Below are 230,686 nucleotides of genomic sequence, written 5' to 3'. Positions count from 1 at the left end.
TTGATGACATCGTCCGAAGTCAGGCTGAGACCCAACATCTTGTCGGGATCCATCCAGATGCGCATGGAGCGCTGGGTGGCGAACAGCTGCGCGCTGCCGACACCCGGCACACGGCGCAATTCACCCAGCACGTTGCGGCTGAGATAATCGCCAAGACCGATGGCATCGGTGTTGCCGTCGACGGAGGTCAGCGCCACCATCATCAGAAACGATGTGCCGGCCTGTTCCACACGCAGTCCCTGTTGCGTCACAGAGCGCGGCAGACGGGGTTCGACGCGGGCAATGCGGTTTTGCACTTCCACCTGCGCTTCACCGATATTGGTGCCGGGCTCGAACGTCACGTTGATCGAAATACGGCCGGAGGATTCCGACGTCGACTCAAAGTAGATGAGACCGGGAACGCCGTTCAGCTCTTCCTCGATAGGCCGGGTAACACTCTGGTAGATGTCTTCCGGCGAGGCGCCCGGATAGTTGGTGCCGATCGAAATCTGTGGCGGGGCCACATTCGGATATTGCGCAATCGGCAGCATGGGAATGGCGAGCAGGCCCGCCAGCATGATGAAGATGGCGACGACCCAGGCAAAAATGGGCCGATCGATGAAAAAACGTGCCATGGAAATCGGTCCTTATTGCTTTGCGGCCGGGGCAGCGCTCTCGCTGCCGGCGGCGGCAGTGACATCGGGCTCCGGCGACCACGGTTCAGGCTTCACCTTCGCGCCCGGCGCGGTTTTCTGGAAACCTTCGGCAACGACGCGATCGCCATCCTTCAGCCCCTCCGAAATCACCCAGCGATCACCGATGGAGCGTCCGACGCTCACGCGCCGCTGTTCGACCGTGTCTTCGGCATTCACGACTAGCACGCTGGCTTGTCCGCCCGCGTCGCGCTGCACCGCCTGCTGCGGCACGGCAAAGGCCGCCTTCTGGATACCCTGCTGGATCTGGACGCGAACATACATGCCCGGCAAAAGATCGCCGTTCGGGTTGGGGAATTCGCCGCGCAACGTCACCTGGCCGGTGGTTTCATCCACCGCTGCCTCGGAGAACAGCAGGCGGCCAGACACCGGATAACGGCTGCCATCATCAAACAGCAGGTTGACTTCGGCCTCGTTCTTGCCGGTCATCAGCTGGCCGTCTTGCAGCGCCTTGCGCAGGCGAATGAGATCGGCGGCCGGCTGGGTAAAGTCGGCATAGATCGGATCGAGCTGCTGGATCGTCGCCAAGCTTTCAGAGCCGGTCGCGCTGACCAGCGCGCCTTCGGTGATGCGCGCCCGGCCGATGACGCCGCTGATCGGCGCCTTCACATCGGCATATTGCAGATTGAGCCTTGCTTCCGCAACGCCCGCCTCCGCCACCACCACTTCGGCATCGGCTTGCGCCAGCAAAGCGACGGCATTGTCGAATTCCTGCTGAGAGCCGACATTGGAGCGGCGCAGCTGCTGCTGACGGTCAGCCGTCTGCCGCGCCTGCAGTTGCGCGGCCTGCGCCCGGCGCAGCGTGCCTTCGGCGCTATCGACGCGCACCTGGAAGGGTGCGGGATCGATCCGGTAGAGCACGTCGCCTTCCTTCACCAGCGAGCCCTGCTCGAACACCCGCTCGACGATGATGCCGGAAACGCGCGGACGTACTTCGGCAAGCCGCGTCGGCGCGATGCGTCCCGGCAATTCGTTGGTGATGGGTAGTTCTTCCGGCTTCACGGCCACGACCTTGACCGCACCGGGCGGCGGGGCGGCGGGCGCGGACGCCTGCTCATCGCTACACCCGACCAGGACGATGCCTGTCAACAACACCGCTACGATCTGCCCAAATCTCTTCGCCATACTGCGCTCCGAATCCATAAAATAGGTCACATTTACATACATACTAATACGTATGTAAAATTTCGACAATAGAATTGCTGCAGTGCAAAAGCGCTCTCACGCGCTTGTGAAGACGTTTGAGGCGGTTTGGAAACGAGATTTGCATTGCAGAAAATGAGGAGAAGCGAGTGGCACATGGCGGCAAGCAACCTGCGCGTGGTTGCACTCCCACAACGTCTGACGAAAATAGCGCAAACGGGAGGGCGGCGACCCTTTCCGCCCTTAGGACAGACGTTTCAGCGAGTTCGGCTCCGGCTGCGGGCCGCCCTTCGTCGTGTCGTTATTGTCGGCGGCTCTGTTGCGCAATGCCGCATAATAGGCGTTCTTCTGCTCGTACATATTCATGTCGGCCCGGCGCACCAGCGATTCCATCGTCTCGCCGGCCTCGCTGGTCGCCACACCCAGCGAGAGGCTTAGCGGCGCGCTGGAATAGAACTGGTTGTTGATTTTCAGCAGTTCGTAGACGGTTTCCACCATGGCGGCGGCGACCTGCTTGTCGGCGCCGGGGAGAAGGATGGCGAATTCGTCACCGCCGATGCGCGCGGCATGGTTCGGCGCAGTCACCACACCGTTCAGCACCTCGCCCACCCGCCGCAGCAACGCGTCGCCGGCATCGTGGCCGAGCTTGTCATTGGCATCCTTCAGGCCGTTGAGATCGATGACGATGGCGGAAACCGGCCTGAGCGCGCTGCGCTCCAGCCGGTTCAGCTCGTCCGAATAGAAAGCGCGGTTGTGCAGCTTGGTCAGCACATCGTGCTTGCCGAGATACTCGAGGTAGGCTTCCGCCTTCTTGCGCGCGGTAATATCCGTCAGCGCCACCTGCACCAGCGACCAGTCGTGCTCATGGCCCGGAAAAACGGAAAAATGCAGGAGAACGTGCCGCTCCGAGCCATCAAGCGCATAATTCACCACCTCGCGATGGTGGGTGAGATTGCCGTTCCAAAGCTCCATCAGCTGTTCCCGGAACGGCTTTTCCATCTCGCCACGGAAAATATCGCCTAGCCGCTGCAACAGGACCTGCCGGTCCGGCGCGCAGAACAGGTCAAGCGTCGCGCGGTTGACGTCGATGACGCGGATTTCGCTCATGCATTGCCGCACGAATTCGGGATGCACATCCATGAACACGCGGAAATCGACGATCCCGCGGTCCCTGACCTCCTCGATCAATCGCCGCACCCGGCTGAAATCTTCCACCCACAGGGAAACGGGTGAGTGTTTGAACATACCTTCGGCATAACGACGGTTGAGAAGCTCCTTGCGGCGGGCTTCCTCCCGCTCCGTCACATCCTCGGTGGTCAAAAGCAGCCGCCCGAGTGTTTCTTCGTGGCCGGGAATGACCGCGCCGCGCAGCTGAATATCCAGTCGCTTGCCGCCGATTGAATAATTGACCGCGTTGCTGGTGAACTCCGTCTTGCCCGCCCAGAGTTCGGAAAGCTCGTTCACATGGCTTTCCAGCATGTCGTCACGAAAAATCCGGTGCAGATTGTCAACGAGATGCGCCTGATCACGGGCCTCGAACAGCTCCAGCGTCCTGGGGTTGACCTTAATCACACGGATTTTCTGCGAACAGGCCGCTACCCTTGATAAATCTTCGAGAAGAAACGCCCTGATATCCTCCACGCCCTGAGACCGCCAGATATCGAACTGGCTTTTCACCTCGCTGAAATCTTCTATCCACATCGCCACGGGCGCAAGATTGAAGATGCTGGTATCGGTCGTCTCACTCATGCGGGCATTCTTCTTGAGGTAAATGCGGATGAAGGCCGAAAGGGTGCGGGGCAGCAATGGCCGCCCGCATCTCCGGATTTATTAGGGATATTCGATTTAACGCAAGCATTTATCGCGCAAACCGTCAGATTGGGCGATAATTCCTGAGCTTTGTGACTATGATGCCCGTTACCAGAGCTTCACGTGGCGGTTCACATCCTTGTAGAGCAGGTAACGGAACCGGCCCGGTCCACCCGCATAACAGGCCTGCGGGCAATAGGCGCGCAGCCACATGAAGTCACCCGCCTCAACTTCTACCCAGTCCTCGTTCAGCCGGTAGACGGCCTTGCCTTCCAGGACATAAAGACCATGTTCCATCACATGGGTTTCCATGAAGGGAATGGTCGCGCCCGGCTCGAAGGTAACGATGTTGAGATGCATATCATAGCGCACATCTTCCGGATCGATGAAACGGGTCGTTGCCCATTTGCCTTCCGTGTCAGGCATGGCCGACAGGGCGATCTCGTCTTCATGCGAAAAGATCGCCGGCGGCAGCTCCAGCCCGTCAACCGCCTGAAACGCCTTGCGGACCCAATGGAACTTGACCGGCGCCTTGCCCGAATTGCGAAGCCGCCAGCGGGAACCGGCAGGCAGGAAGGCGAATGAACCCTCCCGCAGCGCGTGCTGCACGCCCTCGAATTCCACGGTCATTTCGCCGTCAACGACGAAGATCGCGGCTTCAGCCCGCGCGTCCGGTTCCGGCCGCTCACTGCCGCCGCCCGGCTGCACCTCGACGATATATTGCGCGAAGGTTTCGGAAAAACCCGTCATCGGCCGGGCGATGATCCACGCGCGAGTGCCGGTCCAGTGCGGCAGAACGCTTGTTACGATATCGGACATGACGGTTTTGGGAATGACCGCATAGGCGGTCTTGAACACCGCCTTGCTCGACAGAAGTTCCGTCTGTCCCGGCAGACCACCCATATCCGAATAATATCTCTTCATTTCAGCCATTCCATTCAGCAACGCATTCGGCGCGGATTCTTAAGGCCGCGCCGGCGTTTAATCAAATAGTTATTGGCAAACAGAGATCGGTCCGAAGGACATCACACCTTCTTCCGCATTGTCGCGTAGACGATATTGTGGTTCTCACCGAAAAACACCTCCGCCTCGATGCTCGCAGGATCGGCGCTGGCATTGACGATTCGCCACATATCCGCCTTGGAGCGCAACAGCAGCGCCCAGTTCATGAAGGTTTCCATGTAACCGTCGACGACGATGTCTTCCGAGAAATTGGCGAAGAGGAACATGCCGCCGGGTTTCAGCATCTCCATGCAGCGTCGCGTGAGTTTGATCGCCACGCGGTCGTTCAGATAATCGTAAAGACCGGCCGCATAGATCAGGTCGAAAGTGCCTAGTTCCTGCGTGCGCAGCACGATATCACGCACGGAACCATCGATCGCCTCAATGCAGCTGCCGTTGAAATCACGGGCGACGGAACCGACGCTCAAGGGATCCTGATCGAGCGCCACCCAGCGCTTGATCCGGCCCTCTTTCAGCGCCACGGAGGCATCCGCCTCGCGCAGATGGCCGGAAGCGATGGTGAGGATTTCCGTCTCATCGCCATGCCGGGCTGCGGCCTCGTCAACGAACCGCGTCAGCAAATCGCGCCGCTCGCGCACGGCGACCGAGGAACTGGCGTCCTTCGTGTAGTCGTAAAGGGCCGCACCGAGCGGCGTGGCCTTTTTCACCAGTTCCGCAACGCTGTCGTGGCCATAAATGAAATCCAGCAACTGCGCGTCGCCCGAATAGCCACGCGGCTTTTCGAAGGACCAACGCGTGAACGGGTCTTCCAGAAAACGGTGCGAAACGGGGTGATTCTGTACCAGCGGTATCAGTTCAGCCCACACGCTGGAGTGGAGCTTATCACGCAGGAGATGAAGTGCACCTGCTATTCTATGTATTATCTCACGTGCTGAAACACGATTGTCGAATTGCTGTTGTGCCAATTCGAGAATGAGCGCCACCTCTGCTTTCGCAACTGCGAACTGCTCATCGAATGTTTCCGTTCTGCGCGCAAAAATCTCCTTTGCGACAGTATCCGGGGTGATCAGACTTGCCCCGTCAAGATTTTTTTTCTTTACCCGCACCACTTCAGCCTCCAGTATTAACACATTGTTAACTATACGTTTCTGGGAGGCGGATGGCCACTCGCTTTCGATTTTTGAGCGGTGTAGGGATACATTAGTAAATTAGCGTATTTTTTTGGTCACACTCGTGAGGACGGGAGAAAGCAGATACGCGATTTAGTGAAACTTAATGTTGCGAACGTATAATGCGTTCTTCCTTTCCATGTTCTCCGCACGCATCGGCAGAGATCGACGGGAACCCGCAACGGGTGCGGAAGCACACGGTAAAGTGGAATAAGCAGTTACTTAATAAAGTATACGCAACACTATGGGAAAGTGCATGAAGCACACATTGGGAGAGGTGAGTGGACAGCAAGACTATCGGCGGCCGGACTCCCGGTTTTCTGATGAACTTCTTGCCCTTTACCAGCAGGAAGGTGAACGCAGCCGCCGTGGTTCGATCCGCCGGGGCCTGTGGACCGCTGTTTTAATCTATCTGCTATTTGCCGCAACCGACATCATTCTCATACCCGACGTCGCGTCCTATACCATTCTTGCACGCTTCGCCGTCGTCCTTTCATCCCTGCTGACGCTGGAAATCCAGCTGCGCAAGGGTGCAAGTACTGCCGCGCTCGATCTCACCTGCGCCACGGCTCTCGTCATGGGATATATCGGTTGGCTGCTCCCTTCGCTGTTGACCGACAATACTGAAAACATGTCCTATTACATGGTTTTCGGGGCAATATTCATGATGGGCGCCAATCTGTTTTTCACCTTCCGCTTCCATCTGTCACTGGTGTCTTCAGGTATTATTCTCGTCTCCTATTTTGTGGCGGCTATGCAGTTTCCCGAAGATAGCTTCTACAAGATCGCCTTCGGCACCTTCTACATTTCCTGCTTCGTCTTCACCTCTTACGTGAACTGGAACCTGAACCGGGAACGCTACCATGTGTTCGTCAACGCACTGGAGGCGAAGGCCCAGCAAAAGGCGGCGGACGAGCGTGGCCAGGCGCTGTTGCGGCTTTCCAATACCGATTCCCTGACGGGCCTCCAGAACCGCCGCGCCATCGACCACCATCTGCGCCTTCTGTGGGAAAATTGGATCAGGAAGGAAGAAGGCTTTGCCGTTTTCCTCATCGACGTCGACTTCTTCAAGAAATACAACGACCGTTACGGCCATCAGGAAGGCGACAAATGCCTGGTGACTGTGGGCAACGCCCTGCAGGATGCGATCACCGAACACGGCGCTTCCATCGGCCGCTATGGCGGCGAAGAATTCATCGTGCTGGCGCCGTTCAAGACCAAGCAGCAGGTGGGTGAGCTTGCCGAGACGATCCGCCACACAGTTGAAAGTCTGTCGCTCCCGCATGACCAGCGCCGCGATGGCACCTTCATCGTCACCGTCAGCATCGGTGCGTCGTTCACCCGTCCCAATCCAGACGGCAAATTGGAAAAGATCATCAATGAAGCCGACCGCGCGCTCTATATAGCCAAGGGCAATGGCCGCAACTGCATGAAGCTGTTCGATCCGAACGATCCGCAGACCAGCGACGAGACCGAGAATATTGCCGCCCTGCTGAAAATCGCCGTCGCGGAAAATCTCGTTTCCCTCGTCTATCAGCCTATTCTCAACGTTTCGACCAACGAGACGGCAGGGGTAGAGGCGCTGATGCGGCTCCGCCTGCTGGATGGCACTCCCGTCGCGCCTGGCGTCTTCATTCCGATTGCCGAACGTACCGGCACGATCATGGAACTTGGCCTGTGGACCATCAAGACGGTTTGCAAACAGATACTGGCCGATGACACGGTGGCCGTCGTCAGCGTCAACGTCTCGCCGATGCAATTGAAGAATCCCGGATTCGCAACCTCGGTGGCCGCCATTCTCGTGGAGGCCGGCATTGCCGGCAACAGGCTCGCCTTCGAAATCACCGAAGGCGTCGACATGGAAATGCACTCAGACGTGCTACGGTGTCTGAACGACCTGAAAACGCTTGGTATCAATATCTGGCTTGATGATTTCGGGACCGGTTTTGCCGGGCTCTCCTGGCTGCGCATGACGGATTTCGATACCGTCAAGATCGACCGCTCCTTCCTGCACGACAGCAAGGCCCCGCGCGGACGCGCGATGCTGCAGGACATGATCCGCCTCATCCGCAATCGCGGCCACAAGATCCTGATCGAAGGCGTGGAGACCGAGGAACAGCTGAGGCTGGTGCGGCAGATGGAGATCGACTACGCGCAGGGTTATTATATTGGGCGTCCGGTCGGGGCCGAGAGGCTGAGCGCGGCGGCGGCGCCCTATCCGCGCCCCAACATGCTGCTGCGCCCCGCCTGATCCAGCGATGTCAGCGCAGACTGCCCTCATGTACTGGCCGCTTTAATGATAGGCGGGCAGGCTGAGCAAGAATTTTTCCGCAAGTTCTGAAAAGGCCGCCCGTGTGACGGGATCGACAGGGGCGCCTTCCCTCTCCCGCCTTGCCGCCACCGCCCACTCCCGGTCACCCGGCGCCATGACCTTGCAGTCTTCCCGCACAGGGGATCCGCGCAGGACCTCGAGATAACGTTTCATGCCCTCGTCGAACACGTCGCGCTCCAGGAAGGCCTCCGGCTTCAGTGCCAGAACAAAGGCTCCGAGCCCGCGCGGCGTTGAAAAATCCGGCCCGCCCATGGGAGCGAGATCGAAACTGAGCTTCATGCCGGAGAGAACAGCACTGAAAATCTCGACCATTCCCGCAAGCGCCGCGCCTTTGAACCCGAACTCACCGCCTACAGGGGCAAGCATCTCGGCCGCATTGGGATCGCGCGTATCGACGCCGTCGCCATCCGAAGCGACGCCTTGCGGCAATTGCTGGCCGAGGCTGCGGTAAAGCAGAACGCGGTTATAGGGCACGGCACTCGTCGCCATATCCAGCAGCCAGGGCATGCCGTCCGCTGCCGGCACACCAATGGCAATGGGGTTGGTGCCGTGGAAACGCATTGCGCCATCATGCAGGCGCACGAAACTGTCGGAATTGCAAAAGGTGAGGCCGATATATCCCTGCCGCGCCGCTTCCAGTGCATAAGCGCCGGCGGGGCCGAAATGCGATGAGTTACGGATCGCCACCGCGCCAATGCCGAATTTTTCCGCGAGCGCCATGGCGCTGTCCATCGCCGCATAGGTGGCGCGGGCGCCATGGGCATGGTCGGCGTCGATCGTCTCCACCGCACCGAAGCCCGAAACGCGGCGGATCTGCGGCCGCCGATTGAGACGTCCACCTTCGAGCGCGGTAATATAATGGGCGAGCAGGCGGACGCCGTGGCTGTCCACACCGAGCCTTGTGCCGTGCATCATGGCGCGCGTCGCCGAATCGGCCGTTTCGTCATCGGTGCCGGCGGCCAGGAAAACGGCGCGGCAAAACCGCTCCAGCTCATCAAGCCTCGCCAGGACGTTGGCTTTTTCATTGCTGTGCGCCATAAGGGAATCCTCCCAATTCCAGAATCCATGCCGCACAAGCTATTCACGGGGCGCGTTTTTGCAATCGAATATCGCGCGCCCGAAGGCTCAATCAGTCTTCCGCTCCCGTGGCATCGTAAGAAGAGCGTTCGCCGGCGATGATCGCGCGTTTGCCGACATGATTGGCAGGCCCGACAATGCCTTCCTGTTCCATGCGCTCGACCAGCGAAGCGGCGCGATTATAGCCCACGGACAGGCGGCGCTGGATATAGGATGTGGAGCATTTCTTGTCGCGCATCACCACCTTGACAGCCTTCTCGTAGAGATCGTCGCTATCGTCCTCACCCATGGCGGTCTTGTCGAAAACAGCGGCTTCCTCTTCGACCTCCTCATCGGCCTCATCAGCATCTTCGGTGACGGTGCCGAGATATTCCGGACGTCCTTGGGTCTTCAGATGCGCGACAACCTTCTCCACTTCCTCATCGGAGACGAAGGGGCCGTGGACACGGGCGATGCGGCCGCCACCCATCATGTGCAGCATGTCGCCCTGGCCGAGCAGATGCTCTGCGCCCTGTTCGCCAAGGATGGTGCGGCTGTCGATCTTCGAGGTTACCTGGAAGGAGATGCGGGTCGGGAAGTTGGCCTTGATCGTGCCTGTAATGACATCGACCGACGGGCGCTGCGTTGCCATGATGAGATGAATGCCCGCGGCGCGCGCCATCTGCGCCAGGCGCTGGATCGCCCCTTCGATTTCCTTGCCCGCGACCATCATCAGGTCAGCCATTTCATCGACGATGACGACGATGTAAGGCATGGCCGTGAGGTCCATTTCCTCCTGCTCGTAGACCGCTTCGCCGGTGGCGCGATCAAACCCGGTCTGCACGTTGCAGAATACCGTCTCACCCTTGGCGCGGGCGGCAGCGGCCCTTGCATTGTAGCCGTCGATATTGCGCACGCCGAGACGTGACATCTTGCGATACCGGTCTTCCATCTCACGCACGGCCCATTTCAGGGCCATCACCGCCTTTTTCGGATCGGTGACCACAGGCGTCAGCAGATGCGGAATGCCGTCATAAACCGAAAGCTCGAGCATCTTGGGATCGACCATGATCAGGCGGCACTCTTCCGGCTTCAGGCGATAGAGCAGTGAAAGGATCATGGTGTTGATGGCGACCGACTTGCCCGAACCGGTGGTGCCCGCGACCAGAAGGTGCGGCATCTTCGCCAGTTCGGCGATGACAGGTTCGCCGCCGATGGTCTTGCCGAGGCAAAGTGCGAGCTTCTGGCGGGTCTCGGCGTAGTCGGTCGCTTCGATCAATTCGCGCAGATAAACCGTCTCACGCACCGGGTTCGGCAATTCGATGCCGATGACATTGCGGCCGGGTACGACGGCGACACGCGCGGAAAGCGCCGACATGGAGCGGGCGATATCGTCCGAGAGGCCGATGACGCGCGAGGACTTGACGCCGGGCGCGGGCTCGAATTCGTACAGCGTGACGACCGGGCCTGGACGAACATCGATGATCTCCCCCTTGATGCCGAAATCCTCCAGCACGCTTTCGAGAAGACCGGCGCTCTGCTCCAGCGCTTCCGGCGTCATGGTCGTGGTCTGCTGGACACGGGCTTCCTGCAGAAGATCGATGGAGGGATATTCATATTCGCCTTCGGCAAAGACAGGCGCGTCGCGGAACATCGGCTGCGAGGCCTGGATGGGTGCGCGCGGCGTAAAGCGCGGCTCTGCCGTAATTCTCTCAACCGGCTGAACCTGCTCCACAGGTTTCGGCGCTTCGACAACCATTGGCGTTTCCGCAACGGCCGGCAGCGCGACTTCCTGTTCAACGACCGGAAGGGCCGCAGGAACGACGGACTGGCGCACGCCGATCTCGCGGTAAAGCCGGATTGCGGAACCACCCGGCACGGTGATGACCGGAGGCACGGACGAAAGTACGGTCGCCGCGGCCGCCGGCGATGCAAAGGCGACCGGCGCGACAACAGCAGGTGCCGTGACCGAATTTGCAAGAACGGCGCGCGCGGACGCGGAGACGCCCTCGCCGGCAGCGCCCGGCAGATCAAGCGTCATCACTTCCCAGAACAGCTCATCAGGCAGATGGGCGGCGAAAGCCGGAATGGCAGCCTGCGGCGCGGTGGTCTGAACTGCATCGATGGCGGGTTCGACGGATGGCGGCTGAACCGGCGAGAATATCTGCTGCGCGGGCGCTTCTGAAGCTAGGGAAACCTCCGCCTGAACCGGCGCCCGGGCAGCGGCAGCCGCCTCTTCCGCCTGCTTGCGGGCAAGCTCCAGCCGCAATTTGTAGGTCAACGCCCTCGCACCCCGGGCCTCCGGCGGCTGCGGCAGGAACGGCATGCGCGGCGGCGGCATGCGCGGCTCCGCCGGCTCTATGACCGGCTGAGAGACAGGAGCAACCTCCTGCTGCACAGCCTGTTGCTGCTCCACCACTTCCGGCTCCGGTGCTTCAGCCGGAGCGACAGCCAGGACTTCCTCCTCCGGAATATTGGGGGTCTCGACCGGCATGCGCCGCGCAAACGCGCTTTCCGGCGTGCGGGTGAAACGGACATTCGGGCCGAGCACGAAAGCATTCTGCCAGCCGGGCATCTCGGCGCGGCCTTCGATGGCGTCGGCTGCGCTGACATCGGCATTCGGCTTGGGTGCCGCGCCGGCCTTCATCGCCGCCGTCTGCTGACCGGCAACCGACTGGCCGCCGGCATGACGAGCCTTCTCGCTCCCCTCCCCTACGCTATTGGACGAATTCTGGAATCTGGATCGGGAGAAGCTCATGGCAGCGTGCACACTCATCATAAACGTACATATTTCGGTCTCCCTGAAATAAAAAATAAAGGTTAATTACCCCTTTCCAAACGGGGTCGATGAGGTAGATTTTCGTTTCGTCCATACGCCGCACGGGGCACATGCCACCGAGGGAACGGCATTCCAACCACTTAATTTTATTAGGCTATATCAAATTTTCAGAGCATTACCGAGGGCAAGACGGCAAGGTGAGAAAAGCGTATTGCCGCCGGAAAGCATATTGTTTCCGCAAAGGTGCGCGCAACGTAAAATCATTGCTGTAAAGCCCGCGAATTAACGTGGACACTGCCGAGGTTGCAGCCTTAAGATCGGCCTGCCGCGGCCCAAGCGGAAAGGCCCGTCCAGCCCTCATTTCCGGAGTGAATCATGTCGCCTGTCCATCTGTCCCGTCGCTCGCTTCTCAAGACCTCGCTTCTTCTTGCCGCAACCACGGGGCTGGCAGGCATTGCCGCTGCGCAGCAGGCGGCGCCCGGCGGAAGGTTGATCGTTGCGGCCGATTCGGAGCCGAAGAACCTCAATCCGGCGATCGTCGCCTCAAACGGCGTGTTTTATATTGCCAGCAAGATCATCGAGCCGCTGGCCGAGGCCTCCTTCAACGGCAAGGACGGCCTGGAACCGCGCCTCGCAACCGAATGGGCGGGATCGGATGACGGGTTAAGCGCCACCTTCAAGCTGCGTGAGGGCGTGACCTGGCATGATGGCAAACCCTTTACCTCCGCGGACGTTGCCTTTTCGGCGCTCTACGTCTGGAAACCATTGCAGAATCTCGGGCGGCTGGTCTTTGCCAATCTCGATAAGGTCGACACGCCGGATGAACACACGGCAATCTTCCGCTTCTCCAAGCCAACGCCGTTCCAGCTCATCCGCAACGCGCTGCCGGTCGTTACCAGCGTCGTGCCGAAACATCTTTATGAAGGCACCGATATCGCCACCAACCCGGCCAATACCAAACCGGTCGGCACCGGGCCTTTCGTCTTTGCCGAATACAAACCCGGCGAATATTATCGCCTGACCCGCAATCCCAATTACTGGGGCAAGGACGAACCGCAGCTCGAAGAGATCATCTATCGCGTCTTGCCCGACCGCGCAGGCGCTGCCTCGGCGCTGGAAGCGGAAGAAATACAGCTGGCCGCCTTCTCCGCCGTGCCGCTAGCCGATCTCGACCGCATCTCGAAGGTGCCTGGGATCAAGGTTATCGCCGATGGTTACGAGGCGCTGACCTATCAGCTGGTGGTGGAAATCAACCACCGCCGCAAGGAACTGGCCGACCTCAAGGTCCGGAAGGCCATCGCCCACGCCATCGACAAAAAATTCGTCATCGACAAGGTCTTCCTCGGTTACGCCACGGCATCCACCGGCCCGGTACCGAAGAACGCCCCTGAATTCTACACCGACGATGTCGAGACCTATGATTTCGATGTGGCCAAGGCCAACGCCCTGCTGGACGAGGCGGGTTATGCGCGCAGCCCGAACGGAACACGTTTCTCACTAAAACTTCTGCCGGCGCCTTACTTCAATGAAACCAGGCAGTTCGGCTCCTATCTTCGTCAGGCGTTGCAGGAAATCGGCATCGATGCCGAATTGGTCAACAATGATTCAGCCGCTCACCAGAAGGCCGTTTACACCGATCATGCCTTCGATCTCGCCATCGCGCCGCCGGTCTTCCGCGGCGACCCGGCAATTTCCACCACCATTCTCGTGCGTTCCGGCATTCCGACGGGCGTCGGCTTCTCCAACCAGGGCGGTTACGAGAACAAGACTCTGGACGAACTGATCGACAATGCGGCGATAACGGTCGATACGGCGGTACGCACGGCGCTTTACAAGGATTTCCAGAAGCAGGTCGCCGCCGATCTGCCGCTGATCAACGTTGCCGAATGGGGCTTCATTACCGTGGCGCGCGATACGGTCAAACATGTCGCCAGCAATCCCCGCTGGGCCGTTTCCAACTGGGCGGATACGACGGTCGACGGCTGAGGACGCGCCGTGAAGCGTGCAACGACATTGCTGAAGCGTAGGGCAGTCAGCGCCATTCCGGTGCTGCTGATTGTCCTCGTCTTCACCTTCGTACTGCTTGAAAACGCATCCGGAGACGCGGTAGACGCCTATCTCGTCTCCATCGGCGGCGGTGATGCCGGGCTCAGGGATGTATTGCGCGAGCAATATGGCCTGAACGGTTCGGTGCTGGCCCGTTTCTGGCTCTATGCCAGCTCGGTGCTGCGGCTCGATCTCGGCTGGTCGCTTGCCTTCGACCGCCCTGTGCTGGGGTTGATCCTCGAGCGACTGCCGAACACGCTTCTCCTGATGGGCAGCGCTACCACACTCGCCTTCATCCTCGGCACCGGGCTTGGCATCGTTGCGGGCGCGCGTCCTGGCGGGCTGGCGGACCGCGTGCTTTCAGCGTTTTCGCTGGCGCTTTACGCCACGCCCGGCTTCTGGCTTGGCCTCGTGCTCGCAATCGTCTTCGCCGTTCAACTCAAATGGCTGCCCACGTCCGGCATCGAAACCATCGCCTCGGGCAAACAGGGATTTGCAAGGGCGCTCGATATTGCCCGCCATCTCGTGTTGCCGGTCGCCAGCCTCGGCCTCATTTATCTCGCGCTTTTCCTGCGCGTCATGCGCACCGCCATGGCGGCGGTCTGGCCGCTGGATTTCGTGCTGTTCGCCAGGTCAAAAGGGCTTTCCAAACGGCGGATCGTGCTGCGCCATGTCGCGCGCAATGCCGCTCTTCCGCTCGTCACCGTGCTTGGCCTGCAGGCCGCAACCATGCTGGGCGGCAGCGTGGTAATTGAAAGCGTCTTTGCCATTCCCGGCTTTGGCCGGCTGGCGCAGGAGGCGGTCAGCGGTCGCGACACGCCACTTTTGATGGGCATTATTCTAACAAGCGCCGTCTTCGTCATCCTCGTCAATCTCGCCGTCGACATTCTCTATGCCGTTCTCGATCCGCGCATTGGCAGCGGGGAGCGACAGGCATGAGTTTCGCTCTCCGGCTGCTGCACAGTTTCGAAGGCGCCACAGGCGCCATCATTTTGGTGCTGCTTGCCATGACGGCGCTCGCTGCGCCCGTCGTTTTTCCCGGTGACCCGCTGGCCATCGCCGGTGAGCCGCTGATCGCGCCCTTCACGGATGCCGCTTTGCCTCTCGGCACCGACCGGCTCGGCCGAGATGTGCTGGCCGAACTTGCCCACGGCGCGCAGTCCTCTTTGCTCGTTGGCATTGGCGCCGCCGCCGCGGCGCTGGTGATCGGCGCCGTCATCGGCACCATTGCCGGTTTTGCAGGCGGCCTCGTGGATGAAGCATTGATGCGCGTCACCGACGCCTTCCAGATCGTGCCGAATTTCTTGCTCGCGCTCGCCTTCGTCAGCACCATCGGCCCTTCCATGCCCATTGTCATTCTCGCCATTGCGCTCGGCGCATGGGCGGATCCGGCGCGGCTGATGCGGGCGCAGGTCTTGAGCATACGCGAGCGCGATTATGTCCAATCCGCCCGCGCCATCGGCATGCATCCGTTAGAAATCGCCTTCCGGCAGATTTTACCGAATGCCCTGCCGCCGGTTCTGGCGCTGGCCGCCATCATCGTTGCGGCCGCCATTCTCACCGAAGCGGCACTGTCCTTCCTGGGACTTGGCGATCCCAATATCGTCACCTGGGGTTCTATGATTGCCGAAGGACGCAACGTCCTGCGCTCGGCCGCGTTTTTATCCGTCATCCCCGGCATCGGCCTTCTGGTCACCGTTCTCGGCGTTTATCTTTTCGCAGAAGGCGTCAACAGGGCGATGGCGACGAGGAGGCAAGAGCCATGAGCGGAAATGCGCTATGCCGGATCGACGATCTCAGCGTTTTTTATGCGGCAGGCGATGCACCGGCACTGCAGACTGTTTCGCTGACGATCCGGCAGGGGCAGAGGCTGGCGATCATCGGCGAAAGCGGTTCGGGAAAATCCACGCTCGGCAGAGCCATTGCCGGTCTTCTTCCCGGCAATGCGCGGGTTTCCGGCGATATTTCCTGGAGCCGCGATAGCGGCCTGTTTCACGGCAGGCCGCAGCCCGGACGCGATATCGGTACGATCTTTCAAGATACCGGCGCGACGCTGAACCCGGTTCTCACCATCGGCGAACAGGTGGCGGAAGGCGCCGTTCGGCATCTCGATCTGTCGTGGAGGAAGGCGCGCGATCTTGCCCGCGACCTTCTGGACCGGGTGCGGCTGCCGCATCCTTCCCACCTGCTTGCCGCCTATCCGCACCAGCTTTCCGGCGGCCAGAGGCAGCGCGTGGCGATTGCCGCCGCCATTGCCGCCAATCCTTCGATCCTGATCGCCGACGAAGCCACGAGCGCGCTCGATACCGTCAGCCAAGCCGCCGTCGCCATGCTGCTGGACGATCTGGTGCGGCGGGAAAACAAAACGCTGGTGTTCATCACCCATGATATCGGCCTTGCCTCCAGCCTTGCCGACGAGATCGCGGTTCTGCGCGCGGGGCTGCTGGTGGAACACGGCCCGACGCGGCGGGTGCTTTCCACGCCTGCCCATGACTATACGCGCGCGCTGCTTGCCGATTATCTCGATCTCTCCACTCCGCCGTTCATCAGCGAGGCCGCGTCATGAACGAAGCCCTTCTGCGGGTCGACGGATTGTCGAAAACCTATCGCACCGGCGCAAGAACAGTGGCGGCGCTTTCCGACATCTCTTTTTCGCTTCAGCCCGGCGAGACCCTGGGACTTGCCGGTCCCTCCGGCTGCGGGAAATCGACGCTGGCGCGCATTCTGATGCGGTTGATCCCGCCCGACGGAGGCACGATCCATTTCAAAGGCCGTGACTGGCTGGCGCTTGACGGAGGCAAGCTTCGCGCCGCCCGCCGACATATGCAGATGGTGTTTCAGGACACGCATGGCGCCTTCAATCCGCGCGCCAGCGTCGAGGATGCCATCGGTGAACCGCTGCGCATCCATCGCATGGTGAAAAGACGCGACCGCGCGGCGGAAATACACCGTCTTCTCGAGCGCGTGGGCCTGCCCGCCAGCTATGCCGACCGCTCGGTCTTCGAGCTTTCCGGCGGCCAAAGACAGCGTGTCGCGATTGCACGGGCTATTGCGCTCAAACCGTCGCTTCTCATTTTGGACGAGGCCGTCTCCGCGCTCGATGTTTCGGTTCGCCGGCAAATCCTCGAACTGCTGGTGGAAATACAGCGGGAGACGGCCGTTTCCTGTATTTTTGTCTCCCATGATCTCGCGGTTATCCGCGCCGTCTGCCACCGCGTCGCCATCATGGAAGCGGGACAGATCGTTGAAATCGGCAGGACGGGAAATATCGTTTCGGCGCCGCAATCCTCGACCGCCAGAACCCTGATCGACGCCGCACCGCGCCTGACCATTGCCACGTAAGGAAAAGACATGCCCGTTCCCGATTATGCATTGCTGCTTGACCCACCCGCTTTTCCCGCGGAGCGTTACGCCATTCTGGCTGATCGACTGGCAGCCTTGATGGGCACGGGCAACGACGTCCTTCTCATACAGGCGGAAGCCGTGCTGGCACTCGAGGCGGCGGCGACGAGCCTTGCCCGACCGGGTCTTAGAGCGCTCAACATCGTCACCAGCCCCTATGGCGCATGGTTCGGCGGCTGGCTCAATAGAGGCGGCGCGACGGTGCGCAACCTGACGGCCAGTCCCGCAAAGCCGGTCACGCTGGAGGAGGTGGAACGGGCGCTGAACGAGGGCCCGGACTTCGATCTTCTCGCCATCGTCCATGCGGAATCGGCAAGCGGCATTCTCAACCCCCTGCCCGCCATTGCCGCGCTCGCTCGGCAAAGGGGTATCGTGACCCTTGTCGACGCCGTGGCGTCCATTGGCGGCCATGCCTTCGAGGTCGACCGGCTGGGCATCGATATTGCCGTCATCGGCCCGCAAAAGGCGCTGGCAGGCCCGGCCGGGGTTTCCGCCATTTCCATCAGTGAACGGGCGTGGGATCTATTTTCGCATGGTAGGGCGCCGGAAAACTCCATGCTCTCGCTTCTGGACCAGAAAAAACTCTGGCTCGATGCCGGCCGCGGCGCGCTGCCCGGAACGCCCGCTCCGCTGGAATTCTACGCGCTGGAGGCCGCCCTCGACAGGATAGAGGCAGAAGGTCTGGCATCCGCCAATGAACGCCACGAAAGAGCGGCGGCGGCCACCCGGAACGGCATCAGGGCGCTCGGTATCCAGACCTGGGTGGAGGAGGCGCACGCCTCCGCCCTCGTTTCCACGGCGATCCTGCCGGACACAGTGGAAGCCGGAGATTTTCTCGCGGCTGCATCCAAAAAACAGGGCGCAGATCTTTCTTACGGTGTTGGCCCCGGCGCTGAACGACTGATAAGGCTCAATCACACCGGTCGGCGGGCGCATCCGGAGGCTGTGAAAGCCAATATCGCGGCCTTCGCCAGCGCCCTGAAAAGCCTCGGCCATGCCGCAGATACCGATTCCGCGCTGGAAGCGGCCGAAAAAACCTATTTTGACTCTCCTGCGAACAGCGTTGAACGCCCCTGATAAACGTTCATTGCGCCGAATCCTGCGGCGTTGAAATGTCAGTCACGGCATTGTCGTTAAAAATGGTAGACAAATTCCCCGGCCAATCTTGACGAAATCATGGCAACGCGCGAAACTTAACACACTGTTAACTCGCGTGAAGAAGGGAAATGGCCATGGTAGCAGGTTTCAACATGCTCTCCTTTGACCTCTTTGGCATCGGCCGAAGGATGCCCGTCGTCAAGGAGCGGATGGAGACCGAGTTTCAGGACAAAACGCCGCGCAGACCCGACGACGAGTCGCACGATGACGACCGCGATCAGGAATATGAGCTGTTCTTCTGGTCGCTTTACCCGGTGATCTGACGCCTGCCTGGCAAGCTTTTAAACCATCGGCAAAATAGGTTTTCCGTTGCCTCATCGCTACGGGGCGCGTGGGCTACTGCGCCAGACAAGCGCCGTAACCTCGATATTTTCAGTTTACCGTCAAACCAAACGAAAAGCGGCCCCGGGAAAACCTCGAGGCCGCGCAAATCCGACGATGGATGTTAATGGTTGTCGCGCGGCAGGCCCTTGGTCTGGGCAATGCGCTGGTACTTCACGGCCGGTTCCAGAACCGCGCCGGTTTCCATCTGGCTGACGATACCCCGCTGGATTTCCTGCCATGGCGTCTGGTGGTCGGGGAACTTGTAACCGCCCTCGGCGGAAAGCGCCTCGTAACGCTTCGCCAGTTCCTCGCCGGAAATCAGGATATCCGCCTTGCCGCGGCCGACATCGATGCGAACGCGGTCGCCCGTCTGCAGGATGGCGAGACCGCCGCCTGCCGCCGCTTCCGGTGAAGCGTTGAGGATGGACGGGCTGCCCGACGTGCCGGACTGGCGGCCATCGCCGATGCAGGGCAGCGAATTGACGCCTTCTTTGAGAAGATAATCCGGTGCGCGCATGTTCACCACTTCCGCCGCACCCGGATATCCGATGGGACCGGCGCCGCGCATGAAGAGGATGGTATTGGCGTCGATCTTCAGCGACGGATCGTCGATGCGGTGATGGTAGTCCTCCGGACCGTCGAACACCACGGCACGGCCTTCGAAGGCTTCCGGATCGTTCGGGTTGGAGAGGTAACGGTTGCGGAACTCTTCCGAGATCACGCTCGTCTTCATGATGGCGGAGGAGAACAGGTTGCCCCGCAGAACGCGGAAGCCGGCGCGCTCCTTGAGCGGCTGCTCATAGGGGCGGATGACCTTCTCGTCTTCGATGATCGCGCCACGGCAATTGTCGCCGATGGTCTTGCCGTTGACCGTCATGGCGTCTTCCATGATCAGTCCCTGGGTCATCAGCTGGTTGACGACGGCGGGAACGCCGCCAGCATGGTAATAATCCTCGCCGAGATATTCGCCGGCCGGCTGCAGGTTGACGAGCAGCGGCACGTCTTCGCCATAGGTCTGCCAGTCATCCACCGTCAGCTCGACGCCGACGTGGCGCGCAAGGCCGTTCAGGTGGATCGGCGCGTTGGTGGAGCCGCCGATGGCCGAGTTGACGCGGATGGCGTTGATGAAGGCGTCTTTGGTCATGATATCGGAAGGCTTCAGGTCTTCCTTCACCATTTCGACGATGCGCAGGCCGGTAAGATAGGAGACTTCCTGACGGTCACGGTAAGGCGCCGGAATGGCGGCGGAGCCCGGAAGCTGCATGCCCAGCGCTTCGGCAAGCGAATTCATGGTCGTTGCCGTGCCCATGGTGTTGCAATAACCGGTGGAGGGAGCCGACGAGGCGACGAGCTTGACGAAGCCCTGGTAATCGATCTCACCCTTCGCCAGCAGTTCGCGCGCCTTCCAGACGATGGTGCCGGAACCGGTGCGTTCGCCCCGGAACCAGCCGTTCAGCATGGGGCCGACGGAAAGGGCGATGGCCGGAATGTTGACGGTGGCCGCCGCCATGAGACAGGCAGGCGTGGTCTTGTCGCAGCCGATGGTCAGGACGACGCCGTCGAGCGGATAACCGTAAAGCACTTCCACGAGGCCGAGATAAGCGAGGTTGCGGTCAAGACCGGCGGTTGGGCGCTTGCCGGTTTCCTGAATCGGATGCACGGGAAATTCAATCGCGATGCCGCCGGCTTCACGGATACCTTCACGCAGGCGGTTTGCCAGCTCCAGGTGGTGGCGGTTGCAGGGGGAAAGGTCGGAGCCCGTCTGCGCGATACCGATGATCGGGCGATCAGACTGCAGTTCGGCCTGGCTGAGACCGAAGTTCATGTAGCGCTCGAGATAAAGCGCCGTCATGTCCGCATTCGCGGGATTGTCAAACCACGCGCGCGAACGCAGCTTGCCCTGAGTTGCAGGAAGATTATCAGATGTCGTCATGATGCGGGTCTCCAGCCGGAAGTGGCCAACGGTAAAATATTACGAAATGCGACAAGCTTATGTTGCGCACAAGGAAAATGGAATCAGCGTTTCGGAGATCACGCATAACCGACAGAGTGAGCCCAGACGAGTGGCATCGAGCTGCACTTCGGCTTTAACCGAATATTTTTCGGCATTTACGCCCATCGCGGGATTACGCAACGGAATCTCCCTCCCTCTTTTGCCGACTAAATTTCGTCCCGGGGGCGCGAAAATTCCGGCAAAAATCGTTTTCTTATTTATATTACTATTAGATAAAATCATACGCTGTCAAGCGCGGCGACACCAGAAGGCGCGGCAGACAAGATCGTTCGAAACGACAAATTCGAATTATACATCTAATTGATATCAAAAGTTAAATGCTAAAATTTGCAAATGAATACAGTGCCCAAAAATTCAATTATTCGAAAATGCCTCTTTTCAAGAGTATTACTATATGCTCATAGTGTTGGCGTCACGCTGACATCATCTCTGGGAGGATTAAGATGAGAAAAGCTCTCGCGACAGTTACTGTCGCCGTTTCGCTGTGCCTTGCATCAAGTGTTTCCGCACAATCGCTGACCGTCGGCTTCTCGCAGATCGGTTCGGAATCCGGCTGGCGCGCGGCTGAAACCACCGTCACCAAGCAGCAGGCGGAGAAGCGCGGCGTCACGCTGAAGTTCGCCGACGCGCAGCAGAAGCAGGAAAACCAGATCAAGGCCGTTCGCGGCTTCATTGCGCAGGGCGTCGATGCGATCCTGATTGCACCCGTCGTCGCAACGGGCTGGGACGCCGTGCTGAAGGAAGCCAAGGAAGAAAAAATCCCTGTCATCCTGCTCGACCGCCAGATAGAGGCTCCTGACGATCTTTACCTGACGGCCGTAACCTCCGATCAGGTTCACGAAGGCAAGGTTGCCGGCGACTGGCTGGTCAAGGACGTCGGCTCCAAGGATTGCAAGGTTGTGGAATTGCAGGGCACGACCGGCTCTTCGCCCGCCATCAACCGCAAGAAGGGTTTCGAAGAGGCCATCGCTTCCCACGCCAACATCAAGATCGTGCGCTCGCAGACGGGTGACTTCACCCGCACAAAGGGCAAGGAAGTGATGGAGAGCTTCATCAAGGCGGAAGGCGGCGGCAAGGACATCTGCGCTGTCTACGCCCACAATGACGACATGGCCGTTGGGGCGATCCAGGCGATCAAGGAAGCCGGCCTGAAACCCGGAACCGACATCAAGATCGTTTCCATCGACGCGGTGCCTGACATCTTCAAGGCCATGGCGGCCGGAGAAGCCAACGCCACCGTCGAACTCACGCCTGACATGGCGGGACCCGCTTTCGACGCCCTTGAAGCCTATCTGAAGGACAAGAAGGAGCCGCCGAAGTGGATTCAGACCGAATCCAAGCTCTACACGGCGTCCGATGACCCGATGAAGGTCTACGAGGCGAAGAAGGGCCTGGGCTACTAAGCCATTTCTTCGGGGAAACGGCGCAGGAGCTGCGCCGTTTCTTTCGGTTGTGAAACGACGGGCGAAAATCCGATACTGAATGATTTCATGGAGCGAGCGGGTGTGGCCTGCTTCTTCTCCCCGCCGGGGAGAAGGTCGCGGCAGCGGGATGAGGGGGCAAGCTCTCCGAAATCCGGCAATATTTCCCCCTCATCCGACCCTTCGGGCCACCTTCTCCCCGGCGGGGAGAAGAAACGAGCGGCCACCGCTCGCTTTATGTGATCATTCTGCGCCCTCGTGGCGAGACCCATTGCAATACGGAAACTGCTCTATGTCCGAAACGGCACCACTTCTGGAAGCACGCGCCATCGGCAAATCCTTTCTCGGGATAACAGCGCTTGATAGCGTTGATTTTTCGCTCGGACGTGGCGAGATCCACGCACTTCTCGGCGAAAACGGCGCGGGCAAATCGACGCTCATCAAAATCCTGACCGGCGTTTATCACCGCGACAGCGGCTCGATCTTTCTGGAGGGCGCAGAAATTGCGCCCGCCAATGTCGGCGAGGCGCAGGCGCTCGGCATCGGCACCGTCTACCAGGAAGTGAACCTTCTCGAAAACCTGACGGTTGCGGAAAATCTCTTTCTTGGCCGCCAGCCCCACCGCTTCGGCATGATCGACCGGGCCTCAATGCAGAAGCAATCACAGGCGCTGCTGACGCAATATGGTCTTTCCATCGACGTCAACGCCCTGCTCTCCAGCTATTCCGTCGCCATCCGCCAGATCATTGCTATCGCCCGCGCCGTCGATCTTTCCGGCAAGGTGCTGGTGCTGGACGAGCCGACTGCCAGCCTCGACGCCCACGAGGTCGAAATGCTGTTCGGGGTGCTGAGAAACCTACGCGCGCGCGGCATCGGCATCATCATCATCACCCATTTCCTCAATCAGGTCTATGATATTGCCGACCGCGTCACGGTTCTGCGCAATGGCCGCCTCGTCGGCACGCGCGATATCGGCAGTCTGCCGCGATCCGAACTCATTGCGATGATGCTGGGTCGCGAAATGCAGCACATCACCCAGGAACATCAGGCGGCGGACGATACCGTTATCGAGGGTGAACCCCCGATCCGTTTCGAAGGTTACGGCAAACGCGGCAGCATCGCCCCTTTCGATCTCGGCATCCGCCCAGGCGAGATCGTTGGCGTCGCCGGTCTCCTTGGCTCCGGCCGAACGGAAACCGCGTTTCTGCTGTTCGGTATTGATCGTCCCGATACCGGCAACGCGACGATAGACGGAAAACCGGTGGCGATTTCGTCGCCCGAGGCCGCGATAGCGGCCGGATTCGGCTTCTGTCCGGAAGAACGAAAGACAGACGGCATCATCGGCGACTTTTCCGTCACCGATAATATTGCGCTGGCGCTGCAGGCCCGGCAGGGCTGGGCACGGCCGCTCTCCCGCCGGCAAAAAGCGGAACTTGCCGAAAGCTTCATCAAATCGCTCGATATCCGTCCGGCCGACCCCGAACGGCCGATCAAATTCCTGTCCGGCGGCAATCAGCAGAAGGCCATTCTGGCGCGCTGGCTCGCCACCCATCCCCGGCTTCTGATCCTCGACGAGCCGACACGCGGCATCGATATCGGTGCGCATGCGGAAATCCTGAAAATGATCGAAAAACTCTGCAGCGAGGGCATGTCGCTCGTCGTCATCTCCTCCGAACTGGAAGAACTGACCGCCGTCGCCCATCGTGTCGTCGTATTGTCCGACCGCCGCCATGTCAGCGAATTGAAGGGCGGCGATTTGACCGCCGACAACATCATGCGAGCGATTGCCGATGCGGCGAAAACGGAGGCGGCATGATGGCAGCAATGACACGACGCTTCAAACGACTTGCTCCGCAGCTTGCCGCGCTCTTCATCATTCTGGCAGCGATTACAATCATTTCTCCGGGTTTCCTGCATGTTTCGTTCCAGAACGGCCGACTCTATGGCAGTCTGGTGGATATTCTCGTGCGCGCCGCTCCCGTGGCTCTGCTGACCATCGGCATGACGTTGGTCATAGCCACCAAGGGCATCGATCTTTCCATCGGCGCGGTCATCGCCATCTGCGGCGCGGTTGCGGCCACGCTGATCAGCAATGGCCATTCCATTCCCTCGGTCATCGTCATCTCACTTGCGGTGGGCATTGCCTGCGGCCTGTGGAACGGCGTGCTGGTCGCCCTTCTTGACATTCAGCCGATTATTGCCACCCTGATCCTGATGGTGGCGGGACGCGGCATCGCCCAGCTCATCACCGAAGGCGTCATTCTCACCTTCAACAATGACAGCTTCGCCGCCATCGGCTCCGGCTCGTTCGCAGGCATCCCGCTGCCCGTCATCGTCTGGGTGGCGGCGGCGCTGGTGATCGGCCTTCTGGTGCGCAAGAGCGCGCTTGGTTTCCTGATCGAGGCGACCGGCATCAATCGCCGTGCCGCAGCTCTTGCCGGAGTTCAGGCGCGCTTCCTCTTGTTCTTCGTCTATGCCGTTTCCGGCCTCTGCGCGGCCATCGCCGGCATGATCGTGACCGCAGATATTCGCGGCGCGGATGCGAACAATGCCGGCCTGTGGCTGGAGCTGGACGCCATATTGGCGGTGGTCATCGGCGGCGGCTCTCTGAATGGCGGGCGCTTCTCCATTACCGCCTCGTTGATCGGCGCGCTCATCATCCAGACCATCAATACCGGCATCCTCGTCTCGGGCTTTCCGCCGGAATTCAACCTCATCATCAAGGCCGGCATCATCATGGTCGTGCTGACGCTGCAATCGCCAGCAATCATCACGGTGCTGGGCTTCGTCAGACCACCCAAGCCAAACGCTAAACCGGCCGCCGCCGATGGCATGACCAAGGAAGGAACCGCGCGATGATCCACAGCCGCAACCTGCCCTTCCTCACCACGCTGACGATCTTCGTGGTCGCCTATTTCCTCTGCGTGCTGCAATATCCGGCGATGTTCTCGACACGGGTGATAGGTAATCTTCTGACAGACAACGCCTTTCTCGGCATCGCGGCCGTCGGCATGACCTTCGTCATCCTGTCGGGCGGCATCGATCTCTCCATCGGCTCGGTCATCGCCTTTACCAGCGTCTTCGTAGCCGTGATGGTCGGCACCTATAATATCCATCCGCTGCTCGCCTTCGCCATCGTGCTGGCGGTCTCGACGCTGTTCGGTTGCCTGATGGGGGCGATGATCCGCTTCCTGTCGATCCCGCCTTTCGTGGTGACGCTGGCCGGCATGTTTTTGGCGCGCGGCGCGGCTTACCTCATCTCCACCCAGTCTGTGCCGATCTCGCATCCCTTCATCGATGCGATACAGGGCTTTTATTATCGCTTTCCCGGCGGCGGCAGGCTGACGGCACTGGCCATGCTGATGCTCCTCGTTTTTGCGGCGGGCATGTTGATCGCTAGCCGCACCCGCTTCGGCGCCAATGTCTACGCGCTTGGCGGCAACCCGCAATCGGCAGAGCTGATGGGCGTGCCGATCGGGGCGACGACCATCGGCATCTATGCGCTTTCCGGTTTCCTCTCCGGCCTCGCCGGCATCGTCTACACGCTCTACACCTCGTCGGGTTATTCGCTGGCGACGGTGGGGGTGGAACTCGACGCCATCGCCGCCGTCGTCATTGGCGGCACGCTTTTGACCGGCGGCACGGGGTTGGTGGCAGGAACCTTCATCGGCCTTCTGATACAGGGGCTGATCCAGACCTACATCGTTTTTGACGGAACGCTTTCTTCCTGGTGGACGAAAATCGTCATCGGTGTGCTGCTTTTCATCTTCATCGTGTTGCAGCGCGCAATCATCTGGTATTCAAACAGGAGACTGGCCGGACCGCATCCGGCATAATTGCCAAGGGAGGCTTGCTTGGGGCTGCTCGAAACGACGATTAGCGGGCGAAAACGCCGGAACAGCCACGCCCATGTGGTTTCCGAACTCGGCAGCGCCATCGTTTCGGGCAGAATTGCGGAAGGCTCCCTGCTGCCCAACGATGCGGAGCTTTCCATGCGCTTCGGCGTCTCGCGAACCGTGCTGCGCGAGACCATGAAGACGCTGGCGGCGAAGCGACTGGTGGAGCCCAAAGCGAAGGTCGGCACCCGCGTTCTCGACCGTTCGAGCTGGAACTTTTTCGATCCGGATGTACTGGGCTGGCGCTGCGAGGCCGGCATAGACCAGGAATTCGTCAAGCATCTGGCGGAAATCCGCCTGGCGCTGGAACCGGCGGCGGCAGCCGCAGCGGCCCTGCAGGCCTCCAATGACGACATCGTGTCCCTCTATGTCATCGCCGCCAAATTCGACAATCCGAAACATACGCCCGAAAGCATCGCCAAAGTCGATCTCGAATTCCACCTTGCCGTGGCGCATATGTCCGGCAATCCCTTCATGCGCTCGGCAAGCGGCCTGATTGAAGCCGCGCTGGCCATCTCCTTCCAGCTGTCGTCGCCAGCCGCTTCGACGGGCACCATCGCCGAAATCGCCTCCAACCATCTGCGCATCGTGCATGCAATTGCGGCGCGTGACGCGGATGCGGCGGTAAAGGCTATGCGTCACGTGATCGAGGTCGGCAAGGACCGCACGCAGAAGGCGATCAAGACGGTTTAGAGCCCCCTCCGGCACGGAACCACAGTGGCCCGCTTCGCAGGCCGCTCTTCACGCAGCACGTGACATCCAGGCGTTTTCATGCCATAAAATCAAAATTCCTTAACCGATCGTCCGAATTTTGAGAGCTGCCATGAATGATGCCCTGACCGAGATGCTGCGTGGCCTGAGACTGGACGGCGTGGAATACGGCCGTTGCCGCATGGCGACACCCTGGGCGACGGCTTTTCCCGAACAGGACGCCGCACGGTTTCATTTCATCGGCGTCGGTCAGGCGAAACTGCAGAAGCCTTCCGGCGAATGGCAGACGCTCAAATGCGGCGATGCCGTGCTTCTGCCCAGGGGTCACGCCCATGTGCTTGCCAGCGGCGAGAATGTGACGCCCTCTCCCTTTGACCGGTTTGGCAAAAAGGAAGTTTGCCAGGGCATTTTTGATATGGAATGCGCCAGCGCGGGCGGCGATACCGTGGCCTTTACCGCCTCGATGCGGTTCAATATGGATAATCTGCACCCGCTGTTGCAGCTGATGCCGGATGTGATGCTGACCAGCGATCTGGCCAAAAGCGACCCGGCAATTCCCCATCTCTTGGACGCCATGGCGCGCGAGGTGGAGCTGAACCGCGTCGGCGCAGGCGGTATTCTGGCAAGGCTTGCCGATGTGCTGACCGCAACCCTGATCCGCACATGGGTGGAACATGGCTGCGGCGATTCCAGCGGTTGGCTGGCCGCCGTGCGCAATCCCGAACTCGGGCGGGTATTGGCCGCCATCCACCTCAACCCCGAAAAAGACTGGAGCGTGGAGGAGCTTGCCTCGCTGATGGGGGCGTCCCGCTCCAGTTTCGCGGAACGTTTCACGCGCATAGTGGGCGAAAGCCCGGCCCGTTATGTGGTACGCGTGCGCATGCATCAGGCACGGCTCTGGCTGCGTGAAGGCATGCGCGTGACGGTCGCAGCGGAAAAGCTCGGTTACGATTCCGAAGCCTCCTTCAGCCGGGCCTTCAAACGGGTGCTCGGTGCGCCACCGAGCCAGTTTCGCAGGAAAGATGCGGCCGGGTTGGAAGATGCGGCTTAAAAGCTTCTCAGTGGAAATTGCGTGAAATGACCTTTATCCGCTCGACCGTGTCATCATTCTCCAAGACAGGTTGGGGACGTTTGCGGAACGCGCGATGATCCTCCGGCGGCGTGCCATGGTGGAACTCGTCGCCACGCCCATGCGGCAGGGGAAAGGCGCGGTTGCGCTCGCCCACACTGGCCAGCGCCTGCGACAGATCGGTCAGCCGGTGGGCGACCAGATGCACCACCTCGCCTTCCCGCTGGATCTTGCCGTAAATGCCGACCATGCCGGCCGACAGCACCACGCGCCGGTATTTTTCAAAGGTTTTGACCCACAGCACCGCATTGGCGATACCCGTCTCATCCTCCAGCGTCATGAAAATCACACCCTTTGCCGAGCCGGGACGCTGGCGCACCAGCACTAGCCCCGCCGTTTCCAGCCATGTGCCATCCCGCACACGCGCCGCCTCCGCACAGGTGACGATGCGGCGGCGGGAAAGATCGCGGCGCAGGAAGGTCATGGGATGCTCGCGCAGGGTCAGCCCCACATGGCCGTAATCCTGCACCACCTCGCCACCGTCAGTCATGGGCCGAAGCGCAACGGAGGGCTCCTGAAGCTCCTCGATAACGGCATTTTCCCTGATGGCAGCAGCGGCAAAAAGCGGCAGCGGCTCATCCCTCAGAGCCTTGATGGCCCAGAGCGCCTCGCGTCTGGCAAGCGAAAGCGACGGCAGAAAGGCATCGGCCTCCGCTAGGCAGACTAGGGCGGCGGTCGGAACGCCCGCCCTTCGCCAGAGATCGTCCACCGAGGCAAAAGGCCGGTCCTGCCGGGCGGCGACGATATCGGCAGCGTGCTTGTTGGCAAGCCCCTTCACCAGACGCATGCCGAGCCGCACGGCATAACGCTCCTTGCCATTTACATCTCGTTTGCCCGTCGGCTCCAGCGTGCAATCGAAGCGGCTGTTATTGACGCAGACTGGGCGCACCTCCACGCCATGATCACGCGCATCTCGCACGATCTGCGCCGGGGCGTAAAAACCCATGGGCTGCGAATTGAGAAGCGCCGTACAGAAAATATCGGGATAATGGCATTTCAGCCATGAAGAGGCATAGGCAATCAGCGCGAAGGAAGCCGCATGGCTTTCAGGGAAACCGTAGCTGCCGAAACCTTCGAGCTGTTTGAAGATACGTTCGGCGAATTCTTTCTCATAACCGCGCTCCACCATGCCATCGATCAGATCCTGCCTGAATTTGGAGATGGTACCGACATTCTTGAAGGTCGCCATGGCGCGGCGCAACTGATCCGCCTTGCCGGGTGAAAAACCGGCGCATTCGATTGCGACACGCATGGCCTGTTCCTGAAACAGCGGCACACCGAGCGTCTTGCCGAGCACCCCTCTCAATTCCTCTTTAGGGTAATGCTCTTTCTCTTTCCCATCACGGCGGCGCAGATAAGGATGCACCATATCGCCCTGAATGGGGCCGGGGCGAACAATCGCGACCTGTATGACGAGATCGTAAAATATCTTCGGCTTCAACCGCGGTAGCATCGACATCTGCGCCCGGCTTTCGATCTGGAAGGTACCAAGCGTATCGGCCTTCTGGATCATCTCATAGGTGGGATCGTCATCCTGCGGCACGGTAGCGAGATCGTACTTATAACCGGTACGTTCTTCCAGCATGTTGAAGCCGCGCTTCATGCAGGAGAGCATGCCGAGCGCCAGACAGTCCATTTTCATGAACCTCATGATATCGACATCGTCCTTGTCCCATTCGATGATCTGCCGTTTGTCCATGGCAGCAGGTTCGATCGGCACCAACTCGTCCAACCGGTCATGGGTCAGAACAAAGCCGCCCGGATGCTGGCTATGGTGGCGCGGCGTACCAACAAGCTGGTTGGCAAGCTCGAATGCAAGCTTCAGGCGGCGGTCCTCCATATTGAGGTTCAGCTCCTTGAGCTGCTTCTCATCCACCCCTTCACTCCAGCGCCAGACCTGTGAGGATAGCAGTTTCGTCAAATCTTCGGGCAGACCCAGAACCTTGCCGACATCGCGCAACGCCCCGCGGCCGCGATAACGGGTGACGACCGAGCACAGCGCGGCCTTGTCGCGACCATAGGTATCATAGACCCACTGGATGACCTCCTCGCGCCGCTGATGTTCGAAATCCACATCGATATCCGGCGGTTCGCGTCGCTCCTCGGAAACGAAACGTTCGAACAGGAGATCGACCTTGACGGGATCGATGGCGGTAATGCCAAGCACGTAACACACCACCGAATTGGCGGCCGAGCCGCGTCCCTGACAGAGAATATCCAGCGAGCGTGCATGGCGAACGATAGCATTCACCGTCAGGAAATAGGGAGCATATTCCAGCCTGCCGATCAGGCCAAGTTCGTGATGCAAAGCCTTTTCTACCTTATCCGGCAAACCATCCGGATACCGCCCCGGCGCCGCCTCCCACACCATCTTTTCCAGCGCCTGCTGCGCCGTCAGCCCCGGCAGGCTGCGCTCTTCGGGATATTGGTAGACCAGTTCTTTCAGCGAAAATTTGCAGCGTTTCGCAATTTCAAGGCTGCGGGAGAGCGCCTCGGGGTAACGGGCGAACAGCCGGTGCATCTCTTCCGGCGGTTTCATATAACGGTCGGCATGGCGCTCGCGGCGGAACCCCGCCTCATCGATGGTGCAATTGTGCCGGATACAGGTGACGACATCCTGCAGCATGCGGCGCTCGGGCACATGAAACAGCACGTCATTGGTCACCACGGTCGGCACCCCTGCGGCTAGCGCCATGTTCGACAGTTCGAAAAGCCGCATCTGGTCGTTGGGCCGCCTTCTGAGACTGAGCGCCATATAGGCGCGGTCGAAAAAAGCAGCCTTGAGCCGGCGCAGGCGAAGCGCGCAGAGATCGTCGGCCAGATCGGCGAGCAGCACGACGATCAGTCCTTCGCCATAGGTGACGAGATCGTCCCATGTCAGCCGGCATTTGCCCTTGCCGCCTCTTTTTTTGCCAACGGAAAGCACCCGGCAAAGACGGCCGTAGGCCTGGCGATCCATGGGATAGGCAAGCACGGAAATATCGTCATCCAGATCGAGCCGGCAGCCGATGACGAGGCCGACGCCATGATTATTGGCGGCTTCGTAAGCGCGGGGAATGCCCGCAAGGCTGTTGCGATCCACGATACCGAGCGCCTCGATGCCAAGATTTTTGGCCTGTTCGAAAAGCTCCTCGCAGGAGCTGGCCCCGCGCAGGAAGGAAAAATGCGTGGTCACCTGCAGCTCGGCATAACGCGGCGTACTCATGCGAAGACCCCGTGGATGAACCATCCTTGCGAACCGGTCTCGGCATGTTCGCCGTCGCCGGAGCGGAAAATCCAGAAGCGCTCGCCGCTTTCATTTTCCACCGTGAAATAATCGCGTACGGCGGCCTTTTCCCGGTCGCGTTTCCACCACTCGCCAAACACGCGCTCCGGCCCGTCGGCGCGTCGCACATTGTGGCGCACGCCTTTCCAGAGGAAATAACGCGGCGGATGGTCCGGCAGCAGCGCCAGCGTTTCGATGGGTTCCGGCCTTGCAAAAAGCCTGACCGGACGCGGCCAGTGGCCAGGCCAGCCGAGCCTATCTTCTGGCGCAAGCGCCGCAACGGGGGTAAGGGAGCGTTCCGGCACATCGCTCGCCACCGCCGCGTAACGATAGACCCTGTGGCCACGATTGAGGATGACATCGACCGTATCGGCGATGTCCGCACGCCCCTCCTCCAGAAGCGAGGATCGAGCCTGTGCGGCGAGAAGCGGTTCGGCATGGGTGGCGGTCAGCACCATCATCTCGATGCCGAAGCCGGGATCGATGGTGTCGATCCGGTCGGTCAGAAGCCGGACCAGCTGTTTGACATCGCGCACCGGTCTTGATGTGCCCGCCCTTATGGCCTGTAGACCACTATCGACCCTGTGCAGCACCAGATCGACCCGGCGAGCACCAAGACCGCGCTTTTCCAGCGCGGCGCAAAGGTCAACAACGAGCTTCTGCGTATAACGGGCAATCGTCTCCGCTGCTGCGATGGGTTCGGGAAAGGCGCGCCGCACCTCCACCAGCTCGGCCACCCGCACCGGTTCGATGGGTTCGCCAATCTCTCCGAAAGCCTGGGAGAGACGGCGGACAAGCTCGGGGCCGAAACGCAGGGTCAGCGGCGCGCGCGCGGCTTCGGCAAGCTCACCGATGCTGCGGAAGCCGAGCACTTTCAGCCCGGAAACGATACGCTCCTCCAGCCTCAGCGCAGAAAGCGGCAGGCCGCTGATCGCCGCTCTCTGGCCACCCGGCGGTATGATGCTGATTTCCTCACGGCTGAAACGTGCCAGCGCATGAGCCGCCCCCCAGCTATCGGCAATGGCGGCGCGGGCGGCAAAGCCTGCGGCATGCAGGCGGTTGACCATGCCGCTCAGCATCAGCGTCTCATTGCCGTGCAGATGGTCAGCACCCGCTGTGTCCAGCACCAGCCCGTCCGGCGGGTCGGCAGCGACAATGGGGGCGTAGATGCGTAAAAAATGAAAGGCCAATTGCTCAAGGGCGCGGGCATCACCAGCCGAGTCCAGATCTTCCATAAGAAGACCCGGCACCAGCGCCTGTGCCTTGCTGACCGGCGTACCGGGGCGGATGCCCGCCGCCTTTGCCGCCTTGTCGAGCCCCAGCACCAGCCGGCGGCTGCCCTGTCGGCCGATCATGACCAGCGGCGTTTCAACCGGCGGCGCGTTCTGCCCCAAAAGACGCCGGAAGCGATCCGTCGGCCATGTCGGCAGGTAGAGCGAGACGACCCTTTGCATCACAGGCTTCCACTTCAAATTCGGCGCTTTCGCCGCCGCGACATCGCAAGAGTTCAAGAAACCAGCGCGGCCTGCCCACCCCCGGCACCGGCAAAGGCGAAGAGGGCCGCACGGAAATCCGCCAGCGTGTAACGGACGCGGTCGGCTCGCCGAACAGCGCCGCATCGGCCGGACGCCTGAAACGGCGGATGGCGATGCCGGTAACGCCAGAGGTTTCCGCCGCCAGTTGCAGCCGTCGCGAGGCGTTCATCGGCAATTTCGCCAGTTCGCCCATCACCGCGCCGAAACCATTGCAGCGTAGGCCCTCCTCGAAACAATCGAGCACGCCTTTCTCATCGCGGCATTCAACGATGATGAGCCGGTTCTGCGACAGGCCCGCCTGCGTCAGCCCCGGCATGAACAGATCCCGTCGGGTGACGCACCATAAAACCTTGCCGGAAAGCCTTGCCGCCACACCGGCCGCAAAAAGGGCAGCCGCCGCGCCATCGACAGCGCCATTGCCGCCGCCGCTCACCTCATGCAGGCAGCCGAGCTTTAGCCCGCCTCCCGGCAGGTGATGGTCGAGGGCATCCACGCCGAAAGGCAAAGTTTCGTGCAGGCGCGGAGCGCCGTTACCGATCCTTTCCAGCCTTTCACGCAGCTCTTCGACAAGGAGCAACTGATCCGCGCGCTTTTGCATGGCATGACAGGTTTCAATTCCGGTTATTCATCTTAATTGTTCTTGTTTTGTTCCTATTTCGGTAAAGAGTCAAGCAACAGGTTGGCGCTCTTCAACAGTTTGCACGGGAAGAGAGGATTCCGGCCTTGCGGCGCTCTGCCCCATCGTTAAAACGGAATTGTCCGCTCGCCGCCTGTTTTCCCCCGACAGCCGCAGGCAACGGACATCATGGTTTGGAGGAACCACCGATGATCGCCAGCATCTTGATTGCCGTGGTTGCGGCGATTCATATCTACATCGTCATTCTGGAAATGCTGCTGTGGGAAAAGCCGGCCGGCCGAAAAGCCTTTGGTCTCTCGGCGGATTTCGCCCGGCAGACAAAAGTGCTTGCCGCCAATCAGGGGCTTTATAACGGCTTTCTCGCAGCCGGGCTGATCTATGGGCTCACACAGGGCGATGACGGGCTCAGCTTCAAGGTTTTCTTCCTGACTTGCGTTCTGATCGCCGGTATTTTCGGCGCGATCACTGCCAATATGAAGATCCTGTTCATTCAGGCATTGCCGGCATTGTTTGCGCTCGGCTTCCTCTGGCTTGGAGCATGACCTGATGACCGCATGGAACGACACCTCCGCAAGAGACGCTCTCAACCGCATTTTCATGGCCGCAGTCGCCAGCGCCGATCCGGCAAAGGTGCTGCAACACCACCTCCCCTCCCCGCCCAAAGGGCGTTGCGTGGTCGTGGGCGCCGGCAAGGCTTCCGCCGCCATGGCCGCAGCGCTTGAAGCGGCATGGCCACATGTGGAGCTCTCAGGTGTGGTGGTGACGCGTTACGGACATGCCGTGCCGACGGCGCGTATCGAAATCATCGAGGCTTCCCATCCCGTGCCCGACGAGAAGAGCGCGGAAGCGGCAAAACGCATTCTCGCCGCAGTCGAAGGGCTCACCGCCGACGATATGGTGATCGCACTGATTTCCGGCGGCGGTTCGGCACTGATGGTCGCGCCAGCCGAAGGCATGACGCTTGCGGACAAGATGGCTGTCAACCGTGCCTTGCTTGCCAGCGGTGCGACGATTTCCGAAATGAATGCGGTGCGCAAACACCTCTCCCGCATCAAGGGCGGACGGCTGGCGCTGGCCGCCAAACCCGCCAAGGTCGTTTCACTGCTGATTTCCGACGTTCCGGGTGACGACCCCTCAGAGATCGCCTCCGGGCCAACGGTTGCCGATCCGAGTGACATTCAAACCGTGCGGGAAATCGTCTCCCGTTATGCGCTCGATCTTCCCGAAAACGTGCGCAAGGTGCTGGAAAAAGGCGAGGAAACCCCGAAGGCGGGCGATATCGCGGAAGATATCCGGCTCATCGCCGCCCCCTCGCTCGCCCTGCAGGCGGCAGCGGATGAGGCAGTGAAACTTGGGCTTACGCCGCTCGTCCTCGGAGATTCACTGGAGGGTGAGTCAAAAGATGTCGGCGCAGTCATGGCCGGCATCGCGCTTTCCGCCAGCCGCAAGGGCCTTCCGGTCAAAGGCCCGGCCGTCCTGCTCTCCGGCGGCGAAACCACGGTCACGCTGAACAGGGGCGTTGGCGGCAAGGGACCGGCAGGCAAGGGCGGTCGCAACACGGAGTTCTTGCTGAGCCTTGCGCTGACGCTGAAGGGTGCGGATGGCATCTGGGCCATTGCCGGCGACAGCGACGGCATAGACGGCGTGGAGGATGCGGCAGGTGCGGTGGTGACACCGGACACGCTTGCCCGCATGCGCAAAGCCGGTGTCGATCCGCGCCAGTCGCTCATGAGCCACGACAGCTACACCGCTTTCAATGCAGCAGGAGACCTTGTCGTCACGGGACCGACCCTGACGAATGTGAATGATATCAGGGCGATTCTGATCGGGTAATAGCGGAGAAGTTTGCAGTGACTATTATGGGCCTTCCGACGCGGGCTTCTCGGAGGGAAGACGTTTTGACTATGCCTTCGGAGAGGAGTAATCTAGCGCGATATCCTTTGGAGCTTCAGCCATGCGTTCTGGAGTACTCATATTCGGCCTGATCATGGCCCTTATTCCGACTTTGGCGGATGCCCACAATTGCAAATGCCGAAATCGCGGTGCCATGTTCGAACTCGGCCAGACATCCTGCCTGAAGGTCGATGGCGGCTCCTATCTCGCACGTTGCGAGATGAAGCTCAACGTTTCGTCCTGGACCAAGATCGAGGACGGTTGCCCCGTAACGCAACGGGTGCAGTCGATGTCTCCTAGCTCTTATCAATAGTCTTGAGCCTTGAGACCAGGCGATAACGAAGGAGCGAGCCCGTACCGCTTGTTTCTTCTCCCCGGCGGGGAGAAGAAATGCGCGGGCAGGGTCGTGTCCAATCTTACAGCTTCACCCAGCCGCCGTTCTTTTTTCCGGATTCGACGCAGGCCGTAACGAAGGCGACGCCTTTTACCCCGTCATCGACGGTCGGATAAATCACCGCCTTGTCCAGCGCCGAGCCGTCGCGGCTGGCCTCAATGGCATGGGCCGCTTCAGTATAGATGGTGGCAAACGCTTCGAGATAGCCTTCCGGGTGGCCCGATGGAATGCGGGTGACGCGCGCCGCCGCAGCCCCGGCGCCTGCACCGCCGCGGGTGATCAACTGCTTGGGTTCGCCGAGCTTCGTGAACCAGAGATAGTTCGGATCAGCCTGCGTCCATTCGATGCCGGCTTTGTCACCATACACACGAACTTTCAGCCCGTTTTCGTGACCGACCGCAACCTGGCTGCACCAGAGCAGCCCCTTGGCCGCCTGCTTGCCATCCTTCGCCTTGAAACGCAGCATCACATGCGCGTTGTCGTCCAGCCGGCGGCCTTCGACGAAGGTGTGCACATCCGCCGCCAGTTCGTCGACTTCCAGGCCGGAAATGAAGCATCCAAGATTATAGGCATGCGTGCCGATATCGCCTGTGGAACCACCCGCACCCGATTGCGCCGGGTCGGTGCGCCAGACGGCCTGCTTGGCGCCCGTCTGCTCAATGGGTTCCGCCAGCCAGTCCTGCGGATACTCCATCTGCACCAGACGGATCGTGCCAAGAGCGCCCGATTCCACCAGTTCCCGCGCATGCCGTACCATGGGGTAGCCAGTGTAGTTATGCGTCAGGATGAACAGGGCGTCCGCCTTGTCGGCCACTTCCTTCAGCTTTTTGGCGTCTTCCAGATTGGAGGTCAGCGGCTTGTCGCAGATGACATGGATGCCGCGCTCCAGAAACGCCTTCGCGGCCGGATAATGGACATGGTTTGGGGTGACGATCGCCACCGCCTCGATGCCATCCTCTCGCAGCGCTTCTTTTTCGGCCATTTCCTCGAAAGAGCCGTAGCATCGTTCGGGATCGAGCCCCAGCTCACGGCCGGAAGCCAGGGATTTTTCCGGGGTCGAGGACAGGGCCCCTGCCACGAGATCGAAACGATTGTCGAGCCTTGCTGCCATGCGGTGAACACCACCGATAAAGGCACCCGAACCGCCGCCCACCATGCCAAGACGAATCCGCTTGTTCGCCTTGTCGGTTGTCTTTCCTTCAATAGCCATAATGTTTCCTCTGCAATGCTCTCAAAGTCCAAGCATACGGCGGTTGGCCGCATCGTCGGTGCCGCTTGATGCGAAGTCGTCAAAGGCTTTTTCCGTGACGCGGATGATATGCGCCTTGACGAATTCCGCCCCTTCGCGGGCGCCGTCTTCAGGGTGTTTCAATGCGCATTCCCACTCAACCACGGCCCAGCCGTCAAAATCATTGGCCGCCATCTTGGAGAAGACCGCACCGAAATCAACCTGCCCGTCACCGAGCGAGCGGAACCGGCCGGCACGGTTGACCCAGCCCTGATAACCACCATAGACGCCCTGCCGTCCGGTCGGATTGAACTCCGCATCCTTGACGTGGAACATCTTGATACGGTCTTTATATATGTCGATATTGTCGAGATAATCGAGGCATTGCAGCACGTAATGCGAGGGGTCGTAGAGCATGTTGGCGCGCTTGTGGTTCTTCACGCGCTCCAGGAACATCTCGAATGTCACGCCATCGTGCAGATCTTCGCCGGGATGGATTTCGTAGCAGACATCTACGCCCTGTTCATCGGCATAATCGAGGATCGGGGTCCAGCGTTTCGCCAGTTCGTCGAAGGCCGTTTCCACCAGACCAGCCGGGCGCTGCGGCCACGGGTAGACGAACGGCCAGGCAAGCGCGCCGGAGAATGTCGCATGTGCCTTGATGCCGAGATTTCTTGAGGCTTTCAGCGCAAACTTTACCTGCTCCACCGCCCATTCCTGGCGCGCCTTGGGGTTGCCGCGCACTTCCGGTGCGGCAAAACCATCGAAGGCCTCGTCATAAGCCGGGTGAACTGCGACGAGCTGACCTTGCAGGTGAGTGGAAAGCTCGGTGACTTCCACGCCATTCTGGCGCGCGACACCGGCGAACTCGTCGCAATAATCCTTCGATTCCGCGGCCTTTTTGAGATCGATCAGCTGGCTTGCCCAGGTCGGCACCTGCACGCCGATATAGCCTTTCTCAGCCGCCCATTTGGTTATGCTGTCCCAGCTGTTGAACGGTGCGGCATCGCCTGCGAACTGGCCGAGAAAAAGCGCCGGTCCCTTGATCGTTCTCATTAAAATCTCCTCCTGCATCGATACAGTTGCGCGGTAACCCGCTTCGATCCCAAGCGCCAAGCTAACCGCTCGTTATTTTCAGACAAGCCCCAAAAGCGAAAGGGCAAGAGAATTTCAGCATTCCATCAAAACATTGGGGGCGCTTAGAGCGCGAGCCCGCTCGCCCTGTCGAAAACATGTACCCGCTCATGATGAACGCTGGCGGCAAAGGGTGTATTGACCTTCACCAGCTGCTCGCCATCCACCACTGCGGTGACCTGATCGCCTGCGAGTTCGAAGACCACATGGGTCTGTGCGCCGGTTGGCTCCACAAGTACCGTTCTGCCCGTAAGCGAGATATCTCCGCCGATCGCCGAACCGATATGTTCCGGGCGTAGCCCGATCGTGACCGACTGGCCGCGCTTGACCTTTCTGTCAGCGGCGATGCGGATCGCCGTCCCATCCTTCAGCCGGGCGGCAGGCTGGTCGCCCTCGCCATCCACCACACCCTCGATCAGGTTCATCGCGGGCGAGCCAATGAAGGCGGCGACAAAGAGATTGGCGGGGGTCTTGTAAAGTTCGAGCGGCGTACCCTGCTGCTCGATACGGCCCTGATTGAGCACCACCACCCGATCGGCCAGCGTCATCGCCTCGATCTGGTCATGGGTGACATAAATCGAGGTCGTTCCGACCTTTTGGTGCAACGCCTTGATTTCGCTGCGCATCTGCACGCGTAGCTTGGCATCGAGGTTTGAAAGCGGCTCATCGAACAGGAAGACGGCCGGATTGCGCACAACGGCGCGCCCCATGGCGACACGTTGGCGCTGGCCGCCGGAAAGCTGCGAGGGCTTACGGTCGAGCAGGTTTCCGAGATCGAGCATGCGGGCGGCCTCCGCAACGCGCTCTTCAATTACGCTTTTCGGCTGGCCGGCAAGTTTCAGGTTGAAGCCCATGTTTTCAGCCACTGTCATATGCGGATAAAGCGCATAGGACTGGAATACCATCGCGATGTTACGCTCGCGCGGGGTCATGCCATTGACCACCTTGTCGCCGATGAGAATATCCCCATCGGTGATTTCCTCCAGCCCCGCGATCATGCGCAACAGCGTGGACTTGCCACAACCCGAAGGGCCGACCAGCGCGATGAATTCACCATCGGCAATATCGAGTGAGATGCCGTGAATGACATCGAGCGCGGCATAGGACTTGCGGATATCCTTAAGTTCGACGGAAGCCATATTTTGCTCCTTTCAAGTCACGATTTGACGGCACCGGCCGTCAGGCCCGCGATGATGTGTTTCTGTGCGAGGAAGAAGACGATGACTGTCGGCAGGATCGTCAGCGTGATGAAGGCGAGAACCAGCTGCCATTCCGTGCCGAACTCGCCGCGATACACCATGATGCCGAGCGGCCAGGGATATTTCGATTCCGAATTCAGCATGATGAGCGGCAGGATGTAGCTGTTCCAGCTGCCGACGAAAGAGACGATGCCAACGGTCGCCACGATCGGCCGCGAAAGCGGCACGGAAATGTGCCAGAAGAAGCGCAGATACCCGCAGCCATCCACAAAGGCTGCCTGAAACAACTCATCCGGCAAATTGCGGAAATAGTTGCGGAACAGAAGAATGCTCATGCCAAGGCCGAAAGCCACCTGCGGCAGCACCACACCCCAATAGGTGTCGAGAAGGCCCAAATCGCGAATGCGGATGAACAGCGGCAGGATGGCGGTCGCCGCCGGAAACATCAGCCCCAGCAGGAAATAATTGAGCAGGAACGACGAGCCGAAGAATTTCACATGCGCGAAGGTGAAGGCCGCCATGGCCGAGACGGTGAGCGTCAGGAACACCGTCAACAGCGCGATGACCAGAGAATTGAATATCTGCAGCCAGTAGCGTTTGCCAAGCAGGATATCGCCGTAATTGGCCCATTGCCATTCGGCCGGGATACCGAACGGGTTGACGCGCAGGTCTCCCAGCGTCTTGAAGCCGCCAAGGGCCGTCGTCAGAAGCGGAATGAGCACGATGGCCGCGATCAGGCTCAGCGAGATATAGAGATAAAGCTTGGTTTGCAGCGGCATGCGCACGGAAGTGGATGTGTCAGTCATGGCGCATGAATATCCTTTTGTAACCGAAGGCGAGCGTCACGCAGATGACGAAAAGAACAACGCCCACCGCACTGCCAAGGCCCACCTGCATACGCATGACGCCGTAAGTGTAGAGGAAGGTGACCATGGTCTGCGTGGAGTTGGATGGACCACCGCCGGTAAGCGGCATGATCATGTCGAACAGTTGCAGCGAGCCGATGACCGCAAAGAAGACGGAAAGGCGAACCGTGGAGCCGAGCATCGGCAGCGTGACGTAGCGGAATTTCTGCCAGCCGGACGCGCCGTCGATTTCGGCCGCTTCCAGTACATTTTTGTCGACGGATTGAAGGCCCGCGATGAACAGCATCATGTGGAAACCGAAATATTTCCACACGATGACACCGAGCACGGCATAGATCGCCACATCCCTGTCGGCCAGCACGTAAGGATTGGCGAATCCGAAGAAGTTGGAAATCGCGGCAAAGAGGCCATAGTCGCCATCATAAACAAAGCGCCAGATCAGACCCGCAGCAACATCCGCCAGAACGTAAGGCAGAAAGAACACCAGCCGGAAGGCAACGACGCCGGGAATGCGATGCGCCAGCATCATGGCAAGCCAGATGGCGAGCGGTATCTGGATCAGGATCGAGATGAGGATGATCAGGCCGTTATTGAGCAAAGCCTGTGAAAAGGCGGCATTGCCGAACAGGACCTGGAAATTCTTCAGACCGACAAAATCGGTCGGTGTGCCGTAACCGTTCCAGCGATAAAGACTATACCACGCCGCCTCACCCATGGGCAGGATGACGAACAGGGTAAAGAGTAGCAGCGCGGGCGGCAGGAACACCAATAGGGTCAGCGCCCGATCATGCGCGACTGAACTCCGCTTGTGCCTACCCTTTGTCGCGCCACGCGCCGGCATGGACGCAGAAGTCATGGAAATATCCGTCATCTCTATCCGCTTTCATGGAGGCAGATAAGCAGCGCCGCACATTCGCGGCGCTGCCATGGAAATCGTCAGATCAGCGCAGCTCGAATGCGTCCTGAATCTGCTGGGCACCTTCTTCGGCGGTCATCTGGCCGGATACGATCTCGACCGAAATATCATTGACGACGCGGCCGACGGCGGCGCCGAGCGTTTGATCGAAGAAGTTCTGGTGCCAGGTGGAGGCGGCGAGCTGCTTGGCCGAATCCGCCAACAGCGGGTTCTTCACCGCACCGGCTGCACCCGTGGCAACCGGCAGGATCATACCGGCGGTCGCCATCTTCTCTTCGCTTTCCTTGCTGGTGAGGAAAGTGGCGAAATCGATCGCTTCCTTGGACGCATTCTTGGTGACCGCCCAACCGTTCAGTCCGCCCAGCGTATCGGTGGCCTTGCCGGCACCGCCTTCGACAACCGGGAAGGCAAAGCGCCCGATGTTTTCAGGGGCCAGACCCTTACCGTCGCCGGCATTCTTGCGCTGGTTCGCTTCGGTATTGTCGAAGCCGAGAATGATCGCAGCCTTGCCGTCACCAAAGACGCCGAGCGCCTGCGGCCAGGTGGAACCGAGATAGCCAGGCTGGAAAGGTTCAAGCTTGCCGAACTCGGCCAGCTGCTCACCCGCCTTGATGATGGCAGGGTCCATGAAACCTTCGCCTTCGCCCTTGCGGGCGGCATCAAACACGGCCTGCCCGCCATTGCGCATGACGAGATAGCTCCAGTAGAAATGGATCGGCCATTTTTCTCCGCCGCCGCCGGCAATCGGCACGATGCCCGCGTCCTTGATCTTCTTGACGGTTGCGCTGAAATCCGCCCAGGTCTTGATATCCTCGGCCTTCACACCTGCCTTGGCGAACAGTTCCTTATTATAAAAGAAGCTGACGAGGCTGACACGATAAGGCACGGCCCAGACCTTGCCGTCAAAGGACAGGCCGTCGATTGCAGACGCATTATAGGCCTGGCGCAGTTTGCCGCCATCGGCATCGAAAACCTCGGTCAGATCCTTCAGCGCACCAGTCTTAGACTGCTCCTCAAGGACGCCGCCGCCCCAGCTGTAAAAGAAGTCGGGCACGTCGTTGGATTGCAGCAGCGTCGGCAACTTCGCCTTGAAGGCCTCGTTTTCGAGGAACTGCAGTTGGATGTCGACATCGGGGTGCTTGGCCTCGTATTCCTTAGCGATCTCCTCCCAGACGGCCACGGATTTCGGGTCCAGTTCCACATGCATCCATTTTACGACCGTCGCGGCCGAGGCGCTTGCTGCGCCGAGCATGAGAGCAATACTTGTCGTTGTGGCAAAGCTTACGAGCTTGCCGCTCAGGCTTGCGCCTGCGTGCCAAATCGTCATGATGGTGATCCTCCCTGGGGATATCCTCATTTATTCCCCGATGCGGATTAATTCATATCAGGGTTCGCTCATTGTCAAGGCACAATGCCGATTTTTTGCGCTTGGCGCTTGACACACCCCACCCTCACCCCGTTATTTAATCCGTATTCCGATATAAATCGGGAGGCAACGGCATTGATCGCAGCAGGACCCCATGAAGACCGCAGACCCAGAATTGATGCGCGCGATCAACAGGCTGAGCGTGCTCGACAGCATCCGCCGGCATGGACCGATTTCGAGGGTGGAGATCAGCGAACGCACCCAGCTTTCCACGACGACCGTTTCCGCCATCACCGCTTCTCTTCTGGATGATGGGCTGATTCTCACCCGCCATCTCGGCGACATCAGGACGGAAGGTGGACGCGGAAGACCGCGCGTGATGCTGGAGCTGAACCCGGATGCCGCTCGCGTCGTGGGGGCAAAGATAGCCGCCAACCGTATGGTTTTCGTCGTCACCGATTTTTGCGGCAATGTCCTTTCCACCCTCGCTCTTCCAATCCGTGTCGATCGCCAGCCGATCGGCGTTATCGCCGATCTCGTTGAAGACGGAGTACGGCGCTGTGTGGTCGATGCGGGTCTTTCACTCGAAGATGTGGACATGGTCTGTCTTGGCCTGCCCGGCGTCATCGAACATCGCACCGGCAAAATCCGTAGCAGCCCGATCCTGCGGGAGGTGAACGTCAATTTCGCCGAGGAAATGACGGCGCGGCTGAATTCGCCGACCATCATCGAAAGCGATGCCCACGCCATTACGCTCGCCCATCACTGGTTCGGCCACGCGCGTGATCTCGAAGACATGGTGCTGATTTCGCTCGAACAGACGCTTGGGCTTGGCGTGCTGCATCAAAACCAGCTGTTTCGCGGTGCCGGTGGCCTCAGCCACAATCTCGGCGACCTCGTCATCGGTCTTGCCACTGAAGGCACGGTACGGCTCGCGAGCCAGGCAGGCGAGAACGCCATTTTAGGCTCCCGCCCGGCGGATGGGCGCTTTGCCGAGGCGATCCGGCTCGGTCGCGGCATGCAGCATGCCCATGCATTGATTGCGGCGGAAGACAACGACCTCATCGCGGCCGCTTCGCGCGCCGGCGCAGCGCTCGGCCTGACGCTTGCCAATATCGTCACGTTGTTTGCGCCGCCGCGTGTCATCATCACCGGCTCCAGCCTCGAACTCGGCGAACCCTTCATCGCCAGCATTCGCGACAGCTACAACGCCGCCGTGCCGCCCTCGCTGGCCGGTGTCGCGGAGCTGGTTTTCGACGTTGCGAGCGACGAATTATGGGCGCAGGGCGCTGCGGCCGTTGCGCTCTACGAGCTTTACGAATCGCCATGGAACACCACGGGACCGGCGCTCTAACCCGCTATTTTGAGCACAGGCCCAGGCATTTCTAATTTACGGGAGGAATCATATGAACAAGGTCGGCATCGGCATCATAGGCTGCGGCAATATTTCCAGCGCCTATCTCAAGGCCATGGCGTCGTTTCCCATTCTCGACATTCGCGGTCTTGCGGATATGAACGAGGACGTGGCGAAGGCGCGAGCGGACGAGTTCGGCCTTCAGGCAATGAGCGTCGACGCGCTTTTTTCCGACCCGTCGGTGGAAATCATCGTCAACCTGACGATCCCCAAGGCACATGTGGAAGTGGGTCTGCGGGCGCTGGACGCCGGCAAACACGCCTATTCCGAAAAACCGCTGGGCATCAATTTCACCGAAGGCAAGCGCCTTGCGGATGCGGCAAAAGCAAAGGGCCTGCGAATTGGTTCGGCTCCCGATACGTTCCTCGGTGGCGGCCACCAGACGGCACGCCGGCTGATCGACGATGGCGTACTTGGTCAGCCAGTCGGCGGAACGGCCACTTTCATGTGCCCCGGCCATGAACGCTGGCACCCGAACCCCGCCTTCTATTACGAGGTTGGCGGCGGGCCAATGCTGGATATGGGACCCTATTACATCACCGATCTCGTCAACCTCTTCGGCCCGGTCGCCAAGGTGGCAGGTTTTGCCATTGCGCCACGCAATGAGCGCCTCATCACCAGCGAGCCGAAGAATGGCGAAAAAATTCCCGTTCATGTCGCCACCCATGTCTCCGGCGTGCTCGCTTTCGAAAATGGCGCTGTGGTTCAGGTCGGCATGAGCTTCGATGTCGCCGGCCACAAACATGTACCGCTGGAACTCTACGGCACGGAAGGCACGCTGATCGTGCCCGATCCCAACCATTTCGGCGGCGAGGTGCAATTGCTGAAAAAGGGCGGCGAGTTCGAGCCGCAGGCGCTGTCGTCCCCCTATGCCGACGGCAATTACCGGTCCATCGGCGTGGCGGACATGGCCCATGCCATCCGCGAGAACCGCCCGCACCGCGCCAATGGCGATCTTGCCCTGCATGTGCTGGAGGTGATGGAAGCCTTCCAGACGGCATCGGACACCGGCACCACCGTTTCCATCACCACCAAGGCGGAGCGCCCTGCCCCGCTCGAAACATCGCTGGTCGACGGCCAGCTCGGCAAATAATCCCGAGGAGGAAATAAATGCGCGAAGCACTCATCGTCTGGGGCGGCTGGAGCGGCCACGAACCGCAGGAATGCGCCACCATCGTCAAGGACATTCTGGAAGAGGATGGCTTCAAGGTCTATGTGGAGCACTCAACGGAGGCTTTTGCAGATCCTTCGGTGCATGATCTGAGCCTTGTTGTACCTATTGTCACCATGTCGAAGATCGAGAAGGAAGAAATCAAGAACCTGACGACCGCCGTCGAAAACGGCGTCGGCATTGCCGGTTTCCATGGCGGTGCGGGCGACAGTTTTCGCGAATGCGTGGAATATCAGTTCATGATCGGCGGACAATGGGTCGCTCATCCCGGCAATATCATCGACTACCATGTCAACATCACCCGCCCCGACGACCCGCTGATGGAGGGGATTTCCGATTTCCCCTATACGTCGGAGCAATATTACATGCATGTCGACCCCTCCAACGAGGTGCTGGCGACAACCAAGTTCACCGGCGACCATGCCTGGTGGATCGACGGTGTGGTCATGCCGGTGGTCTGGAAACGCAAATACGGCAAGGGCCGCGTCTTTTATTCCGCGCTCGGCCATCAGGCCAAGGAGTTTTCCGTGCCGCAGATGAAAACCATGTTCCGCCGCGGCGCCAACTGGGCGGCGCGTTGAAGCATACGTTGAGAGGCGGCCAAACAAGGCCGCCTTTTCCTTTCCTCAGCCGCGAATAATCTCTTCCGCCGCCATCGCCGCGCCCAGCACATGGTCATCCGTGTCATGGAGACCGGAAAGCAGCAGGCCGACCGGCATGCCCGCATCGCCCTTTCCGCAGGGGATGGAAACGCCGCAGAGATCGAAAAAATTGCCGATCTGGGTGTTGCGCAGAGTTTTCGCATTCATGGCGAAAAAGGCATCGTCATCATCGAGAAGCGGCGCAACCTTGGCCGCGACATGCGGCAATGTCGGCGATACCAGCAGCTCCTGCCGGTCGATCATGTTGGTAAACGCCGCCGTCATGCGTTCGCGCGCCTCGTTGATAGCGATATAATCAGGCATGGAAATATTCGCCCCGAGCTTCGTTCGCGCAACCACGCGCGGGTCCATGCGCGCCGCATCCGCACCTTCCAGCCGTATCTTGTGCAGGGCAAAGGCTTCCGCCGTCACCAGCGCGCCCTTTTCCCTGATAAGATCGAACAACTCCAAAAAAATCGGAAATGCCTGCCGCCGCACCGAAGCACCGGCGCGGACAAGACGTTCCACCGCCTGCTCGAAGGCGGTAGCCACGCCATCCTCAATGCCGTCGAAAAAGACCGTTTCCGGCACCACCAGCGCCAGGCCGGAAAGAGGCGCGCGTGTGAGATCGGCAACCGCCTTACCGCGCATGGCGGCATCCACCCAAACGGCATCCTGTACGGTGTGCGTGAGCGGCCCGAGCGAATCGAGGCTTTTCGCCAAGGGATAAACGCCGCGCATCGAATAACGGCCGCGGCTCGCCTTGTAACCGACCACGCCGTTGAAAGCGGCGGGAATACGCACCGATCCGCCGGTATCAGTGCCGATCGCCACCGGCACCAGGCCGGCAGCCACGGCGACGCCCGCACCCGAAGAAGAGCCGCCCGGCAGACGGTGACCATCCGTGGAAGCAGGATTGCGCGGCGTGCCGTAATGCGGATTAATGCCGAGACCGGAAAACGCGAACTCGCTCATATTGGTGCGGCCGATGCAGATCATGCCCGCCTGTTTTAGCGACGTCACCACATCCGCGTCACGAGACGCAGGCTTATCGTCCGCGAGCACCGTCGAGCCGGCCGTGGTCGCCATGCCTTCAAGGTCAAACAGGTCCTTCCAGGCCACCGGAATACCATCGAGCACACCACTAGAACGGCCCTCACCAATTCGTTTTGCCGCGTCTTCCGCCTCCGACATCGCCCGTGCTGCCGTCAACTCGACAAAAACGGCCTGATCGTCCCTTCCGCCGATCGCATCCAGCGTCTCTTCCACCAGGACACGCGGATCGAGGTGGCCGCTCTGGAGGAGAACGGAAAGCTGCGCGATGTTTTTGCCTTTATGAACCATGATATCTTTCCTGAAAGCGGCATGTTGCGCACAAGATGCCGTTTATCGGCCAGTTGGCAAGGCCAATCGCTGCGCTATCGATGACAGACATACCGGATCGGGAAACTTGGCGGAGATCGCAGAATTTTGGAGTTTATCCTTAACGGCTCATCTCTCTTCCCCGATTTTTTCAACCTAAGGTGCAAGAGCGACACCTCTTATATAAGCTACGACTATAAAAAGAGGGATTAATTCTTAATCGCATCTAAACTTTGTTGAATTATTTAGCAGACAGCATTGAAATGCATGCCCTATAAAATTCCATAAAACAATTATAACGCGACATCGCGGGGGACTATCGCGAATGGAAGAGACTGCCTATCGCGGGACAGATAGACAGGTTGAACCGGGCCACACGCTTCGCTCGCCAACGCAGCCGGAACCAGGCCGGTTTTCGCGACGGCGCTCGCTCGCCAGCAAGATAACTCTCATATTCCTTGGCGGCGTGATTTTTTCCTATAGCATCGGCGCGCTTGTCGGCTGGTACATGTTCGTCGCCGCCGCCAGCGAGCAATGGCTCAACCAGGCCCGCGTCAATTCGCAGATCGCCAGTGCCACGCTTCGCAGCATCTATACCTATGTCAGCGTTACCGCCGATGCCGACGGGCAGGTCAACGGCATATTGACCGACAAACCCATCGGCGACGACGAATCCATTCTCGTCACCGGCTTCAACCCCAGCGACGTTCTCGCGCTTATCGGCGCACAGACCAAGAATGCCGTCTGGCTTTTCCGTTATGACGAGGCGGATTCCGGCTTCCGGCAGATCGCGGCGGCCTTCGACAACGCCACGGACGACGATGAAAAGCCGCTCGCGACCGATCCCATCTTTTCCCGCGATGCGGTCGCCGCGCGTTTTTCCACCGGTTTTGCGACCATCGGCGAATCCAGCCATTATATCGGCCTGCTGCCGATCATCAGCACGGAAACGAAGAAACCCATCGGCGCGGTCGCCGTCAGCATTGGCGGCTCGGACGCGCTTTATGGCGCGCAGCGCAAGCTGATCTATAATTCGCTCGCCGCCCTGATCGTGGTCTTGACCGTCACCGGCGCACTTGTGACCGTCATCGCCCGGCATTTCCTCAAACCGGTCCCGGCGCTGGTGCAGGCGACGCTTCGGATCGCCCGCGAGGAAACGGATGTCGCCACGCCGTTTCAGGAGCGGCGGGACGAGATCGGCGACATGGCCACCGCCATTGAAACGTTGCGCGAGGCGGTTCTGGAACGCGGACGCCTGCGGCAGATTCGCGATATGGCGCAGCAGCTGGAGCATATGGCCCATCACGATGCGCTGACCGGGCTGCCCAATCGCGTCCTGCTGATGAAGACGCTGGAAAACCGTCTCGAACAGCTTGCCGCGTCAGGCCAGCCGTTCAATGTCATGCTGCTCGATCTGGACCGCTTCAAGGCCGTCAATGACACGCTGGGACACGCCGCCGGCGATTCCCTGCTGGTGGCGGTGGCCTCGCGGATTTCCGCCGTGCTTGGTGAAAACGACATGGTAAGCCGTCTCGGCGGCGACGAATTCGCGATCATCCAATCGGCAAATGCCGACTGCGAGAGCGATGCGGCGATGCTGGCCGCGCGGGTAGTGCATGCCGTCTCGCGCAGCTTCAGTCTGGAAGGCAGCGATATCAGCATCGACACCAGCATCGGCATTGCCTGTGCTCCGGGCCACGGCACATCCGCCACGCAGCTTCTGCAACATGCAGATCTCGGCCTTTACCGGGCGAAATCCATGGGCTGCGGCTATTTCGTCTTTTACGAGCCCGGCATGGACATGGCGGCGCAGCACAAGCATGCGCTGGAAATCGACATGAAATCGGCGCTCGAAAACCAGGAATTCGAGCTGCATTACCAGCCGGTCGTCAATCTGCAGAGCGGTCGCATCGTTGCCTATGAAGCGCTGGCCCGCTGGCGGCATAGCAAGCTTGGCCTCATCGCACCGGACCGCTTCATTGCGCTTGCCGAAGAAAACAACTTCATCAAGCCGTTGGGTGAATGGGTTCTGGGACAAGCCTGCATGGATGCCATGACATGGCCAAAGGATATCAAGCTGGCTGTCAATCTTTCCGCCGTTCAGCTCAGCAATGACGACATCGTCCCGATAGTGGACCGGGCGCTTGAAACATCCGGCTTACCGGCGGAACGGCTTGAACTGGAAATCACGGAAACGGTCATGCTGGAGCGCGACAACAGCACGCGGATCCTGAAACTGCTGAAGGAAAGGGGCGTGCGCCTCGCGCTCGACGATTTCGGCACCGGATATGCGGGGCTCAGCACGCTGACCCATGTCGCCTTCGACAAGATAAAGATCGACCGGGAATTCGTCTCCGGCCTGCCGTCCAATCCCATGTGTTCCGCCATTGTCAACACCGTCATCGACATGGCTGAACAGATCGGCCTGAAGGTTACCGCCGAGGGCGTTGAAAACAGGGAGCAGGTGGAAGCGCTTAAGCTTTCCGGCTGCGACGAAGCCCAGGGCTATTATTTTGCCGCGCCCGCCCCGCTTGCCCGTATTTTGAAGAACCGCGCCGTCATAACTTCGATCGCGCAGGATGAATTCGGCGATCCCGGTCGGCCGACACAGGAAACCTATTGCCCACCACAAAAAGCCATTTGAGAAACCGGCTCCCGGCCCAGAGGACATGAAATGCGTCTTTCAGTATTTTGCCTTTTCCTCGCATGCCTTGTTCCCATCACGTCCCTTCAGGCAGCAGGTGGAGGCGATACGCTTCAGCAAATTGCCAAAACCGCAAAGATCCGCATCGGCTATCGCGAGGCCGAACCGCCCTTTTCCTATCAATTGCCGAATGGTGAGGTCACCGGCTTCTCGACCGATCTTTGTCGGGCGATCAGCGAAGATATTCGCAAGAAGCTGAAGCTCGACAGGATTGAACTCGAATACGTCAAGGCGACACCCGCGACCCGTTTCATCCTTGTCCGCAGCGGGCAGATCGATATTGAATGCGCGGCCACGACCAACAATAGCGAACGCCGCAAGATCGTGGATTTCTCCTATCCCAACTTCATGACCGCAACGCAGTTTCTCTCTCGCAAGCAGGACAATCTGAAAAGCCTTGCCGATCTCGCCGGGCGGTCCGTCACATCCTCCTCCGGCACCGTCAATATCGAGCAACTCAACGCCGTGAACCGGGCGAAGAACCTCAATATCTCTGTTATGCCGACGAAAACCAATGAGGAGGCCTTCGAACTCGTGGTTTCCGGCAAGGCTTCCGCCTTTGTCATGGATGGCATATTGCTTGCGGCGCTGGCGGCAACGTCAGAGAATCCGGACCTCTATGCGCTTTCCGAGGAAACGCTGAGCGCACCCGAACCTTATGGCCTGGTTTTCCGCCGCAACGACCCGGATTTCAAGGCGGCGGTCAATGAAAGCCTTCGGCACATTTTCACCGGGCCGGTCATTCATGGCCTCTATGAAAAGTGGTTCACCAAGCCCATTCCCCCAAACGGCATGAACCTGAACCTGCCGATGGCCGCCTCTCTGAAACAGGCGTACGAACATCCGAGCGAATACCAGGACTGAGCGCGCAAGGCGCCAACCCGTATCGATTTTCATGAAAATGTTTTGACGGATTATTTTGGCTGGAGATGCGCGATGCAGAGATCGACATTATGGCTTATGCTGGTTTTTTCAAGTCTTCTTCCCGCTCAGGCGGTGAGCGAGGACGCCCAACCGCCGACACTTGAAACCATCGCCAGAACCGGCACGATCAAGCTCGGTTATGCCGATCGCAACATCCCTTTCTCCTATCTCGGCGCCGGGACGGAGCCTATCGGTTATAGCATAGAACTGTGCCTGAGGGTGGCGGATTCCATCAAGAAAAAGCTCGGCCTGCCTGAACTGAAGGTCGAGTTCGTCAAACGCACGCCCAGCAACCGCATCATGCTTCTCAATGACGGCACGATGGACATGGAATGCGTGGCGAGCACGAATACGGAAGAAAGGCGCAAGGCCGTGTGGTTTTCCTATAGCCACTTCATCACCGGCACCCGTTATGTGGCGCTGAAATCGAGCGGCCTGAACACTGTCGCCGATCTTGCCGGGCGAACGGTGGTGGTGACGACGGGAACCATCAACATCACCCAACTCAACGTGCTCAATCGCAAATTGGGACTGAACGTCGCGGTTTTGCAAAATGACAGCACGGAAGGCAGTTTCGACATGGTGACGGAAAACCGCGCCTCGGCCTTTGTCATGGACGATATACTTCTGCGATCCTTCGTTGCCGAAACCGGCAAGCCCGAAGACTACGTCATCTCGGACGAATATCTCGCCCCGCCGCAGCCCTATGGCCTGATGCTCCGCCACGGCGATACCGGCTTCCGCGACGCCGTCAACGAGGCGCTCGGCGAAATCTATGCCAGCGGCGAAATCGAAAAAATCTACGACAAATGGTTCAACACGCCGATCCCGCCGAACGGGATAAACCTGAAACGCCCGCTGCCAGATGACCTGGAGGAAACCTTTCGCAACCCCGTCGACACGACGGCGGAATAAAAAGCCGCCCGGAGGCGGGCGGCATCATTGGTAAAATGTCTTCAGGCAGCGCGCAGGTCAGCGCCGAGCGGGATTTCGACATCGATCTCCAGAATGGAGACATGCTCGTCGCGATCCATCTTCACATGCACCCGGTCATTGTCGATCTGCACATGTTTGGCGATGACGGCGAGAATTTCTTCCCTGAGAATGGCGACGAGATCGGAGCCCGATGACGCTCTTTCGTGGGCGAGCAGCACCTGCAGACGCTCACGCGCAAGCGGTGCCGACTTCTGTTTGCGGAAGAGACTGAAGATGCTCATGCAGCCCTCCTTGCGAAGATCTTGGAGAAGATGCCACGCTTCTCACCCGGGATGACCACCGGAATATCCTCGCCGGACAGACGACGAGCGGCGTCGAAATAGGCCATAGCCGGCGCGCAGCGGGCGTCCGCCAGCGTGACGGGCGCACCGACGTTCGAGGCCCGCAGCACATCCGTGCTTTCGGGAATGATGCCGAGCAGCGGAATGGAAAGGATTTCCAGAACGTCATCGACCTTCAGCATGTCGCCGCGCTCGGCGCGGGAAGCATCGTAACGCGTCAGAAGCAGGTGTTTCTCCATGCGCTCGCCGCGCTCGGCCTTCAGCGTCTTGGAATCAAGCAGGCCGATGATGCGGTCGCTGTCACGCACCGAGGAGACTTCCGGATTGGTCACGACGACGGCCACATCCGCATGGCGCATGGCCAGCGTCGCGCCGCGTTCGATACCGGCCGGGCTGTCGCAGATCACCCAGTCGAAATGTTTCTTCAGCTCGTTGATGACCCACTCGACACCTTCCGGCGTCAGATTGTCCTTGTCGCGGGTCTGCGAGGCGGGCAGCAGGAAAAGCGTCTCGAGGCGCTTGTCGCGGATCAGCGCCTGCGTCAGCTTGGCATCGCCCTGGATGACGTTGACGAGATCGTAAACCACCCGGCGTTCAGCACCCATGACGAGATCGAGGTTGCGCAGGCCGACATCGAAATCGACGACCACGACCTTCTCTTTATTCTGCGCCAGTGCGGCGCCAAGCGCTGCGGTCGAGGTGGTCTTGCCAACCCCGCCCTTGCCGGAAGTTACAACGACTACCTTCCCCATATGGCTCTCCTGTTCCTGTTCGTTTCTATATTATCAGCCGAGCTTTGCGGCCTTGATCGTATCGTTTTCCAGCCAGAGTTGAACGGGCTGGCCGCGTAGCTTGTCGTCAATGTCTTCGGCAACCTTGTAGACCCCGTCGATGGCCAGAAGCTCCGCTTCGAGCTTGCGGCAAAAGATGCGCGCCGAGACATTTCCAAGCGAACCGGCCATGGCGCGACCGCGCAGGGCGCCGTAAATATGCACCGAGCCGCCAGCGATGATTTCCGCCCCCGAGGCGACCGAGCCGATGACCGTCACGTCGCCCTCGGGAAACATGATCGACTGGCCGGAGCGAACCGGCTCGTTGATGACCAGCGACTGCACCACGGCCCTGACCTCACCGGCAGCGCGCGGCTTTTCCTCCGGCAGTTCGGCGGCGATGGCGACCGGCTCAACCTCGACATCGGAAGCGGGCTTTCCGCCCTTCAGCGACGGCGGCATACCCGGCTCGATCATCGAGGGGCGAACGCCCTCAATACCCATGATGCCGACATTGCGCTCCGTCAGCGCCGCCAGCAACTCCTTCAGCCCCGCCTTGTCGAGCGACAGTTCCGACACATCCAGGACCACCGGACGCGAGAGGAAGAAGCCCGCCGAACGGGCGGCAAGATCATCCAGCCTTTCCAGCCATTGATCGACCGGAGATTCGGGAGACAGCACGACTGCGAGGAAGGAGCGGCCTTTGATACGGATCGAACGCTGGTCTGTTAGCACTTTGGTCATCTTGGTAAACAAATCGTTGACAATTAGGTACCTCGAATATGGTTAACAAATGGTTAACGCCACACCTAAATGGACGAAAGCGTTAAGAAAATTCCCTTGTGAATTTCATTTAAAGAAACTTTCAAAAACCGTGCCACCCCTTTGATTACACAACATTCTGAACCCTATGAACGCTCATGATGACATGCCATCCTTGCAGGAGGCTGACTTAGGGTCATGTCGGGCGTGTTCTGGACCGAGCCCGCGCCCGCCGCGTGTCTTAGCGGAATCATGGTTGCCCGATTCTGATACAACGTCGCCTACCTTCCCTTACGCCTTCATCGACCACTCCTTCGGAAAATCGATTCCGTTAAGTCTCCATATAAGATAGACACGGGCTGCCCCGACAGTTTCAACGGAAGAATGAGATGCACAGCAAAGTCCCCCAGCAGAACCGTATATTTTCGCAAGACTTTGGGGCCTTCCTGTTCGACATGGATGGAACGCTCGTCAATTCGATCGCCGTCGTCGAGCGCGTCTGGCGCGAATGGGCCGTCGCGAATGGCATCGAGCCAGACGCCTTTCTTCAGCGCATTCACGGCATGCGCGCCTCCGAGGTCATCCGTCGCGAAGCGGTTCCCGGCCTTGATATCGACGCAGAAGCCGACATGATATTACGTGCCGAAATGGACGATGTGGATGGCATCATCCAGATACCAGGTGCGGCAGAATTTCTTGCGACCTTGCCGGCAAGTAAATGGGCCATCGTCACCTCGGCTGTGCGCGAATTGGCTGAACGCCGGCTTGCCGCCGCGGGCATCACCCCTCCGGCCGTCATGATCTGTGCAGACGATGTGGTCAACGGCAAGCCCGATCCTGAAGGTTACCGCAAGGCCGCTGACAGGTTGGGTGTCGCCCCGGAAATGTGCGTTGTCTTCGAGGACGCACCCGCAGGCATTGAGGCTGGAGAGCGAATGGGGGCTGCGGTCGTGGTGATTAACGTCACCCACTCCCACCCGATGGAAACCTCTCATCTTTCCATTGGCGGATATGGCGAGGTGAGCGCGGTCATCGGGGAGAACCGCAACCTGAGGCTGACGAGCAATAAAGCCTGAAAAAGCCATTTCCATATAACAGCAGACTTTTGCAAAGCGGCTAATTGACAGCCCGGCATAAATGCGTCCTAATGAAATTGGTAAGACCATCTTACCGCTTGCGCGAATGGGGGGAGACCTTCGCGCTGGGAGGATATCATGTTTGTGGCTCTTGAGCCGCGCCGCCTTTACCGGTTGGTCGCGGAACAAATTCGTTTGCTCATCGAAAGCGGGGAACTGACCGAAGGCCAGCGCCTGCCGGCGGAACGGGATCTTGCCGAACGCTTCGGCGTATCGCGGCCGACGGTCCGCGAAGCGCTTATCGTTCTGGAAGTCGAAGGCCATATCCATATCCGCATGGGTTCGGGCGTTTATGTCAGCGCAGCCGGCAAGCAGGCCAAGGAAAAGCCACCGGTGCCGGATGCGCATGGGCCATTCGAAATCCTGCAGGCGCGCTGCATCATCGAAAGCGCAATTGCGGAGGAAGCGGCAAGGCTTGCCAAGCCGGAATGCATCGCCAAGCTCGATGATATCATCGAACGCATGGCCGGCGCGCTCGACAGCTCGCCACAGGCACTCAATTTCGACAGGGCCTTCCACACCGCCATCGCCGATATCATCGGCAATTCGGCACTCAATCGCTTTACCGGCCTGATTTATGACGAGCGCAGCCTGTCACCCTTTTTCGAAAAGCTCGCCAGCTATTTCGAGGGGCCGCATACATGGAACCTTGCCGTTCAGGAACACCGCGCAATCCGCGACGCTATTGCCGCCAACGACCCGGAAGGCGCGCGTGAGGCGATGCGGCAGCATCTGATGCTGTCGCAAAAGAGATTTTCCGAGAGTTTCGGGGAGGAAACGATCGGAGAAGAATGACCGCTGCCGCAACCGGCGACGGGAAAAATGAGAAATCTGGCTTTAATTCGGGAGGAGTTAAGAATGAAAATCAGATTGTCGACTTTGATGGGTGCAACAGCCGCCATCCTGCTTTCCGCGCTCGCGGCGCAGGCTCAGACCGCGCTCAAATGGGCGCATGTCTACGAAACCTCCGAGCCGTTCCACACGGATTCGGTCTGGGCTGCGGAAGAGATCGCCAAACGCACGGACGGCCGCTACAAGATCGATGTGTTTCCGGCCTCGCAGCTTGGCAAGGAAGCAGATATCAACCAGGGCCTGAAACTCGGCACCGTCGATATCATCATTTCCGGATCGAGCTTCGCGGCGCGTGATTTCAAGCCGATCGGCGTCACCTATTTCCCCTATATCTTCCGCGATCCGAGCCATCTGATCGCCTATACCAAGAGCGATGTCTTCAAGAAGCTCGCGAAAGGCTACGAGGACAAGACCGGCAACCACATCGTCGCCGTCAGCTATTATGGCACGCGTCATACAACCTCCAACCGGCCGATTGAAAAATGCGCCGACATGGCAGGGCTGAAAATGCGCGTTCCCGATGTGCCTGCCTATCTGGCCATGCCGCGCGCCTGCGGCGCCAATACGACGCCGATCGCCTTTGCGGAAGTTTATCTGGCGCTTCAGAACGGCACCGTCGAGGCTCAGGAAAACCCGCTGACGACAATCGAGGCGAAGAAGTTCTACGAGGTGCAGAAGAACATCGTTCTGACCGGTCATATCGTTGACCATCTCAACACGCTGGTTTCCAAGACACGCTGGGCGAGCCTCTCGGATGAGGATAAAAAAATCTTCACCGAAGTGATGCAGGAAGCCGCGGCCCGCACGACGAAGACAATCGAAGCCCGTGAAAAGGCGCTCGTTGATGAGTTCAAATCGAAAGGCATCACCGTCGCTGACGTCGACAAGGCCGACTTCGAGAAAAACGTGGTCGAAAAGGTGAAGCTTGAAGATTTCGGTTACGAAAAGGCCGACTGGGAAGCCATCCGCGCCATCAAGTGATGTTTGAGCCTATCCCGGCGCCATTTCCGGCGTCGGGATATTGCCGACCAAGACCCACTGGAGTTCCAGCCAATGACTGACAAGCAGCACGCGCCCGTCAGCGTGGAAGAAATGGCGCATGCCTTCGAGGAAGAAAACAGCCCTGTCGATCTTTCACCCTATGCGGTGGAAGACTGGATAACGCTTGCCGTCTTCTGGGGCATGGGCCTTTGTGTTTTCCTGCAATTCTTCACCCGTTACGTGTTGAACGACAGTTTCGCCTGGACGGAGGAGATTGCCGCCAATTGCCTCGTCGTCGTCGTCTTCCTCGGCTCGGTCATGTGCGTGCGCATGTTCCGCCATATTCACGTCGACCTGATCTACCGCTTCGTGCCGAAAGCCGTTGGGCGGTTTCTTGAACTGATCGTTGATCTCATCACCATCGGTTTCTTCGCCTATATCACCTGGCTGATGTGGCGTTACCTGGAAATTGTCGGCGATGAGCGCATGGTCACCGTCGATCTGCCGCGCGGTATCGTCTTTTATACCGTTTTCGCCGCTTTCGCGCTGATGTTCCTGCGTGCCCTGCACAATTTCATCAAGGACATCACCGGCAAAAAAACCGTGCGTGAAAAGGCTCAGGAAGCCGTCAGCACACAGGGAATTTAGGCCATGCTCCTGCTTATCGGTTCATTTCTTCTGCTTCTCATTATCGGTACGCCCGTCGCCGTGTCGATGGCCGTCAGCTCGCTGCTTTATCTTGTGCTTTATGGTGTTGCCCCCGATATCATCGCAGCCCAGCGCATGATTGCCGGCGTCGAAAGTTTTCCGCTCATCGCCGTTCCCTTCTTCATCCTCGCCGGTAATCTGATGAACATCGCCGGGGTGACGAGCCGCATTTATCGCTTCGCGCTGGCGCTCGTCGGATGGATGAAGGGCGGCCTGGCGCAGGTCAATATCATCGGCTCTGTGGTTTTTTCCGGTATGTCAGGCACCGCGCTCGCCGATGCCGCCGGCATCGGCACAATCGAGATCAAGGCGATGAAGGATCATGGTTATCCGGTCGATGCGGCTGTCGGCGTCACCGCCGCCTCGGCGACGCTTGGCCCGATCTTCCCGCCGTCCTTGCCCTTTGTCATCTACGGCATGATGGCCAATGCCTCGATTGGCGCGCTGTTCATGGCCGGCGTCATTCCCGGCGTGGTCATGACCGCGCTGATGATGCTGACAGTCTATATTTTTGCCAAACGCAAAGGCTGGGGCTCCGACACGCCCTTCGAACTGAAGCAGCTTCTTTCCGCCTCCATGGAAGTGGTGATCGTCTTAAGCTTCCCGGTCGCTGTCTATCTGATGATCCTTGCCGGACTGTCGATCAATATAGCGGTCCTTATCGGGCTCGCCGTGCTCGTCGCGCTCGACTGGTACTACGATTTCTCCGCCGTGATGGCGCTGATGACGCCGGTATTGTTGATCGGCGGGATGACGATGGGCTGGTTCACGCCAACCGAAGCGGCGGTCGCCGCGGTTCTCTGGTCCCTCTTCCTTGGGCTGGTGCGCTACCGCACCATGACCTTCAGGACATTGGCCAAGGCAAGCTTTGACACGATAGAAACCACGGCGTCGGTTCTATTCATCGTCACGGCGGCGTCGATCTTCGCGTGGCTGCTGACCGTCAGTCAGGCGGCCCAGATGTTCTCGGACTTCATGTTCGCGATGACCGATAATTGGTGGACCTTTCTCATCATCGTCAACATCCTGCTCCTGGTGGTCGGCGCGTTTCTAGACACCATTGCCGCCATCAGCATTCTGGTGCCGATCCTGATGCCGGTCGCCGCCCGTTACGGCATCGACCCCGTCCATCTCGGCCTGATCGTGACGCTGAACCTGATGATCGGTCTTTTGACCCCGCCGGTCGGCATGGTGTTGTTCGTGCTGTCGCGCATTTCGAAAATGTCGGTGGAGCGCACCACGCTCGCCATCCTGCCGTGGATGATCCCGCTTTTGGTGGCGCTCGCGCTGATCACCTTCATTCCGTCGGTCACACTCTGGCTGCCGACCCAGCTCGGCCTCATCCGCTGAGCGGACTGAAACTGCGCGGTCCGCGCCGCGCAGTTTCTTCGACACTCCATGCATTCGAAAGGATTTCGTCATGCAGACACGCGTGGCACGCCTGTACGGCCAGAAGGACATTCGCGTCGAAATGCAGGACCTTCCCGTACCGGGACCCGGCGAAGTGCTGCTTGCCATGGCGGCGGGCGGCATCTGCGGTTCCGATCTCCACTATTATCAGGATGGCGGCTTCGGCCCGGTCCGGGTGCGCGAACCGATCATCTGCGGGCATGAGGCGTCCGGTCATGTGCGGGCGCTGGGAGACGGCGTCAGCGGGCTTACCATTGGCCAGCTCGTCGCCGTCAATCCCTCCCAGCCTTGCGGCCATTGCCATTTCTGCCTGAAGGGCCAGCCGATCCATTGCCTTGAGATGCGCTTCATGGGCAGCGCCATGCGCCTGCCACATGAACAGGGCATCTTCCGCGACCGGCTGGTGGTTCCGGCAAAACAATGCGCGACATTTTCAGACGAGACCTCACCGGCAGAAGCCGCCTGCACCGAGCCGCTCGCAGTCTGCCTGCATGCCGTGGCCCAGGCCGGCGACCTGAAAGGTGCAAACATACTCGTGACGGGCGCAGGCCCCATCGGTCTGTTGACCATCGCCGCCGCCCGCCATGCCGGTGCGGCCACCATTGTCGCCACCGACCTCACCGACGCGGCGTTGGAACGCGCTCCCGCCATGGGCGCCGACCGCACGATCAATGTCGCGAAAGACGCCGAGGCGCTTTTGCCCTATCAGGACAATAAGGGTTATTTCGACGTCATTTTCGATTGCTCCGCCGCTGGCCCCGCGCTCCGCACCGCCTTTGCCTGCGTGCGCCCGCGCGGCGCCATCGTGCAGGTCGGCGTCACCGGTGACATCACCATCCCGCTCAATGCGCTGGTGGGCAAAGAAATCCTCTGGCGCGGTTCGCAACGCTTTCATGAGGAATTCGCCGTCGCAGCGGGGCTGATCTCCTCCCGCAAAATCGATGTACGGCCGATCATTTCCCACAGCTTCCCGCTTGGTGAGGCGAAAGCGGCATTCGAACAGGCCGGGGACCGCTCCGCCGCCTGCAAGGTGCAGCTGACATTTTCCGCAGACTGACATTTGAGGATCAAAGATGAGACATACATGGCGCTGGTTCGGTCCGGTCGACAAGGTCACGGTTCAGGATGCGGCTCAGGCGGGCGCGGAAGGCATCGTCAGCGCGCTGCATCACATCCCCACCGGCGATGTCTGGCCGGTGGACGAAATCACCAAACGACATGAAGCAATCAAGGCGGGTGGGCTTTATTGGGACGTGGTGGAAAGCGTGCCGGTTTCCGAGGATATCAAGACCCAGACCGGCGACTGGAAAAACCATATCGCCAACTGGCAGGAAACGCTGCACCGCCTCTCCGCCTCCGGCATCCGCACCGTTTGTTATAATTTCATGCCGGTGCTGGACTGGACCCGCACCGACCTGCGCTGGGAAACAAGGCACGGCGCAAAGGCGATGCGTTTCGATCTTCCCGATTTCGCCGCCTTCGATATCCACATCCTGAAGCGCCCTGACGCAAAAGCCGATTATCCGGACTGGCTGCTGGAGGAAGCGGCAAAGCGGTTTGCCGAGATGCCGGATACGAAGATCGCCGCGCTCGGTCGCAATATCGGTGCCGGTCTGCCGGGCTCGGCGGATGGCTACACGCTCGCCCAGCTTCTTGAAAAACTGCGGTCCTATCACGGCATCGACCGCGAAAGGCTGCAACAGAACCTCATCGACTTTCTCTCGGAAGTGACGCCGGTTGCCGAAGAGGTGGGCATCAACATCTGCGCCCATGGCGACGATCCGCCGTGGCCGCTGCTCGGCCTGCCGCGTATTCTCTCCACCGAAGCCGACTACGCCCATATGCTCTTGCAGATCGACAGCCGCGCCAATGGCGTGACGCTCTGCACCGGTTCGCTGGGCGCGCGGGCGGATAACGACCTGCCTTTCATCGCCAGCCGTTTTGCAGATCGCATCCATTTCGTGCATCTGCGCAACGTGACGCGCGACACCGACACCGTGCCGTGCTCCTTCTTCGAGGATGAACATCTGGAAGGCGGAACCGACATGGTCGCCGTCATCGCGGCACTCCTCACCGAAGAAGCGCGCCGCCGGGCGGAGGGCCGCGACGACCATACCATTCCGATGCGGCCCGACCACGGTCAGGAAATACTCGACGACCTGACGCGCGGCGCGCAGCCCGGTTACCCCGCCATTGGCCGGCTGAAGGGGTTGGCTGAGCTGCGTGGTATCGAACGCACGTTATCGCACAGCCATTTCGGGCTGGCGGGTGGGACACGCTGAACAATGTTCCCGGCTGTAGGCGTTCCGTCAGCCTGCAGCCAGCCGCGCCCTGAACAGCAGGTAGGAAAAAGTCGTGAGCCCGCCGGCGATGACGCCGGCGGCTTTCACGATAGCGTCCATCAGATGCGGATGGCGGGTGGGCGAGAGGAATTGCAGCGCCTCGATACCGAAAGCCGCCGCAATGCCTGCCACGATAATCGCCAGCCAGTAACGCGGATAGGCGAGCACGAAAGCGGCAGAACAGAAGGCGAAGGCCGCGGCGCGGTCCAGGCCCACCGTCGTCAGCGTGTGCGGACGAAAACCGATAGGGCAAACTGTAACGATCAAGATCAGCAGAAGAACCGACCAGGCGACATATTTCGGAAATCTATTTGTCATCATGACGTCACAATAAAGCGCCGTACGTGTAAACGGAAGCGGGTCTTTTTCACGCTTCGCCCCATTAATCACACTTTTTGGTCAGATAGTTGAAAAACCGGCTTTCGCTTAGGCCCCACACGGGCTAAGGCAGATGGCAACCGGGCGAGGATCGCGGCTGATGGCGTTTTATGCCGTCGCTTTTCGGTGCAACGTCACGGTGTCGGGTGGATTTTCCACACAGGATCAGATTTTCAGGGAAGAGCACAATGAGTTTCAAGCCGCACGGCAAACATCTGGTTGCAGGAGAATGGGTCGCAACGGAAGCAAAATTCCGCAGCGAGCCTGCACATGGCGAAGCTTTCGATTTTTCGGTCGGCACCGTCGATCTGGTGAATGCAGCCTGTGAAGCAGCCGAAGACGCCTTCTGGAGCTATGGTTACACCACCCGCGAAGAACGCGCCGCATTCCTCGACACTATTGCCGATGAAATCGAAGCCCGCGCCGACGCCATCACCGAAATCGGCTCGTCCGAAACTGGTCTGCCCGCCGGACGCCTGCAGGGCGAGCGTGGCCGCACTGTTGGCCAGTTGCGTCTTTTCGCGTCGCATATCCGCAAGGGCGACTATCTCGACCGTCGCCACGACGAAGCGCTGCCGGATCGCCAGCCGCTGCCGCGCCCGGATATCCGCCTGATGCAGCGCCCGATCGGACCTGTCGCCGTTTTCGGCGCGTCGAACTTCCCGCTCGCCTTCTCCACGGCCGGTGGTGACACCGCAGCGGCTCTGGCTGCCGGTTGCCCCGTCGTCGTCAAGGGCCACTCCGCCCATCCCGGCACCGGTGAAATCGTTGCCGAAGCGGTTCTCGCCGCCGTCAAGAAGCACAATCTGCATCCCGGCGTTTTCTCGCTGATCCAGGGCGGCCGCCGCGATGTCGGTTCCGCTCTTGTTCAGCATCCGCGCATCAAGGCGGTCGGCTTCACCGGTTCGCTCGCCGGCGGCCGCGCGCTGTTCGATCTCTGCGCCCAGCGCCCCGAGCCGATCCCCTTCTTCGGCGAACTCGGTTCCGTGAACCCGATGTTCCTGCTGCCGGAAGCCGTTGCCGCCCGTGGCGAGGCCATCGCCACGGGCTGGGCCGGTTCACTCACCATGGGTGCCGGCCAGTTCTGCACCAATCCCGGCATCGCCGTCATTCTCTCCGAGCAGGCGGATGCGGTTGCCGAGACTGCCCGTGCGGCACTTTCCGAAGTTGGCCCACAGGTCATGTTGACCGACGGCATCGCTGCCGCCTATCGTGATGGCCGCGACCGCATCGCTGCCGGCAACGGCGTGCGCGACGTTCTGACCACCACCTGCAACCTGCGCAATGCGACGCCTTACCTGTTCCGCGTTTCGGGCAAGGATTGGGTTGCCAACCATGCACTTGCAGAAGAGGTCTTCGGACCCCTCGGCCTGATCGTGACGGTTGATAGCACCGAGGAAATGCTTGAAGTGGCCAAGAGCTTCGAAGGTCAGCTGACCGCCACCCTGCATCTCGACGCAGGTGACGCCGAACTCGGCCGCAAGCTGCTGCCGATCCTCGAGCGCAAGGCCGGCCGCGTTCTCGCCAACGGTTTCCCGACGGGCGTTGAAGTCTCCGAAGCCATGGTTCACGGCGGCCCTTACCCGGCCTCGACGAACTTCGGCGCGACCTCGGTCGGCACCATGTCGATCCGTCGCTTCATGCGCCCGGTTTCCTACCAGAACATCCCTTCGGACGTTCTGCCCAAAGACATCCGCTAAAACAAAGGGGAAGGCGCAAAAGCGCCTTCCCCTTTCATGTCCGAGGCAACAGCCTCAGATAGACTGGATCGCCTCGATCTTTTCGAGACCGCCGACAATTCCGGCAAAATCCTGCCAGACGCCCTGCGCGCCCTTGCGCCATTCATCCAGCATTTCCGGCTGCAGCACCTTGCCACCCTTCGAGAGCGCAAGGTCGACGGACTTTACTTCATCTTCCACGATCAACTGGTTGAAATAACGGGCACCTTCGCTGGAGGCTTCCAAGAGCACCTTCTTTTCCTCATCGTCCAGCTGGTTCCAGAAGGCTGCACCGTAATAAACAACGCCCGAGGCCCATATATGGCCGGTCTCGGTCAGATAAGGCACAACCTCGTAAAGCTTGAAACCGGCATAGGCCGATTTGGTAAGGTCCATGGCGTCGGCCACCCCGGTCGCCAGCGCATTATAGGTTTCGGTGATCGGAATGCCGACCGGCGTGGTGCCGAAGGCGCTCCACAATCTGGTGTGCAGCGGGCTCTGGATGACGCGGATTTTCTTGCCCTTCAACTGTTCCGCGCGGGTCAAAGGCTCCTTCGCCAGAAGATGGCGAGCACCGTAATTGATGAAATCGGCGGCAATGAATTGCTGCGCGGCAAGTTTTGCCTTCAGCTCTTCGCCGGTCTCGCCCGTCACCACCTTGCGCACATGCTCACGATTACGGAACAGGAAAGGCAGATCGAGGATCTGCAGTTCCGGCACCCAGCCTGACAGGGAAGAGACGGTGGAGAGGCTGGCCTGAACCGAACCGAGGCGAATGTTTTCCGCCACTTCCTTCTCACCACCCAGAGCACCGCTTTTGACGATGTTGAAACGGAAACGGCCAGGCAATTTCGCCTCCACCAGCTGGCTGATCCTGACCCAGATTTTCGTCTCCGGCTTGTCGTCGGCAAATAACGACGCAACCGTGAGGCTGCGGGTTCTGGCATGCGCCGGGCGCACCAGACCAGGTGCGGCAAGCGTCGCGACGCCGAGAGCGGAGAATTTGAGGAAATGACGGCGGTCGATAAAGGTCATGACGAAAACCCCTGACTTAGAAGACTATGGCCCAGACACATAACATGGCAAGGGCGACGAGAAGCGAGACGAGATAGGGAATGACCGCCCGGAAAAGCGCTGTCGCCGGAACGCGGGTGACGCCGCTGACCACGAAGATAAGCATCCCGAGCGGCGGCGTCAGGCCATGGATCATCAGATTGACCACAAGAATGACGCCGAAATGGATGGGATCGATGCCGGCCGCGACGGCAGCAGGCAGCAGGATCGGCCCGAACAGCAGGATGGCAGCACCAATATCCAGCACCAGACCGACGACAAGCAGAATGAGGTTGGAGAGCAGAAGCACCGCGATCTTGCTGCCGCCGAGCAAAGTGACGAAGTCCGTGACGAGGCCGGAGACATTGTCGATCGCCAGCAGGAAGGCAAAAGGCCCCGCCGTGCCGATCAGAAGACCGATGGCCGCCGCCTCACCCGCCGACTGGCGGAAGGTCGCGAAAATGCGGCCCGCGCCCAGCCGGTAACCGAAGCCGAGAAGCAGCGTATAAAGTGCGGCAAGGGCGGCGGCTTCCGTGGTGGTGACGATGCCGATGCGAATACCGACTACCACAATGACGCCAAGACCGAAGGCCGGTATGGCGGCGACGGCCGAGCGCCAGCGCTCAGCCCCCGTCGCGCGCGGCAAGGTATCGTCGCTGCGCACGCTGAAATGGATCGCCACGCCGAGGCAGGCTGCCATCAGCCCGCCGGCGAAGAAGCCGCCGACCAGCAACGAACCGACCGAAAGATTGGTGGCCGTGGCAAGGATGAGAAAAGCGATGGAGGGCGGAATGACATTGTCCAGCACGGAAGTGGCGGCGATGATCGCGCCGGCCTGCGCCGGCGGATAGCCGTGTTTGACGAGTTCCGGCTGGAAGGTGGACGCGCCGAAGGCGGCATTGGCGACAGATGAGCCGGATGCGCCGGAAAACAGCACGCTGGTCAGAAGCGTCGTCTGCGCCAGACCTGCCCGGCGATGACCGACGACGGAGGCAGCGAAACGGACGAGCTGACTGGCAACACCGGATATCGTCAGCAGGCTCCCTGCCAGTAGGAAGAAAGGAACGGCAAGCAGCAGGAATTTCGACATGCCGGTTACCGTCGACGAAACGATGGCCGGCTCCGGCAAGGTGCTGCCGAAGGCGATCGCCACATAGGCGGCGGTAAGGAAGGCGTGGGCAAGCGGCGCGGCCAGCACCAGCCCCGCAGCCGCCGTCAACGCCAGAAACAGGCTCGGCGGCAGGTTCGTGTCAATGAAGAGTTGCGGCAGGCTGACATAGGCGACGGCAGCGATGGCGAGAGATGCGAGAACGGCAAACGCCTTGCCTTCGCTGACACGCTGAAGCGCCAGATAAAGAAGGATCAGCACGCCGCCTGCACCAAGAAAGCCGAAACGCACCCATTCCGGCAGGCCGAGTGTAGGCGACGTGCCGCCCAGCATCGCCGCGATCTGCACACCGCCGAAGACAAGAATGAGTGCGGCGACGAAAGAAAAGGCATCGGCGAGAATTTCGGTCGCCGCGCGAAATCGTTGCGGAAGGAACCGCACGAAGACATCGAGCCGCATGGCAAGCGCGCTTTTGAGGCTGAGCGGCGCACCGACCGCGATCATGGCGACATTCAGCCATATGCCGAGATCTTCCGAACCGATGAAGCCGGTGTGAAAGAGATAACGCAGGATGACATTGACCAGAACCACCACGAGCAGCGCGGCGAGAAGCGCGGCGGCAACCGCACCGAGCGCACTGTCGAAGCGCGACAGAGTTGCCGCGGCCACCCTCTCGAAGCTATAGCGCCCCTGTTTTTCCAGTATCGCCATCCGGCTGCCTTTCGCGCGTCATCCCTGCTGCACGGCCAGAAGCGGTATAGAAAAATGCTCGCACCTGTAAAGCTTCCGAACGAGAGAATCGAACTATCTGCCGGTGCGAACGGGAAAACGCTGCTGAAGACGCCCGATCCGTCAGCAGGCAACAAGATGGCCAGGCGAAACCTCACGATACTGCCGTGGCGTAACGACATGATCGACCGCGCGGATCGGGCTTTTCAACTCGTCATTCGCAACGCCGCGTCGTGTATTGCGACGGCCCGGGTCCGGCACCGGCACTGCCGCCATCAGCTTGCGGGTATAATCATGCTGCGGGTTGTCGAAGACAGCCGCACGCGGGCCGATTTCGACGATCTCGCCGAGATACATCACCGCGACACGATGGCTGACGCGTTCCACCACCGCCATGTCATGGGAAATAAACAGAAAGGCGAGATCGAGGCTTTGCTGCAGATCCAGCATCAGATTGATGACCTGCGCCTTGATTGAAACGTCCAGCGCCGAAACACTTTCGTCAGCAACGATGACCTTCGGTTGCAATGCCAGCGCGCGGGCGATGCAGATGCGCTGGCGCTGGCCGCCGGAAAATTCATGCGGGTAACGCGCAGCCATATCTGGCGAGAGACCAACCTTCCCCAGCATGTCCGCCACCACATCTCTCGCTTCGCGAGCGCTTCCCATACGGTGCTCGAGAAAAGGTTCGGCAATCGCCGCACCTACCGTCATACGCGGATTGAGTGAGGCGAAGGGGTCCTGAAAAATCATCTGAACCGTCTTGCGCATGTCTCGCATGCCCGTCTTGTCGAGCGCGAGAATGTTTTCGCCGTTGACCTCGACCGAACCCGCATCCGGCTCGATAAGCCGCATGATGGCGCGGCCGGTGGTGGACTTACCGCAGCCGCTTTCGCCAACCAGCGACAATGTTTCCCCGGCCCTGAGATCGAAGGACACGTTTTCCACCGCATGCACGCGGCCGCTGAGCCTCCCCAGAAGACCGGAGTGAATATCGAAACGCTTGGTCAGCCCCTCAACTTTGAGAACGGGCTGTGCAGCGGCGTTGACGGTGTCGGCGGGGCGCGCCGGCTCCTGCGTTTCCCCGGTGGTGGTGTCGACGATGGGAAAACGGAGCGGTCTTTCCTCGCCTTTCATCGAGCCCAGAACGGGAACTGCGGACAGAAGCGCCCGGGTATAGGGATGTTTGCCGCGATGGAAGATATCGGCCGTCGCGCCGACCTCCACCTGCTCGCCACGATACATGACGACGGTGCGGTCGGCGATTTCCGCCACCACGCCCATATCATGGGTGATGAACAGGACGGAGGTGCCCTCCTCTTCCTGAAGCGTCTTGATGAGATCGAGAATCTGGCCCTGAATCGTGACATCGAGTGCCGTTGTCGGTTCGTCGGCAATCAGCAGCTTCGGCCGGGACGCCAGCGCCATGGCGATCATCACGCGCTGGCGCATGCCGCCGGAAAAGCGATGCGGATATTCATCGAAACGCGAGGCGGCCGAGGGGATACGAACCTTTTCGAGCAGACGGACCGTCTCTGCCCGCGCATCCGCTTTCGACATCGGTTGATGGCACAACAGAGCTTCGGAAATCTGGTCACCGATGGTGAAAAGCGGATTGAGGCTGGTCATCGGCTCCTGAAAGATCATGGCAACCTCGTTGCCCCTGACCCGCCGCATGGCGTCCTCGGAAAGGGAGAGCAGGTTGCGACGCCCAAGCAGGATTTCACCCTGAACCCTGCTGCTTTCCCGATCCAGCAGCCGCATGATGGAGAGCGATGTCACGCTCTTGCCCGAGCCGCTTTCGCCGACGATCGCGACGGTCTCGCCCGGACCGACATCGAAGGAAATATCACGCACCACCGGTTTCCAGCCACCATCCACGTGAAATGACGTGGTGAGATTACGGACGGAGAGCACGGCATCTTCGGCACCAAGCGGTGCTGACTGCGGCATGGTCATGATCGTTCCCTTTTCTTTATTCTGGTTGCAATGCTTGGGCGGGCGGTTGCCCCGAGTTTCTTCTCCCTGCCGGGGAGAAGGTGGCCCGAAGGGTCGGATGAGGGGGCACCGTTTCCGAAATCCGGCGAGGGCGCCCCCTCATCCCGCTGCCGCGACCTTCTTCCCCTCGGGGAGAAGAAACTCGCGGCACCCGCTCGCTTAATCAGTCCGGCCAGCGCAGCATGCCGTCGAAACGGTGGCGGCTGCGGTCTTCGAACGGCGTTGCAATCACCTCGTTGGAGGCGCGCGCCCTATCCAGCTCTTCCGTCAGACGCGCAGCCACGATGGTTTCCTGGCCCGGATGCAGGTTGCAGGGGTCGAGATAGAAATAGCGGTGTTCCACCTCATGATCGCGGGTGATGATGGGAGGATTGCCTTTCGCAAGTGCCGTCGTCAGGTCCCAGGCGGTGATATGCGCTTCTTCGGCATCGATGATGACGCGCAGCCGGTCGAGCGGGTTGTTGGTCGGATCAGGCTCGATCAGCGCCGTCACGCCGGGGCGCCCGTCCAGCGTCTTTTTCCAGAGGTTGAGATAGCCGGTTTCGCGCTCGCGAATGCCGGCATGATCGCGCTTCTCCCACGCTTCCAGCGCCGCCATGACGCCATAGATGCTTTCCTTGCCGACCTTCATGCCGCGACCGACGCCCATATTCTGCAGGAAGGCGTTGCGCACGAGCTCCTTTTTGCCGGTGACGATGCCGGAAGTCGGGCCGCCGAGGAACTTGTGGCCGGAATAGAGCACCACATCCGCGCCCGTGGCCAGAAACAGCTTCAGATCATATTCGGAAGCCGCATCCACGATGACGGGCACACCCTTGGCATGGGCGATCTCGACGAATTCGGAAAGATGCAGCAAGCCATAATCAACGACGTGATGCGAGACGACATAGACCGCCGCCGCCGTCTTTTCGGTGATGGCGTTTTCCATGTGGAAACGGTGGGTCGATGTCGCCTGCCCGATGAGCACCACCTTGCCGCCGCCAAGTCGGATCGCCTGATCCACCGGCGCGCCATAGCTCACCACATGGCCCATCTGCACCAGAACCTCGTTCTTTTCCGGGGTCACGTCAGGCAGCTTTTCGATGGCCAAGAGATTGTTGCCGGTGATCGCGCCCGCCACCGCAAGGCTGATGCCGGACGAGCAGGAGGCCGTGACAAAACCGGCCTCGCCGCCCGTCAGCCTTGCAATGATCGCACTCGCCTTGCGTTGCAGATCATTGATCTCGACGAATTGCGGCAGGATGTCCGCCATGGCCTGAACGGCCTCGGGAACGACAATCGATGCGCCGAGCGAGGTCATGGTGCCCGAGACGTTGATGACCGGGCGAAGGCCGATCCTGCTTCTGATATCCTCGGTCATGTATTTCTCCTGTCCTTTGCGATGCGATGCGATGGGCATCGACACATATGCCATAATAATGTAATAGCTTCTCAAAATTCATGAGGAGCCAAAAATTGGACGCCCATAAACTGGACGAAACGCCTTCAACCGCCCTGTCCGACGCCGCCGAAAACGCGAACGCGAAGGCGGCCAAGCGCTCGCGCGTCAGCGGCATCGACCGTGCGCTTCAGGTGATTGATTACCTTTACGAAACCGGATCGCCAGCCGGCGCTTACGCGATTGCCAAGGCCATCAAGGCGCCGCTTTCCACCGTCTACGTCATCATCGACGATCTCGTTGAAAAGAACATGCTGGCGCGCAATGCCGATGGCAACATCTGGCTTGGCGCGCGGCTTTACCATTATGGCCTTGCCTATGCCCGTTCGCTGGATTTCATGGGTGTCGCCACCCACGAAATGCACGATCTGTGCCGTCATGCGGGCGAGACCGTGCAGCTTTGCGGCCGCGACGGCGACCATATGCTGGTCTTGGCCATGGCCGATGGTCCGAGCCACTTTCAGGTCGCGTCGCGCGTCGGTACCCGCGTTCCGCTGAACTGGACGGCGTCCGGCCGCCTGCTCGTCGGGCATTTGCCGGAGGCGGAACGCGTCGAGCTTTTCCGCCGCTGCGCCCGCACCTCGCCGACAGGCCGTGCGGAAATCAATCCCGAGACCCTGTCGCAATCGGCGGCGGCCGCCTTCCATGACCGCCTGTCGATCCAGGTCGCCGAATCCGATTATGCCGTCGCCTGCATCGCGTCGCCGATCTGCGACAACAGGGGCGAATGCGTGGCGACGATTTCCATCGTGCTGCCGGAACAGAAAGTGCTGGCGGACGAAAACCATTACACCGAACAGGTCAGGGTTTCGGCAGAACGGATCGAAAAACTGATGGGCTGGCGCAACCATTAAACGGCCTCACCCTTTGAGCGCGACGATTGCTTCGATCTCTACGGTGATGTTGCCTGGCAGCGAGCCGAAACCCACGGCGGAGCGGGCATGTTGTCCCGCATCGCCGAACACATCGATGAAGAGATCGGAGCAGCCATTGATGACGCTCGGGTGATCGCGAAAATCGCTCACCGCATTGACCATACCGAGCAGCTTGACCACCTTCTTTACCCGCGACAGGTCCCCCAGCGCCTCATGCATGACGGCAAGCAGGTTGATGCCGGTGAGGCGCGCATGGCTATAGGCCTCTTCCAGCCCGATTTCCGCGCCCACCTTGCCGGCGTAAAGATGACCGTTTTCTTCCCGTGGCCCCTGCCCCGAAAGATAAAGCATGTTGCCTTCCACCACATGGGTAACGAAATTGGCAATCGGCGGCGGCGGCGGCGGCAGGGAGATGCCGAGCGCGGCGAGCCGGTCATAGGGCGAAAGCCGCCCTTCTGCGTCGAGCGAAGACTGTTTCACGCAAATTCCTCATAATGCCGGGACTTGTATCCCGTAATGCCTGCGGAAGGCGGAGGACTGACCTTCGCCGTTCCAGTGGAGTTCAGCGCCAGGAGTAACCGTGGCTGTGGCGCACCAGCTTGCGCGCCCTTGGAATATAACGGCTGGCGGCAATCGCTTCCGCACCGATGACCGCATAACGCGGCTCGAACAGGCGCTTCAGACGGGAGACGTCGCCATTGGAATCGGTCGCTTCCAGATCGGCGTCGACGAGATCGAAAACCGTGAAATCAGCTTGGCTGCCGACGTCGAGGCGGTTTTCCATATCGAGACGGATGATGGAGGCCGGGTTGCGGGTGACGGCCTCGACCACATTTTCGAAGGGCATATCGACCGACAGCAGCTTCGACATGGTGGTGGCCAGATCCCAAACCGGGAAATTCATCGAATGCCCGTGCAAATCCGTTGAGATCGAGAAAGGGAGCAGGCCGCGTGCAATCGCCGCTTCCGCCACCTTGAAGGAGAAAGACGCGCCACCATGGCCGATATCAAGCCGAATGCCTTCGCCTGCGCAGCGTTCTGCGAGGTTGAACAGGTCCTCGTCTTCCATGATGCTGGAACCCGATTTGCCGTTGAAACAATGGGTCACGACATCGCCGGGGCCGAGAATTTCCAGCACCTCGTCGTAAAGTGCCGGCGGTTCGCCCACATGCACCATCATCGGCACTTTCAGGATCTTGGCGATCTTCTTGCCGAGTTTGACCGGCGTCACACCCCAGGAACCGGTAATGACATGGCTCGCCCGCACCTTCAGGCCGACAATATGCTCGCTGTTTTCGGCATAAACTTCGAGGATGCGGTCAAGGTCGATATCCTTGATGTCGCGCAGTTCCGGCACGCGGTTACAGGCGACGAGACCGATGGAACCGAGGTTGAGGAAGGCCTTGATGCGCTCCTTCGAGGGCTCGATAATATATTCCCGGAAACCGTGGAAATTCGCCTCGCCCGCCGAACCGGCATCCACCAGCGTGGTCACGCCGCGCTCGGCCCCGCATTCGGAGGGGCGGATGGAGATATCGGTACCGCCGTGCCAGATATGCACATGCAGATCCACCCAGCCGGGAGAGATGAAGGCGCCCTTGGCATCGATGCGCCGCGCATCAACGGGCGCTTGGATGGCAGACCCGACCGCGGCGATCTTGCCATCGCCGCAAATCAGAATATCGGTCGAAGCCTGTGATGTACCCTTTCCGAAACCGACGGGTTTGACATTGGTGAGAAGAATGGGAGCTTGAAGAGGCGCTTTCGCCTGTTCGCCGGACGACATATTACAGATCCCTTCGCAGTCTTGGGTCGAGCATGTCCCGCAGCCCGTCGCCAACCATTTGCAGCGACAGCACGGAAAGAATGATGGCAAAGCCGGGGAAATAGGTCATCCAGTCGGCCTGGCCGATATATTGGCGGCCAGCGGAGATCATGGTTCCCCAGGTGGGAATTTCCGGACTGACACCAAGCCCCAGAAATGAAAGCCCGGCCTCCGCCAGCATGGCGCTGGCGAAAAGGAAGGTGCATTGCACGAGGATCGGCGAAACCAGATTGCGCAGCACATGCCGCGTCATGATGTGGAAGGTGGAAATGCCGAGTGCCTTCGCCGCCTCCACATAGGGCAATTCGCGGATGACCAGCGTCGAGGCACGCACGATGCGGGCAAGGCGCGGCGAATAAACGACGGCAAGCGCGATGATGACAGTCGTCAGCGACGGGCCGAGCGCCGCCACCAGCGCAATCGCCAGCAGAATATCCGGAAAGGCCATCATCGCATCGATCAGCCGCGCAATTGGCGTATCCAGCTTTTGGAAGAAACCGGCGAGCAAACCAAGCGTGATGCCGATCAGCGCCGAAAGCGCCACCACGGCGGCACCGACCAGAAGCGACAGTCTTCCGGCATAGATGGTGCGCGAGAAGACGTCGCGGCCGAACTCGTCGGTGCCGAACCAGTAAAGCTCGCTCGGCGGCTTCAGGCGGTTCACAATCGATAGTTTCGACGGTGAATAGGGCGCAATCATCGGTGCGAGAACCGCAAACAGCACGAAGACGAGTAGCACGATGAGACCGGCGGCGACCGTCTTGCGCTTCAGGAGACGCCGAAGGAACAGGATGGTGGGGTTGCGTGCCGGGGGGGCGGTGGAAACAATATCGGCCATCAGTAACGAACCCTCGGATCGACCAGCAAATAGAGCATGTCGATGGCAAAATTGATGAGCACGTAAAGCCCGGCGATGACGAGAAGTGCCCCCTGAATGACCGGATAGTCGCGCCGGAGCACGGCGGAGACGACAAGATTGCCGACGCCCGGCAGGCCGAAGACGGTCTCCGTGACGACAGCGCCGGAAATCAGCACGGCGGCGGTGAGGCCAAGCACGGTGAGGATGGGGATGAGCGCATTCTTCAAAGCATGTTTCAGCACCACCCGGCGTTCCTTGACGCCCTTGGCGCGCGCGGTGCGGACATAATCGTCGCCGAGAACATCCAGCATCGAGGCGCGGGTGAAGCGAAGGATGAGGGCGGAGGAAACGAGGCCGAGCGCTATTGCCGGAAGGGTCAGGTGATACATGCGCTCGAGGAAGCTCGCGCCCGGTCCGCCATAACCCGATACCGGAAACATATCGAGCCGCACGGCGAAGACCTGCATGAGGATCAGGCCAAGCCAGAAGCTCGGAATGCTTGCCGCCAACATTGCGATGGTGGTCGCGGCCTGGTCCACGAAGGAACCGCGCCGGTAAGCAGCATAGATACCGATGGGGAGCGCGATGACACTGGCAATCAGCAGCGAAAAAATCGTCAGGAAAAACGTCGGTTCTGCCCGGTCCAGAAGTGCCGAACCGACCGGCATGTTGAGGAAGATCGACTGGCCGAGGTCGCCCTTCAGCAACTGGCCGATATAATAGACATATTGCACGCCGAGCGACTGGTCGAGACCGAGCCGGGTGCGAAGCTCGGCAATATCCTGCGCCGAGGCGTCCGGCCCCAGCATCACGGCGGCTGGATCTCCGGGCGTGACGCGCAAGATGACGAAGACGATGGTGACGACGAGGAACATCACCACGATCATTCCCACAAGTCTCTGGAAAATATACCGTATCACGTATGAAGGCTCCAAGGCGCGTGATTGCCGCTATCAGGCGACGGTTGAATGGTGTCGATGAGCGCCAGCAATTCCGGCACTCACGGTAGTAAAATCGAGCGTTCTCTTCTCACGTCCGCCTTATACTCCACCCTCATTCCTGTGCTCGTCACAGGAATGAGGGGAGCGGCAAGGACCCTAGATCCGTGGCGACAGAGTGCCGGATGCAATACCCGGCACCCGATTGCCGAACAGGCCTTATTTCGTAACCGAAGCATTCCAGAAGTAGGGCCATGGAGCCGGATCGACGCCTTCCAGCTTGTTGGACTTGGCCGCCACGGCATTGAAGTCGCCTATCTTGATGAGCGGCAGCTCAGCATAGATCGTCTTCTGCACATTGGCCCAGAGCGCGATACGCTTGTCGGGATCGGCTTCCGAAGTGAAGGCGTCAACCGCGGCTTTGCGCGCCGGCGTATCCCACCAGCCCGGCGAGCCGGTGGAGAGCGCGCCGATCAGCGCCGGTTCCGGCAGGAAGGGGCTGTGAGTGATGTATATATCCCAGAGTTTCGGGTCGGCGCGGCGCTGCGTCAGCGTCGCCCAGTCCACCACCTGCATATCCACCTTGAAACCGGCAAGCTTCAGATATTCCGCCGCGACCTGCGCCATCTTGTAATGGAACTCATACTGGCGGCTGGTGAGGATGCGGAGAGGTTCGCCGTTGTAACCGGCGGCTTTGAGTTTCTCGGCGGCGGCTTCCGGATTGCCGACGTTGTAATTGCCCTCGACGCCTTCTTCGGAATGCCAGGAGAAATTATCGGGATAATAGGCACCGTCGAGCGCGTAGAAATCCGTGCTGCCGAAAGCGGCCGCCAGCATGTCTTCCATGTTCAGCGCTTCGGTCACCGCCTTGCGGACTTCAAGCTTGGAAGACAGCCCCTCCTTCGTGTTGAAGACGAAGACGGGATAACCGAAAGGCTTCAGCATCAGCGGCTGCGAGGCCGACGACGACTTCACCTTGTCGAAGGATTCCACCGGAATGGAATCGACGTAATCATACTGGCCGGAAACGGCGGCCTCGACGCGGGTATTCGGATCGGGCACCGGAACGAAGCGGATTTCATCGAGATACTGATGGCGTGCGCCGCCATAACCGTCGCTTTCGCCATCGCGGGACTTGTAGCCATCGAAGCGCACGAGCTGGATATATTGGTCGGCCTTGCGCTCCTTCAGCATATAGGGACCGGTGCCGATGAATTCGGCCATCGGCTCCGCCTGCTTTTCAGACGGCAGGATGATCGCCGCCGAATTATTGAAGGCGAGCAGTGAGACGAGCGGCGCATAGGGTTGCTTGAGAGCGATCGTCACCGTTCCGGCATCCGGCGCGGAGATATTGTCGATAAAGCCGGCTGCCTGCTTGCCGCGCGAGGCGATCTTCATCCAGCGGCCGAGCGAGGCGACGACATCTTCAGACGTCATGTCGCTGCCGTCATGGAACTTGATGCCCTGCCTGAGCTTGATCGTGTAGGTTTTGCCGTCCGCACTGATCTCGGGCAAGCTTTCCGCCAGAAGCGGCGTCACCTTCCAACCCTTGTCGAAGGTATAGAGCGTTTCGAAAATATGCTGCGTGACGATGCCGACCAGATCGGCGGTAGACGCCATGGGGTCGAGGGTCGGCGGCTCGCCGATCGTGGCGACATTGATGACGCCGCCCTTCTCCGCAGCCATCATTACACCCGGCGCAAGCAGCAAAGCGGCGGTGGCGAGAAATGCAAGTTTACGTCTCATGGTCAAGCTCCCAGCTCTTATGTGTTCCATTATTATGTTATATGCATCTTTATAACAGAATATCTCGATAAGACGCCTTGTCAATGACAATGCGGCCCGATGATCGGTTTCCATGATCGGCGAAACCCAAGACAGGTCTTTGCGAAAGGTGGCGGCATCGTTTAAGGCAGTGAAAAAACAGGAGTTTCGCCAAAAAAACGGTGCGCCGTGATATCCATCTTTTCCGGCTGGAAGAGAGGGAATGACGACCGGTGCTTGACTGCAAAGGAAGAAAGGGAATTAACAAGGTTGGATATTTCGCATTTGCGAACAAAGTGCTATTAAAGAGCGGACTAACGCTACGCCACCACAGACATACCCGCGCATTTTTATTAATCGTTACGCTATTTGACGCCGTCAGCCGTGTTTTCAAGGGCTGCAGAAAGACCTGATACTTTATACCGCCAAACTTTATTCCATGGCGGAAAACTAATTTTTATTACGTTGAAATTATTGAGGAAATCATGAAGACGGCAATCGTGCATGACTGGCTCACCGACAGAGGCGGGGCCGAAAAGGTGCTTCACAACCTTCTTGAAATTTATCCTCACGCGGATCTTTACTGCCTTGTCGACTTCATGAGCGAGCGCGATCGCGGCTTTCTCGGCGGCCGTCCCGTCAACACCTCCTTCATCCAGAAGCTGCCTTTCGCCCGGAAAAAATACCGCTCCTACCTGCCGCTGATGCCGCTCGCCATCGAACAGTTCGATCTCAGCGGCTACGACCTCGTTATTTCCTCGAGTTATGCGGTCGCCAAGGGCGTCATCACCGGCCCGGGCCAGTTTCACGTCTCTTATATCCATAGCCCGATACGCTACGCCTGGGACCTCCAGCACCAGTATCTCAAGGAGACCAGACTGACGCGCGGCTTCACCTCGTGGATCGCGCGCGCTGTTCTTCACTATATCCGCATGTGGGACATTCGCACCGCCAACGGCGTCGACTTGATGACGGTCAATTCCAAATTCATCCGCAACCGGGTGCGCAAGTGTTATGGCCGCGATTCCACCGTGATATATCCGCCGGTGGACACGTCCCATCTCTCCCCGTCCGACCTTAAAGGTGACTATTTCGTCACGGCGTCGCGGCTGGTACCCTACAAAAAAGTACACCTTATCGTGGAGGCTTTTTCAACGATGCCGGACAAACGGCTGGTCGTCATCGGCGACGGTCCGGACATGAAACGCATCCGCGAAATCGCCGCGCCGAATGTCGAAGTCCTCGGTTTCGTGGGCAATGAAGAGCTTCACAAATATATGGCCGAGGCCCAGGCCTTCGTCTTTGCGGCAGAAGACGACTTCGGCATCGTGCCCGTCGAATCCCAGGCGCTCGGTACACCGGTCATCGCCTACGGCAAGGGCGGCGTATTGGAAACCGTCGTCCCGCTCGGCTCCTCCAACCATCCCACCGGCCTTTATTTCGGGGAGCAGACACCGGAGGCGATCTGCGCCGCCGTACAGGAGTTCGTCGACAATTCCGACCGCTTCGACAAGAACGCCTGCATCAACAACGCCGCCCGCTTCTCCCGCGAACGTTTCCTGCGGGAATTCGCGGATACCGTGAATTTCGCGCTGGCTGAACGGGCATGACGGATGCATAAAAACATCCATAAAATAAATGATTGGGCTTCACGAAATTCAATAACGAAAGAAACCGCGCAGGCGTGACAAAACTGCACTAGCGCGATGCAGCAATCGAAGAGATGATGGCGTCCAACTGAATATTGAAGCGCAACAATACTGACACCGTCTGGGGTTCGACCATCGCGCCTCGCCCGGAATTTTTCGGCGCAGTTGAACGATGATGAACTTGAAGCATCGTCTGAAATTGGGCATATGCCTGACAGAGGACGTAAACATCCCGGGATGCGATTCCGCTGAACGGATGTAATGCCGGTTTGGATTTCCTTTACCGGTGTCATTTATGAAGTGCTTATTTTTAAAAACTTATACGATGTCCGAATTATTTCTGCTTTTCGGACGGCATTCATTTCGAGGACCAAATGCGTTTATTGAATGTTTCGATTATGCTTGCCTCTGCAGCACTGGCGGGTTGCACGGTTACCGCAGCCTCCGGGCCCGATGCAGCCTCGATCGAATCTAACGCTTCGGTGAAATTCGCCTCCAAGGACAAGCAGAAAACCGCCGGTGTCGACTACGCGCTGCTCGACATCAACAGCGCCGTCCTCAATTACGTCGGCGACACCACAACAACTACCCTGCTCGGCAGTTTCGGCGGCGGCAAGGGCGGCGTTCCGGCCCTGCCGATGGGCGTCGGTGACGTGGTGCAGGTTGCAATTTTTGAAAGCCAGGCCGGCGGCCTCTTCATTCCAAACGACGCCGGCAGCCGTCCCGGCAACTTCATCAGCCTGCCGAACCAGACCGTGGACCGGGAAGGCAATATCAGCGTTCCCTATGCGGGCAAGATTCGCGCCACCGGTCGCAACGTCGAAGATGTGCAGAGCGAAATCGAAGAACGGCTCGCCAACCGCGCCATCGAGCCGCAGGTTCTCATCACCAAGATTTCCAGCCGCTCCGCACAGGCCTCCGTGTTGGGCGACGTCAAGGAGCCGACGAAGGTTCAGCTTTCGGAAGCGGGCGATCGGGTTCTCGACGTCATTTCCTACGCAAAGGGCCTCAGCGCTCCGAATATCGAATCCTATGTCACGCTGATCCGCCGCGGCAAGACCGCCCGCGTCAATTACAACCACCTCGTCAGCACGCCGTCCGAGAACATCTATGTAGTTCCGGGCGACACGATCATGGTGGAGCGTGAACGCCGCACCTACCTTGCCTTCGGTGCTTCTGGTCTCAACGGGCGTTTCGAGTTCGAGGATGCCGATCTCAAGCTGTCGGATGCACTCGGCAAAGCGGGCGGACTGCTCGATTCCCGCGCTGACCCGGCTCAGGTCTATGTCTATCGTATCGTCAAGCGCGATCTTCTCGTGAAGCTCGGCATCAATACGTCGAAGTTCCCCGGACAGGACGTGCCGGTCATCTTCCGCGCCAATCTGCGCGATCCATCGACATTCTTCGCCGCCACGACGTTCCCGATGCAGGATCGCGACATCATCTATGTCACCAACTCGCAGGCCACTGAACTTTACAAGTTCCTGGATCTCGTCGGCTCCGTACCGGCAACGACGGGCAATGTCGCCGAGGACGTTCTTGCGACCCGCAACGCCATCCGCGCCTTTTAAACGGCGGCGTTTCGCCGTTCATCCCAAAGCCGCCCCGGAAACGAGGCGGCTTTTTCCTTGGCCGGAACCAGTGGTGAACCGGAAGGTGATCAAACATTGCCTTGGGGCAGGAACCGAAGCCGTCCGCCCTTGAAAGACAGGGGATATGGCGACGGTCATCATCACCGCCATTACAAAAGTTTAAGGTGATTTCGCAACGCATTAGGTGTCTTGTGGGGGAAAGCTGCTCCCAAGGCTTGCCGCACATGTTCGGGAAACATGTATCGCTCTCATTACGCGGAATCGTCAGATGAAACGTTTCTGGACCGCTCTCAGCGTTCTTGCCATCGCAGCCGCCGGTGCCTGGTATTTCAAGGATCGCCTGCCGCTCGATCAAATTCCCTATCTCAAGCAATTTGCCAGCGTATCTCCCAAGGTCGACGCCGAAACGGCGGCGCAGTCCTCCCAGAACGGCCAACCGGCCCGGCAGCAGGGACAAAGGCAGGGCGGCGGACGGCGTAACGGTGGACCACCCACGGTCAGCACCATCGCCGTCGGCAAAGCGACGTTGCCGATGGATGCAAAGGCGACGGGCTGGGCGGTTGCGGCCGATATCACCAATATCGCGCCGCTTCAGGCTGGTCTCGTCACGGAGATCAGCGCGAAGGACGGCCAGCATATCAAGGCGGGCGACCTGATCCTCAAATTGGATGATCGCATCGCACGGGCCGCCGTCGACAAGGACAAGGCCAATATCGCCGCCGATCAGGCAACGCTGGAACAGACCGAGGCCGCCTTCCAGCGCGCCGCTAATCTGGTCAAGCAAAGTGCTGAATCGCAACAGGTACTGGATCAGGCACGGGCAGCGCGCGACAGCGCCAGTGCCAAGACCGACGCCGACAAGGCAACGCTCGCATCCGATGAGGTGGCGCTCGAACATATGGAAATCCGCGCCCCGTTCGATGGGCGGCTCGGCGACATCACGGTCAGCCCCGGCGCCTATCTCAGTGCGGGCGTCAACATCGTGACGATCACCAAATATGACCCGATCTCGGTCAGTTTCCGGCTTTCACAGCGCTACCTGCCGCAACTTCGTGAAGGCGTGGCAAAGGATACCGCAGTCGATGTCGACCCCGCGGCGACGGGAGGCGAACCGATGAGCGGCGTACTGCGGTTCTACGACAATACGGTGGACCAGACCTCCGGCACGGTGCTCGCCAAGGCGGAGTTCAAGAACGATCGCGGTCTTTTATGGCCCGGCCAGTCGGTAAACGTCACGGCCCATTTCGTCTCGGGGGATGAAATGATCGTGGTGCCGACAGTTGCCGTGCGGCCGGGGCCAAAGGGCAATTTCGTCTATACCGTCGATAGTGAGCATCATGCCCACATGACGCCGGTGGAAGTTGCCCGCTCGAACGGCGATCTTACCGCCATCGCAAGCGGCCTCAATGGCGGCGAGCATGTGATTATCGAGGGTCAATCCGAACTTGCCGACGGCCAGTTTGTAGTCGAGCAATTTTCTGACAAGGGCGGCGCAGCCGGCAATCTGGCCGCCAATATTCCGCAGGTACAGGTTGGCGGCCAATGATTCCTAATTTCTGCATCAACCGCCCCGTCGCCACCACACTTCTCGCCATCGGCCTTGTTCTCGCCGGGCTTGCCGGCTTCCGCCTGCTGCCCGTCGCCGCCCTGCCGAAGGTGGATTTTCCGACGATCAACGTTTCCTCGTCGCTGTCAGGCGCTTCGCCGCAAACCATGGCCACATCGGTCACCACGCCGCTGGTCAAGCAGTTCGAGACCATTCCCGGCGTTAGCGAAATCAGCGCCACCAACACGCTCGGCAACAGCTCGATCGTGCTGCAGTTCGATCTCAACCGCGATATCGACGCCGCGGCGGCCGATGTGCAGGCCGCAATTTCCCGCGCGCAGCGGCAATTGCCAAGCAACATGACGACGACCCCGAGCTATCGCAAGACCAACCCGGCCGATGCGCCGGTGCTGCTGCTCGCCGTCAACAGCAAGGAAATGCCGACCAGCAAGGTGGATGAGATCGCCGAAAACATCATCTCACCGCTTCTCTCCACAATTTCAGGCGTCGCGCAGGTGAGCATCTATGGTGCACAAACCTATGCCGTGCGCATCGGCCTTGATCCGGCCCAGCTTCAGGCAAGAGGGCTTGGCGTCGACACCGTCACCACGGCCATCGCCCAGGCGAATAATCAGGTGCCTGTTGGCGCCTTGCAGACCGACAATCAGCGCCTGACGATCGAGGCCGATACCCAGCGCACCAATGCGGCCGCCTTCCGCTCGCTGGTCGTCTCGACGAATAATGGCGCGCCGATCCATCTCGGCGATATCGCCAATGTCACCGACAGCATCGACAACACCAATGCCGGCAGCTGGTTCGATGGCGAACAGGCCATCGTTCTCGCCGTGCAGCGTCAGCCGGACGCCAATACCGTCGACATCGTGGACGCCATCAAGGCGAAGCTGCCGGCGCTTCACCAGCAATTGCCGCCCTCCGTCAACATCAACGTCATGAATGACGCCTCGACCGCCATCAAGGATGCGATCTCAGACGTTCAGTTCACCCTGTTTCTCACCATCGGGCTGGTGGTTGCGGTCATCTATCTCTTCACCGGGCACCTGACGGCGACCATCATTCCCGGTCTTGCAGTACCCCTGTCTCTCATCACCGCCTTCGGCATGATGTATGTTCTGGGCTACAGCATCGACAACATCTCGCTGCTCGGGCTGACGCTATCGGTGGGGCTGGTGGTGGATGACGCCATCGTCATGCTGGAAAACATCCTGCGCCTGCATGAAGAAGGCCTGCCCATGCGCGAGGCGGCCTTGCAGGGCGCGGCGGAAGTCAGCGGCACCATTCTGTCCATGTCAATCTCGCTGGTGGCCGTCTTCATTCCCATTCTGTTGATGGGCGGCGTTATCGGCAGGCTCTTCAACGAGTTCGGCATGGTCGTCACGCTGGCTATCATGGCCTCGGCGCTGGTCTCGCTGACAGTGACGCCGATGCTCGCTTCGCGCCTCTCCGGCCACTCCTCCAGACCACCTGCGATCATCCGCTGGTTCGATGCGGGTTTCGAACGCACGCTGCGCGCCTATGGCCGCGCCGTCGGCTGGTGCCTCTCTCACCGTCGCATCGTTTTGGCATCGTTTCTCGCTTCGGTCGCGGCGTCGCTCTATCTCTTCGAAACCCTGCCCTCCAGCTTCTTTCCACAGGAAGATATCGGACGTCTTTCGGTTTCGACACGGGCGCGTGAGGATATTTCCTATACGGCGATGCGCGATCTCCAGGCGCAGGTCGCCGATCAGATCCGCAAGAATCCAGCCGTCGTGCACGTCACCTCTATCGTCGGCGGCAATTCCCGCAATCCGTTGAACAACGGCTCGATGTTCGTGGAACTGAAGCCCAAGGAAGAGCGGGCGCCGCTCAGCCAGGTGCTGGCGGAACTGGGTCAGGCCACATCGAAAGTGGCGGGCATCCGCACCTATATCAATCCGCAGCAGAGCCTGCGCTTTGGCGGGCGCAGCTCCGCCAGCCAATACCAGCTCGTCGTTCAGGGTCTGAATGCCGACACGACCAATGAATGGTCGAATAAGCTGATGGACGCGATGCGTCGCGACCACACCTTCACCTCCGTCACTTCCGACGCCCAGAACGGTGCGATCGCCGCCACGATCTCCGTTGATCCGGAAAAGGCCGCCGCCTTCGGCATTACCAATGACCAATTGCGCAAGACGCTGGAAATGTCTTTCGGCGGTTATACGGCGGCGCAAATCCAGTCTACTGGCGATAGCTACGACGTGATTGTGGAATTCGACAGTTCCAAACCCTGGAATGACGATTTCCTCAGCGATATCAACATTCTTTCGGCAAAATCCGGGGTTCTGGTTCCGCTTTCCAACTTCGCCACCCTTACCCGCACGCAGGCGCCTGTTACCATCAACCAGACGGGCCAGCTCGTCTCCACCACCATCTCCTTCAACCTGCCGGATGGGGTGGCGCTGTCCGATGCCACGAGCCGGATAGACCAGATCAAGAGCACGATAGGTCTGCCACAGGATGTCTTCACCAGCTATGGCGGCACGGCGGCGATCTTCCAGCAGAGCCAGGGCAATACCGGCATCCTTATTCTGGCAGCGGTTCTGACCATCTATGTGGTTCTCGGCGTGCTTTACGAGAGTTTCATCCACCCGCTGACCATCCTCTCCGGACTGCCGGCCGCCGCCTTCGGCGCGCTGGTGGCGCTGAAGGTGATGGGCATGGATTTTTCGATCATCGCGCTGATCGGCCTTTTGATGCTGATCGGCATCGTCAAGAAAAATGCGATCATGATGATCGATGTTGCGGTGGAGTTGATACGCGAAAAAGCGGAACGACCAGCAACCGCCATTCACGAGGCCTGCGTGCGCCGGTTCCGGCCGATCATGATGACGACCTTCTGCGCGCTGCTTGGGGCGCTTCCCATCGCACTCGGCTCGGGCGCGAGTTCGGAACTGCGCCAGCCGCTCGGCATCGCCGTGGTCGGCGGCCTCATCGTGTCGCAATTGCTGACGCTGTTCATCACGCCCGTCATCTTCGTGGAAATGGACCGGTTCGGCCAATTCCTCACCGGGGTGTTTTCCCGCCGGAGAAGGGCGGAAAAAAACACCGAACCGCAAAAGCCGGAAGGGCCCGGCGAACCGGAATCCGTTGCCGCTTAACGCAGATTTTCGAGGCGCTCCAGCGCCTCGAAACCCGCCGCGGCACTACGGCTGCAATAACAGAGCCTCGTCAGAGACTATGAAAATCCAGCCAGGCTCTTTTATTGCCGCGAAAACCGGCCAAAGGCTCCGCCTGAAAAGCATAGAGGGTCCCCGTCACGATGGGCTGCGCGCAGAACTTCTCCGACGATGATCGTGTGATCGCCCGCATCATGGGCTGCCGCCTGGCGGCATTCGAAACGAGCGAGCGTTCCGGGAATGACCGGCACGCCCTCGTCGTTCAGCTCCCAATCCAGATCGTCGAAAGCACGGCCATTACGAGTGAACCGGGCGCTCAGCACATCCTGATCGGCACTCAGTACGTGGATCGCGAAATGCGTGGCGCCGTTGAAGGCCTCATAACGCGACGAGCTTTTGGCCGGCGACCACAGAACCAGCGGCGGATCGAGCGATACCGACGCAAAGCTATTGACCGTCATGCCAATCGGACCTTCCGGCGTGGTGGCGGTTACCACCGTGACGCCTGTCGTGAAAGCGCCGAGCGCATTGCGGAAACTGCGGCTGTTTTCGCCGCCGGGAACGAATACATGCTCATTGGGCATCTTGATTGCCTCTGCCGCTGTCATCACGCCACCTCTTTTCCAATCGCAAGGGTGTAGAGTTCAAACCATGTCTGGCGGTCCATCGTCACGCGGAGCGCATCGGCCGCCGTTCTGATGCGTTCGAGATTGTTGGTTCCGAGAACCGGCACGATCTTTGCCGGATGGCGTAGCAGCCAGGCGATCGCGACAGCCGTCGCATCGACGCCATGTTCCTTGCCGATACGCTGCAAGGCAGCCATGGTGCCCCCATGCGCGCCGGAGAACAGCGAACCGCCCCCGAGCGGCGACCATGCCATGGGCGAAACCCGCTTTTCCTGCAGGTAAGCCAGATCGCCATTGGTGAAGGTATCGGTGGCAAGAAGGCTCATTTCGATCTGGTTGGTCACGAGCCGGTTGCTCATGGCCGATTGCAGCAGCGAAAAGTCCCACGGGCGGAAGTTTGAGACGCCCACTGCCTTGACCTTGCCGGAAGCCACCAGCGCATCGAGCGCCTTACCGGTTTCCTCCGCATCGATCAGCGGGTCAGGGCGGTGAATGAGGAGCAGATCGACGTGATCGGTTCCCATGTCACGTAGCGAGGCTTCGACCGAAGCATTGATGTGGCCGGCCGTCGTATCGTAATGTTTGACACGGGCGGCGGCGTGGCGGCCGGCCGGCGCGACGATGCCGCATTTCGTGACGATTTCTATTCTGTCGCGCAGTCCCGGCGCAGCCTTCAGGCCGGCGCCAAGAATGGCCTCCGCCGTGTATCCGCCGTAGATATCGGCCTGATCCATGGTGGTGATGCCCTGCGCGAGGCAAGCCTCGATCTTTGCCTGAACATGGGCTGGTGACGTGTCGGCGTCGTCACCGATGCGCCACATGCCGTAAACGATGCGGCTGAGTTCGAGTTTGTCAGAAAGAGCGATACGTTCCATCAGTGGCGTTCCCCGTTGCCGAGCGGCGTCGCTGGCGTTTCAGAAGGCACCCGGCCGTAAGCATGCGGCAGAGAGCAGGTTTTCATCTGCGGCAGAACCTTGGTGCCGAAGTGCTCCGCTTCATCGAGATGCGGATAACCGGACAGGATGAAGGCGCGAATGCCCATCTTCTGGTATTCCTCCAGCGCCGAAAGCACCTTGTCGGTGGAACCGACCAGCGCCGCACCGCAGCCCGAACGCGCCCGGCCGATGCCGGTCCATAGATTGGGCTCGACATAACCGAACTTGTCGGCGAGTTCACGGGCGCGCGCTTGATGCGAGACGCCGAGCGAACCGCTGTCATGGGCGCGGTTGCGGATAAGCTGGCCGTACTCGTCATCGAGCTTCGAGACAAGATGCTCGGCATATTCACGGGCTTCCTGTTCGGTATCGCGCACCACCATATGGACACGCAGGCCATAATCCAGCGTGCGGCCATGGGCGGCGGCGCGCTCGTTGGCGGCGCGCATGCGGTCCGCCAGCTGGTCCTTCGTCTCAGGCCACATTAGATAGACGTCACACTGCGCGCCGCAGAGTTCCAGCGCATCCGGCGAGTAGCCACCGAAATAAAGGAGCGGTCCGCCATTTTGCTGGTAGGGCCGTGCCGGCTCGGTGGAGACGCCCTTGAACTGGTAGATTTCGCCGTCATGGTCGATGGTGTCACGCGTCCAGGCTTGGCGCAGAATCTCAACGACCTCGTGGCTGCGCTTGTAGCGAAAGGCGCTATCAGCCACTTCGCCGGGGAAATCGGAGCTGATGACGTTGAGCGTCAGGCGGCCCTTCAACATATGGTCGAGCGTCGCCACCGTACGGGCCAGCATGATCGGCTGCATTTCGCCACAACGGATAGCAGCAAGAAAATTGATGCGGTCGCTGATCGGCGCACAGCCGGCGACGAAGCTTAGCGTATCCTGCCCCACCTGATAGGATGAGGGGCAGAGGATATTGCGAAAACCGAGTTCCTCCGCCTTTTTAACGATATCGGAACAATGCTCGAAACTGGAACGCAAGCTACCGTCAGGCACGCCAAGATAGGCGTAGTCATCGGAACACAAAGCGGAAAACCAGGAGACCTCGGCAGCATCGAGATCAGCGGATGTAACGGGTACGACGGTCATGCAATTCCTCCTCAGGGCCGCTCTCGTTTTTCTTGCATAACATCAAGAAATATGTAAATCAATGATGTATCAATTTTTGTTTCGGGGGAGGAAACGGTATATGAAACACACTGGCGGCAGCCTGCCCATGTATATGCAGATCGCTGAAATGCTGGTGCGAGAGGTGGCGGCGGGCCGGCTGATCGATGGCGAAAAGCTGGCGCCGGAGCGCGACATGGCGGCTGATCTGGGCATCGCCGTCGGCACGCTGCGCAAGTCGCTTGCCGAATTGCAGGAGCGCGGCCTTCTCGAGCGCGTGCAGGGCTCCGGCAACTACATCCGCGCCGTCAGCGACCCGCAAAGCGTCTACGCTTTCTTCCGGCTTGAACTGATCGAAGGCGGCGGCCTGCCGACGGCGGAGGTTCTGGATGTGGCCCGCCTTGCCAAGCCCGCCGATCTGCCCGCCTTCGGCACCTCGACAGAAGGGCACAGGATACGCCGTCTGCGACGCATCGCCGGCAAACCGGCAGCCATCGAGGAAATCTGGCTTGATGGTTCTTACGTCGACACGATCACCATCGAAAACATGTCGGAATCCCTCTATCTCTATTACCGCACCCGCCTCAATCTCTGGATATCGAAGGCGGAAGATCGCATCGATCTCGGTGAAGTACCGGAATGGACGCCCGAGGTCTTCGGTCAGAAATCAGGCGCACTGGTGCCGCGCGTGTTGCGTCTTAGCCAAGCGCAGGATGGCGCCGTGGCCGAAGTTTCATGGACCTGGTTCGACCATACCGTCGCACGATACGTTTCACGCATACGTTGAGACTGCGCAAATTTCGCGTGCTCCACATAGATGAAAGAATTTGACGTGAGGCAAGCAAGCAGCAGCCTGCCGTCGAGCTGATTTTGTAGTTATATTTCTTTTAATCAATGGGTTAATAGTTTTTGATTTCTGTCAGAAATAAAATTGATACACTATTGATTTCCTTTTTATGAAAGGTAATATCACGACCTCAGGGAGACAGGCGTTTCGCCATCCCACGATATCGCCAGACAATCGGGATCGATTTTCGACGATGCGATGCGTGGAACTTGAAGGTTGATACCGGCAATGGCGTCCATTCGAATTCTGGACGCGCCGGTCGTGAGGAGGAAAATATGGCTTCGGTCAGCCTGCGCAAGCTGGACAAGAGTTACGGTGCGCTTCGCATCGTCAAGGGCATCGACCTTGAAATCAACGATGGCGAATTCGTCGTCTTCGTCGGCCCTTCCGGCTGCGGCAAATCCACGACGCTGCGCATGGTCGCGGGGCTGGAGAGCATTACCGGCGGCGAAGTGAAGATCGGTGACCGCGTTGTCAACAAGCTGCCGCCGCGTGAGCGCGACATTGCCATGGTGTTTCAGGACTATGCGCTTTATCCGCACAAGACGGTGCGTGAAAACATGGGTTTCAGCCTGAAAGTGCGCGGTGTCAGCGCATCGCAGGCCAATGCCAGCATCGATGAGGCCGCGAAGATGCTGGGCATCGAGCACCTTCTCGACCGGCGGCCCGGCCAGCTCTCCGGCGGCCAGCGCCAGCGTGTGGCCATGGGCCGCGCCATCGTGCGCCGCCCGCAGGTCTTCCTGTTCGACGAGCCGCTTTCCAACCTCGACGCCAAACTGCGCGGACAGGTGCGCACGGAAATCAAGCGTCTGCACCAGCAGCTCGGCACCACCATCATCTACGTCACCCACGACCAAGTGGAGGCCATGACGCTGGCAGACCGCATCGTCATCCTGCGCGGCGGCGATATCGAGCAGGTCGGTACACCTGACGAGGTCTATAACCGGCCTGAAAGCGTGTTCGTCGGCGGTTTCGTTGGGGCTCCGGCGATGAACTTCGCCCGCGCAAAGGTGAGCGGCGACCGGTTGGCATTCTCCGACGGCAATTCCCTGCCGATGACCGCCATCCGGCCATCCCGCGAAACAGGCCTCGACGGGCGTGAAGTCATCGTCGGCATTCGCCCGGAACATTTCGGCCCCGTCGAGGGCTTTGACACGCAGCTTGCGGTCAAGGTGCAGGTGGTGGAACCGCTCGGCTCGGACACGCTCGTCCATTTCAGCCTCGGCGATGCGGCGCTGACCGCACGTATGCCGCCGCATCTGCGGCCTGCTCCGAATGAGGAACTGAAGATCGGCGTCGATCCGTCCAAGGTTCATCTTTTCGACGCCGCGACGGAACGCTCGATCCACTGATTGCCGGGCGAAGAGACGCTGCGGCCAACAGGTTTAATAATGGGAGGAACACATGACATTTAAAACCACCAGCGGCAAAGCCCTCATGGGTGCCGCGCTTTGCGCAACCATGCTCGCCTTTTCGGGACAGGCCTTTGCCGATGCCGAACTGAAAATCTTCGTTTCCAGCCAGCATCAGCCGGATGTCTGGCGCAAGGCGCTCGATCAATATGAAGCGAAGACGCCCGGCGTGAAAGTGGTCATCGAGACCGGCGGCAACACCTCGGAAATGCAGGCGCAATATCTCAATACCGTCATGTCGGCCAAGGATTCGAGCCTTGACGTGCTGATGCTCGACGTTATCCGTCCCGCGCAGTTCGCCACCGCTGGCTGGACCAGCGATTTCTCAGGCAAGGACATGTCGGCCTATCTGCCGACCTACGCCGAAGCAAATACCGTAGACGGCAAAATCGTGGCGCTGCCGGCGTTTGCCGACTCCATGTTCCTCTATTACCGCAAAGACCTGCTCGACAAATACGGCATCAAGCCGCCGACCACCTGGGACGAGCTGAAGGAAGCCTCCAAGAAGGTCATGGAAGGCGAAAAGAACCCCGAACTTCAGGGCCTGTCCTTCCAGGGCAAGGCGATCGAAGGCGCGGTCTGCACCTTCCTACTGCCCTATTGGAGCGAGGGCAAGTCGCTGGTTGAAAACGGCAAGCTGAATTTCGACAACAAGGCAGCGGTGGATTCCCTGAAGCTCTGGAAGAGCTTTGTCGACGAAGGCATTTCCAAGAAGAATATTTCGGAAGTCGCGACCGACGACACCCGCAAGGAATTCCAGGCCGGCAAGGTTCTCTTCGCCGTCAACTGGTCCTACGCCTGGACCCATTTCCAGGGCAAGGAATCACAGGTGAACGACAAGGTCGGCGTTGCCCGTCTGCCGGCCGTCAAGGGCGGCGAGCAGACGACCTGCCTCGGCGGTTGGGAATTCGGCGTTTCGGCCTATTCCAAGCAGCAGGACGAAGCCAAGAAGCTGGTGGAATATCTTTCCGGTCAGGATGTGTCGAAGTTCATGGCGATCAACGCAGCGCTTCTGCCCACCTATGCCGCCCACTACAAGGATGCGGACGTAACCAAGACGATCCCGTGGTTCGCGGACGCCCTGCCCGTCGTTGAAACGGCAAAGGCCCGTCCGGTTACCCCGCGTTACAACGAGGTCAGCGAGACGATCCGCACCACCGTCAATGGCGTTCTTGCCGGCGTGATGACACCGGAGGATGGTGCAAAGCAGATGGAAAGCCGTCTGCGGCGCGTTCTGCGCTAAACTTCAGGCCGGAAGGCGGCATGCTTGCCATGCCCTTTCCGGCCGTTTCGACGGACAGGAATAAAGCCGCCTGAAGGGCGCGATAAACGGGCCGGATAAGAACCGGTCCGATCGGGAGACGACGACGTGAATCCAGTTGCGGGAGTGGCAGACGTGACAATGCCGGAAAGAACCATGGTCCGGGTGGACGAAAAGCAGCTGCCGCGCTGGCTCGACCTCGGCGACCGGTCGCTGGCCGTGCTTCTCCTGGCGCCGGCGGCGATCCTGCTGTCGCTCATCATCGTCTATCCGGTGGCGCGGCTCGTCTATACCTCCTTTTTCAGCCTTTCGCTGACATCAGGGCTGCCGGCGGAATTTATCGGCTTTGAAAATTATACCGCCATGTTCGATGATCCGATTTTCTGGGAAACGACCTGGAATACGGTTCTGATCACGCTGATCACCGTACCGGGCGCGCTGTTCATGGGCCTTGGTCTCGCACTGCTTGCCAACCTGCCTTTTTCCATGCAGTGGCCGATGCGGCTTTCCCTTCTCATTCCCTGGGCGCTGCCGCTATCCTTTGCAGGTCTCATCTTCGCGTGGTTCTTCCATTATGAATATGGCGTGGTCAATGACGTGCTGAACCGGTTGGGCTTCGAAGGCATCATCTGGTTCAACTCGCCGAACTGGGCCTTTGCGGCCATCTGCCTGACGATCATCTGGAAAACTTCGTCGTTCATGGCGCTGATGATCCTCGCCGGCCTGCAGACCATTCCGCGCTCGCTCTATGAAGCGGCTGATGTGGATGGCGCCGGCAAAATCCGTCAGTTCTTCGAAATCACTCTGCCGCTTTTGAAGCCGTCGATCGTCGTCGCGCTCATCTTCCGCACGATCACGGCGCTGCAGACCTTTGATATTCCTTACATGATGACCGGCGGCGGTCCCGGCACATCCACCACCACGCTTGCGATGTATATTCACCAGAACACCGTCTCCTTCCTCGATCTCGGTTACGGTTCTGCGCTTGCTGTCATGATGTTTGCGCTTTCCATGTGCGTTACCGCCGTTTACCTCCGCATTATCAGGACGAAGGACTGATCCCATGAGCACCGTTGCCACCTCCTCCGGTCTGTCCTCCTTCTTCTCCGGCAAGCCGCTGCGTTTCATCGCCGCCTCCATTCTTCTGGTGAACGGCCTCTTCCCCGCGATCTGGATCCTCTTCACATCGCTGAAGACCGAAGCGGAATTGACCGCGAAACCCATTACCTGGTTTCCGCATGCGCCGACGCTCGCCAATTACATGCAGGCCTTTTCCGACCAGCCGCTGCACCTCTTCCTGTTCAACAGCTTCATGGTGGCACTGCTTTCCACCGCGCTCACCATCCTGATTTCAGTGCTGGCCGCTTATGCCTTGGCGCGGTTGAACCTCAAATACCGGGCGCTGATCCTGTCGCTCATCATCGCCGTTTCCACCTTCCCACTGGTGACGCTGCTGGTACCGCTGTTCGAAATCATGCGGGCGCTGAACCTGCTCAACAGCTGGACGGCACTGATCCTGCCCTACTCGGTCCTTTCTCTTCCGGTCTGCACGCTAATGCTCGTCTCTTTCTTCGAAAGCATTCCGCGCGATCTCGAAAACGCCGCCATGATCGATGGCTGCACCCGCATCGGCGCGCTGTTCAAGGTCGTCGTGCCACTCTGCGCGCCGGGCGTTTTCACCGCCGGCATCCTTGCCTTCGTCAATGCCTGGGATGAGTTCCTGCTGGCACTCTCGTTCAACTCGAACCCAGCGCTCCGCACGCTTCCCGTCGGCATCCAGCTGTATCAGGGTGAATTCGCCTTCCCCTGGCCGGTCATTTCGGCAGCGCTGGTGGTCGGCATCGTGCCTGTCGCGATCCTGATCGTTATCTTCCAGGAACGGGTCGTCTCGGGTCTCACCGCCGGTGGTCTCAAGGGCTAAAAGGTTAAGTCATGCATTTCGAAACGACCAAAGACGGCTTCACGCTCGCGATCGGCAACCGCACAATCCTTTCCCATTCGCCCGATAAACCGGCCTTCTTCGCCGGTTTCGGCAAGGAACGAATGGACATGTATCGTGGCAATTTCGATATCGAAGACTATGTCATCGAGAGAACGGCCCTGCGCCATGCCGAGGTGAGTGGCGACAGCGTCACGCTCTCATCCGCGCCAGGACAGGCGCCACGCCTTCGCCTGACGCTCGATGGCAACGCGATCAGCCTGACGGCGCTGGACGAGACGATCAATCGCCTCTGGCTGCGTATCGTCGCGGAGGCGGACGAGCATGTCTGGGGCGGCGGCGAGCAGATGTCCTATTTCGACATGCGCGGCCGGCGCTTCCCGCTCTGGACCTCCGAGCCCGGGGTCGGCCGCGATAAGACCACCGAAATCACTTTCAAGTCCGATGTCAGCGGCAAGGCGGGTGGCGATTATTACAATACCAACTACCCGCAGCCGACTTACCTGTCGTCGCACAAATACGCCCTGCACGTGGAGACAAGCGCCTATTCGGTCTTCGATTTCCGCAACGGCGATTTCCACGAGATCGAAATCTGGGCCACCCCCGAAAAGATCGAATTCTTCGCCGGCGATCATTTCACCGATATCGTGTCTGCGCTTTCACTGCGGTTCGGCCGCCAGCCGGAATTGCCGGAATGGATTTATGGCGGTGCGATCATAGGGTTAAAGGACGGCGTCAACTCCTTCACCAGACTGGAGAAAATCCGGGCGGCCGGAACGAAGGTATCTGGCCTGTGGTGCGAGGACTGGGTGGGTCTGCGCCAGACATCCTTCGGCGCCCGTCTGTTCTGGGACTGGCAGGCGAATGAGACCCGCTACCCGCATCTGCGCCAGAAGATTGCGGAGCTTGCCGATCAGGGCATTCGTTTCCTCGGTTACGTGAACCCCTATCTCTGCGTCGACGGCCCGCTTTTCCCGGTCGCCGAAAAAGCCGGCTATTTCGCAACCGACGCCGATGGCAAAACGGCGCTGGTGGATTTCGGCGAGTTCGATTGCGGCGTAGTCGATTTCACCAATCCGGCCGCCGCCGACTGGTTCGCCGAAGAGATCATCGGCAAAAACATGCTCGATTTCGGCCTCTCCGGCTGGATGGCCGATTTCGGCGAATATCTGCCGATCGACATCACGTTGTCCAACGGCGTCGATGCCAAGCTGATGCACAATGCCTGGCCAACGCTCTGGGCCGAGGTCAACGCGAAGGGCGTCGAAAATCGGGGCAAGACCGGTGAAGCACTGTTCTTCATGCGGGCCGGCTTCACCGGTGTGCAGGCCCATTGCCCGCTGATCTGGGGCGGCGACCAGTCGGTAGACTTCTCCCGTCACGACGGCCTTGTCACCGTCATCTGCGGCGCGCTCTCCTCCGGCCTCATGGGCAATGCCTATCACCATTCCGACATTGGCGGTTACACCAGCCTGTTCGGCAATGTCCGCACAGCGGAACTCATCATGCGCTGGACGGAGATGGCCGCCTTCACGCCGGTCATGCGCACCCACGAGGGCAACCGGCCGCGCGACAATCTCCAGATCGATCAGGATGAAACGGTTCTTTCCCATTTCGCCCGCATGACATCCATCTATGTCGCGCTGGCCCCCTATCTGAAATCGCTCTCCGCGGAAGCGGCAAGAACAGGCCTGCCGGTGCAACGTCCGCTCTTCTTGCATTACGAAAATGATCGCCAGACCTTTGCGATTCAGGACTGCTATCTTTACGGGCCGGACATACTTGTCGCACCTGTGTGGAAAGCGGGTGAAACGCAACGCTCGCTCTATCTTCCGGGCGACGGTGAATGGGTACACCTGTGGAGCGGTGCGCATTATCCCGGCGGACACAACGTCACCGTGGCGGCGCCGCTCGGCGAACCAGCGGTGTTCTATCGTGCAGATAGCAGCCATCGTCCGCTGTTTGAGCAGCTTCGCACAATCAACTGAACGATAGCCGAGGTCGTCCCTGTCATCACCCCGTCAGACGGGGTGATGTTATGGCCTTCTTGAAAAGCGCGGTCATCGCATCGCTGATGCCCTGCGACGGGCTAACTTCGAAGAACAGGCCCGGAGAAGCGCAGGACTGCATGCGCGTGCCGATTTCCGGCTGAAACGGCTTGATCCAGCTATTGTACCAGTCATTGGTCGGCAGCGGCAGGTAGGTGGTGTAGAGCACGGCGATGCGAAAACCCTTTTCTTTCAGCTTCGTGCAATATTTGACGTCGATCGGTTCCTGACAGCGGCCGCTCGTCGTTTTTTTGGTGCAGGTCGATGGCTTATAGCTATCGCCGACACCATCGGTCACGAAGAAGACGATCTTTTCCGGGCTCGCCGAACTCGCGCCCGTGCCGGAGGTGCCGATCTTGTCCCCGATCTGGGTCAGTGCCCGGTCGAAATCCGTCTGCTGGTCGTTGTTGAATCCCTGCTTGGGGATAGACATGAGATCAACTTCAGCGGCTTTCTTCTTCGCCGTCGCCAGATCCGACGTGAGCGGTACGACCTCAAGCAGCTTCGTATCTTCGGCTTTCTCTCCAAAGGAATAGACTGCCATGCGATATTGATTGCTGCTTTTGCGCATGGACTTCGCCGTGTCCATAAGGCTCGCTGTTGCCTTTGCGACCACATTGATGCGCGTCGTCACGCCGAGACTTTTCGCCTTATAATAATAGCTGTTCGTATCCACGACACCGTCTTTCACGATGTGACAGGCGAAAGCACATTTGTCGCTCGTATTCGCGACCATGGTGGCAACGTCGGTTGGCGTGGCGCCGACGCCCATTGAGGGGGTGTTATCAAGAAGCACATAGAAGTCGCTGAATGTTTCCGTCTCGTATTTGGCGGTCGCCTTGCCCGAAACGGTAATGAGATCCTCCCCGAGTATCCGTGAAAGCGTCGTGTCAATGGAAGCCTTGAAGCTGACCGAGGATTCGATCGCGTTACCGTGCTTGGTCACCGACACATCCAGAGACAGAAGCTTGTAATCGGGATTGGACCGCTCATTGCTTTCAAAGAATGCGGAGGCGTCATCAGCGCCGAGCGAAATGACGCCATCGCCCGACATTTCCTTCGCCTTTTGAACACTCGACGATGTATCGGCAACCACCGCAAGGGCTGCGGCATCCGCTGCCATCTGCAGATCGGATTTTACGGCCATGCTGTGAGTCACATCCAGCGCAACGCCGGCCGTACCGATGAGCGGCACCAAAAGCAAAGCAGTTAGAATTCCGAAATTTCCTGATCTATCCTGCCAGATATTTTTCAAATCTGCCCCCATAGCGCTTTTGGAGACAGAACTTAGAAAAAGAATGTTGAAGGGCAGTTTCAAAGGATAACTAATTTTCGATAAATCTAATTTCCTAAATAACTAAATACCGATCCAACCAGCCTTCCGCTATGCTGGTCATCAGTTGGTCAGGCGTGGCGAGCTGATCGCCTTTTTAAAAAGCGCCGACATGGCCTCGCTGATGCCCTGCGAAGGACTGACCTCGAAGAACAGGCCAGGGGAGGCGCAGGCTTGCATGCGCGGGCCGATTTCCGTTTCGAATGGTGCGATCCAATTCTTGTAGTGAGGATTATCAGGAAGCGGCAGATACGTCGTGTAAAGCACGGCGATACGGAATCCTTGTTTCTTGAGGTTGTCGCACAGCTTGGTGTCTATGGGTTCCTGGCAGCGTCCATTCCAAATCTTTTTCTTGGTACATGCGGCCTTTGCAGCATCGGCCACGCCATCCGACACGAAGAACAGGATTTTTTCAGGTGTAGCGGAACTCGCGCCATTCCCCGATGTTCCCATCTTCGGTATGATTCTCGTCAGTGCACGGTCGAAATTCGTATGCTGGTCGCTTTTGTAATGATGGTCTGGAACTGACATCAACTCAATTTCTTTGACCTTTTTTTTGGCCCCCTGCAAATCCGAGGTGCGCGAGACAATTTCCGGAAGGTCTTTGTTAAAAAAGGCATCCTCTGCTGTCTTTCCAAAAGTATAGACCGCAATGCGATACTGGTCGGGTCTTTTGCGAGTGTCCTCGGCAGTATCCATTAAGCTTGCGGTTGCCTTTGCGACCACGTCAATGCGCGTCGTCGCGTTTATGTAACCTCGGGCCTTCGGATCCTTGTTTCTGAGCCGGAAATAGCTGCTGTTGGGATTGGAAGACCCGTCTGGCAATGAGAGATGGCAGGCGAACTCACAACCGAGGGCAACTTTCATCGTTGCCACATCGGCGGGCGTTGCGCCGACACCCATGGAAGGCGAGTTATCGAGCAGCAGATAGAAATCGGTATAGGTTTCCGTCTCATATTTGGCAGTTGCACTGCCGGAGACAGTCAGGAAATCCTTTCCCAGTACTCTGGAGAGCGTTGTATTAAGCGAAGCCTTAAAACTCACTGACGATTCGATCACGGTGCCATTCTTCTTCACCTGTACATCGAGCGCCAATAGGCGATATTCCGGGTTCCCTCGCTGATTGCTGTGAAAAAAAGCCTCAGCCTCTTCCTTTCCGACCGAAATGACGCCGTTGCTGGCCATTCGCCGTGCAGCCTCGGCACTGGCTGAACTTTCCGCAACCACGGCCAGAGCCGCAGAGTCCGCTGCCATCTGAAGATCGGATTTCACGCTCATGGCCCGAACGACATCCAGCGCAACGCCGGCAGATCCGACGATCAGTATGATCAACAGAGCACTAAGAATTGCAAAGTTTCCAGACTTGTCCCGCCAGATGTTTTTCAAGCTCATCTCCGAATTATCAGAATTCGGATGAGGTTTATTTGAGTGCCGTTGCGATATAGTTTATCGATATAACTAATTTACAATAAATTCGGTATTACTAATAACTATATTTAAGTAATATATATACGACCCATGATCTGTCAGCGGAGGCCGTTGACATTTTTAGATCATGTCCTACAAAACAATCTCTTCCGAGGGGAGCACCAGACGGTGCTGAGATGGCGTTGAGCCGGACCCTTGAACCTGATCCGGGTCATGCCGGCGTAGGAACGGAATTGTCGCGCCCAAGGGGCGCCGCCCTTTCTCCTTCTTCGCTTTGCCTGATCTCCGAGATTGCCACATCTGGAGACGAGTGACGATGCTGAAACCTTCCACCCTTCGCACACGGTGCGTCTGCGTCTGAGGTCCGGCTCATGCGTGCCACCCATGCACTGATCGGAGTCGGTCTTCTGCTGGTTTTCTGGCAGGCGGGAACGTGGCTGTTTTCACCGCCCCGCTATATCCTGCCATCGCCCGCCGATGTCGCTGGTGCGTTCTGGCGTCAGCCGGGCTTTCTGTTCGGGCAGGCACTGGTAACGCTCGGCGAAATGGCCCTCGGGCTTGTGGCGGGCGTCGCCGGCGGCATTGTCGTCGCCTTCACCATTGCCGCCATCCCGCGCCTCGGCCGTCTCGTCTGGCCCATGGTTCTGGTGTTGCAAGCCTTTCCGGTCTTCGTGCTCGCCCCCATCCTCGTCCTCTGGTTCGGTTTCGGCATGGCTTCGAAAGTGGTCATGACGGCTATCATCATATTCTTCCCCGTCGCCTCCGCTTTCACGGATGGCCTTAACCGCACCGATCGCGCCGTCCTCGACGCCGCCTCGCTGACTGAGGCGAGCCACTGGCAGATCCTTACCCGGTTGCGTGCGCCGCTGGCGTTGCCCTCGCTGATTTCAGGCCTCAGGGTCGCCGCGCCGCTTGCCCCGCTCGGCGCCGTCATCGGCGAATGGGTGGGCGCATCGGCCGGGCTCGGGTTTGTGATGATCCAGTCCAATGCCCGCATGCAGACCGACAGCATGTTCGCCGCCATGACCATTCTGGCCGTCATGGCGGTGCTGCTGCGGCTTGTCGTCGACTTATCGACAGTCCATCTGGCTCCCTGGGCCAAGGAAACAGAACACACCATTCCTTTCAGATACTTGCGGAGACTTTCGGCACCATGAAACGAACTCTTCTTTCCCTCGTCGTCGCAGCGGCAAGCGTACTAGCACCCATGCAATCTGAGGCGGCCGACAAGCTCACCGTATTGCTCGAATGGTTCGTGAACCCGGATCATGCGCCGATGGTGATCGCCAGGGAACGCGGCCTGTTTGCCGATGCCGGGCTGGAGGTGGAACTGGTTCCGCCCGCAGACCCCTCCGCCGTGCCGCGCCTCGTCTCGGCAAGGCAGGCCGATATCGGCGTGCATTACCAGCCGAACCTCTATCTCGATCACGACGCCGGCCTGCCGCTCGTGCGTTTCGGTACGCTGGTCGAAACCCCGCTCAACACTGTCACCGTTTTGGCCGATGGTCCGATCAAGAGCCTGAAGGACCTGAAAGGCAAGAAGGTCGGCTTTTCCGTTTCCGGCTTCGAAGACGCCATGCTGAAGCGCATGCTGGAAAAGGACGGGCTGACGAAGGACGATGTCGAACTCGTCAACGTCAACTTCTCGCTTTCGCCGTCGCTGATCGCCGGCAAGGTGGATGCCACGCTGGGTGGCTTCCGCAATTTCGAGCTGACGCAGATGAAGCTAGAGGGACATGAAGGCCGCTCCTTCTTCCCGGAGGAACATGGCGTGCCGGCCTATGACGAGCTGATCTTCGTCACCCATCGCGATCTTGTAAAAGACGGCCGCCTGCCGCGTTTCCTCTCCGCGGTGGAACAGGCAGCGATCTTCATCACCAACCACCCGCAGGAAGCCTGGCAGCTTTTCATCAAGGCCTATCCTAACCTTGATGACGCGCTGAACAAGCAGGCCTTCTTCGATACGCTGCCGCGCTTCGCCAAGCGTCCCTCCGCACTCGACCGCGCGCGTTACGCCCGTTTCGGGGCTTTCATGCAGGAGATGCAGCTGATCAAGCAGGCGCCGGCGGCGGACGACATTGCCGTGGAACTGCAACAGCCATGACCAGGACTTATCCAACAGCAACAAAGGCCGCCGACATACTGGAGCGCGTGCGCAACACGCGCCCGCGCGTGCATTGCCTGATGAACACCGTGGTGCAGAAATTCACCGCAGACGGCATCACCGTCGTCGGCGGCATTCCTTCCATGACCACCTCGCTCGAGGAAATCGAGAGTTTCGTGGCCAAGGCAGATGCGCTGACTGTCAATCTCGGCACGCTGGATGCAGAACGGCGCAAGGTCATCCGGCTGGCGATCGAGATCGCCAATGCATCCGGCAAGCCGTGGATCGTCGACCCCGTGCATTGCGACTACTCACCGACGCGGCTGGAGTTCGCGCGCGAACTCATCGCACTTTCCCCGACTATCGTGCGCGGTAATCACGCCGAAATGAGCCTGATCGGCGATGTGTCTGATGTGGTGAGGATCGAGACCGGGCCTGTGGATCACCTCGGCGACACAACCCGCAGCGTCAGGATCGTCAACGGCCATCCGTGGATGGCGAAGGTGACGGGAACGGGCTGCCTTTCGGGCGGCGTCATCGCCGCCTTCATGGCGGTGGAAAAGGACGCGTTGACAGCGGCCGCCGCCGCCCTTGCCGTCACCGGCGTTTCCGCCGAACTTGCGGCCAAGCACGCCGGAGGCCCCGGCACCTTCGAACCGGCGTTTCTCGATGCGCTTTCCGAGATTTCCGCCGGGGACGTCACAAATCACGCGAGGATAGAGCATGAATAAGGTTGATTACCGCCTCAACGCGCTGGTCGACGCAAGCCTTAGCGATGTCGCGCCGCTGCCGGAGCTTGCTCTGGCAGCCGCACTCAATGGCGCGACTATTCTGCAATATCGCGACAAGCACGGCTCGACGCGGGAGATGATCGAAAACGCCCGCACCATTCATGAGGCCATCGCCGGCACCGGCGTGCCGCTGGTCATCAACGACCGGGTGGATGTGGCCCTCGCCTCGGGCGCCGATGGAGTGCATCTCGGCGCCGACGACATGGACGCCAAAACCGCAAGGCGCATTCTCGGCGAAAAGGCGATCATCGGCCTCACCGTCAAGAATCGCACTGATGCCGAACGGGCAGCCTCAATGCCCGTCGATTATGCTTGCATCGGCGGCGTGTTCGAAACCGTTTCCAAGGTCAATCCGGACAAGCCGGTCGGCATAGACGGTTTTACCACGCTGCGCGCCCTTTTGAAGGAGTGGAGGCCGGATATGCCGGTGGGCGCTATCGCCGGAATCGATCTTGCGCGTGTGCCGTCCGTCATCGAGGCGGGCGCAGATGGTGTCGCGGTCATTTCCGCCATTTTCCGCGCGGGCAATATTGCCAGCGCGACCAAGGACTTCCGCTCCGCAATTGACGCCACGCTGAAAGCGAGACAGCCATGACAGCCATTGCATTGACCATTGCCGGTTCCGACAGCGGCGGCGGCGCAGGTATTCAGGCGGATATCAAGACCTTCTCCGCACTCGGCGCCTATGCCGCCAGCGTCATCACTGCCATCACCGCCCAGAACACCAAAGGCGTGACGACGGTCGAGGATGTTTCGGTCGCCACCATTATTGCGCAGATGGATGCGGTATTATCCGATCTCGCCATCAATGCGGTGAAGATCGGCATGGTATCGCGGATCGAAACCATCGCCGCCATCGCGGAACGGCTCCGGGGGCAATCTCAACCGGTGGTGCTGGACCCGGTCATGGTAGCGACCTCCGGTGACAGGCTGCTGCATGAAGACGCCATCGAGACATTGCGGCGCGACTTGCTGCCGCTCGCGACCATCGTTACGCCGAACCTGCCGGAAGCGGCGCTGCTGACCGGGACCTCCATGGCGAAGACGGATACCGAGATCGCCCAGCAGGCTGAATTGATCCTGAAGGCGGGCACAAAAGCCGTGCTCATCAAGGGCGGCCATGGTGATGGGCCTGAGAGCACGGATTATCTGTTTGCGGATGGCGCCATGCAGGCGCTTTCCGCGCCGAGGGTCGAGACGAAAAACGACCACGGCACCGGCTGCACACTGGCGGCGGCGATTACGGCTCATCTTGCAAAGGGATATGAATTAAGGGAGGCGGTTGAGCTTTCGAAGGATTATCTGAATGGGGCGCTCGATGCCGGGCGGGGCCTTGCTGTTGGGAACGGGCGGGGGCCAGTGCATCATTTTTATCGGTGGTGGGGGTGATATCGATATGTGGAGCGTGGGGCTTACCCCCATAGGCGCGAACTTAAGGTGACGAATGCGGAATGATTTCCATTGACGATGCCAAGTTACCCTTTAGGCTGCTGGAAACAGTGAAGGGGATCAGCTCGAGATGGCAATGCCGCTTTTGGTTCGTAACCGAAACTATCGCCTGCTTCTCACGGCAGGAACGCTTACAAACCTTGGCGACGGAGTGATTGTTCTGGCGCTGCCTTGGCTCGCTACGCTGATGTCACGCGATCCGCTCGCGATTGCTGCTGTAGCAGCTGCCGGCAGCATGCCTTGGCTGCTGTTTGCACTGCCGTCAGGCGTGATCATTGACCGAACTGACCGCCGCAAGTTGATCGCGCGTGCAGACATGATCCGGGCGGGGATCGTAATTGCTATCATGATGCTCGCTTTGAGCGAGCCGGTGGCCGGGGCTGTGTGGCTGCTGGCCGGCCTCGCCTTTCTTCTCGGCTCTGCCGAGGTAATGCGGGACAACGCTGCTCAAACAATTTTGCCGTCTATTGTCGCACCAGCAGATCTGGAGGTTGCCAATGGTCAGATGTGGAGCGCAGAGCAACTAATGGGCCAGTTCATTGGCCCCCCGCTCGCAGGCGTACTGATCGGGCTGGGTATCGCGGTGCCTTTTGGCCTGGATGCTGCAGCGCTAGTGCTTGCAGCCGGCATGGTCTGGCTCATTACATTGCCACCTCAACTGACGAACTCTGCGCGGTTTTGGCCCGCTTTGGTTGAGGGCATAAACTGGATGCGAAAAGATCGCCTCCTGTTCAGGTTGGCCGTGACCTTGGGAATGGTGAACTTCCTGTTTTCGATGGCGACGACAATCATTATTCTGTTTTCCCAGGAGATTTTGGGGCTGTCTGCCGCCGAGCACGGATTCTTGCTGTCCGTGGCTGCGGCAGGCGCGGTAGCTGGCAGTCTGGGAGCGCCGCTCATCACAAGACGGATTGGCGCGCAGGCGGCGCTATACCTCTCGTTCCTGACATGGGGAATGGCATACGCAGCCATTGGTTTCAGCTCCGCTGCGTGGGTGGTCGGCGCAGCAATTGCCTTGTTTATGGCGGCATCCATGCTTTGGAACGTAATCACCGTGTCATGGCGCCAGCGCCGCATTCCGGCAGAACTGCTGGGGCGTGTAAACAGCATTTACCGCTTCTTCGGCTGGGGATCGATGCCTCTTGGTGCGATCGCTGCTGGGATATTGGTGTCGCTGATCGAGAACGAGGCCGGGCGCGAAATGGCTCTTCGCGGGCCGTTCGTTCTGGCGGCCGTCGGCTACTTAATTTTGTTGGTTTACGCCAGATTGAAGCTGAGACTGCAGTAGGCAGGAGTTGCGGTTGCGCCGTCACGACGCCCTTCTTGCCATACAAGATTGGTTCTGGCGCCGTCGCGGTGGGTCGCAGATATGTCGAACGACATCGGCGAAACGGGTAAGCGTCCGTCCTGGCGACAAACAAACAACGATGACATTCAGAAAATACCTGTCGAAGAAGGCTATGCAGCCGCCACAGCGATATTGAAGTCGTCGAAGCGGTTCGCATGCCCAAAGGGGGAGAGTCGAGAACGTCGTTGACGGCCTCGTCGATCATCAGCGCCAGGATCAGATGGGCCATCAACCAAATTCGCGCGAGCTGGGGGTCTTTGGCGGGAAGCTTGTCGATACCAAGCCCGCTTTTAAGCCGCTTGAAGGCAAGCTCGACCTGCCAGCGCAGACGGTACGTATCGAGGACGACTTCTGCGGTCATTGCGGATGACGGGGGCGAGGTTAGGACCATAATGAATCCCGCGGCCGCCATCGTCGTCGGCTGCATGGTCTGATTGTATCGCCGGCGTTGGTGGCCGCGCTTTGCCGTTTTCATTGCGCGCTCAGCCGCTTCCGCATCCTTTCGTTTTATGATGAGGCGCGCCCGAAAAAGCGGTTTGCCTTTTCCCCGTTGTTTGCGACCGGAATGTTCGACGAAGACATCGATCTCACGGATGTCCCCATCTTCATAGGCGCGTAAATCGCGTTCCAGTCGACCGGGTTCCCATCCAGGGTGACCAGGCGTATGGAGTGCCATCCGGAGCGGACGATGAAATCAGCGCCGGTGGCAAGCAGCTTTGCCAAAGACGGCGCACGGGCATAAGCGCGGTCTCCGATAAAAATGTCGCCCTCTGTTATAGGCAGCCGGGTGAATGCCTCGCCGCCGTGCGCATCGGATACATCGAGATAGGTGAAGCGCGACCGGGACGGGTCGTAGGCAGCATGCACCCGGAAATCGAATTGGCATCGGCGATACAAAGGCGACGGCTACCAATGGAATGCACGCCCGAGGAAGAGGTTGGCAAAAGGGCACCCGCGATCTCGCCCAACCAATCAGCCGCGCCACGCAAACGCTTCAGCAGGGCGACATCAGAAATCTGTGCAATGTCATTCGAACCAGCCCAGGTGGCAGCCGAGCGCAAGCTCATTCCTCCAGCGCCGTATGCCGAGGCCAGCCAGACGCAACAGGGTAGCTGCATCGCCAACGCACCGCTTTCTCACAAGAGCATTGGAGGCACGCGCAGTCGCATCCAGATCGATGTGATTATTGATCTTCGATATCAGATTTTGCCAGTCGGCTTCGACGGAAATATTGCTTCGCATCTTCCCTATGAATCACATCTGGATTCCGCCGGTCCAGCCTTAAGTTAGCGCCTATGGGGCTTACCCCCCTCTGTCCTGCCGGACATCTCACCCTCAAGGGGGGGATATCGGATGAGGGTTCGGCCTCAGTTCCACGCGCTTTTTTCAGCGTAGTATCCTTGCCTGTTGGATGTATTGAGGAAGCCGCTTGTCGATCTCCCCCCTTGAGGGGGAGATGTCCGGCAGGACAGAGGGGGGGGGGGTGGCCGCATACACTACCGCGCCTTCGGCGTCGCCAGCACATTCCGGATCGCAAAGCTCGAATGAATGCGCGAAACCCCTGGCAGTTTCGACAGGATTTCCTTGTGAATCCGCTCGAAATCCCCCGCACTTTCCGCCTCGCAGCGCAGGAAATAATCCGATCCTCCTGTCATCAGATAACATTCGCGGATTTCCGGATATCGCCGCACCGCATTTTCGAAACGGTTGAGAAAATCCTCCGTCTGGCGGTCGAGCGTAATCTGCACGATGACCGAAATCACCTCGCCGCCAGCAAGGCCGCTGGTCAGCGCCGTATAACCGCGGATGATCCCTTCCCGCTCGAGAATATCGACGCGGCGAAGGCAGGCGGACGCAGATAGCCCGACTTCTGCTGCCAGTTTCGCATTGCTGATGCGGGCATTGAGCCGAAGCAGACGGATGATATGGCGGTCAGTCGCATCGAGTGACGACATAGGAAATTCCAATAATGAGAGTAAAATTGCTCTATTATGTAATTTGTCGCATATTATTCGAATAATTGCCAAGAAATTCGACAATCATTGCAATACCCTCATGGGATAAAAATGAGGGTGAACGACCATGGACATGCAGATCAGCCGCCAGCAGGCAGCCGGTGGTGCAAGCGGCCAGCTGACCATCGATCTCGGCGCATTGCGGGACAACTACCTTAGCCTTGCCGCCCTGGCCCCCGTATCGCAAACGGCGGCGGTCGTGAAGGCCGATGCCTATGGCCTTGGCGCGGATATCGTCTCGCAGACCCTGTTCGAGGCGGGTTGCCGGAATTTTTTCGTCGCCCACATCGACGAGGCGCTGGCACTCAGGATCCGGCTTTCGGCAGAAGCGCAGATTTTTGTCCTCAATGGTCTGCAGCCCGGCAACGAGACCTCCTGCGCCGCCATGGCCATCACACCGGTTCTGAACTCGCTGGAACAGATCGCCCAATGGTCGAGCCATGCCAAAAAGCTCGGCAAGACGCTCACCGCCGCCGTGCAGATCGATACCGGCATGTGCCGCCTTGGGCTCTCCCCCGAAGAGCTTGAACTCCTCTCCGCCCAGCAGCAGCTGCTTGATGGAATTGAGATCACCTTCGTCATGAGCCATCTCGCCTGTGCCGACGAGCCGGATCATGTTTCCAATGCCGCGCAGCTTGCCGTCATGCGCAAGGCCGCCACCGCCTTTCCCGAGACGCCGGTCTGTTTTTCCAATTCGGGCGGCATTTTTCTCGGCAACGACTATCATAACGCTCTACTGCGCCCCGGCATCGCGCTTTATGGCGGTGCGCCTTCCGCTGCCGGCCCCAACCCGATGAAGCCGGTCGTCCGTCTCGATCTCGCCGTCATCCAGACCCGCACCGTTCCCGCTGGCTCGCTGGTCGGTTACGGCGGCTCTTTTACGGCGAGCGGTCCGACGCGGCTTGCGACCATCGCTGCCGGTTATGCCGATGGCTTGCCGCGTTCGCTCAGCAATCGCGGCGCGGCGTGGTATAATGGCGTGCGCCTGCCGATTGCCGGGCGCGTTTCGATGGACAGCATCATTCTCGACATATCCGCCCTGCCCGAGGCAACATTGACGCAGGGCAGTCTCGTGCAGATGATCGGGCCGGACCAGACACTGGAAGACATTGCCGAGGATGCGGGCACGATTGCCTATGAGATCCTGACCGGTCTCGGCCGCCGTTACCGCCGCAGCTACATTCAGCCGGGCATGTGCCCGACAACCGCTTCAATATCAGCCAATCACAAGTGAGACGATCATGAACGTCACTATCCTCGGAGCCGGCGTCGTCGGCGTGACATCTGCCTGGTATCTGGCCAAAGCCGGACACAAGGTGACGGTGATTGACCGCCAGCCGGCCGCAGCGCTCGAAACCAGCTTTGCCAATGCCGGCGAGGTTTCCCCCGGTTATTCATCGCCCTGGGCTGCCCCCGGCATTCCGATGAAGGCGATGAAATGGCTGTTCATGAAACATGCACCGCTGATCATTCGCCCAACCGCCGACCCGGCCGCCTGGCGCTGGATGAGCCAGATGTTGCGCAACTGCACCTCGGCGCGTTACGCCATCAACAAAAGCCGCATGGTGCGCGTTGCCGAATATAGCCGTGATTGCCTGATGGCGCTTCGCGAAGAGACCGGCATCGAATATGACCAGCGCATGCAGGGCACGCTGGAGGTGTTCCGCACCCAGAAACAGTTCGACGCCATCGGCAAGGATGTGGACGTGCTGACGGCGGGCGGCGTGCCTTTCGAGATTCTCGACCGCGACGGCTGCGCCGCCATCGAACCCGGCCTTGCCCCCGCCAAGGAAAAGATCGTTGGCGGCCTGCGTTTGCCGGGCGACGAGACCGGCGATTGCTTCATGTTCACGACTGAACTTGCCCGCATGGCAGAAGAAGCCGGCGTTACCTTCCTTTACGATACCGGCATCATGCGCCCCATCGTTGAAGCAGGACGCATCAAGGCCGTGGAAACCACCCGGGGGCTGGTGGAGGCCGATATTTTCGTCGCCGCACTCGGCAGCTATTCGCCGCAATTCCTGCGCCAGCTTGGCCTTACTCTGCCGGTTTACCCGGTCAAGGGTTACTCCATCACGGTTCCGATCGTGAAAGAGGAGCGCGCGCCCGTTTCCACGGTCATGGACGAAACGTTCAAGGTGGCGATCACCCGTCTCGGCTCGCGCATCCGCGCCGGTGGCATGGCGGAAATCGCCGGCTTCAGCAAGGATTTGCCGGCCGCACGCCAGGAAACGCTCGCCCATTCGGTGGAAGACCTGTTCGGCGGCGCCGGCGATCAGAACCAGGCGAAATTCTGGTGCGGCCTGCGCCCGATGACGCCCGATGGCACGCCTGTCATCGGCGCCACCCGCTACAGCAATCTCTATCTGAATACCGGCCACGGCACGCTCGGCTGGACCATGTCCTGCGGCTCGGCCCGGGTGCTTGCCGACCTGATCAGCGGAAACAAGCCGGAGATCGACACGCACGATCTGGCCATTAGCCGTTACGCCGCCTGAGGCGGAACAGAAAAGCCCCTTCCCGCCGGCAAGGCGGGACAGGCGGCGATCAAAGCGCCAGCGCGTCCCTGAGCGCCAACCCTTCCTTCATGCGAAGGTCGAGATCGGCTTCGATGTGGTCGAGGTGCCGGAGCATCAGCGCACGGGCTTTTGCCGCATCCTTCGCCTCCAGCGCATCCAGAAGGTCGGCATGGTCATTATGGCCGCAGCTAGAGACACCCGAGCGACCGTAAAGCGCAATGACCAGCGATGAACGGGCCACCAGCTCATCCATGAATTTCTCGAGAATGGCATTGCCGGCAAGCGCGGCGAGCATCAGGTGAAAATCGCCCGACGCCTTGATCTCCGCGCGTCTGGCGGTTGGGCCGCGCTCAAGCTGGTGGCGGCTTTCCTCGACCAGATGTTCCCTCAGCTTCTTCGCCGCCGCAGGGGTGATTTTTTCTATCGCCGCATCCACCACGCCGGGTTCGATCAGCCGGCGCGAGGCAAAAACCTGTCGCGCCTCATCCGGCGTCGGGTTGGATACGAAAGCGCCCCGGTTTCGCTCTGCCTTGACCAGCCCCTCATAGGCCAGCATCTGAAGCGCTGCGCGTACTACCGTGCGGCTCACCTCGAACAGGGTTCCGACTTCCGCTTCCGACAGTTTCGTCCCCGGCGCAAGCCGCCGGTCGACAATGGCGTCACGCAGCGTATCACGAATGGCCTGGGCACGGTCTTCATGCGAGGAATCGGGATTGACGGTTATGTGGGAAAGGCTCATCGGTGCGTCCTGTTTCATCCTGAGTTCTAGCGCGAAGTACGGCGCGCGCAAACAGGAATTGCGGGCCGCCGCCCGTCCGCCACAATTCATTCAGCGCCCGTTCAGCAGCCGGGCTGTATTTCCTTAACCATCGAATTTGCAGCTGGCAGCGCCTTGCCACTTGGATGGAAGAAAACACCATGTCGTCCTTCGCAGCTAAAACAGTTCTGACAATCGCTGTCGCCGCCGCTACCATTGCTCCCTTCAGCAGCGCATCCGCCGGCGACTGGGATCGCCACGACCGTCGCGATGCCGCCATTCTGGGTGGCGTCCTCGGTCTTGCCGCCGGTGTCGCCGTTGGTTCGGCAATGGCGCGCCCGGCGCCGGTGGACGATGAGCGCGTCTATATCGACCCGCCCCGTCGTTATGAGCCGAGCTACGTCTATGAAGAGCCGGATTATCGCTATTATCAGCCGGCACCACAGCCGGTTTATCGCCCCGCTCCGGTCTATCGTCCGGCACCGGTTTACCGCGCCCAGCCGGTCTATGACACCAATCCCGGTTATTACCAGCCGCGCCGGACCTACCGTACCATCGAGCCTTGGACAAATGCCTGGTACGATTATTGCTCGCAGCGCTATCGCAGCTTCAACAGCCGGTCCGGCACCTATGTCGGTAACGATGGTCAGCGCCATTTCTGCGTAGCGGGTTGATCGGGAAGACCGCCAACATAAATACTCCCGTTATTGTCAGGCCGCGGACAGAAACGTCCGCGGCTTTTCCATGAGCGCCCCGCGCTACCTCACGCCGTACCGCTCTTCACATAATCCGCCCGGTTAATGCCGTGGCGCTGCAGCTTGTCGTAAAAGGTCTTGCGGGCGATGCCGAGCGTTGCGATGGTATCCGCCACGTCTCCGTTCGACTGCTCCAGCGTTTCACGGATGATATTGGCCTCGATCTCGTCCATGCGCTCCGGCAGGGTGCCGGAAGCGGGAATAGCGGATTGCGAAGCGGAGGTAGCCGCCGGTTCCGCCTCCAGGCCCAGCACCACCCTTTCGGCGAAATGCCCGAGTTCCCGAACATTGCCCGGCCAATCATGCTCCTGAAGCCGGCGGGACGTGCCGGCGCTGATTTGTGGCACCGGCATGTTGAAGCGGTTGGCAGCCTTGGTGACGAAATGGGAAAACAGGAGTGGAATATCCGCCTTGCGTTCGCGCAGGGGCGGAATGGACAAGGTCACCACGTTCAGCCGGTAATAGAGATCCTCGCGGAAGCTGCCGCGCTCGGCCGGATCGCCGAGATCGACCTTGGCCGCCGCCACCACACGGATATCGACCGACCTTTCCTCATTCGACCCGAGCGGCGAGACTTCACGCATTTCCAGCACACGCAGCATCTTCACCTGAACCGCAAGCGGCATGCTTTCGATCTCGTCGAGAAACAACGTACCGCCGCTGGAATGTTCGATACGGCCGACACGCTTTTTCTGTGCACCGGTAAAAGCCCCCGGCTCATGGCCAAAAAGCTCGCTTTCGATCACCGTTTCCGGCAACGCGCCACAATTCAGCGCCACGAAATTGCCTTTTGAGCGCTTCTTGCTCCAGCGATGCAATGCCGTTGCCACCACTTCCTTGCCGCTGCCCGTTTCCCCCGCCACCAGCACATCCACATCCGTATCGGCTATGTGGCGAAGCGTGGTGCGCAGGCGCTCCATGGCGGGCGTCTGCCCGATCAGCGGCAGATCGTCTTCCGCCTGTCCCGCAGCCCGGCGAAGCACACGGTTTTCCAGCACGAGACGGCGCTTTTCCAGCGCCCGGCGCGCGCTTTCCACCATTCGTTCGGCGGGAAAAGGTTTCGCGATGAAATCATAAGCGCCATTGTGAAGCGCATCGACGGCCATCGGCACATCGCCATGGCCGGTGATGAGGATGACAGGTAGATCGGCGTCGATCTTGCGGACATGGTCGAAGAATTCGAGACCCGTCATGCCGGGCATACGAACATCCGTGATGATGATGCCGTCGAAATCCTCGTTGAGGGCCGCAAGCGCCTGCTCGGCCCTTGAAAAGGATGTGACCGGCAATCCGTCGAGTTCCAGCGTCTGCACCATCGCCTTACGCAGCTGGGAATCGTCGTCCACCAGAAATATGGTTCCACCTGCCATCATGTCATGCTCGCTTCAGATATACGGAAAAAGACGTGCCCGCCCCGCTGCTCGTCACCTCGATACGACCGCCATAATCGGAAGCGATATCGTTGGAGATAACGAGGCCGAGGCCGAGACCGCTTTCCTTTGATGTATTAAAGGGCGAAAAGAGCTGGGCGCGGATGGCCTCCGGAATGCCGGTGCCATTGTCGCTGACCGAAATCACGACCATGTCACCCTCCTCTCGCACACGGACCTCGACACGCGCGGTCTCAATCGTTTCCGTGGCTTCCAGCGCGTTTTGCAGGAGATTGATGAGGATTTGCTCGAGCCTAATACGGCTGCCGAGCACCCTCAGATCCTGATCCGGCAAGGCGATATCCAGCGCGTCCATCTGCCCGGAGAACCGGCTGCGCAACAGCACGACCGCCCCTTCGATGACCAGTTTGACACTCACGGGTTCGGCCGCGGTGCGGCCCTTGCGCGCGAGTATCTTCAGGTCGGTGGTGATGGTGCCGATACGCTCGGTGAGGGCGGCGATATCTTCCAGATTTTCGGTGACTTCCGACAGCCGATCGCGTTTCAGCAAGGTGCGGGCATTATCGGCAAAGGCACGGATGGTCGCCACCGGCTGGTTGATTTCATGCGCCACACCCGCCGCCACCTGGCCCAGAATGGAAAGCCGGTTGGCCTGCACCAGCTCGTGCTGCACATTGCGTAACTCGCCGGTGGTCTTTTCATGCAGGGTAATTTCGGCCTGTAGATGATCGCGTGTTTTCGTCAGGTCGCGGGTGCGCTCCTGCACCTTCATTTCCAGCTCCGCGCGGGCCCGTTGCTCCTCTTCCTTTTCCTGGAGCGCCTTGTGCCTGCGCCACAGCCATAGGGCCGAAAGCGCCATCAGCGGCATCAGGGTCGCCAGCGCCACCACCCTGCCCTCGCGGATTGTGGCATTCAGCGTCGGTGCGACGGGCTGCAGATAATGCAGTGTCCATGACGTCGTCGGCACCGGCACTTCCAGTTGCAGATAATCGCCACGCTCCCGCCCCGGCCCATCGACATGGATGAGTGGTACGCCATCACCCGACGAACGGCTTGCCCGAAATGGCAGGGTCGCAAGTGTCTCATTGCCGAATTGCAGGCTTTCGGCAATGATCTTCCGCCGCGCCTCGTCGATGGGCGCAACGGTCTTGAACCGCCACTCCGGCACGCTCGTCATCAGCACGACGCCGTTCCTGTCGACCACGTAAACCGGTTTGCCGCCGATGTTCCAATCCGACTCCAGACGGTTGAATTCCACTTTGGCAATGACGACGCCGAGCGGCCGCCCGTCGCTGGCATCGATGCGGCGGGAAATATAAAGACCCGGCCGGCGGCTGACATTGCCGAGCGCATAATGTTCGGACATGCCCGTCTTCATCGCCGCCTGGAAATATTCGCGGAAGGCGTAGTTGGAGCCAACGAAGCTGTCGTCCTGCCGCCAGTTGCTGGAGGCAATGGTCAGCCCGGTCGGGCCGGTGACATAGATCACCGAGGACTGCGTGCCTTCGATCAGGCCTTCCAGCTTGCGGTTAAGACGGTCGAGTGCGGGTGGACCGCCGCCATCAAGCGCAGCGGCGAGATCCGGATCGCCGGAGAGAACCAGCGGAATGGCGCGCGGCCGCTCCAGCGCGACATTCAGGAGCGCAATCTTCAGTTCGGCATCCGTGGACGCCTCGGAGGCCGCAGTGCGTATCGCCTGACGGCGGGCAAACTCATCGGCCACGAGCAGCATGGCCAGGCTGACCAGAAGCCACAGGCCGGCCAGAGCCAGCCATTGCGCCCGCCGCTTCGCCTGGGAATGAGGTGCCTGATCCCGATAGGTCATGGGATGATTGTGCGGATTTACGCACAGACATCAAGATATTTTGTCCGGAATTCCGCACAAATGACCATGAGCCAGCGAGGCTTCAATAAAAACTACTTTTGAAATCAGTCAATTACAGCAAATAATCAAGTCTGGCATGCGTATTGCACATGACTCCTCATCGGCGCGACGCCGTCAACGACACGGCGATCCCGGGAGGCCAATAAAGGCAGGGTGCGGCCGAGGAGGAAAAAAACATGATCGATACGACAGCCGTGGCCGCAGGCCACGCCAAGCAGCCATTCTACAAGCACCTGTATTTTCAGGTTCTGGTGGCCATCATCGCCGGTAGCGCACTCGGCCATTTTTACCCGACTTTCGGCGAACAACTGAAGCCGCTCGGCGACGGCTTCATCCGCCTCGTCAAGATGATCATCGCCCCCGTCATCTTCCTCACCGTCGCAACCGGCATCGCCGGCATGAACGACATGAAAAAGGTTGGACGTGTGGCCGGCAAGGCCATGATCTACTTCCTGGTGTTCTCCACGCTCGCGCTTATCGTTGGCCTCATCGTCGCCAATACCGTGCAGCCGGGCGCCGGCATGAACATCGATCCTTCGACGCTGGATGCCAAGGCCGTCGCGACCTACGCCGACAAGGCCCATGAGCAGACCATCACCGGCTTCCTGATGAACATCATCCCAACCACCATCGTCGGCGCATTCGCCAGCGGCGATATCCTGCAGGTGCTGTTCTTCTCGGTGCTCTTCGGCATCGCGCTTGGCATCGTCGGCGAAAAGGGCAAGCCCGTCACCGATTTCATGCACGCCCTCATGTACCCGATCTTCAAGCTGGTCGCGATCCTGATGAAGGCCGCCCCCATCGGCGCTTTCGGCGCGATGGCGTTTACCATCGGCAAATACGGCATCTCGTCGGTTACCAACCTCGCCATGCTGATCGGCACCTTCTACATCACGTCCGCACTGTTTGTGTTCGTAGTCCTCGGCGCTGTCTGCCGCTATAACGGCTTCTCCATCGTCGCGCTTATCCGCTACATCAAGGAAGAACTGCTGCTGGTTCTCGGCACCTCGTCTTCGGAAGCCGCCCTGCCGGGCCTGATGAGCAAGATGGAAAAGGCAGGCTGCAAGCGCTCCGTCGTTGGCCTCGTCATCCCCACCGGTTATTCTTTCAACCTTGACGGCACCAACATCTACATGACGCTGGCCGCCCTCTTTATCGCACAGGCGACTGGTATCCACCTCTCCTTCGGCGAACAGATCCTGCTGCTGCTCGTGGCCATGCTCTCCTCCAAGGGCGCGGCCGGCATCACCGGCGCGGGCTTCATTACGCTTGCGGCAACCCTCTCCGTCGTACCTTCGGTTCCCGTCGCCGGCATGGCGCTGATCCTCGGCATCGACCGCTTCATGTCGGAATGCCGTGCGCTCACCAACTTCGTCGGCAATGCAGTCGCCACAATCGTCGTCGCCCGCTGGGAAGGAGAACTGGATCAGGAGCAGCTCGCCCGCGTGCTGAGCGGCAAGGAAGAGTTCACCGGCATCGCCGATGTGGATCAGCTTCCGGCATCGGTCCAGCCGGCCGAATAACACGACCTTCCAAGGTCCTGCCTGTCCCGGTTTTCCCGGGCAGGCAAATACAGAGAGCCCGGAGCATTTTGCGATACTCCGGGCTTTTGCGTTGCGGGACTCCAAACCGTGCAGTGTCAGCCTTTCGCGGCCGACGCCTTATCGAGACCGCGCCTTACGCCGGCGAACAGATCGTCCAGCTGCTCGGCCGTGATGATCAGCGGCGGGCAGAAGCAGATCGATTCACCGATCGGCCGGGTGATGACGCCTTCGCTTTCGATGGCCGCGGCCAGCGCCAGCGTCGTATCGCCCGGTTTCATGCCCTCCCACGGCTTCACCTCCAGCGCGCCGATAAGGCCGATACCGCGCGAGGAATGAATGAGCGGGTGATCGGCCAGCGCCTTCAGATGACTAAGGAACTTGCCCTCCAGCCGGGCGACATTACCGACCAGATCGCGCTCCTGAATGATCTTCAGGTTTTCCAGTCCCACAGCCGTCGCGACGGGATGGCCGGAGGCGGTGTAACCATGGCCGAAAGAGCCGATACGGTCGGATTCGTCGGCAATCGGCTGGTAGAAATTGTCGTTCATGATGATCGCCGAAAGCGGCATGTAGGACGACGAAATCTGCTTGGAGACGACAAGCACATCCGGCTCGATGCCATAGGTCTCGCAGGCGAACATCTTGCCGGTTCGACCGAAACCGCAGATCACCTCATCCACCACAAGCAGAATATCGTATTTTTTCAGGATCGCCTGCACGCCCGCCCAATAACCTTCCGGCGGCAAAAGAACGCCGCCCGCGCCCATGACCGGCTCGCCCCAGAAAGCGGCAATCGTTTCGGGGCCTTCGCGGAGGATGAGATCCTCAAGCTCTTTCAGGATGCGCGCGGTGAAATCCCCCTCGCTTTCCCCTTCCTTTCCGAAATGCACATAGGAGGGGCAGGCCGTATGCAACATCCGGTCCAGCGGCAGGTCAAAACTTTCATGGTTACGCGGCAGGCCGGTAATCGAGGCCGAGGCGATGGTTACGCCATGATACCCCTTAATGCGGCCGATGATCTTCTTCTTGTCTCGCCTGCCCAGCGCGTTAGAGCGATACCAGACCATCTTGGCGACCAGGTCGTTGGCCTCGGAGCCGGAGGACGTGAAATGCACCTTGGACATCGGCACCGGTGAAAGCTCGATCAGCAGCTCGGCGAGATCGACCGACGGGCCGTGCGTCTTATAGGAAAAGGTGTGGTAATAGGGCAGCTTCTGCATCTGCTTCGTGGCCGCTTCCACCAGCCGCTGCTCACCGAAGCCGAGCGCCACCGACCACAGCCCCGCCATCGCCTCGATATAGCGCTTGCCGCTGCTGTCGGTGACATAGATGCCCTCACCGCTCTCGATCACCAGACCGCCGGTCTTTTCGAATTTGCGCAGATTGACGTTCGGATGCATCTGATAGGCGATATCGCGTGCCTCGACGGAATTCGGCAGAATGGTCATCGATAAAGGCTCCATTTTTGGTTGATTCTCGGCGCGTCAGACGTGCTGGCCGCCATTGATGTGAATTTCCGCGCCGTTGATGTAGCTCGACTGTTCCGAGCACAGGAAATAGATGGTCTGCGCCACCTCGGCCGTGGTGCCGAGCCGTCCAAGCGGCACCTGGGCTTCCACCAGTTCGGCCGTTCCGGGCGAAAGGATGGCGGTGTTGATCTCGCCCGGCGCAATCGCATTGGCGCGCACGCCGCGCGGGCCGAACTCATGCGCCAGTTCGCGCGTCAGCGCCGCAAGCGCCGCCTTCGACGTGGCATAAGCCACGCCGGCAAAAGGATGCACCCGTGAGCCGACAATCGATGTGACGTTGACGATGGAACCCTTTGCCGCTTCCAATTCCGGCAAAAGCGCGCGGGCGAGCAGCGCCGTCGAAACGAGATTGACGTTCAGCACCCGCGTCCAGATTTCCGCCGTCGTATCCATGACACCGAGGCGGCTACCGCCCTCGCCCTTCGGCGAAATTCCGGCATTGTTGACAAGCGCCGCAAGCTTTCCCTCCGGCAGGCGTGAGCGCACCTCGTTCGCCAGATCGTCAATGCGGGACAGGTCCTCCAGATCGGCCTGAATATGGCTCTCCCGCGCAGACGGCCAACGGCATTCCTCGGAGAAAGGTTGTCGCGATACGGTGAGAATTCTCCAACCTTTTTCCTGAAACAGCTTGACGGTGGCGTGCCCTATTCCGCGGCTGGCGCCGGTCAAAAGCATGAAAGGAACAGCCATATGAGAACTCCTGTGCCACGCGGGCCGTTGAGCCGGCCGCGCATTCAGCCCGGCATGTTAGAGCGCCGCCACCGGCTGACAAGGTCTTTTTTGTCGCGGCGCGGCGTTGGTGGATCGGCGACGGGCTAATCCCATTTGATGCACGGCTTTCACCCGAAGGGAATATTTGAAGCCGACCGTTTACCCATAAAATGAAGCCTCCCGAATGTGTGATCAGTATTGGGAGGGGGCAAGAATGCGCATCGATATCATCGACACGGACGCCGGCTTCGAGGCGATCCGCGAAAACTGGGATGCGGTGTTCATGGCCGATCCCCATGCCCGGCATTTCCTCTCTTGGGGGTGGCTCAGGGATTACATGCCGCGCCGCAGGCGCTGGTTCATTCTTGCGCTGCGCGAACGACAGGAAGGCTCGCCCTATGTGGCGTTTTTCCCGCTGCGCATCGTCACCGAACCGGACAAAAAAACCGGACGCTTCCACGACAGCATCGTCATGGCCGGCAATGCGGCGGCGGATTACACCGGTTTCATCACCCTGCCGGATTATGAAAATCGCGCAGTCGCCGGCTTCTGTTCATACATACGGCAACAGAACTGGACCGAGCTGAAGCTCGATTATCTTTGCGGCCCGCCGGAACGCCGCGACGCGATGATCCGCGCACTTCAGGGCCCGCTCGTCATGTTTCGTGACAACATGCCGACCAACCCCTACAACATTAACAATTGCATCTGCCCGGTCGTGACCCTGCCGGAGACGTTCGACGGCTATCTCGACAGCCATATGAGCAGCCAGACCCGGCAGAAGCTCAGGCGTTTCCTGAGAAAAGTGGAGGGCGGCGACGAATATCGCATCACCTTTGCAACGCGGGAAACAATCAGGCGGGATATGGACATCCTGTTCGATTTCTGGCGCATCCGCTGGGCGCCGCATAAGGGCAAGGAACGCACGGAGCTTCTGATCGGCGCGACGCGGCAGATGCTGATGGATGTCTATATCCGTGGCGATCTGGAAGTACCGGTATTGTGGTTCGGCGAACAGCCGCTGGGGGCACTCGCCAATATCATCGACCGCCAGAAGAAATCGGTCCTGTTCTACATTACCGGCCGCGACGAAAACTGGAAGACCCCTTCCCCCGGCCTCGTGCTGCACGGCCATTGCATTCGCAGGGCAATCGAGCAGGGTTTTAAAACCTATGATTTCCTGCGCGGTAACGAGCCTTACAAATATTTCTTCGGCCCGGAGGAACAGAAGCTGAGCTGCACGCTGTTCCGCACCCGCTCGGGCGACAATCTCGGCGGCAAGCTTCACCCGCGCAGCATCCGTTTTGTCTACGAACAGGCCCTCAAGCTCTATAAGGCAGGCCAGAAGGCGGCCGCCAATATTGCCTTCGCGCAGGTACTGACTGCGGCGCCGGACCATCTCGGCGCGCAATTCGGGCTCGCCAATCTATTGTTCGACCGGGGCGAATTCCGGGAGGCCGAAATCGCCTTTCTCAGCCTTCTGGCCGCCGGGCAGGAACCCGTCGTCCTTTGGCTGCGTATCGGCGAGGCGCGGCTGGCGCAGCAGCACTACCACGAGGCGTCCGAGGCCTTCCGCCAGGTGACCAACCGCGCGCCTTTCCACCGGGAAGCGCTTTACAAATGCGCCGTGGCGCTGATTGCCGCTGAAAGAACGATGGAAGGTGCGGAAATCCTCGACAGGCTGCAGCACTATCACTCGGACGATGCAGCCCATCTGGAATATGCGGAAAAGGCCCGTGCAGCCCTTGCCCGGCTGGAACTGGCAAAGGCGAAGGTTCCGCTGCCGGCCGATGTCGTCACGCTCTCCATCAAGCCGAAAGCGGCAGGCAAGCGCTGGCACCCGCCAAAGGTTTTGCATTAAAGGCAACGCCCTGTAAGTTGCGGCAGGAAAAACCGGCCGGTCGACTTGCAAGGATGTTTGATGTTTCTGACCAACAAGGACATGCTCGATCTCATTGAGCTTCGCCATGATCTGCACCGTCATCCGGAAATTTCCGGCGAGGAGAAGCAAACGGCGCGGCGCATCCGCGCTTTCCTCGAGCGGGCGCAGCCCGACCAGCTTTTCACCGCTCTCGGCGGCCATGGCGTAGCTGCGGTCTATGACAGCGGCAAAAGCGGCCCGGCGATTCTGATCCGTTCGGAACTCGATGCTCTGCCCATTCACGAAAAGAGTGACGCCGAATACCGCTCCGGCACCGACGGCAAGGGCCATCTTTGCGGGCATGACGGCCACTCCACCATTCTGACGGCGCTTGCGCTCGGCCTTTCTCGGCAGCGCCCGGAGACCGGCCGCGTCATCCTTCTGTACCAGCCGGCGGAAGAAACCGGCGCGGGCGCCGCCGCCGTCCTCGCCGACCCGCACTTTGGGCAGATAAAGCCGGATTATTCCTTTTCGCTTCACAACCTCCCCGGCCTTCCTTTCGGCCATGTCAGCGTCGTGGAAGGTCCGGTCAACTGCGCGTCACGCGGGGTCAAATTCCGCCTTTCCGGCAAGACCGCGCATGCGTCTTCGCCCGAACATGGCATTTCCCCGATGCAGGCAATATCCTGGCTGATGCCGGCCTTGGCCGAACTGGGCTCCGGTTTCCCGCCCGAACCCGATTTTTCCATGGTGACGATCACCCATGCCGCGATGGGCGAAGCCGCCTTCGGCATTTCCCCAGCCGATGCTGAAATCTGGGCGACACTCCGGACACTGACCGACGACCGGATGGAAAAACTCTGCGAGGCTGCGGAAACGCTGGCTAAAAAGGCGGCGGACGAACAGAAGCTGACGCTCGATATTACCTACGACGATATTTTCCTGCATTGCGAAAACGCGCCTGACGCGGTCGGGCACATCCGGCGCGCGCTGGACGAGGAGAAAATCTCCCACGGTTCGGAGGCGCTGCCCATGCGGGCTTCCGAGGATTTCGGCCGCTTTCGCGCCGTTTCGTCATCGGCGATGTTCTTTCTCGGCGCAGGCCGGGATTATCCCAACCTGCACAATCCGGATTACGACTTTCCGGATGCGCTGATCGGCACCGGCGCGCGCATTTTCATGCGCATCATCCGCAACCTGTCCGACGCAAAATAGCAGCGGCCGAAGACATCCAGCCACGATCAGCCGAACGTCAGCCGCCCTGGGGGCCGTTGCTCGGCCGGGCGGCGCGCACCGCAGCCAGCCCGCGGATACCATCCTTGTTTCCGATAGCCGTCAGGCTTTCGAAAATCTGGGCGGCCTCACCATAACGGCGCATGGCGAGGTAGGAATAACCGCGCAGCACCATCAGGTCAGTGCGCTCATCCGCCAGCCGCGCGCGCTGATCGAGCAGGAGAAGAGTTTCAACATATCGCTTCGACCCGAATGCGGAAACCGCTCGATCGGCAAGGATCGCGACTTGCAGTTCCGTCGCACGCGGGCGATCCATGTGCGACTTCGTTGCCGAGACGGCTGCACGGTCAGTCAAGCCCATGCGCAGATAGGCAAGGCTCTGGCCATAGGCCGCGTCGCTTTTGACATTGGACTGACCGCTTTCTATCGCGGATTCGAAAGCTTTGAGAGCCTCCGCCGGCCGGTTCGTCTCCATCAGGCACCAACCGAGATCAAGCGCCTGCTGTGGCGGCAAACGTTGCGGATCGGGATAGGCAACGCAGGAGCGTGGGCGCGATGCGGCGCTTGTTTCCCTTTGCGCCTGCACTGCGCGACGCGCCTGCTTGCGCGAAGGTTCAGGTTGCTGGACGACGGGTGGATTATACACCACCGCCGTTTCCCCCTGCGGGGCATTGGCCTGCAGGGGCGGCGGCGTCACCTGTGCCGCAACCGCCTGCCCGGACTGATCCACCATGCGCGCGGTTCCCACATCGGCGATACGTTGCGAACGGCCTCCCCATTGCTGCTGGATGCCGCGCAGGCCGGCAAGATTGCGAAGATCGTGATAGCTGACGGCCATGCCGTAGGCTGATGGCTCATCATCGGGTTTCCAGCCAAGGGCCGTACTGAACCATTGCAAAGCGAGCGGCGTCTGCCTGAAGGAAAGCGAGTACCAGCCGAATTGCTGCGCCGTCGCCGCATCCTTGCGCGCCACCGTTTCGGCGGCGATACGTTGCAGCACATCGGGAGGTAGAACGACCGGCGGCTCCAGCGCCAGAAGATTGGCGGTTGCGGCGAGATAGGTCGCAAGCGCTTCGTCGGATGCGTTGCGCCATTTATACATGACGTCCTCGGCCTCACGCGGCTCGTTACGGTCGATCAGCGCCAGCGCCAGACCCTGCGACGCCGACGCGCTGTCTTCTTCTTCCCGCGCCTTGCGGAACCATTTTTCCGCCTCCGCCATGTTCTTCTGCCGGATATTGTACCAGCCGAGCAGCAGGGCGTCGCTTGCAAGCTTGTCGGTCTCGGCAAGTCGCTGAAGCCGCATCACATAGGTCGAGGGAACGTTGACGCCCTCCTTCTCCCCTGCCTTTGCCACGAACTGACGGGCGAGATCATTCTTGACCGGTTCGAATTCCAGTTGACCGTCCACACCCGGTTTTTCCCTGGCAAGCAGCTCGTCCATCATTTCCGCCGGCAAAAGCGCGGATGCCTTCTGCACGGTGGCGAGCCTGTCGCTGGCGACGGTGCAATTGTTGAGAATGTAGAGATAGGCATCGCGCGCCCGTCCCATCCGGTCGGTATTGGCGAAAGCATCGGCAACCCGCCACAGCACATCGACCTCGCCGCAGGTCAGCAGGCCGGGGTTGTTGGCAGCTGTATCCACCACTGTTGCATATTGCTTGAGATCGGAAGCATTAACGAGGCGCTGGCGCGCTTCGGCAAGGGAAAGCATGCCCATCAGATTGTCGGGCGCCTGCCAGTCGGGCTCCGCCTGCTGGCGGTCGGCAATCGCTTTCCGCACCTCGGCATAACGGCCGTCGGTATAAAGCTGCCACATCGCGTCGAGCTGAGGATCGCCGTTTTCGGGAATGGCGAGAGGATCGGCAGGCGGCGTCCAGTTGGGATAGAGCGCGCGCAGGCGCGCGATTTCGGCTTGAAGACGCTGCGTATCGCCCCTCGCCGCGAAATAGCGCAATGCGCTCAAATCGACCTCGGGCATATCGGCCGAGGCAGGCTGGGTGGCACGAGGGGCCGGTGCCTGCGTCGTCTTCGTTTGCGGTGCCTGCCCGGCAGACGGCGTGACCGGCAAGGGGTCGGTCGCCGGCACCGTCACCGGCGGTGTCTCGGGCTGCGTTACCTGCGCCATTTCACGGTTCTTGACGAAAGCATTTATCTGCGCCGGATTGGCCGCCGTCGACAAAACACGCTGCGTCGTCCGGTTGTCGCCGACCGCCGAGGTATGCACGTCCGACACCCGCCCGAGGATGCTGTCGCGCCAGTGGAAGGCGGCGAGCGCTATAAGAAGCAGAATGAGAGCCGAGGTCGACAGTGGCTTGTTCATCGGCATTCCCCGTTATTCCTTGCCAGAAACGACAATGCCAGAAGATGCAATGTGGAAGGATAATAAAGTGTTGGCTGGAAATTCTTAAGTTCGGCGGAAACGGCCGGCCCGCCGCCGATACAGGCTGCGAGCGCCGGGATGATGCGATAGCCGGGATCGGACAGGACATCCTTGACCGCGCCGCTCCTCAGATCGAAGGTTCCGGCAGCGCCGCTTTCCAGCGTCATGCCGCTTTTCAGCCGGGCAAGCAGCACCGGCGATCCCATATTCGCCCTTGCCAGATAAAGCGGTATGCGCACCGCATTATAGCCGAATTCCGGCGGGAAGCCCGATGCTGGCTGCGGCTTCGTCTTCACCGATACCCAGTCGGCCGGCAGTTTTCGATCGCTGAAAGCGAATGTCTCGATCTGCGCCGCACCGTCATCGGCAATTGCTTTCCAAAGGGGCGATGGCACAACAAGATTGAGTACCGGAAAGGCCTCGAAAATCAGATAGGAAGGATTGACCACTGGCCCGTCCTCCCGGTCATCCTCGTTAAAACCGCTGGCCGCCGGCAGAAGCAGCGTTCGCCCGCCACGTCGCACCACCGTCTTCTTGAGAATGGCGGATGCGATGGCTGCCGATGCTTGGGCATAATCCTGCCGGTTCCATTGCCCTGCCGCCAGCGCCAACGCATAAGCGATCAGAATATCGCCATCCGTGGCGTTGTTGATATCGGTTATATGCGGCTTGATGCGCGGATCCCATTTCCAGGCGGAAAGCCCGTCGTCACGCACCAAAAGCTCGGTGCGCGTGAAACTCCATATCAGCTCGAAGTCGGACAGGTTGTCGGCAAGCACGGCAAGCCACATGCCGTAGCCCTGGCCTTCGCTATGGCTGATATTGCCGTTGCCCGTATCGATGACGCGGCCGCCGGGATCGAGAAACGCGCCTTTATAGGCGGACCACGCCTCCGGCGAAACCGAAGCGGCGCGGCTGACGGAAATACCTGCAATCATCGTCATCATGGACAGGAAGAAAATACCGGCCAGTTTCGAAATTCCGCTCTTCATCGATGCCGTCCCATCATGCGCAGCATCGCGAAAGTGGCGAGGCCAAGGAGAGACACGAAACCGATGAACGCCAGCGAATAGGAAAGAACGTTGGAAGACAACCAGTTGGCGGCGATCAGCCTCCAGTTGGAAAGGGAAAACGCCCGTGTGACGTAAAAATAAGGCCGCTCCACCTCCACTGTCTCCAGCTTTTCGGCAGCGGCATCGTAAGCGGCAACACGTCCCCTCACGCCGCTCCAGCGGTTTTCCCGTGTCATCGCCGCCATCCCGTCACGAAGTTCGGCTGAAGTCGGTGCAGTGGCAAGCGTCCACACCCCCTCGCCGGAGGGGCTCAGCCCCTGGGCCAGCATGAAGGAGACATTGCTTGGCGGCGCATAGAGCTGCTCGGCTGCCGGCAGGAAGCGCAGCGTATCCGAACTCAGGTCGAAATTCCGCTTCATCCACTCCTCGAGGGAGGACACCTGCCCCTCCCAGACACCGCCATCCACCCGCTCGCGCCAGTCGTTGAAAAGGGTATCGCTGCTTTGGGCGGGCGGCTGGACGCCGGTTCCCATTTTCCAGGAGGTCTGGCTGGAGGAAACGAGATTGAACTGGCCGATCAATGCCTGCGGGAACTGCGAAATCGTGCCGACGAACAGCGCGTCGCGATCGCCGATCACCAGTGGCGAGGCGACAGTCTCAATGTCGATGGGATGCCCCGCCACGCTTGCCAGACGGCTGATCAGCGTCGCTGCCGCAGACATGGTATCGGTGTCGAAACGGTCGAGTGACAGGGCAACAGGTGCTCCGCCGGTCCGATAGGGTTGTCCGGCCCCCGCCATCGCGGCGAGATCCGGCTTGCGGCCGATCTGCGCATAGTCCGGAATATGAAGTTCCGACGTGTCGAACAATGCAAAACGCGGCGTCGCGCTGGCGGGCGCGCCGGGGGCGCACGCCTGATCCTGTGCCGTCATCAACACCGCCTCGATGGTCATCTTGTTCGGCCCGGGCTTGAAATGACGCATCGTCACATTGATCGGCAGATGCCGGAAAATGCCGCCGCCATTGTTGGAAATCGGCACGGTCGAGGCTATCTGGTCATTGACGTAGATATCGACATGGCTGCCCGGCAGTACCTGCGACGAATAGGCGGCGTCGAGGAGAAGCGACGCCTCACCATAGGCAGATGCGTAAAAATCGGCCGGCATGCCGACATAAAATTCGTTGCGGAAACGCCGCCCGCCAAATTCGGTGCTTTCGAGACCAAGTTCGGAAAGCGCGATACGACGATCAGACATGATAAGCGGCACATCCGGCGCATGCCAGCTGCGGGTCGAAAAAGTCGTTCTCTGCGCACCGGGGGTGCGCGATATCGACGAAAACAACGTTTCAATTGCCGCCTGCACCGCCTGAGAGGTGGGACCGCTCACAAAAAGCGGGGAAAGAGCGCCCGGCGCGGCAGCGCCGAAGCCGGCGAAAGCGCCTGCCGAAGCCTCGGGTGGCAGCGTTCCTGCGATCCCGGCGATCTCACGGGCGGTGCCGACGAAGACCGTCAGCGTGCCCGCCTTGCGTTCAGGGGAAGGAGCAGCCACGAAGCGGATCGTCTGGTTCGGCATCTGGGTTCGGAGCGCCAGCGCCTGTGAAAGGCGCAGGAGAGAATCGGCAAATGCCGGATTTCCGAGTGCCGGTGCGACAATCTCGATCGACGTCATCGCCTTGCCATCCGGCCCGGTCGCCTGAATATCGTCGATATTGGTAAAGCTTCCGGCGACATCCGCATTAAAGCCGATATAGGTATTGCCAGGGTCAATATCGGTCCACAGATCATAGGTGGACTGGATCGTGCAATCGGTTCTATGGCGTTGATGTACGCCCAGTCTCACGACATTAGAGCCGACCTGCAAGACACCGGGCGGAATCGTCAAGGAGACATTGCCTTCGCTGTCGGGCGCTTCGATACGCGCCGGATCCAGCGCGACATTGTTCAGGCTGACCTGAAAATTCGAGCTTTCCGGCGCGACGACAATGGCGTTCTGATACCCGATATTGAGCGAAACGGCGGCGTTCACCTGTTCCGGCGTCAGGTAGATACTCCATTGCCGCCGATCCATCTCACCGGAAAGGCTGAGCTTTTCATAGGGCAGGATGTAACGTCGGCGGCTGTCGGCGTTGAGCGACGGTGCTGGAGCAGGTCCTGCGCCCTCCTGACGCGGAGGAGCCGCAACAGGCGGCGGCGACGGAACGGCGGGGCTCTGCTGCGACTGCGGCGCGGGCTGAACGGCAAATGGCGGCGGGGTGGATGGCTGAGACGACGACCGGGCCGGCATCTGGGCAGGCGGCAGCTGATACGGTGCGGCAGGCGGCTCGGGTGTCGGAGCAGTCTGGGTGGGCCGTTCCGGCGACATGTCGAAAGGGGAGGACTGCGCCATAGCGCCGGTGGCGACGGCTCCCCATACCAATATTGCCAGAGAATCCCGGATGGGTTTACGGCCGTTCATTTTACCGCTCCGACAGATTTGACGTCTCTGGGCGCAGGCCGAAGCGTCCGGACCAGATAATAAAGGCCACGTTGCGTCTGGAAGAGTGCGATCGCCAGGAAGATGGCGGTGCCGCGTATAAGGCCGGGGTTCTTGCGGCGCACCCGCTGGAATTCGCTCCACTGTTCCGAATTGGCGAAGATCAGGTCCGCAATCAGGCGGTGATCGACGGCGCGTTGCGGCGAAAACGTACAGCCGATCGAGATGAACCCCTCGCCCTTCACCGTTCGCACCACGTTGACAGGCATGGTTTCCGGCACGCCCTCACTATGCGGCCTGACTTTCACGATGGCTGTGGCGCCTTTTTCGATGGTTGTCGCGCTGTCGAAGAGATTGATCAGCAGGCCATGAACAGACACGTTATCGATGGAAGCCGGCACCCAGGCGTCGCTGCCCTCGAGCTTGACTTCGCAACGCCGTTTGACCGTTATGCGCCGCGACGCCGACTTGTCGCCGCGCTCGGAGACGACACCGAGCGCACAGCCCGCGAAGATGAGATTGAGCAGGTTCCAACCGCCGACCACGAGCGTGACATCCGCCTTGTAAGGCTCGCTGTAGATGCGCCAAACTGCAAAGGCCATTGCCACCACCAGCAGCGCGAAAATGACGAAAAACGGCCGGCTGATTTCCGAAAGCCGCGCCTCGGCGATGGATTCGTCCTTCGCCGTCACCTTGAAGGTGGGCTTGCCGGGATTGAAGATCACCGAAACGACGGCGGGCAGGAGGTGAACCGTCTGTACATATTCGTAAAGTTCCGAAATCCACGGCCAGCGGAAGCTGCCATAGAGATAGTTCTGCATCATCAGGTTCACGAGCATATAGGCCGCCGTATAGGCCAAAAACTCGCCGCCGGAAGCCACGAAAATCTGCAGGTCGAAGAACAGGTAGAACAGCGGTGCGAAAAGGAAGATGGTGCGCGGGAACGGAAACAGCCAGAACAGCGTCGACGACATGTAGCACAGGCGTTGCGTAAAGGAGAGACCGCGCCGGAAAAGGGGCTGGCGGAAGATCAGGATTTGCATCATGCCCTGCGCCCAGCGGCTGCGCTGGCCGATAAAGCTTGCGAAGGTGGCCGGCTGCAGCCCGGCGATCAGCGGCTTGTCGACATAAATGCTGTTCCAGCCGCGCGAATGCAGCGCCAGGGCCGTTTCGCAATCTTCCGTGATGCTGACGCCGCTGAACCCTTCGGTATCCTGCAACGCCTCACGCCGTAGCACCGCGGCCGAGCCGCAGAAGAATGCACCGTTCCACTTGTCGAGGCCGCGCTGGATGATGCCGTAAAACATCTCGTTTTCGCTGGGCATCGTCTCGAAGGTGCGCAAATTGCGCTCGATGGGATCGGGATTGACGAAGAAATGCGGCGTCTGGACGAGAAAGAGCCGCGGGTCCTCTTCGAAATAGCCAACCGTTTCCAGTAGGAAGTCGCGGGCGGGCGCGTGGTCGGCGTCGAACACGGTCACGAGCTCGCCGGTCGAATGGGCAAGCCCGTTATTGAGATTTCCGGCCTTGGCGTGGACGTTGCGCTCGCGCGTCAGATAACGCACATCGAGATCCTCGCAGAGCTTCTTCAACTCCTCGTGGCGGCGCTGCGCCGCCTGCGCCTCGACGATATTGCTGGCGTTGCGCTTTTGCACCGAGCCACCATCGTCCAGCAGCCAGACGGTAAACCGGTCGGCCGGATAATCCATGTTCTTGGCCGCTGCGAGCGTATTGGCGAGAAGCTCCGCGTCCTCGTTATAGCTCGGCACGAAGACATCCACCGTCGGCCGGTAATCGGGTGAACCGGGCCTCGCCTTGCGCGACGGCAACGGCATCGATACGATGACGAGGCTGAGCGCCAGCATAATGACGCTATACATTTCCGCCAGATAGAGCAGAAAGCCGGGAATGAAGTTCTCAAGCTGATTGACGGGCGGCAGCGTGCTGGTGGTGCGCCAGTAGACATAGCGCAGCACGATGGCCGTGCCGAAACCGAGCGCGACCAGACGCCAAGCCCCCTGCCCGTTGAAACTTTTGATCGTCGCCAGCAGAATGAGGGAAATCGCCGTGGCGACCAGATGCGTCTGCAGGCTGACCGGCATCGTGACGATGGCCAGAACGCAAACCGAAACAAGTAACCAGACAATGATTGTTATGGCCTTGCTCATCTAGAAACTTTCCGTTGTCTTCCCAACCCGGAATTTCGGCCCGGATTTTTTGCGATCTTCGCCTTGGCGTGCTCTTTCCCGCTGGCTCCGGCGATCACCTGCATCCTGGCGTCACCCCCGAACCGGACAGACATGCGGGCGACGGAATGGACACCTGCGGGACTTGCGATGGTTGCCGGCCGCCATCCGCCGGCGCACCATCGACGCGCCTGCCCGCCACCGTAGGCCTTGCAGGCTGGAGGGGCGCGCCAGCCGATGCGGGCGACGGGATACTGACTGCAGCAACGGGTGGAAGTGGCTGCGGTTCCGGCTGGGCGGGCGGCGCAACGGCAGCCGTGCGACGAACGGGCCGGGTCGGCACGCTCGCGGTCACCTCGCCGCCGGGCCGCATGGGCACCTCATCCGCCTCTATGGGATAGACCGGGTGGCCCGGCCGTCCGAGATTTTTATCCACCGCCTGCGGCGTGCCGTAAGGGTTCCAGCCTGGCGAGGCGTAGGCGCCGGTAATCGTGTAATTATACATGACCGCCAGCAGTCGCTCGACACTGGCGCCTGACTGGCAAAGGCGCAGCCGCACCTTGATGCGCCCGAGATTGCGGAAATCCTGCCGCATGCTTTCCGGCGAGCGTATGTCCTGCCAGCCATAAAGGCAGGTATCGTCGCCACGGCCGCTGCCGGCGGCATAGGCGAACGCGCCATAACCGTTCTGCAGGTAATTTGCCGACATGGCGATGTTTTGGCCTGGAAACTCGGACCGAATCTCCCGCGCAACGGAAGATGCCCTGAAACCGGAAAAAGTCAGCGCATCGCCACCGGTATCCCCTGCCTTTTGCGGACCGAAAAACTCGGCTTTGATATAGTTCTGCCCGGGGGTCGCGGCCTCAGAGCGCAAAATGACCTGCTGCGCCACGGCGTTGGAATAGGTGCGGTTGACCACGGTCACGATTTCGGGACCACCGGGCGGTGGGAAAACCAACGCCTCGGACGGAGACAACATCTGCGCGCCCCCGAAGGACCGAACGCCCGCGGGAGTATTGCAGCCCGAAAGAACCGCAACGGAGAACAGCAATGAAGTAAAGGCAGAAAATCTCACTGCCTTGCGCCCCTTTATTTCCCCAACGCCGCCCAGGTTAAAAGGAGACCGAATCACTAATGACCAGACCATTGTTACGAAATACGGGAGGGGATCAAATAAGCAATACGAAATTTAGGAAGTATCAAACTCGCGTTGTAATTTCTGACATTTTGGTCTTTCGAATCAACAGCGTGCATGGACCCACCGATGAGATGACGGAACCGACTGCCTTGTTATCGGTTAGTTTGGATAGAGATCGATAATTTTGCGGTTGCAGCGCAATATGTCCCATGGTCTACTTGGCTCCATGATGACGTATTTTTATTGGTCCTTTTTTTATTCAACTGTAAAAACAGAGAGTTGACGTATGACATTGCAATTTCCGAGCATCGCGCAGGCGCTTGCCGAAGAGATCGGAACATTACGCAAATGGCTGGATGAGGACGCCCTACCCCTGTGGTGGGAGGCGGGATCGGCCCGCCCGGATGGCGGCTTTTACGAGCGTCTCGGTCAGGATGCGAAACCGATTTTTTCCGATGACCGCCGCGCCCGCGTGCAGCCGCGCCAGGCCTATTGTTTCGCTGCCGCCGGCCAGCATGGCTGGCAGGGGCCGTGGAAAGACGCGCTCCAGCACGGGCTTTCCTGGTTCGAGAAGGTCTATCGCCTTGAAAACGGCCTTTACGGCAACCTTGCCGACCAAACCGGCAGGCTGATCGATCCCTCCTTCGATCTCTACAATCAGGCTTTTGCGCTTTTCGCCGCCGCGCAGGCGGCCGCAAGCCTTCCCGAGCGCAGGGACGAGATGCGCGACCGGGCGCTTGATATCCTCGCCATCCTTGAACGTGACTACAGACATCCGGTCGCAGGTTTCGAGGAGGCGAACCCGCCGCGCACGCCGCTCTGCTCCAATCCGCACATGCATCTCTTCGAGGCGATGCTGGCCTGGGAGGTGCAGGATCCGGACGGCCCGTGGTCGGCGCTTGCAGATGAGATCGCCGGTCTGGCGCTAACCCGCTTCATCGATGGCGGCAATGGCGGGTTGCGCGAGTTCTTCGCCCATGACTGGACACCCCATGACAGCGACAAAGGCCGGATCATGGAGCCGGGCCACCAGTTCGAATGGGCCTGGCTTCTTGTGCGCTGGGGGGCCCTGCGTGGAAACGATGAGGCGATCAGGAAGGCAAAACGGCTGTTCCAGATCGGCGAAGAACATGGCATCTGCCCGCGCCGCAAAGTGGCGGTGATGAGCCTCTACGACGATTTTTCGGTGCATGACGGGCTGGCGCGGTTATGGCCGCAGACGGAATGGCTGAAAGCGGCGGTACGGCTTGCGAGCGTCACGAGCGGCGAGGAGCGGCAGCGTTACCTCGCCTCCGGTCTCAGCGCCATCGGCGCGCTGCAACCTTTCCTCGACACCACGGTCAAGGGCCTGTGGTTCGACAAATGGCCAGCGGATAAGCCGATGCTCGATGAGCCGGCGCCGGCAAGCACGTTTTATCACATCGTCTGCGCCATATATGAGGCGGAGGCGGTGCTTTCAGCGGATCAATAATATCGAAGCTGCGGGCGAGCGGCATCGCCGCTCGCTGGTATCGATGGCGATCAAACCTTGGCCGGTCTGACCACGCGCCAATCAGGTCTGCCGAGATTGTGCGGCCAGGGATGAACATCCTTGTCATTGAAATAGACGACTTCTTCCAGTTGTGGAAAATCCGCCTGCTTCAGCGTCACGTCGTTCATCCACGGACGAACATAGGAATCGCCGCCTTCATAGCCCAATTCGGCAACCCAGACCGGCTTGTTGAAGTTTTCGACAAGTCCATAGCCCTTGCGCAACAGGTCGGTAAAGGTCTGCGGCGCGCCATATTCGATCTTATCGTACTCCTCGAGACCGAAGACCGAAAGACCCACAAGATCCGCGTAATTGTCGCCGGGGTAATAAGCCCGCAGACCATCCATACCTTTGGGTGACCACATCACCTTGACGCCGGGAACCGCCTTACGGGTCATGTCCACCATACGTCTATAGGCCGCGATGTAATCACGCGGGTTCCAGCCCGACCAAGAGAAGCGGCCGGACGTGTCCTCCATTTCCTGTCCCCAGCGCAGGATCAGCGGGCTCTTCATCGCAGACATGCGCGCGGCGATCGCCTGCATATTCTGGTCGTAGTCGCCTCTCATCACCTTACGGCGCAATTCGTCGGAGGTGAGCCGCCAGTTTACGTCCCAGGACCAGGGTTCGACCGTGATCAGCACGTTGCGCTTGCGTTCCATCGCATAGGCATCCGCAAGCGCCAGACTGTCGAGATCCACGTCCTCCCAGGGCAGGAACAGATGTTCCGTCGCCACCCCGGCCTGGCCGGTGAAATCGCCGTGCGGATCGTATGCGCCGAAACGAATACCGTCCGCATGCAATGTCGGTCTTTTGTCGGCAAGCGTCTTCATGCCCGTCGACGTCATGGGGGCGACACCCTGTGCGTCGAGCTTGAGCACCGGATACATGCCGGCGGTAAAGGCTGCGGCGGCACCACCTGCGAACAGAAGTTTTCTTCTTGTTATTTGCATGACACCTTACTCCCTACCTTGTTGCTCTCATCGCCTTGTCGTATGCGGCGATCTGCGGCGTGACATCGTCCTTGCGGACGAGTTTGAGGAATTCATCGCCTGGGCGTGGCGGGTTGTGCCGGAACACGTACCATGGCCCGCCCTGCTTACGCTGGTAGATCACCTTGCCGATGCGGCCGTGATCGAAACAGGTATCTGCCTTGCCTTTGCCAGCGGCGCTTTTCCAGGTGGCGCGCATGCAGAGCGTGCCGTTGGCGTCGACAGTCCAGCGGCCTTTACCGGTGGATTTCTGGCCCTTTTCCTGCGTCGCAGCGATGAATTTGCGGTCTTCGGCAATGAAGCGTCCGCCGCCCGTTTCCCATTTCCAGGTCTTATCGAAGTACATCTTCACGACCTCGCTGGTTCTGAGCGGTTTCGGCGTCTTCGTGCCACCTGCAGCATGGACCGCGCTTGGCAAGACCACCGCAAGACAGAGTACGAAAGCGGAGAATCCGCATTTGCTTATTGTTGTTTTCATCACAGCCTCCTCCTTCATTGTCCGACCCTATTGTCGGCCAGCATGATCTCTCCGGGCGCCACCGCTGGCGGCGGCGTCACGATGGGTTCCGCCTGCATTTCCTGCGGTTCGCGCAAGCCCGGTACGGTAATGCGCAGTTTCAGACGCACCGATCTCGCACCTTCCACACCCGCGCCGGCGACCGTGAACCGCGTTTCGGTAAAACTCACATAGGGCTGCCCGTGCGACAGGGCTTCCAGGCCGCCGATTGCATGGGAACTGAGCTCTACAGCACTTCCCGCCGCCAGCAGCAACGAGCAGGCTGCGGCAGTCGCTCCACCACGCAATGCCGGCAGCCTGGGCAAGCCGTTTTCCGTGGCATGACGGATGAGCAGAAACACGCAGAGGCCCGAATAGATCGCCACATTGATGGCGGCGAAGATGAAGAAACCCTCCGCCCCGTTCTCACGGGGCGCCAGAACCATGGCCGCAAGGCTGAGCGCCGCCAGTACGATGTAAGGCGCGACAACCCTCAGCGGTAGCGGCGGTTTTGCCTGCATGCCCTTGGGCGTGATGCGGAAATCGACGAAGTCGCCACGGATCGTGTCGCGTATCGCCGCCAGCACCCCCATCAGCGACCAGGGCCAGCGCAGGAACAGAAATACCATGGCCTCCCAGCTGAAAAGCTTCGCATCGTGCGGACGGAATGCGCCCGTGGCCCGCCAGAAGAAGGCAAAGACGATCATGATTAGCGAAACCGGCAGGAAATGCGCCAGAAACGCCGGATAGGATGCGTCGACCAGTACATCGCCGCGTATCAGCGCAACAGCGGGAAGCAAGAACATCAGCGCCATGAAGCCGGAAAACAGCGGATACCAGAGCTGCGAAAACAGGAACTGGAACTTCAGGCGCGCAGGCAGCTTCGGTACGTAGTGCCTTGAATATTGCAGCAGAATAGTCATCAGGCTACGCGACCACTGGAATTCCTGCACGATGAGATCGGCAAAGGTCACCGGGCCGTCGCCATGGGCGATGGCGTTGACGGCGTGGACGCCGCGCCAGCCGCCGGCGTTCATCAGAAGCGTGGTGGAATGATCCTCGGCAAGCTCCGGGCCAAGACCGCCGACCTCGCACAGGGCTTTCGTGCGCACGGCATAATGCGAACCAATGCACAGAGGCGCCCAGCCATTATTGTAACCCAGCTGCAGCGCGCCATGCAGACTAGCCTCGGCATAAAGCCTGCCGCGCGCGGCCCAGCTTTCACTGGCATTGGCGTCGCAAATGCTCGGGGCCGAAACATAGCCAACTCTCGGATCGGCAAAGGGACGGATGATCTCGCTGAGATATTCCGGCTCCGGCACATGATCCGCATCGAACTGAGCGACGAAATCATAACGCTCGTAACCGTAACGATCGTAGAAATAGGCGAGATTGCCTTCTTTGCAGCGCGTGCGCCGCGGCCAGGTCTTGCGATGATATTCGGCAACGCCCTGTCGCGTGGAAACGAAAACGCCGTGCGCACCACACCATTTCAGCGTATCCGCATCGGGAGCCTCATCGGCAAGCCAGACATCGAATTCCAGCCCTCGCTGATCGAGCCCTCTCTGATCGAGCATGGCCAGCAGCGTCTTTTGCACCACCGCGAAGGGTTCCGACGGCGCCTTGGTGACAACCATCGCCACCCTGCCCCGTGGCAGAGGGGAGCGCCGGTCCACGACCCTTGCATTCAGGAAGATGAAGATGAAATAGGACGGCAGAAGCGTGATCCACGCCAGAGTGATCGTGACGACGGTGTAATAGGGCCAGTCGATGACGCGGTCGCGATCAAGCCACCAGATCCAGAACCAGGCGAGCGTCACCAGCCAACCGCCAATGCCGAGGCGATAGGCCAACCGGTTCCAGCCGGTGAAGACCGGTTGCATCCTCAGGTCGCTGGCAACCGCGACCGAACGGGCCGATGGAACGGAAGCGGCGGAACGGATCTTCATGACCGCACCTCCAGTCCGAAGCCGGGACCTGCCGTGCGGATGATGGTGTCGATATCCGAACGCTTCGGAATAAAGCCGAGCGTCTCTTCCGCACGCTTTATATCCGCAAACAGGGCCGGCGGATCGCCGGCGCGCCGTGCGCCGAAATGGACCGGAACCTCCTGCCCCGTCACGCGGTGGATCGCGCGGATGATATCGCCGACCGATGTACCGTGCCCGGAACCGAGATTGACACGCAGCGTCTCTCCGCCATCGGCAAGATAATTGACGGCGGCCACATGGGCGTCGGCCAGATCGCTGACATGGATGTAATCACGAATGCAGGTGCCGTCGCTGGTGTCGTAATCCGCCCCGAAGACATCCAGTCGCGGCAGCCTTGCGGCCGCAGCCATCAGCGCCCGCGGGATCAGATGGGTTTCAGGCTCATGGCGCTCGTAAAGCTCACCGTCCGGATCGGCGCCGGCGGCATTGAAATAACGCAGCGCCACGAAACGCAGACCGTAGGCAGCAGCATAATCTTCCAGCGCCATCTCGAAGATCAACTTGGTGCGCCCGTAAGGATTGACCGGCATCTGCGCCGTCTCCTCACGGATAGGCAATTGCGGCGGCACGCCATAGGTGGCGCAGCTGGAAGAAAAAACCAGCCCGCCGATATCCTGGTCGAGACAGGCATCCAGCAGCGAAAGGCTCCCGCCGACATTGTTCCGGTAATATTTGCGTGGATCCTCGACGGACTCACCGACATAGGCATTGGCGGCGCAATGGATGACGAAGGCCGGTGAGAACTCCCTGAACGTGGCTTTCAAAAGGCCGCGATCCAGAATGTCGCCCTCGATAAAGGGTCCCCAGCGAACCGAATCCGCGTGACCCGTCGAGAGATTGTCGTAAGCGATGGGCTTGAAGCCGGAGAGGGCAAGCGCCTTGCAGATGTGGCTGCCTATGAATCCGGCCCCGCCCGTGACGAGGATTGTGCGGGGCATCTCATACGGCCTCCGCCACAGCCTTACCGGCCAGCAGTGCATCGAAATAGACGATGGTTTTTTCCAGACCGATCTCGAGCGGCACACGCGGTTGCCATCTCAGCAGCTCGTTTGCCCGTGAAATATCGGGGCGGCGTTGCTGCGGATCGTCGATCGCAGCAGGCAGATGCACGATGCGCGAACGGGAACCCGTCATACGGATGACGATATCGGCGAGCTGCCGTACCGGAATTTCGCTCGGGTTGCCGAGATTGATCGGCCCGGTGCAATCTTTCGGCTTGGCCGAGAAGCGCAGGAAACCGTCGATCAGGTCATCGACATAGCAGAAGGACCGTGTCTGGCTGCCATCGCCATAAATGGTGATGTCAGCGCCCTTCAGAGCTTGGACGATGAAGTTCGAAACCACACGCCCATCGTCGGGCCGCATGCGCGGTCCATAGGTGTTGAAGATGCGTCCCACCTTGATATCGACACCGAAACTACGGTGATAATCGAAAAACAGCGTTTCGGCACTGCGTTTCCCTTCATCGTAGCAAGCTCGCGGTCCGATTGTATTTACATTACCGAAATAGGTTTCCGGCTGCGGATTGATGTGCGGATCGCCGTAGACTTCCGAGGTAGAGGACTGCACCACCGTTGCACCGCATCTGCGCGCCACTTCCAGTACATTGACCGCGCCCAGGACATTGGTGAGCAGCGTACCGACCGGATCGCGCTGATAGTCTGGTGGCGAAGCCGGCGAAGCGAAGTTGAAGATCAGCGAGACATCGATGTCATAGGGTTTGCGCACATCGTGCTCGACCAGCAGAAACCGCTTATTGTCCCGCAAATGCGCCACATTCGCGGTGCGTCCGGTCGAAAGATCGTCGAGACAGATCACCTCGTGGCCGCTGCTCAGCAGGCGTTCACAGAGATGAGAACCGAGAAAACCGGCGCCGCCGTTAACGAGAACGCGTTGGCCAGGTCTCCATTCGGAGTAGATGGTGACGCCGTTGTCGTGTTCGTTGGGAACGAAATTACGCATTACACACTCCTCCCCAAGAGAAATCAGCGCAGCTGATTCACCTAAACTGGATCAAACCCCAGATTGTACGATTATTTAATACCACCCTCCGGTTTTTACTTCTTTTGGAGGTTAATATTTTCGATCGGATAAATTTCAACTTTCATGATAGGCGCAGAAGAAAACAGGTCAACTTCATTTTATCGAAATATTACAATTGATTACCCAAATCCACTCGAAATAGCCCTTGATTTAATACTTTTTAACTATGCCTATATTATGCCTTTCTTATTGAGCATTAGCGCAAGCTTCGCTCAACCAGTCGGGGCTATGCTGGTTTCGTAAGGCTCGGTCCACCGGGAACAAAACCGCCCGGCGAGATGCGACAGATAGTCGATTTCAGGGGACACACATGACGAATGAAATGCCTTATTCCCATAGCGGCAAAGCAGCCCGCCATTGTCGCTTCGCGCTTATTGCCGCGGCACTTGTAACCTTCACCTTCGCGACGGCTTCATGCTCCGTGGTCGAAGACGCCGTTCTCATCAAGACCGCGTCGGCCAATACCGCCGCGATCCAAGGCCGGGTCGCTCCGGCGAAGGCGTCCTACGGTTATCAAAAAACCGGCAACGCGGCTGTTACGCTCGTTGCCGACGCCTCGGACACGCCCGCGATATCGCGGCAGTCCTACTCGGGTTCATCTCCCTATATCTGCTCACCGAGCGGATTCGGGCAGAAATCCCGCTGCTTCCTGAGGCCCTGAGCCTCCTGGAGAAACACCGGAAGGAACCGGCGTCCGGACGGCTCTCTCCGTCCTGACGCTCAGTTCTTCCAGCCGCCGGGGAAGGTCGTGTCTTCGTCCTTGTTAAAGAAGCGCGACGCAGCCTCCGTGCGGTTGCGCACGTTCATTTTCTTATAGATATTGCGAACGTGAACCTTGACGGTGTTCTCGGACAGATGCAGCCGATCAGCAATGATCTTGTTTTGCGTTCCCTTGCAAAGCAGATCGAGGATTTGCACCTCGCGTGTCGTCAGCGCCGCCACGTCGCTCCTGCCTGCGGCAAGCGCATCGGCGCGGTTGGCGATAACGGCGTTGCTTTGAACGCTCTTGCCGCTGACGGAAGAAGAATAGGGCGTGAGCTTGCCGAGAAGGGCAGCCGGAAAATGTTCTCCGCCCTTCATCAGCAGATCGACGGCCGCCATGAAGACATCGAGCCTGAGGTTGAGCGGCAACACGCCGTCAATGACCCGCATTCCCACCAGTCTTTTCAACGACTCCTCGAACTTATCGATGGTTTCGACAACGAGCGCGATCGGCGCATCGGGGTGTTTTGCCCGAACCTCCGATAGAACGGCGTGAAGACGATCGCCAGACATGCGGTAAGGCAAAACCAGCCGTACATTATTACCGTAATCGTCTTCGATCTTCCCCGACGACCTCACGCTTACCACCGCGAATGTGGGGAACTTTTTGCCCAGCGCCTCCATGAGGCACTCGGAAAACAGGTCCGGATCCGCTATGATCAATAAAGTTCCATTTATAGGAGCAACGGCGTTTTTTTGTTTTGCCGCATAATCTGACGTCCCCATGAACATTGATGCCTCCCTCAAGCGCTTACGCATTACTTTCTTTTGGTTGTGCAGCCTGTTGTCCGCCGGCTATCTTCTCCCCCGCATACTTGGGGGTGAATCTCCGCTTTAAGTCCTGTCAACTATTATTAATCACCCGTTAATTAATACACGCTAATACGAAAAGCTGTGTAAATAAATGGCCCAAACGGGTTATTTTTTACAATTGACATACAAAACAGGCTACGAGGCAATAGAATCACCCATTCGGGAACGCCCACAAAAACAGGCGCATCGGAAAAGCTTTCGCTGTGGTTTTGCAATCCGGGAATATATAACTTTTGGTTGATATCCCTTTACATAGCTTGCCAGCGAACGAAGCGCGGAGCTGTTCCTTTCCGGGATGAAGATCATTTCCCGCCGTAATTAACCCTGGTTTCAAAGAGCCCTATTTACCCGCGGAAACCCTCTTAATCTCCGGCCAAGCCTACGACGCGGCACACCGGACAACCCTTCGGCATATATATTCGGGGTAACAGTGCCGATATGTTTAGCCCGAATTGATATCTAGGAAGCGCAATTTTTCTGCGGCACAGTCTGACCGTCGCTGAACGGCGGCCGATGGAAAGACACCTCCGGCCTTGACGTGTGTTTGAAAACGCCGGTCCCTTTTCAAGAAAACATGCAAGCAAAAAGACGAAGCCACCGCGCTCCCTGCTGGAGCGAGGAACGGATTTGTGCGCCTTTTTACCGAGTAGCGCACAAGGGCTGAACGAAAAGAGCCCGTTCACGGGCCAATACCGAACCGCAGATGATGCGTACCGAGTGCATCTGCAAAACATCAATCTTCATGCTACCTGGAGCAAGCGCGATAAAAATCCCGTTTTAGATGAGAGGGATTTCGAAAGCTGCTCCGAGCTTTTTCGGAGGAAATCGAAATGGGTTATGATCACAAGGCATCTGGCAGCGACGACGATATCACCAAGATCGGCGCGCTTTCCGAGGGTTTTGCCAACACCTCGACCAATGACGCCGAGGTCGATGACAGCAATGTCGGCACCGCAAACGGCGAAAACCGCAACAACGACAACAGCGACCACAGCACCAATGTGGATGTTGACGCCAAGATCGATGTCGACGCCAATAACGGTGACAATCGCGACAACGACTATGACTGGAGCTATGACAGCAAGTCGTATAGCGACAACGACACGACCGTCAAAACAAGCACCGAAACCAGCACTGATATCAAAACCGACTACGACTGGAGCTATGAAAGCAAGTCGTACAGCGACAACGATACCAATGTGAAGACAATTACGGATACGGACAACAAGACGTTCTCCTATTCCGACAACGACACCTCCACAAAGACCACCACGACCTCCGACAGCTTCAACTCCGCAGACAGTTTCTACAAGTCTGATGACGACTTCGGCAACATCATGGGCGTCAAGGATGTCGGCAACCTCGGCGTCGCCGGCGGAGATCTCACCTTCAATCTGGGTGACGACTTCTCCTTCACCCTCGATGTCGACAATATCCTCAACGGCTCGCTCAACGGCGCCGGCAATGACTCCGGCTTCAGCATGGTACAGGCCAACCACCTGGCCGATCAGGATATGGCCTACGACGTCAAGATGCAGAACGGCGGCGCTGAAAACCACCTGAGCGCCAATGCCGGTGACGCCTACGGCGCCGAAGGCATGGACGGCAAGGGTTGGGACCTCAAGGCCGGCGACGACGCAGCAGGCACCAGCACTGCGGATGCATCGGCAATCCTTGCAAATTCCGGTTTCCATCTGGAACTGGTGCAGGGCGCCAACATGCTCTCCAATGCAGTTGATGTCACGATCACAGGCGGTAACTCGCATGTATCTGACGTCGGTGAGGATACCAGCGCCTGACGAGCGCCTCTCGAGAAAATAGCTGCACCGGCAGATGCCGGTGCAGCTTGCGGTTGAACGACCAGGTTGGTTAAAACGAAGCACCGCCTCTGAGACGTGTGCCGCCCGCCTCCCCGTCAGCCGCAGCGATCAGGGAGGGACCTCCGATGCATATCGACAAGATTTCGGACATGATTGCGCATTTCATCGGCCTGTTCGACACGGTGATCGAGGAAGCGCGTCTGAGAAGCAACTACAGCGAAGGCCCGGCGCACTCAAATCCGGACCGTCTGCCGGACGATGAGGCGGCAAAACTACTCGACAAAAATTACGATGTTGCGCTCAAGGACTACGATCCCGACGTCAACTACCGCGCCGGTTATTATGATTTCGATTATCTGCAGCCGCATTTCGCGCGCATGGTCGAATACGACATGCAGCAGCTCGCAAATGCTGTCCCTATCGATATTTCCGCCGCCCATTTCCGTTTTCCCGGCCGTCTTTCGTTCGAGGAGGAGCACGAACTGGTGGTTCACACCGGTCCCGGCTCGGTCATCGCACATGTGGCGCAGGTCAATATTCTTCAGGACGACGACTACCTGAACATGACGGACGGCCCCTATGCGGCCCGCGATACGAGCTTTGTCACCGCGCGCACCGTCGAGTTCTACAATGAGGCGTCCACCTTCACGCCTTTTGCCGGTTTCCAGCGCACAGACAATTACGATGCCCTGCAGGCGCTGGCCAAATCTGCGCACGACTATATCGATCACGCCCGCGAAAACGACGTGACGTCGCTCGGCACAGGCGCGGATCAGGATTTCGTTCTCGCCGGCCACGACATCGACGGGCTTTATATCAACGGCTCGGTAACCGGCGAAAAGCCGATGCTCGACGACTACATGCCTGATCGCGGTATCGCCAAGCCGGCGGAAGAGCCGGAAAAGAGCGATGTTTCACTGCATGAGGACAGCCCTGCCGGCAACAGCCTCGATGTAGCCGCAGGCGCCAATGTCGTCGCCAACATCGCCACGTTGGTCAATACCGGTGTCATGACCTCTGTCACCGCCGTCATGGGCGACTATCACCAGATCGACGCGATCACCCAAGCCTATATCTATAGCGACCGGGACGAGATCGACTCCGTTTTCACACGCGCGGAAGATCAGGCGGCAACGGCAGCCTTCAATATCGCCAGCTTCGAGCGCAGCGTCTATCCGGGCGCGGAAAACACGGAGAACAATCAGGACAACGGCGAGCCGCCGGTTTTTCCAACCGCCTGGCGCGTCAGTGTGCTGGATGGCGACGTTTCATTCGTGCACTGGATCGAGCAATACCAGTTCGTCAGCGACAACGACACGCTGACGATAACGACCTCCGGCGCCACCGTCAGCCTGCTTACAGGCGGCAACGCGGTACTTAACATTGCGAATTTCCTCGGCATCGGCATACAATATGACCTGATCATCGTCGGCGGCAATGTGCTGGACATGAACATCATCAGTCAGATGGCCGTGCTTTACGACAATGACTGGGCGCGCGCCAATCCCGATGCACCGGCAGGCGCCACCATCCAGTCCGGCAACAACCTGCTGTGGAACGATGCCGCCATTCACAACGTCGGCAGCAACGACCGTTTCGAAACCATGCCGGATTATATGAACCAGACGGTGAACGCCATCAACGAGCGCGATCCCAACATGCCGGATGCGCTTGCTCATGACGTCAATTTCGGCGGCTATGAGGGTCTGAACGTCCTCTACATCACCGGCAATCTTTATGACGTCAGCATCATAAAACAGGTGAGCGTACTGGGCGATTCCGACGATGTGACGCAGGCGGCCGCCAAGCTCGCCGAAAATAACGAGGACGCCACCATCCATGTCGACACCGGCAGCAATGCCGTCGTCAATCTGGCGCAGATCATCGACTACGACAGCTTCGGCTCCACCACCTATGTCGCCGGCGGCGTTTATTCCGATGCCATACTGATACAGGGCGGCATCATCGAAAACGACATGTCGCAACCCCAGCAAGGCCAACTGGCGAACGAGGTCATCGCCTTTCTTCACGACGATCCCGCCACCATCGAAAACGAATCCAATGGCGTCATCAATGCCGGTCACGACCTGTCATGGTCGAACGGGCATTCGGCCGACGTCATGCAGACGGTCGTTGCGTAATCTCCGGCAAGCGGGGCTGCAAACGCACCCCGCTGCAGCCGGAACCGCAAACACCGCTAGATCACCGAGGGGACCGATATAAAATGGATCATATTTCAAGAAAAAACATCGCCGACGGACGCTCGCTTGACTTGCCGCTGGATCAGGAAGCGGAAGACAGCAAGCTGACGGATGCCTGTATTTCAGCAATCAATGAAGCCGTCGAGAACCTGCGCCAGTTATCCGGTGCGCAACAGACGGCAAAAACCGTTTCATCCCCCGCGCAGACCGCCTCCCCACAAGTTATCTCCCAACCCCATGCAAAAACCGATCAGGCGGAACAATTACGGGATGTTCCTCCAGAACGGCCGGCACCTCAACGGGATAGGCAACCCGCCTCCCCGCCGGAACCACAGGCCAAGATCGACAATGGCGACCTGCCTTTCGTCAAGACCATCGACAATAATGACGGGCCGCTCCGTGAAAACGAACGCCGGCCGGTGACGGGCGGCGGCGGCAAGGAGCCGACGGACAATGGCGGTGGTGGCGGTGGTGGCGGCGGCGGCGGTGGAAGCCAGAGCGGTTTTCACAAACGCAGCGAGCCGATCAATTTCGCCGCAAGCCTTGCCAAGGGCATCGCCGCCGTGCGGCGCAACATGGTGGTGGTGATGCTGTTCACGGTCGCCATCAACATCCTGCTGCTCTCCATCCCGCTCTATCTGTTCCAGATTTCCGACCGGGTTCTGACCAGCCGCTCGATGGATACGTTGGTGATGCTGACTGTCGCCGTCATTGGCGCGGTTCTGCTGCAGGCCTTCATGGACGCCATCCGCCGCTTCATCCTGATGCGCACCGCCGTTGAACTCGAGGTGCAGCTGGGCGCGCCGATCCTGTCCGCCGCCGCCCGCGCCTCCCTGCATGGCAACGGCAAGGACTATCAGACCCTGCAAGATCTGCAGCAATTGCGCGCCTTCCTTACCTCCGGTACGCTCATCGCCTTTCTCGACGCGCCATTGATGCCGCTCTTCATCGTGGTGGTCTATCTCGTCCATCCGCATCTCGGCATCATCATCATGGTCTGTTGCGTCGTGCTGTTCACCATCGCCTGGCTGAACCAGCGCTTCACTGCGAGACAGTTCGCCGAAGCATCAGGTTATCTCAGCCGCGCCAATTTCCACCTCGATTCCATGTCGCGCAATTCGCAGATCATCAATGCGCTCGCCATGATCCCCGAAGCGGTGAAGATGTGGGGCCGCGAAACCGCCGGTTCGCTGAAATCGCATGTGGCGGCGCAGGATCGCAACATCATGTTCTCAGGCGTCTCCAAGGCGGCGCGCATGATCACCCAGGTGGCTCTGCTCGGCTGGGGCGCGCATCTGTCGCTATCCGGCGAACTGACCGGCGGCATGGTGATCGCGGCCTCCATCATTTCCGGCCGCGCGCTGGCGCCCATCGAGGGCGCGATCGAAGGCTGGCACCAGTTCAACAAATCTGCCGCCTCCTATGGCCGCATCAAACAGCTTCTCGTCAATTCGCCGCTAAATTTCCCGCGCCTGCGCCTGCCCAACCCGGAAGGGCGTCTCGACGTCGAGCGCATCCTCTTCGTACCGCCGCCGCAGAAGAAGGTGATCTTGAACGGCATTTCCTTTTCGCTGAAAAAAGGGGAATCGCTCGCCATCATCGGCAATTCCGGCTCCGGCAAGACGACGCTCGGCAAGATGCTGGTCGGCTCCATCCTGCCCACGTCAGGCAATGTGCGCCTCGACCTCATGGATTTGCGTAACTGGGACCAGCGGCAATTCGGTGAAAGCATCGGCTACCTGCCGCAGGATGTTCAGCTTTTCCCCGGCACCATCAAGGCCAACATCTGCCGCATGCGCGACGATGTCGAAGACCGGCAGATTTACGAGGCCGCGGTACTGGCGGATGTGCACGAACTGATCGCCGGTTTCCCACAGGGTTATGAGACCGTGGTCGCCGCCGATGGCGCGCCGCTTTCAGGCGGCCAGAAACAGCGTATCGCACTTGCCCGCGCCTTCTTCGGCGATCCCAAATTCGTGGTTCTGGATGAGCCGAACTCCAATCTGGATACACAGGGCGAACAGGCGCTGGCCAAGGCGCTGCTGCACGCCAAAAGACAGGGCATCACCACCGTCACCATCACCCAGCGTCCGGCGCTGCTTCAATGCGTCGACAAGATCATGGTGCTGAAAGACGGATCGGTCGCCATGTTCGGCGAAAGGATGGACGTGCTGAAGGCGCTTTCCGGCAATGGCCGCCAGGCTAACCAGTCCCCGCAAATCGAGGGTTGAGGACCGTCATGTTCAAAAAGAAAACCACCATTGCCGAAGTCAAACCCCAGGGCCAGCTGGAGTGGTACAGCGAGGTGCCGCGCTCGATCCGCCTGCACAGTTCGATCGGCCTTGCCATGCTGCTCGCCTCATTCGGCGGCTTCGGATTCTGGGCCGGCACCGCACCGCTCTCTTCCGCCATCATCGCGCAGGGCAGTTTCGTCGCCACCGGCAACAACAAGGTGGTGCAGCATCTGGAAGGCGGCATCATCAAGGAAATGATGGTCAGCGAAGGCGACACGGTCAAGGAAGGCGATGTCCTTCTGACGCTGGACAAGACGACGGCGCTTGCCAACGAGCGCATGCTGCAACTGCGGCGGCTTCGCCTCGAAACCATCGTGGTGCGCCTACGCGCCGAGGCCCAGGGCGCAAAAAGCTTCAAGGTGCCCGATATCGTCATGAAGGAAGCCGGCGATCCGGATATCACTTCCATCATCCAGAGCCAGAACATCGTGTTCCACAGCAAGCTCATCAAGCTGGAAGAGCAGCTGAACCTTATCGACAAGAACATCAAGTCGCTGGAGTTCCGCTATGCGGGGTATGAAGGTCAAAAACAATCCTTCGACCGGCAATTGGCGCTTTTGACACAGGAGCGCGACTCCAAGGAACGGCTCGCCAAGAACGGCGTCATCCGCAAGACCGACATGCTGGCGCTGGAGCGCGCCATCGCCGACGCCATGGGCGATATAGCCCGGCTGAGCGGCGAGATGAACCAGAGCGAGGCGGAAATCGCCAAGTTCCGGCAGGAAGCGGTCATTGCCGTCAACGCCAACAAGCAGGCGGCGCTCGATGCGCTGGAAACCGCCGAATCCGATCTCGACAGCGTACGCGAACAGGTGCGCGGCGCGGCTGAAGTGCTGGAACGCACCATCATCCGCTCCCCCGTCAACGGCACCGTGGTGCGCGCCTATTATCACACGCCTGGGGGCGTCATCACGACAGGCAAGCCGATCATGGAAATCCTGCCCGCCCATGTTCCCCTCATTCTCGAGGCACAGGTGCTCAGAACCTCCATCGACCAGCTGCATGAAGGGCAGACCGCCGCAATCCGCCTCTCAGCGCTCAACCGCCGCACCACGCCAGTTCTGAACGGCAAGGTCTTTTACGTTTCGGCCGACAGTATCGAGGAAAATGCCGGCCTTCAGGTCAAGGACGTCTATATCGTGCGCGTCCAGATACCCGACGAAGAGATCGCCAAGGTCCATAATTTCCATCCCGTGCCCGGCATGCCGGCCGACGTGCTGATCCAGACCTCGGAGCGTACCTTCTTCGAATATCTGACCAAACCGATCTCCGACAGCATGTCCCGCGCTTTCAAGGAAAGATGAAGAAATAACAGGGATTTACACTGTCAATCCCGCCCCTGTCGGCATATAATGCCCGTATAATTCTTTTGGGGTGGGGGAAGCGGGCATGGCGGCGATGTCGGATGTATTGCTGCTGGTCGGCAGGCTGAATTACGTGTGGACCAACACGGAAAGCCTGATGATCTATCTGATCGTCCATCTCCTGAAAGTGGAGAAGGAAGCGGCAATCGTCGTGTTCCTGACGCTTAACACCACACGGGCGCGCATGGATTTGATCGAGCGCCTGGCGAAGCTTCCTTCCACCGATGCGAAGGACCGCAAGACCATACTCTCCATCATGGCGCGGCTGAAGAAGGAAGCGAAGACGCGCAACAAATATAATCACTGCATCTATTCCTTCGATGAAAAAGGCGAGATCGCCAGCACGCAACTCATGCGGCTGGTGGAGGATGACAGTCAGGTGCGCTACGGGAAGGTGGAGCGCATGGACGAGAAAGAAATCGGGCTGCTCGAAAAATCGATCGCCGACATCGTCGATGTCAGCAAGGACATGTGGAGTTTCATCCACGCCAGTCCGCATGTCTCGGCGGATTATCTCTAGGCTCTCGTTTGCAACCGCGTTCCGATTGCCGGGTGTTGCTCGCTCCCCTCAGAAACCCTTGCCGGAAGACATAGTTTCCCGGCCGCGAAATAAAGCAGGAACGAGCCTATCTGGTAGGGGAAGATGATGTCGATCTCTACGAAGGAACGCACGACAAACAGGGCGCAGATCGCAAACAGGATGACGCCCTGCGGATCGCTCTTGCGCATCAGCACCGAGCGCAGATGCCCGAGCAAAGTGCCATAAAGCACCATGCCAAGCAGCAGCATGCCGACAAAGCCGTTTTCCACCACGGTCTCGATGTAGGTATTATGGAAATGAAAGCCGCTGCGGCCGGTAATGAAGAAATCGTTCCACAACCGTTCGGCATCGGGAAAACCCGCAACCCAGAACCCCTGATAACCGACACCGAGGATCGGCGTCTGTTTCGCCGCCTCGATGCCCTGCTGCCAGAGGTAGGTTCGGCCGGTCAACGTCGAATCCTTGCCGAAAATGCCGAGAATGGCGTCTAGCAGGCCGAATTGCAGGGAAGCGACCGCCAGCAATGCGCCGAGACCACCGAGCACAAAAAACGTCATCTTTCGGTTCGCCGGCGAAAGCATGCCGATGGGAATGAAGCCGATGATGAGCGCGACCACCGCCGCCGTGGTAATAGTGGATGTGGCCGATTGGGACGCAAGGAGGCTATAGGCCGACAGGAGCCCGGTGACGCCGGCAATCGGCAACCAGATGCCCTTTTGCTTGAGCACCAGCACCGATGCCGCGGCAAAAATAACGCCGAGCGAGGCATAAAAGCCGAGCTGGTTCTTGGAAGAGAAAGCGCCAACGAAACTATAGGTACCATCCAGCGCATCGAAGAGATAAATGCCGAACAGCAGCGAATAAAGCAGAACGACGGCGATGCCGATCAGCGCGCCGCGCGTCAGCGTCCCGATCGAGATCACCCGCATGGCGATCAGCGCGCAGACGATATGCGTCATATACTGGATGGAGGCACGCATGGTCACCGGCGCCGCTTCCGACCAGAAACTGGACAGAACCGTCAATGTGCCGAAGGCGAATATCCAGAGATAGCGCGGATAATTGCCGAGCACGCGCCGATAATCGACCACCACCAGCGGCAGCCACATGCCATAATAGGCCAGAACCGAGATTTGCCCGAAACGCGACGAGTAAGCGAAGACGAAGAATGACAGCGCAACCGCCGTCATTCCGTAAATTTCATTAAGTTCGGGATCGATCAGCGCCGATTTGGCGATCCGCATAAAAACCTCACTGCATCAGGATTTCAGACGAGACCTTGATGACATCGCCGGGCTGGAGCATGGCGTTTTCATCCACTTTCAGCTCCTTCGGCTTGCCGTTTTCCTCACGCACCACGACATAGCTGATCGTCGCGGACTTACCCGACGGATCGAAACGGATCGCTTCTGCCGATTGCGCCAACGCTTCCGACATCAATTCGCGGCTGGTGGTCAGCTGCAGGTTAAGCTTGTCCAGTTCCGCTTCCGTGTCCTGCAGTTCCTTGGAGCGCTGCGCCACCCAGTCGTTGCGCAGGTTGATCTCGTCCTGGGTCGCCTTGTTGATATCCTGTTTGGCGCGCAGCGACTGCGTATCGATATCGAGCAGGTTGGATTCCACTTCCGCGGCGCGTTCTTCCGCAGAAATACGCCGTTGCGACAGCGCAAGCCCCTGCTCGTTCAGCCGGTTGACGCGGTCGCGGTCCTCGTTGGCAAGCTGGAGCTGACGGTTCTGCGTTTCCGATTTCTTCTTCAGGGATTCGACTTCGCTCTCCAGGAGGGCGTGGAGGTCCGTTAGCGCCTTGAGTTGCAGGGTGTAACGTTCGGTGCGCGATTTCATCAGCGCGCTTTCGCTGGCCAGCAGCAGGTCGATATCGCCGATCTTTTCCATTTCAGGCGTCTTGGCGATGGTCGCGTCACCCTTGACCTCGGCAATCAGCCGCGCCTGACGGGCAAGCAGCCTTGCGCGCTGATTGTCATAGACGGCTGCGTCACCGCGGGCATTGATGAAGTCGCGGGCAAAACGCTGCCCGGCATCCGAGCGCCGCAGACCCCCGGCAAGGCTGACCGCCTTCAGCACCGTGAGATTGGCGGCATAGGGATATTCACCCGGCGTCTGCACATCGCCGCTCAAGAAGATCGGCCGGAACTGCGCGATTTCGACGGAGGCCGAAGGCAGGTTGCGAAGGGCGAACTTGCTCTGAAGCTGGGCTCCAATCTCTTCACTGACCTCCGATGGGGTCTTGCCCGCAACATCCAGTTGGCCGATGAAAGGCAGAGACAGCGCCCCCGACGGACCGACGGAATAATCACCGTTGATCACATCCCAGTTGCGGATGCTGCCATCCGCCGGCTGCCATTCGGCAACGCGGATACGCAGCTTGTCAGCGGTACCGAGCTTATATTGGGCGCCACCCGCAGCCATGGCGGAGAGCGGCGCGGAAAGGGCGACGGAAGCGGCAAATACGAAGGCCACAAACGGGCGGCGGGCGGCAGACAAGCCGTTCATCGGGAAACTCCCTGTTAGCGGATCGCCACACGGGCGAGCCGGCCGTCGCGCAGCTGGGCAGGGCCGCCTGCGCAGCGCCGCGAAAAGCGGCCGGTATGATTAGCACCAATGACGCACCCAAAGACCGGACTTGGGATCCCGGTCGGGGTGCGTGTCGAAACGAAGATCGATAAAGCCGAACTCAATATCGGTTTTCAGTAGCTTCCGCGTGAAAGGCACACGGCGGGTATGGTCTTGACGATGATGAAGACATCCTGACGCATCGACCAGTTCTGCACATAGTGCGTGTCGAAAGCGACGCGTGTCTTGTAGGATACGTCGTTGCGGCCGCTGATCTGCCACAGGCCGGTCAGGCCCGGGCGGGTGCTGAGATAATAAGCGGCGGCGCTCTCATAATAACTCAGTTCTTCATCGACGACCGGGCGTGGGCCAACCACGCTCATTTCGCCGCGGATGATGTTGAGAAGCTGCGGCAGTTCGTCGAGCGAGAGCTTGCGCAACACGGCGCCGACGGCAGTAACCCGCGGGTCGTTCTTGAGCTTGCGGGTGGCGCGCCATTCTTCGGCCGCTTCCGGATTGGCCGCAAGATATTGCCGGAGAATCTCATCACCGTTCATCGCCATCGTCCTGAATTTCAGGCAATGGAAATAGCGGCCATTATGCCCCACACGCCGGTGACCATAAAAGATCGGGCCGGGATCGGACAACTTCACCAGCACGGCGATCAACAGGAATATCGGGCTGAAGATGAGCAGCGCAAGCGCAGCCGATGTCATATCGAAGCTGCGTTTTGCGATGCCCCCGATAGGGAAACTGACATCGAAATCTTCGGAGCTGCTGAGTGTCTGTTCAGCCGATTGGGTCGCGGACTTCATAGAGAGAACTCCATTTATGTTTTGCGATTGGTCGGTGCCCGGAGGCGCGTCTTTCCGTCTAAAGGAGATAACAAGTCTGTGTTCGGAATTTGATGCTAATGGATTTTTTGTAAGGCACATTGGCCATAACCGTCTATGCGATTTCTTGCGCGAACGGCCGATCAACGTCCGAGCAATATTAACGGTTGCATAAAAAAGCAACAAATGCGCCGACGGCCATGTGTGGAGAGCATGGGTAGTACCGCGCCATGTATTGGGTTTTGGACCTTCGGCGGTCTTTTCTTATATGTTTCTTATGACTTGCGCAGATGGGACAGGAACGCCAAGAAAAGGCATCTCTCGAAAAGACTATTAAAGTTTTTTGCATCGCAGCAAGATTTTGGCAATGCATATAAAATTTGACATATTGGCCGGGATTTTTTGCCCGTCATTGTCGCTACGCCAATAAAAAGCGATGGAAAAATCGCAAGGAGGGCGCAAAGACGGCAAAAGCGTGGCGAGGAACCGCATTCCCGTCATAGCAGCCACGCAAAATTGCCGTAGCTCGTGGCGTTTTTTCTTCGCCCGGCGGGATTTCACCCTATCACCGGTGCCACAAACCACCGGATATGGCGGGAATCAGAAGGTCGGTGGCGTGCAGGCACTGATCACTTCGCAGGGCACCGGACCGACACAACGGAAGCGGTGGGGCCTGCGGCTTTCGAAATAATAGGCATCACCGGGGCCAAGCACCCGCCTCTCCTCATCGACAGTTACTTCCAGACGCCCTGAGAGGATGATGCCGCCTTCTTCGCCATCGTGAACCAGCGGAACCTTGCCGGTATCGGCGCCCGGCTGGTAACATTCCTTCAGGATTTGCAGGCTGCGGCCGAAAACATTCTCCCCCACCTGCCGGAAGGAAATCGGCCCCTTGCCGATTTCAACCAGTTCATCCGCCCGGTAAAAGGCCTTGCGGCTGGTTTCCGGCTCGAAGGCGAAAAACTCGGCAAGACCGATCGGTATGCCATCGAGAATGCGTTTCAGCGCGCCGACGGATGGGTTCGACGTGTTGCTCTCAATCAGCGAAATCGTTGAATTGGTGACTCCGGCACGCCGTGCCAGTTCGCGCTGGGAAATATTGTGACGCAGCCGCAAATGGCGCAAACGTCCGCCTAAATCCACCGACATGCGCAAGCCTCCGTTGCCCTTGTTCGAAATATCGAAAATATGGCTCCACACCTATAACATTTTCAATAGCTTGGCCACGGAAAGAAAAGGGCTTGTTCAGTCGAGAAAATAGCTTTCAATCACCGGCAACGAACAGGAGATCACCATGGACAATCCGAACCGATCCAATTCCACCTCGCTTGACAGCTACTGGATGCCGTTTACCGCCAACCGGCAGTTCAAGGCCAATCCCCGCCTGCTGACGAGCGCCGAAGGCATGTATTACACCAGCAATGACGGCCGCCAGGTTCTCGACGGCACGGCTGGCCTTTGGTGCGTCAATGCCGGCCACGGCCGCCAGCAGATCGCGTCGGCCGTAAAGCACCAGCTTTCGACCATGGATTATGCGCCCTCCTTCCAGATGGGCCATCCCGTCGCCTTCGAATTCGCCGAACGGCTGGCTGAAATCGCCCCCGGCCCGGAAGGCGCAAAGCTCGACCGCGTGTTCTACACCGGCTCGGGTTCTGAATCGGTCGATACGGCGCTGAAGATCGCCATCGCCTATCAGCGCGCCGTCGGTCAGGGCACGCGCAGCCGCCTGATTGGCCGTGAACGCGGCTATCATGGCGTCGGCTTCGGCGGCATCTCCGTGGGCGGCTTGGTCAACAACCGCCGCGTTTTCCCGCAAATCCCTGCAGATCATCTGCGCCACACGCATGATCCGGCCAAGAACAGCTTCGTCAAGGGCCAGCCCGAGCATGGGGCCGAGCTTGCGGACGATCTGGAACGGCTGGTCGCCCTGCATGGCGCGGAAACCATCGCCGCCTGCATCGTCGAACCGGTCGCCGGCTCCACCGGCGTGCTGGTGCCGCCGAAGGGTTATCTGGAGCGTCTCCGCGCCATCTGCGACAAGCACGGCATCCTGCTGATTTTCGATGAGGTCATCACCGGTTTCGGCCGCATGGGCTCCACTTTCGCCAGCAACTATTTCGGTGTTACCCCAGATATCGTCACCACGGCCAAGGGCCTGACCAATGGCGCCATCCCCATGGGTGCGGTCTTCACCAGCCGCAAGGTGCATGATGCGCTGATGCATGGGCCGGAAAACCAGATCGAGCTCTTCCACGGCTATACCTATTCCGGCCACCCCGTCGCCTGCGCCGCCGGCATAGCGACGCTCGACATCTACCGCGACGAGGGTCTCTTCACACGCGCGGCCGAATTGCAGGATGTCTGGCACGACGCCATCCATTCCCTGAAAGGCTTGCCCAATGTCATCGACATCCGCACCATCGGCTTCATCGCCGGCATCGAGCTGCAATCGCGCGACGGTGCTGCCGGCGCACGCGCCTATGACGTCTTCGTGGATTGCTTCGAGCGCGGCCTGCTCATTCGCGTCACCGGCGACATCATCGCCCTTTCACCGCCGCTGATCGCCGAAAAATCCCATTTCGACGATATCGTCTCCATCCTCGGCGATGCGCTGAAGCGCGCGCAGTAAGAAACATGCAAACAAAAAAGGGCCGCGCTTCGAAGCGCGGCCCTTTTTGTGCCTTGTCAATAGGTCTGTGTCGGTTGCGACAGGCCGTCGCCGATCACGCCGTTACCATATTGCGCTACGGGCACACCGTCCTGGCTAATCGGCACGCCCTGTTGTGCGGGGCCGAGCGCCGTCACCACGATCGGTGTCCCGTCGGGTACGCGGTTATAAAGATCGATGATATCCTGGTTCAGCAGGCGAACGCAGCCTGAGGATACCGACTTGCCGATGGTCCACCATTCCGGCGAACCGTGCAGGCGGTAGATCGTGTCCTTGCCATCCTTGAAGATATAGAGCGCACGCGCGCCGAGAGGGTTCTTGAGGCCCGGCTCCATGCCGCCGTTGCGGCTGCTATAGGGTTCCAGCTCCGGCTGGCGCGCTATCATCTCATCGGGTGGCGTCCAGCGCGGCCATTGCCGCTTGTACTGAATGACGCCGCGGCCGGACCATTCAAAGCCCGCGCGGCCAAGACCGACGCCGTAACGCATGGCCTGATTGTTCTCATAGGTGAGATAGAGGAAATGATTGGCCGTATCGACCACGATGACGCCGGGGCGCTCACCCGTCGGGTTTGCCACCATTTGCCGCAGGAACTGACGCGGAATCCGCTTATAGGGAATCTCGGGCAGCGGGAACTGTTCGTCCGGCTTGGGGCCATACATCATGGCGTACATCGGGTCGTCAGCGGGCGGCGCAGGCCTCGCTGCCTCACGCGTCGTCGTGTTGCAGCCCGCAAGGCCGGCAAGCGCCACGCCACCTGCTCCAAGCAGGAAACCCCGCCGGGTCGTCATCGTCTTATTCAATTGAAAAACCTCATTTACGTCATCTCACGCCGACAAAGGGATCTGCCAGCGCCGCCTCGGGGCGGCTTATAGGATACTTCGTGCCGGAAACCCGCGACGCCATGGCCTTGGCGCCGCTGGATTTCAAAATGGCTCGGAAGCTTGGATGCATGCCGCCGTCTACATACGCGCTGAGCGGGGCGGAAGTTCCGTCGCTCATGGCAGCGGCAAGCTTTTGTTGCTCTTCGGCCAGTTTCGACGCCACCAGCGGATCCTGCTGGTTGATCGCCGGAGGGCAGGCCGCTAACGGATCCGCAGGTTCGCCTTCGGCGAATTCACTGTTGAAAACATAACGGCGGCCGCAGACGGAAACCTTGGGCTGCCTGCGCGTTACCTCGAAATAATCGTAGCCTTCCTTCAGCGTCTTCCAGAACGGCATGTTGGGGTCGTCCCGATGCGCCGCCATGTTCCTTGCGGTCATACGGAAGGGATAGGCCTGCACCTGAAAGCGGTCCTGTCCGCCCTGGAGCGCACGCGCGACGATGGCATAAATCTCACCAACCTGCGCATCCGTCATGGCGTAGCAGCCGGAAGACGAGCAGGCGCCATGCACCATCAGCGCCTCACCGGTGTAACCGAGCGCCGATTCCAGCCGGTTAGGATAACCGAGATTGAAGGAGACATAATATTGTGAGTTCGGGTTCAACATGCCGGCCGAAACATGATAAAAACCTTCCGGCGCCTGCCGGTCGCCCGACTTCATCTTGGGGCCGAGTTTTCCGGACCAGCGGCACATGGGATAAGCCTTGAGCAGAGCGTAATTTCCGGTCTTGTCGATCTTCCAGACCTCAAGCTCGCTTTCCTGCTTGAAAATGCGAACGAGGACAGGACTTTCCGGGCGCATGCTCTTGGCCGACATCTGCGCCATCATCTTGGACGACAGTTTCGGCGGGTCTTTCTTGACGCTATCGAGCCCCATGGAAGTGCACGCGGCAAGGCCGCCGCCGATCGCAACGATCGCAGCCATTCTTGCCCCTACCCTTACCTTTTGCCGCAACCCCGCAACCGCGAAATCCAGCATTGCCTGCATGCCCATGGATCGTTCTGCCCGCCTGATTTGCCCGCCTTTCCGGCAGACGCTTAACTATCGAAGGTGGCCACAACACGGCAACCTCGCCCATGGACAAAGTCTCGTGAACAGACGTTACCCATTCGTTAATCATAAAGACACAAGCCTGTGATGCCGCTGGCGTTGAGCTTAAAGGCTGCAGATTATCGGAGCAGCCCTTGGCCGCCATCGATCCAAACCGGCGTGCCGGTAATGTGGCGGGACGCGTCCGACGCCAGGAAACCGATCAACGCGGCGACGTCGTCGCTCGTTCCGGCCACGCCGCCGGTTACCGGAATATCCCCAGCCGGGAAACGAACTGGAACCTCCGTTTTTTCCCGCCCGCGTATATCGGTATTCTCATCGATTGCCGTTTCGATTTCGCCCGGACACACCGCATTGACGCGAATACGGTGGCGCCCCAGCTCCAGCGCCAGTTGCTGCGCCATGGCGAGTTGTCCGGCCTTCGTCACGGAATAGGCCGTAGCACCGGGCGATGTGAAGGTTCGGGTGCCATTGATCGACGAAATGATAACGATGGATCCGCCGCCGGCCGCTTTCAGATGCGGCACGCTGGCATGGACGGTCAGATAGGTGCCGCGCAGGTTGATGCGGATCGTATCGTCCCATTCGGACGGTTGCAGCTCATCGATGGGCGCCCAGACTCCATTGACGCCAGCATTGGCCACCACGACATCAAGCCGGCCGAAATCCTCAACCAGCGCTGCGACCGCGTGACGCATGGCCGCCTCATCCGCCACATCGGTCATGAGCACTTTCGAAGAACCGGATTCGGCTCCTATTTCACGCGCGACATTGTTCAATTCCGATTCGGTGCGGCCCAACAGACCGACCGAGAAGCCCTGCGCCGACAGATGAAGGGCGGCGGCGCGCCCGATGCCGGAGCCAGCGCCGGTCACCAGTGCAACTTTGCGAACAACCAATGTCACTGCCCTCCTTTTCGCGAAGCAATGGAGGTGACCGTTGCCGAGACGGGATCACTCGCCGGGAAACTGTCTTCCAGTCCCTCTTCCAACTCCTCCTCCAGAATGTCGCGATCCTTCGATGTGCGAGCGCTCGCCTGTCCGTGCGGAGCTTCATCCTGCGCCGTACCTAGAGCGGAAAATTGCGAAGGCGCATCCGCACCATGGCGCGTTCCGAAGGCGGTCAGTTGCACCATCACAGCGCTCGCCCGCTTGATGGCCTCGGCATCGTCGATCCCTTCGAGACCATCGGCGAGGCGGACCGAGACCTGATCGCCGTCGCTGCCGACGAACTCGACGGAGATAACCCCGTTATTGCGTTTTACATAGGTCGTGGAAAGTTGCATGACATGCCCTCCGGCTGGGGAAGCACCGATACGAATCCGATGCTGGAAAACGGTTAAATCCTGAATTCACAACGATGGCAGAGCGGAAGGGTTCCAGATGAATCAGGCCTTTGGCCCGGAAATGCAGGAGCCTTTCTTCCTGCGCGATGCGGTGGATGTCGCCCGCGCCCTCATCGGCGCGGAGTTCCGCATTGGCGATACCGGCGGCATCATCGTGGAGACAGAGGCCTATCATCCGGACGACCCGGCATCCCACAGCTTCAACGGGCAGACGCCGCGCAACAGCGCTATGTTCGGCCCGGCCGGCCGTCTTTATGTCTACCGCTCCTATGGTATTCACTGGTGCGCCAACTTTGTCTGCGCCCCCGGTTCCGCCGTACTTCTGCGCGCCATCGAACCCATGACCGGCATAGACATAATGAAACTGCGAAGGGGAACTGACAAGCCGAAACTTCTCTGTTCTGGTCCGGGTAGACTCTGTCAGGCGCTGGCTATTACTGGGGAGATGGACGGCGCGCCGTTGGACGCAGCGCCTTTTTTCCTGCAGTTGCCGAAAGAAGCCAGCGCCGTTACCAGCGGCAGACGAATCGGCATCAGCCGCGCGACGGAATATCCGTGGCGCTTCGGGCTAAAAGGCTCGGCTTTCGTCAGCAAGAAATTCGAGAATTGAAAGGCGTGAAAGGCGAGAGCACCCTCGGCGGCTCGTCATTTTCGTCGGGGTTGGGAGTCGGCGCCTCGTCCGGCGCCCGGTCAGGTTCCGGTCCTTCTACCGGCGGTATCTCCGGCTGCGGCGGCACAGGCATCGGCGGTTCGGGATAGGGTTCGAGGGGAACGGCTGGCATGGCGGCCTCCTGATAACCACGCTTTGCCACCGTGGACACAAGCAGCAGTTTTATAGCATGGGACAGCGCCTTCGCGCTTAAACAAGTCGGGCGGCGCAACACCCAATTCGCCCATCGGTCAAATGCCGGTCAGGTCCCTTCGGTCAGGTTGCGCCGCCCCGCGGGTCGTACAGGGAAAACGCTGAGACGGCCCGTCCGTTCCGTTTTAATGACGTTTTTTTGCGCCGGCTCAGGCGAAACCCAGCGCGCTGCGGGAAACGTCGCGATTTTCACAATAGTCGCGGGAATGGGCCTCGTGACCATGTTCGCGAGCGGTCGAGCGGGTCAATTCCCGGCTTGGAACATTGAGCAACGCATCGGCATAGGTGCCGGTCGCCTCGACGTCATCGATCACAGTCTGCTGTTGCAGCTTAAGAAATTCAAACATCCGTCCACCTCCTTCGACACGTCCCCTCAACGCGCCGGCCCGGGTCCTGTTCCATAACGCCCGTGACTGTTCCGATTATACATGAGACGACGCGGACGTATAGATGACGAAAGGCGAACGTCATCAAACGACGTTCACAAAATGGAGTGGAATCAGTGAGCTATGGCACCAGGCTCAGGCCGGACTGACCGACTCCCGCAAGATCAGTTCGACCGGCCACAATTCCTGAACCTCGCTGACGGGGCGACCGCCGATGATCTGCAAAAGCAGGTCCGTCACCCGCATCCCCGCCATGCGCATGGGCGAGCGAGTGGTGGAAAGCGGCGGCATCATGCTTTCCGGCGTGAGGTAAGGAAAAACGTCGTCATGGGCGATGACGGAGACATCCTTGCCGATCGTCAGCCCCATCTGCGTGGCCGCGCGATAGACACCCTGCGCCGTCATCATCGCGCCTGCCACGAAGGCCGTCGGGCGCGGCGTCTGCTCCAGAAGCGAGCGGGCGAAACGGAAGGCCGCCTCCTCGCTGAAATGCTCACTCATCATGAACCGCGGATCGGGCGTAATGCCGTGGGTCGCCAGCGCCTTCCGAAAACCCTGCTCGCGGTCCTGCACGAAAGTGCGGCCAACCGGACCATTGATAAGGGCGATACGCCTGTGTCCGCGCTCCAGAAAATGGATTGTCGGACGATAGGTCACATCGTGATTGTCGATATCGAGCCAGGCATGTTCGAAAGGCGTTTTTGAGCGGCCGTGCACGATGAAGGGCACACCCAGCCGGTTGAGCAGCGCAATGCGCTCATCCTCCGGGCGCGGCGAATGCACGATGATGCCATCCACCCGGCCGCTCGCCGCAAGCCGGCTGAAAATCGCCAGTTCCTCGTCAATATTATTGTCGACCGTGACACTGACGAGGATGTCGGTCTCCTCATTTTCCAGCCGTGTCGCCATGCCGCCCATGAATTCCGAAAAGAAATGCCCGCCGCCTGAACGACCCATGACAACGCCGATGGCGCCGGCCCTGCCCGTTGCAAGCCTCACGGCGTTGGCATTCGGCCGGTAGCCATATTTCAGCGCAGCCTCCATCACCCGCTGGCGCGTTTCCTCGCGCACCTCGGGGTAGCCGCCCAGCGCCCGGCTGACGGTGGTGGGCGAAAGCCCGACTTTCTCTGCGAATTCCTTGAGCTTCATAATTTTTTGCCAATTTGCCCCTGCATGCGTTGCCGCCGCGGATTTTTCAAGCCGACAAAAATTGAAAACGATTTCAATTTTCCTTCACCTGAAACCTTACAGTTGATCATTCCCAAAGGCAAACGCCGAAAATTACAGACTAAATCAGCCGATTTCCGGGAAAATAGAAAGAGTATTGACAGATCGCTCGGCTTTTGAGAGCCTCGCATCAGTCAAAAGCGCTTTCAATTTTGAGGATAATCGGAAGCGTCAACGGAGGAGTTTGACAATGAATATTTCCCTGAAGACTTTGTTCCTGTGCGGAACCGTATTTTGCGGCGCCGTTTCGGCTCAGGCGGCCGAACTTTCGATCGCCGCCAACTCGACCGGCAAAAACATCGCATTTTTCAAGGAGCGGATAGCCGCCTTCGAAAAAGAAACCGGTCACAAGGTCAATCTCGTCACCATGCCGTCATCGTCCAGCGAACAGTTCAGCCAGTACCGGCTGTGGCTTGCCGCCGGCAACAAGGATGTCGACGTCTACCAGACGGACGTGATCTGGGCGCCGCAGCTGGCCGACCAGTTCGTGGATCTGACCGCAGCGACGAAAGATGTCATCGGCGATCATTTCCCCTCCATCGTCGCTTCGCAGACGGTAGACGGCAAGCTCGTCGCCATGCCGATGTTCACCGACGCGCCAGCGCTTTTCTATCGCAAGGACCTTCTGGAAAAATACGGCAAACAACCGCCGAAAACCTGGAAGGAACTGAGCGAGACCGCCAAGGAAATCCAGGACAAGGAGCGCGAGGCTGGCCAGAAGGACCTCTGGGGCTTCGTTTTCCAGGGCAGCGCCTATGAAGGCCTGACCTGCAACGCGTTGGAATGGATCGCCTCTGCCGGTGGCGGCCATATCGTCGAGACCAACGGCGATATCTCCGTGAACAATGAAAAAGCCGCGGCCGCCATCGAAACCGCCAAGGGCTGGGTCGGCACCATCGCGCCGCAGGGCGTGCTTGCTTACAAGGAAGAAGAAGCGCGCGGCGTCTGGCAGACCGGCAATTCCGTCTTCATGCGCAACTGGCCCTATGCCTATGCACTGGGCAATGGCGACGACAGCGCCATCAAGGGCAAGTTTGGCGTCACCCCGCTGCCCGCCGGTGCGGAAGGCGAGGCCCCTGCCTCCACACTCGGCGGCTGGAACCTCGCCGTTTCGAAATATTCCGACGATCAGGAAGCGGCCATTCAGCTGGTGAAATTCCTGGCGTCGAAGGATACCCAGAAGATGCGCGCGATCCAGCTCTCCAACATGCCGACGATCGCATCCCTTTACGATGACAAGGATGTCGCCGACGCGCAGCCCTTCATGCCGACATGGAAACCAATCTTCCAGACCGCCGTTCCGCGTCCCTCCGCCGCGGCGAAGGTGAAATATAACGAAGTTTCCGCCAAGTTCTGGGGCGCCGTGCACAACACGCTCTCCGGCAACGGCACGGCGGCTGAGAATCTCGAACTTCTCGAGGTTGAACTGACCGATCTCAAAGGCAACGGCTGGTAATCCGGCCCGCGCGGGCGGCGGTCTCGCCTGATCGCCTTCCGCGCCCCAACCGCGAGATATCCCCATGAACGACATCGCCCTTCAAAAACCGGTCGCGGTATCCGGCGCCAGCTCCGACCTGCAATCGGAACGCCTGAAATCCGCCTGGCTGTTCCTTGCCCCCACATTTCTGGTGCTGGCGCTAGTGGCCGGCTGGCCGCTGGTGCGCACCGTGTGGTTCAGCCTCACCGACGCTTCGCTGACCAATCTAGAGGGTGCGCAATTCGTCGGCCTCAAGAACTATCTCACCTGGATCACGCTCAGCAGCGGCCGCACCATCTATCGCGGCCTTCTTGCCGATCCCGCATGGTGGGGCGCGGTTCTCAACACACTCAAATTCACCATCCTCTCTGTCAGCTTCGAAACCGTGCTAGGCCTCGTCGTCGCTCTGGTTCTGAACGCGGAGTTCAAAGGACGCGGCTTTGTGCGCGCCGCCATCCTCGTGCCATGGGCCATTCCGACCATCGTCTCGGCGCAGATGTGGGCGTGGATGCTGAACGACCAATTCGGTATCCTGAACGACCTGTTCCTCAATCTTGGGCTGATCTCCCAGAAGATCGCATGGACAGCCAATCCGGATACCGCAATGGTCGCCGTGCTGATCGTCGATATCTGGAAGACGACGCCGTTCATGGCGCTGCTCATCCTCGCCGGCTTGCAGATGGTGCCGAAGGACATGTATGAGGCGGCCAAAGTGGACGGCATCCACCCCGTCAAAGTGTTCTTCCGCGTCACGCTGCCGATGATCAGGCCCGCGCTCATGGTCGCTGTCATCTTCCGCATGCTGGATGCGATGCGCGTCTTCGACCTCATCTACATTCTGACGCCGAATAATGCCCAGACCCGCACCATGTCGGTGCTGGCGCGCGAGAACCTGTTCGATTTCGACAAGTTCTCCTACGGTGCTGCAGCCTCCACCATGCTGTTCCTCATCATCGCCTCGATCACCGTCATCTATATGTGGCTGGGGCGCGTCAACACCGATGGAGCCGCGCGATGACCCTGCCAAGCATCCTGAAAACCACCGCGTTTTATGCGCTGGTCGCCGTCATCATGGTGATTTCGGTATTCCCGTTTTACTACGCGATCCTGACGAGCCTGAAATCCGGCTCGGCGCTGTTCCAGGTCAATTATTGGCCCCGCGAATTTTCGCTGACCAATTACAGCTTTGTCATCGGCAACGGCACGTTCCTGCGCAATCTCGGCAATTCACTGTTCGTTGCATCTTCGGTCGTCGTGCTGTCGCTGTTCCTTGCGGTAACCGCGTCCTATGCCTTGGCCCGCGTGCGCTTCCGGGGCCGCTCGCTTCTCCTGCTCACCATCCTGTCGGTTTCGATGTTCCCGCAGATCGCCGTTCTTGCCGGCCTGTTCGAACTGATCCGCTGGGCGGGCATCTTCAACACGCCGCTCGCGCTGATCTTTTCCTACATGATCTTCACCCTGCCCTTCACGGTATGGGTGCTGACAACCTTCATGCGTGACCTGCCGATCGAAATCGAGGAAGCGGCAATCGTCGATGGCGCAACCCCATGGGTCATCATCACCCAGGTGTTCATGCCCTTGATGTGGCCAGCGCTCGTCACGACAGGGCTTCTCGCCTTCATCGCGGCGTGGAACGAGTTCCTCTTTGCGCTCACCTTCACCTCATCGAACGAGCAGCGCACGGTGCCTGTCGCCATCGCGCTCCTGTCGGGTGGCTCGCAGTTCGAAATCCCCTGGGGAACGATCATGGCGGCCTCCGTCATCGTCACAGCACCCCTCGTCGTCCTCGTTCTGATCTTCCAGCGACGCATCATCTCCGGCCTCACCGCCGGCGGCGTCAAAGGCTAGGAGAAAATAAATGACCACCATTCAACTGCGCGATCTTCGCAAATCCTTCGGCGCCTTCGATGTCATCAAGGGCATCGACATGGATATCCGCTCCGGCGAATTCATGGTCTTTGTCGGCCCTTCCGGCTGCGGCAAGTCCACGCTTCTGCGCCTCATCTGTGGGCTGGAAGAGATTTCGAGCGGCACCCTGTCCTTCGACGGCGAGGCGGTGAACCGCCTGCCGCCCGCCAAACGCGGCGTCGCCATGGTCTTCCAGTCCTATGCGCTTTATCCGCATATGACCGTGTTCGAGAACATGGCCTTCGGCATGAAATTGTCAGGTGCGAACAAGGAACAGCGCAGGAAACGCGTGGAAGCGGCAGCCGAGATGCTGCAGCTCACACCCTATCTGGAACGTCTGCCGAAGCAGCTTTCCGGCGGCCAGCGCCAGCGTGTTGCGATCGGCCGCGCCATTGTGCGAGATCCGAAGGTGTTCCTGTTCGACGAACCGCTCTCCAACCTCGATGCGGCGCTGCGCGTCGCCACCCGTCTGGAAATCGCCAAGCTGCATCGCGAAATGCATGACACGACAATGATCTATGTTACCCACGATCAGGTGGAGGCTATGACGCTCGCCGACCGAATCTGCGTGTTGCGTGACGGCCGCGTCGAGCAGATCGGCACGCCGCTGGAGCTTTATGAAAGCCCTGTCAACACCTTCGTCGCAGGCTTCATCGGCTCGCCGAAGATGAACTTCCTCACCGGCAAATATGCCGAAGCCGAAGGCGCAAAAACCATCGGCATCCGCCCCGAACACATCACCATCGCCCCCAACGGCGACGGCTGGAGCGGCGAGATCGTGCATTCGGAAATGCTGGGATCGGACAGCTATATCTATGTCGAGATTGGCGCGGATGAACCCGTCGTCGTTCGCGAAGAGGGCGTGACCGGCCGCACGGCGGGCGAACGCATCGCCGTTGTGCCGGATGAGGCTCAAATCCACCGTTTCGACGCCGAGGGCCGGGCGCTTACCCGCAACCCTGCCAGGGGTGCCGCCTGAACAGTTAACTTTCGCCGGGCTCACCCAAAGTCCCGGCTTTCACCGAGGAGCATGACAATGACCATCAACACCGTTGTATGGGGCGAAAATATCCACGAACACATCAACGAGACGGTGCGTTCGATCTATCCAAACGGCATGCACAACACCATCGCCGACGCGCTGAACCAGAACCCTGAGATCAATGCCACGACAGCTACGCTGCAGGAGCCGGAACACGGGCTTTCGCAGGAGCGCCTCGACAAGACCGACGTTCTCGTCTGGTGGGGCCACAAGGATCATGGCGCGGTTCAGGATGAAATCGTCGAGCGTGTCGCCAAGCGCGTCTGGGAAGGCATGGGCCTGATCGTCCTGCATTCCGGCCACTTCTCCAAGCCGTTCAAGCGTTTGATGGGCACGCCATGCGCGCTGAAATGGCGTGAGGCAGGCGAACGCGAGCGTCTGTGGACGATCAATCCGCGCCACCCGATTGCCGCCGGCCTGCCGGAACATTTCGAGCTCGAAAACGAGGAAATGTATGGCGAACAGTTCTCCGTGCCGGAGCCGCTGGAAACCGTCTTCATCTCCTGGTTCCAGGGCGGCGAAGTCTTCAGATCCGGCCTCACCTGGCGTCGCGGCGCCGGCAACATCTTCTATTTCCGCCCCGGGCACGAAACCTATCCGACCTATCACGATGCCAATGTCCAGAAGGTCATCAGCAATTCGGTGAAATGGGCCTATAATCCGATTGGCGCACTGAAGAGCATTCACGACGCCCCTAATGTCCCCATCGACAAGGCGCTGGAGCCCATCGAAGAACGCGGTCCCAAGCTGCACAAGGCAGGCGAAGCAGGTTACAGGTAAACACCATGAGACTTCTCATTCTCGGAACCGGCGGCATGGCCAACAATCATGCCACCTATTTCTCACAAATTCCCGGCGTCGAACTGGTCGCGGCGGTGGATGTGGATGACGTGGTGGTGCGCGGCTTTGCGCTCCGCCACAACATCCCGCTTTCCTTCACCTCGTTGGACGACGCCATCGCCTGGGGTGAATTCGATGCGGCAGCCAATGTCACGCCGGACGCAATCCACCACCCGACCAGCCTGAAGCTGCTTGCGGCCGGCAAGCATGTCTTCTGCGAAAAGCCGCTGGCGGAAAACTACGCCAAGGCCGCCGAAATGGCCGATGCCGCCGAGAAGGCTGGCCTCGTCGCCATGGTCAACCTCACCTATCGCAACGTCGCACCCTTGCAGGCGGCGCGTGAAATGGTGTTGGCCGGCGAAATCGGCAAGGTGCGGCATCTGGAAGCCTCCTATCTCCAGAGCTGGCTCGTTTCCAAGGCCTGGGGCGACTGGATGACGGAGAGCAAGTGGCTGTGGCGACTTTCCACCAAGCACGGCTCAAACGGCGTGCTTGGCGATGTCGGCATCCACATTCTCGACTTCGCCTCCTATGGCGCGGGCAGCGATGTGGAACGCATCTTCACGCGGCTGAAGACCTTCGACAAATATGAAGGCAACAAGATCGGCGCCTACGATCTCGACGCCAATGACAGCTTCACCATGACCGCCGAGCTTGAAAACGGCGCCATGGGCGTCATCCATGCCAGCCGATGGGCAACGGGCCATCTCAACGAACTTCGTTTGCGCATCCACGGCGACAAGGGCGCACTCGAAGTCATCCACACGCCCGACTACTCCAGCCTGCGCGCCTGCATCGGTGACGATGTGGAAAAGGCGATCTGGAAGACGATCGATGTCGACCCGGTGCCGACGAATTACGAAAAATTCGCCAAGGCGGTGATGGAAGGTGGCGTCGCCGACCCGGACTTCCGCCACGCCGCCAATCTGCAGAAGGTGCTCGATCTGTCGATCATTGCGGATCGGGAAAGGCGCGAGCTGACCGTTTCGGCTTGAGTTGCAGGAGAGCGGCGGCGTAAGCCGCCGCCTCCAATACTGCAGCGTGTAACTGTTATCTCCCGTCACCCCGAATCTAGCCCGGCATGACGGAGGTAATACCTCAAACGCCTCGCTTATTCCCCCACAACAGCACATGCAGCTGCGGCAGCACGCGGGCGGAAAACCAGCGATCCACGCTGACCTTGTCCACCAGCCACAACATCCGGTCCATCACCCCATCGATATCGACACGCGCATCGTCGTCATCCGGCGGTGGCGGGGTGTGGTTTCCGGGCTGGAGATAGACAGGCAGATGCGGGAAACGTGCGGATGCCGCCTTGGCATAGGCATAGTCCACATCGTCGAACACCACGATCTTCAGCGCCACCTGCGGCCCCTCGCCGGCGGCGGCAAGACAGCCTTCGAAGGCTTGCCAGTCGGTTTCCATTTCGCTCGATGGCGGCTTGGGGCTCAGCACCAGATGGTCGAGATCGGCAAACCAGTCTTTGGCGATACTGCCCTGCGTTTCCAGCGCAAAGCGATACCCCTCGCCCTGCCCCTTCGATATCAAAGATCCGAGCGGCTGGATGGCCGGATTGCCGCCAGACAGCGAGACCGTCAGCGGCACGCCGCCGGACAGCCGCCGCACCTCCTGCCAGATTGCGTCGACCGACATGGGTTTCCACGTTTCGCGATAATCGCTATCGACCGCGTGCAGCGTGTCGCACCAGGAACAGCGATAATCGCAGCCGCCGGTGCGCACGAAGACGGTCGGCAGACCGATCAGCAGACCTTCGCCCTGAATGGTGGGCCCGAAGATTTCGCTGATGCGGATCGTTGCGTCCTTCGCTGCAATCTTGTGTGCAGCCATCGTCATGGCCGGTATTCCGCCCAGGTCTTGGCGGTTTCGCTGACGCGCACGGCGCTGGTTTCCGGCAGACGCTCTTTGCACCAGTCATAAAAATGCTTCGCCAGGCATTCCGCCGTCACCCGGTCATGGCCGAGAACGTCATTCAGGTGGCGATGGTCGAACTTGTCGTCGATGTAGTGCTTCAGCGGCGCAAGCTCATGATAATCGCGCACGAAACCGTGCTCGTTCAGCGCTTCGCCTGCCAGCTCGATCTCGACAATGTAATTATGCCCATGCAGGCGATTGCACTGGTGATCCGACGGCAGGCTTTTCAACTGGTGAGAGGCGGAAAAGTGAAACTCCTTGGTGATGCGGAACATCAACGCACCTCCTGCGCCGCAAAGGCGTGGGTGGCCGCCACCCAGAAGTCCGGGTCCTCATAGTCTGTCGGATCGGTAACGCCTGCCAGATGAAAGGCCTCGCGCCGTTCCACGCAGGTGCCACAGCGGCCGCAGTGCCGCAAGCCGCCCTTGTAACAGGACCATGTTTCACCGAAGGGCGTTCCATATTTTGCACCATCGGTCACGATGGCCGCCTTGGAAACGGTGACGTAGGGCGCGAAGAGTTTCACATCGGCATAGCCTTCAAGCGCGTTCGCCTGCATGGCGTTGAAGCTGTCGATGAAGCCCGGCCGGCAGTCGGGGTAGATGAAATGATCGCCGCCGTGCACGGCAATCGCCACCGCATCCGCCTGCTGCGCGGCAGCCAGCCCAAAAGCAATGGTGAGCATGATGGCATTGCGGTTCGGCACCACGGTGGAGCGCATGGTCTCCTCCGCATAGTGGCCATCAGGCACCTCCACATCGTCGGTCAGTGCGGAACCGGTGAGATGCGCGCCGATGGTTCTGATATCGATAATATGATGCGGCACGCCGAGCCGTCTGGCGCAATCGGCGGCAAAATCCAGTTCCTTCCTGTGGCGCTGACCATAATCGAAGGAGACGAGAGCGAGAAGCTCATGTTCCGCGGCGATTTTATGCGCGAGCGAAACGGAGTCCAATCCGCCGGAGCAGATGACGATAGTTTTCATAATTTAGGATCCCTTGTTTTGACCGGGTGGGCTGCGACCGGATACGGCGCGGCTTTAAAGCAAAGCGAAGGGATTGTGAAGGGCTGCCGCTAAAACAGGAAAGCGGCGAAGTCGCCTTCGCCGCTTTCCGGATCATAAACGCATTAGCGCAGCAGCGCCTGCGCCTCCTCGATGCCGAGGGCTGCCGGCTGTGTGCAGGTCGTTGTCATCTCGATGAAGCGGCCTTCCTCACCGGACTTCAGGATCGAGGTCATCACGTCGATACCGTGCAGGGAGCGATCCAGCGAGCAACGTGCATCACGGCCCTCCAGAATGGCAATCGCCATATCGGCAAGGCCGGCCGTGCGGTAATTGGCGCGCGGGCCGTGGGGACTTTCCTGGTTGGAAATGCCGAAAGGATGCGCCCAGTCTTCCAGCGGCTGGATATTCTTGTCTCGGCCGCTGGCTTCGACAACCCCGCCGAAGAAATTGGGGTCCGGCACATAGATCGAGCCTTCCGTGCCGTAGAGTTCCATATTGGCGTGGCGGTGCGACCAGACATCCCAGCTGGCGGAAAGTGTGATCGTCGCACCGTTCACAAATTCCAGCAGCGCGTGGATATTGGTCGGCGTTTCGACGGGAATGACCTCGCCGTTCAGCGGCTGGCTGGTCACCGTACGGGTCGGATTGGCCATGCTTGTCAACGCGCCGACGCGCTTTATCGGGCCGATGAGGTTGATGAGGTTGGCAACGTAATAGGGACCGAGATCGAGGATCGGCCCGCCGCCCTTGAGGAAGAAAAAGCCCGGATTGGGGTGCCACATCTCCATACCGGGACTCATCACATGGCAGGTGCCAGACGTGATGCGCCCGACCTTGCCGTCATCGATATATTGCCGGGCAAGCTGATGCGCACCGCCGAGGAAGGTATCCGGGGCGCAGCCGACGGAGAGATTTTTCTCGCGGGCAATGCGCCGCAGCTCCTCACCCTCTTCCAGCGAAAGCACCAACGGCTTTTCCGAATAGACGTGTTTTCCCGCCTCAAGGGCTGCTTTCGACACCGGGAAATGTGCGGCGGGGATGGTGAGGTTCACCACCACATCGATTTCGGGATTGGCGAGCAGTTCCTCGATGGACTGCGCGACAACACCGAATTCTTCCGCCCTCAGCTCCGCCGCATTGCGGTTGAGATCAGCGCAGGCCAGCACCTTGATGCCCTTGAAGAGCGGTGCCAGCGAGAAATATGCAGACGAGATATTGCCGCATCCTATGATGCCGACGCCAAGATCCCTGGTCATGATGAAACTCCGAAATTGATACTCAGTAGGTTTTGAAGGAAGCGATCGAGCGGGTGATCAGTCGATCTATGTCCTTGGGATTGTCGTGCTCGACCACGAAATGTTTCGTGGCGGATTTCGCCTTCAGCGCCGCGACGAGGCCTTTCCAGTCCACCGTACCATGGCCGACATCGGCCCAGCCGTCCTCATCCGCATTCTCGCCAGCCGGCGCGATATCCTTGACATGCACGGCGGAGATGCGCTTGCCGTAGCTTTCGATCCAGGCGAGCGGATCGGCATTGCCTCTGATAATCCAGGCGATATCCGCCTCCCATTTCAGGTCCGGGCCGCCGGCAAAAATCTGCTCCTGCGGGGTGGAGCCGTCGGCGAGCTGCTTGAATTCAAAGTCATGGTTATGCCAGCCGAAAGTCAGACCGGCATCCACGAAGGGCTTTCCGGCCTCCTGCAGACGCTTGCCGAAGGCAAACCAGCCAGCGGCGTCTGTCGGGCGCTGATCAGGCATCAGATAAGGGCAATAGATTGCCTCTACACCCAGAACCGTGGCAATATTGAGCGCCTTTTTCGGGTCACCCTCGAGAAGATCGAGGCCGAAATGACCGGTCGGCATCGAAAGGCCGTTGGCTTCGAGTTCGGCGCGCAGGCCTTTTAGGCCTGGTTCATCCAGCGAAGCATACATCGCGCCATAACCCTCGACATGTTTATAACCCGCAGCCGAAAGCTTTTTCAGAATATCGGAAAAAGGCTGGAAATTGCGGGCGCTGTAAAGCTGAAAACCGAGTTCTGTCATTGTCTCCTCCATAGAGATCTGGGTCTTGGGATTGTGTGGGGGAAATCGGAGGCGTTCTAGAGCCGCTCCTCGCTTTGCGCGTCGAACAGTGAGGCCATCGTCATGTCGAGGCCGAGGCGCACCTTCGTGCCCGGAGAGAACCGCCTGTGGCCGCCGACGCGGACCGACATGGTGTGCCCGGCATGTTTCAGCCAGATCAGATTGTCGGCCCCCATCGGCTCCTCGATATCGACGATTGCCTCATGCACTTCGCCACCGACGATATCGGCATCGACCCGCACATGTTCCGGGCGCACCCCGAGAACGACGGCGCGGCCGCCGGCCAGCGGCGTTTCCGCATGATAACCGTCCAGCGCGAAGGTGACGCCGTTGGTGGTGAAGACCACCTTGCCATTCTTCTCGATCAATTCACCCCGCAGGAAATTCATCGAGGGCGAACCGATGAAACCGGCGACGAAGAGGTTCCTCGGCTTGTTGTAGATGGTGACCGGGTCCGCCAACTGCTGGATGACGCCGCTCTTCATGATGGCGATGCGATCCGCCAGCGTCAGCGCCTCGATCTGGTCGTGCGTCACATAGATCATGGTGTTCTTCAGCGACTGGTGCAGCCGCTTGATTTCGACACGCAGTTCCGAGCGCAGCTTGGCGTCGAGGTTCGAGAGCGGCTCGTCGAACAGGAACACATCCACATCGCGCACCAGCGCCCGACCGATCGCCACGCGCTGGCGCTGGCCGCCGGAAAGCTCGGCGGGCTTGCGCTTCAGCAAAGGCTCGATCTGCAAAATGCCCGCCGCCCTTTTGACGCGGCGGTCGATCTCCTCCTTCGGCACCTTGGCGACCTGAAGGCCGAAGGACAGGTTCTTTTCCACCGTCATCTGCGGATAAAGCGCGTAGGACTGGAACACCATGCCAATGCCGCGATCCTTCGGCTCTTCCCAGGTGACGTTGCGGTCCTTGATGTATATCTGTCCGTCGGTCGGTTCCAGAAGCCCGGCAATGCAGTTGAGAAGGGTCGACTTGCCGCAGCCGGACGAGCCGAGCAGCACGAGGAATTCGCCGTCATAAATATCGAGATTGAGATCTTTCAGCACGGCAACGGCGCCGAAGGACAGTGAAAGATCGCGGATGGAAACGCTTTTGTTCATATAGCTCAACCTTTTACTGCGCCGGCGGCAATGCCGCGGACGAAAAGCCTGCCGGAGACGAAATAAACGATCAGCGGCACGGCCCCGGTCAGAAGCGTGGCGGCCATGTTGACGTTGTATTCCTTCACGCCCTGCACGGAGTTGACGATGTTATTGAGCTGCACCGTCATCGGGTAATATTCCGGCCGGGTGAAGACGACACCGAACAGGAAGTCGTTCCAGATGCCGGTCACCTGCAGGATCATCGCCACGACGAAGATCGGCAGCGACATGGGCAGCATGATGCGGAAATAGATTTGCCAGAAGTTCGCGCCGTCGATGCGCGCTGCCTTGAACAATTCTTCCGGCAGCGAAGCGAAATAGTTGCGAAACAGCAACGTCAGGATCGGCATGCCGAAGATGGTGTGCACGATGACGAGACCGGTCAGCGTGCCATAGACACCCATTTCCCGCAGCACGATGACGATCGGATAGATCATTACCTGATAGGGGATGAAAGCGCCGATGATAAGGATCGAGAAGAACAGCTCTGATCCCTTGAACTTCCAATTCGCCATAGCGTAGCCGCTGACGGAAGCGACGATGATGGAAATGACCACCGATGGTACGAGAATGCGCACGGAGTTCCAGAACCCACGCGAAAGCCCGTCGCAGTTAAGCCCGGTGCAGGCATTCGCCCAGGCTTTCACCCAGGGTTCGAAAGTGATTTCCACCGGCGGCGCGAAGATGTTGCCGAGCCGGATTTCCGGCATGCCTTTCAGCGAGGTCACGACCATCACGTATAGCGGCAGCAGGTAATAGGCGGCAGCCACAAACAGCGTGCCGTAAAGAATGATGTTGCGGCGTGAGAAGGTTTTCCTCGGTTTCCTGCCGCGAGGGCCGGAAAGGTCCGGGGCAACCGCATCGCTGGCGGCGACAACCGTGTTCAATGTGCTGATATTAGCCACGCTTCTTGCCTCCGAATTCGAGGTAGGCCCATGGAATGACGATGATCGCGACCGTCAGGAGCATCATTGTGGAGGCGGCAAAGCCCTGCCCCAGATTCTGCGCCTGAAACATGTAGTCATAGACATATTTCGCCGGCACTTCGGACGCGATGCCCGGCCCGCCGCTCGTCTGCGCCACGACCAGATCGTAAACCTTGACGATGCCGCTGGCGATGATGACCAGCGTGGTGATGAAGACCGGCCGCATCATGGGAATGATGATGAGAATATAAGTCTTCCACATCGGAATGCCGTCGACGCGCGCCGCCTTCCAGATATCCTCGTCAATGCCGCGAAGACCGGCGAGCATCAGGCACATGACGAGCCCCGTGCCCTGCCAGAGCGCGGCAATCAGAATGCCGTAGATGACGATCTGGGAATTATAGAGCGGATCGAAAGTAAAGCTTTCCCAGCCCATCGAGCGGACCACGGACTGGATGCCGAATTCCGGGTTCAGCAGCCATTGCCAGACGAGGCCGGTGACGATGAAGGACAGGGCGAAGGGATAAAGGAAGATCGTGCGGAAGGTGTTTTCAAAGCGGATCTTCTGATCCATCAGCGCCGCCAGCACAAAGCCGATAACGAGGCTGAAAATCAGCGACAGAATACCGTAGATCGCCAGGTTCTGGATGGAGACGATCCAGCGTGGTGCTGCCCACAAACGCTCATATTGATCGAAGCCGATAAAGCTTGCCCGCGGCAGAAGCTTGGAATTGGTGAAGGAATAAACCACTGTCCAGATCGTGCCGCCGAGGAAAATCACCATCGCGGTCAGGATCATCGGAATGGAGGCAATCTTGGAATTGAGATTGCGGAAAAGCTGGTTGGGGCGCCCTGAGCGCGCTTGACCTGCCATGTTACCTCCTCCTGTAACGTTACAGTTAGCGGTCAGGCAAAAGCCTCGCCGCATGAAACCCCTGCCCGTGCTGGTGATTTTGCACAGGCAGGACGCTGGAAGGGAAAGCGTCGAAGCGCTTTCCCACCCGGAGAGATCACAATCAGTCCGCCGAACCGATAATGTCTGCGAAGCGCTTCTGCCCGTCTTCCGCCGACATCGAGCCCGCGAAGAACTCCGCCATCAGGTCTTCCTTCTGTTTCTGCGTATCGGCAGAAATCAGCTGGTCGGTGCTGGTCAGCGCATTGCCCTTGGCCAGAATTGCCAGACCCTTTTTCATGCAGTCATTGGCTGCATTGAGGTCGACGTCGCCGCGGATCGGCAGCGAGCCTTTCTTCAGGTTAAAGGCAACCTGCGTTTTCGGATCGACGATGGTTGCGGCAAGAACGTCCTGCGCCTTGGTTTTCGCCTCGTCCTTCAAAACAGGGAAATAAAAGGCGTCGCCACCCGTGGTGAGGTATTCACTAAGACCAAGTCCGGGAAGGCAGGAATAGTCCGTGCCGGCTTTCTGGTTGGCAAGCTGGAATTCACCCTGCGCCCAGTCCCCCATGATCTGGCCGCCGGCCTTGCCGGTGATAACCATGTTGGTGGCCTGGTTCCAGTCCTGAACATTGGTGCCCTTGGCCATGTCGCGCGCCTCGACGGCAGCCGCGAAAATCTTCGCCATCTCAGGCCCGGCTGCAGTCTCGGCATCCTTGTCGCCATAGACTTTCTGATAAAGGTCCTTGCCGCCGAGCGAAAGCGTCAGCGTGTCGAACAGGCCGTTGGCCTGCCAGGCCTGCCCACCGAGCGCGAGCGGCTGGATACCGGCCTTTTTCAGCGCCGGTGCGGCGGCGACAAACTCCGTCCAGTTTTTCGGAACTTCGACGCCCGCCTTCTTGAAGGCTTCATTGGAAAGCCACAGCCATTGCCAGGAGTGGATGTTGACCGGCGCGCAATAAATCTTGCCGTCGATGGTGCAGCTGTCAAGCAGGCTCGCGGGCTTGATGACGTCTTTCCAGTTGCCCTTTGCAGCAACATCGGACAGGTCGCGCATCAGGCCTGCTTGAACAAGCTCTTCCGCCTGCCGGCCGTGGTTGAACTGGGTCGCACCCATCGGGTCACCGCCGGTGATGCGGCTGATCATGATCGGCCGGGCCGTGCCGCCCGAACCGGCAATCGCGCCGTCAACCCATTTGTTACCGGTGGCGTCGAAAGCCTTGGCCAATTCGGCGACCGCGGCGGCTTCGCCGCCCGATGTCCACCAATGGGTCACCTCAAGATCGGTGGCCCCGGCGATACCCGCCGGAATCATGACGCTGGCCAAAAAGGCCGCAGAAATAACACGCATTCGCATGAGTCTCCTCCCTCACTGAAACGTTACAGTTGGAACGTATGCGAAGATTTTTGATTAGGCAACCGCCAAAAATACGAATCTCGATGTGGCAATTTCGGACATGCCTTGCGACTGGAAACCCCGCAAATCGACGACCGGCGGCATGCCAGGTCTTGCCGGACTGCCCCTTCCATTCCTACAATTTCTGCAAGGGACGCGGCTGCCGCATCCGTATTTGAATAAGGGGGGCTCACCCTTTAAACATACAAACGAGCCGGAACGCCTTCCGCCTCGCCTCTGTCGTGCTGCCTCACAACACTATCCATTATTGCCTCTTATAGTCATCCTCGATGCGGATGACATCATCCTCGCCGATATAGGCTCCGGTCTGGATTTCGACCAGTTCGAGCGGAATCTGCCCCTCATTGGCAAGCCGATGTGACTCGCCGATCGGGATGTAAACCGACTGGTTCTCCGTCAGCAGCCGGGTTTCCTCGCCAATCGTCACCGTCGCCGTGCCCTTGACGACGATCCAGTGTTCCGAGCGGTGATAATGTTTCTGGAAGGAGATGCGGTGGCCGGGATCCACCGTGATGTGGCCGACCCGGTAACGCTCGTCCACATACATATGTTCGATATAACCCCAGGGGCGATAGACCCGCTTGTGGGTCTGCGTCTGCGGCGCGTGTTCGCCATTCTTCAGCGTCTCCACCAGACCCTTCACGTCCTGCACCCGGTTTTTCGGCACCACCAGAACCGCATCCTTAGTGGCCACGACAACCATGTCCCTGGCGCCCACCACCGTCGTCAGCAATTGCGTCGAATGGATGAGGCAGCCTTCGGAATCGATGAAAACGCCGTGGCCTTCCAGCGCATTGTCGTTGCCGCGCTTGTCGGCAATCTCCCAGATCGCATCCCAGCTGCCGATATCCGACCAGCGGAAATGTCCGTGCACCACCGCCATGCGTTTGGTCTTCTCGATCACCGCATAGTCGATGGAATTTTTCGGCGAAGCCTCGAAGCTTTCCTGATGCAGGCGCACGAAACCCAGGTCGCTTTCATATTGCTCGACCGCTTGCGTCACCGCCGCCAGAATCTCCGGGGCAAAGGCCTTCAGCTCGGCAATCATCACATCGGAACGGAACAGGAAATTGCCGGAATTCCAGAGATAACCTTTTTCCAGATAGGAGATCGCCGTCTTCATATCCGGCTTCTCCACAAAGGCATCCACGGTGCTGAGGTCTTCCTCGCCGTCGATCGCCTCGCCCGGCTTGATATAACCGTAGGAGGTGCGCGGTTCGGTCGGCACCAGGCCGAAGACGACGATATTGCCCTGATCGGCGGCTTTTGCGCCGAGTTTCACGGCGTCGGAGAACTTGTCGGCATCGAGCACCACATGATCGGCGGCAAGCGCCAGTACCAGGCATCCGGGCTCGCGGCGCTCGGCCAGCACGGCGGCGGCGGCCATGGCGGCGGCGCTGTCGCGGCGGGCGGGCTCCAGCACCACCGTCGCCGGCAAATCGATTTCTTCCGCCTGACGGCGGGCGAAGAAACGGAAATCCTCGTTGGTGATGACAAGCGGCTCGGCATAAAGGCTCTTGTCGCCCACCCGCTGCAACGTTTGCTGATAGGTCGAAAGATTGCCGACCAGCGGCTGGAACTGCTTGGGCAACTGATCGCGCGAGACGGGCCAAAGTCGGGAGCCCGCACCGCCAGCCAGAAGAACCGGCGTGATCTTTCGAGTATGTTCCTTCACGGCAAAACCTTTCCAATATCAAAAATTTTCCGGCGCGCCGGACAATATACATATTTCCCAATGCCGCCATCATCGGTTTGCGAGCGGGCAAGCGCAAGCTCATAAATTCGCCTTGTGAAAGCTTGGTGAATGAGCAACAGGGCATTTGGAGGACATGTCGATTGCCCGGGGACCCGTTTCGCTAACGCGACATGGCTTGCGAGGTTCCACAGAACTCGCCACGGAAACGCCCACGAGGATCGCGGCAATGCACCACCCGCGTATCCGCATCTGCGGTCGGGCGGTGGCGCACGGGCCCGATAATCCAGCAACGGGTCAAGAACGTCGACTTAATCGATTAAATCCGGCCGCAAATTTCATCACGCTTAAATTTGCTGCACTGAACAACATTCAAGACTTGGCAGACGCGCGAAAAATACAATAACAACGGCGGATATTTTTACAATGTTATCGACACGAAAGCACGTTCAGCCCATGTCCGACACGACGAAGCCCGCCAGCACAAGAACATCGGTTACGGATCAGGAAGCCCTGGATTTTCACGCTCAAGGCAGGCCGGGGAAACTGGAAATCACCCCGACCAAGCCGATGGCGACGCAGCGGGATCTGTCGCTTGCCTATTCGCCTGGCGTGGCCGTACCAGTGAAAGCCATCGCCGAAAATCCGGCGACCGCTTACGATTATACAACGCGCGGCAACATGGTTGCGGTCATCTCCAACGGCACCGCCATCCTGGGTCTCGGCAATCTCGGCGCTCTGGCCTCCAAGCCGGTCATGGAAGGCAAGTCGGTCCTTTTCAAGCGCTTCGCCGATGTCGATTCCATTGACCTCGAGGTCGATACCGAAGACGCCGATGAGTTCATCAATTGTGTGCGTTACCTCGGACCCTCCTTCGGCGGTATCAATCTGGAAGACATCAAGGCGCCGGAATGTTTCATCATCGAAAGCCGCCTGCGCGAGCTGATGGACATTCCCGTTTTCCATGACGACCAGCACGGCACCGCCATCATCGCCGCCGCCGGCCTCATCAACGCCATCGAGTTGACGGGCCGCGACTTCAAGACCACCAAGCTGGTCTGCAACGGCGCGGGCGCTGCGGCAATCGCCTGCATGGACCTCATCAAGGCCATGGGGTTCAACCCTGAAAACATCACGCTCTGCGATACCAAGGGCGTGATCTATCAGGGCCGTGCCGAAGGCATGAACCAGTGGAAATCCGCCCATGCGGTGAAAACCAACAACCGCACGCTGGCGGAAGCCATGAAGGGTGCGGATGTGGTGTTCGGCCTCTCCCAAAAGGGCGCTTTCAGCGAAGAGATGATCCGCTCCATGGCGCCGAAGCCGATCATCTTCGCCATGGCCAATCCGGACCCGGAAATTACGCCGGAAGAAGTGTCGCGCATCCGCGACGACGCCATCATGGCGACCGGGCGTTCGGACTACCCGAACCAGGTCAACAACGTCCTCGGCTTTCCCTATATCTTCCGTGGCGCGCTCGATGTTCGCGCCAGCCAGATCAACGATGCGATGAAGATCGCGGCGGCACAGGCGCTGGCCGATCTTGCCCGCGAGGATGTGCCTGACGATGTGGCCGCCGCCTATCAGGGCAACCGTCCGCGCTTCGGGTCGCAATACATTATTCCGGTTCCCTTCGATCCGCGCCTGATTTCGGCAATTCCTGTGGCCGTGGCGAAAGCGGCGATTGAAACCGGCGTCGCCCGCCGGGAGCTGCCCGATCTCGATGCCTATGCCCGCGAGCTTTCCGCCCGTCGCGACCCGATGGCTTCCACCACGCAGCGCCTTTACGAACGGGTGCGCCGCTCGCCCAAGCGGGTCGTTTTTGCGGAAGCCGAAGAAGAACAGGTCATGCGCGCGGCGATTTCCTTCACCGCGCAGGGCCTCGGCACCGCCATCCTGCTCGGCCGTGACGACATCATCCGGGCCAATGCGGAACGCGCCGGCATCGATCTCGACCGCGCCAATATCGAGATCACCAATGCGCGCCTTTCCAGCCGTGTCGATGCCTATGTCGATTACCTCTATGCGCGCCTGCAGCGCGGCGGTTTCCTGCTGCGCGACGTACAGCGCCTGATCCATAACGACCGCAACCATTTCGCCGCCTGCATGGTGGCGATGGGCGATGCGGACGCCGTGGTCACCGGCGTCACCCGCAATTACTCCACGGCGCTGGAAGATATTCGCCGTTGCATCAACACAAAGCCCGGCCATCGCGTCATCGGCGTTTCGCTGGTGGTCTCGCGCAACCGAACCGTCTTCGTTGCTGATACGGCCGTGCATGATATGCCGAATGCCGAGGACCTGGCGGATATCGCCGAAGAGGCCGCCCACCTTGCACGCCGTTTCGGTTACGAACCGCGCGTTGCCATGCTCGCCTATTCCACTTTCGGCCAGCCGGTCGGCGAACGCTCCGACAAAGTACGTGAGGCCGTGAAAATCCTCGACAAGCGAAACGTCAATTTCGAGGTCGATGGCGAAATGTCGGCCGATATAGCACTCAACCATCACCGCATGCAGAGCCAGTATCCCTTCGCGCGTCTTTCCGGCCCGGCCAATGTGCTGGTCATGCCCGCCATCCATTCCGCCTCCATCTCCACCAAGATGCTGCAGGAACTGGGCGGCGCGACCGTCATCGGCCCGCTTCTCGTTGGCCTCGACAAGTCGGTGCAGATCACTTCGATGGGCGCGAAGGACAGCGACATCGTTAACATGGCGGCAATCGCGGCCTACAACGCCGGTCGTTAAGACGGGCTGGAGGTTGCAGCACGTTTCGTCGCACCGGCGAGGCGCGTTGCAATATCCATCGCCTGGCCCCTTTCTGGTCCGGAGATTTTGGAAACGTATCACTCGCCCGCCTCTGTCTGAGGCGGGCTTTTTCGTGGTCTTGAGGGTGGTTTGGGTGGATTTCAGGCCCGATGAGGCGTTGTCGGCGTCGGCAATGTCACCCAGAGGGGCGTGTTGAAAGCCACCGCTGCTAGCAGGATCTGCGCCTTTGTCTCGACGATCCCACGGTAGCGGATCATGCCGGGGCCAACACGGTTCTTCAGTGTGGAAAATGTCGTTTCCACGGCCGCCCGACCCTTCAATATCATCGGGTTAAGGCGGACAAGACGCAGCGTCAGGACACGGTGACGCCGATTCGGCCGGCTCGTCGGCGATGGGGGCAACGTTACCGTCGCCCCCGACATTCCCGTCAAACGTAACGATTGACCACGTTTTCCAGATACTCCTGACGGCCGGACTTCGGCTCAGGATTGATATCCTCACGCTCGACCAGCGCTGCGATCTCCTCGAGCTTCAGCTCGCCGCGCAGCATCTTCTGCGCTTCGGCAGAATCCCACTTGGCGTAACGCTCGGAAAGCGGCTTGGACAGCGCGCCATCCTCGATCATCTTCGCCGCTGCCTTCAGGCCACGGGCGCAGCAATCCATGCCGCCGATATGGCCGATCAGCAGATCCTGCGGATCGAGCGACTGGCGGCGCAGCTTGGAATCGAAGTTGGTGCCGCCATTCTTGAAGCCGCCACCGGCCAGAACATGGTAATAGGCAAGCGCCATTTCCGGCACGTTGTTGGGGAACTGGTCGGTATCCCAGCCGGACTGGTAGTCGTTGCGGTTCATGTCGATGGAGCCGAAAATGCCGAAGGCATTGGCCATGGCCAGCTCATGTTCGAAGGAATGGCCGGCGAGGATGGCATGGCCCTGCTCGATATTGACCTTCACTTCCTTTTCGAGACCGTTCTTTTGCAGGAAGGCATAAACGGTGGCGACATCGTAATCGTACTGGTGCTTGGTCGGTTCCTGTGGCTTCGGCTCGATCAGGATCGTGCCTTCGAAGCCGATCTTGTATTTATATTCCACCACAAGATTGAGGAAGCGGCCGAGCTGGTCGAGTTCACGCGACAGATCGGTGTTGAGCAGCGTTTCATAACCTTCACGACCGCCCCACAGAACATAGTTGGCGCCGCCAAGCTTCTTGGTGGCATCCATGCAGGTCTTCACCGTCGCGGCGGAGAAGGCGAAGACGTCAGGATCGGGATTGGTCGCGGCACCCGACATGAAGCGGCGGTTGGAGAAGAGGTTGGCCGTACCCCACAGCAGCTTCACGCCGGTATCGGCCTGCTTCTGCGCGAAATAATCGACGATCTCATTGAGGTTCTTGGTGTTTTCGGCAAAGTTCTTGCCTTCCGGGCGCACATCGGCATCGTGGAAGCAGTAGAACGGTGAACCGAGCAGCGAGAAGAATTCGAACGCCACGTCCGCCTTCAGTTTCGCGGCCTGCATGGTGTCTTCGAACCACGGACGCTGAAAGGTCTGGCCGCCGAAGGGGTCACCGCCCGGCCATGTGAAGGTGTGCCAATAGGCTACCGCGAAACGCAGGTGATCTTCCATGCGCTTGCCGGCGACGATCTCGTCGGGATTGTAGTGGCGGAAGGCCAGCGGATTGGTGCTGTCGGGGCCTTCATATTTGATCTTGGCGATATCGCCGAAGAAGCCTGTCGTCATTGGGTGGTTCCTCCATGGTGGGTTTAAATCGTGTTTGAAAATTTCAAGGTTGGAGGGTGTGGCTCACCCCCCTCTGTCCTGCCGGACATCTCCCCCTCAAGGGGGAGATCGACTCGTAGTTACGTCCTCACCTCTCGCGAGGCGGAGTATGAAGTGAGGTGTCCGCCACTTGCCGATCTCCCCCCTTGAGGGGGAGATGTCCGGCAGGGCAGAGGGGGGGGTGACGCCGCACACGCCGCGTCTCACTGCGAAAGCGCCCTTATCGCCGGATAAAGCGCATGATACCGCCTGTAAGCCTCCTCATAAGCCGCGGCCAGATCAGCCACCGGCTCAATCGTCCGCGCCGTCTCCGGCTGCGAGCAAACCGCCACCGGATCGGCCCCGGTCGCGGCAATCAGGCCAAGGCGGGCGGCACCAAAGGCCGCGCCGAAATCGCCCTCGGCCGGAATATCCACGGGAACGCCCAGCGAGGTGGCGATCGAGGCCAGCCAGTAAGTCGAGCGCGAGCCGCCGCCGATGGCGGTGACGCGGGAGATTGACGTGCCGGCCGATTTCAGCGCTTCGAGATTATCCCGGATCGCAAAGGTAACGCCTTCCAGCACGGCCTGGGTCAGCGCCTTGCGGTCGCTTTCATGGGACAGGCCAATGAAGGAGCCACGGATGGCCGCGTCATTATGCGGGGTGCGTTCGCCGGAAAGATAGGGCGCGAAAGTGACGCCGGAGGGGGCCAGAAGCGTCTCGCCGAGTTCACTGGTCAGATCGGCAGCGGATTGGCCGGTGAGGCGCGAATACCAGTTCAACGCATCCGTCGCGGAGAGGATGACGCCCATCTGGTGCCAGGTGTCGGGCAGCGCATGGCAGAAGGCATGCACGGCGCTTTCCGGCTTCGGCAGGTAAGAGGCGTTGGCGGCAAAGAGCACGCCCGATGTGCCGAGCGATACGAAGGCATGGCCTTCCTTCACCGTGCCCATGCCGCAGGCGGAAGCGGCATTGTCGCCAGCACCACCGGCGACCACGGCACGGCCGGAAATGCCCCATTCGGAAGCCAGCTCACTGCGCAGAACGCCCGCCTCATCCGTGCCTTCCACCAGCGACGGCATGTGTTTTTCATCGAGCCCCGTCGCCGCAAGCAGATCGGAAGACCATTTGCGCGCGCCGGTATCCAGCCAGGCGGTGCCGGCGGAATCGGACATTTCCGAGATATACTCGCCGGTCAGCCATAGCCGCAGATAATCCTTCGGGAGCAATACCTTGGCCACTTTCGCGAAGATGTCGGGCTCGTTCTTCGCCACCCAGGCAAGCTTCGGCGCGGTAAAACCGGGGAAGACGATATTGCCTGTTATCTTGCGGAAACGTGGATCGGCATCGAGAGCGGCAGCCTCGGCATGGGAGCGTGTGTCGTTCCACAGGATGCAGGGGCGCAGCACCTTGCCTTCGGCATCCACAAGCGTCGCGCCATGCATCTGACCGGAAAGGCCAATGCCCTTGACGGCGGCAAGCTCTTTCGCAAACTTCTGCTTCAGGCCGGCAACGGCGGTTTTTGTCGCGGCGATCCAGTCTGCCGGGTTCTGTTCGGACCAGCCGTGATGCGGGCGCGAAACATCCAGCGAGCCGTTGGCCGAGCCGATGATTTTCTGATCGCCGTCCATCAGCAGGGCTTTGACGCCTGACGTGCCAAGATCGAGACCGAGATACATGTATTTCTCCATTCCGGCGCTCCGTGCGCCGCTTTCAGCAGTTTTATTCAGGGAAGATTGTCCCTGAGGAAGATGTCGATACGAATACGTTCCTGCGCGGCGATGACGGGCAGGCCATCGGCGCGCGCCTTCAACACGCGGATGGCGCTGCGCACCTCATGTCCCGCATCCTGGTTGAGCACGGCATCGAGCAGCCCTTGCCGCAGCGCATTGGCGGTGTTTTCCGTCAGTTCATGGGCGATGACCGAAAGCGCTCTTTCGCCATCCGCGGCCCCAAGCGCGCGGATGAGACCGCGATTGCCGGCACCGAGACTGTAGATGCCTGATAGTGCGGCATTGCCCAGCGCCTTGGACACCAGCGCTTCGACGGTAAAAGGATCGTCCCTGCCCTCCAGCACGGGCAACAGCCGCAAGTGCGGGAATTCCGCTTCGAGGACGGCGCGAAACCCTTCCAGACGTTCGCGATGGTCACGCACCAGCATGGAGCCGGCAACAACGGCGACATCGCCGCCGCGCCCGGAGAGGAAACGCCCCATCAAGCTTGCCGCCGTGCGTCCGGCCGCAACGTTGTCCACACCGGCATAATGATCGCGCCTCGAGCCGGAAAGGTCGGACACCAATGTGACAGTGGCGATGCCATCTTCCGCCAGCCGGTCGGCGGCCTCGGCCACGTCTTCGGAATCGGTTGCGACGAAGGCAACGCCCGAGGGCTTTTCCCGGCGTGCAACTTCCAGTGCCTCGGTCAGTGCCGCGGCATTAAACGGCGGCACCTCGATGACACGGATGGCCGTGCGCTCCAGATGGGAGCGGCTGGCCGCCGCCCGCACCTCGGCGCGCAGCGTCGCCATAAAGGAATTGTCATTGCCGGGCAGGATGAAGACCATGGAGTAGTTGCGGCCCTTGGCCAAATTGGCCGCCGCGATATCGCGCACATAACCAAGCTCGGCAATGGCGGCTTCCACCCGCGCCCGCGTCGCCGCATGCACGCCAGGGCGCATGTTCAACACCCGGTCGATGGTGGCAAGGCTGACGCCTGCCCGCTCTGCAATATCATGAACTGTCGGCTTCATGGCTCCTCCCTCCCCTTGCATATCCAGCTTTGCCGCCGCCGTAAATCGAAAAATGATGTACGTACCTCATATTTCATCAACCGGCTGCGGAATATCAATGCCCGCATGGGCTGAGGTTAATAAAGCGTCCGCCGGTAGTCCTGCTCCAGCTGCTCGTCCATCTTCTGCATCTCGCGCCCGTCCCTCGGCGCCCCCGTTGTCTCATCGAGAATGATCTTGATAAGCGAGGGCATTTCCGACCGGACCTGCAAATGCGCGGGATCCCACAGGTGGGAGCGCCGGAACGCCTTGGCGCAATGCATGAAGACCTCATCTACCTTCACGACGATGGCAAGTTTGGGGATACGATCCGCAACGCTCATGAGCTTCAGCAGTTCGGGATCGTTGCTCAGTGTCGCGCGCCCGTTCACCCGCAGGGTGTCGTCAAAGCCGGGCACGATGAACAACAGACCCACAACGGGGTTGGCGATTATGTTGCTGAGAGTATCAAGGCGATTGTTGCCCGGCCGGTCCGGGATCACCAGGGTGCGGCCATCAAGAACCTTTACGAAGCCCGCCGGATCCCCGCGCGGGCTGACATCGGCCTTTCCTGCGAGATTCTGGGTGCCGATGCAGAGAAACGGGGACCGTCTTATGAATTCCTGCGCATGTACGCCAAGCCTGTCCTGACACTTCTGTATCGCCAGCGCATGTGTCGGCTCAAACAACCCGCGAAGCGACTGCTCATCCGTTATGGCAAAGTCTGGCCTGATTGCAAAGTTTGGAGTGAGTTCCAAGTCCGTCATGATCTCCCCCTCTGAACAGCTCTGCCCAGCGGCAAAAATCCAGGTCAACCGTCCTCCCGGCCCCGATTTCGCTCCCTCTGTGCATTTTTTGAGGTACGTACCTCAATGATTGGTATACATGGATTGCCCGTTGCGATCAACAGCTGAAATCGGCCAACAGCCGCATTGGAATTTTGGACGGACGCAAAAAAGGGGCCGTCATTCCGACGGCCCCAGCTCTGCGGTGGATGGGAGGGAATTGTTATCAGTGCGCCGCGTCTGGCGGCGGCGCTGCCTTGGGTTTCTGAATCAGCACGGTCATGAAGATCAGGCTGGAGAACAGGATCGTCAGCGCGAAGAACACATCCGCGAAGGCCAAAATCCATGCCTGCTGCGAGACCATGCCAACCATTTTCTTGACCGCGACGGAGGCGCCGTCCAGGCCGTAGGAATCGTAGTTGGCGCCGACATTGTTCAGCCATTCCAGCGCCTGCGGGTTGGAGTAGCTGATATGTTCGGCCAGCCGCACATAATGGTCGTCCGTGCGCTGCGACAGCATGGTGTTGATGATGGCAAGACCAACCGCGCCGCCGAGGTTACGGGTGAGGTTGAAGAGGCCGGATGCATTGCGGATACGGGCGGGCGGCAGCGTGCCGAGCGCGATATTGTTGATCGGCACCATACACATCATCAGGCCGAAACCGCGCAGGATTTGCGGGATCAACAGCTCGTAGAAATCCCAGTCCGTCGTCACATGCGTCATGATCCATGTGCCGCAGCCGAAGCTGATGAAGCCGATGGCCATCATGATGCGCGGATCGAGCTTGGTGGAGACCTTGCCGGCAATCGGCGCGGTGAAGAACATGGCAAGACCGGATACGAACATGGTCTCGCCGATCATCAGCGCGTCATATCCCCTCACCCGGCCGAGATAGAGCGGGTAGAGATATGTAAGGCCATAAAGCCCGATGCCCATGACGAAGGAGAAGAGCGAGCCGATGGAGAAGTTGCGGTCGGCAAAGGCGCGGATATCCACGACAGGGAATTCCACTTTGAAGGCGCGCCAGAAGAACACGACGGCGCCGACGACCATCGCAATCGAGCCCAGCACAATGTGTTCGTCGTTGAACCAGTCCTTGTTGTTGCCCTCTTCCAGCACATATTCCAGCGAGCCGAGGAAAACCGCCATCGAAAGCAGACCCCACCAGTCGAACTTCTTCCAGAGCGACTTTTCCGGCTTGTCGAAATCGATCAGGCTCCAGGTCAGGATGGTGACAATGATGCCGGGGATAATGTTGACGAGGAACAGCCAGTGCCAGGAAAAGGCATTGGAAAGATAACCGCCGACCGTCGGGCCGATGGTGGGTGCGAGCGTGGCGACGAGACCGATGATCGGCGAGACGACAGAACGCTTCGACGGCGGGAAGATGGTGAAGGCCGCCGCAAAGACCGACGGGATCATACCGCCGCCGATAAAGCCCTGGATCGCGCGATAGACGATCATCTGGTCGATATTGGTGGCGGTGGCACAAAGCGCGCTCGATATGGTGAAGCCGGCCGCACAAGTGGCGAAGAGCACCCGCGTGGAGAGGATGCGCGCCAACGTGCCCGACAGCGGGATCATGATCACTTCCGCGATCAGATAGGACGTCTGCACCCAGGCGATCTCATCGGACCCCGCGCCGAGGCCGGCCTGGATTTCCGCAAGCGAGGCGGAGACGATCTGAATGTCGAGAATGGACATGAACATGCCGAAGACCATCGCGAAAAACGCGATGAGCCTGCGCCTGTCCATCGGGGGATCGGCGGGGATGGACGCCCCGCCCGTACCGACAACCGTAGCCGCCATGATCTTGACCTCAACGGCGCATCAGCGATGCGCCTTACTTGGCTTCCGGGTTGGCTTGCGCCGTTTTCGTGGTTTCCGGCGCCGTGCGGGTATCGACATCGACAACGACGCTGAGGCCGGCGCGCAGATTGTGCTTTTCAAGGTCTTCCTTGGAGAAGACGATACGAACCGGCACGCGCTGGATGACCTTGGTGAAGTTGCCCGTCGCGTTTTCCGGCGGCAGCATGGAGAAGACCGAGCCTGAGCCGGGCGAGATCGACTGCACCGTGCCTTCGATGGTCGCATCGTCGAAAGCATCGACATGGACGCGTACCTTCGAACCCGGCACAACGCGGGCGAGCTGCGTTTCCTTGAAATTGGCGTCGATATAAAGCTCGTTCATCGGCACCAGCGACGCCAGGCGCTTGCCGACAGACACCAGATCGCCATTCTGCACCGCCAGATTACCGATGACGCCGTCATAGGGCGCCTTCAGAACCGTGAAGGACAGGTCACGGGCGGCCTTGTCACGCGAGAGCTGCAGCGAACGGATGGTGCTTTCGGCTTCCTCGCGCTGGGCACGCAGAAGTTCCACATTGGCCTTGGCCGAAGCGATGGCTGCATCGCCGGCCACGACATTCGCCTTGGCCTGATCAAGCGCGACCTGCGCGTTGTCGGAGGCGGCGACCGTGCCGACATCCTTCGCCTGTAGCTCGCTCGCGCGCTTCTGGGTGATTTCAGCGCCGCGAAGGGCGGCATCCAGCGCGCCCTTCTGGGCAACCGCCTGTTCCAGTGCAGCCTCGCCGCCGATGATCTGCGCATCGATGCGCTTCAGCGACAGTTCTTCGGTGCGGATCTGCGCTTCGGCCTGCTCAAGGGCGATGCGGTAATCGCCGTCGTCCAGCGTCACCAGCGGATCGCCTGCCTTCACTTCCTGGTTCTCGACGACGTTCACCTTGGCGACGTAGCCGGAAACCTTCGGTGCGATGACGGCAATGTCGCCTTCAATATAGGCGTCGTCCGTCGACACAAGGAAGCGCCCGTCGGTCCACCAGTTATAACCATACCAGCCAGCACCGGCCAGCAGGGCGACGGCGATGACGGGGAGAAGCTTGGAACGCTTTTTCTGCTTCGGCGCAGCCGTTGTCTGAGCAGGCGGCGCGGCCGGCGCCTCGGCCGGCTTTGCGGGAGAGGTCTCGGCCTTGGCGGAGATATCCGCCTCTTCCGCATCGTTGACGGCGCGAACCGCGCTATTCTTCTGGGCCGACATGAGAGCTTACCGTGATAGATTGAAGAAAGTTTTTCGAACTGAACCGTTCGGTTCGATTGACATAATCTCTTTCCTGACACATATCAAGTGTTATCGAACCGATTGGTTCGACGTTCGGTTAATTTTTTTTACGCCATTGCAATGCTAAGAGGCGGTAGCGATGGCAGGTGAAGACAGGGATATGGAGACGGAAACGGAAACGGGCTGTCCGGGCAATGCCGCCGGGCGTTTTGCGGCGGGCGAAGACCCGGCCAAACGCGAGCAGATTCTGGCAGGTGCCTGGCGCGTGTTCAAGCGCAAGGGTTTCGATGCCGCCAGCATGAACGACATCACGCGCGAGGCGGGCGTTTCCAAGGGCACGATCTATGTCTATTTCTCCAACAAGGAGGACCTGTTCGCCGCGCTGGTCGATCACCACCGGCAGGAATTCGCCAACTCGATGCGCGATATTCTCGCCGGCACCGAAGAGGTGCGCGACGGACTGAGACAATTCGGCAAGGCCTTCGCCAACAAGATGATCTGTTCCGAGATGATCCCGGCCATGCGGTCGGTCATCGGCGTCATCGACCGCATGCCGAAATTGGCGCAGCGCTTCTTCATCGCCGCGCCCAACAATGTCCGCACCGTGCTCCAGGATTTTATCGAACATCATGTCGCGCTCGGCCATCTGCAGGTCGATGACGTGGAACTGGCCGCCCGGCAATATATCGAGCTTTCCACCGGCACCTTCTTCAAGCTGCGCCTGTTCGGAGAAATCGAAGGCCCGGTTCCGGAAGAAGAGCTGGACCGGGTGATAGCCAGCGCCATTATGGTATTCATGGCCGCCTACGGAACCGACAAGGCCTGAAATCATTCAGCAACGGAAAATATGCCAATACGCGGACTGCGCGAAATTTCGATGAAATCCTGCGCTGTGGAGCCATCATTTCCTTGTTTCTCGCGTATTGCGCTATAAGTTCCACCCACCGAATGTTTCGGCTGGCCTTGTTGCTGAAAGGAAAAACGACCTGATGGAGTCCATTCTCCCTCTTTTATCTGACCCCGCCGCCTGGGTGGCGCTCGTCACGCTGATCGTCATGGAGGTCGTGCTCGGCATCGACAACCTGATCTTCATCTCCATCCTCACCAACAAGCTGCCGCCCGAACAGCGCGAAAAAGCCCGCAAGATCGGTATAGGCCTTGCGCTCATCATGCGCCTCGGCCTGCTCGGCACCGTCGCATGGATCGTGCAGCTCACCACGCCGGTCTTCGAAGTCTTCGGCCATGCTTTCTCGTGGAAGGACATGATCCTCATCGCCGGCGGTCTTTTCCTGATGTGGAAGGCCACGAAGGAAATTCACCACAATGTCGACCCGGAAGATCACAAGGAAGACATGGTGGGCGGCCCGGCCGCTATGAATTTCGGCGCCGCCATCGGCCAGATCCTGCTGCTCGACCTCGTCTTCTCGGTAGACAGCATCATCACCGCCGTCGGCATGACACCGCATCTGCCGATCATGATCGTCGCGGTCATCGTGGCCGTCACCGTCATGCTGCTGGCCGCAACGCCGCTCGCCAACTTCATCGAGCGCAACCCCACCATCGTCATGCTGGCGCTCGCCTTCCTGATGATGATCGGCACAACGCTGATCGCCGAAGGCATGGGCTTCCATGTTCCGAAAGGCTACGTCTATGCCGCCATGGCGTTCTCGGCGCTGGTGGAACTGCTCAACATGCTCGCCCGCAATGCGAGGCGCAGGAAGAAGGCCAGCGCGGAAGAGGCGCATTGACGGCACTTCCTTTTGTCATGCCGGACCAGATCCCGCATATTTTCAGCCCAGGCCCTTGGGCTGAGAAAACTCTTCCCGCCGCGTGAGAGCCCCGGCGGCCGGATACCGGTGCAGGGCCGGCATGACGGAAAGGCAGGAATGGCCGTCTCCACTCCGGAACCGCTTCACTCCGGCTTGCGTTCTTTGATATCCTCGTCGATAGAGTCATTCTCCGCTTCTCCTTCGAAAGCATGAACCAGCATGACGACAGACCAGATCCTCGCCTTCACCGTCATCGCCGGCATGATGGTTGCGTTCATCTGGGACAAGCTGCGTTACGATGTCGTCGCCTGCAGTGCGCTGCTCGTGGCGGTGGTTCTTGGCGTCGTGCCTTTCGACAAGGCTTTTTCCGGGTTTTCGGATGATATCGTGATTATCGTCGGCAGCGCTCTGGTGGTCAGTTCGGCGGTGGCGCGGTCGGGCGTCGTCGACATGACGATCAAGAAATATTTTCCCGAAATGCATTCGAAGAGCCTGCAACTTGCCTTCCTGATGATCGTCGTCGCGGTCATGTCAGCCTTCATCAAGAATATCGGCGCGCTCGCCATCATGATGCCGGTCGCTTTCCAGTTCGCCCGCAAGTCCGGCAGTCCGGTCTCTTATTATCTGATGCCCATGGCCTTCGCCGCACTCCTGGGCGGGCTGATGACGCAGATCGGCACCTCGCCCAATATCGTCGTCTCACGACTGCGCGAAGAAATGACCGGGCAGAGTTTTTCGATGTTCGACTTCACGCCCGTCGGAGCCGGCCTCACCGTCATCGGCATCATCTTCCTGACCTTCGGTTACCGGCTTCTGCCGGTGCGCAACCGCGAAAAGGCCTCTGTAGAGGATATTCTCGACCAAGCCTCCTATACGGCGGAAGCGACGCTGCCGGCGGACAGCAACTTTGCGGAAAAGCCGCTGCGCACGCTGCTGAAACAGGCCGATGGCGACGTGATTGCTAGCACGATCCTGCGCGGGCCGCGGCGCATCTCCCCCTTCCCCGACGTGAAGCTCAAAGCTGGCGACACTATTCTGCTCGAAGGCAGCCCGGAGGGGCTGGACCGCATCGTCTCCCAGGCAAAGTTGCAGCTGTCCGGCAAGCCGCTGATGGAGAACGGCCAGAAGACCGCCGATCTCATTTCCATGGAGGCCGTCATCAGCAATGAATCGGTGCTGAGCGGCATTTCCGCGCGCGAGCTTTCACTCTCTTATACGCGCGGCGTCAACCTGATCGCCGTCAGCCGGCGCGGCCAGCGTGTCAGCCAGCGGCTCTCCGAGCTGACATTGCAGGCGGGCGATGTCGTTCTTCTACAGGGAAGCCGCAAGAACCTGCCGCAGGTGCTGCAGGAATTTTCGCTCTTACCGCTGGCGCAACGGGAAATCCTGCTGGGCGTGCAGCGCCGCGCGCTTTTGCCCGTCATCGTGCTCGCCGCCGCCATGATCGCCGCCGGCAGCGGGGTGGTGCCGGTCTCCGTCGCCTTTTTCGCAGCCGCCTTCCTGATGATCGTCGTCGGCGCGATCCCGCTGACCGAGGTCTATAAATCCATTGACGGACCGATCCTCGTCATGCTCGCCACCCTCATTCCCGTCAGCGACTCGCTCCGCACCACCGGCGCAAGCGAACTCATGGCCGCCTGGCTTGGCCAGGCCGCGCAGGGATTGCCGCCCTTTGCGGCGCTCGGCATGATCCTGCTCACAGCCATGGCGGTCACGCCCTTTCTCAACAATGCCGCCACCGTGCTGGTCATGGCCCCCATCGCCGCCGGTTTCGCCACCACACTCGGTTTCAAGCCAGAGGCCTTCCTGATGGCGGTGGCAATTGGCGCGGGTTGCGATTTCCTCACCCCCATCGGCCACCAGTGCAACACTCTTGTCATGGGCCCCGGCGGTTACCGCTTCAGCGACTATCCGCGGCTTGGCCTGCCGCTGTCGATCATGATCGTCATCGCCAGCATTCCCATGCTACTTTACGTCTGGCCAGTGAACTAGGACGCGAACCGGCGTGCTGAACCAGGGCGGACCGCCGCCGTGCGAAGCCGCGTCGCCTTCGTATTTCCTTGACGCCTGCGGTAGAATATGGCCTAAGCCGAAGCCGAACGGGAATGTGTAAAAGACGCTTTCATTGTGCCTTCCGACATGATTTCCTGCCGCATCCAAACGAAAACAACGTGACAGACGGGTGAAGCCGCCCCGATGTCACTGCCACGTCACGACGAGTGAATTTCATGACCACTTCCGGCGTTCGCGTCCGCATTGCCCCTTCCCCCACCGGCGAGCCGCATGTCGGCACCGCCTATATCGCCCTGTTCAACTATCTCTTCGCCAAGAAACACGGTGGCGAGTTCATCCTGCGCATCGAGGATACCGACGCCACCCGCTCGACCCTCGAATATGAGCAGAAAGTGCTGGAAGCCCTGCGCTGGACCGGCCTCACCTGGTCGGAAGGCCCCGATGTCGGTGGCCCTCACGGCCCCTATCGCCAGTCCGAGCGCAAGGCCATGTATTGGCCATATGCCGAAGAACTTCTCGAAAAAGGCCATGCCTTCCGCTGTTTCTGTACGCCCGAGCGGCTGGAGCAGATGCGCGAAGCCCAGCGCGCGGCCGGCAAGCCGCCGAAATATGACGGCCATTGCCTCAACCTGAAGGCCGAGGAGGTGACCGCCCGCGTTGCCGCCGGTGAAGCGAACGTCGTGCGCATGAAAATTCCGACCGAAGGGTCGTGCGATTTCCATGACGGCGTTTATGGCGACGTGTCGATCCCGTGGGATTCCGTCGACATGCAGGTGCTGATCAAGGCCGACGGCATGCCGACCTATCACATGGCCAATGTCATCGACGACCACCTGATGAAGATCACCCATGTGGCGCGCGGCGAAGAATGGCTGGCATCTGTGCCCAAGCACATTCTGCTTTACCGTTATTTCGGCTGGCAGGAGCCGGTGTTCATGCATCTTTCGCTGATGCGCAACGCCGACAAGTCGAAGCTTTCCAAGCGGAAGAACCCGACCTCGATCTCCTATTATTCTGCGCTCGGTTACCTGCCGGAAGCGCTGATGAACTTCCTTGGCCTGTTTTTCATCCAGATCGCCGAGGGCGAAGAGCTTCTCACCATGGAAGAGCTCGCCGCAAAGTTCGACCCGGAGGCGCTTTCCAAAGCCGGCGCCATTTTCGACATCCAGAAACTGGACTGGCTGAACGGCCGCTGGCTGCGCGAAAAGCTCTCGCCGGAAGAGTTCATTGCTCGCACACTGGAATGGGCGATGGAGAATTCCCGCCTGACCGAGGGCCTGAAGCTTGCCCAGAGCCGCGTTTCCAAGCTCGGTGAGCTGCCGAACCTTGCCGGCTTCCTGATTTCGAGCGACGTTGGCCTGACGCCCGCCTCCTTTGCCGGTCTCAAAAGCAAGCCCGAGGAAATCCACGAAATCCTCACCACTGTTGCCACCGATCTGGAAAAAATGCCTGATTGGAACGTAGAAGCCATCGAGGCCGAACTGCGCGATGTCGCCGAACGCACCGGCAAGAAACTGCGTGTCGTCACCCCGCCGCTCTTCGTCGCCGTCTCCGGTTCCTCGCGCTCGCTGCCGCTATTTGACAGTATGGCACTGCTCGGCCGCTCCGTGGTGCGCCAGCGCCTGAAGGTCGCTATTGCCGTTGTGGCCACGATGGTTGGCAGCGGAAGCTGATAATTTGGTGTTGGCGTTCACGCCGGCATTCTGAAATATACCCCTCTGCTTGGGGTACCCCCCCTCTGCCCTGCCGGGCATCTCCCCCTCAAGGGGGGAGATCGACAAGCGGCTGACACCTTGCCCATGGAACGGGCGGACGCGGCATCTGATCTCCCCCCTTGAGGGGGAGATGTCCGGCAGGACAGAGGGGGGCCCCGAGCGCAAAGGGTAACCGCAACGAACAAGCCCGCTTAAGGCAAAAAACATGACCGACACCAAGACCGAAACCACCGCCCTTTCCTCCGACGCGACAGAAGTGCGCCGCCAGAAACTTGCGCTTCTGCGCGAGCAGATCGGCGACGTCTATCCGGCGCATTTCCACCGCACGATGAGCAATGCCGAGCTGGCGGAAAAATATGCTGATATCGAAGCCGACGTCGAAACCGGCGATACGGTGACGGTGGCGGGGCGCGTTTATTCCTCGCGCAATTCCGGCATGTTCATGGATATCCATGACGCCTCCGGCAAGGTGCAGATCTTCTCTCACAAGGATACGACGCCGGAAGCGGCGCGCAACCTGCTGCCGATGATCGATATCGGCGACATCATCGGCGTAACCGGCAAGGTGCGCCGCACCAAGCGCGGCGAACTGACAATCAACGCCGAAGAAATCACCATGCTCACCAAGTCGCTGCTGCCGATGCCGGAGAAGTGGCACGGCGTCTCCGACATTGAGCTGCGTTACCGCAAGCGCCACCTCGACATCCTCTCTAACGAGGAATCCAAGCTGCGCTTCCTTCAGCGGTCGAAGATTCTCTCCGGCATCCGCCGTTTCATGGAAGCCGAAGGTTTCCTCGAAGTCGAGACGCCGATGTTGCAGACCGTTTATGGCGGTGCGACGGCTGATCCGTTCAAGACCTTCCACAACACGCTGAAGATGGACATGTATCTGCGCATTGCGCCGGAACTGTTCCTGAAGCGCACGCTGGTATCGGGCCTTTCCGACAAGGTGTTCGAAATCAACCGCAACTTCCGCAATGAAGGCGTCTCCACCCGGCACAATCCTGAATTCACCATGATGGAGTGCTACTGGGCTTACGCTGATTACGAGGACATCATGGGTCTCGTTGAGCGGCTGTTCGAGACGCTCGCGATCTCGCTGCATGGCACCACCGAGGTGGAATTCCAGGGCCAGACGATCTCCTTCAAGGGCCCGTTCAAGCGCGTGCCGATGCCTGATGCGGTAAAGGAAGCAACCGGTATCGACTTCCTCGCCATCAAGACCGACGAAGAAGCCCGCGCTGCCGCCAAGGCTGCCGGTTTTGCCGTCGAGAAGGACTGGACCTGGGGCGAATGCCTTGCTTTCATCTTTGAAGAAAAGGTCGAAGGTACGCTGATCCAGCCGAGCCACGTCACCCATTTCCCGAAGGACATCTCGCCCTTCGCCAAGGAAGTGCCGGGCGAACCGCGCCTTGTCGAGCGTTTTGAGAGCTATTGCAACGCCTGGGAAGTGGGCAATGCCTTCTCCGAACTCAACGACCCGGAAGAACAGCGCCGCCGCATGGTGGAACAGCTGGAGCAGGCCCATGCCCGCGGCGAAAAGGACAAGCAGCTGGACGACGAGTTCCTTGACGCCATCGACCAGGGCATGCCCCCCGCCGGCGGCCTCGGCATCGGTGTCGATCGCCTGATCATGCTGCTCACCAACGCCCCGTCGATCCGCGACGTCATCCTATTCCCTGCCCGCCGCAACAAGGCGGATTGAGGGGATAAAGCCAGGCGGCCGAAAAGCCGCCTGCTTCAAATGAGAGTCTTATGCCGTTTCGATCAATTTAAACCGGACAGCGGTGGGACAGGCCCGACAATGACGGTCGAGTATAACGGACCAAGAGAGCAAGACAGCCTGGATGTCAAACAACATCCCATCGCGGCCGCTATCTTTAATGCCCCGGAGTCCCCACACCCGGCTCTTCCGCAGCGACATTCTCACTCGCTGCTGCCTTCTCCTCCGCCGCCTGCGCGGTCGTCGAGCCCTTTCCGAAGATCAGTGATTTCAGATAGGACAGGCTGAAGACGCTGCCGCCGCTGGCTTCCGGCGTCGAGGTCAGAAGTTCGTCGGCAGCCGGTTCGCCATGCGCTTCGGGAGACGGAGTTTCACCGTGGGGTTCGGGTGTCGTTTCGTCATGACCAGGCTCTTTCGGCGCAGCACCATGTTCCCCGCCGGCCTCACCCTTGCCTTCGCCGTGAGCTGTGGCGGACTTGGTTTCGTGGCCGCCCGCTTCCGGCTCCGTGGCGGGCGTCGCGCAATCAGCCAAATCGCTGAGGCTTGCCGCCAGCGCCTCGGTATCTTCGAGCGGCAGATCGATGCGCAGGCCGTAAAACTGGCCGCTGCCATTCGCCGCGCCGTCATAATAGAAGGCGGAATAACGATGGGCATCCGCGCCTTCGGGAATCTTTGCCGGATCGGGAATGAAGACCACCTGCGCGGCAATGGCGCGGCCGCGCATTTCCGAACGCAGTTGCGGACCGTTCTGGTCCAGCACGGAAACCTGCACCAGATCGGGTTTCTGCTTGTCGTAAACCGCCCTTGCGACACGAAGCGCCGTCTTCAGCCGCTCTGCGCCGTCACCGCCCTGGGTGCGAATGAATTTGCGGACCCATAGGGAACCGTTCTTGCGGATATTGACCGTCTGGACCGCGTCGCAGGAAAGCCCGTTGGTAGAAGCGTAGGATGGACCGAGCAGCCGCTCGCTGCCGATAAAAACGGCAGCAGAGCCGGTCGCACCCGCCAAAAGCAGGATCCCGCCTCCAATCATAACGAGCTTGCGCGAAAACCGCATTCGTCCGAATACAGCTTTCACCCGCAACATCCTGACATCAAGTACCCCGTCTTACGCCCTCACCCCGAAACGTGGCTCGAAGAATGAGGAACACACGCGGGACGAGCTCCGGACCACGCTGTCCGAGCCTTGCGATAGTGCCGCTTTCTCATTGAAAAAAGTTTAATCCCATAGGCACAAGACCGGCAAAAACGCGCCAATTTCGGACATTTCCGAAATGCACTATTTTGCGAATGATTTGCAATAGCGTTGACATCTGTGATTTTATAACAGATGGTATTGCGAATTAATCGCAACAAAATCTGGTGAGCCCTGTGAACTTCCATAAAATCCGCCACGCCATTTTCGCTTTTTCGCTTTTCCTTCCCGGTGCTGCCCTCGCTCAGGAAAAACCGACCGTCGTGACGACCTTCACCATCATCGCCGACATGGCGCGCAATGTGGCGGGCGATGCGGCCGAGGTGGAAAGCATCACCAAGCCGGGTGCTGAAATTCACAACTACCAGCCGACACCGCGCGATATTCTCAAAGCTCGCAAGGCTGATCTGGTGCTTCGCAACGGCCTCAATCTGGAATTGTGGTTCGAAAAGTTCCTGGCCAACCTCTCCGGCGTGCCGAGCGTGACGGTGAGCGAAGGCGTGGAGCCCATGGCCATCAGCGGCGGGGCGTACCAAGGAAAACCCAATCCGCACGCCTGGATGTCCCCCGATAACGCCTTGATCTACGTGGAAAATATCCGCAAGGGCCTGACGGATATCGACCCTGCCCATGCGGATGTCTATGCCGCCAATGCCAAGGCCTATTCGGACAAGATCAGAGCCACCGTGCAGCCGATCCGCGACACGCTTTCCGTTCTGCCTGAAAACAAGCGCTGGTTGGTGACGAGCGAAGGCGCGTTTTCCTATCTCGCCCGCGATTTCGGCCTGAAGGAACTGTTCCTGTGGCCGGTCAATGCCGACAGCCAGGGCACACCGCAGCAGGTGCGCGGCGTGATCGACGCCATGCGCGAACACAATATCCAGGTCATCTTCAGCGAAAGCACGGTTTCCGCCGATCCCGCCCAGCAGGTGGCCAAGGAAACCGGCGCGGCCTATGGCGGCATCCTCTATGTGGACTCGCTGAGCGAGGCGGACGGCCCGGTTCCGACCTATCTGGACCTTCTGCGCGTCACCAGCGAAACAATCGCCAAGGGGCTGTCTTCATGAGAATGGGCAGTAAAAAAGCCGGCGGCCTGACGGTTCAAAATGCGACAGTGACCTATCGAAACGGCCACACCGCATTAAGAAATGCCAGCTTTTCCATCCCCCGCGGAACGATCACTGCACTTGTCGGCGTCAATGGCGCCGGCAAATCCACTATTTTTAAGGCGATCATGGGTTTCGTGCCTTTGGCCGCCGGTTCCGTCTCGATCTTCGACCTGCCGGTGAAGGAAGCACTCAGGAAAAACCTCGTCGCTTATGTACCGCAGGCCGAGGAGGTGGACTGGAGTTTTCCGGTGTTGGTCGAGGATGTGGTGATGATGGGCCGTTATGGCCACATGAATTTCCTGCGCATCCCGTCGAAACGCGACCACCAGATGGTCGAGGAGGCGCTGAAACGCGTCAACATGCTCGACTATCGCAAGCGGCAGATCGGCGAGCTTTCCGGCGGGCAGAAGAAGCGGGTGTTTCTCGCCCGCGCGCTGGCGCAGGAGGGTCAGGTGATCCTGCTGGACGAGCCGTTCACCGGTGTCGATGTGACGACGGAAGAGCAGATCGTCGCGCTTCTGAAAGCGCTGCGTGACGAAGGCCGTGTCATGCTGGTTTCCACCCATAATCTTGGCAGCGTGCCGGAATTCTGTGACCGCGCGGTCTTCGTCAAGGGCACGGTGCTGGCATCGGGCAAGACGGCGGACACCTTCAACGAGGAGAACCTGCAAAAGGCCTTCGGCGGCAGCCTGCGCCACTTCGTGCTTGGCGGGGCAGACCTGCATGACGACGCCGACCCACGCCGGGTGAAGGTCATCACCGATGACGAGCGACCTTTCGTGATCTACGGCAAGAACGGCCAGAACGGGCGCGATCCTGAGGCTCCGAAAGAAAAAGTCGATGATAAGCAGTCTTCTTGAGCCTTTCACTTATGGTTACATGCTGAACGCCATCTGGGTCAGCGCGCTGGTCGGCGGCGTGTGCGGTTTTCTCTCCGCCTATCTGATGCTGAAGGGCTGGTCGCTGATCGGCGATGCGCTTTCCCATGCCATCGTCCCCGGTGTGGCCGGGGCCTATATGCTCGGCCTGCCCTTTTCGCTCGGCGCCTTTCTGTCCGGCGGGCTTGCAGCCGGTTCCATGCTGTTCCTGAACCAGAAGACGCGACTGAAGGAAGACGCCATCATCGGGCTGATCTTCACCTCGTTTTTCGGGCTTGGCCTGTTCATGGTCTCGCTCTCGCCCACCTCGGTGAATATACAGACCATCGTGCTCGGCAATATTCTCGCGATCACGGCGGAAGACACCATTCAGCTGGCGCTGATCGGCGGCATCAGCCTCATTGTGCTGGCGCTGAAATGGCGTGACTTCATGGTGGTGTTCTTCGATGAGAACCATGCCCGCACCGTGGGGCTGAAACCGGAAGTGCTGAAGGTGATCTTCTTCACCCTGCTGGCCGCATCGACGGTTGCCGCCCTGCAGACGGTCGGGGCTTTCCTCGTCGTTGCCATGGTGGTGACGCCGGGCGCCACCGCCTATCTCTTGACCGACCGTTTCGAGCGGCTGATCCTGATGAGCCTCATCATCGGCGCGGCCACCAGCTTCGTTGGCGCCTATCTCAGCTATTTCCTCGATGGCGCCACCGGCGGTGTCATCGTCGTGCTACAGACCGCAATCTTCCTTGCCGCCTTCGTTTTTGCGCCAAAGCACGGCCTGCTCGCATCCCGCGCCAAGGCCCGCAAGGCACTGGAGGAAACGCCATGAACGACACTCTCGAACTCGCCATCCTGCCGTTTCAGCTGCCCTTCATGCAATATGCCTTCATCATCACATTGATGATCGCCGTGCCAATGGCGATGCTCTCCTGTTTTCTGGTGCTGAAGGGCTGGTCGCTGATGGGGGATGCGGTTTCCCATGCCGTGCTGCCCGGCGTGGTGGTGGCCTATATCGTTGGCATACCGCTCTCCATCGGTGCTTTCATCGCCGGCATGATCTGCGCGCTCGGCACGGGTTTCATCAAGGAAAACAGTCGCATCAAGGAAGATACGGTGCTCGGCATCGTCTTTTCCGGCATGTTCGGTCTGGGGCTGGTGCTTTATGTGAAGGTGCAGAGCGATGTCCATCTCGATCATATCCTCTTCGGCGACATGCTCGGCATTGCGCCATCAGACATGCTGGAAACAGGGGTGATCGCACTTTTCGCCACGCTGTTCCTCGGCATCCTGCGCAAGGACCTGTTGGTCAACGCCTTCGATGCGCAGCACGCCAAAGCCATCGGCCTGCCGGTGCGTATCCTGCATTATGGTCTGTTGATGGTTCTGTCGCTCACCGTGGTCGGCGCGTTGAAGGCTGTGGGCATCATCCTTTCGGTCGCCATGCTGGTGGCGCCGGGCGCAATCGCCTTCCTGCTGACCCGGCGTTTTTCCGCTATGCTGCTGGTGGCGATTACGGTAGCGGTCGCCTCTTCGCTTTCGGGCATATGGCTAAGTTTCCTGATCGACAGTGCGCCAGCTCCCACCATCGTCATGTTCATGAGCCTTGCTTTCGTTGCCACCTTCATCCGCACCACCTGGAAGGCCCGGCGGATCGATGCTGCGGGAGAGACAGGCTTCTAGAGCATCTCCGGTGAAAGCCGGTTCACCTGAAATGCTCTTTCTCTTTGCTTTTGCGCAGTCCGAACGCAAAACCGCTAACGCACTTTTGCTGGACATGCTTGAGAACAACGATTTTTGCGGGCGTGTGGAACATTTTCGCCTTTTGCGCGTCATTTTACTGAGCCAGTCGCGGGGCGTCAGGCTCGGGAAAATTATGCAAAAGGGGAAGCACCATGCTGAAGTGGGCTCTTATTTTCTTCGTGATTTCTTTGATCGCAGGCGTATTCGGCTTTACCGGAATTTCGGCGGCCGCAGCGGGCGTGGCCCGCATTCTGTTCTTCATCGCCGTGGTGATCTTCCTGGTCTTCCTCGTGCTTGCACTGATGGCCGGAAGCGCGGTCGTCTGAATGAAAAAAGGCGACCCGGTTTTACGCCGGTCGCCTTTTCTCTTTCCAGTAAAGATAATCAGCCCGTCCAGCCGCCATCGATCACATGGATCTGGCCGGTGGTGAAACCTGCCTCGTCGGAAGCGAGATAGGTGACGAGCGCTGCGATTTCTTCCGGCGTGGCGATGCGGCCCATCGGCTGGCGGGCGATGAAATCTGCGAGCGCCTGTTCGTAATTACCGGTGGCGCGCAGGCGGTCATGCAAGGACGGGCTGTCGACCGTGCCGGGGCAGATGGCGTTGCAGCGAATACCCTTTGTGACGAAATCGGCGGCGATGGCCTTGGTGAGACCCACGACGGCCGCCTTTGAAGCGGTATAGGCGAAACGGTTCGGCACGCCCTTCACACTTGAAGCAACAGAAGACATGTTGACGATCGCGCCCTTGCCCTTTTCCAGCATGCCGGGCAGGAAGGCGCGACAGGTGCGATACATGGCCTTGGCGTTGAGATCGAAGGAGAAATCCCAGTCCTTCTCTTCACAATCAAGAATCGTGCCGGAATGCACGAAACCGGCGCAGTTGAACAGAACGTCGGCATGGCCGATATCGGCGGCGAAATCCCTGACACCATCACCGTCAAGCACGTTCAGAACCCGGGTTTCCGCACCTTTCAGGGTGGAAAGCGCCTGCTCGTTGATATCGGTGGCGATGACGCGCGCGCCGAGCGATATGAAACGCTCCGCCGTCGCCCGGCCGATACCCTGACCGGCGGCGGTGATCACCACTGTCCGGCCGTTAAAATCCTGCACCATGAATAGCCTCCCGCTAAGGCGCGCCCATCCGCCATGGACTGGAACGCTGAATTTGAATGATCTCAAATATGGATCGACAATTCATATGTAAACGCGGTATTCATATGGCGTCAAGCAAACTTGCGCGGATGCGGCGTATCAGGCAACCATATTTTAACGTACCCCGCGGGGCGCACACACAAACCATCATCGAGGCCAGATGACCGACGAAGACAGCGAAAGATATCGCGCTCCCGCCCTCGACAAGGGTCTAGACATTCTCGAACTTCTGGCCCGCACCGATGGCGGGCTGACGCAGATCGAGATCGCCAAGTCTATAGGTAAAAGCCCGAACGAGCTTTATCGCATGCTGGACCGGCTGGTGCGCCGCGGCTACGTACAGCGGCTTGACGGCGACCGGTTCTCGCTTACGCTGAAGATGTTCGGGCTCGCCCATTTCCATGCACCGATACGCCGGCTGGTCTCTTTCGCCGCACCCGTCATGCGCGATTTTTCGGCGAGCGCCGAGCAGGCCTGTCATCTGGCCGTTTATGACCGCGGCAGCGTCGTCGTCATCGCCCAGCAGGAATCCGCCACCTACTGGGCCATGTCCATGCGGGTCGGCGCGCAGATGAGCCTGTTCCACACCGGTTCCGGCCATGTGCTTCTGGCCTTCCAGACAGAGGCGCAGCGCCAGATCATGATAACCGAACAGGTGCGCGGCAGCGGAGAAACAGTGCCGCCCGACCTTGCCAAGCGGCTGCGGCAGGTGCGCAAAAACGGTTTCGAATCCATGGACAGCCTTCAGACCGCCGGCGTGCGCAATATATCCGCACCGGTGCTGACGCTGGACGGGACGGCGCTCGCCGTCATCACCTGCCCCTATATCACGCCGCTCGGCGGCAAGGCCCCGACACGCGAGGCCTGTGAAGCGCTGATCTGCGAGGCGGCAAAACGGATTTCCGAAGTGGCGACCGGAGATGGAAACTCCTGAAACCCACAAAAAAACGCGACCGGCAGGGACCCGATCGCGTTTTGAGTGACTGGAGATTTATATCTCTTAAACGTCAGGGGAACGTGGATGGTTCCCCCCTTTTTGTATCAGGCCGCAGCCAGCGTCAGTTCCTTGCGGACCATTTCGCGCAGCGTCACCAGATCCTTGGCGAACAGACGGATGCCTTCCGAGAGCTTCTCGGTGGCCATCGCGTCTTCGTTGAGCGCCCAGCGGAATGCCTTCTCGTCGAGCGACTGTAGCGGCTCTGCCTTGACGTTGTCAGCCGAAAGCTTGCGCTCCAGCTTACCGCTGTCCTTGTCCAACTCTTCCAGCAGCGCCGGGCTGATCGTCAGGCGGTCGCAACCGGCCAGCGCCTCGATTTCGCCGACATTGCGGAAGGATGCGCCCATGACGACCGTGCTGATGCCATTGGCCTTGTAATAATTGTAGATGCTGCGCACGGAAACGACACCCGGATCGGTCTCGGCGGTGTAGGTCTCGCCGGTCGACTTCTTGTACCAGTCGAGGATACGGCCGACGAAGGGCGAGATAAGGAAAGCCTTGGCTTCGGCGCAGGCAATCGCCTGGGCCTGCGAGAACAGCAGCGTCAGATTGCAGTCGATGCCTTCGGACTGGAGAACCTCGGCAGCCTTGATGCCTTCCCACGTGGAGGCTAGCTTGATGAGGATGCGCTCACGCTCGATGCCGCGCTCCTTGTAGGCCGCGATGATGTGGCGCGCCTTGGTGATGGAGGCTTCTGTATCGAAGGAAAGGTCGGCATCGACTTCGGTCGAAACGCGGCCCGGAACGAGGCCGGCAAGGGCCGCGCCCACCGAAATGGCAAGACGGTCGGCAACGGCTGCAACCACGGCGTCAGACTGGCCGCCCTGCTTCTTGCCCCATGCCACGGCTTCCTTCACCGCGTCGGCGAAGGCTGGCGTGCCAAGCGCTTTGAGAACGATGGTCGGGTTGGTGGTGCAATCCACCGGCTTCAGGCGCGCTACAGCCTCGATGTCACCAGTATCGGCAACAACAGTGGTGATGGCGCGCAGTTGTTCGAGTTTGGACGTCATGGCGAATGATCCTTCATGATCTCTGGTAAACTTGCTCAGCCGTCATTTCGTTCCCGCACCATGGGTGCGCCCAAGGCCGAAATCGCGGTTTGTCCGGCTCCGACTATCGCAAGGCGCGCGGTCGAAAGTCAAGACATTTGCGCATCGCAATTGACATAAGTTTCACGCCTGCGATACTCCGCAAACATAAAGAATGGCGGAAACCGTGGCAAAACTGAGAAGAGAAACCCATACGGCCTATTCGGAAGCGGCGTCTCTGCGGCTGCGCGCCGCATGGCTCTATTATAACCAGGGCATGACGCAAAAGGATGTCGCCGAAAAACTGGGTATCAGCCGCTCCACCGTCATCCGCCTGCTCGATGAAGCGATGAAGCGCTCCGAAGTGCAGATATGGATCAATGAAGGGATCGAGGATTTCGTCTCGCTGGCCGGCCAGCTGGAGGCAGCCTACGGGCTGGACGAGGCCGTCATCATCCCTTCGCCCGACCCGTCTCCCGCCGGCCCATCTGCCACCAGCAAGACAAGCGCGGAAGGCACCGCCAAGGCCGTCGGCCTCGCACTCGGGCAATTCCTCTCCGAAGCGGTGCCGAACGGCGCCACCATCGGCGTCGGCTGGGGCCGCACCATGACCGCCTCGCTCTCCAGCTTTCGCCCGCCGCGGCGGGAAAACTGCAAGGTCGTCTCCCTGCTGGGCGGTATCGTCGCCGTGCACCAGACCAATCCGCTCGATTACACCTGGCGGCTGGCAAGCGCGCTTGGGGCGGAATGTTACATGTTCCTCGCGCCGCTTTTGGTGGATTCGGTCGAGACCAAGCGGGCGCTGATCGAAAAATGCGGGCTCGCCACCCTTTACGATCTCGCCGAAACGCTCGATCTCGCCATCGTCTCCTGCGGCGATATCGGTCCGCATTCGACCTCTTTGTCGGAAGGTTTCATTTCCAAGGCGACGCTTCGAGAACTCATCGACGCCGGCTGCGTCTGCGACACCATGTTCAATTTCATCGACGCCGAGGGCCGCTCGGTCGATCACCCGATCAACCAGCGCGCCATGGCAATCGATCTCGACACGCTGCGCAAGGCCAAACACATCGTGCTCGCCTCCGGCGGCGCCCACCGCGCCATCGCGATCCGCGCCACCATCAAGCGCATCGGGTGCAATACGCTGATAACAGACGAGGCGGCGGCGCGAGCGTTGATGGAGCTGGTTTAGGTGTTGTCGGGCCATTCACGGTCAATATTCGCCCCGCGTCATCCTCGCCCTTGAGGCGAGGATCCACAAGCGGCTTGGTCGTGGATCCTCGGGTCAAGCCCGAGGATAACGTCGCGTATGAAGGGTCCGTGCAATATGCGCCCAGATCAAAGGGATCTAAGTCAGATCGGCAAAGATAATCAATCCAATCACACCTTCCCCGTTTCCCAGCCGAGCATCGCCCGCTTGCGGGTCAGGCCCCAGTGATACCCCGTCAGAGCCCCGCTTTTGCCGACGGCGCGATGGCAGGGAACGACGAAGGAGACCGGGTTTGCGCCGACTGCGGCACCCACTGCACGGGAGGCTGTCGGCTGGCCGATATCACAGGCGATGTGCGAATAGGTAACCGCGCGGCCCATCGGGATCTTCAGGAGGCTTTCCCAGACACGCACCTGAAAATCCGTGCCGAGCAGCACGACGCGCAGCGGCCTGTCCGCCGACCACATGGACGGATCGAAGATGCGCGCGGCGTAGGGCGCGGTCGCTTCGCGATCCTCGACATAGCCCGCATTCGGCCAGCGGCCGGCCATGTCCTCAAAACAGGCCCTTTCCTCACCCGGATCGGCAAAGGCGCAACCGGCAAGGCCACGATCTGTCACCATGACCAGCGCAAGGCCGAAGGGCGAGGTGTGGAAACCGTAACGGATCGTCAGCCCGCCGCCCTTCGCCTTCCATTCGCCGGGCGACATGGCCTCATGGGTGACGAACAGATCGTGCAGCCGTCCCGGCCCCGACATGCCGACCTCGATCGAGGTTTCCAAGAGCGGCAAATCCTCCTCGCGCAACAGCCGCTTGGCATGATCGAGCGTTACGGCCTGCAGGAAGGCCTTGGGCGAAAGGCCGGCCCAGCGAGTGAAGGTCTTCTGCAATTGCGTCGGCGACTGGCCGAGCTCTGCGGCAATGGCTTCGAGGGAGGGCTGCTCGCGATAATCCAGCGTCAAAAGCTCGATAACCCCGCGCACCGTGTCGTAGTCGGATCCGATGGGGGTAATGTCTTCGTTCAACGTAATATTGGCGTTCATCGCAAATCTCCTAACGCTTGACAGGAAACCATCAAAGCGTGTCGGCCTCCACCCGTTTCTTGCGCCGTACTCAGCTTCTATCGAGATACCAGCCTCGAGCCGATAGGAAGAGTTGTAAGCGGAATTATCCGCTCACATCCGCCGCCGCACAGTCGCCAACGCACCGCCGAAAGCCTTGGCGAAGCTTTCACGGTCATCGGGATTGAGAAACGAACCAATATCAGTCGCCCGGCCTTCACCCGTCACATGCATGGAGACGATGCCGATCTCGTCATGCCGCCTGACCCTGAAGCGCGCCCAGAAGGGATTGAAGCGATGCTCCACTATACGCCCAGCCGGCGAAAATTTGCGGATCGACAGGCTGGTACGCGAAACGCTGACCTCTTCCCGCGCCTTCGCGGCCCGGTAATTGGCGCGGAAGGCGGCATAAAGCAGCAGAAAATCCAGTCCGAAGAACAGGCCGACGGGCCATGCCCCGGTGGCGAGGAAAAAGCCGCCATAGACAAGGCAGGCCAGACCGGAGAAAAGCAGGAGCAGCCGGAAACCCCTTCTGCCAAGCGAACGGTGCGGAACGAGTTCCGCCGCGAAAATCGGCTGGTCGTTGAGCGTATCCACGTTGCTTTCCTTTGGGCGGGCTGGCTATAGATAGTCCATGACAATCGCCAAAAAACGATCCAGCACCCAAACATCGAAAAAGTCAAATCCGGCATCCGTCCGCAAGCTGGCGCGGGTGAAAACGGTCTATTCAAAGGATGAGCTGACCGAAATCTTCCGCCGTTTTTCCATTCAGCGACCGGAGCCGAAAGGCGAGCTGGAACATACCAATCCCTTCACCCTGCTGGTGGCCGTGGCGCTTTCCGCACAGGCGACCGATGTGGGCGTGAACCGGGCCACACGCGCGCTGTTCAAGGTGGCCGATACCCCGGAAAAGATGCTGGCGCTCGGCGAGGAAGAACTGATCAGCCATATCAAGACCATCGGGCTTTACCGCAACAAGGCGAAAAACGTTATCGCCCTGTCGCACATGCTGATCGACAATTTCGGCGGCGAGGTGCCGAAAACCCGCGAGGAGCTGGTGACCCTGCCGGGCGTTGGCCGCAAGACGGCCAATGTGGTGATGTCGATGGCCTTCGGCGTGCCCACACTTGCGGTGGACACGCATGTGTTCCGCATAGCCAACCGGCTCTGTCTTGCGCCGGGCAAAACCCCTGACGAGGTTGAAGACCGGCTGATCCGCATCATTCCCGAACAATATCTGTTCCATGCGCATCACTGGCTGATCCTGCATGGGCGTTATTGCTGCAAGGCCCGCAAGCCGGAATGCGAGCGCTGCGTGATTGCCGATATCTGCAAATCGCCGGAAAAGACCTTCGATATTCCAGCACCGCTGGTGGAGTTACCCGCGCAATTGTTCGGTGCGGCCCACGGCGAATGAGGGGTCGCGCCGGCTGACGGCCTTGTGCAGATGTACCATCATCGAGGCGGCAAAAAGCGGCGTCAGCAGATTGAGGAACGGCACCGCCAGAAAGGCCGCTATCACCAGCCCGGCCATGAAGACGGTGGCGCGGTGTTTTGAGCGAAACAACCTCGCTTCGGCGGGCGAGCGGAAACGCATCGCCGCGAACTCGAAGAATTCCCGGCCGAGCAGGTAGCCGTTCACCAGGAAAAACGCGATGAGATTGATACCCGGCACCAGAAGCAGCAACAGCGCGACAAGGTTGCCGGCAATAACGACACCGAAGAACTTGATGGACGACAGAACGGCCTCGCCGACCGGCATCGCGTTGCCCGGCGGATCGTTCGGATAGTTCTTTTTCTCAACCACTTCGGCGACATCGTCGAGAAACAGGCCGGCAATGACGGCGGTGACCGGCGAAATGAGTAGCGCGAGCGCCAGCGCCAGCCCGATACCCGCGAAAATGGCGAAAACGAAGGTCAGCCAGCCCGCCCAGTCCGGCACGCCGGGGATCAGCGCATCCACCCACGGCAGGGCGAAATAAATGAAGATGGAGCGGATGGCGAACCACAGCGCCGCAAGCACGAGAAGCGTGAGCCCCAGAACCTTCCAGAATACCGACCGGGTTTCGGCGGCAAAGAGATTGTGGAAAGCAAGCCTTGCCGCATCAAAAATCATCTGGAACTCCTCGACGCCTTTGGCGCTGAAACACACTTACCAAAACGAGAGATAGGCGCTGCCCATCCGCTCTGCAAGACGGACGGAAAGATGCCAAATGCCCGGATATAAACCGCTGATGGAATTTCTCTTGAATAAAAGGTATCTCTAAAATATGATAATACACCTATTACATTTCGCATTCCGGTCCGGTGGAGGACAAGGCCGGGAAGACCTATCCCCCACCGTCAAGTCGCGGTTCGCACGCTCGTTTGCGCGCGCGCATGCATCATCGTTCAATAAAGATAAAAGAATGAGGCGTTGGTGGAAAAGCTGCTGTTGAACCTTACGCGCGCCATGAAGGCAGGCACCCCTTCGGAGCGCAAGATCGCCAAATATCTGATCGAGCATCTGGACGAATTGCCGTTCGAGACGGCGCAGACGCTGGCCGCCAAGCTCAGCCTCAGTCCGATGACGGTCGGCCGTTTCCTGCGCTCGCTGGGATACCGGCAATTCAGCGATATCCGCGCCGATCTGCGCTATGCCGAAGAAACGGCCAGCACGGAGCAGCCGGCCATGGGCGAGAGCGGCGAACGCCATTCCAGCCCGTTTTCACAGCTTCTGTCGCAGCAAATCCAGGCCATCCAGACGGCCTTCGACATGACCACCCAATCGATCTGGCGGATCGCCATGAACGAGATCGCCACGGCCGGCGATGTTTTTCTGGCAACCTCTCCGGAAGGTCTCGATGCCGGACGTCATTTCTACGGGCGGCTTCTGGAGAGCCGGGGCCATATCCATTATCTCGGCAGCGACAGCGCGGCCTATGTCGCCCTGTGGGATTTCGACCCCGCGCAAGCGCTGCTCGTCATCATGGATTGCGGCGGCGCCCCGTCGCCGCTGCAACGCCTGTCGACAATGGCACGCAAGAGCGGCTACAGGACATTGCTGATCACCACACGCTTTTATGAATGGGGACCGGAAAGCGCCGATCTCTGTCTTGCCATGCCGCAGGCGCAAAATGGCGGCCAGGGCCTGCTGCAACTGGTCTCCCTGCTGGAATTCACCCTTTGTGCGCTCAGCGCCAGCGCCGATGACAGCAGCAGGGCAAGGGCAAAGAACCTCACCGCCCTGAAACGCTCGCTACGCGGTTGATTGCGGCTAGCAGCAGCGGCGGCATATGGATCGAGCGGTTGCCGCGCGTTTCTTTTCCCCGCCGGGGAGACGTCCGCGGCAGCGGGATAAGGGGGCGAGAGTGCGTTCTATCGCTGGCGTTCCCTCTCATCCGACCCTTCGGGCCACCATCTCCCTGGCGGGGAGAAGAAACGCGCGGCACCCGTCAACGCCTGTCATTTGCCTTCAGAAAATCAAAGGCTTTCCAGTTCCTGACGATGCCGGTACATGGCGAGAAAACGACGATAATCCCGCTCATAACGGGGGCCACGCGCCGGATTACCTGATATTTCAGCATTGCCCGGATACATGGCGGCCCCTGCCGCCGCAAGGCTTGCATGCACCCCGCCAGCCGTCGCCGCCGTCATCGCCGTGCCGAGAAGTACCGCATCGGCGGTGGCGGGAACCACGATACGCTTGCCCGTCACATCGGCATAAAGCTCCATCAGCAGCGGGTTCTTCACATGCCCGCCGGTAACGTGCAGACTTTCCACCGCATAACCGAAACGCTCCATGGCGTCGAGCACATGGCGGGCGCCGAGCGCGATGGCGACGGCCGTGCGCCAGTAGAGACGGCAGAGACTGTCGAAAGAGGTATCCAAAGTCAGTCCGCTGATGACGCCGACGGCATGGGGATCGGCAAGCGGCGAGCGGTTGCCGTGGAAATCCGGCAGGACGTGCAGCCGCTCGGCGAAAGCCTCGCCCTCAAGCGCGCGCAATTCCGTTACCCGCGCAACGATGCGGGCATGTAGCGCCGTATCCGGCTCACCGCCTGCCGCATGCATGCGCACGATATGGTCGAGCAGCGCGCCGGTGGCCGATTGCCCGCCCTCCACCAGCCAGTGCCCGGGCAGGATCGCCTGCCAATAGGGGCCCCAGAGGCTGTGGCCGGGCATCTGCCGCTCCGACATGGCCACAAGGCAGCTCGATGTACCGGCGATCAGCGCCACATGCCGTCCCACATCCGCAGACAGGCAGCCGCCTAGCGCACCAAGCGCGCCAGCATAGGCGTCGATCATGCCCGCCGCCACCTGGCAGCCGGTATCGAGACCCAGTTCGGCGGCAGCTTCGGGCGAAAGCGGGCCAATGCTATCACCCGGCATTACCGTGGTCTCCGGCAGCCCTGCCCGCTCTCTCAAATCGGCAAGGCCCGCCAGTTCAAGATAATCCGCCTGCCAGCCGGGATTTTCCTGCGCCAGGAAATTCCACTTCGCCGTCTGCGTGCAATTTGAGCGCTGCGCTGAACCGGTCGCCTTCCAGGTCAGAAAATCCGCCAGATCGAAAGCGAAGCACATGCGCGACCAGCTTGCCGGCATATGCGTCTTCAGCCACATCAGCTTCGGCATCTGCATTTCCGGCGAGACGCTGTTGCCGGCGAAATCCAGCACCCGGTGGCCGGATGCTGTCAGCCGGTCGGCTTCGCCAATCGCCCGGTGATCGAGCCAGACGATAGTGTCGAAGCAGTCTTCGCCGGTAGTAGAAACCGAGACCGGCGCGCCCCGCCCATCGCGGATGACCAGCGAGCAGGTGGCGTCGAAACCGATTGCGGCAATGCTTTGCGATGAAACCCCGGCCTCGGCAAGCGCCGCCCTCACCACGATGCAGACCGCTTTCCATATGTCGGTGGAATCGTGCTCGGCGTGGTTTTCCTGCGGCCTCTGCATCAGGATCGGATGGGTGGATCGGGCAAGCAGTCGGCCCGCCGGATCAAAAACGCCGGCCCGGGCGCTGGCGGTGCCGACATCGACAGCGACGAGATTTTGACGCATCAAGACTGCAGTTCCATCCCTTGCGCAACGACCCGGCGACGGCGGCAGGCAAAATCTGCTTCAGCCCGCATCACGTTCCATTTGGCCGTCAAAACCGCCCTTCCCCACATAGCTTGCGACAAGTTGAACCAAATCCGGCATCGCGTCAAACACCACATTCGCCCCAAGCCCGGCGATCTTTTCACGGAATGCGGGAAAGCGCGCATGCGAACCGCCGGTAAAGGCAAAAACGCCCATGCCCGCCGCCTTTGCGGCGGCAATGCCGGCCGGGCTGTCCTCAATCACGATGCAGTGACGCGGCTCTACGCCCATTTCACGCGCCGCATGCAGGAAGAGGTCGGGCGCCGGCTTGCCGTTCTTCACCATCGTGGCGCTGAAGACATGGGGTTCGAATTTGTCGATCAGCCCGGTCAGCCCCAGCGAATAACGGATGCGCTCCGGCTGGCTTGAGGAGGCCACACAACGCCGCAGCGGCAGGAGCATGTCCAGCGTCTCGCCAATGCCGCCAATCGGCCGAAGCTCGGTGCGGAAACGCTCGAATAACGTCGCCCGCATGTGGTCGAGAAAATCGATGTCCGTCTCGACACCGTAATCCTCAAACAGCGTCGCCGTCATGCTGGCGACGCTGCGGCCGAGAAAGCGCTCATAGGCCTCTTCCTCCCCCATCGCCACGCCGAGATGGGAGAGCATGTCGAGAAGGACCGAAATGGAGACCGGCTCGCTGTCGACGAGAACGCCGTCGCAGTCGAAAATCAAAAGGGGCCCGGTCTCGTCTTCCATTTCGCGGTCACTCTTCAGCCAGCTTGTCATCCAGATAAAGCTTCAAGGTCTTCACCGTGCCGTCTTGCCACAGCGTCTTCAGTGCATGGGCAAAGCGTTTACGGAAAAGCTCCGATTCGGCAACCTCACCGAAAATATCGTCGAACACGAGAAAGGCCATCGGATCGTCCTTGGCCTTGATCGCCGCCGCATGAAGGCGCTCGGCGCTGGCATCGTTGAAGGCGATTTCCTTGCCGCTGTCGGAGGTGCCCTGGAAATAACGGCACCACAGCGCCGAAACCAGCGAAAGGCCGACAATATCCTCGCCGCGCGCCAGCCGGTCGGCGGTGGATGGCAGAATGAATTTCGGCTGGCGGTTGGAGCCGTCCTGCGCCAGGCGCGGAATGGTGTCGCCGATCTTCGGGTTGAGGAAACGGCGCTCGATCAGCGCGAAATAATCGGCGAGATTCGTATCGGGAACCGGTGGAATGACCGGAATGATCTCTTCATTTTCAAGCTTTGCCAGAAATGCCCGGATCAGCGGATGTTCCATCGCCTCATGCACGAAATGAATGTCGAGCAGCGCCGCCGGATAGGCGATTGCCGCGTGGCCGCCATTGAGGATGCGGATTTTCATATGCTCATAGGGCGCGACATCTTTGACGAACTGCACGCCGGCCTTTTCCAGCGCCGGGCGACCGGCGGGGAAATTGTCTTCCATCACCCATTGCTTGAACTCCTCGCAGAAGACAGGCCAATTGTCCTCGATGCCGAAATCGTCGCGGGCGATATTGCGTTCGCGCTCCCCGGTGGCTGGTGTGATGCGGTCGACCATGGAATTGGGGAAAGCGACGTTTTCGCCGATCCAGTTGGCAAAGGCCGGATCCGACAGGGCCGCAAGCCCGACCACCGCATTTTTCGTCACCTTGCCATTATGGGGAATGTTGTCGCAGGACATGACGGTGAAGGGTTGCAGCCCCTTGTCCCGCCGTGCCTTCAACCCGGCGACGATGAGGCCGAACACGGTTTTCGGTGAAGATGGGTGCCGGCCATCCTCGGCAATGGCCGGGTGCTGCGGATTGAAGGAACCGGAAGCATCGATGAAATAACCACCCTCGGTAATCGTCATCGAGACGATACGGATTTTCGGGTCGGCGAGCGTGTCGATGATGGCCTTCGTGTCGCCGACCGTCAGAATGTCGATCATCGGTCCGGTGACGCGCGCGCCGGTGCGGTTATTGTCCTGCTCCACCACCGTGGTCAGAAAATCCTGCGCGGCGAGTTTCTCGCGCATCACCGCATCAGATGGCAGAACCCCCGCGCCGATGATGGCGAAGTCGTGATCCGCACCCGTGTTGAACAGGTCATCCAGATAAACTGCCTGATGGGCGCGATGGAAATTGCCAACGCCGAAATGCACGATGCCGGCGGACAGATCGGCCCGGGAATAGGCCGGAACCGCCGCCGTCTTTCTGGCTTCGTCAAGCGTTGCGAGGGAGAGTTTGCATGTCATGTCACGATCCTCGAAGGGGAAACGTTGGTCTTGCCGATCGCCCTCTTGCCGGGCAATCGGCCTGTCGGAACACCGCCAGCTGCAAGAGGCAGTCAGGCGGCAAAGCTTTTTAGGGTCGCTTTCCCCTAGATCGCCTTGCCCTTGCCATCGAACCTGTGAATCTTGGTCTCATCGGGGGTAATGAAGACGGTATCGCCGTGTTTGCATTCGAACTCGCCATCGGTTCTGGCGGTAATCGGGCCGATGCCTTGGACGTCGAGATGCAGGAAGGTATCGGAGCCGAGATGTTCGGCGACGGTTACCTTGCCCTGCCACAGACCGGCCTCTTTCGACAGCGCCAGATGCTCCGGCCGCACCCCGGCGGTGGTGGCATTCTTGCTGCGGGCATAGTCGCCGGTAATGAGGTTCATGCGCGGCGAGCCGATGAAGCCGGCGACGAAGAGGTTGGCGGGCGAGCGGTAAAGCTCCATCGGCGAGCCGACCTGTTCGATATTGCCGCGGTTGAGGACAACGATCTTGTCGGCCATGGTCATGGCTTCCACCTGGTCGTGGGTGACGTAGATCATCGTCGTTTTCAGCGTGTTGTGCAGCTCGGAGATTTCCAGCCGCATGGTGCCGCGCAGCGCCGCATCGAGGTTGGAGAGCGGTTCGTCAAACAGGAACGCCTTCGGTTCGCGCACGATGGCGCGCCCGATGGCGACGCGCTGGCGCTGGCCGCCGGACAGTTGCGAGGGCCGGCGTTCGAGATAATCGGTGAGGTTGAGAATGCGGGCGGCATCCTCGACCTTCTTGTCGATGACGGCCTTGTCGAGCTTGGCCATCTTCAGCGGGAAGGCGATGTTGTTGCGCACACTCATATGCGGATAAAGCGCATAGGACTGGAACACCATGGCAAGGCCGCGCTCGGCCGGCGCCTTTTCGGTGGCGTCCTTGCCGTCGATGACGATCTTGCCGCCGGAGACGTCCTCCAGTCCGGCGATGAGGCGCAAAAGCGTGGACTTGCCGCAGCCGGAGGGACCGACGAAGACGACGAATTCACCGTCGTGGATATCGAGATCGATCGACGGGATGACTTTCGCCTCACCGAAGAGCTTGGACACGGTCTGAAGGGAAATGCTGCCCATGTTTGTCGTTCCTTATTTCACGGCGCCGAAGGTCAGGCCACGCACGAGTTGTTTCTGCGAGAACCAGCCGATGACGAGAATGGGGGCGATCGCCATCATCGAGGCGGCCGAGAGTTTTGCCCAGAACAGCCCCTGCGGCGAAGAGAAGGAGGCGATGAAGGCCGTCAGCGGCGCCGCATTTGTGGTCGTCAGCCGGATGGTCCAGAAGGATTCGTTCCAGGCAAGAATGACGTTCAGGAGCAGCGTCGAGGCAATGCCCGGCACCGCCATTGGCGTCAGCACATGCACGATCTCGTTCCAGAGCGAGGCACCATCCATGCGCGCGGCCTCGAGGATCTCGCCGGGGATTTCGCGGAAATAGGTGTAGAGCATCCAGATGACGATCGGCAGGTTGATGAAGGTGAGCATGACGGTCAGCCCGATGCGGGTATCGAGCAGGCCGGCATTGCGGAAGATGAGGTAGATCGGCACCAGCACGGCAACCGCCGGCATCATCTTGGTGGAGAGCATCCACATCAGGATGTCCTTGGTGCGTTTGGTCGGCGAGAACGCCATGGCCCAGGCGGCGGGAATGGCGATGATGAGCGCGATGATCGTCGAGCCGAGCGACAGCACCACCGAGTTCATGAACGGCTTGAAGTAATCGCGCTGGGTTTGCACCGTCACGTAATTCTCAAGCGTGCCCGAGGGAATGAGGCTGAAGCCTGCGATCGCCTCCGGCTCTGTCTTGATGGATGTGAGGAAGGCATAGAGGATCGGGAAGAACAGCAAAAGCGCCACGGCCCATGCCGCGATGGAAAAGCCGATCTTTGCGCGAGTGGTTGTCTTGCGGGCCATGATGTTTCCCCTTTACCGGTCGAGGTTCTTGCCGACGGCGCGCATCAGGAAGATGGCGACGATATTGGCGAGGATGACGGCGATGATGCCGCCGGCCGAAGCGCCGCCGACGTCGTAGCCCAGAAGCGCCGTGCGATAGATGAGGAAGGCAAGGTTGGTGGAGGCGTAACCCGGGCCGCCATTGGTGGTGACGAGGATTTCCGCGTAAACGCCGAGCAGGAAGATCGTCTGGATCAGGATGACGACGGTGATGGCGCGCGACAGGTGCGGTAGCGTCAGATAGATGAAACGGTTGACGAAATTGGCGCCATCCATCTCGGCCGCTTCCTTCTGCTCGCCATCAAGCGACTGCAGGGCGGTCAAGAGAATGAGCGTCGCGAACGGCAGCCATTGCCAGGCGACGATGATGACGATGGAAAGCAGCGGAAACTGCGCGAACCAGTCCACCGGCTGGAAACCGAGGAAGCGGGCAAGGTCGGCCAGCACGCCGTAGCCGGGATGCATGATCATGTTCTTCCACACCAATGCTGCCACCGGCGGCATGACAAAGAAGGGCGAGATGATCATGATGCGCACGATGCCCTGACCGAAAATGTCATTGTCGAGCAGAAGCGCAATGGCGATGCCGCCAACCACCGTGATCAAAAGCACCCCGCCGACGATCAGCAGCGTGTTCCAGATCGACTGGAAGAAGGCCGGGTCGGTATAGAAATACTGGTAATTGAAAAGACCGGCGAAGCTGACATTGGCCGGGTTGAGGAGATTGTAGTTCTGGAACGAAAACCACAGGGTCATCGCCAAAGGCACGATCATCCACACCAGCAACAACAGCACCGACGGCGCAAGCATTACCCGCGCTAATCCGCTCGTGTTTCGGGTTGCCATTGTACTCACCTCCCCTTGGGCCTGGGCGTCACGACATGCGCCCGGCATATCCGGAAGAACCGGCTCATTCTTGTTTTGATGTGAAAGGCTTAAATGCCGCCGTACGGACCGCGGCTTCCGATCCCCAAGGTTCGCTGCCCGGCGTTGACGCCGGACAGCGATCTTCAGGAGGATTACTTGATGTAGCCGGCGCGGGTCATTTCACGCGTCGCAGTCGACTGGGCGCCCGCAAGCGCATCATCGACGCTAGACTGGCCGGCAACAACCGCCGAGAATAGCTGGCCGACCGTGGTGCCAAGCGCCTGGAATTCAGGGATCGCCACGAACTGGCCGCCGGTATAAGGCACGGGCTTTACAGTCGGCTTGGTAATGTCGGCGGCGTCCATCGCGGCAAGCGTCGGTTTGGCGAAGGCGGCGGCCTTTTCATACTCGGCGTTCTTGTAAAGCGAGGTGCGGGTACCCGGAGGCACGTTTGCCCAGCCTTCCTTCGAAGCGACAAGCTCGGTGTAATCCTTGCTCGTCGCCCAGGAAATGAACTTCTCGGCCGCTTCCGCCTTCTGCGAGCTCTTCGGGATCGCGAGGTTCCACGACCACAGCCAGTTGCCGTGGTTCTTCAGTTCGCCATGCGTCGGGAACAACGCATAACCGACCTTGTCGGCAACGGTCGAATCCTTCGGGTTGGACACGAAGGAGGCAGCAACCGTGGCGTCGATCCACATGCCGCATTTGCCCTGCTGGAACAGCGTCAGGTTTTCGTTGAAGCCGTTGGAGGAAGCACCGGACGGGCCGGCATCCTTCATCAGGTCGACGTAGAACTGCAGGGAGCTCTTCCATTCCGGCTGGTCGAACTGCGGTTTCCAGTTTTCATCGAACCATCGGCCGCCGAAGGAGTTGTTGAGCGCGCTGATGAAGGCCATGTTTTCGCCCCAGCCGGCCTTGCCGCGCAGGCAGATGCCGTTGATATCGGCCTTGCGGTCGGTGATCTTGCGGGCGGCGTCGCCGATGAATTCCCAGGTCGGGTTTTCAGGCATCTTGAGGCCTGCTTTTTCGAACAGGTCCTTGCGATACATGATCATGGCGGATTCGCCATAGAAGGGCGCGGCGTAAAGTTTGCCGTCCATGGAAAGACCGCCCCGGATCGCCGGCAGCAGATCGTCGACGTCATATTTGTCGCCGAGCTTTTCAAGCGGCAGCAGCCAGCCCTGCTTGGCCCAGATCGGCACTTCGTAGTTGCCGATGGTCATGATGTCATATTGACCGCCGTTTGTGGCGATATCGGTCGTCACACGCTCGCGCAGGACGTTTTCTTCAAGCGTCACCCATTCGACCTTAATGTCAGGGTTCTTGGTGGTGAAGTCCGAGGTCAGACCCTGCATGCGGATCATGTCGCCGTTGTTCACGGTCGCGATGGTCAGCGTCTCGGCGGAAGCAAGGGTCGAAAAGGCGAGTGCCGAGCATGCGCCCAGCAAAATGGTCTTCAATGTCATATCTTCCTCCCAGAAGAAAAATGATGAGCATTCGCTTTGCTCTAGGGCATTTACTCACTTCACAATCAAAAATGTCAAGCGACATCCTATGCTGCGACGCACAGGGAAAAACCAAGCCATTGATTTTATGTGTTTAATTTTTGCTCAATGAGTGAGCAAATATTCGCTGGTAGTCTCATCGGTGATGAGGCCGTTCAGCAGACCGCCCCTCAGCGCCGCCAGAATCGAAGCGTTCTTGCGTGCGCCCTGCGCCATGCCGATGACGGTGCAGGTCTCTCTTGAAGGGATGGGAACAGAGGCGACGCGCTCGTTGACGGCGTGCTCGAGAATGCGGCCATTGGCATCATACATCCAGCCGCAAATCTCTCCGATCGCCCCGCTCGCCATCAGCGCCTTCATCTCATCCACGCCGAGGAAACCATCGACGCAGAGCGGTGCGTTCTCGCCGAGTTCACCGACACCGACGAAGGTGACATTGGCCGCGGACCCCAGCGCCAGCGTGGAGCGCACCATGGACTGGTCATGCAGCAATTCACGCTCTTCCGCAGAGGAACACAGAACCGGCAGCGGCATCGGAAAATGCCGGGCCTTGATGGCGTCCGCCATGCTGAAGATGACGTTATAATAGGCGGCCGAGCCATCCGGCCCGATATTACCCGTCAGCGACACGATACGGTGCTGCGGGCATTCCATCGGCGGCAGTTGGTCGACAGCGGCCTTCAAGGTACGGCCGGTGCCGATGGCGAGCACGATGGGATCGGCATTTTTCAGCCAGCGCTCGATTTCCGCCGCCCCGGCCTCGGCAATGCCGACAGTGGAGGAGACCCCGGCCGGATCGCTTGGCACCACCTCAATATATTTGAGGTCGAATTTCTCCTTCAGCCGTTCGGCTTTTTCGAGACAGGCGGCGATGGGGTGATCGAGCCGGACCTTGATCAACCGCTCGGCGACCGCAAGCGACACCAGCCGCTGCGCCGATTGCCGGGAAATGCCCATGGCAGCGGCGATCTCATCCTGCGTGCGGCCGGCGACATAATAAAGCCAGCCGGCGCGGGCCGCATCGTCCAGCCGTCCATGTGCGTCGTTTCGTCTGGCCATGCCGCCGCCCTTTGAGAATTATTCTTGCGCATTTGCTGGCATTTTTTTGCATCGGCTGTCAAACGTGAGATGAGGAAGAGAGCGTGCAGTTAGCCGGTACGGCGCGTTTCCTCTCCCCCGGCGGGGCGCGTTGCAATACCCAGCGGCGGCATCGAGGTCGCCGTTGCGGCCTCTGGGCGGCTGCGCCGCCGTCGTCTCAATGGTCGTCGCATCCAGCATCGCGCCGCGCCGCAGGATCGGGCCGGCAGCGTCAAGCTGCCGGTCGAGTTCACCAAACAGCTTCTCCAGAAGACCTTCGACGATCGGCAGGCTGCGGAAACGGTAGGGCCTGGAATGCTCGGGAACGACCTCTTGCAGTGCAAGTCCGGTGAAATGCTTGAACGACAGCCGGTCGCCCAACGCCTCCTCAAGTTCCATCTCGGAAAACCCATAAAGCGACCGCAAAGCGGCGCCTTAACTTCACCAGCGGCTCATAGGCCCGACGCCCGGCGCTTTTCTCATCACGAAGACGCGACAGAAGCTTCTCGAACTGCCGCGGCGAAGGCGAAAGCTGCAATCGCTCGCTTCCAAGGGCGATACGGTCCGTATGCTGCGCCGGATTTACTGTCCCACTCCCTCTGGGGAGGCGAACGAAGAACAGGGTTCTACAATTCCAAACTATTAGGATATTTTTTCCCTCTAAAAGATTTATTGGAACCGGATTTTATTCATACTATTTTTCACGCAATGCCAATTCTCGCTCTCGGCGGGCGCCTCCTGTAGTTTCCCACGACAATCAAAAGGAAATGCCCATGGCCCTCTCTTTCTCCAGATTTACCGAAAAATTGATCGCCGGAGCCGTCGTCATCGCTTCGATGGCCACAGCAGCCCATGCGGATGCGACGCTCGACCGGATCAAGGGTCGCGGCAAGCTCACCGTCGGCGTCATCCTCTCCGGCGCGCCCTTCGGCTTCATCGACCCGAAGACACAGGAGCAGAAGGGTCTCAACATCGACGTCGCCAAGGCTCTGGCCGCCGGCCTCGGTGTCGAACTGGTCACCGAAACCGTGACCCCGCCCAACCGCGTTCAGTTCCTGCAGCAGGGCAAGGTCGATATTCTGATCGCCAACATGCAATACACGGAAGAACGCGCCAAAACGCTGGGCTACGTGCCTACCCCCTATGATCGCCAGGGCGGCGCCGCCATCGGCCGCAAGGACAGTGGCATCAAGGACTGGCCGGACCTGAAGGGTAAAATCGCCTGCGTTTCACAAGGCTCGAACTACACCCAGCCGCTGATCGAACAATATGGCGCGCAGGTAAAGGCGCTGCCGAGCCAGCCGGAATCGCTGCTGGCGCTCAAGGGCGGCAATTGCGATGTCTCCGTTCACGTCAACGGCACGCTGAGCCTGATGCTTCAGGACCGCGCCGATGAGTGGAAGGATTACGGCATCCTGATCCCCACCGACCTCATCCCTTCCGATTCCGTGATCTGGCTGCGCAAGGGTGAGGCTGACACACAGGCCGCTCTCGACAAGATCGTCAAGGACCTGCACGCTTCCGGCAAGATGCTCGAATTCGCCAAGGCCAACCGTCTGCCGAGCATCGGTTACATGGAAGAGCAGCAGAAGAAGCTTTCGGCCGCGCAATAAACGGCCAGACGGTCTTGGCTGTCCCGTCGCCTCCAGATGGCGGATGGCGTTTACGCCAACCCTCAAGAACGGCCGGTTTCGCCTGTCGTTCTTTTTCGCTCTACAAAACGGCAGGCCATTCCGGCGCCGCTCGCGAGGCGGCGCCCGCAATAAAAGCATGGATTTCCGATGCAGGATTCACTTACAGCGCGCTTTATAGAACTGGCTGCGCATTTCGGCCTCAACTATGATTTTCTGAACAGCGGGTATGAGGTTCAGATCTGGCTTGACGGCATGAAGATGACGCTCATCCTCGTCTCTGTCACCTTGCCGCTCAGCCTCGTCTTCGGCTTCATTTTCGCGGCCATGCTGACATCGGGCAAGAGCTGGCTTTCCGGTCCCGTGCGCGCCTATGTGGAACTGACACGCAACACGCCGACGCTGGTGCAGCTGATGTGCGGGTTCCTCGTGCTTAACATGCTGATTTCCAATGCGCTGGGCGGCGCGCAGAACAATCCGCTAACACCCTTTTTCTGGGTGGTCGCCATCACCGGCCTGCATATTGCCGCTTTTCATGCGGAAGCGTTGCGCGGTGGTATCGAGGCGGTGCCGGCCACCACCATCGAGGCGGCGCGCGCGATCGGTTTCAGTTCATTCGAGATTTTACGCTATGTGGAGTTTCCGCTGGCAATCCGCACGGCGCTGCCCTCCATCATCAACAACCTCGTCAATCTGGTAAAGCTCACCACGGTCGGCTCGGCCATTGCGGTGGGTGAAATCACCTATGCCTCAATCCTGATCTGGACCCAGCGCGACAATGTGGTCGAGCTGATGCTCGTCATCCTCATCTTTTTCAGCGTCATCAATTTCATCGTCGCAAGGGCCGGTCTCTGGCTGGAGCGGCGTCTTGCTGTTCCGGGGGTTGGTTAATGAGTGCGGTGGTTTCTCCTACACAGGCGGTAAGGAAGCCGCCCTTCGGCACCATTCTGCTGCTCGGCGTGGTGATATCGGTCATCCTGTGGCTGATCCTCGATCCCTCGCTCGGCCAGGTGCTGCTGCAATGGCTGCCTTATCTTGCCAAGGGTTTCGCCATGAACGTGCTGATCAGCGTTCTGGCAATCGCCATCGGCACCTTCGTCGGCGTCCTACTCGGCATCATGGAGCTTGCGCCCTATCGTCTCGTGCGCGCGCCGGCGCTTACCTATGTGCAAATCTTCCGCAACGCGCCGCATCTGGTGCTGATCTTTGCCGCGACCTACATCTTCCCCTTCGAGATTGTCGCCTTCGGCAACTACATTCCCTTCCCGGACTGGATCAAGGCCGTCGTCGGTCTCGCTATTCCGGCCAGCGCCCATATCGCCGAAATCACCCGCGGCGCCATCCAGTCCATTCCGACGGCGCAATGGGAAGCGGCGCAGGGCCTCGGTTTTTCGCGCAACCAGACGCTGCGCTGGATCATCCTGCCGCAATGCGTGAAACGTTCGCTGCCGCCATGGATGAACCTCTACGCGTCGATCACCATGGGTACGGCGCTCGCCTCGCTGGTCGGCGTGCATGAACTTCTGCACGCCGCGACGGACGCCAGTACCGCCGTGCAGCGCAACGATTTCACCGTCGTGGTCTATCTCACCGTTCTGATGGCGTTCTTCCTGTTCTGCTATCCCGTCTCCCGTTTCACGCAGCGCCTGGAACGGCGCTTCGCTTCCCGCTGATTGGAACACGCCATGTCCGCACCCGCACCACAAACCGCCGAAAAAGCTCTGGTTGAACTGGAAGGCATACACCTGGCCTTCGGCGACAATCAGGTCCTGAAGGGCATCGATCTTACGGTCAACAAAGGCGACGCCGTCTCTATCATCGGCCCTTCCGGCTCCGGCAAATCCACCATCCTGCGCTGCATCAACGGCCTGCTCATTCCGCAATCGGGCAAGATCACCGTCGGCGGCACCCGCGTGGACCAGTTGAAGACCGAGGCTGAGCGCATTACACTGCGCAAGCGCATTGGTATCGTTTTCCAGCAGTTCAATCTCTTTCCGCATCTGACGGTGATGGAAAATATCACCATTGCACCAATCAAGATTCTCGGCACGCCGAAGGCGGAAGCCGAGCGACATGCCCGCGAATTGCTGGAAAAAGTGCGCCTTTCCCAGAAGGTCGATGCCTATCCCGGCCAGCTTTCCGGCGGCCAGCAGCAGCGAGTGGCCATTGCCCGCGCACTTGCCATGCGGCCGGAACTGGTGTTGTTCGATGAGGTCACTTCCGCGCTCGACCCGGAAACCGTAGGCGAAGTGCTCGCCGTCATCCGCGATCTCGTCAATGACGGTATGACCAGCATTCTCGTCACGCACGAAATGCGTTTTGCCGAAGAAATCAGCGATAATATCGTCTTCACCGAAAACGGCCTGATCGTCGATCAGGGCACGCCGGAGCATATCTTCTACAAGTCGACCAATCCGCGCATCAACGCCTTCGTCAAGGGTCTTGGCGGACAGGTGGCGCGGGTGAATGACGGTGAAGGGATCTGACGCCATGGTCGCCGAGGAAAAACTCACCCTTCGTCTGGCCGAAGCGATTGCCGCATCTGACCCCCTACGTGACGAAGAGGCTGTTACCATCGCCCGCACGGCGCTGATCGATTTTTTCGCCTGCGTGTTGGGCGGCGCTGCCGACAGAAGCACGAAAATCCTGATCGATACCTTCACGTCCGGCATACAGGGCGCAGCCGGAATCATCGGCCACGATCTTCGCACGGACGCCTTTACGGCCTCCCTTATCAACGGCCATGCCGGCCATGTGCTCGACTATGATGATGTCCATGGCAGCGTGCGCGGCCACCCCACTGTCGCCATCATCCCGGCTTTGCTGGCTATTGCGGTCGAAGAGGGATCAACGGCGGATGCCTTCATCGCCGCCTATATCGTCGGGCTTGAAACCATGGCGCGGATCGGCCTCTCGCTCGGCACCAGGCATTACGAAAACGGCTTCCACGCCACCGCTACGCTCGGCCCCATCGGCGCGGCAGCAGCGGTCGCCCATCTCCTGAAATTCGATCTGCAGACCACGGCCGTGGCACTCGGGCTCGCGGCCACGCAATCGGCCGGGCTTCGCCTGCAATTCGGCTTCGATGCCAAGCCGCTGCATGCCGGGCTTGCCACGCGCGCCGGCCTTACCGCCGCCCAGCTGGCACGATCAGGCTTTCAGGGCGCACCGGATTTTCTGGAAAATCCGATCGGCTTTTATTCCGCCTTCGCCTTCGGCGCCGAGCAACCAAAACGCGTTCTCTCCGGCTGGGGCGCACCCTGGCAGATCGTCTCGCCCGGCCTCACCCTCAAGGCTTTTCCCTGCTGCACCGCCAGCCATCCCGTTGCTGTCGGCGCGCTGGCGTTGCGCAACAGCCACGATCTGACGCCGGATGAGATCGAAACGGTCACCATCACCTTCCCGCCGGGCGGCGATGCCGCCCTCGTTGGCTCGGCCACGCCCGCGACGGGCATCGATGCACGCTTCAGCGCCGAATATGTCTTTGCCGCCGCGCTGACGGATGGAGCGCTCGGCATCGGCCATTTCGACGAGCGCGCGACGCGCGCCGATCTGCTTGCCCTTTCCGCCAGGATCGCGCGCCGGCATGACGAAACCGCCCGCCGCCTCTCGCCCGATCCGACCACCCGATTCGTGATCATCGACGTGACGAAGAAGGACGGCACGGTGCTGTCACGCCGTGTCGACGGCCTCCCCGGCATCGATGACCCGACCGAAAAATTTGCCGACGCGACCGGCGGCAATGAAAAATTCGCCAGCATCCCGGCACTGGTGCGGAGCATGAAGACCGCAGCCGACCTCCGGAAGCTCGAGGCGCTTCTGACAACTGACATATAACTCGACCGACATGAAGGCATGATCCCCATGACCAATACGACCCGCGACAGACAGATGCATCTCGGCCTTTTCCTGCAAGGCGCCGGGCACCACGTTTCCGGCTGGCGTCACCCCGATGCGGAGGCCGGTAGCGAGAACTTGGATCTGCTCACCCGCGTCACAAAAATGGCGGAAGCCGCAAAATTCGACATGGTATTCCTCGCCGACGGCCTCACCAGCGGCGTCGACGCCCACCCTTCCATGATCGCGCGCTTTGAGCCGCTGACGTTGCTGGCGGCGCTTGCCATGGTGACTGACAAGATCGGTCTGGCCGCCACCGCCTCCACCACCTATGGCGAGCCGTACCACACCGCCCGCGCCTTCGCTTCCATCGATCATCTCAGCCATGGCCGCGCGGCGTGGAACATCGTCACCACCTCTTACGCTCGCACGGCGGCGAATTTTTCCAAGGACCATCCCGAGCATGACGAGCGTTATGCGGTGGCGGAAGAATATGTGAATGTGGTACGCGGCCTTTGGGACAGCTGGGATGATGACGCCTTCATCAAGGACAAGCAGGCGGGCCGCTACGTCGATCCAGAGAAAGTCCATATCCTCAACCACGAAGGCAAATATTTCACGGTCAAGGGGCCGCTCAATATTCCGCGCTCGCCGCAGGGCCACCCGGTTCTCATCCAGGCCGGCTCTTCCGGTCCCGGGCAGGATCTCGCGGCCCGCACCGCCGATATCGTCTTCACCGCCCAGCAGGCGATTTCCGAAGCACAGGCCTTCTATACCAGCCTCAAGGCTCGCGTAGCGAAATTCGGCCGCGATCCGGCCAGCGTCGCCGTGATGCCCGGTTTCATGCCGATTATCGGCAGGAGCTTTGAAGAGGCTGGCGAAAAGCTGAAGGAACTGAACCGTTGGACCGATATCAAGAGCGCCATGCCGCTGCTTGAGGAACGCATCGGCCACAGCCTCACGGATTACGATCTCGACGGCCCGCTGCCGGACCTGCCGATTTCCGACCAACTGCGCAGCCGCGCCGAACTTCTGACTGAACTGGCGCGCCGCGAAAAGCTGACGATCCGGGAGCTGGCGCTGCGCGTCGCCGCCGGTCGCGGCCACCATATCGTCATGGGCACGGCCAAGGATGTCGCCGACCGCATGCAGGAATGGTTCGAAAACGGTGCGGCCGATGGCTTTAACGTCATGCCGCCCTTCTTCCCCGGCGGGTTGGAGGAATTCAACCGCGAGGTCGTTCCACTCCTGCAGGAGCGCGGCCTGTTCCGCAAGGACTACGAAGGCTCGACGCTGCGCGACCATCTCGGTATCGCAAGACCGGCGCTGCGGTAAAAAAGCCATGCGGATGCCCGTTCAAAGGCATCCGCATCCACCGGATCTCATTCTCAAGCTGAAGCGGGCCTGAGCCTGCTCCTTTACGCGGCCGCCCGTGCCGATGGCTTGTCGCGCCGGGTGGTATTGGCGGTATCCGAGCGGGTGGACGATCCGTCCTCGCGTTGGACTGTGCGGCGGTTCAGCTTGAAGAGGCTGACGAGCTGTGCCAGCGCATCCGCTCCCTGCGCCAACGTGGTGCTGATCACCGTGGTGCGGGCGCTCATCGCCGCGTTTTCCTGCGTCATCCGGTCCAGCCGGTTGACTGCCTTGTTGATCTCGCTGATGCCGGCAGCCTGCTCGTCAGCCGCCTTGGCGATCATGTCGACATTGCCGTCAATGTGCCTGACCAGCGCGTCGATCTGCTTCAGCGCTTCGCCGGTTTCGCCCACCAGCCTGACGCCTTCCAGAACCTCGGTCCCGGAATTGTTGATCAACGCCTTGATTTCCTTGGCGGCATTGGCGGAACGCTGCGCCAGCTCGCGCACTTCCTGCGCCACGACGGCAAAACCTTTACCTGCATCGCCCGCCCGCGCGGCCTCCACACCGGCATTCAGCGCCAGCAGGTTCGTCTGGAAGGCGATTTCGTCGATCACACCGATGATCTGACTGATTTCCCGCGAGGCCGTCTCGATACGCTGCATGGCGTCGACTGTCCGCTCCACGACCTCGGTGGAGGCCACGGTGGATGTCCGCGCGCTCTGAACCAGCTTGCGCGTCTCTTTCATGTTTTCAGTCGACGAACGCACCGTGGCGGTGATTTCTTCGAGTGCTGCCGAGGTCTCCTCAAGCGCCACCGCCTGCTCACGCGAACGTTCGGCGAGATTGACGGAGGCTTCGCTGACCTCCTGGCTGCTGCGGGTCAGGTCTCCGGTCTGGCCAAGAACGTTTTCCAGCGTCTTCTGGAATTCAGCGATCGATTTATTGAAATCGCGGCGCAGTCGTTCGAACTCGCCGACGAAGGGTTTGTCCAGCGTAATGCGGATATTGCATTGAGAAAGCCGCTCGAGCGCAGCACCAAGTTCCTCGACCGCATGCATCCGGTCCGTCACATCGAAAGCGAATTTCACGACCTTAAAGACACGACCCCGATCATCGATGATCGGATTATAGGAGGCCTGAATAAAAACGCGTTTGCCATCCTTGCCAAGGCGCATGAATTGCCCCGTCGAGAAATGTCCCTTTCCGAGTTCTTTCCAGAAATCCCGATAGTCCTGGGACTGGGCATAGGTCGGCTCGCAGAACATCGAATGATGTTTGCCGATGATGTCTTCCGCGGTGTAACCGAGCGTCGCGAGGAAATTTTCGTTGGCGCTGAGGATTTTTCCATCGGGCGTAAATTCGATCATGGCCTGCGCGCGGGAGAGCGCCGCCAGTTTCCCGTTATCCTCAGCGCTCCTGCGCTTGATCGAGGTGATGTCGGTTGCGATCTTGACCACCTTGTAGGGTTTACCGAAACGGAACACCGGGTTGTAGGAAGCCTCGATCCAGATTTCGTCGCCATTCTTGGCGCGACGACGATACTGGCCCTGATCGTATTCGCCACGCGACAGCTTCGCCCAGAAGCTTTTGTATTCTGGCGATGCCGAATCTTCGGGAGACAGGAACATGCTGTGGGCACGCCCAACGATTTCAGACTGCTGATAGCCGACGGTCTTGCAGAAATTATCGTTCGCTCTCAAAATCTTGCCGGTCAGATCGAACTCGATGATGGCCTGCGAGCGGCCAAGCGCATCAAGCACTGCAGAAGCGTCCGGACCAAGTTTAGAAAAGTAAGACATCTTTTTGAACCCTCAAACAGCAACCCATATGCAGACCTCTTTCACCCTCGAAATATAAGATGAAAAGCGGTTGGCCCGACTGTACGCGAAACTAGCCGGATACCGTTAAATAGCGATTAATAATGAACTATAACTATCGGTCTTGAACCTCATTAAACTGCCAATATGCTTCACCGCGAATATATTCCCCTTGTCTGTTTCGGACCGCTTATTTGCCACAGTGCTGATATTTCTGCGCCAGCAACACGATACGGCCTTTCATCGCAGCAGCATTCATTGTTATGCGGGGTTGAAAGATTTGTGTTGCAGGAGCGCCGATGACCAAAACCCTGAAATGCGATGTGCTGGTGATCGGCACCGGCATTATCGGTTCCATGGCGGCCCTTTATCTGCAGAATGCCGGACGCGAAGTGGTGCTTCTTGAGCGCGGCGAGGTTGCCCGGGGCGCGAGTTCCGGCAATGCCGGCATTCTGGCCTTCCCCGAAATCATCCCCATTCCCGCTCCCGGAATCATGAAAAAAGCGCCGCGCTGGCTGTTCGATCCGCTCGGCCCACTTAGCGTGCCGCCGGCCTATGCGGCGAAGATCGCACCCTGGCTGTGGCGCTTCTGGCGGGCGAGCGCCGAGCGCAGCTTTCGCCATGGGCTGAAGTCACTTACCGACCTCAACCGGCTCGCTGCCATGGAAATGGCCCATGTCGCGGCGATGCCTGAACTCTCGCACCTCGTTTCGAAAACCGGAACGCTCGATCTTTACGACAGCGAGGCAAGTCTCAATGCCGCCCGCAGGGACTGGGACGAAAAGGAAAGCGCCGGTTTCACCTTCCAGCGCGTCGGCCGCCCCGAAATCGAGGAACTTCAACCGGGTCTCGCGCCCCAGTTCCGCCATGCCATGTTTTCGCCGGACGGTCTGCAGGTCTCCGACCCTTACGACTTCAACCGCGCCATTTTCGATCTGGTAATCGCCCGCGGCGCCAGCCTGCGCAAGGGCGAGGCCGAACGCATTGATGCTGTCGGCGAAAGTACGATCGTGACGCTGGAAAATGGTGACAAGATCGATGCCGACAGGGTGGTTATCGCCTGCGGCGCCTGGTCGAGAAAACTTGTCGCGACGCTTGGCAGCATCGTGCCGCTGGAAACGGAACGTGGTTACAACACCACCCTTTCCCCCAACGCTTTCAACCTGACGCGCCAGCTTTATTTCAACGACCATGGTTTCGTGGTCACCCCGCTATCGACAGGTATCCGCATTGGCGGCGCGGTCGAACTTGGCGGGCTGGAACTGAAACCGAATTTCCGCCGTGCCGAAGCCATGCTGAAAAAAGCAGGACGTTTCCTGCCCGGCCTCAAACTGGAAGGCGGGAAACAATGGATGGGATTCCGGCCGTCCATGCCGGACTGTCTTCCCGTCATCGGTACGGCGCGCGCCACGCCGTCCGTCATCTATGCCTTCGGACACGGCCATCTCGGGCTGACGCAATCGGCAGCCACAGCCCGTCTGGTGACGCAACTGGCCAGCGGGGAGGATACGGAAATCTCGATCGATCCTTTCCGGCCGGGGCGTTTTTCCTGAGTTCAGGAAGACGGGACTATTTCACCGGCTGCATGGAACCGTCCGGAAACGCCACCTCGGCGAAGGACGGATAGACCTTGCGAAGGACGGTGACCTGCTGCTGGTCGCTTACCCGCAGCAAATACCAGTCTGCACCGTCCATCAACGCCAGCGTATGGGATTTCGCCTCGATCGTCTGGCCGCCGGTTTCCATCACCGTCCTGGTCGGAATGAGGGCATAGGGCGTTCCATCAGGCGTTTGCGCAAGGCTGATCGCCTGCATATCCATGGTGAATTCGGTTATCTTGACCGCCGCGAGCGCCATCTGCATCTGCGCGGTCAAAGCGCCGCGCAATTGCTCCACGGTAATGCCGGCGTCGCGGGCGATGAATTCAAAGATTTTCGGCGGTACAGTCTTGCCGACGACATCAAAATCCTGCGCGCTCAAAGCCGTCTGGAAGCGCTCGATCTGTGTGCGAAGACCCTCCTGCTCTGCAGGTGAGAGATCGCGTGACAAAGCAGGATGCGCAATCGCCGCCAGCAGAAACAGACAATAGAGCAGACGCTTCATGACCTGGCCTTTCCGGTTATCCGGCATCCGCCCGGCCCCCGGAAAGGGAACCGCTCATGAACAGGATTTTTCAGCGCAGCAGAAAGAAACCCGCAGCCGACAGCACCACGAAGACGACCAGGCCGCCAAGGAAGCCGGCAGTGGTGAAGAAACCGGCGACCATGGCCAGCATCAGCACGCACAGCATCATCGTGCCGTACTTCGTCAAGGCCAGAAAACCGTTATAGGTCTTTTCGTGCTCGGCGTAGTTCATTTCGGCGCCGACTTCGACAGGACCTGTGTGGTGTTCGCTCATTCCGCTTCCCCTTATGCTCCATCCGCCATGCCCGCCATACGGGAAATCTGCCCGTGGACGATCTCGGGCCCATGCCGGATTCTCCATCGCCAGAGGTAACATGAAGTCGTGGCAAAGTGCAATGCATCGTCACCCGCCCATTCTCTTCCGGCAAGGCTGGAAAAGTAAAATTAATGCGCTGCAAAAAAGGAGCATGATATAGCGCGCAACACAAAATAAGTGCACGATGAATAGTCACAGGCGCCGCCCGTGCGGGATTCCCGGAGGAAGGGCGACCGTTCGGAGTTGCTTTTTGAAATGCTGTTGAATAAGCACCTGCAAACAAGAAAAAAATCGGACTTGCCAGGCAACAGGGCAAATAAAACGCCGATAAAAAAGCTGCGGACCGGACCCTGGCTCTGGTCCTGAGGAGGGGAAAGTGAAGTTCTTATTGGGAATAAGCCGGGCCGTTGACACGGTCACCACGGTTATCGGTCAATCTGTGTCCTGGTTATTGCTAGCGGCGGTGCTGATCAGCGCCACAAACGCCGTGGTGCGCAAGATGTTCGACATATCGTCGAATGCATGGCTCGAAGTGCAATGGTATCTCTATGGCGCTGTTTTCATGCTGGCGGCGGCTTACGCGCTCCTGAAGAACGAGCATGTCAGGATCGACATATTGTCGTCCACATGGTCGAAGCGCACACGTGACATCGTTGACTTCGTCCTTCACATTGTTTTCCTGGTCCCCTTCGCCGGCCTGATGTCCTATCTCGCCTGGCCGTGGTTCTGGAATTCCTTCAACTCCGGAGAAATGTCCTCCAATGCCGGCGGCCTGATCATCTGGCCTGCCAAGCTCGTCGTCCTTCTGGGCTTCTCCCTGCTTCTGGTTCAGGCATTTTCGGAGATCATCAAGCGCTATGCGGTGATTGCCGGATATATTGCCGATCCGCGTGAAACGGCGCTTTCGGAAACCGACACGGAAACCAACGGAACGGCAGGGAGCTGACATGATAGATCTGATTGCGCATAACCTGCCGCTGGTGATGTTCAGCAGCGTGATGCTGCTGCTGCTGCTGGGTTACCCTGTCGCCTTCACGCTTGCCGCCGGCGGCCTCATTTATTTCGTGCTTGGCGTGGAGCTTTCATGGATTTCCCCTGAAATCCGCCTCTTCTGGCCGCTGCTGCAATCCCATCCCGAACGAATCTACGGCATCATGTATAATGATACGTTGCTGTCGATCCCGTTTTTTACGTTCATGGGCATCATTCTTGAGCGATCCCGCATGGCGGAAGATCTTCTCGATACGATAGGACAATTATTCGGCCCGATCCGCGGCGGCCTCGCCTATGCGGTCATTCTCGTCGGCGCGCTGCTGGGAGCCACCACTGGCGTTGTGGCGGCTTCCGTGATGGCCATGGGGCTCATCTCGCTGCCGATCATGATGCGATACGGTTATAATCGCCCCCTCGTCGCGGGTACGATCGCCGCCTCGGGCACTCTTGCGCAGATTGTCCCCCCGTCCCTCGTCCTGATCGTCATGGCGGACCAGCTCGGCCGTTCCGTCGGCGACATGTATGTCGGCGCTCTTTATCCCGCTCTTTTGATCATCGCGAGCTATTGCGCCTATATTTTCGCAGTCTCCATTTTCAAACCGTCGCTCGTCCCTGCCCTTCCGAAAGAAGCGCGCACGCTCGGCAACGGCGTGACCTCGCTTTTCGTGATGATCGCCGTTTCGGTGGCGCTCTATTTCATAGGAATGCACCTCCTTTTCACGGGCATGGCCAGTCCGGAGTGGCGACTGGTCGCTGCACTCGCCTTCGCCGTCTTCACGGTTTATCTGGTTGCGCTTTTTAACAGCATCGCAAGCAGGAAGGTCATTTCCCGCCTCGCCGAACAGGTCATTATCGTTCTGGTGCCGCCGCTGGCGCTCATCTTCCTTGTGCTCGGCACCATCTTCCTCGGCATCGCGACGCCAACAGAAGGCGGCGCAATGGGCGCGACCGGGGCGCTGATCCTCGCACTTGCCAAGGGCAGGCTTTCGCTTGCGACGATCAAGAATGCGCTGGATGCGACGACGAAGCTTTCTGCCTTCGTCATGATGATCCTCATCGGCGCACGCGTCTTCGGCCTTACGTTCTATGGTATCAACGGCAATGTCTGGATCGAGGAACTGTTGCTTGCCCTGCCCGGCGGCGAATACGGCTTTCTGGTCGTGGTCACGATCATTATTTTCATTCTCGGCTGTTTTCTCGACTTCTTCGAAATCGCCTTTATCATGGTCCCGTTGCTGGCACCGGTCGCGGACAAGCTCGGGATCGATCTCGTCTGGTTCGGCATCATTCTCGGCATCAATCTGCAAACCTCGTTCCTGACACCGCCCTTCGGTTTTTCGCTGTTCTTCCTGCGCTCCATCGCCCCGAACGCCGCATGGGTGGATAAGGTGACAGGCAAAAAAATGCCTGGTGTAAAAACGACGGAGATCTACAGGGGCGTCTTGCCCTATATCGTCATCCAGTTCGTGATGATCCTTGTCGTCATCGCATTCCCCGGCCTGGTGCTGACCTACAAGAGCGGCCATACCAGCATCGATCCCAATAGCGTCAAGATCGAGATACCCGGTGGCCCGGGAGGCAGCGGCCTGTCCCTGCCACCGCTTGGCGGCGGCGGCGCATCTCCGCAGCAGCCATCCATGGGCTTGCCACCGCTCAATCTCGGCGGCCCCGCGGCGGCGCCGTCGGGTGAGGAAAGCGGTGCGCCGACCTCACCGCCCTCCCTTGGCCTGCCGCCCCTAAACCTGGGTGGACCGCAACCCCAGCAGCCTGCGCAGAATAGCCAGCCCGATCTCAGCCAACCGCCGAAGATCGGACCGTAACGGCGCGGCGCGGCATCAATAGGGACGTCGTCCGAAGCCGCGCCCCCTTGAAAACCCCACCTTGGAACCATTGCAACAAAGACACAAAAAGCCCCGGAGACCGAAATCTCCGGGGCTTTTTGCCCGGTCCGCCTTTTACCGAAAGATCACAGCTTTCCGTTGCGCTGCTGAATCATCATGAACGTGTCAAATGTGTATTCCGCAAGCTGCATCCAGAGATAACCCTCGCGCTTGAAGGCCACCTGATCCTCATAAATCTTCTTGAAATCAGGGTTGGTAGCCGAGATGCCAGCATAAACTTCCAGCGCCGCCTTGTAGCAGGCCTCAAGAATTTCCTGGCTGAACGGCCGCAGCACAGCTCCCTCGGCCACCAGCTGTCGCACAGCGGTCGAGTTCTTGGCGTCGTATTTCGCCATCATGCTGGTGTTGGCGAAAGCGCAGGCATCCTGCAACGCAGCCTGATAATTCTTCGGCAGGTTGTTCCATTTTTCCAGATTGACGAAGGAATGGATGACCGGACCGCCTTCCCAGAAGGCCGGGTAATAATAATATTTGGCCACCTTGTAGAAACCGAGCTTGTGGTCGTCATAAGGTCCGACCCATTCCGCCGCGTCGATGGTGCCTTTTTCCAGTGCTGGATAAATGTCGCCGCCGGCGATCTGCTGCGGCACCACGCCCAGCTTTTCCACCACCTTGCCGGCGAGACCGGCAATGCGCATCTTCACGCCCTTGAAATCGTCGACGGTGTTGATTTCCTTGCGGAACCAGCCGCCCATCTGGGCGCCGGTATTGCCCGCAATCATGCCATAGAGATTGTGCTTGGCGTAAAACTCGTTGAGCAGCTTATTGCCGTTGCCTTCATAGAACCATGAATTGGTCAGGCGGGCATTGAGGCCGAAAGGTATCGCCGTGCCGATGGCGAAGGTCGGATCCTTGCCGACGTAATAATATGAGCAGGTGTGGCACATTTCCACCGTGCCGGAAGACACCGCATCGGCGGCCTGCAGGCCGGGCACGATTTCGCCGGCGGCGAAGGTTTGAATGGTGAAATTACCGTCGGTTGCGGCTGCAACATGCTTGGCAATATCTTCCGCACCACCATAGATCGTGTCCAGCGATTTCGGAAACGACGACGTCAGGCGCCAGGTGATCTTGGTATTCTGCTGTGCAATGGCGGGCGCAGCCAGAGCTGCCGTTGCAGCTCCCGCAAGCGCGCCCTTTTTGATAAAGGAACGGCGATCCATCTATATCCTCCCAGATATGAACGCTGCCCGCAGCTTTGAATTCCCCTCGGTGCTGTTCAGGCATCGCAGCAAAGTAAGCACGGTTACGACCCGGCTGACAAGCACCCGCACCAAGAATTAATCGCAGAAATACCGGCCTTTCCGGAATTCTTCGGGAACTTTTCTTCGCATTTTATTTTCAACTGAAATATCCCGGCATCGCCTTATACTTTAGGCGCATAAAGACCCTCCGGAACGCAAAACGTATGCTTGACTTGACCCGCCGGCAGTCGCACAAATTTCGAAGATTCGTCCCGGAGCCACCATGCCAAAACCCATTATCGCCGTTCCCGCAGACATCCGGCATTTCACCGGAGCCGACTGGCACGCCGCGCAGAACCAGTATGTTTCCGCTGCACTGAAAGTCGCTGGCGTCATGTCCTTCATCGTCCCGGCCTTCGAGGACGGGAACGAGGTCGACGCCATTCTCGACAGGGTGGACGGCCTGCTCGTGTCCGGCTCCGCCACCAATGTCCACCCTTCCCTTTACGGAAAAGAAGCGCAGGAGAGCGACGGCCCCTTCGATCAGGCCCGCGACGCAACCAGCCTGCCGCTCATCCGCCGCGCCATCGAACGCGGCATCCCGATGCTGGCCATCTGCCGCGGCATTCAGGAGCTGAACGTCGCGCTTGGCGGTACGCTCGCTTCCGAAATTCAGGAACAGCCCGGCATATGGGATCACCGAAAACCGGAGCATGACGACCGCGACGTGGCCTTCGCCATCCGCCAGCCGGTGCATGTGCGCGAAGGCTCCTGCATTGCGCAGCATCTTGGCATGTCGGGCGAAATCCAGATCAATTCGCTGCACCGGCAGGCAATCGCCGAGACCGCGCCACGCCTGCAGGTGGAGGCGACAGCCGCGGACGGCACCATCGAGGCCGTCTCCGTCATCGACGCCAACGGATTTGCCGTCGGCGTGCAATGGCATCCGGAATATTGGGCTGAGACGGATGCGCCCTCCCGGGCGCTGTTCGAGGCCTTCGGCAAGGCGGTCCACGACTATCGCAACAGCAAGGCATAATCCGCCATTAATCCCCCCGGCTCATAAGAACATAAAAAAGGGCAAGCCCGAAGGCCTGCCCCAAGTCTGGGAGGAGGATTTAGCGCTTTGCGCGTTTCTTCTGTCGGTAGACGTCGGCAACGACCGCAGCCACGATGATCAGGCCCTTGACGATTTCCTGGTAATAGGCGTCCACCCGAAGGAAGGTGAAGCCCGACGTCATGACGCCGAGAATGATGGTGCCGATCACCGTTCCGGTGATCCGGCCGGCGCCGCCGGCGAGCGATGTGCCGCCGATGACGGCTGCGGCAATGGCGTCGAGTTCATACATCACGCCCATGCCGGCCTGCGCCGTCTGTGCGCGGGCGGCGGTGACAACACCGGCAAGA

At 59.7% G+C, this 230,686-nt stretch carries 195 protein-coding genes, 2 pseudogenes and 1 riboswitch (2 of these 198 cut by a window edge); of the genes and pseudogenes, 95 read left to right on the top strand and 102 right to left on the bottom strand.

Features of this window, described 5'->3' with window-relative positions; all coding sequences use genetic code 11:
* From O9X91_RS11075 to O9X91_RS11055, 5 genes are all read right to left on the bottom strand, one after another.
* On the bottom strand, positions 1-614 hold the beginning of the coding sequence (locus O9X91_RS11075; protein WP_142911844.1) for an efflux RND transporter permease subunit. 2,521 nt of this gene lie to the left of the window's left edge; 614 of the gene's 3,135 nt are visible here — the first part of the coding sequence; it begins with the start codon at positions 612-614; the stop codon falls past the left edge of the window.
* A 12-nt stretch (positions 615-626) separates the two neighbouring features.
* A complete protein-coding gene (locus O9X91_RS11070) occupies positions 627-1,817 on the bottom strand; it encodes an efflux RND transporter periplasmic adaptor subunit (protein WP_142911845.1) in 1,191 nt (396 codons plus the stop codon).
* A gap of 261 nt (positions 1,818-2,078) precedes the next feature.
* Positions 2,079-3,584, bottom strand: a complete 1,506-nt coding sequence (locus O9X91_RS11065; protein WP_142911846.1) for a sensor domain-containing diguanylate cyclase — start codon at positions 3,582-3,584, stop codon at positions 2,079-2,081.
* A gap of 168 nt (positions 3,585-3,752) precedes the next feature.
* A complete protein-coding gene (locus O9X91_RS11060) occupies positions 3,753-4,577 on the bottom strand; it encodes a bifunctional allantoicase/(S)-ureidoglycine aminohydrolase (protein WP_137411701.1) in 825 nt (274 codons plus the stop codon).
* Between the two features lie 92 nt (positions 4,578-4,669).
* Positions 4,670-5,716 (bottom strand): class I SAM-dependent methyltransferase, encoded by a 1,047-nt coding sequence (locus tag O9X91_RS11055; RefSeq protein ID WP_162520321.1) that lies wholly within the window; start codon positions 5,714-5,716, stop codon positions 4,670-4,672.
* Between the two features lie 316 nt (positions 5,717-6,032).
* On the opposite strand from O9X91_RS11055, the gene O9X91_RS11050 reads away from it, so the two are divergent.
* Positions 6,033-8,027: a putative bifunctional diguanylate cyclase/phosphodiesterase gene (locus O9X91_RS11050; RefSeq protein ID WP_269833906.1), complete on the top strand. Its 1,995-nt coding sequence runs from the start codon at positions 6,033-6,035 to the stop codon at positions 8,025-8,027.
* Positions 8,028-8,069: 42 nt separating this feature from the next.
* Here the strand turns inward: O9X91_RS11050 and O9X91_RS11045 are convergent, their stop codons facing one another.
* Both O9X91_RS11045 and O9X91_RS11040 read right to left on the bottom strand, forming a co-directional pair.
* The gene (locus O9X91_RS11045) at positions 8,070-9,146 is read right to left on the bottom strand and encodes an Ldh family oxidoreductase (protein ID WP_162520322.1); all 1,077 of its coding nucleotides are present in this window, start codon (positions 9,144-9,146) and stop codon (positions 8,070-8,072) included.
* A 91-nt stretch (positions 9,147-9,237) separates the two neighbouring features.
* Positions 9,238-11,943, bottom strand: coding sequence for a DNA translocase FtsK (locus tag O9X91_RS11040; RefSeq protein ID WP_142911848.1), 2,706 nt, complete (start codon positions 11,941-11,943; stop codon positions 9,238-9,240).
* A 375-nt stretch (positions 11,944-12,318) separates the two neighbouring features.
* Here O9X91_RS11040 and O9X91_RS11035 point away from each other — a divergent pair, with 375 nt between their 5' ends.
* The 7 genes from O9X91_RS11035 to O9X91_RS11005 all read left to right on the top strand — a co-directional run bounded on the left by O9X91_RS11035 (position 12,319) and on the right by O9X91_RS11005 (position 18,812).
* The gene (locus O9X91_RS11035) at positions 12,319-13,929 is read left to right on the top strand and encodes an ABC transporter substrate-binding protein (RefSeq protein WP_142911849.1); all 1,611 of its coding nucleotides are present in this window, start codon (positions 12,319-12,321) and stop codon (positions 13,927-13,929) included.
* Positions 13,930-13,938: 9 nt separating this feature from the next.
* A complete protein-coding gene (locus tag O9X91_RS11030) occupies positions 13,939-14,928 on the top strand; it encodes an ABC transporter permease (RefSeq protein WP_142911850.1) in 990 nt (329 codons plus the stop codon).
* A complete protein-coding gene (locus tag O9X91_RS11025; protein WP_142911851.1) occupies positions 14,925-15,755 on the top strand; it encodes an ABC transporter permease in 831 nt (276 codons plus the stop codon). Before O9X91_RS11030 ends, O9X91_RS11025 begins: the two co-directional genes overlap by 4 nt.
* Positions 15,752-16,555, top strand: a complete 804-nt coding sequence (locus O9X91_RS11020) for an ABC transporter ATP-binding protein (protein ID WP_142911852.1) — start codon at positions 15,752-15,754, stop codon at positions 16,553-16,555. Before O9X91_RS11025 ends, O9X91_RS11020 begins: the two co-directional genes overlap by 4 nt.
* Positions 16,552-17,331: an ABC transporter ATP-binding protein gene (locus tag O9X91_RS11015; RefSeq protein ID WP_142911853.1), complete on the top strand. Its 780-nt coding sequence runs from the start codon at positions 16,552-16,554 to the stop codon at positions 17,329-17,331. Before O9X91_RS11020 ends, O9X91_RS11015 begins: the two co-directional genes overlap by 4 nt.
* A gap of 9 nt (positions 17,332-17,340) precedes the next feature.
* The gene (locus O9X91_RS11010) at positions 17,341-18,468 is read left to right on the top strand and encodes a pyridoxal-phosphate-dependent aminotransferase family protein (protein ID WP_269833907.1); all 1,128 of its coding nucleotides are present in this window, start codon (positions 17,341-17,343) and stop codon (positions 18,466-18,468) included.
* Between the two features lie 149 nt (positions 18,469-18,617).
* Complete coding sequence (locus O9X91_RS11005; protein ID WP_077984263.1) at positions 18,618-18,812, top strand: hypothetical protein; 195 nt, start codon at positions 18,618-18,620, stop codon at positions 18,810-18,812.
* Between the two features lie 182 nt (positions 18,813-18,994).
* Here O9X91_RS11005 and O9X91_RS11000 read toward each other — a convergent pair whose 3' ends face one another.
* Complete coding sequence (locus tag O9X91_RS11000; protein ID WP_137411692.1) at positions 18,995-20,806, bottom strand: IlvD/Edd family dehydratase; 1,812 nt, start codon at positions 20,804-20,806, stop codon at positions 18,995-18,997.
* 524 nt (positions 20,807-21,330) lie between these two features.
* Between O9X91_RS11000 and ytfQ the strand changes: the two genes are divergently transcribed.
* From ytfQ to O9X91_RS10970, 6 genes are all read left to right on the top strand, one after another.
* Positions 21,331-22,290 (top strand): galactofuranose ABC transporter, galactofuranose-binding protein YtfQ, encoded by a 960-nt coding sequence (gene ytfQ, locus O9X91_RS10995; RefSeq protein WP_137411691.1) that lies wholly within the window; start codon positions 21,331-21,333, stop codon positions 22,288-22,290.
* A gap of 310 nt (positions 22,291-22,600) precedes the next feature.
* Entirely contained in the window at positions 22,601-24,124 is a 1,524-nt protein-coding gene (locus tag O9X91_RS10990) for a sugar ABC transporter ATP-binding protein (protein WP_142911855.1), read from the top strand.
* On the top strand, positions 24,121-25,167 hold the full coding sequence (locus O9X91_RS10985) for an ABC transporter permease (RefSeq protein WP_142911856.1): 1,047 nt from the start codon (positions 24,121-24,123) through the stop codon (positions 25,165-25,167). Before O9X91_RS10990 ends, O9X91_RS10985 begins: the two co-directional genes overlap by 4 nt.
* Positions 25,164-26,144, top strand: a complete 981-nt coding sequence (yjfF, locus tag O9X91_RS10980; protein ID WP_077984269.1) for a galactofuranose ABC transporter, permease protein YjfF — start codon at positions 25,164-25,166, stop codon at positions 26,142-26,144. The genes O9X91_RS10985 and yjfF overlap by 4 nt, the downstream gene beginning before the upstream one ends.
* A gap of 18 nt (positions 26,145-26,162) precedes the next feature.
* A complete protein-coding gene (locus O9X91_RS10975; protein WP_142911857.1) occupies positions 26,163-26,897 on the top strand; it encodes a FadR/GntR family transcriptional regulator in 735 nt (244 codons plus the stop codon).
* A gap of 130 nt (positions 26,898-27,027) precedes the next feature.
* Positions 27,028-27,966 (top strand): AraC family transcriptional regulator, encoded by a 939-nt coding sequence (locus O9X91_RS10970; RefSeq protein WP_077984271.1) that lies wholly within the window; start codon positions 27,028-27,030, stop codon positions 27,964-27,966.
* Positions 27,967-27,973: 7 nt separating this feature from the next.
* On the opposite strand, the gene O9X91_RS10965 is transcribed toward O9X91_RS10970, so the two are convergent.
* Genes O9X91_RS10965 through O9X91_RS10955 form a run of 3 tightly spaced genes read right to left on the bottom strand, consistent with a single transcriptional unit; the run spans position 27,974 to position 33,442 of the window.
* The gene (locus O9X91_RS10965; RefSeq protein WP_142911858.1) at positions 27,974-31,249 is read right to left on the bottom strand and encodes an error-prone DNA polymerase; all 3,276 of its coding nucleotides are present in this window, start codon (positions 31,247-31,249) and stop codon (positions 27,974-27,976) included.
* The gene (locus O9X91_RS10960; protein WP_162854282.1) at positions 31,246-32,763 is read right to left on the bottom strand and encodes a Y-family DNA polymerase; all 1,518 of its coding nucleotides are present in this window, start codon (positions 32,761-32,763) and stop codon (positions 31,246-31,248) included. The genes O9X91_RS10965 and O9X91_RS10960 overlap by 4 nt, the downstream gene beginning before the upstream one ends.
* A complete protein-coding gene (locus O9X91_RS10955; protein ID WP_142911859.1) occupies positions 32,678-33,442 on the bottom strand; it encodes an ImuA family protein in 765 nt (254 codons plus the stop codon). Before O9X91_RS10955 ends, O9X91_RS10960 begins: the two co-directional genes overlap by 86 nt.
* A 227-nt stretch (positions 33,443-33,669) precedes the next feature.
* Between O9X91_RS10955 and O9X91_RS10950 the strand changes: the two genes are divergently transcribed.
* The 3 genes from O9X91_RS10950 to O9X91_RS10940 all read left to right on the top strand — a co-directional run bounded on the left by O9X91_RS10950 (position 33,670) and on the right by O9X91_RS10940 (position 35,687).
* Positions 33,670-34,023 (top strand): DUF1304 domain-containing protein, encoded by a 354-nt coding sequence (locus tag O9X91_RS10950; RefSeq protein ID WP_077984274.1) that lies wholly within the window; start codon positions 33,670-33,672, stop codon positions 34,021-34,023.
* A gap of 4 nt (positions 34,024-34,027) precedes the next feature.
* Entirely contained in the window at positions 34,028-35,314 is a 1,287-nt protein-coding gene (locus O9X91_RS10945; RefSeq protein ID WP_142911860.1) for a glycerate kinase type-2 family protein, read from the top strand.
* Between the two features lie 121 nt (positions 35,315-35,435).
* The gene (locus tag O9X91_RS10940; protein ID WP_142911861.1) at positions 35,436-35,687 is read left to right on the top strand and encodes a hypothetical protein; all 252 of its coding nucleotides are present in this window, start codon (positions 35,436-35,438) and stop codon (positions 35,685-35,687) included.
* 103 nt (positions 35,688-35,790) lie between these two features.
* On the opposite strand, the gene O9X91_RS10935 is transcribed toward O9X91_RS10940, so the two are convergent.
* From O9X91_RS10935 to O9X91_RS10910, 6 genes are all read right to left on the bottom strand, one after another.
* Entirely contained in the window at positions 35,791-36,978 is a 1,188-nt protein-coding gene (locus O9X91_RS10935; RefSeq protein ID WP_142911862.1) for a Gfo/Idh/MocA family protein, read from the bottom strand.
* A gap of 21 nt (positions 36,979-36,999) precedes the next feature.
* Positions 37,000-38,052 (bottom strand): sugar phosphate isomerase/epimerase family protein, encoded by a 1,053-nt coding sequence (locus O9X91_RS10930; protein WP_077984277.1) that lies wholly within the window; start codon positions 38,050-38,052, stop codon positions 37,000-37,002.
* 143 nt (positions 38,053-38,195) lie between these two features.
* Positions 38,196-39,269 (bottom strand): ABC transporter ATP-binding protein, encoded by a 1,074-nt coding sequence (locus O9X91_RS10925; protein WP_077984278.1) that lies wholly within the window; start codon positions 39,267-39,269, stop codon positions 38,196-38,198.
* A gap of 17 nt (positions 39,270-39,286) precedes the next feature.
* Positions 39,287-40,135 carry a carbohydrate ABC transporter permease gene (locus tag O9X91_RS10920; RefSeq protein ID WP_022563716.1) on the bottom strand — a complete coding sequence of 283 codons (849 nt, stop codon included), beginning with the start codon at positions 40,133-40,135 and terminating at the stop codon, positions 39,287-39,289.
* Positions 40,128-41,066 (bottom strand): carbohydrate ABC transporter permease, encoded by a 939-nt coding sequence (locus O9X91_RS10915; protein ID WP_077984280.1) that lies wholly within the window; start codon positions 41,064-41,066, stop codon positions 40,128-40,130. The genes O9X91_RS10920 and O9X91_RS10915 overlap by 8 nt, the downstream gene beginning before the upstream one ends.
* A 70-nt stretch (positions 41,067-41,136) precedes the next feature.
* Positions 41,137-42,438, bottom strand: a complete 1,302-nt coding sequence (locus O9X91_RS10910; RefSeq protein WP_137411680.1) for an extracellular solute-binding protein — start codon at positions 42,436-42,438, stop codon at positions 41,137-41,139.
* Between the two features lie 193 nt (positions 42,439-42,631).
* Here O9X91_RS10910 and O9X91_RS10905 point away from each other — a divergent pair, with 193 nt between their 5' ends.
* The 3 genes from O9X91_RS10905 to O9X91_RS10895 are packed head-to-tail and all read left to right on the top strand — an operon-like array spanning position 42,632 to position 45,643.
* Entirely contained in the window at positions 42,632-43,831 is a 1,200-nt protein-coding gene (locus O9X91_RS10905; protein WP_137411679.1) for an ROK family transcriptional regulator, read from the top strand.
* Between the two features lie 52 nt (positions 43,832-43,883).
* A complete protein-coding gene (locus O9X91_RS10900) occupies positions 43,884-44,984 on the top strand; it encodes a Gfo/Idh/MocA family protein (RefSeq protein WP_269824128.1) in 1,101 nt (366 codons plus the stop codon).
* Between the two features lie 17 nt (positions 44,985-45,001).
* Positions 45,002-45,643: a ThuA domain-containing protein gene (locus O9X91_RS10895; RefSeq protein ID WP_077984284.1), complete on the top strand. Its 642-nt coding sequence runs from the start codon at positions 45,002-45,004 to the stop codon at positions 45,641-45,643.
* Positions 45,644-45,688: 45 nt separating this feature from the next.
* Here the strand turns inward: O9X91_RS10895 and O9X91_RS10890 are convergent, their stop codons facing one another.
* A complete protein-coding gene (locus tag O9X91_RS10890) occupies positions 45,689-47,047 on the bottom strand; it encodes an amidase (protein WP_269826768.1) in 1,359 nt (452 codons plus the stop codon).
* A gap of 343 nt (positions 47,048-47,390) precedes the next feature.
* On the opposite strand from O9X91_RS10890, the gene O9X91_RS10885 reads away from it, so the two are divergent.
* From O9X91_RS10885 to O9X91_RS10875, 3 genes are all read left to right on the top strand, one after another.
* A complete protein-coding gene (locus O9X91_RS10885) occupies positions 47,391-49,709 on the top strand; it encodes a putative bifunctional diguanylate cyclase/phosphodiesterase (RefSeq protein WP_269833909.1) in 2,319 nt (772 codons plus the stop codon).
* 30 nt (positions 49,710-49,739) lie between these two features.
* Positions 49,740-50,633 (top strand): amino acid ABC transporter substrate-binding protein, encoded by an 894-nt coding sequence (locus O9X91_RS10880; RefSeq protein WP_269833910.1) that lies wholly within the window; start codon positions 49,740-49,742, stop codon positions 50,631-50,633.
* A gap of 72 nt (positions 50,634-50,705) precedes the next feature.
* Positions 50,706-51,608: an amino acid ABC transporter substrate-binding protein gene (locus tag O9X91_RS10875; protein ID WP_269824131.1), complete on the top strand. Its 903-nt coding sequence runs from the start codon at positions 50,706-50,708 to the stop codon at positions 51,606-51,608.
* A gap of 41 nt (positions 51,609-51,649) precedes the next feature.
* On the opposite strand, the gene minE is transcribed toward O9X91_RS10875, so the two are convergent.
* Genes minE through minC form a run of 3 tightly spaced genes read right to left on the bottom strand, consistent with a single transcriptional unit; the run spans position 51,650 to position 53,484 of the window.
* On the bottom strand, positions 51,650-51,910 hold the full coding sequence (gene minE / locus O9X91_RS10870) for a cell division topological specificity factor MinE (protein ID WP_077984289.1): 261 nt from the start codon (positions 51,908-51,910) through the stop codon (positions 51,650-51,652).
* Entirely contained in the window at positions 51,907-52,722 is an 816-nt protein-coding gene (gene minD, locus O9X91_RS10865) for a septum site-determining protein MinD (protein WP_003506498.1), read from the bottom strand. The genes minE and minD overlap by 4 nt, the downstream gene beginning before the upstream one ends.
* 33 nt (positions 52,723-52,755) lie before the next feature.
* On the bottom strand, positions 52,756-53,484 hold the full coding sequence (minC, locus tag O9X91_RS10860) for a septum site-determining protein MinC (RefSeq protein WP_162520324.1): 729 nt from the start codon (positions 53,482-53,484) through the stop codon (positions 52,756-52,758).
* Between the two features lie 407 nt (positions 53,485-53,891).
* On the opposite strand from minC, the gene O9X91_RS10855 reads away from it, so the two are divergent.
* The 7 genes from O9X91_RS10855 to uxuA all read left to right on the top strand — a co-directional run bounded on the left by O9X91_RS10855 (position 53,892) and on the right by uxuA (position 60,871).
* Entirely contained in the window at positions 53,892-54,578 is a 687-nt protein-coding gene (locus tag O9X91_RS10855) for an HAD family hydrolase (protein WP_077984290.1), read from the top strand.
* 138 nt (positions 54,579-54,716) lie between these two features.
* Positions 54,717-55,433 carry a FadR/GntR family transcriptional regulator gene (locus O9X91_RS10850; protein ID WP_142911868.1) on the top strand — a complete coding sequence of 239 codons (717 nt, stop codon included), beginning with the start codon at positions 54,717-54,719 and terminating at the stop codon, positions 55,431-55,433.
* Between the two features lie 63 nt (positions 55,434-55,496).
* Positions 55,497-56,471, top strand: coding sequence for a sialic acid TRAP transporter substrate-binding protein SiaP (locus tag O9X91_RS10845; protein ID WP_142911869.1), 975 nt, complete (start codon positions 55,497-55,499; stop codon positions 56,469-56,471).
* A gap of 72 nt (positions 56,472-56,543) precedes the next feature.
* The gene (locus tag O9X91_RS10840) at positions 56,544-57,119 is read left to right on the top strand and encodes a TRAP transporter small permease (RefSeq protein WP_077984293.1); all 576 of its coding nucleotides are present in this window, start codon (positions 56,544-56,546) and stop codon (positions 57,117-57,119) included.
* A gap of 3 nt (positions 57,120-57,122) precedes the next feature.
* Positions 57,123-58,529, top strand: a complete 1,407-nt coding sequence (locus O9X91_RS10835) for a TRAP transporter large permease (RefSeq protein WP_080796026.1) — start codon at positions 57,123-57,125, stop codon at positions 58,527-58,529.
* A gap of 70 nt (positions 58,530-58,599) precedes the next feature.
* Positions 58,600-59,646, top strand: a complete 1,047-nt coding sequence (locus O9X91_RS10830; RefSeq protein WP_142911870.1) for an L-idonate 5-dehydrogenase — start codon at positions 58,600-58,602, stop codon at positions 59,644-59,646.
* A 16-nt stretch (positions 59,647-59,662) separates the two neighbouring features.
* On the top strand, positions 59,663-60,871 hold the full coding sequence (gene uxuA, locus O9X91_RS10825) for a mannonate dehydratase (RefSeq protein ID WP_142911871.1): 1,209 nt from the start codon (positions 59,663-59,665) through the stop codon (positions 60,869-60,871).
* Positions 60,872-60,898: 27 nt separating this feature from the next.
* On the opposite strand, the gene O9X91_RS10820 is transcribed toward uxuA, so the two are convergent.
* Entirely contained in the window at positions 60,899-61,252 is a 354-nt protein-coding gene (locus O9X91_RS10820; protein WP_162520325.1) for an antibiotic resistance protein VanZ, read from the bottom strand.
* Between the two features lie 245 nt (positions 61,253-61,497).
* Here O9X91_RS10820 and O9X91_RS10815 point away from each other — a divergent pair, with 245 nt between their 5' ends.
* Complete coding sequence (locus O9X91_RS10815; protein ID WP_269834305.1) at positions 61,498-63,009, top strand: aldehyde dehydrogenase (NADP(+)); 1,512 nt, start codon at positions 61,498-61,500, stop codon at positions 63,007-63,009.
* 54 nt (positions 63,010-63,063) lie between these two features.
* Here the strand turns inward: O9X91_RS10815 and O9X91_RS10810 are convergent, their stop codons facing one another.
* The 4 genes from O9X91_RS10810 to O9X91_RS10795 form a co-directional block, all read right to left on the bottom strand.
* The gene (locus O9X91_RS10810) at positions 63,064-64,062 is read right to left on the bottom strand and encodes a TRAP transporter substrate-binding protein (protein ID WP_142911873.1); all 999 of its coding nucleotides are present in this window, start codon (positions 64,060-64,062) and stop codon (positions 63,064-63,066) included.
* 16 nt (positions 64,063-64,078) lie between these two features.
* Positions 64,079-65,899: a TRAP transporter large permease gene (locus tag O9X91_RS10805; protein ID WP_142911874.1), complete on the bottom strand. Its 1,821-nt coding sequence runs from the start codon at positions 65,897-65,899 to the stop codon at positions 64,079-64,081.
* A gap of 141 nt (positions 65,900-66,040) precedes the next feature.
* The gene (locus tag O9X91_RS10800) at positions 66,041-67,876 is read right to left on the bottom strand and encodes an ABC transporter ATP-binding protein (RefSeq protein WP_137411664.1); all 1,836 of its coding nucleotides are present in this window, start codon (positions 67,874-67,876) and stop codon (positions 66,041-66,043) included.
* A 202-nt stretch (positions 67,877-68,078) separates the two neighbouring features.
* Positions 68,079-69,275, bottom strand: a complete 1,197-nt coding sequence (locus O9X91_RS10795; protein ID WP_149147620.1) for an aminotransferase class V-fold PLP-dependent enzyme — start codon at positions 69,273-69,275, stop codon at positions 68,079-68,081.
* Between the two features lie 95 nt (positions 69,276-69,370).
* Here O9X91_RS10795 and O9X91_RS10790 point away from each other — a divergent pair, with 95 nt between their 5' ends.
* Positions 69,371-70,207, top strand: a complete 837-nt coding sequence (locus O9X91_RS10790; protein WP_162520326.1) for an IclR family transcriptional regulator — start codon at positions 69,371-69,373, stop codon at positions 70,205-70,207.
* Positions 70,208-70,213: 6 nt separating this feature from the next.
* On the opposite strand, the gene O9X91_RS10785 is transcribed toward O9X91_RS10790, so the two are convergent.
* The 5 genes from O9X91_RS10785 to O9X91_RS10765 form a co-directional block, all read right to left on the bottom strand.
* Positions 70,214-70,708: a RidA family protein gene (locus O9X91_RS10785; protein ID WP_137411661.1), complete on the bottom strand. Its 495-nt coding sequence runs from the start codon at positions 70,706-70,708 to the stop codon at positions 70,214-70,216.
* Between the two features lie 82 nt (positions 70,709-70,790).
* Positions 70,791-72,014: an amidohydrolase/deacetylase family metallohydrolase gene (locus O9X91_RS10780; protein WP_142911878.1), complete on the bottom strand. Its 1,224-nt coding sequence runs from the start codon at positions 72,012-72,014 to the stop codon at positions 70,791-70,793.
* 1 nt (position 72,015) lies between these two features.
* Complete coding sequence (locus O9X91_RS10775; RefSeq protein ID WP_077984305.1) at positions 72,016-72,891, bottom strand: ABC transporter permease; 876 nt, start codon at positions 72,889-72,891, stop codon at positions 72,016-72,018.
* The gene (locus O9X91_RS10770) at positions 72,891-73,832 is read right to left on the bottom strand and encodes an ABC transporter permease (RefSeq protein WP_162520327.1); all 942 of its coding nucleotides are present in this window, start codon (positions 73,830-73,832) and stop codon (positions 72,891-72,893) included. The genes O9X91_RS10775 and O9X91_RS10770 overlap by 1 nt, the downstream gene beginning before the upstream one ends.
* Before the next feature lie 237 nt (positions 73,833-74,069).
* Positions 74,070-75,596: an ABC transporter substrate-binding protein gene (locus O9X91_RS10765; protein ID WP_077984307.1), complete on the bottom strand. Its 1,527-nt coding sequence runs from the start codon at positions 75,594-75,596 to the stop codon at positions 74,070-74,072.
* Between the two features lie 503 nt (positions 75,597-76,099).
* On the opposite strand from O9X91_RS10765, the gene O9X91_RS10760 reads away from it, so the two are divergent.
* The 4 genes from O9X91_RS10760 (at position 76,100) to O9X91_RS10745 (ending at position 83,538) form a co-directional block, all read left to right on the top strand.
* Complete coding sequence (locus tag O9X91_RS10760) at positions 76,100-77,224, top strand: glycosyltransferase family 4 protein (protein WP_077984308.1); 1,125 nt, start codon at positions 76,100-76,102, stop codon at positions 77,222-77,224.
* A gap of 413 nt (positions 77,225-77,637) precedes the next feature.
* Entirely contained in the window at positions 77,638-78,834 is a 1,197-nt protein-coding gene (locus tag O9X91_RS10755; RefSeq protein ID WP_269833911.1) for a polysaccharide biosynthesis/export family protein, read from the top strand.
* A gap of 289 nt (positions 78,835-79,123) precedes the next feature.
* Positions 79,124-80,401: an efflux RND transporter periplasmic adaptor subunit gene (locus tag O9X91_RS10750; protein WP_142911880.1), complete on the top strand. Its 1,278-nt coding sequence runs from the start codon at positions 79,124-79,126 to the stop codon at positions 80,399-80,401.
* On the top strand, positions 80,398-83,538 hold the full coding sequence (locus O9X91_RS10745) for an efflux RND transporter permease subunit (RefSeq protein WP_269834304.1): 3,141 nt from the start codon (positions 80,398-80,400) through the stop codon (positions 83,536-83,538). Before O9X91_RS10750 ends, O9X91_RS10745 begins: the two co-directional genes overlap by 4 nt.
* Before the next feature lie 101 nt (positions 83,539-83,639).
* Here the strand turns inward: O9X91_RS10745 and smoA are convergent, their stop codons facing one another.
* From smoA to O9X91_RS10730, 3 genes are read right to left on the bottom strand one after another with little or no spacing between them, the layout of a single operon-like run.
* A complete protein-coding gene (smoA, locus tag O9X91_RS10740; protein WP_142911882.1) occupies positions 83,640-84,164 on the bottom strand; it encodes an NADH-dependent FMN reductase SmoA in 525 nt (174 codons plus the stop codon).
* Positions 84,164-85,057, bottom strand: a complete 894-nt coding sequence (locus O9X91_RS10735; RefSeq protein WP_142911883.1) for an aldo/keto reductase — start codon at positions 85,055-85,057, stop codon at positions 84,164-84,166. Before O9X91_RS10735 ends, smoA begins: the two co-directional genes overlap by 1 nt.
* A complete protein-coding gene (locus O9X91_RS10730) occupies positions 85,057-86,214 on the bottom strand; it encodes an LLM class flavin-dependent oxidoreductase (protein WP_003519880.1) in 1,158 nt (385 codons plus the stop codon). The genes O9X91_RS10735 and O9X91_RS10730 overlap by 1 nt, the downstream gene beginning before the upstream one ends.
* Before the next feature lie 100 nt (positions 86,215-86,314).
* Between O9X91_RS10730 and O9X91_RS10725 the strand changes: the two genes are divergently transcribed.
* The 6 genes from O9X91_RS10725 (at position 86,315) to O9X91_RS10700 (ending at position 93,679) form a co-directional block, all read left to right on the top strand.
* The gene (locus tag O9X91_RS10725) at positions 86,315-87,019 is read left to right on the top strand and encodes a GntR family transcriptional regulator (RefSeq protein ID WP_142911884.1); all 705 of its coding nucleotides are present in this window, start codon (positions 86,315-86,317) and stop codon (positions 87,017-87,019) included.
* Positions 87,020-87,354: 335 nt separating this feature from the next.
* Complete coding sequence (locus O9X91_RS10720; RefSeq protein ID WP_077984372.1) at positions 87,355-88,431, top strand: ABC transporter ATP-binding protein; 1,077 nt, start codon at positions 87,355-87,357, stop codon at positions 88,429-88,431.
* Between the two features lie 52 nt (positions 88,432-88,483).
* Positions 88,484-89,734: an ABC transporter substrate-binding protein gene (locus O9X91_RS10715; protein WP_269833912.1), complete on the top strand. Its 1,251-nt coding sequence runs from the start codon at positions 88,484-88,486 to the stop codon at positions 89,732-89,734.
* 174 nt (positions 89,735-89,908) lie between these two features.
* The gene (locus O9X91_RS10710; RefSeq protein ID WP_269833924.1) at positions 89,909-90,811 is read left to right on the top strand and encodes a carbohydrate ABC transporter permease; all 903 of its coding nucleotides are present in this window, start codon (positions 89,909-89,911) and stop codon (positions 90,809-90,811) included.
* A gap of 4 nt (positions 90,812-90,815) precedes the next feature.
* Positions 90,816-91,673, top strand: a complete 858-nt coding sequence (locus O9X91_RS10705) for a carbohydrate ABC transporter permease (RefSeq protein WP_269833913.1) — start codon at positions 90,816-90,818, stop codon at positions 91,671-91,673.
* Positions 91,674-91,684: 11 nt separating this feature from the next.
* Complete coding sequence (locus tag O9X91_RS10700) at positions 91,685-93,679, top strand: alpha-glucosidase (protein ID WP_269834303.1); 1,995 nt, start codon at positions 91,685-91,687, stop codon at positions 93,677-93,679.
* Between the two features lie 25 nt (positions 93,680-93,704).
* On the opposite strand, the gene O9X91_RS10695 is transcribed toward O9X91_RS10700, so the two are convergent.
* Both O9X91_RS10695 and O9X91_RS10690 read right to left on the bottom strand, forming a co-directional pair.
* A complete protein-coding gene (locus O9X91_RS10695; protein WP_077984373.1) occupies positions 93,705-94,994 on the bottom strand; it encodes a pilus assembly protein TadG-related protein in 1,290 nt (429 codons plus the stop codon).
* Between the two features lie 141 nt (positions 94,995-95,135).
* Entirely contained in the window at positions 95,136-96,458 is a 1,323-nt protein-coding gene (locus O9X91_RS10690; protein WP_142911888.1) for a VWA domain-containing protein, read from the bottom strand.
* A 184-nt stretch (positions 96,459-96,642) separates the two neighbouring features.
* A riboswitch (TPP riboswitch) is annotated at positions 96,643-96,745 on the top strand.
* A 126-nt stretch (positions 96,746-96,871) separates the two neighbouring features.
* On the opposite strand from O9X91_RS10690, the gene O9X91_RS10685 reads away from it, so the two are divergent.
* From O9X91_RS10685 to O9X91_RS10660, 6 genes are all read left to right on the top strand, one after another.
* Positions 96,872-97,657, top strand: a complete 786-nt coding sequence (locus O9X91_RS10685; protein ID WP_142911889.1) for an ABC transporter permease — start codon at positions 96,872-96,874, stop codon at positions 97,655-97,657.
* On the top strand, positions 97,654-98,604 hold the full coding sequence (locus O9X91_RS10680; protein WP_162520329.1) for an ABC transporter substrate-binding protein: 951 nt from the start codon (positions 97,654-97,656) through the stop codon (positions 98,602-98,604). The genes O9X91_RS10685 and O9X91_RS10680 overlap by 4 nt, the downstream gene beginning before the upstream one ends.
* Positions 98,601-99,335 (top strand): hydroxyethylthiazole kinase, encoded by a 735-nt coding sequence (locus O9X91_RS10675; RefSeq protein WP_142911890.1) that lies wholly within the window; start codon positions 98,601-98,603, stop codon positions 99,333-99,335. Before O9X91_RS10680 ends, O9X91_RS10675 begins: the two co-directional genes overlap by 4 nt.
* A complete protein-coding gene (gene thiE / locus O9X91_RS10670) occupies positions 99,328-99,990 on the top strand; it encodes a thiamine phosphate synthase (RefSeq protein WP_142911891.1) in 663 nt (220 codons plus the stop codon). Before O9X91_RS10675 ends, thiE begins: the two co-directional genes overlap by 8 nt.
* Positions 99,987-100,784 (top strand): bifunctional hydroxymethylpyrimidine kinase/phosphomethylpyrimidine kinase, encoded by a 798-nt coding sequence (thiD, locus tag O9X91_RS10665; protein WP_142911892.1) that lies wholly within the window; start codon positions 99,987-99,989, stop codon positions 100,782-100,784. The genes thiE and thiD overlap by 4 nt, the downstream gene beginning before the upstream one ends.
* 130 nt (positions 100,785-100,914) lie before the next feature.
* Entirely contained in the window at positions 100,915-102,132 is a 1,218-nt protein-coding gene (locus tag O9X91_RS10660; RefSeq protein ID WP_142911893.1) for an MFS transporter, read from the top strand.
* A 325-nt stretch (positions 102,133-102,457) separates the two neighbouring features.
* Here O9X91_RS10660 and O9X91_RS23880 read toward each other — a convergent pair.
* Positions 102,458-102,604 (bottom strand): annotated as a pseudogene (locus O9X91_RS23880) (transposase); the annotation flags it as partial.
* Positions 102,605-102,699: 95 nt separating this feature from the next.
* The gene (locus O9X91_RS10650; protein ID WP_193559311.1) at positions 102,700-103,059 is read right to left on the bottom strand and encodes a hypothetical protein; all 360 of its coding nucleotides are present in this window, start codon (positions 103,057-103,059) and stop codon (positions 102,700-102,702) included.
* A gap of 45 nt (positions 103,060-103,104) precedes the next feature.
* On the opposite strand from O9X91_RS10650, the gene O9X91_RS10645 reads away from it, so the two are divergent.
* A complete protein-coding gene (locus O9X91_RS10645; protein WP_193559312.1) occupies positions 103,105-103,482 on the top strand; it encodes a hypothetical protein in 378 nt (125 codons plus the stop codon).
* Between the two features lie 206 nt (positions 103,483-103,688).
* On the opposite strand, the gene O9X91_RS10640 is transcribed toward O9X91_RS10645, so the two are convergent.
* Positions 103,689-104,147 carry an Lrp/AsnC family transcriptional regulator gene (locus tag O9X91_RS10640; protein ID WP_003500727.1) on the bottom strand — a complete coding sequence of 153 codons (459 nt, stop codon included), beginning with the start codon at positions 104,145-104,147 and terminating at the stop codon, positions 103,689-103,691.
* 127 nt (positions 104,148-104,274) lie between these two features.
* Between O9X91_RS10640 and alr the strand changes: the two genes are divergently transcribed.
* Both alr and O9X91_RS10630 read left to right on the top strand, forming a co-directional pair.
* Entirely contained in the window at positions 104,275-105,441 is a 1,167-nt protein-coding gene (gene alr / locus O9X91_RS10635) for an alanine racemase (protein WP_269833915.1), read from the top strand.
* Between the two features lie 7 nt (positions 105,442-105,448).
* A complete protein-coding gene (locus O9X91_RS10630; RefSeq protein WP_142911897.1) occupies positions 105,449-106,705 on the top strand; it encodes a D-amino acid dehydrogenase in 1,257 nt (418 codons plus the stop codon).
* 49 nt (positions 106,706-106,754) lie between these two features.
* On the opposite strand, the gene O9X91_RS10625 is transcribed toward O9X91_RS10630, so the two are convergent.
* Positions 106,755-107,465 carry a GntR family transcriptional regulator gene (locus O9X91_RS10625; protein WP_077984326.1) on the bottom strand — a complete coding sequence of 237 codons (711 nt, stop codon included), beginning with the start codon at positions 107,463-107,465 and terminating at the stop codon, positions 106,755-106,757.
* A gap of 179 nt (positions 107,466-107,644) precedes the next feature.
* On the opposite strand from O9X91_RS10625, the gene O9X91_RS10620 reads away from it, so the two are divergent.
* Positions 107,645-108,157, top strand: a complete 513-nt coding sequence (locus tag O9X91_RS10620) for a BA14K family protein (RefSeq protein WP_142911898.1) — start codon at positions 107,645-107,647, stop codon at positions 108,155-108,157.
* An 89-nt stretch (positions 108,158-108,246) separates the two neighbouring features.
* Here the strand turns inward: O9X91_RS10620 and O9X91_RS10615 are convergent, their stop codons facing one another.
* The gene (locus O9X91_RS10615; RefSeq protein WP_269833916.1) at positions 108,247-109,611 is read right to left on the bottom strand and encodes a sigma-54-dependent transcriptional regulator; all 1,365 of its coding nucleotides are present in this window, start codon (positions 109,609-109,611) and stop codon (positions 108,247-108,249) included.
* A gap of 1 nt (position 109,612) precedes the next feature.
* Positions 109,613-111,454, bottom strand: a complete 1,842-nt coding sequence (locus tag O9X91_RS10610; protein ID WP_269833917.1) for a sensor histidine kinase — start codon at positions 111,452-111,454, stop codon at positions 109,613-109,615.
* A gap of 236 nt (positions 111,455-111,690) precedes the next feature.
* Here O9X91_RS10610 and O9X91_RS10605 point away from each other — a divergent pair, with 236 nt between their 5' ends.
* On the top strand, positions 111,691-113,037 hold the full coding sequence (locus O9X91_RS10605) for a dicarboxylate/amino acid:cation symporter (protein WP_269833918.1): 1,347 nt from the start codon (positions 111,691-111,693) through the stop codon (positions 113,035-113,037).
* Positions 113,038-113,153: 116 nt separating this feature from the next.
* On the opposite strand, the gene O9X91_RS10600 is transcribed toward O9X91_RS10605, so the two are convergent.
* Both O9X91_RS10600 and O9X91_RS10595 read right to left on the bottom strand, forming a co-directional pair.
* Entirely contained in the window at positions 113,154-114,506 is a 1,353-nt protein-coding gene (locus O9X91_RS10600) for an aspartate aminotransferase family protein (RefSeq protein WP_077984329.1), read from the bottom strand.
* A 36-nt stretch (positions 114,507-114,542) separates the two neighbouring features.
* A complete protein-coding gene (locus tag O9X91_RS10595; protein ID WP_162520330.1) occupies positions 114,543-115,277 on the bottom strand; it encodes an SDR family NAD(P)-dependent oxidoreductase in 735 nt (244 codons plus the stop codon).
* A gap of 235 nt (positions 115,278-115,512) precedes the next feature.
* Here O9X91_RS10595 and O9X91_RS10590 point away from each other — a divergent pair, with 235 nt between their 5' ends.
* Both O9X91_RS10590 and O9X91_RS10585 read left to right on the top strand, forming a co-directional pair.
* Positions 115,513-117,159: a GNAT family N-acetyltransferase gene (locus tag O9X91_RS10590; protein WP_077984330.1), complete on the top strand. Its 1,647-nt coding sequence runs from the start codon at positions 115,513-115,515 to the stop codon at positions 117,157-117,159.
* 60 nt (positions 117,160-117,219) lie between these two features.
* Positions 117,220-118,374 carry an amidohydrolase gene (locus tag O9X91_RS10585; protein ID WP_142911903.1) on the top strand — a complete coding sequence of 385 codons (1,155 nt, stop codon included), beginning with the start codon at positions 117,220-117,222 and terminating at the stop codon, positions 118,372-118,374.
* Between the two features lie 37 nt (positions 118,375-118,411).
* Here the strand turns inward: O9X91_RS10585 and O9X91_RS10580 are convergent, their stop codons facing one another.
* From O9X91_RS10580 to bcsN, 5 genes are all read right to left on the bottom strand, one after another.
* On the bottom strand, positions 118,412-120,721 hold the full coding sequence (locus O9X91_RS10580; protein ID WP_162520331.1) for a tetratricopeptide repeat protein: 2,310 nt from the start codon (positions 120,719-120,721) through the stop codon (positions 118,412-118,414).
* Complete coding sequence (locus O9X91_RS10575; RefSeq protein ID WP_269833919.1) at positions 120,712-121,767, bottom strand: family 8 glycosyl hydrolase; 1,056 nt, start codon at positions 121,765-121,767, stop codon at positions 120,712-120,714. The genes O9X91_RS10580 and O9X91_RS10575 overlap by 10 nt, the downstream gene beginning before the upstream one ends.
* Positions 121,764-124,244, bottom strand: a complete 2,481-nt coding sequence (locus tag O9X91_RS10570) for a cellulose biosynthesis cyclic di-GMP-binding regulatory protein BcsB (protein WP_269834302.1) — start codon at positions 124,242-124,244, stop codon at positions 121,764-121,766. The genes O9X91_RS10575 and O9X91_RS10570 overlap by 4 nt, the downstream gene beginning before the upstream one ends.
* Positions 124,241-126,430: a UDP-forming cellulose synthase catalytic subunit gene (bcsA, locus tag O9X91_RS10565; protein WP_142911906.1), complete on the bottom strand. Its 2,190-nt coding sequence runs from the start codon at positions 126,428-126,430 to the stop codon at positions 124,241-124,243. The genes O9X91_RS10570 and bcsA overlap by 4 nt, the downstream gene beginning before the upstream one ends.
* A 94-nt stretch (positions 126,431-126,524) precedes the next feature.
* Positions 126,525-127,427: a cellulose biosynthesis protein BcsN gene (gene bcsN, locus O9X91_RS10560; RefSeq protein ID WP_142911907.1), complete on the bottom strand. Its 903-nt coding sequence runs from the start codon at positions 127,425-127,427 to the stop codon at positions 126,525-126,527.
* Positions 127,428-127,872: 445 nt separating this feature from the next.
* Between bcsN and O9X91_RS10555 the strand changes: the two genes are divergently transcribed.
* The gene (locus O9X91_RS10555; RefSeq protein ID WP_269833921.1) at positions 127,873-129,057 is read left to right on the top strand and encodes an AGE family epimerase/isomerase; all 1,185 of its coding nucleotides are present in this window, start codon (positions 127,873-127,875) and stop codon (positions 129,055-129,057) included.
* 50 nt (positions 129,058-129,107) lie between these two features.
* Here O9X91_RS10555 and O9X91_RS10550 read toward each other — a convergent pair whose 3' ends face one another.
* Genes O9X91_RS10550 through O9X91_RS10530 form a run of 5 tightly spaced genes read right to left on the bottom strand, consistent with a single transcriptional unit; the run spans position 129,108 to position 134,558 of the window.
* On the bottom strand, positions 129,108-130,070 hold the full coding sequence (locus O9X91_RS10550) for a glycoside hydrolase family 26 protein (RefSeq protein WP_269833922.1): 963 nt from the start codon (positions 130,068-130,070) through the stop codon (positions 129,108-129,110).
* Between the two features lie 13 nt (positions 130,071-130,083).
* Positions 130,084-130,587 (bottom strand): DUF995 domain-containing protein, encoded by a 504-nt coding sequence (locus tag O9X91_RS10545; protein ID WP_080796642.1) that lies wholly within the window; start codon positions 130,585-130,587, stop codon positions 130,084-130,086.
* 14 nt (positions 130,588-130,601) lie between these two features.
* Positions 130,602-132,554, bottom strand: coding sequence for a glycosyltransferase family 2 protein (locus O9X91_RS10540; protein ID WP_142911910.1), 1,953 nt, complete (start codon positions 132,552-132,554; stop codon positions 130,602-130,604).
* Positions 132,551-133,534, bottom strand: a complete 984-nt coding sequence (gene galE / locus O9X91_RS10535) for a UDP-glucose 4-epimerase GalE (protein WP_142911911.1) — start codon at positions 133,532-133,534, stop codon at positions 132,551-132,553. The genes O9X91_RS10540 and galE overlap by 4 nt, the downstream gene beginning before the upstream one ends.
* A 1-nt stretch (position 133,535) precedes the next feature.
* Complete coding sequence (locus tag O9X91_RS10530; protein ID WP_077984339.1) at positions 133,536-134,558, bottom strand: UDP-glucuronic acid decarboxylase family protein; 1,023 nt, start codon at positions 134,556-134,558, stop codon at positions 133,536-133,538.
* A gap of 391 nt (positions 134,559-134,949) precedes the next feature.
* Here O9X91_RS10530 and O9X91_RS10525 point away from each other — a divergent pair, with 391 nt between their 5' ends.
* Positions 134,950-135,300 carry a hypothetical protein gene (locus O9X91_RS10525; RefSeq protein ID WP_080795921.1) on the top strand — a complete coding sequence of 117 codons (351 nt, stop codon included), beginning with the start codon at positions 134,950-134,952 and terminating at the stop codon, positions 135,298-135,300.
* 59 nt (positions 135,301-135,359) lie between these two features.
* Here O9X91_RS10525 and O9X91_RS10520 read toward each other — a convergent pair whose 3' ends face one another.
* Positions 135,360-136,133 carry a helix-turn-helix transcriptional regulator gene (locus O9X91_RS10520; RefSeq protein WP_142911912.1) on the bottom strand — a complete coding sequence of 258 codons (774 nt, stop codon included), beginning with the start codon at positions 136,131-136,133 and terminating at the stop codon, positions 135,360-135,362.
* Positions 136,134-137,044: 911 nt separating this feature from the next.
* Between O9X91_RS10520 and O9X91_RS10515 the strand changes: the two genes are divergently transcribed.
* The 5 genes from O9X91_RS10515 to O9X91_RS10495 all read left to right on the top strand — a co-directional run bounded on the left by O9X91_RS10515 (position 137,045) and on the right by O9X91_RS10495 (position 144,413).
* Positions 137,045-138,013 carry a fibrinogen-binding protein gene (locus O9X91_RS10515; protein WP_142911913.1) on the top strand — a complete coding sequence of 323 codons (969 nt, stop codon included), beginning with the start codon at positions 137,045-137,047 and terminating at the stop codon, positions 138,011-138,013.
* A 146-nt stretch (positions 138,014-138,159) separates the two neighbouring features.
* Entirely contained in the window at positions 138,160-140,175 is a 2,016-nt protein-coding gene (locus O9X91_RS10510; protein WP_142911914.1) for a hypothetical protein, read from the top strand.
* 83 nt (positions 140,176-140,258) lie between these two features.
* Complete coding sequence (locus O9X91_RS10505; RefSeq protein WP_142911915.1) at positions 140,259-142,466, top strand: type I secretion system permease/ATPase; 2,208 nt, start codon at positions 140,259-140,261, stop codon at positions 142,464-142,466.
* A gap of 8 nt (positions 142,467-142,474) precedes the next feature.
* Positions 142,475-143,833: an HlyD family type I secretion periplasmic adaptor subunit gene (locus tag O9X91_RS10500; RefSeq protein WP_142911916.1), complete on the top strand. Its 1,359-nt coding sequence runs from the start codon at positions 142,475-142,477 to the stop codon at positions 143,831-143,833.
* Between the two features lie 85 nt (positions 143,834-143,918).
* On the top strand, positions 143,919-144,413 hold the full coding sequence (locus O9X91_RS10495; RefSeq protein WP_142911917.1) for a hypothetical protein: 495 nt from the start codon (positions 143,919-143,921) through the stop codon (positions 144,411-144,413).
* On the opposite strand, the gene O9X91_RS10490 is transcribed toward O9X91_RS10495, so the two are convergent.
* From O9X91_RS10490 to O9X91_RS10475, 4 genes are all read right to left on the bottom strand, one after another.
* Entirely contained in the window at positions 144,410-145,678 is a 1,269-nt protein-coding gene (locus tag O9X91_RS10490; RefSeq protein ID WP_269833923.1) for an O-antigen ligase family protein, read from the bottom strand. The genes O9X91_RS10495 and O9X91_RS10490 overlap by 4 nt on opposite strands.
* A 7-nt stretch (positions 145,679-145,685) precedes the next feature.
* Positions 145,686-146,942 carry a polysaccharide biosynthesis/export family protein gene (locus O9X91_RS10485; protein WP_142911919.1) on the bottom strand — a complete coding sequence of 419 codons (1,257 nt, stop codon included), beginning with the start codon at positions 146,940-146,942 and terminating at the stop codon, positions 145,686-145,688.
* 194 nt (positions 146,943-147,136) lie between these two features.
* Positions 147,137-147,817 (bottom strand): sugar transferase, encoded by a 681-nt coding sequence (locus O9X91_RS10480; RefSeq protein ID WP_077984348.1) that lies wholly within the window; start codon positions 147,815-147,817, stop codon positions 147,137-147,139.
* Between the two features lie 618 nt (positions 147,818-148,435).
* Entirely contained in the window at positions 148,436-148,984 is a 549-nt protein-coding gene (locus tag O9X91_RS10475) for a cupin domain-containing protein (protein ID WP_006315224.1), read from the bottom strand.
* A gap of 145 nt (positions 148,985-149,129) precedes the next feature.
* Here O9X91_RS10475 and aptA point away from each other — a divergent pair, with 145 nt between their 5' ends.
* The gene (gene aptA, locus O9X91_RS10470) at positions 149,130-150,464 is read left to right on the top strand and encodes an omega-aminotransferase AptA (RefSeq protein WP_142911920.1); all 1,335 of its coding nucleotides are present in this window, start codon (positions 149,130-149,132) and stop codon (positions 150,462-150,464) included.
* 56 nt (positions 150,465-150,520) lie between these two features.
* On the opposite strand, the gene O9X91_RS10465 is transcribed toward aptA, so the two are convergent.
* From O9X91_RS10465 to O9X91_RS10450, 4 genes are all read right to left on the bottom strand, one after another.
* Positions 150,521-151,306 carry a L,D-transpeptidase gene (locus O9X91_RS10465; protein WP_137411622.1) on the bottom strand — a complete coding sequence of 262 codons (786 nt, stop codon included), beginning with the start codon at positions 151,304-151,306 and terminating at the stop codon, positions 150,521-150,523.
* A 19-nt stretch (positions 151,307-151,325) separates the two neighbouring features.
* Positions 151,326-152,381 (bottom strand): L,D-transpeptidase family protein, encoded by a 1,056-nt coding sequence (locus O9X91_RS10460; RefSeq protein WP_269834301.1) that lies wholly within the window; start codon positions 152,379-152,381, stop codon positions 151,326-151,328.
* A gap of 176 nt (positions 152,382-152,557) precedes the next feature.
* Positions 152,558-153,343, bottom strand: coding sequence for an SDR family oxidoreductase (locus tag O9X91_RS10455; protein WP_142911921.1), 786 nt, complete (start codon positions 153,341-153,343; stop codon positions 152,558-152,560).
* Positions 153,340-153,723, bottom strand: coding sequence for a hypothetical protein (locus tag O9X91_RS10450; RefSeq protein ID WP_162520334.1), 384 nt, complete (start codon positions 153,721-153,723; stop codon positions 153,340-153,342). The genes O9X91_RS10455 and O9X91_RS10450 overlap by 4 nt, the downstream gene beginning before the upstream one ends.
* 97 nt (positions 153,724-153,820) lie before the next feature.
* On the opposite strand from O9X91_RS10450, the gene O9X91_RS10445 reads away from it, so the two are divergent.
* A complete protein-coding gene (locus O9X91_RS10445; protein ID WP_142911922.1) occupies positions 153,821-154,393 on the top strand; it encodes a DNA-3-methyladenine glycosylase in 573 nt (190 codons plus the stop codon).
* 401 nt (positions 154,394-154,794) lie between these two features.
* On the opposite strand, the gene O9X91_RS10440 is transcribed toward O9X91_RS10445, so the two are convergent.
* Positions 154,795-154,992 carry a hypothetical protein gene (locus O9X91_RS10440; RefSeq protein WP_077984997.1) on the bottom strand — a complete coding sequence of 66 codons (198 nt, stop codon included), beginning with the start codon at positions 154,990-154,992 and terminating at the stop codon, positions 154,795-154,797.
* Positions 154,993-155,166: 174 nt separating this feature from the next.
* On the bottom strand, positions 155,167-156,180 hold the full coding sequence (locus O9X91_RS10435; RefSeq protein WP_077984998.1) for a substrate-binding domain-containing protein: 1,014 nt from the start codon (positions 156,178-156,180) through the stop codon (positions 155,167-155,169).
* Between the two features lie 268 nt (positions 156,181-156,448).
* Here O9X91_RS10435 and O9X91_RS10430 point away from each other — a divergent pair, with 268 nt between their 5' ends.
* From O9X91_RS10430 to O9X91_RS10405, 6 genes are all read left to right on the top strand, one after another.
* Entirely contained in the window at positions 156,449-157,714 is a 1,266-nt protein-coding gene (locus O9X91_RS10430; RefSeq protein WP_077984999.1) for an ABC transporter substrate-binding protein, read from the top strand.
* Between the two features lie 64 nt (positions 157,715-157,778).
* Positions 157,779-158,753: a carbohydrate ABC transporter permease gene (locus O9X91_RS10425; protein ID WP_142911924.1), complete on the top strand. Its 975-nt coding sequence runs from the start codon at positions 157,779-157,781 to the stop codon at positions 158,751-158,753.
* Positions 158,750-159,583 (top strand): carbohydrate ABC transporter permease, encoded by an 834-nt coding sequence (locus O9X91_RS10420; protein WP_045018509.1) that lies wholly within the window; start codon positions 158,750-158,752, stop codon positions 159,581-159,583. Before O9X91_RS10425 ends, O9X91_RS10420 begins: the two co-directional genes overlap by 4 nt.
* A 10-nt stretch (positions 159,584-159,593) precedes the next feature.
* The gene (locus O9X91_RS10415) at positions 159,594-160,622 is read left to right on the top strand and encodes an ABC transporter ATP-binding protein (protein WP_142911925.1); all 1,029 of its coding nucleotides are present in this window, start codon (positions 159,594-159,596) and stop codon (positions 160,620-160,622) included.
* A gap of 57 nt (positions 160,623-160,679) precedes the next feature.
* A complete protein-coding gene (locus O9X91_RS10410; RefSeq protein ID WP_077985002.1) occupies positions 160,680-161,465 on the top strand; it encodes a ThuA domain-containing protein in 786 nt (261 codons plus the stop codon).
* A 5-nt stretch (positions 161,466-161,470) separates the two neighbouring features.
* On the top strand, positions 161,471-162,520 hold the full coding sequence (locus O9X91_RS10405; protein ID WP_269823569.1) for a Gfo/Idh/MocA family protein: 1,050 nt from the start codon (positions 161,471-161,473) through the stop codon (positions 162,518-162,520).
* A 103-nt stretch (positions 162,521-162,623) separates the two neighbouring features.
* Here O9X91_RS10405 and queE read toward each other — a convergent pair whose 3' ends face one another.
* The 10 genes from queE to O9X91_RS10355 all read right to left on the bottom strand — a co-directional run bounded on the left by queE (position 162,624) and on the right by O9X91_RS10355 (position 172,603).
* Entirely contained in the window at positions 162,624-163,379 is a 756-nt protein-coding gene (gene queE / locus O9X91_RS10400) for a 7-carboxy-7-deazaguanine synthase QueE (protein ID WP_269833843.1), read from the bottom strand.
* Positions 163,376-163,732, bottom strand: coding sequence for a 6-carboxytetrahydropterin synthase QueD (queD, locus tag O9X91_RS10395; protein ID WP_077985005.1), 357 nt, complete (start codon positions 163,730-163,732; stop codon positions 163,376-163,378). The genes queE and queD overlap by 4 nt, the downstream gene beginning before the upstream one ends.
* Positions 163,732-164,442, bottom strand: coding sequence for a 7-cyano-7-deazaguanine synthase QueC (gene queC / locus O9X91_RS10390; RefSeq protein ID WP_269833844.1), 711 nt, complete (start codon positions 164,440-164,442; stop codon positions 163,732-163,734). Before queC ends, queD begins: the two co-directional genes overlap by 1 nt.
* A gap of 143 nt (positions 164,443-164,585) precedes the next feature.
* Positions 164,586-165,719 (bottom strand): Gfo/Idh/MocA family protein, encoded by a 1,134-nt coding sequence (locus tag O9X91_RS10385; RefSeq protein WP_269833845.1) that lies wholly within the window; start codon positions 165,717-165,719, stop codon positions 164,586-164,588.
* A 22-nt stretch (positions 165,720-165,741) separates the two neighbouring features.
* A complete protein-coding gene (locus tag O9X91_RS10380; protein ID WP_142911929.1) occupies positions 165,742-166,506 on the bottom strand; it encodes a sugar phosphate isomerase/epimerase family protein in 765 nt (254 codons plus the stop codon).
* 56 nt (positions 166,507-166,562) lie between these two features.
* Entirely contained in the window at positions 166,563-167,651 is a 1,089-nt protein-coding gene (locus O9X91_RS10375) for an ABC transporter ATP-binding protein (RefSeq protein ID WP_269833846.1), read from the bottom strand.
* Positions 167,652-167,656: 5 nt separating this feature from the next.
* Positions 167,657-168,598, bottom strand: coding sequence for a carbohydrate ABC transporter permease (locus O9X91_RS10370; RefSeq protein WP_137411610.1), 942 nt, complete (start codon positions 168,596-168,598; stop codon positions 167,657-167,659).
* Positions 168,591-169,493, bottom strand: coding sequence for a carbohydrate ABC transporter permease (locus O9X91_RS10365; RefSeq protein ID WP_077985009.1), 903 nt, complete (start codon positions 169,491-169,493; stop codon positions 168,591-168,593). Before O9X91_RS10365 ends, O9X91_RS10370 begins: the two co-directional genes overlap by 8 nt.
* Positions 169,494-169,635: 142 nt before the next feature.
* Positions 169,636-170,868, bottom strand: coding sequence for an ABC transporter substrate-binding protein (locus O9X91_RS10360; RefSeq protein WP_137411609.1), 1,233 nt, complete (start codon positions 170,866-170,868; stop codon positions 169,636-169,638).
* Between the two features lie 304 nt (positions 170,869-171,172).
* Entirely contained in the window at positions 171,173-172,603 is a 1,431-nt protein-coding gene (locus O9X91_RS10355; protein ID WP_142911930.1) for a mannose-1-phosphate guanylyltransferase/mannose-6-phosphate isomerase, read from the bottom strand.
* A gap of 474 nt (positions 172,604-173,077) precedes the next feature.
* Here O9X91_RS10355 and O9X91_RS10350 point away from each other — a divergent pair, with 474 nt between their 5' ends.
* Positions 173,078-175,366, top strand: coding sequence for an NADP-dependent malic enzyme (locus O9X91_RS10350; RefSeq protein WP_077985012.1), 2,289 nt, complete (start codon positions 173,078-173,080; stop codon positions 175,364-175,366).
* 161 nt (positions 175,367-175,527) lie between these two features.
* Here O9X91_RS10350 and O9X91_RS10345 read toward each other — a convergent pair whose 3' ends face one another.
* From O9X91_RS10345 to O9X91_RS10315, 7 genes are all read right to left on the bottom strand, one after another.
* The gene (locus O9X91_RS10345; protein WP_423734665.1) at positions 175,528-175,689 is read right to left on the bottom strand and encodes a hypothetical protein; all 162 of its coding nucleotides are present in this window, start codon (positions 175,687-175,689) and stop codon (positions 175,528-175,530) included.
* A 125-nt stretch (positions 175,690-175,814) separates the two neighbouring features.
* Positions 175,815-177,125, bottom strand: a complete 1,311-nt coding sequence (gene xylA, locus O9X91_RS10340; RefSeq protein ID WP_269823566.1) for a xylose isomerase — start codon at positions 177,123-177,125, stop codon at positions 175,815-175,817.
* Positions 177,126-177,367: 242 nt separating this feature from the next.
* Positions 177,368-178,822 (bottom strand): xylulokinase, encoded by a 1,455-nt coding sequence (xylB, locus tag O9X91_RS10335; RefSeq protein WP_269833871.1) that lies wholly within the window; start codon positions 178,820-178,822, stop codon positions 177,368-177,370.
* A gap of 47 nt (positions 178,823-178,869) precedes the next feature.
* On the bottom strand, positions 178,870-179,892 hold the full coding sequence (locus O9X91_RS10330) for a LacI family DNA-binding transcriptional regulator (RefSeq protein ID WP_142911933.1): 1,023 nt from the start codon (positions 179,890-179,892) through the stop codon (positions 178,870-178,872).
* A gap of 116 nt (positions 179,893-180,008) precedes the next feature.
* Positions 180,009-180,677: a pyridoxamine 5'-phosphate oxidase family protein gene (locus tag O9X91_RS10325; protein ID WP_142912102.1), complete on the bottom strand. Its 669-nt coding sequence runs from the start codon at positions 180,675-180,677 to the stop codon at positions 180,009-180,011.
* 244 nt (positions 180,678-180,921) lie between these two features.
* A complete protein-coding gene (locus O9X91_RS10320) occupies positions 180,922-182,505 on the bottom strand; it encodes a DHA2 family efflux MFS transporter permease subunit (protein WP_142911934.1) in 1,584 nt (527 codons plus the stop codon).
* 34 nt (positions 182,506-182,539) lie between these two features.
* On the bottom strand, positions 182,540-183,754 hold the full coding sequence (locus tag O9X91_RS10315; protein WP_137411603.1) for an HlyD family secretion protein: 1,215 nt from the start codon (positions 183,752-183,754) through the stop codon (positions 182,540-182,542).
* Between the two features lie 160 nt (positions 183,755-183,914).
* Here O9X91_RS10315 and O9X91_RS10310 point away from each other — a divergent pair, with 160 nt between their 5' ends.
* The 5 genes from O9X91_RS10310 (at position 183,915) to lysS (ending at position 190,977) form a co-directional block, all read left to right on the top strand.
* Entirely contained in the window at positions 183,915-184,601 is a 687-nt protein-coding gene (locus O9X91_RS10310; RefSeq protein ID WP_080795819.1) for a TetR/AcrR family transcriptional regulator, read from the top strand.
* A gap of 163 nt (positions 184,602-184,764) precedes the next feature.
* Positions 184,765-185,523, top strand: coding sequence for a TerC family protein (locus tag O9X91_RS10305; RefSeq protein WP_077985298.1), 759 nt, complete (start codon positions 184,765-184,767; stop codon positions 185,521-185,523).
* A 240-nt stretch (positions 185,524-185,763) separates the two neighbouring features.
* Positions 185,764-187,536 (top strand): SLC13 family permease, encoded by a 1,773-nt coding sequence (locus O9X91_RS10300; protein WP_142911935.1) that lies wholly within the window; start codon positions 185,764-185,766, stop codon positions 187,534-187,536.
* A gap of 236 nt (positions 187,537-187,772) precedes the next feature.
* Positions 187,773-189,230 (top strand): glutamate--tRNA ligase, encoded by a 1,458-nt coding sequence (gltX, locus tag O9X91_RS10295; RefSeq protein ID WP_142911936.1) that lies wholly within the window; start codon positions 187,773-187,775, stop codon positions 189,228-189,230.
* Positions 189,231-189,477: 247 nt separating this feature from the next.
* Positions 189,478-190,977, top strand: coding sequence for a lysine--tRNA ligase (lysS, locus tag O9X91_RS10290; protein WP_004445220.1), 1,500 nt, complete (start codon positions 189,478-189,480; stop codon positions 190,975-190,977).
* 175 nt (positions 190,978-191,152) lie between these two features.
* On the opposite strand, the gene O9X91_RS10285 is transcribed toward lysS, so the two are convergent.
* Positions 191,153-192,052, bottom strand: coding sequence for a hypothetical protein (locus O9X91_RS10285; RefSeq protein WP_162520356.1), 900 nt, complete (start codon positions 192,050-192,052; stop codon positions 191,153-191,155).
* A 314-nt stretch (positions 192,053-192,366) separates the two neighbouring features.
* Here O9X91_RS10285 and O9X91_RS10280 point away from each other — a divergent pair, with 314 nt between their 5' ends.
* The 5 genes from O9X91_RS10280 (at position 192,367) to O9X91_RS10260 (ending at position 196,237) form a co-directional block, all read left to right on the top strand.
* On the top strand, positions 192,367-193,257 hold the full coding sequence (locus O9X91_RS10280; protein ID WP_162520335.1) for a metal ABC transporter substrate-binding protein: 891 nt from the start codon (positions 192,367-192,369) through the stop codon (positions 193,255-193,257).
* Positions 193,254-194,159, top strand: a complete 906-nt coding sequence (locus tag O9X91_RS10275) for a manganese/iron ABC transporter ATP-binding protein (RefSeq protein WP_162520336.1) — start codon at positions 193,254-193,256, stop codon at positions 194,157-194,159. The genes O9X91_RS10280 and O9X91_RS10275 overlap by 4 nt, the downstream gene beginning before the upstream one ends.
* The gene (locus O9X91_RS10270) at positions 194,140-195,000 is read left to right on the top strand and encodes a metal ABC transporter permease (RefSeq protein WP_137411597.1); all 861 of its coding nucleotides are present in this window, start codon (positions 194,140-194,142) and stop codon (positions 194,998-195,000) included. The genes O9X91_RS10275 and O9X91_RS10270 overlap by 20 nt, the downstream gene beginning before the upstream one ends.
* Positions 194,997-195,851 (top strand): metal ABC transporter permease, encoded by an 855-nt coding sequence (locus O9X91_RS10265; RefSeq protein ID WP_137411596.1) that lies wholly within the window; start codon positions 194,997-194,999, stop codon positions 195,849-195,851. The genes O9X91_RS10270 and O9X91_RS10265 overlap by 4 nt, the downstream gene beginning before the upstream one ends.
* A 212-nt stretch (positions 195,852-196,063) precedes the next feature.
* Entirely contained in the window at positions 196,064-196,237 is a 174-nt protein-coding gene (locus O9X91_RS10260) for a DUF1328 domain-containing protein (protein ID WP_003499086.1), read from the top strand.
* 58 nt (positions 196,238-196,295) lie between these two features.
* Here the strand turns inward: O9X91_RS10260 and O9X91_RS10255 are convergent, their stop codons facing one another.
* Positions 196,296-197,027 (bottom strand): SDR family oxidoreductase, encoded by a 732-nt coding sequence (locus O9X91_RS10255; protein ID WP_142911938.1) that lies wholly within the window; start codon positions 197,025-197,027, stop codon positions 196,296-196,298.
* Between the two features lie 199 nt (positions 197,028-197,226).
* On the opposite strand from O9X91_RS10255, the gene O9X91_RS10250 reads away from it, so the two are divergent.
* The gene (locus tag O9X91_RS10250; RefSeq protein ID WP_142911939.1) at positions 197,227-198,000 is read left to right on the top strand and encodes an IclR family transcriptional regulator; all 774 of its coding nucleotides are present in this window, start codon (positions 197,227-197,229) and stop codon (positions 197,998-198,000) included.
* Between the two features lie 107 nt (positions 198,001-198,107).
* On the opposite strand, the gene tal is transcribed toward O9X91_RS10250, so the two are convergent.
* Entirely contained in the window at positions 198,108-199,073 is a 966-nt protein-coding gene (gene tal, locus O9X91_RS10245; protein ID WP_142911940.1) for a transaldolase, read from the bottom strand.
* A gap of 193 nt (positions 199,074-199,266) precedes the next feature.
* On the opposite strand from tal, the gene O9X91_RS10240 reads away from it, so the two are divergent.
* The gene (locus O9X91_RS10240; RefSeq protein ID WP_142911941.1) at positions 199,267-200,283 is read left to right on the top strand and encodes a sugar-binding transcriptional regulator; all 1,017 of its coding nucleotides are present in this window, start codon (positions 199,267-199,269) and stop codon (positions 200,281-200,283) included.
* A gap of 188 nt (positions 200,284-200,471) precedes the next feature.
* Here the strand turns inward: O9X91_RS10240 and O9X91_RS10235 are convergent, their stop codons facing one another.
* Positions 200,472-201,344 (bottom strand): methylated-DNA--[protein]-cysteine S-methyltransferase, encoded by an 873-nt coding sequence (locus O9X91_RS10235; protein ID WP_077985031.1) that lies wholly within the window; start codon positions 201,342-201,344, stop codon positions 200,472-200,474.
* A gap of 132 nt (positions 201,345-201,476) precedes the next feature.
* Positions 201,477-201,959 carry a DUF2244 domain-containing protein gene (locus tag O9X91_RS10230; RefSeq protein WP_077985032.1) on the bottom strand — a complete coding sequence of 161 codons (483 nt, stop codon included), beginning with the start codon at positions 201,957-201,959 and terminating at the stop codon, positions 201,477-201,479.
* A gap of 37 nt (positions 201,960-201,996) precedes the next feature.
* Between O9X91_RS10230 and nth the strand changes: the two genes are divergently transcribed.
* Positions 201,997-202,779, top strand: coding sequence for an endonuclease III (gene nth, locus O9X91_RS10225; protein WP_142911942.1), 783 nt, complete (start codon positions 201,997-201,999; stop codon positions 202,777-202,779).
* Here nth and O9X91_RS10220 read toward each other — a convergent pair.
* Positions 202,741-203,478 carry a sulfate transporter family protein gene (locus O9X91_RS10220; protein ID WP_142911943.1) on the bottom strand — a complete coding sequence of 246 codons (738 nt, stop codon included), beginning with the start codon at positions 203,476-203,478 and terminating at the stop codon, positions 202,741-202,743. The two genes, nth and O9X91_RS10220, sit on opposite strands and share 39 nt — an antisense overlap.
* A 300-nt stretch (positions 203,479-203,778) precedes the next feature.
* On the opposite strand from O9X91_RS10220, the gene O9X91_RS10215 reads away from it, so the two are divergent.
* A complete protein-coding gene (locus tag O9X91_RS10215) occupies positions 203,779-204,612 on the top strand; it encodes a MurR/RpiR family transcriptional regulator (protein WP_142911944.1) in 834 nt (277 codons plus the stop codon).
* A gap of 212 nt (positions 204,613-204,824) precedes the next feature.
* Here the strand turns inward: O9X91_RS10215 and O9X91_RS10210 are convergent, their stop codons facing one another.
* The 9 genes and pseudogenes from O9X91_RS10210 to O9X91_RS10170 form a co-directional block, all read right to left on the bottom strand.
* Complete coding sequence (locus O9X91_RS10210; RefSeq protein WP_162520357.1) at positions 204,825-206,399, bottom strand: FGGY-family carbohydrate kinase; 1,575 nt, start codon at positions 206,397-206,399, stop codon at positions 204,825-204,827.
* A gap of 60 nt (positions 206,400-206,459) precedes the next feature.
* Complete coding sequence (locus O9X91_RS10205) at positions 206,460-207,179, bottom strand: HAD family hydrolase (RefSeq protein ID WP_142912104.1); 720 nt, start codon at positions 207,177-207,179, stop codon at positions 206,460-206,462.
* A gap of 7 nt (positions 207,180-207,186) precedes the next feature.
* Positions 207,187-208,671 (bottom strand): mannitol dehydrogenase family protein, encoded by a 1,485-nt coding sequence (locus tag O9X91_RS10200; RefSeq protein WP_142911946.1) that lies wholly within the window; start codon positions 208,669-208,671, stop codon positions 207,187-207,189.
* Positions 208,672-208,796: 125 nt separating this feature from the next.
* Entirely contained in the window at positions 208,797-209,795 is a 999-nt protein-coding gene (locus O9X91_RS10195) for an ABC transporter ATP-binding protein (RefSeq protein ID WP_142911947.1), read from the bottom strand.
* A gap of 12 nt (positions 209,796-209,807) precedes the next feature.
* Positions 209,808-210,632: a carbohydrate ABC transporter permease gene (locus O9X91_RS10190; RefSeq protein WP_137411722.1), complete on the bottom strand. Its 825-nt coding sequence runs from the start codon at positions 210,630-210,632 to the stop codon at positions 209,808-209,810.
* Between the two features lie 12 nt (positions 210,633-210,644).
* The gene (locus O9X91_RS10185; protein ID WP_077985038.1) at positions 210,645-211,517 is read right to left on the bottom strand and encodes a carbohydrate ABC transporter permease; all 873 of its coding nucleotides are present in this window, start codon (positions 211,515-211,517) and stop codon (positions 210,645-210,647) included.
* Between the two features lie 173 nt (positions 211,518-211,690).
* Positions 211,691-213,004 (bottom strand): ABC transporter substrate-binding protein, encoded by a 1,314-nt coding sequence (locus O9X91_RS10180; protein WP_142911948.1) that lies wholly within the window; start codon positions 213,002-213,004, stop codon positions 211,691-211,693.
* Between the two features lie 144 nt (positions 213,005-213,148).
* The gene (locus tag O9X91_RS10175; protein WP_077985040.1) at positions 213,149-214,102 is read right to left on the bottom strand and encodes a sugar-binding transcriptional regulator; all 954 of its coding nucleotides are present in this window, start codon (positions 214,100-214,102) and stop codon (positions 213,149-213,151) included.
* A 140-nt stretch (positions 214,103-214,242) separates the two neighbouring features.
* A pseudogene (locus O9X91_RS10170) lies at positions 214,243-214,634 on the bottom strand (transposase); the annotation flags it as partial.
* A 259-nt stretch (positions 214,635-214,893) separates the two neighbouring features.
* Between O9X91_RS10170 and O9X91_RS10165 the strand changes: the two are divergent.
* The 6 genes from O9X91_RS10165 (at position 214,894) to O9X91_RS10140 (ending at position 220,923) form a co-directional block, all read left to right on the top strand.
* Positions 214,894-215,733 (top strand): transporter substrate-binding domain-containing protein, encoded by an 840-nt coding sequence (locus O9X91_RS10165; RefSeq protein WP_142911949.1) that lies wholly within the window; start codon positions 214,894-214,896, stop codon positions 215,731-215,733.
* 168 nt (positions 215,734-215,901) lie between these two features.
* Positions 215,902-216,642 (top strand): amino acid ABC transporter permease, encoded by a 741-nt coding sequence (locus tag O9X91_RS10160; protein ID WP_142911950.1) that lies wholly within the window; start codon positions 215,902-215,904, stop codon positions 216,640-216,642.
* Complete coding sequence (locus O9X91_RS10155; RefSeq protein ID WP_077985042.1) at positions 216,642-217,424, top strand: amino acid ABC transporter permease; 783 nt, start codon at positions 216,642-216,644, stop codon at positions 217,422-217,424. Before O9X91_RS10160 ends, O9X91_RS10155 begins: the two co-directional genes overlap by 1 nt.
* A 12-nt stretch (positions 217,425-217,436) precedes the next feature.
* Positions 217,437-218,237 carry an amino acid ABC transporter ATP-binding protein gene (locus tag O9X91_RS10150; protein ID WP_142911951.1) on the top strand — a complete coding sequence of 267 codons (801 nt, stop codon included), beginning with the start codon at positions 217,437-217,439 and terminating at the stop codon, positions 218,235-218,237.
* A gap of 4 nt (positions 218,238-218,241) precedes the next feature.
* Entirely contained in the window at positions 218,242-219,588 is a 1,347-nt protein-coding gene (locus tag O9X91_RS10145; RefSeq protein WP_269833872.1) for an MmgE/PrpD family protein, read from the top strand.
* Positions 219,589-219,606: 18 nt separating this feature from the next.
* Positions 219,607-220,923, top strand: a complete 1,317-nt coding sequence (locus tag O9X91_RS10140) for an LLM class flavin-dependent oxidoreductase (RefSeq protein ID WP_162520337.1) — start codon at positions 219,607-219,609, stop codon at positions 220,921-220,923.
* A gap of 83 nt (positions 220,924-221,006) precedes the next feature.
* On the opposite strand, the gene O9X91_RS10135 is transcribed toward O9X91_RS10140, so the two are convergent.
* A complete protein-coding gene (locus O9X91_RS10135) occupies positions 221,007-222,743 on the bottom strand; it encodes a methyl-accepting chemotaxis protein (protein WP_077985044.1) in 1,737 nt (578 codons plus the stop codon).
* 317 nt (positions 222,744-223,060) lie between these two features.
* Between O9X91_RS10135 and O9X91_RS10130 the strand changes: the two genes are divergently transcribed.
* A complete protein-coding gene (locus tag O9X91_RS10130; RefSeq protein ID WP_269823548.1) occupies positions 223,061-224,314 on the top strand; it encodes an NAD(P)/FAD-dependent oxidoreductase in 1,254 nt (417 codons plus the stop codon).
* A 16-nt stretch (positions 224,315-224,330) separates the two neighbouring features.
* On the opposite strand, the gene O9X91_RS10125 is transcribed toward O9X91_RS10130, so the two are convergent.
* On the bottom strand, positions 224,331-224,864 hold the full coding sequence (locus O9X91_RS10125) for a hypothetical protein (protein WP_269833848.1): 534 nt from the start codon (positions 224,862-224,864) through the stop codon (positions 224,331-224,333).
* Between the two features lie 70 nt (positions 224,865-224,934).
* Complete coding sequence (locus O9X91_RS10120) at positions 224,935-225,159, bottom strand: aa3-type cytochrome c oxidase subunit IV (RefSeq protein ID WP_003524572.1); 225 nt, start codon at positions 225,157-225,159, stop codon at positions 224,935-224,937.
* A 418-nt stretch (positions 225,160-225,577) separates the two neighbouring features.
* Here O9X91_RS10120 and O9X91_RS10115 point away from each other — a divergent pair, with 418 nt between their 5' ends.
* Entirely contained in the window at positions 225,578-226,147 is a 570-nt protein-coding gene (locus O9X91_RS10115) for a TRAP transporter small permease subunit (RefSeq protein WP_269826471.1), read from the top strand.
* A 1-nt stretch (position 226,148) separates the two neighbouring features.
* Positions 226,149-228,014, top strand: coding sequence for a TRAP transporter large permease (locus tag O9X91_RS10110; RefSeq protein WP_269833849.1), 1,866 nt, complete (start codon positions 226,149-226,151; stop codon positions 228,012-228,014).
* Positions 228,015-228,160: 146 nt separating this feature from the next.
* On the opposite strand, the gene O9X91_RS10105 is transcribed toward O9X91_RS10110, so the two are convergent.
* A complete protein-coding gene (locus O9X91_RS10105) occupies positions 228,161-229,258 on the bottom strand; it encodes a TRAP transporter substrate-binding protein (protein WP_269834300.1) in 1,098 nt (365 codons plus the stop codon).
* Positions 229,259-229,562: 304 nt separating this feature from the next.
* On the opposite strand from O9X91_RS10105, the gene O9X91_RS10100 reads away from it, so the two are divergent.
* Positions 229,563-230,318 (top strand): gamma-glutamyl-gamma-aminobutyrate hydrolase family protein, encoded by a 756-nt coding sequence (locus O9X91_RS10100; protein WP_137411579.1) that lies wholly within the window; start codon positions 229,563-229,565, stop codon positions 230,316-230,318.
* A gap of 79 nt (positions 230,319-230,397) precedes the next feature.
* On the opposite strand, the gene O9X91_RS10095 is transcribed toward O9X91_RS10100, so the two are convergent.
* Positions 230,398-230,686, bottom strand: the final stretch of a protein-coding gene (locus O9X91_RS10095) for an ABC transporter permease (RefSeq protein ID WP_077985051.1). 743 nt of this gene lie beyond the right edge of the window; the window shows 289 of its 1,032 coding nt (coding positions 744-1,032); the start codon falls outside the window, past its right edge; its stop codon occupies positions 230,398-230,400.

It is taken from the genome of Agrobacterium salinitolerans, from assembly GCF_027498475.1.
Lineage (GTDB): Bacteria > Pseudomonadota > Alphaproteobacteria > Rhizobiales > Rhizobiaceae > Agrobacterium > Agrobacterium salinitolerans.
This window is presented reverse-complemented; position numbering and strand designations above follow the sequence as displayed.

Coding starts and splice junctions, on each gene's coding strand:
- O9X91_RS10780 (WP_142911878.1), bottom strand. CDS start 72,014: ATGTCGTCCGGCGAACAGGCGAAAGCGCCTCTTCAAGCTCCCATTCTT.
- nth (WP_142911942.1), top strand. CDS start 201,997: ATGACAATCGCCAAAAAACGATCCAGCACCCAAACATCGAAAAAGTCA.
- O9X91_RS10750 (WP_142911880.1), top strand. CDS start 79,124: ATGAAACGTTTCTGGACCGCTCTCAGCGTTCTTGCCATCGCAGCCGCC.
- O9X91_RS11010 (WP_269833907.1), top strand. CDS start 17,341: ATGCCCGTTCCCGATTATGCATTGCTGCTTGACCCACCCGCTTTTCCC.
- O9X91_RS11065 (WP_142911846.1), bottom strand. CDS start 3,584: ATGAGTGAGACGACCGATACCAGCATCTTCAATCTTGCGCCCGTGGCG.
- O9X91_RS10795 (WP_149147620.1), bottom strand. CDS start 69,275: ATGACCGAGGATATCAGAAGCAGGATCGGCCTTCGCCCGGTCATCAAC.
- O9X91_RS10715 (WP_269833912.1), top strand. CDS start 88,484: ATGACATTTAAAACCACCAGCGGCAAAGCCCTCATGGGTGCCGCGCTT.
- O9X91_RS10210 (WP_162520357.1), bottom strand. CDS start 206,399: ATGCGTCAAAATCTCGTCGCTGTCGATGTCGGCACCGCCAGCGCCCGG.
- O9X91_RS11035 (WP_142911849.1), top strand. CDS start 12,319: ATGTCGCCTGTCCATCTGTCCCGTCGCTCGCTTCTCAAGACCTCGCTT.
- O9X91_RS10385 (WP_269833845.1), bottom strand. CDS start 165,719: ATGACCAGGGATCTTGGCGTCGGCATCATAGGATGCGGCAATATCTCG.
- O9X91_RS10450 (WP_162520334.1), bottom strand. CDS start 153,723: ATGCAACTTTCCACGACCTATGTAAAACGCAATAACGGGGTTATCTCC.
- ytfQ (WP_137411691.1), top strand. CDS start 21,331: ATGAGAAAAGCTCTCGCGACAGTTACTGTCGCCGTTTCGCTGTGCCTT.
- O9X91_RS10525 (WP_080795921.1), top strand. CDS start 134,950: ATGACGAATGAAATGCCTTATTCCCATAGCGGCAAAGCAGCCCGCCAT.
- O9X91_RS10615 (WP_269833916.1), bottom strand. CDS start 109,611: ATGATGGCAGGTGGAACCATATTTCTGGTGGACGACGATTCCCAGCTG.
- O9X91_RS10480 (WP_077984348.1), bottom strand. CDS start 147,817: ATGAAGTCCGCGACCCAATCGGCTGAACAGACACTCAGCAGCTCCGAA.
- O9X91_RS10905 (WP_137411679.1), top strand. CDS start 42,632: ATGAAGACCGCAGACCCAGAATTGATGCGCGCGATCAACAGGCTGAGC.
- thiE (WP_142911891.1), top strand. CDS start 99,328: ATGAATAAGGTTGATTACCGCCTCAACGCGCTGGTCGACGCAAGCCTT.
- O9X91_RS10500 (WP_142911916.1), top strand. CDS start 142,475: ATGTTCAAAAAGAAAACCACCATTGCCGAAGTCAAACCCCAGGGCCAG.
- O9X91_RS10985 (WP_142911856.1), top strand. CDS start 24,121: ATGATGGCAGCAATGACACGACGCTTCAAACGACTTGCTCCGCAGCTT.
- O9X91_RS10910 (WP_137411680.1), bottom strand. CDS start 42,438: ATGACGATTTGGCACGCAGGCGCAAGCCTGAGCGGCAAGCTCGTAAGC.
- O9X91_RS10680 (WP_162520329.1), top strand. CDS start 97,654: ATGAAACGAACTCTTCTTTCCCTCGTCGTCGCAGCGGCAAGCGTACTA.
- O9X91_RS10735 (WP_142911883.1), bottom strand. CDS start 85,057: ATGGAACGTATCGCTCTTTCTGACAAACTCGAACTCAGCCGCATCGTT.
- O9X91_RS11045 (WP_162520322.1), bottom strand. CDS start 9,146: ATGGCGCACAGCAATGAAAAAGCCAACGTCCTGGCGAGGCTTGATGAG.
- O9X91_RS10495 (WP_142911917.1), top strand. CDS start 143,919: ATGGCGGCGATGTCGGATGTATTGCTGCTGGTCGGCAGGCTGAATTAC.
- O9X91_RS10145 (WP_269833872.1), top strand. CDS start 218,242: ATGGTCGCCGAGGAAAAACTCACCCTTCGTCTGGCCGAAGCGATTGCC.
- O9X91_RS10930 (WP_077984277.1), bottom strand. CDS start 38,052: ATGAGAACGATCAAGGGACCGGCGCTTTTTCTCGGCCAGTTCGCAGGC.
- O9X91_RS10260 (WP_003499086.1), top strand. CDS start 196,064: ATGCTGAAGTGGGCTCTTATTTTCTTCGTGATTTCTTTGATCGCAGGC.
- O9X91_RS10595 (WP_162520330.1), bottom strand. CDS start 115,277: ATGGCTGTTCCTTTCATGCTTTTGACCGGCGCCAGCCGCGGAATAGGG.
- O9X91_RS10165 (WP_142911949.1), top strand. CDS start 214,894: ATGGCCCTCTCTTTCTCCAGATTTACCGAAAAATTGATCGCCGGAGCC.
- smoA (WP_142911882.1), bottom strand. CDS start 84,164: ATGACAGCGGCAGAGGCAATCAAGATGCCCAATGAGCATGTATTCGTT.
- O9X91_RS10660 (WP_142911893.1), top strand. CDS start 100,915: ATGGCAATGCCGCTTTTGGTTCGTAACCGAAACTATCGCCTGCTTCTC.
- alr (WP_269833915.1), top strand. CDS start 104,275: ATGGACATGCAGATCAGCCGCCAGCAGGCAGCCGGTGGTGCAAGCGGC.
- O9X91_RS10640 (WP_003500727.1), bottom strand. CDS start 104,147: ATGTCGTCACTCGATGCGACTGACCGCCATATCATCCGTCTGCTTCGG.
- O9X91_RS10775 (WP_077984305.1), bottom strand. CDS start 72,891: ATGGCCGATATTGTTTCCACCGCCCCCCCGGCACGCAACCCCACCATC.
- O9X91_RS10800 (WP_137411664.1), bottom strand. CDS start 67,876: ATGACCATGCCGCAGTCAGCACCGCTTGGTGCCGAAGATGCCGTGCTC.
- O9X91_RS10685 (WP_142911889.1), top strand. CDS start 96,872: ATGCGTGCCACCCATGCACTGATCGGAGTCGGTCTTCTGCTGGTTTTC.
- tal (WP_142911940.1), bottom strand. CDS start 199,073: ATGACGTCCAAACTCGAACAACTGCGCGCCATCACCACTGTTGTTGCC.
- O9X91_RS10620 (WP_142911898.1), top strand. CDS start 107,645: ATGTCGTCCTTCGCAGCTAAAACAGTTCTGACAATCGCTGTCGCCGCC.
- O9X91_RS10105 (WP_269834300.1), bottom strand. CDS start 229,258: ATGGATCGCCGTTCCTTTATCAAAAAGGGCGCGCTTGCGGGAGCTGCA.
- O9X91_RS10710 (WP_269833924.1), top strand. CDS start 89,909: ATGGTCCGGGTGGACGAAAAGCAGCTGCCGCGCTGGCTCGACCTCGGC.
- O9X91_RS10935 (WP_142911862.1), bottom strand. CDS start 36,978: ATGGCTATTGAAGGAAAGACAACCGACAAGGCGAACAAGCGGATTCGT.
- O9X91_RS10940 (WP_142911861.1), top strand. CDS start 35,436: ATGCGTTCTGGAGTACTCATATTCGGCCTGATCATGGCCCTTATTCCG.
- O9X91_RS10760 (WP_077984308.1), top strand. CDS start 76,100: ATGAAGACGGCAATCGTGCATGACTGGCTCACCGACAGAGGCGGGGCC.
- O9X91_RS10765 (WP_077984307.1), bottom strand. CDS start 75,596: ATGAGACGTAAACTTGCATTTCTCGCCACCGCCGCTTTGCTGCTTGCG.
- O9X91_RS11060 (WP_137411701.1), bottom strand. CDS start 4,577: ATGGCTGAAATGAAGAGATATTATTCGGATATGGGTGGTCTGCCGGGA.
- O9X91_RS10185 (WP_077985038.1), bottom strand. CDS start 211,517: ATGGCAACCCGAAACACGAGCGGATTAGCGCGGGTAATGCTTGCGCCG.
- O9X91_RS10415 (WP_142911925.1), top strand. CDS start 159,594: ATGACCACCATTCAACTGCGCGATCTTCGCAAATCCTTCGGCGCCTTC.
- O9X91_RS10540 (WP_142911910.1), bottom strand. CDS start 132,554: ATGAAGATCCGTTCCGCCGCTTCCGTTCCATCGGCCCGTTCGGTCGCG.
- O9X91_RS10250 (WP_142911939.1), top strand. CDS start 197,227: ATGACCGACGAAGACAGCGAAAGATATCGCGCTCCCGCCCTCGACAAG.
- O9X91_RS10325 (WP_142912102.1), bottom strand. CDS start 180,677: ATGACGGACTTGGAACTCACTCCAAACTTTGCAATCAGGCCAGACTTT.
- O9X91_RS10300 (WP_142911935.1), top strand. CDS start 185,764: ATGACGACAGACCAGATCCTCGCCTTCACCGTCATCGCCGGCATGATG.
- O9X91_RS10645 (WP_193559312.1), top strand. CDS start 103,105: ATGGAATGCACGCCCGAGGAAGAGGTTGGCAAAAGGGCACCCGCGATC.
- O9X91_RS10205 (WP_142912104.1), bottom strand. CDS start 207,179: ATGGAAGACGAGACCGGGCCCCTTTTGATTTTCGACTGCGACGGCGTT.
- O9X91_RS10240 (WP_142911941.1), top strand. CDS start 199,267: ATGGCGGAAACCGTGGCAAAACTGAGAAGAGAAACCCATACGGCCTAT.
- O9X91_RS10140 (WP_162520337.1), top strand. CDS start 219,607: ATGATCCCCATGACCAATACGACCCGCGACAGACAGATGCATCTCGGC.
- queE (WP_269833843.1), bottom strand. CDS start 163,379: ATGACGATGGCTGCACACAAGATTGCAGCGAAGGACGCAACGATCCGC.
- O9X91_RS10745 (WP_269834304.1), top strand. CDS start 80,398: ATGATTCCTAATTTCTGCATCAACCGCCCCGTCGCCACCACACTTCTC.
- aptA (WP_142911920.1), top strand. CDS start 149,130: ATGGACAATCCGAACCGATCCAATTCCACCTCGCTTGACAGCTACTGG.
- minE (WP_077984289.1), bottom strand. CDS start 51,910: ATGAGCATCTTCAGTCTCTTCCGCAAACAGAAGTCGGCACCGCTTGCG.
- xylB (WP_269833871.1), bottom strand. CDS start 178,822: ATGTATCTCGGTCTCGATCTTGGCACGTCAGGCGTCAAAGCCCTGCTG.
- O9X91_RS10180 (WP_142911948.1), bottom strand. CDS start 213,004: ATGACATTGAAGACCATTTTGCTGGGCGCATGCTCGGCACTCGCCTTT.
- O9X91_RS11020 (WP_142911852.1), top strand. CDS start 15,752: ATGAGCGGAAATGCGCTATGCCGGATCGACGATCTCAGCGTTTTTTAT.
- O9X91_RS10890 (WP_269826768.1), bottom strand. CDS start 47,047: ATGGTTCATAAAGGCAAAAACATCGCGCAGCTTTCCGTTCTCCTCCAG.
- O9X91_RS10440 (WP_077984997.1), bottom strand. CDS start 154,992: ATGTTTGAATTTCTTAAGCTGCAACAGCAGACTGTGATCGATGACGTC.
- O9X91_RS10305 (WP_077985298.1), top strand. CDS start 184,765: ATGGAGTCCATTCTCCCTCTTTTATCTGACCCCGCCGCCTGGGTGGCG.
- O9X91_RS10585 (WP_142911903.1), top strand. CDS start 117,220: ATGTTTCTGACCAACAAGGACATGCTCGATCTCATTGAGCTTCGCCAT.
- galE (WP_142911911.1), bottom strand. CDS start 133,534: ATGCCCCGCACAATCCTCGTCACGGGCGGGGCCGGATTCATAGGCAGC.
- O9X91_RS10270 (WP_137411597.1), top strand. CDS start 194,140: ATGATAAGCAGTCTTCTTGAGCCTTTCACTTATGGTTACATGCTGAAC.
- O9X91_RS10835 (WP_080796026.1), top strand. CDS start 57,123: ATGCTCCTGCTTATCGGTTCATTTCTTCTGCTTCTCATTATCGGTACG.
- O9X91_RS10970 (WP_077984271.1), top strand. CDS start 27,028: ATGAATGATGCCCTGACCGAGATGCTGCGTGGCCTGAGACTGGACGGC.
- O9X91_RS11025 (WP_142911851.1), top strand. CDS start 14,925: ATGAGTTTCGCTCTCCGGCTGCTGCACAGTTTCGAAGGCGCCACAGGC.
- xylA (WP_269823566.1), bottom strand. CDS start 177,125: ATGACGACAGGCTTCTTCGGCGATATCGCCAAGATCAAATATGAAGGC.
- O9X91_RS11000 (WP_137411692.1), bottom strand. CDS start 20,806: ATGACGACATCTGATAATCTTCCTGCAACTCAGGGCAAGCTGCGTTCG.
- O9X91_RS11040 (WP_142911848.1), bottom strand. CDS start 11,943: ATGATGAGTGTGCACGCTGCCATGAGCTTCTCCCGATCCAGATTCCAG.
- O9X91_RS10100 (WP_137411579.1), top strand. CDS start 229,563: ATGCCAAAACCCATTATCGCCGTTCCCGCAGACATCCGGCATTTCACC.
- O9X91_RS10405 (WP_269823569.1), top strand. CDS start 161,471: ATGAGACTTCTCATTCTCGGAACCGGCGGCATGGCCAACAATCATGCC.
- O9X91_RS10330 (WP_142911933.1), bottom strand. CDS start 179,892: ATGAAGCCGACAGTTCATGATATTGCAGAGCGGGCAGGCGTCAGCCTT.
- O9X91_RS10805 (WP_142911874.1), bottom strand. CDS start 65,899: ATGGCGATACTGGAAAAACAGGGGCGCTATAGCTTCGAGAGGGTGGCC.
- O9X91_RS10410 (WP_077985002.1), top strand. CDS start 160,680: ATGACCATCAACACCGTTGTATGGGGCGAAAATATCCACGAACACATC.
- O9X91_RS10820 (WP_162520325.1), bottom strand. CDS start 61,252: ATGATGACAAATAGATTTCCGAAATATGTCGCCTGGTCGGTTCTTCTG.
- thiD (WP_142911892.1), top strand. CDS start 99,987: ATGACAGCCATTGCATTGACCATTGCCGGTTCCGACAGCGGCGGCGGC.
- O9X91_RS10150 (WP_142911951.1), top strand. CDS start 217,437: ATGTCCGCACCCGCACCACAAACCGCCGAAAAAGCTCTGGTTGAACTG.
- O9X91_RS10570 (WP_269834302.1), bottom strand. CDS start 124,244: ATGAACGGCCGTAAACCCATCCGGGATTCTCTGGCAATATTGGTATGG.
- queC (WP_269833844.1), bottom strand. CDS start 164,442: ATGAAAACTATCGTCATCTGCTCCGGCGGATTGGACTCCGTTTCGCTC.
- O9X91_RS10575 (WP_269833919.1), bottom strand. CDS start 121,767: ATGAAGAGCGGAATTTCGAAACTGGCCGGTATTTTCTTCCTGTCCATG.
- O9X91_RS10895 (WP_077984284.1), top strand. CDS start 45,002: ATGCGCGAAGCACTCATCGTCTGGGGCGGCTGGAGCGGCCACGAACCG.
- minC (WP_162520324.1), bottom strand. CDS start 53,484: ATGACCAAAGTGCTAACAGACCAGCGTTCGATCCGTATCAAAGGCCGC.
- O9X91_RS10625 (WP_077984326.1), bottom strand. CDS start 107,465: ATGAGCCTTTCCCACATAACCGTCAATCCCGATTCCTCGCATGAAGAC.
- O9X91_RS10725 (WP_142911884.1), top strand. CDS start 86,315: ATGAAACACACTGGCGGCAGCCTGCCCATGTATATGCAGATCGCTGAA.
- O9X91_RS10845 (WP_142911869.1), top strand. CDS start 55,497: ATGAAAATCAGATTGTCGACTTTGATGGGTGCAACAGCCGCCATCCTG.
- O9X91_RS10630 (WP_142911897.1), top strand. CDS start 105,449: ATGAACGTCACTATCCTCGGAGCCGGCGTCGTCGGCGTGACATCTGCC.
- O9X91_RS10900 (WP_269824128.1), top strand. CDS start 43,884: ATGAACAAGGTCGGCATCGGCATCATAGGCTGCGGCAATATTTCCAGC.
- O9X91_RS10375 (WP_269833846.1), bottom strand. CDS start 167,651: ATGAACAAAAGCGTTTCCATCCGCGATCTTTCACTGTCCTTCGGCGCC.
- O9X91_RS10160 (WP_142911950.1), top strand. CDS start 215,902: ATGCAGGATTCACTTACAGCGCGCTTTATAGAACTGGCTGCGCATTTC.
- O9X91_RS10830 (WP_142911870.1), top strand. CDS start 58,600: ATGCAGACACGCGTGGCACGCCTGTACGGCCAGAAGGACATTCGCGTC.
- O9X91_RS10880 (WP_269833910.1), top strand. CDS start 49,740: ATGCGTCTTTCAGTATTTTGCCTTTTCCTCGCATGCCTTGTTCCCATC.
- O9X91_RS10460 (WP_269834301.1), bottom strand. CDS start 152,381: ATGGGCATGCAGGCAATGCTGGATTTCGCGGTTGCGGGGTTGCGGCAA.
- O9X91_RS10925 (WP_077984278.1), bottom strand. CDS start 39,269: ATGGCTTCCGTCGAACTTAAGGATATCCGCAAGTCCTATGCCGCGCTC.
- uxuA (WP_142911871.1), top strand. CDS start 59,663: ATGAGACATACATGGCGCTGGTTCGGTCCGGTCGACAAGGTCACGGTT.
- O9X91_RS10265 (WP_137411596.1), top strand. CDS start 194,997: ATGAACGACACTCTCGAACTCGCCATCCTGCCGTTTCAGCTGCCCTTC.
- O9X91_RS10445 (WP_142911922.1), top strand. CDS start 153,821: ATGAATCAGGCCTTTGGCCCGGAAATGCAGGAGCCTTTCTTCCTGCGC.
- O9X91_RS10550 (WP_269833922.1), bottom strand. CDS start 130,070: ATGCAAATAACAAGAAGAAAACTTCTGTTCGCAGGTGGTGCCGCCGCA.
- O9X91_RS10700 (WP_269834303.1), top strand. CDS start 91,685: ATGCATTTCGAAACGACCAAAGACGGCTTCACGCTCGCGATCGGCAAC.
- O9X91_RS10755 (WP_269833911.1), top strand. CDS start 77,638: ATGCGTTTATTGAATGTTTCGATTATGCTTGCCTCTGCAGCACTGGCG.
- O9X91_RS10950 (WP_077984274.1), top strand. CDS start 33,670: ATGATCGCCAGCATCTTGATTGCCGTGGTTGCGGCGATTCATATCTAC.
- O9X91_RS10135 (WP_077985044.1), bottom strand. CDS start 222,743: ATGTCTTACTTTTCTAAACTTGGTCCGGACGCTTCTGCAGTGCTTGAT.
- O9X91_RS11070 (WP_142911845.1), bottom strand. CDS start 1,817: ATGGCGAAGAGATTTGGGCAGATCGTAGCGGTGTTGTTGACAGGCATC.
- O9X91_RS10675 (WP_142911890.1), top strand. CDS start 98,601: ATGACCAGGACTTATCCAACAGCAACAAAGGCCGCCGACATACTGGAG.
- O9X91_RS10990 (WP_142911855.1), top strand. CDS start 22,601: ATGTCCGAAACGGCACCACTTCTGGAAGCACGCGCCATCGGCAAATCC.
- O9X91_RS10425 (WP_142911924.1), top strand. CDS start 157,779: ATGAACGACATCGCCCTTCAAAAACCGGTCGCGGTATCCGGCGCCAGC.
- O9X91_RS10255 (WP_142911938.1), bottom strand. CDS start 197,027: ATGGTGCAGGATTTTAACGGCCGGACAGTGGTGATCACCGCCGCCGGT.
- O9X91_RS10200 (WP_142911946.1), bottom strand. CDS start 208,671: ATGACATGCAAACTCTCCCTCGCAACGCTTGACGAAGCCAGAAAGACG.
- O9X91_RS10610 (WP_269833917.1), bottom strand. CDS start 111,454: ATGACCTATCGGGATCAGGCACCTCATTCCCAGGCGAAGCGGCGGGCG.
- O9X91_RS10380 (WP_142911929.1), bottom strand. CDS start 166,506: ATGACAGAACTCGGTTTTCAGCTTTACAGCGCCCGCAATTTCCAGCCT.
- O9X91_RS10285 (WP_162520356.1), bottom strand. CDS start 192,052: ATGCGGTTTTCGCGCAAGCTCGTTATGATTGGAGGCGGGATCCTGCTT.
- yjfF (WP_077984269.1), top strand. CDS start 25,164: ATGATCCACAGCCGCAACCTGCCCTTCCTCACCACGCTGACGATCTTC.
- O9X91_RS10420 (WP_045018509.1), top strand. CDS start 158,750: ATGACCCTGCCAAGCATCCTGAAAACCACCGCGTTTTATGCGCTGGTC.
- gltX (WP_142911936.1), top strand. CDS start 187,773: ATGACCACTTCCGGCGTTCGCGTCCGCATTGCCCCTTCCCCCACCGGC.
- O9X91_RS10485 (WP_142911919.1), bottom strand. CDS start 146,942: ATGAACGGCTTGTCTGCCGCCCGCCGCCCGTTTGTGGCCTTCGTATTT.
- O9X91_RS10850 (WP_142911868.1), top strand. CDS start 54,717: ATGTTTGTGGCTCTTGAGCCGCGCCGCCTTTACCGGTTGGTCGCGGAA.
- O9X91_RS10155 (WP_077985042.1), top strand. CDS start 216,642: ATGAGTGCGGTGGTTTCTCCTACACAGGCGGTAAGGAAGCCGCCCTTC.
- O9X91_RS10360 (WP_137411609.1), bottom strand. CDS start 170,868: ATGCGAATGCGTGTTATTTCTGCGGCCTTTTTGGCCAGCGTCATGATT.
- O9X91_RS10810 (WP_142911873.1), bottom strand. CDS start 64,062: ATGACCTTTATCGACCGCCGTCATTTCCTCAAATTCTCCGCTCTCGGC.
- O9X91_RS10945 (WP_142911860.1), top strand. CDS start 34,028: ATGACCGCATGGAACGACACCTCCGCAAGAGACGCTCTCAACCGCATT.
- O9X91_RS10125 (WP_269833848.1), bottom strand. CDS start 224,864: ATGAAGCGTCTGCTCTATTGTCTGTTTCTGCTGGCGGCGATTGCGCAT.
- O9X91_RS10275 (WP_162520336.1), top strand. CDS start 193,254: ATGAGAATGGGCAGTAAAAAAGCCGGCGGCCTGACGGTTCAAAATGCG.
- O9X91_RS10195 (WP_142911947.1), bottom strand. CDS start 209,795: ATGGGCAGCATTTCCCTTCAGACCGTGTCCAAGCTCTTCGGTGAGGCG.
- O9X91_RS10545 (WP_080796642.1), bottom strand. CDS start 130,587: ATGAAAACAACAATAAGCAAATGCGGATTCTCCGCTTTCGTACTCTGT.
- O9X91_RS10960 (WP_162854282.1), bottom strand. CDS start 32,763: ATGCAAAGGGTCGTCTCGCTCTACCTGCCGACATGGCCGACGGATCGC.
- O9X91_RS10310 (WP_080795819.1), top strand. CDS start 183,915: ATGGCAGGTGAAGACAGGGATATGGAGACGGAAACGGAAACGGGCTGT.
- O9X91_RS10110 (WP_269833849.1), top strand. CDS start 226,149: ATGATAGATCTGATTGCGCATAACCTGCCGCTGGTGATGTTCAGCAGC.
- O9X91_RS10515 (WP_142911913.1), top strand. CDS start 137,045: ATGGGTTATGATCACAAGGCATCTGGCAGCGACGACGATATCACCAAG.
- O9X91_RS10175 (WP_077985040.1), bottom strand. CDS start 214,102: ATGGCCAGACGAAACGACGCACATGGACGGCTGGACGATGCGGCCCGC.
- O9X91_RS10955 (WP_142911859.1), bottom strand. CDS start 33,442: ATGCAAAAGCGCGCGGATCAGTTGCTCCTTGTCGAAGAGCTGCGTGAA.
- O9X91_RS10520 (WP_142911912.1), bottom strand. CDS start 136,133: ATGTTCATGGGGACGTCAGATTATGCGGCAAAACAAAAAAACGCCGTT.
- O9X91_RS10605 (WP_269833918.1), top strand. CDS start 111,691: ATGATCGATACGACAGCCGTGGCCGCAGGCCACGCCAAGCAGCCATTC.
- bcsN (WP_142911907.1), bottom strand. CDS start 127,427: ATGTTGTCTCCGTCCGAGGCGTTGGTTTTCCCACCGCCCGGTGGTCCC.
- O9X91_RS10815 (WP_269834305.1), top strand. CDS start 61,498: ATGAGTTTCAAGCCGCACGGCAAACATCTGGTTGCAGGAGAATGGGTC.
- O9X91_RS10885 (WP_269833909.1), top strand. CDS start 47,391: ATGGAAGAGACTGCCTATCGCGGGACAGATAGACAGGTTGAACCGGGC.
- O9X91_RS10720 (WP_077984372.1), top strand. CDS start 87,355: ATGGCTTCGGTCAGCCTGCGCAAGCTGGACAAGAGTTACGGTGCGCTT.
- O9X91_RS10315 (WP_137411603.1), bottom strand. CDS start 183,754: ATGTCGGCCCAGAAGAATAGCGCGGTTCGCGCCGTCAACGATGCGGAA.
- O9X91_RS10430 (WP_077984999.1), top strand. CDS start 156,449: ATGAATATTTCCCTGAAGACTTTGTTCCTGTGCGGAACCGTATTTTGC.
- O9X91_RS10600 (WP_077984329.1), bottom strand. CDS start 114,506: ATGACCATTCTGCCGAATTCCGTCGAGGCACGCGATATCGCCTATCAG.
- O9X91_RS10555 (WP_269833921.1), top strand. CDS start 127,873: ATGACATTGCAATTTCCGAGCATCGCGCAGGCGCTTGCCGAAGAGATC.
- O9X91_RS11005 (WP_077984263.1), top strand. CDS start 18,618: ATGGCCATGGTAGCAGGTTTCAACATGCTCTCCTTTGACCTCTTTGGC.
- O9X91_RS10920 (WP_022563716.1), bottom strand. CDS start 40,135: ATGACTGACACATCCACTTCCGTGCGCATGCCGCTGCAAACCAAGCTT.
- O9X91_RS10730 (WP_003519880.1), bottom strand. CDS start 86,214: ATGACCGTCGTACCCGTTACATCCGCTGATCTCGATGCTGCCGAGGTC.
- O9X91_RS10220 (WP_142911943.1), bottom strand. CDS start 203,478: ATGATTTTTGATGCGGCAAGGCTTGCTTTCCACAATCTCTTTGCCGCC.
- O9X91_RS10965 (WP_142911858.1), bottom strand. CDS start 31,249: ATGAGTACGCCGCGTTATGCCGAGCTGCAGGTGACCACGCATTTTTCC.
- O9X91_RS10130 (WP_269823548.1), top strand. CDS start 223,061: ATGACCAAAACCCTGAAATGCGATGTGCTGGTGATCGGCACCGGCATT.
- O9X91_RS10705 (WP_269833913.1), top strand. CDS start 90,816: ATGAGCACCGTTGCCACCTCCTCCGGTCTGTCCTCCTTCTTCTCCGGC.
- O9X91_RS10190 (WP_137411722.1), bottom strand. CDS start 210,632: ATGGCCCGCAAGACAACCACTCGCGCAAAGATCGGCTTTTCCATCGCG.
- O9X91_RS10320 (WP_142911934.1), bottom strand. CDS start 182,505: ATGGCGGCTACGGTTGTCGGTACGGGCGGGGCGTCCATCCCCGCCGAT.
- O9X91_RS10510 (WP_142911914.1), top strand. CDS start 138,160: ATGCATATCGACAAGATTTCGGACATGATTGCGCATTTCATCGGCCTG.
- O9X91_RS10915 (WP_077984280.1), bottom strand. CDS start 41,066: ATGACGGATATTTCCATGACTTCTGCGTCCATGCCGGCGCGTGGCGCG.
- O9X91_RS10475 (WP_006315224.1), bottom strand. CDS start 148,984: ATGTCGGTGGATTTAGGCGGACGTTTGCGCCATTTGCGGCTGCGTCAC.
- O9X91_RS10235 (WP_077985031.1), bottom strand. CDS start 201,344: ATGAACGCCAATATTACGTTGAACGAAGACATTACCCCCATCGGATCC.
- O9X91_RS10120 (WP_003524572.1), bottom strand. CDS start 225,159: ATGAGCGAACACCACACAGGTCCTGTCGAAGTCGGCGCCGAAATGAAC.
- O9X91_RS10590 (WP_077984330.1), top strand. CDS start 115,513: ATGCGCATCGATATCATCGACACGGACGCCGGCTTCGAGGCGATCCGC.
- O9X91_RS10435 (WP_077984998.1), bottom strand. CDS start 156,180: ATGAAGCTCAAGGAATTCGCAGAGAAAGTCGGGCTTTCGCCCACCACC.
- O9X91_RS10350 (WP_077985012.1), top strand. CDS start 173,078: ATGTCCGACACGACGAAGCCCGCCAGCACAAGAACATCGGTTACGGAT.
- lysS (WP_004445220.1), top strand. CDS start 189,478: ATGACCGACACCAAGACCGAAACCACCGCCCTTTCCTCCGACGCGACA.
- O9X91_RS10505 (WP_142911915.1), top strand. CDS start 140,259: ATGGATCATATTTCAAGAAAAAACATCGCCGACGGACGCTCGCTTGAC.
- O9X91_RS10855 (WP_077984290.1), top strand. CDS start 53,892: ATGCACAGCAAAGTCCCCCAGCAGAACCGTATATTTTCGCAAGACTTT.
- queD (WP_077985005.1), bottom strand. CDS start 163,732: ATGTTCCGCATCACCAAGGAGTTTCACTTTTCCGCCTCTCACCAGTTG.
- O9X91_RS11015 (WP_142911853.1), top strand. CDS start 16,552: ATGAACGAAGCCCTTCTGCGGGTCGACGGATTGTCGAAAACCTATCGC.
- O9X91_RS10490 (WP_269833923.1), bottom strand. CDS start 145,678: ATGCGGATCGCCAAATCGGCGCTGATCGATCCCGAACTTAATGAAATT.
- O9X91_RS10530 (WP_077984339.1), bottom strand. CDS start 134,558: ATGCGTAATTTCGTTCCCAACGAACACGACAACGGCGTCACCATCTAC.
- O9X91_RS10365 (WP_077985009.1), bottom strand. CDS start 169,493: ATGGCAGGTCAAGCGCGCTCAGGGCGCCCCAACCAGCTTTTCCGCAAT.
- O9X91_RS10875 (WP_269824131.1), top strand. CDS start 50,706: ATGCAGAGATCGACATTATGGCTTATGCTGGTTTTTTCAAGTCTTCTT.
- O9X91_RS10580 (WP_162520331.1), bottom strand. CDS start 120,721: ATGCCGATGAACAAGCCACTGTCGACCTCGGCTCTCATTCTGCTTCTT.
- bcsA (WP_142911906.1), bottom strand. CDS start 126,430: ATGAGCAAGGCCATAACAATCATTGTCTGGTTACTTGTTTCGGTTTGC.
- minD (WP_003506498.1), bottom strand. CDS start 52,722: ATGGGGAAGGTAGTCGTTGTAACTTCCGGCAAGGGCGGGGTTGGCAAG.
- O9X91_RS11050 (WP_269833906.1), top strand. CDS start 6,033: ATGAAGCACACATTGGGAGAGGTGAGTGGACAGCAAGACTATCGGCGG.
- O9X91_RS10840 (WP_077984293.1), top strand. CDS start 56,544: ATGACTGACAAGCAGCACGCGCCCGTCAGCGTGGAAGAAATGGCGCAT.